Origin of the sequence: Bacteroides sp. AF25-5LB (genome assembly GCF_003602965.1) — a bacterium.
Lineage (GTDB): Bacteria > Bacteroidota > Bacteroidia > Bacteroidales > Bacteroidaceae > Bacteroides > Bacteroides uniformis.
In genome coordinates, this window is record NZ_QTMC01000004.1 from 1 (window position 1) to 230,686 (window position 230,686).

202 protein-coding genes, 2 tRNA genes, 4 pseudogenes and 1 riboswitch (1 of these 209 cut by a window edge) are annotated in these 230,686 nt (G+C 48.1%); of the genes and pseudogenes, 112 read left to right on the forward strand and 96 right to left on the reverse strand.

Annotated features, from left to right (window positions below):
• From DWY57_RS05620 to DWY57_RS21250, 24 genes are all read left to right on the forward strand, one after another.
• Nucleotides 1-234: DUF4434 domain-containing protein (locus tag DWY57_RS05620; RefSeq protein ID WP_119961457.1), on the forward strand; the 234-nt coding region annotated here is incomplete at its 5' end.
• Between the two features lie 11 nt (nucleotides 235-245).
• The gene (locus DWY57_RS05625) at nucleotides 246-1,670 is read left to right on the forward strand and encodes a calcineurin-like phosphoesterase C-terminal domain-containing protein (protein ID WP_178610878.1); all 1,425 of its coding nucleotides are present in this window, start codon (nucleotides 246-248) and stop codon (nucleotides 1,668-1,670) included.
• A 28-nt stretch (nucleotides 1,671-1,698) separates the two neighbouring features.
• Nucleotides 1,699-3,105 carry a sugar porter family MFS transporter gene (locus DWY57_RS05630; RefSeq protein WP_035447316.1) on the forward strand — a complete coding sequence of 469 codons (1,407 nt, stop codon included), beginning with the start codon at nucleotides 1,699-1,701 and terminating at the stop codon, nucleotides 3,103-3,105.
• Nucleotides 3,106-3,122: 17 nt separating this feature from the next.
• On the forward strand, nucleotides 3,123-4,643 hold the full coding sequence (locus tag DWY57_RS05635) for an ADP-ribosylglycohydrolase family protein (RefSeq protein WP_035447801.1): 1,521 nt from the start codon (nucleotides 3,123-3,125) through the stop codon (nucleotides 4,641-4,643).
• A gap of 77 nt (nucleotides 4,644-4,720) precedes the next feature.
• Entirely contained in the window at nucleotides 4,721-5,902 is a 1,182-nt protein-coding gene (locus DWY57_RS05640; RefSeq protein WP_035447799.1) for an AGE family epimerase/isomerase, read from the forward strand.
• Between the two features lie 38 nt (nucleotides 5,903-5,940).
• Nucleotides 5,941-9,057, forward strand: coding sequence for a TonB-dependent receptor (locus tag DWY57_RS05645; RefSeq protein WP_035447314.1), 3,117 nt, complete (start codon nucleotides 5,941-5,943; stop codon nucleotides 9,055-9,057).
• Between the two features lie 12 nt (nucleotides 9,058-9,069).
• Nucleotides 9,070-10,659, forward strand: coding sequence for a RagB/SusD family nutrient uptake outer membrane protein (locus DWY57_RS05650; RefSeq protein ID WP_035447312.1), 1,590 nt, complete (start codon nucleotides 9,070-9,072; stop codon nucleotides 10,657-10,659).
• A gap of 49 nt (nucleotides 10,660-10,708) precedes the next feature.
• A complete protein-coding gene (locus tag DWY57_RS05655; protein WP_119961458.1) occupies nucleotides 10,709-12,124 on the forward strand; it encodes a DUF5018 domain-containing protein in 1,416 nt (471 codons plus the stop codon).
• A gap of 139 nt (nucleotides 12,125-12,263) precedes the next feature.
• Entirely contained in the window at nucleotides 12,264-13,226 is a 963-nt protein-coding gene (locus DWY57_RS05660; protein ID WP_035447308.1) for a metallophosphoesterase family protein, read from the forward strand.
• Between the two features lie 290 nt (nucleotides 13,227-13,516).
• Nucleotides 13,517-14,638: a DUF4434 domain-containing protein gene (locus DWY57_RS05665; RefSeq protein ID WP_310591120.1), complete on the forward strand. Its 1,122-nt coding sequence runs from the start codon at nucleotides 13,517-13,519 to the stop codon at nucleotides 14,636-14,638.
• Nucleotides 14,639-14,648: 10 nt separating this feature from the next.
• Entirely contained in the window at nucleotides 14,649-15,752 is a 1,104-nt protein-coding gene (locus DWY57_RS05670; RefSeq protein WP_035447306.1) for an SGNH/GDSL hydrolase family protein, read from the forward strand.
• Nucleotides 15,753-15,773: 21 nt separating this feature from the next.
• Complete coding sequence (locus DWY57_RS05675) at nucleotides 15,774-16,841, forward strand: DUF4434 domain-containing protein (RefSeq protein ID WP_035447304.1); 1,068 nt, start codon at nucleotides 15,774-15,776, stop codon at nucleotides 16,839-16,841.
• Nucleotides 16,838-18,349: an ADP-ribosylglycohydrolase family protein gene (locus tag DWY57_RS05680; RefSeq protein WP_057281453.1), complete on the forward strand. Its 1,512-nt coding sequence runs from the start codon at nucleotides 16,838-16,840 to the stop codon at nucleotides 18,347-18,349. The genes DWY57_RS05675 and DWY57_RS05680 overlap by 4 nt, the downstream gene beginning before the upstream one ends.
• A 5-nt stretch (nucleotides 18,350-18,354) precedes the next feature.
• Complete coding sequence (locus DWY57_RS05685; RefSeq protein WP_117601565.1) at nucleotides 18,355-19,965, forward strand: DUF4434 domain-containing protein; 1,611 nt, start codon at nucleotides 18,355-18,357, stop codon at nucleotides 19,963-19,965.
• A 74-nt stretch (nucleotides 19,966-20,039) separates the two neighbouring features.
• Entirely contained in the window at nucleotides 20,040-21,101 is a 1,062-nt protein-coding gene (locus DWY57_RS05690) for an SIS domain-containing protein (RefSeq protein ID WP_035447300.1), read from the forward strand.
• Nucleotides 21,101-21,988, forward strand: a complete 888-nt coding sequence (locus DWY57_RS05695) for an ROK family protein (protein WP_227186983.1) — start codon at nucleotides 21,101-21,103, stop codon at nucleotides 21,986-21,988. The genes DWY57_RS05690 and DWY57_RS05695 overlap by 1 nt, the downstream gene beginning before the upstream one ends.
• Before the next feature lie 9 nt (nucleotides 21,989-21,997).
• The gene (locus DWY57_RS05700; protein ID WP_035447296.1) at nucleotides 21,998-24,775 is read left to right on the forward strand and encodes a glycoside hydrolase family 2; all 2,778 of its coding nucleotides are present in this window, start codon (nucleotides 21,998-22,000) and stop codon (nucleotides 24,773-24,775) included.
• A gap of 33 nt (nucleotides 24,776-24,808) precedes the next feature.
• On the forward strand, nucleotides 24,809-25,705 hold the full coding sequence (gene rbsK, locus DWY57_RS05705; protein ID WP_117601550.1) for a ribokinase: 897 nt from the start codon (nucleotides 24,809-24,811) through the stop codon (nucleotides 25,703-25,705).
• Between the two features lie 30 nt (nucleotides 25,706-25,735).
• On the forward strand, nucleotides 25,736-26,743 hold the full coding sequence (locus tag DWY57_RS05710; RefSeq protein ID WP_057281451.1) for a GRP family sugar transporter: 1,008 nt from the start codon (nucleotides 25,736-25,738) through the stop codon (nucleotides 26,741-26,743).
• Between the two features lie 30 nt (nucleotides 26,744-26,773).
• Nucleotides 26,774-28,333 carry a DUF4434 domain-containing protein gene (locus DWY57_RS05715; RefSeq protein ID WP_098032008.1) on the forward strand — a complete coding sequence of 520 codons (1,560 nt, stop codon included), beginning with the start codon at nucleotides 26,774-26,776 and terminating at the stop codon, nucleotides 28,331-28,333.
• Nucleotides 28,334-28,438: 105 nt separating this feature from the next.
• A complete protein-coding gene (locus tag DWY57_RS21240) occupies nucleotides 28,439-28,645 on the forward strand; it encodes a hypothetical protein (protein ID WP_035447288.1) in 207 nt (68 codons plus the stop codon).
• Between the two features lie 23 nt (nucleotides 28,646-28,668).
• Nucleotides 28,669-30,768: a family 20 glycosylhydrolase gene (locus DWY57_RS05725; protein WP_227186982.1), complete on the forward strand. Its 2,100-nt coding sequence runs from the start codon at nucleotides 28,669-28,671 to the stop codon at nucleotides 30,766-30,768.
• 315 nt (nucleotides 30,769-31,083) lie between these two features.
• Nucleotides 31,084-31,737 (forward strand): hypothetical protein, encoded by a 654-nt coding sequence (locus DWY57_RS21245; RefSeq protein WP_227186981.1) that lies wholly within the window; start codon nucleotides 31,084-31,086, stop codon nucleotides 31,735-31,737.
• Nucleotides 31,738-31,746: 9 nt separating this feature from the next.
• Nucleotides 31,747-32,196 (forward strand): hypothetical protein, encoded by a 450-nt coding sequence (locus DWY57_RS21250; protein WP_227186979.1) that lies wholly within the window; start codon nucleotides 31,747-31,749, stop codon nucleotides 32,194-32,196.
• 206 nt (nucleotides 32,197-32,402) lie between these two features.
• On the opposite strand, the gene DWY57_RS05740 is transcribed toward DWY57_RS21250, so the two are convergent.
• Nucleotides 32,403-33,671 carry a phage integrase SAM-like domain-containing protein gene (locus DWY57_RS05740; RefSeq protein WP_119961459.1) on the reverse strand — a complete coding sequence of 423 codons (1,269 nt, stop codon included), beginning with the start codon at nucleotides 33,669-33,671 and terminating at the stop codon, nucleotides 32,403-32,405.
• A 356-nt stretch (nucleotides 33,672-34,027) separates the two neighbouring features.
• On the opposite strand from DWY57_RS05740, the gene DWY57_RS05745 reads away from it, so the two are divergent.
• The 12 genes from DWY57_RS05745 to DWY57_RS05800 all read left to right on the forward strand — a co-directional run bounded on the left by DWY57_RS05745 (nucleotide 34,028) and on the right by DWY57_RS05800 (nucleotide 45,130).
• Nucleotides 34,028-35,527, forward strand: coding sequence for a site-specific integrase (locus DWY57_RS05745; protein ID WP_117747213.1), 1,500 nt, complete (start codon nucleotides 34,028-34,030; stop codon nucleotides 35,525-35,527).
• Between the two features lie 176 nt (nucleotides 35,528-35,703).
• Nucleotides 35,704-36,996 (forward strand): DUF4143 domain-containing protein, encoded by a 1,293-nt coding sequence (locus DWY57_RS05750; RefSeq protein ID WP_119961460.1) that lies wholly within the window; start codon nucleotides 35,704-35,706, stop codon nucleotides 36,994-36,996.
• 23 nt (nucleotides 36,997-37,019) lie between these two features.
• Complete coding sequence (locus DWY57_RS05755; protein ID WP_119961461.1) at nucleotides 37,020-38,384, forward strand: DUF6043 family protein; 1,365 nt, start codon at nucleotides 37,020-37,022, stop codon at nucleotides 38,382-38,384.
• A gap of 141 nt (nucleotides 38,385-38,525) precedes the next feature.
• Entirely contained in the window at nucleotides 38,526-38,831 is a 306-nt protein-coding gene (locus DWY57_RS05760; RefSeq protein WP_119961462.1) for a helix-turn-helix domain-containing protein, read from the forward strand.
• A gap of 13 nt (nucleotides 38,832-38,844) precedes the next feature.
• Nucleotides 38,845-40,041: a primase-helicase family protein gene (locus DWY57_RS05765; RefSeq protein WP_119961494.1), complete on the forward strand. Its 1,197-nt coding sequence runs from the start codon at nucleotides 38,845-38,847 to the stop codon at nucleotides 40,039-40,041.
• A 173-nt stretch (nucleotides 40,042-40,214) separates the two neighbouring features.
• Nucleotides 40,215-41,078 carry a toprim domain-containing protein gene (locus DWY57_RS05770; protein ID WP_119961495.1) on the forward strand — a complete coding sequence of 288 codons (864 nt, stop codon included), beginning with the start codon at nucleotides 40,215-40,217 and terminating at the stop codon, nucleotides 41,076-41,078.
• Between the two features lie 249 nt (nucleotides 41,079-41,327).
• Nucleotides 41,328-41,660, forward strand: coding sequence for a helix-turn-helix domain-containing protein (locus DWY57_RS05775; RefSeq protein ID WP_117747178.1), 333 nt, complete (start codon nucleotides 41,328-41,330; stop codon nucleotides 41,658-41,660).
• Between the two features lie 4 nt (nucleotides 41,661-41,664).
• Entirely contained in the window at nucleotides 41,665-42,012 is a 348-nt protein-coding gene (locus DWY57_RS05780; protein WP_117797111.1) for a hypothetical protein, read from the forward strand.
• Nucleotides 42,013-42,084: 72 nt separating this feature from the next.
• Entirely contained in the window at nucleotides 42,085-42,735 is a 651-nt protein-coding gene (locus tag DWY57_RS05785) for a hypothetical protein (protein WP_117747176.1), read from the forward strand.
• A 201-nt stretch (nucleotides 42,736-42,936) separates the two neighbouring features.
• Complete coding sequence (locus tag DWY57_RS05790; RefSeq protein ID WP_039848667.1) at nucleotides 42,937-43,308, forward strand: antitoxin ParD; 372 nt, start codon at nucleotides 42,937-42,939, stop codon at nucleotides 43,306-43,308.
• A 14-nt stretch (nucleotides 43,309-43,322) separates the two neighbouring features.
• Nucleotides 43,323-44,546: a relaxase/mobilization nuclease domain-containing protein gene (locus DWY57_RS05795; RefSeq protein WP_117747175.1), complete on the forward strand. Its 1,224-nt coding sequence runs from the start codon at nucleotides 43,323-43,325 to the stop codon at nucleotides 44,544-44,546.
• A 59-nt stretch (nucleotides 44,547-44,605) separates the two neighbouring features.
• Complete coding sequence (locus DWY57_RS05800; RefSeq protein ID WP_117747174.1) at nucleotides 44,606-45,130, forward strand: hypothetical protein; 525 nt, start codon at nucleotides 44,606-44,608, stop codon at nucleotides 45,128-45,130.
• A gap of 68 nt (nucleotides 45,131-45,198) precedes the next feature.
• On the opposite strand, the pseudogene DWY57_RS05805 reads toward DWY57_RS05800, so the two are convergent.
• Together DWY57_RS05805 and DWY57_RS05810 are read right to left on the reverse strand one after the other, a co-directional pair.
• Nucleotides 45,199-45,436, reverse strand: a pseudogene (locus DWY57_RS05805) (tyrosine-type recombinase/integrase); the annotation flags it as partial.
• Nucleotides 45,437-45,604: 168 nt separating this feature from the next.
• Nucleotides 45,605-46,441, reverse strand: coding sequence for a helix-turn-helix transcriptional regulator (locus DWY57_RS05810; RefSeq protein WP_117689109.1), 837 nt, complete (start codon nucleotides 46,439-46,441; stop codon nucleotides 45,605-45,607).
• A 161-nt stretch (nucleotides 46,442-46,602) separates the two neighbouring features.
• Between DWY57_RS05810 and DWY57_RS05815 the strand changes: the two genes are divergently transcribed.
• Entirely contained in the window at nucleotides 46,603-46,938 is a 336-nt protein-coding gene (locus DWY57_RS05815) for a multidrug efflux SMR transporter (RefSeq protein ID WP_205123876.1), read from the forward strand.
• 426 nt (nucleotides 46,939-47,364) lie between these two features.
• Here DWY57_RS05815 and DWY57_RS05820 read toward each other — a convergent pair whose 3' ends face one another.
• Both DWY57_RS05820 and DWY57_RS05825 read right to left on the reverse strand, forming a co-directional pair.
• Nucleotides 47,365-48,240 carry a radical SAM mobile pair protein B gene (locus DWY57_RS05820; protein ID WP_117689143.1) on the reverse strand — a complete coding sequence of 292 codons (876 nt, stop codon included), beginning with the start codon at nucleotides 48,238-48,240 and terminating at the stop codon, nucleotides 47,365-47,367.
• A gap of 232 nt (nucleotides 48,241-48,472) precedes the next feature.
• A complete protein-coding gene (locus DWY57_RS05825; RefSeq protein WP_117689142.1) occupies nucleotides 48,473-49,249 on the reverse strand; it encodes an MBL fold metallo-hydrolase in 777 nt (258 codons plus the stop codon).
• A gap of 130 nt (nucleotides 49,250-49,379) precedes the next feature.
• Here DWY57_RS05825 and DWY57_RS05830 point away from each other — a divergent pair, with 130 nt between their 5' ends.
• Entirely contained in the window at nucleotides 49,380-50,279 is a 900-nt protein-coding gene (locus tag DWY57_RS05830; protein ID WP_117689108.1) for an AraC family transcriptional regulator, read from the forward strand.
• Between the two features lie 284 nt (nucleotides 50,280-50,563).
• Here DWY57_RS05830 and DWY57_RS05835 read toward each other — a convergent pair.
• The 5 genes from DWY57_RS05835 to DWY57_RS05855 form a co-directional block, all read right to left on the reverse strand.
• A tRNA-Ile gene (locus tag DWY57_RS05835) sits at nucleotides 50,564-50,637 on the reverse strand.
• 92 nt (nucleotides 50,638-50,729) lie between these two features.
• A complete protein-coding gene (locus DWY57_RS05840) occupies nucleotides 50,730-51,041 on the reverse strand; it encodes a DUF4491 family protein (RefSeq protein ID WP_005834338.1) in 312 nt (103 codons plus the stop codon).
• Between the two features lie 9 nt (nucleotides 51,042-51,050).
• Nucleotides 51,051-51,515, reverse strand: coding sequence for an Lrp/AsnC ligand binding domain-containing protein (locus DWY57_RS05845; protein ID WP_005830846.1), 465 nt, complete (start codon nucleotides 51,513-51,515; stop codon nucleotides 51,051-51,053).
• A 230-nt stretch (nucleotides 51,516-51,745) separates the two neighbouring features.
• Complete coding sequence (locus tag DWY57_RS05850) at nucleotides 51,746-52,612, reverse strand: FKBP-type peptidyl-prolyl cis-trans isomerase (RefSeq protein ID WP_119961463.1); 867 nt, start codon at nucleotides 52,610-52,612, stop codon at nucleotides 51,746-51,748.
• A gap of 18 nt (nucleotides 52,613-52,630) precedes the next feature.
• Nucleotides 52,631-53,224: an FKBP-type peptidyl-prolyl cis-trans isomerase gene (locus tag DWY57_RS05855; protein ID WP_138346247.1), complete on the reverse strand. Its 594-nt coding sequence runs from the start codon at nucleotides 53,222-53,224 to the stop codon at nucleotides 52,631-52,633.
• A 182-nt stretch (nucleotides 53,225-53,406) separates the two neighbouring features.
• Between DWY57_RS05855 and DWY57_RS05860 the strand changes: the two genes are divergently transcribed.
• On the forward strand, nucleotides 53,407-54,123 hold the full coding sequence (locus DWY57_RS05860) for an NAD-dependent deacylase (protein ID WP_117601410.1): 717 nt from the start codon (nucleotides 53,407-53,409) through the stop codon (nucleotides 54,121-54,123).
• A 266-nt stretch (nucleotides 54,124-54,389) separates the two neighbouring features.
• Here the strand turns inward: DWY57_RS05860 and DWY57_RS05865 are convergent, their stop codons facing one another.
• The 7 genes from DWY57_RS05865 to metG all read right to left on the reverse strand — a co-directional run bounded on the left by DWY57_RS05865 (nucleotide 54,390) and on the right by metG (nucleotide 62,889).
• Nucleotides 54,390-55,136: a glycosyltransferase family 2 protein gene (locus DWY57_RS05865; RefSeq protein WP_117964630.1), complete on the reverse strand. Its 747-nt coding sequence runs from the start codon at nucleotides 55,134-55,136 to the stop codon at nucleotides 54,390-54,392.
• Complete coding sequence (locus DWY57_RS05870) at nucleotides 55,129-56,394, reverse strand: glycosyltransferase family 4 protein (protein ID WP_008662500.1); 1,266 nt, start codon at nucleotides 56,392-56,394, stop codon at nucleotides 55,129-55,131. Before DWY57_RS05870 ends, DWY57_RS05865 begins: the two co-directional genes overlap by 8 nt.
• Before the next feature lie 40 nt (nucleotides 56,395-56,434).
• A complete protein-coding gene (locus tag DWY57_RS05875) occupies nucleotides 56,435-57,451 on the reverse strand; it encodes a hypothetical protein (protein ID WP_016272354.1) in 1,017 nt (338 codons plus the stop codon).
• A 15-nt stretch (nucleotides 57,452-57,466) separates the two neighbouring features.
• The gene (locus tag DWY57_RS05880) at nucleotides 57,467-58,336 is read right to left on the reverse strand and encodes a LicD family protein (protein WP_005834345.1); all 870 of its coding nucleotides are present in this window, start codon (nucleotides 58,334-58,336) and stop codon (nucleotides 57,467-57,469) included.
• A 64-nt stretch (nucleotides 58,337-58,400) separates the two neighbouring features.
• A complete protein-coding gene (locus DWY57_RS05885) occupies nucleotides 58,401-59,312 on the reverse strand; it encodes a beta-1,6-N-acetylglucosaminyltransferase (RefSeq protein WP_087333210.1) in 912 nt (303 codons plus the stop codon).
• Nucleotides 59,309-60,754 carry a lipopolysaccharide biosynthesis protein gene (locus DWY57_RS05890; RefSeq protein ID WP_119961464.1) on the reverse strand — a complete coding sequence of 482 codons (1,446 nt, stop codon included), beginning with the start codon at nucleotides 60,752-60,754 and terminating at the stop codon, nucleotides 59,309-59,311. Before DWY57_RS05890 ends, DWY57_RS05885 begins: the two co-directional genes overlap by 4 nt.
• 92 nt (nucleotides 60,755-60,846) lie before the next feature.
• Nucleotides 60,847-62,889 (reverse strand): methionine--tRNA ligase, encoded by a 2,043-nt coding sequence (gene metG / locus DWY57_RS05895; RefSeq protein ID WP_009037611.1) that lies wholly within the window; start codon nucleotides 62,887-62,889, stop codon nucleotides 60,847-60,849.
• 165 nt (nucleotides 62,890-63,054) lie between these two features.
• Between metG and DWY57_RS05900 the strand changes: the two genes are divergently transcribed.
• A complete protein-coding gene (locus DWY57_RS05900) occupies nucleotides 63,055-63,906 on the forward strand; it encodes a PepSY-like domain-containing protein (protein WP_165491368.1) in 852 nt (283 codons plus the stop codon).
• A gap of 179 nt (nucleotides 63,907-64,085) precedes the next feature.
• Nucleotides 64,086-64,514 (forward strand): hypothetical protein, encoded by a 429-nt coding sequence (locus DWY57_RS05905; RefSeq protein ID WP_117713745.1) that lies wholly within the window; start codon nucleotides 64,086-64,088, stop codon nucleotides 64,512-64,514.
• A gap of 235 nt (nucleotides 64,515-64,749) precedes the next feature.
• Here DWY57_RS05905 and DWY57_RS05910 read toward each other — a convergent pair whose 3' ends face one another.
• Nucleotides 64,750-65,682, reverse strand: a complete 933-nt coding sequence (locus tag DWY57_RS05910) for an acyltransferase (RefSeq protein WP_117601403.1) — start codon at nucleotides 65,680-65,682, stop codon at nucleotides 64,750-64,752.
• Between the two features lie 168 nt (nucleotides 65,683-65,850).
• Here DWY57_RS05910 and DWY57_RS05915 point away from each other — a divergent pair, with 168 nt between their 5' ends.
• Nucleotides 65,851-67,911 (forward strand): acetate--CoA ligase, encoded by a 2,061-nt coding sequence (locus tag DWY57_RS05915; protein ID WP_117601402.1) that lies wholly within the window; start codon nucleotides 65,851-65,853, stop codon nucleotides 67,909-67,911.
• Between the two features lie 73 nt (nucleotides 67,912-67,984).
• Here the strand turns inward: DWY57_RS05915 and DWY57_RS05920 are convergent, their stop codons facing one another.
• The 4 genes from DWY57_RS05920 to xerD form a co-directional block, all read right to left on the reverse strand.
• On the reverse strand, nucleotides 67,985-69,523 hold the full coding sequence (locus DWY57_RS05920; protein ID WP_117601401.1) for a YifB family Mg chelatase-like AAA ATPase: 1,539 nt from the start codon (nucleotides 69,521-69,523) through the stop codon (nucleotides 67,985-67,987).
• A 37-nt stretch (nucleotides 69,524-69,560) separates the two neighbouring features.
• Nucleotides 69,561-70,634 carry a TlpA disulfide reductase family protein gene (locus DWY57_RS05925; protein WP_117601400.1) on the reverse strand — a complete coding sequence of 358 codons (1,074 nt, stop codon included), beginning with the start codon at nucleotides 70,632-70,634 and terminating at the stop codon, nucleotides 69,561-69,563.
• Between the two features lie 111 nt (nucleotides 70,635-70,745).
• On the reverse strand, nucleotides 70,746-72,440 hold the full coding sequence (locus DWY57_RS05930; RefSeq protein ID WP_117601399.1) for a tetratricopeptide repeat protein: 1,695 nt from the start codon (nucleotides 72,438-72,440) through the stop codon (nucleotides 70,746-70,748).
• Nucleotides 72,441-72,576: 136 nt separating this feature from the next.
• A complete protein-coding gene (gene xerD / locus DWY57_RS05935; RefSeq protein WP_117601398.1) occupies nucleotides 72,577-73,530 on the reverse strand; it encodes a site-specific tyrosine recombinase XerD in 954 nt (317 codons plus the stop codon).
• 118 nt (nucleotides 73,531-73,648) lie between these two features.
• Here xerD and aroQ point away from each other — a divergent pair, with 118 nt between their 5' ends.
• The 3 genes from aroQ (at nucleotide 73,649) to DWY57_RS05950 (ending at nucleotide 76,294) form a co-directional block, all read left to right on the forward strand.
• The gene (aroQ, locus tag DWY57_RS05940) at nucleotides 73,649-74,068 is read left to right on the forward strand and encodes a type II 3-dehydroquinate dehydratase (RefSeq protein WP_005834372.1); all 420 of its coding nucleotides are present in this window, start codon (nucleotides 73,649-73,651) and stop codon (nucleotides 74,066-74,068) included.
• Between the two features lie 20 nt (nucleotides 74,069-74,088).
• Nucleotides 74,089-75,546: a pyruvate kinase gene (gene pyk, locus DWY57_RS05945; protein WP_005834375.1), complete on the forward strand. Its 1,458-nt coding sequence runs from the start codon at nucleotides 74,089-74,091 to the stop codon at nucleotides 75,544-75,546.
• Between the two features lie 118 nt (nucleotides 75,547-75,664).
• The gene (locus DWY57_RS05950; RefSeq protein WP_005830764.1) at nucleotides 75,665-76,294 is read left to right on the forward strand and encodes a class I SAM-dependent methyltransferase; all 630 of its coding nucleotides are present in this window, start codon (nucleotides 75,665-75,667) and stop codon (nucleotides 76,292-76,294) included.
• Between the two features lie 8 nt (nucleotides 76,295-76,302).
• On the opposite strand, the gene DWY57_RS05955 is transcribed toward DWY57_RS05950, so the two are convergent.
• The 3 genes from DWY57_RS05955 to DWY57_RS05965 all read right to left on the reverse strand — a co-directional run bounded on the left by DWY57_RS05955 (nucleotide 76,303) and on the right by DWY57_RS05965 (nucleotide 81,052).
• Nucleotides 76,303-77,538, reverse strand: a complete 1,236-nt coding sequence (locus tag DWY57_RS05955) for an FtsX-like permease family protein (RefSeq protein ID WP_117601397.1) — start codon at nucleotides 77,536-77,538, stop codon at nucleotides 76,303-76,305.
• Nucleotides 77,538-77,870, reverse strand: coding sequence for a 30S ribosome-binding factor RbfA (gene rbfA, locus DWY57_RS05960; RefSeq protein ID WP_005834378.1), 333 nt, complete (start codon nucleotides 77,868-77,870; stop codon nucleotides 77,538-77,540). The genes DWY57_RS05955 and rbfA overlap by 1 nt, the downstream gene beginning before the upstream one ends.
• A 671-nt stretch (nucleotides 77,871-78,541) precedes the next feature.
• On the reverse strand, nucleotides 78,542-81,052 hold the full coding sequence (locus tag DWY57_RS05965) for a YfhO family protein (RefSeq protein ID WP_119961465.1): 2,511 nt from the start codon (nucleotides 81,050-81,052) through the stop codon (nucleotides 78,542-78,544).
• 244 nt (nucleotides 81,053-81,296) lie between these two features.
• Between DWY57_RS05965 and DWY57_RS05970 the strand changes: the two genes are divergently transcribed.
• Both DWY57_RS05970 and DWY57_RS05975 read left to right on the forward strand, forming a co-directional pair.
• Complete coding sequence (locus DWY57_RS05970; RefSeq protein WP_119961466.1) at nucleotides 81,297-82,001, forward strand: 5'-methylthioadenosine/adenosylhomocysteine nucleosidase; 705 nt, start codon at nucleotides 81,297-81,299, stop codon at nucleotides 81,999-82,001.
• 24 nt (nucleotides 82,002-82,025) lie between these two features.
• Nucleotides 82,026-82,517: an S-ribosylhomocysteine lyase gene (locus DWY57_RS05975; protein WP_008662549.1), complete on the forward strand. Its 492-nt coding sequence runs from the start codon at nucleotides 82,026-82,028 to the stop codon at nucleotides 82,515-82,517.
• Nucleotides 82,518-82,622: 105 nt separating this feature from the next.
• On the opposite strand, the gene DWY57_RS05980 is transcribed toward DWY57_RS05975, so the two are convergent.
• From DWY57_RS05980 to rpsO, 6 genes are all read right to left on the reverse strand, one after another.
• Nucleotides 82,623-84,269 carry an AMP-binding protein gene (locus DWY57_RS05980; protein ID WP_008662551.1) on the reverse strand — a complete coding sequence of 549 codons (1,647 nt, stop codon included), beginning with the start codon at nucleotides 84,267-84,269 and terminating at the stop codon, nucleotides 82,623-82,625.
• 73 nt (nucleotides 84,270-84,342) lie between these two features.
• Nucleotides 84,343-84,918 carry an XRE family transcriptional regulator gene (locus DWY57_RS05985; RefSeq protein WP_005830747.1) on the reverse strand — a complete coding sequence of 192 codons (576 nt, stop codon included), beginning with the start codon at nucleotides 84,916-84,918 and terminating at the stop codon, nucleotides 84,343-84,345.
• Between the two features lie 177 nt (nucleotides 84,919-85,095).
• Nucleotides 85,096-87,420, reverse strand: a complete 2,325-nt coding sequence (locus DWY57_RS05990) for an outer membrane beta-barrel family protein (RefSeq protein WP_119961496.1) — start codon at nucleotides 87,418-87,420, stop codon at nucleotides 85,096-85,098.
• A 143-nt stretch (nucleotides 87,421-87,563) separates the two neighbouring features.
• Nucleotides 87,564-88,052 carry a DUF4251 domain-containing protein gene (locus DWY57_RS05995; protein WP_005830743.1) on the reverse strand — a complete coding sequence of 163 codons (489 nt, stop codon included), beginning with the start codon at nucleotides 88,050-88,052 and terminating at the stop codon, nucleotides 87,564-87,566.
• Nucleotides 88,053-88,065: 13 nt separating this feature from the next.
• A complete protein-coding gene (locus DWY57_RS06000) occupies nucleotides 88,066-88,953 on the reverse strand; it encodes a helix-turn-helix domain-containing protein (RefSeq protein ID WP_119961467.1) in 888 nt (295 codons plus the stop codon).
• Between the two features lie 92 nt (nucleotides 88,954-89,045).
• Nucleotides 89,046-89,315: a 30S ribosomal protein S15 gene (rpsO, locus tag DWY57_RS06005; protein WP_005830737.1), complete on the reverse strand. Its 270-nt coding sequence runs from the start codon at nucleotides 89,313-89,315 to the stop codon at nucleotides 89,046-89,048.
• 158 nt (nucleotides 89,316-89,473) lie between these two features.
• Between rpsO and typA the strand changes: the two genes are divergently transcribed.
• Complete coding sequence (typA, locus tag DWY57_RS06010; RefSeq protein WP_005830735.1) at nucleotides 89,474-91,273, forward strand: translational GTPase TypA; 1,800 nt, start codon at nucleotides 89,474-89,476, stop codon at nucleotides 91,271-91,273.
• A 90-nt stretch (nucleotides 91,274-91,363) separates the two neighbouring features.
• Here typA and DWY57_RS06015 read toward each other — a convergent pair whose 3' ends face one another.
• Both DWY57_RS06015 and pckA read right to left on the reverse strand, forming a co-directional pair.
• Complete coding sequence (locus DWY57_RS06015; protein WP_119961468.1) at nucleotides 91,364-92,011, reverse strand: nitroreductase; 648 nt, start codon at nucleotides 92,009-92,011, stop codon at nucleotides 91,364-91,366.
• 138 nt (nucleotides 92,012-92,149) lie between these two features.
• A complete protein-coding gene (gene pckA, locus DWY57_RS06020) occupies nucleotides 92,150-93,757 on the reverse strand; it encodes a phosphoenolpyruvate carboxykinase (ATP) (RefSeq protein WP_008662559.1) in 1,608 nt (535 codons plus the stop codon).
• Nucleotides 93,758-94,133: 376 nt separating this feature from the next.
• On the opposite strand from pckA, the gene upp reads away from it, so the two are divergent.
• The gene (gene upp, locus DWY57_RS06025; protein WP_005830723.1) at nucleotides 94,134-94,793 is read left to right on the forward strand and encodes a uracil phosphoribosyltransferase; all 660 of its coding nucleotides are present in this window, start codon (nucleotides 94,134-94,136) and stop codon (nucleotides 94,791-94,793) included.
• Here upp and DWY57_RS06030 read toward each other — a convergent pair.
• The 8 genes from DWY57_RS06030 to DWY57_RS06070 all read right to left on the reverse strand — a co-directional run bounded on the left by DWY57_RS06030 (nucleotide 94,736) and on the right by DWY57_RS06070 (nucleotide 107,985).
• A complete protein-coding gene (locus tag DWY57_RS06030) occupies nucleotides 94,736-95,824 on the reverse strand; it encodes a hypothetical protein (RefSeq protein WP_005830721.1) in 1,089 nt (362 codons plus the stop codon). The genes upp and DWY57_RS06030 overlap by 58 nt on opposite strands.
• A 12-nt stretch (nucleotides 95,825-95,836) precedes the next feature.
• The gene (locus tag DWY57_RS06035; protein WP_119961469.1) at nucleotides 95,837-97,225 is read right to left on the reverse strand and encodes an MBOAT family O-acyltransferase; all 1,389 of its coding nucleotides are present in this window, start codon (nucleotides 97,223-97,225) and stop codon (nucleotides 95,837-95,839) included.
• A 3-nt stretch (nucleotides 97,226-97,228) separates the two neighbouring features.
• Nucleotides 97,229-97,471, reverse strand: coding sequence for an acyl carrier protein (locus DWY57_RS06040; RefSeq protein ID WP_117600085.1), 243 nt, complete (start codon nucleotides 97,469-97,471; stop codon nucleotides 97,229-97,231).
• A gap of 8 nt (nucleotides 97,472-97,479) precedes the next feature.
• Nucleotides 97,480-98,988 (reverse strand): amino acid adenylation domain-containing protein, encoded by a 1,509-nt coding sequence (locus tag DWY57_RS06045; RefSeq protein ID WP_119961470.1) that lies wholly within the window; start codon nucleotides 98,986-98,988, stop codon nucleotides 97,480-97,482.
• A gap of 296 nt (nucleotides 98,989-99,284) precedes the next feature.
• Nucleotides 99,285-100,967 (reverse strand): SusD/RagB family nutrient-binding outer membrane lipoprotein, encoded by a 1,683-nt coding sequence (locus DWY57_RS06050; protein ID WP_119961471.1) that lies wholly within the window; start codon nucleotides 100,965-100,967, stop codon nucleotides 99,285-99,287.
• A gap of 31 nt (nucleotides 100,968-100,998) precedes the next feature.
• Nucleotides 100,999-104,367, reverse strand: coding sequence for a SusC/RagA family TonB-linked outer membrane protein (locus tag DWY57_RS06055; RefSeq protein WP_117600088.1), 3,369 nt, complete (start codon nucleotides 104,365-104,367; stop codon nucleotides 100,999-101,001).
• Between the two features lie 666 nt (nucleotides 104,368-105,033).
• A complete protein-coding gene (locus tag DWY57_RS06065; RefSeq protein WP_119961472.1) occupies nucleotides 105,034-106,038 on the reverse strand; it encodes a 2-oxoacid:ferredoxin oxidoreductase subunit beta in 1,005 nt (334 codons plus the stop codon).
• A 99-nt stretch (nucleotides 106,039-106,137) separates the two neighbouring features.
• Entirely contained in the window at nucleotides 106,138-107,985 is a 1,848-nt protein-coding gene (locus DWY57_RS06070) for a 2-oxoacid:acceptor oxidoreductase subunit alpha (protein ID WP_119961473.1), read from the reverse strand.
• Nucleotides 107,986-108,150: 165 nt separating this feature from the next.
• On the opposite strand from DWY57_RS06070, the gene DWY57_RS06080 reads away from it, so the two are divergent.
• Nucleotides 108,151-108,222, forward strand: a tRNA-Arg gene (locus DWY57_RS06080).
• 65 nt (nucleotides 108,223-108,287) lie between these two features.
• Here DWY57_RS06080 and secDF read toward each other — a convergent pair.
• Both secDF and DWY57_RS06090 read right to left on the reverse strand, forming a co-directional pair.
• On the reverse strand, nucleotides 108,288-111,287 hold the full coding sequence (gene secDF / locus DWY57_RS06085) for a protein translocase subunit SecDF (RefSeq protein ID WP_119961474.1): 3,000 nt from the start codon (nucleotides 111,285-111,287) through the stop codon (nucleotides 108,288-108,290).
• 83 nt (nucleotides 111,288-111,370) lie between these two features.
• Nucleotides 111,371-112,819 (reverse strand): annotated as a pseudogene (locus tag DWY57_RS06090) (M3 family metallopeptidase); the annotation flags it as partial.
• 216 nt (nucleotides 112,820-113,035) lie between these two features.
• Between DWY57_RS06090 and DWY57_RS06095 the strand changes: the two are divergent.
• The 3 genes from DWY57_RS06095 to DWY57_RS06110 all read left to right on the forward strand — a co-directional run bounded on the left by DWY57_RS06095 (nucleotide 113,036) and on the right by DWY57_RS06110 (nucleotide 115,201).
• Nucleotides 113,036-114,313: a phage integrase SAM-like domain-containing protein gene (locus tag DWY57_RS06095; RefSeq protein ID WP_004293508.1), complete on the forward strand. Its 1,278-nt coding sequence runs from the start codon at nucleotides 113,036-113,038 to the stop codon at nucleotides 114,311-114,313.
• Nucleotides 114,314-114,491: 178 nt separating this feature from the next.
• The gene (locus DWY57_RS06100; protein ID WP_004293509.1) at nucleotides 114,492-114,668 is read left to right on the forward strand and encodes a histone H1; all 177 of its coding nucleotides are present in this window, start codon (nucleotides 114,492-114,494) and stop codon (nucleotides 114,666-114,668) included.
• Between the two features lie 296 nt (nucleotides 114,669-114,964).
• A complete protein-coding gene (locus DWY57_RS06110) occupies nucleotides 114,965-115,201 on the forward strand; it encodes a hypothetical protein (protein ID WP_008860755.1) in 237 nt (78 codons plus the stop codon).
• A gap of 23 nt (nucleotides 115,202-115,224) precedes the next feature.
• Here DWY57_RS06110 and DWY57_RS06115 read toward each other — a convergent pair whose 3' ends face one another.
• On the reverse strand, nucleotides 115,225-115,506 hold the full coding sequence (locus DWY57_RS06115; RefSeq protein WP_004293511.1) for an HU family DNA-binding protein: 282 nt from the start codon (nucleotides 115,504-115,506) through the stop codon (nucleotides 115,225-115,227).
• Between the two features lie 136 nt (nucleotides 115,507-115,642).
• Here DWY57_RS06115 and DWY57_RS06120 point away from each other — a divergent pair, with 136 nt between their 5' ends.
• The 37 genes and pseudogenes from DWY57_RS06120 (at nucleotide 115,643) to DWY57_RS06310 (ending at nucleotide 154,441) form a co-directional block, all read left to right on the forward strand.
• Complete coding sequence (locus DWY57_RS06120) at nucleotides 115,643-116,077, forward strand: DUF5675 family protein (RefSeq protein WP_004293512.1); 435 nt, start codon at nucleotides 115,643-115,645, stop codon at nucleotides 116,075-116,077.
• A gap of 5 nt (nucleotides 116,078-116,082) precedes the next feature.
• A complete protein-coding gene (locus tag DWY57_RS06125; protein ID WP_004303996.1) occupies nucleotides 116,083-117,672 on the forward strand; it encodes a phage terminase large subunit in 1,590 nt (529 codons plus the stop codon).
• 15 nt (nucleotides 117,673-117,687) lie between these two features.
• A complete protein-coding gene (locus DWY57_RS06130) occupies nucleotides 117,688-118,707 on the forward strand; it encodes a hypothetical protein (protein WP_004328553.1) in 1,020 nt (339 codons plus the stop codon).
• Between the two features lie 1,032 nt (nucleotides 118,708-119,739).
• Nucleotides 119,740-120,189: a hypothetical protein gene (locus DWY57_RS06140; RefSeq protein ID WP_040293443.1), complete on the forward strand. Its 450-nt coding sequence runs from the start codon at nucleotides 119,740-119,742 to the stop codon at nucleotides 120,187-120,189.
• Entirely contained in the window at nucleotides 120,186-121,745 is a 1,560-nt protein-coding gene (locus tag DWY57_RS06145) for an ankyrin repeat domain-containing protein (protein ID WP_119961475.1), read from the forward strand. Before DWY57_RS06140 ends, DWY57_RS06145 begins: the two co-directional genes overlap by 4 nt.
• 10 nt (nucleotides 121,746-121,755) lie before the next feature.
• Nucleotides 121,756-122,727 carry an ankyrin repeat domain-containing protein gene (locus tag DWY57_RS06150; protein ID WP_004328549.1) on the forward strand — a complete coding sequence of 324 codons (972 nt, stop codon included), beginning with the start codon at nucleotides 121,756-121,758 and terminating at the stop codon, nucleotides 122,725-122,727.
• A 41-nt stretch (nucleotides 122,728-122,768) separates the two neighbouring features.
• Complete coding sequence (locus tag DWY57_RS06155) at nucleotides 122,769-123,797, forward strand: DUF1266 domain-containing protein (protein ID WP_004328548.1); 1,029 nt, start codon at nucleotides 122,769-122,771, stop codon at nucleotides 123,795-123,797.
• Between the two features lie 46 nt (nucleotides 123,798-123,843).
• On the forward strand, nucleotides 123,844-124,551 hold the full coding sequence (locus DWY57_RS06160; RefSeq protein WP_004328547.1) for a hypothetical protein: 708 nt from the start codon (nucleotides 123,844-123,846) through the stop codon (nucleotides 124,549-124,551).
• Between the two features lie 14 nt (nucleotides 124,552-124,565).
• On the forward strand, nucleotides 124,566-125,126 hold the full coding sequence (locus DWY57_RS06165) for a LemA family protein (RefSeq protein ID WP_004328546.1): 561 nt from the start codon (nucleotides 124,566-124,568) through the stop codon (nucleotides 125,124-125,126).
• Nucleotides 125,127-125,129: 3 nt separating this feature from the next.
• Nucleotides 125,130-126,158 carry a DUF3137 domain-containing protein gene (locus tag DWY57_RS06170; protein ID WP_004328545.1) on the forward strand — a complete coding sequence of 343 codons (1,029 nt, stop codon included), beginning with the start codon at nucleotides 125,130-125,132 and terminating at the stop codon, nucleotides 126,156-126,158.
• A gap of 37 nt (nucleotides 126,159-126,195) precedes the next feature.
• Entirely contained in the window at nucleotides 126,196-126,849 is a 654-nt protein-coding gene (locus DWY57_RS06175) for a hypothetical protein (RefSeq protein ID WP_004328544.1), read from the forward strand.
• A gap of 35 nt (nucleotides 126,850-126,884) precedes the next feature.
• A complete protein-coding gene (locus tag DWY57_RS06180; protein WP_004328543.1) occupies nucleotides 126,885-127,343 on the forward strand; it encodes a hypothetical protein in 459 nt (152 codons plus the stop codon).
• Between the two features lie 11 nt (nucleotides 127,344-127,354).
• Nucleotides 127,355-127,621, forward strand: a complete 267-nt coding sequence (locus tag DWY57_RS06185; RefSeq protein ID WP_004328542.1) for an immunity 17 family protein — start codon at nucleotides 127,355-127,357, stop codon at nucleotides 127,619-127,621.
• 50 nt (nucleotides 127,622-127,671) lie between these two features.
• Entirely contained in the window at nucleotides 127,672-128,592 is a 921-nt protein-coding gene (locus DWY57_RS06190) for a hypothetical protein (protein WP_004328541.1), read from the forward strand.
• Between the two features lie 145 nt (nucleotides 128,593-128,737).
• Entirely contained in the window at nucleotides 128,738-129,493 is a 756-nt protein-coding gene (locus tag DWY57_RS06195; RefSeq protein WP_009316592.1) for a DUF4261 domain-containing protein, read from the forward strand.
• Entirely contained in the window at nucleotides 129,490-130,314 is an 825-nt protein-coding gene (locus DWY57_RS06200) for a hypothetical protein (protein ID WP_119193658.1), read from the forward strand. The genes DWY57_RS06195 and DWY57_RS06200 overlap by 4 nt, the downstream gene beginning before the upstream one ends.
• Before the next feature lie 12 nt (nucleotides 130,315-130,326).
• Complete coding sequence (locus DWY57_RS06205) at nucleotides 130,327-131,445, forward strand: site-specific integrase (RefSeq protein ID WP_009316590.1); 1,119 nt, start codon at nucleotides 130,327-130,329, stop codon at nucleotides 131,443-131,445.
• A gap of 71 nt (nucleotides 131,446-131,516) precedes the next feature.
• Nucleotides 131,517-132,008 (forward strand): Imm9 family immunity protein, encoded by a 492-nt coding sequence (gene imm9, locus DWY57_RS06210; protein WP_008620116.1) that lies wholly within the window; start codon nucleotides 131,517-131,519, stop codon nucleotides 132,006-132,008.
• 45 nt (nucleotides 132,009-132,053) lie between these two features.
• On the forward strand, nucleotides 132,054-132,422 hold the full coding sequence (locus DWY57_RS06215) for an Imm44 family immunity protein (RefSeq protein WP_004295261.1): 369 nt from the start codon (nucleotides 132,054-132,056) through the stop codon (nucleotides 132,420-132,422).
• 68 nt (nucleotides 132,423-132,490) lie between these two features.
• Nucleotides 132,491-133,501, forward strand: coding sequence for a hypothetical protein (locus DWY57_RS06220; protein ID WP_009316587.1), 1,011 nt, complete (start codon nucleotides 132,491-132,493; stop codon nucleotides 133,499-133,501).
• 144 nt (nucleotides 133,502-133,645) lie between these two features.
• Nucleotides 133,646-134,194: a hypothetical protein gene (locus DWY57_RS06225; RefSeq protein WP_009316586.1), complete on the forward strand. Its 549-nt coding sequence runs from the start codon at nucleotides 133,646-133,648 to the stop codon at nucleotides 134,192-134,194.
• A 70-nt stretch (nucleotides 134,195-134,264) separates the two neighbouring features.
• The gene (locus DWY57_RS06230; protein WP_009316585.1) at nucleotides 134,265-134,855 is read left to right on the forward strand and encodes a DUF4948 family protein; all 591 of its coding nucleotides are present in this window, start codon (nucleotides 134,265-134,267) and stop codon (nucleotides 134,853-134,855) included.
• 23 nt (nucleotides 134,856-134,878) lie between these two features.
• Nucleotides 134,879-135,190, forward strand: coding sequence for a hypothetical protein (locus DWY57_RS06235; RefSeq protein ID WP_081032677.1), 312 nt, complete (start codon nucleotides 134,879-134,881; stop codon nucleotides 135,188-135,190).
• Nucleotides 135,191-135,429: 239 nt separating this feature from the next.
• On the forward strand, nucleotides 135,430-135,873 hold the full coding sequence (locus DWY57_RS06245; protein ID WP_018665640.1) for a hypothetical protein: 444 nt from the start codon (nucleotides 135,430-135,432) through the stop codon (nucleotides 135,871-135,873).
• Entirely contained in the window at nucleotides 135,870-136,697 is an 828-nt protein-coding gene (locus DWY57_RS06250; protein ID WP_009316582.1) for a hypothetical protein, read from the forward strand. Before DWY57_RS06245 ends, DWY57_RS06250 begins: the two co-directional genes overlap by 4 nt.
• Before the next feature lie 135 nt (nucleotides 136,698-136,832).
• A complete protein-coding gene (locus DWY57_RS06255) occupies nucleotides 136,833-137,426 on the forward strand; it encodes a DUF2625 family protein (RefSeq protein ID WP_009316581.1) in 594 nt (197 codons plus the stop codon).
• A 270-nt stretch (nucleotides 137,427-137,696) separates the two neighbouring features.
• Nucleotides 137,697-143,312 (forward strand): DUF4253 domain-containing protein, encoded by a 5,616-nt coding sequence (locus DWY57_RS06260; protein ID WP_117515205.1) that lies wholly within the window; start codon nucleotides 137,697-137,699, stop codon nucleotides 143,310-143,312.
• Between the two features lie 31 nt (nucleotides 143,313-143,343).
• Nucleotides 143,344-144,219 carry a DUF4261 domain-containing protein gene (locus DWY57_RS06265; protein WP_009316579.1) on the forward strand — a complete coding sequence of 292 codons (876 nt, stop codon included), beginning with the start codon at nucleotides 143,344-143,346 and terminating at the stop codon, nucleotides 144,217-144,219.
• A 29-nt stretch (nucleotides 144,220-144,248) separates the two neighbouring features.
• Nucleotides 144,249-145,580: an SWIM zinc finger family protein gene (locus tag DWY57_RS06270; RefSeq protein ID WP_004328519.1), complete on the forward strand. Its 1,332-nt coding sequence runs from the start codon at nucleotides 144,249-144,251 to the stop codon at nucleotides 145,578-145,580.
• Complete coding sequence (locus DWY57_RS06275; protein WP_004328518.1) at nucleotides 145,567-147,042, forward strand: DUF5691 domain-containing protein; 1,476 nt, start codon at nucleotides 145,567-145,569, stop codon at nucleotides 147,040-147,042. Before DWY57_RS06270 ends, DWY57_RS06275 begins: the two co-directional genes overlap by 14 nt.
• A 14-nt stretch (nucleotides 147,043-147,056) precedes the next feature.
• A pseudogene (locus DWY57_RS06280) lies at nucleotides 147,057-148,136 on the forward strand (AAA family ATPase).
• A gap of 28 nt (nucleotides 148,137-148,164) precedes the next feature.
• Nucleotides 148,165-150,387 carry a DUF5682 family protein gene (locus tag DWY57_RS06285; RefSeq protein ID WP_119961476.1) on the forward strand — a complete coding sequence of 741 codons (2,223 nt, stop codon included), beginning with the start codon at nucleotides 148,165-148,167 and terminating at the stop codon, nucleotides 150,385-150,387.
• Nucleotides 150,388-150,401: 14 nt separating this feature from the next.
• Nucleotides 150,402-151,532, forward strand: a complete 1,131-nt coding sequence (locus tag DWY57_RS06290) for a VWA domain-containing protein (protein WP_004328515.1) — start codon at nucleotides 150,402-150,404, stop codon at nucleotides 151,530-151,532.
• A gap of 6 nt (nucleotides 151,533-151,538) precedes the next feature.
• A complete protein-coding gene (locus DWY57_RS06295; protein ID WP_004328514.1) occupies nucleotides 151,539-151,964 on the forward strand; it encodes a tetratricopeptide repeat protein in 426 nt (141 codons plus the stop codon).
• A 21-nt stretch (nucleotides 151,965-151,985) separates the two neighbouring features.
• Nucleotides 151,986-152,609, forward strand: a complete 624-nt coding sequence (locus DWY57_RS06300; RefSeq protein ID WP_004328513.1) for a hypothetical protein — start codon at nucleotides 151,986-151,988, stop codon at nucleotides 152,607-152,609.
• 152 nt (nucleotides 152,610-152,761) lie between these two features.
• Nucleotides 152,762-153,502 (forward strand): hypothetical protein, encoded by a 741-nt coding sequence (locus DWY57_RS06305; protein ID WP_004328512.1) that lies wholly within the window; start codon nucleotides 152,762-152,764, stop codon nucleotides 153,500-153,502.
• Between the two features lie 6 nt (nucleotides 153,503-153,508).
• The gene (locus DWY57_RS06310) at nucleotides 153,509-154,441 is read left to right on the forward strand and encodes a hypothetical protein (RefSeq protein ID WP_118147086.1); all 933 of its coding nucleotides are present in this window, start codon (nucleotides 153,509-153,511) and stop codon (nucleotides 154,439-154,441) included.
• Nucleotides 154,442-154,948: 507 nt separating this feature from the next.
• Here DWY57_RS06310 and DWY57_RS06315 read toward each other — a convergent pair.
• Nucleotides 154,949-156,007, reverse strand: a complete 1,059-nt coding sequence (locus DWY57_RS06315; protein ID WP_119961477.1) for a LuxR C-terminal-related transcriptional regulator — start codon at nucleotides 156,005-156,007, stop codon at nucleotides 154,949-154,951.
• A gap of 294 nt (nucleotides 156,008-156,301) precedes the next feature.
• Between DWY57_RS06315 and DWY57_RS06320 the strand changes: the two genes are divergently transcribed.
• The 3 genes from DWY57_RS06320 to DWY57_RS06330 are packed head-to-tail and all read left to right on the forward strand — an operon-like array spanning nucleotide 156,302 to nucleotide 159,615.
• Entirely contained in the window at nucleotides 156,302-157,531 is a 1,230-nt protein-coding gene (locus tag DWY57_RS06320) for a DUF3575 domain-containing protein (protein WP_119961478.1), read from the forward strand.
• Nucleotides 157,528-158,448, forward strand: a complete 921-nt coding sequence (locus DWY57_RS06325) for a DUF5119 domain-containing protein (protein WP_004328506.1) — start codon at nucleotides 157,528-157,530, stop codon at nucleotides 158,446-158,448. Before DWY57_RS06320 ends, DWY57_RS06325 begins: the two co-directional genes overlap by 4 nt.
• Nucleotides 158,449-158,493: 45 nt before the next feature.
• Nucleotides 158,494-159,615: a fimbrillin family protein gene (locus DWY57_RS06330; protein WP_087381362.1), complete on the forward strand. Its 1,122-nt coding sequence runs from the start codon at nucleotides 158,494-158,496 to the stop codon at nucleotides 159,613-159,615.
• A 188-nt stretch (nucleotides 159,616-159,803) separates the two neighbouring features.
• On the opposite strand, the gene DWY57_RS06335 is transcribed toward DWY57_RS06330, so the two are convergent.
• Nucleotides 159,804-160,061, reverse strand: a complete 258-nt coding sequence (locus tag DWY57_RS06335) for a hypothetical protein (protein ID WP_004328504.1) — start codon at nucleotides 160,059-160,061, stop codon at nucleotides 159,804-159,806.
• 4 nt (nucleotides 160,062-160,065) lie between these two features.
• Nucleotides 160,066-160,825 (reverse strand): annotated as a pseudogene (locus tag DWY57_RS06340) (ParA family protein).
• A 274-nt stretch (nucleotides 160,826-161,099) separates the two neighbouring features.
• Between DWY57_RS06340 and DWY57_RS06345 the strand changes: the two are divergent.
• Together DWY57_RS06345 and DWY57_RS06350 are read left to right on the forward strand one after the other, a co-directional pair.
• On the forward strand, nucleotides 161,100-161,930 hold the full coding sequence (locus tag DWY57_RS06345) for a hypothetical protein (RefSeq protein WP_009316574.1): 831 nt from the start codon (nucleotides 161,100-161,102) through the stop codon (nucleotides 161,928-161,930).
• Nucleotides 161,931-161,991: 61 nt separating this feature from the next.
• Nucleotides 161,992-162,360, forward strand: coding sequence for a hypothetical protein (locus DWY57_RS06350; RefSeq protein ID WP_018665651.1), 369 nt, complete (start codon nucleotides 161,992-161,994; stop codon nucleotides 162,358-162,360).
• Here DWY57_RS06350 and DWY57_RS06355 read toward each other — a convergent pair.
• Genes DWY57_RS06355 through DWY57_RS06365 form a run of 3 tightly spaced genes read right to left on the reverse strand, consistent with a single transcriptional unit; the run spans nucleotide 162,344 to nucleotide 163,644 of the window.
• Nucleotides 162,344-162,739: a hypothetical protein gene (locus tag DWY57_RS06355; RefSeq protein ID WP_018665652.1), complete on the reverse strand. Its 396-nt coding sequence runs from the start codon at nucleotides 162,737-162,739 to the stop codon at nucleotides 162,344-162,346. The genes DWY57_RS06350 and DWY57_RS06355 overlap by 17 nt on opposite strands.
• Nucleotides 162,740-162,743: 4 nt before the next feature.
• On the reverse strand, nucleotides 162,744-163,025 hold the full coding sequence (locus DWY57_RS06360) for an Imm17 family immunity protein (RefSeq protein ID WP_009316572.1): 282 nt from the start codon (nucleotides 163,023-163,025) through the stop codon (nucleotides 162,744-162,746).
• Nucleotides 163,026-163,035: 10 nt separating this feature from the next.
• Nucleotides 163,036-163,644, reverse strand: a complete 609-nt coding sequence (locus DWY57_RS06365) for a DUF4948 family protein (RefSeq protein WP_009316571.1) — start codon at nucleotides 163,642-163,644, stop codon at nucleotides 163,036-163,038.
• Between the two features lie 135 nt (nucleotides 163,645-163,779).
• Here DWY57_RS06365 and DWY57_RS06370 point away from each other — a divergent pair, with 135 nt between their 5' ends.
• Both DWY57_RS06370 and DWY57_RS06375 read left to right on the forward strand, forming a co-directional pair.
• Nucleotides 163,780-164,175 (forward strand): hypothetical protein, encoded by a 396-nt coding sequence (locus tag DWY57_RS06370; RefSeq protein WP_009316570.1) that lies wholly within the window; start codon nucleotides 163,780-163,782, stop codon nucleotides 164,173-164,175.
• Between the two features lie 50 nt (nucleotides 164,176-164,225).
• Nucleotides 164,226-164,576 carry a WG repeat-containing protein gene (locus tag DWY57_RS06375; RefSeq protein WP_009316569.1) on the forward strand — a complete coding sequence of 117 codons (351 nt, stop codon included), beginning with the start codon at nucleotides 164,226-164,228 and terminating at the stop codon, nucleotides 164,574-164,576.
• A 553-nt stretch (nucleotides 164,577-165,129) separates the two neighbouring features.
• On the opposite strand, the gene DWY57_RS06385 is transcribed toward DWY57_RS06375, so the two are convergent.
• From DWY57_RS06385 to DWY57_RS06475, 19 genes are all read right to left on the reverse strand, one after another.
• Nucleotides 165,130-165,723: a DUF6549 family protein gene (locus tag DWY57_RS06385; RefSeq protein ID WP_008860767.1), complete on the reverse strand. Its 594-nt coding sequence runs from the start codon at nucleotides 165,721-165,723 to the stop codon at nucleotides 165,130-165,132.
• Entirely contained in the window at nucleotides 165,716-165,937 is a 222-nt protein-coding gene (locus DWY57_RS06390; protein WP_009316567.1) for a hypothetical protein, read from the reverse strand. Before DWY57_RS06390 ends, DWY57_RS06385 begins: the two co-directional genes overlap by 8 nt.
• A gap of 7 nt (nucleotides 165,938-165,944) precedes the next feature.
• Entirely contained in the window at nucleotides 165,945-166,244 is a 300-nt protein-coding gene (locus DWY57_RS06395; RefSeq protein WP_004322861.1) for a hypothetical protein, read from the reverse strand.
• 3 nt (nucleotides 166,245-166,247) lie between these two features.
• Nucleotides 166,248-166,406, reverse strand: a complete 159-nt coding sequence (locus DWY57_RS20855) for a hypothetical protein (protein ID WP_008860769.1) — start codon at nucleotides 166,404-166,406, stop codon at nucleotides 166,248-166,250.
• The gene (locus DWY57_RS06400; protein ID WP_009316566.1) at nucleotides 166,387-166,908 is read right to left on the reverse strand and encodes a hypothetical protein; all 522 of its coding nucleotides are present in this window, start codon (nucleotides 166,906-166,908) and stop codon (nucleotides 166,387-166,389) included. The genes DWY57_RS20855 and DWY57_RS06400 overlap by 20 nt, the downstream gene beginning before the upstream one ends.
• Nucleotides 166,877-167,236 (reverse strand): hypothetical protein, encoded by a 360-nt coding sequence (locus tag DWY57_RS06405; RefSeq protein ID WP_009316565.1) that lies wholly within the window; start codon nucleotides 167,234-167,236, stop codon nucleotides 166,877-166,879. The genes DWY57_RS06400 and DWY57_RS06405 overlap by 32 nt, the downstream gene beginning before the upstream one ends.
• Entirely contained in the window at nucleotides 167,233-168,000 is a 768-nt protein-coding gene (locus DWY57_RS06410; RefSeq protein ID WP_008860772.1) for a 3'-5' exonuclease, read from the reverse strand. Before DWY57_RS06410 ends, DWY57_RS06405 begins: the two co-directional genes overlap by 4 nt.
• 6 nt (nucleotides 168,001-168,006) lie before the next feature.
• Entirely contained in the window at nucleotides 168,007-170,184 is a 2,178-nt protein-coding gene (locus tag DWY57_RS06415; RefSeq protein ID WP_009316564.1) for a DNA polymerase III subunit alpha, read from the reverse strand.
• On the reverse strand, nucleotides 170,181-170,723 hold the full coding sequence (locus DWY57_RS06420) for an HNH endonuclease (RefSeq protein WP_004322855.1): 543 nt from the start codon (nucleotides 170,721-170,723) through the stop codon (nucleotides 170,181-170,183). Before DWY57_RS06420 ends, DWY57_RS06415 begins: the two co-directional genes overlap by 4 nt.
• Nucleotides 170,716-171,483 (reverse strand): site-specific DNA-methyltransferase, encoded by a 768-nt coding sequence (locus DWY57_RS06425; protein WP_119961479.1) that lies wholly within the window; start codon nucleotides 171,481-171,483, stop codon nucleotides 170,716-170,718. Before DWY57_RS06425 ends, DWY57_RS06420 begins: the two co-directional genes overlap by 8 nt.
• A complete protein-coding gene (locus DWY57_RS06430) occupies nucleotides 171,449-173,206 on the reverse strand; it encodes a PHP domain-containing protein (protein WP_004293558.1) in 1,758 nt (585 codons plus the stop codon). Before DWY57_RS06430 ends, DWY57_RS06425 begins: the two co-directional genes overlap by 35 nt.
• Nucleotides 173,203-174,243 (reverse strand): toprim domain-containing protein, encoded by a 1,041-nt coding sequence (locus DWY57_RS06435; protein ID WP_004293559.1) that lies wholly within the window; start codon nucleotides 174,241-174,243, stop codon nucleotides 173,203-173,205. The genes DWY57_RS06430 and DWY57_RS06435 overlap by 4 nt, the downstream gene beginning before the upstream one ends.
• Before the next feature lie 634 nt (nucleotides 174,244-174,877).
• A complete protein-coding gene (locus DWY57_RS06445) occupies nucleotides 174,878-176,233 on the reverse strand; it encodes a DnaB-like helicase C-terminal domain-containing protein (RefSeq protein WP_004293560.1) in 1,356 nt (451 codons plus the stop codon).
• The gene (locus DWY57_RS06450) at nucleotides 176,230-176,847 is read right to left on the reverse strand and encodes a hypothetical protein (RefSeq protein WP_008672745.1); all 618 of its coding nucleotides are present in this window, start codon (nucleotides 176,845-176,847) and stop codon (nucleotides 176,230-176,232) included. Before DWY57_RS06450 ends, DWY57_RS06445 begins: the two co-directional genes overlap by 4 nt.
• Nucleotides 176,825-177,442: an RNA polymerase sigma factor gene (locus tag DWY57_RS06455; protein WP_008672743.1), complete on the reverse strand. Its 618-nt coding sequence runs from the start codon at nucleotides 177,440-177,442 to the stop codon at nucleotides 176,825-176,827. Before DWY57_RS06455 ends, DWY57_RS06450 begins: the two co-directional genes overlap by 23 nt.
• A 129-nt stretch (nucleotides 177,443-177,571) precedes the next feature.
• Entirely contained in the window at nucleotides 177,572-178,057 is a 486-nt protein-coding gene (locus DWY57_RS06460) for a hypothetical protein (protein ID WP_004293563.1), read from the reverse strand.
• Nucleotides 178,032-180,356: a hypothetical protein gene (locus tag DWY57_RS06465; protein ID WP_004293564.1), complete on the reverse strand. Its 2,325-nt coding sequence runs from the start codon at nucleotides 180,354-180,356 to the stop codon at nucleotides 178,032-178,034. The genes DWY57_RS06460 and DWY57_RS06465 overlap by 26 nt, the downstream gene beginning before the upstream one ends.
• Complete coding sequence (locus DWY57_RS06470) at nucleotides 180,344-181,411, reverse strand: phosphoesterase (RefSeq protein WP_004293565.1); 1,068 nt, start codon at nucleotides 181,409-181,411, stop codon at nucleotides 180,344-180,346. The genes DWY57_RS06465 and DWY57_RS06470 overlap by 13 nt, the downstream gene beginning before the upstream one ends.
• A 74-nt stretch (nucleotides 181,412-181,485) precedes the next feature.
• Nucleotides 181,486-182,745 (reverse strand): hypothetical protein, encoded by a 1,260-nt coding sequence (locus DWY57_RS06475; RefSeq protein WP_119961480.1) that lies wholly within the window; start codon nucleotides 182,743-182,745, stop codon nucleotides 181,486-181,488.
• 14 nt (nucleotides 182,746-182,759) lie between these two features.
• Between DWY57_RS06475 and DWY57_RS20860 the strand changes: the two genes are divergently transcribed.
• Nucleotides 182,760-182,918, forward strand: coding sequence for a hypothetical protein (locus tag DWY57_RS20860; RefSeq protein ID WP_008672739.1), 159 nt, complete (start codon nucleotides 182,760-182,762; stop codon nucleotides 182,916-182,918).
• Nucleotides 182,919-183,026: 108 nt separating this feature from the next.
• Here the strand turns inward: DWY57_RS20860 and DWY57_RS06480 are convergent, their stop codons facing one another.
• Nucleotides 183,027-183,521: a hypothetical protein gene (locus tag DWY57_RS06480; RefSeq protein ID WP_017140885.1), complete on the reverse strand. Its 495-nt coding sequence runs from the start codon at nucleotides 183,519-183,521 to the stop codon at nucleotides 183,027-183,029.
• A gap of 114 nt (nucleotides 183,522-183,635) precedes the next feature.
• On the reverse strand, nucleotides 183,636-185,669 hold the full coding sequence (locus tag DWY57_RS06485) for a hypothetical protein (RefSeq protein ID WP_240058568.1): 2,034 nt from the start codon (nucleotides 185,667-185,669) through the stop codon (nucleotides 183,636-183,638).
• Between DWY57_RS06485 and DWY57_RS21255 the strand changes: the two genes are divergently transcribed.
• Entirely contained in the window at nucleotides 185,637-186,272 is a 636-nt protein-coding gene (locus DWY57_RS21255) for a hypothetical protein (RefSeq protein ID WP_240058567.1), read from the forward strand. The two genes, DWY57_RS06485 and DWY57_RS21255, sit on opposite strands and share 33 nt — an antisense overlap.
• Here the strand turns inward: DWY57_RS21255 and DWY57_RS06490 are convergent.
• From DWY57_RS06490 to DWY57_RS06520, 7 genes are all read right to left on the reverse strand, one after another.
• The gene (locus DWY57_RS06490; protein ID WP_004293571.1) at nucleotides 186,215-186,781 is read right to left on the reverse strand and encodes a hypothetical protein; all 567 of its coding nucleotides are present in this window, start codon (nucleotides 186,779-186,781) and stop codon (nucleotides 186,215-186,217) included. The two genes, DWY57_RS21255 and DWY57_RS06490, sit on opposite strands and share 58 nt — an antisense overlap.
• Nucleotides 186,771-187,664 carry a hypothetical protein gene (locus tag DWY57_RS06495; RefSeq protein WP_004293574.1) on the reverse strand — a complete coding sequence of 298 codons (894 nt, stop codon included), beginning with the start codon at nucleotides 187,662-187,664 and terminating at the stop codon, nucleotides 186,771-186,773. The genes DWY57_RS06490 and DWY57_RS06495 overlap by 11 nt, the downstream gene beginning before the upstream one ends.
• Nucleotides 187,661-188,593, reverse strand: a complete 933-nt coding sequence (locus DWY57_RS06500) for a hypothetical protein (RefSeq protein WP_004293575.1) — start codon at nucleotides 188,591-188,593, stop codon at nucleotides 187,661-187,663. Before DWY57_RS06500 ends, DWY57_RS06495 begins: the two co-directional genes overlap by 4 nt.
• Nucleotides 188,586-189,263, reverse strand: coding sequence for a hypothetical protein (locus DWY57_RS06505; protein WP_004293576.1), 678 nt, complete (start codon nucleotides 189,261-189,263; stop codon nucleotides 188,586-188,588). Before DWY57_RS06505 ends, DWY57_RS06500 begins: the two co-directional genes overlap by 8 nt.
• Nucleotides 189,264-189,373: 110 nt before the next feature.
• Nucleotides 189,374-189,697 carry a hypothetical protein gene (locus DWY57_RS06510; RefSeq protein WP_004293577.1) on the reverse strand — a complete coding sequence of 108 codons (324 nt, stop codon included), beginning with the start codon at nucleotides 189,695-189,697 and terminating at the stop codon, nucleotides 189,374-189,376.
• 5 nt (nucleotides 189,698-189,702) lie between these two features.
• Nucleotides 189,703-189,990: a hypothetical protein gene (locus DWY57_RS06515; protein ID WP_004293578.1), complete on the reverse strand. Its 288-nt coding sequence runs from the start codon at nucleotides 189,988-189,990 to the stop codon at nucleotides 189,703-189,705.
• A gap of 51 nt (nucleotides 189,991-190,041) precedes the next feature.
• Nucleotides 190,042-194,811 (reverse strand): hypothetical protein, encoded by a 4,770-nt coding sequence (locus DWY57_RS06520; protein WP_004293579.1) that lies wholly within the window; start codon nucleotides 194,809-194,811, stop codon nucleotides 190,042-190,044.
• A 91-nt stretch (nucleotides 194,812-194,902) separates the two neighbouring features.
• A riboswitch (cobalamin riboswitch) is annotated at nucleotides 194,903-195,091 on the forward strand.
• Between the two features lie 156 nt (nucleotides 195,092-195,247).
• Between DWY57_RS06520 and DWY57_RS06525 the strand changes: the two genes are divergently transcribed.
• The 9 genes from DWY57_RS06525 to DWY57_RS06565 all read left to right on the forward strand — a co-directional run bounded on the left by DWY57_RS06525 (nucleotide 195,248) and on the right by DWY57_RS06565 (nucleotide 206,796).
• On the forward strand, nucleotides 195,248-196,207 hold the full coding sequence (locus DWY57_RS06525) for a DUF4465 domain-containing protein (protein WP_004293580.1): 960 nt from the start codon (nucleotides 195,248-195,250) through the stop codon (nucleotides 196,205-196,207).
• A gap of 53 nt (nucleotides 196,208-196,260) precedes the next feature.
• Nucleotides 196,261-198,069 (forward strand): PKD-like domain-containing protein, encoded by a 1,809-nt coding sequence (locus tag DWY57_RS06530; RefSeq protein WP_004293581.1) that lies wholly within the window; start codon nucleotides 196,261-196,263, stop codon nucleotides 198,067-198,069.
• A 1-nt stretch (nucleotide 198,070) separates the two neighbouring features.
• The gene (locus DWY57_RS06535; RefSeq protein ID WP_004303979.1) at nucleotides 198,071-200,197 is read left to right on the forward strand and encodes a hypothetical protein; all 2,127 of its coding nucleotides are present in this window, start codon (nucleotides 198,071-198,073) and stop codon (nucleotides 200,195-200,197) included.
• A 71-nt stretch (nucleotides 200,198-200,268) separates the two neighbouring features.
• Complete coding sequence (locus DWY57_RS06540) at nucleotides 200,269-201,339, forward strand: glutaminyl-peptide cyclotransferase (RefSeq protein ID WP_004293583.1); 1,071 nt, start codon at nucleotides 200,269-200,271, stop codon at nucleotides 201,337-201,339.
• The gene (locus tag DWY57_RS06545) at nucleotides 201,339-201,836 is read left to right on the forward strand and encodes a transposase (RefSeq protein ID WP_004303978.1); all 498 of its coding nucleotides are present in this window, start codon (nucleotides 201,339-201,341) and stop codon (nucleotides 201,834-201,836) included. The genes DWY57_RS06540 and DWY57_RS06545 overlap by 1 nt, the downstream gene beginning before the upstream one ends.
• The gene (locus DWY57_RS06550; protein ID WP_004293585.1) at nucleotides 201,833-203,890 is read left to right on the forward strand and encodes a TonB-dependent receptor; all 2,058 of its coding nucleotides are present in this window, start codon (nucleotides 201,833-201,835) and stop codon (nucleotides 203,888-203,890) included. The genes DWY57_RS06545 and DWY57_RS06550 overlap by 4 nt, the downstream gene beginning before the upstream one ends.
• A gap of 24 nt (nucleotides 203,891-203,914) precedes the next feature.
• Nucleotides 203,915-205,054, forward strand: a complete 1,140-nt coding sequence (locus tag DWY57_RS06555; RefSeq protein WP_004293586.1) for an ABC transporter substrate-binding protein — start codon at nucleotides 203,915-203,917, stop codon at nucleotides 205,052-205,054.
• Nucleotides 205,055-206,035: an iron ABC transporter permease gene (locus tag DWY57_RS06560; RefSeq protein ID WP_004293587.1), complete on the forward strand. Its 981-nt coding sequence runs from the start codon at nucleotides 205,055-205,057 to the stop codon at nucleotides 206,033-206,035.
• Nucleotides 206,032-206,796 carry an ABC transporter ATP-binding protein gene (locus DWY57_RS06565; RefSeq protein WP_004293588.1) on the forward strand — a complete coding sequence of 255 codons (765 nt, stop codon included), beginning with the start codon at nucleotides 206,032-206,034 and terminating at the stop codon, nucleotides 206,794-206,796. The genes DWY57_RS06560 and DWY57_RS06565 overlap by 4 nt, the downstream gene beginning before the upstream one ends.
• Before the next feature lie 85 nt (nucleotides 206,797-206,881).
• Here the strand turns inward: DWY57_RS06565 and DWY57_RS06570 are convergent, their stop codons facing one another.
• From DWY57_RS06570 to DWY57_RS06585, 4 genes are read right to left on the reverse strand one after another with little or no spacing between them, the layout of a single operon-like run.
• A complete protein-coding gene (locus DWY57_RS06570; protein ID WP_004293589.1) occupies nucleotides 206,882-208,192 on the reverse strand; it encodes a hypothetical protein in 1,311 nt (436 codons plus the stop codon).
• Between the two features lie 6 nt (nucleotides 208,193-208,198).
• Entirely contained in the window at nucleotides 208,199-210,466 is a 2,268-nt protein-coding gene (locus DWY57_RS06575) for a hypothetical protein (protein ID WP_004293590.1), read from the reverse strand.
• 3 nt (nucleotides 210,467-210,469) lie between these two features.
• Nucleotides 210,470-212,158 carry a hypothetical protein gene (locus DWY57_RS06580; protein ID WP_004293591.1) on the reverse strand — a complete coding sequence of 563 codons (1,689 nt, stop codon included), beginning with the start codon at nucleotides 212,156-212,158 and terminating at the stop codon, nucleotides 210,470-210,472.
• Nucleotides 212,155-213,045 carry a hypothetical protein gene (locus tag DWY57_RS06585; RefSeq protein ID WP_004293592.1) on the reverse strand — a complete coding sequence of 297 codons (891 nt, stop codon included), beginning with the start codon at nucleotides 213,043-213,045 and terminating at the stop codon, nucleotides 212,155-212,157. The genes DWY57_RS06580 and DWY57_RS06585 overlap by 4 nt, the downstream gene beginning before the upstream one ends.
• 228 nt (nucleotides 213,046-213,273) lie before the next feature.
• Here DWY57_RS06585 and DWY57_RS06590 point away from each other — a divergent pair, with 228 nt between their 5' ends.
• Nucleotides 213,274-214,317 (forward strand): toll/interleukin-1 receptor domain-containing protein, encoded by a 1,044-nt coding sequence (locus tag DWY57_RS06590; protein ID WP_243634651.1) that lies wholly within the window; start codon nucleotides 213,274-213,276, stop codon nucleotides 214,315-214,317.
• Between the two features lie 9 nt (nucleotides 214,318-214,326).
• Here the strand turns inward: DWY57_RS06590 and DWY57_RS06595 are convergent, their stop codons facing one another.
• The 5 genes from DWY57_RS06595 to DWY57_RS06615 form a co-directional block, all read right to left on the reverse strand.
• On the reverse strand, nucleotides 214,327-215,652 hold the full coding sequence (locus DWY57_RS06595; RefSeq protein ID WP_004293594.1) for a hypothetical protein: 1,326 nt from the start codon (nucleotides 215,650-215,652) through the stop codon (nucleotides 214,327-214,329).
• Complete coding sequence (locus tag DWY57_RS06600) at nucleotides 215,643-216,620, reverse strand: DUF6046 domain-containing protein (RefSeq protein ID WP_004293595.1); 978 nt, start codon at nucleotides 216,618-216,620, stop codon at nucleotides 215,643-215,645. Before DWY57_RS06600 ends, DWY57_RS06595 begins: the two co-directional genes overlap by 10 nt.
• Before the next feature lie 12 nt (nucleotides 216,621-216,632).
• Entirely contained in the window at nucleotides 216,633-220,475 is a 3,843-nt protein-coding gene (locus tag DWY57_RS06605) for a phage tail tape measure protein (RefSeq protein WP_009316561.1), read from the reverse strand.
• 93 nt (nucleotides 220,476-220,568) lie between these two features.
• Nucleotides 220,569-220,754 (reverse strand): hypothetical protein, encoded by a 186-nt coding sequence (locus DWY57_RS06610; protein WP_004293597.1) that lies wholly within the window; start codon nucleotides 220,752-220,754, stop codon nucleotides 220,569-220,571.
• 11 nt (nucleotides 220,755-220,765) lie between these two features.
• Nucleotides 220,766-221,122, reverse strand: a complete 357-nt coding sequence (locus DWY57_RS06615) for a hypothetical protein (RefSeq protein WP_008860783.1) — start codon at nucleotides 221,120-221,122, stop codon at nucleotides 220,766-220,768.
• Nucleotides 221,123-221,346: 224 nt separating this feature from the next.
• Here DWY57_RS06615 and DWY57_RS06620 point away from each other — a divergent pair, with 224 nt between their 5' ends.
• From DWY57_RS06620 to DWY57_RS06630, 3 genes are read left to right on the forward strand one after another with little or no spacing between them, the layout of a single operon-like run.
• The gene (locus tag DWY57_RS06620) at nucleotides 221,347-222,324 is read left to right on the forward strand and encodes a hypothetical protein (protein ID WP_004303975.1); all 978 of its coding nucleotides are present in this window, start codon (nucleotides 221,347-221,349) and stop codon (nucleotides 222,322-222,324) included.
• Complete coding sequence (locus DWY57_RS06625) at nucleotides 222,318-223,100, forward strand: hypothetical protein (RefSeq protein WP_008142932.1); 783 nt, start codon at nucleotides 222,318-222,320, stop codon at nucleotides 223,098-223,100. The genes DWY57_RS06620 and DWY57_RS06625 overlap by 7 nt, the downstream gene beginning before the upstream one ends.
• Complete coding sequence (locus DWY57_RS06630) at nucleotides 223,097-223,861, forward strand: metallophosphoesterase (protein ID WP_004293601.1); 765 nt, start codon at nucleotides 223,097-223,099, stop codon at nucleotides 223,859-223,861. Before DWY57_RS06625 ends, DWY57_RS06630 begins: the two co-directional genes overlap by 4 nt.
• An 84-nt stretch (nucleotides 223,862-223,945) precedes the next feature.
• On the opposite strand, the gene DWY57_RS06635 is transcribed toward DWY57_RS06630, so the two are convergent.
• The 9 genes from DWY57_RS06635 to DWY57_RS06675 all read right to left on the reverse strand — a co-directional run.
• Nucleotides 223,946-224,437 (reverse strand): DNA N-6-adenine-methyltransferase, encoded by a 492-nt coding sequence (locus DWY57_RS06635; RefSeq protein WP_004293602.1) that lies wholly within the window; start codon nucleotides 224,435-224,437, stop codon nucleotides 223,946-223,948.
• Nucleotides 224,438-224,443: 6 nt separating this feature from the next.
• Nucleotides 224,444-224,899 carry a hypothetical protein gene (locus DWY57_RS06640; RefSeq protein ID WP_004293603.1) on the reverse strand — a complete coding sequence of 152 codons (456 nt, stop codon included), beginning with the start codon at nucleotides 224,897-224,899 and terminating at the stop codon, nucleotides 224,444-224,446.
• 3 nt (nucleotides 224,900-224,902) lie between these two features.
• Complete coding sequence (locus tag DWY57_RS06645; protein ID WP_004303973.1) at nucleotides 224,903-226,255, reverse strand: DUF2586 family protein; 1,353 nt, start codon at nucleotides 226,253-226,255, stop codon at nucleotides 224,903-224,905.
• Complete coding sequence (locus DWY57_RS06650; RefSeq protein WP_004293605.1) at nucleotides 226,255-226,602, reverse strand: hypothetical protein; 348 nt, start codon at nucleotides 226,600-226,602, stop codon at nucleotides 226,255-226,257. The genes DWY57_RS06645 and DWY57_RS06650 overlap by 1 nt, the downstream gene beginning before the upstream one ends.
• Before the next feature lie 75 nt (nucleotides 226,603-226,677).
• The gene (locus DWY57_RS06655; protein ID WP_004293606.1) at nucleotides 226,678-227,727 is read right to left on the reverse strand and encodes a hypothetical protein; all 1,050 of its coding nucleotides are present in this window, start codon (nucleotides 227,725-227,727) and stop codon (nucleotides 226,678-226,680) included.
• A gap of 126 nt (nucleotides 227,728-227,853) precedes the next feature.
• Complete coding sequence (locus DWY57_RS06660; protein WP_004293607.1) at nucleotides 227,854-229,092, reverse strand: Clp protease ClpP; 1,239 nt, start codon at nucleotides 229,090-229,092, stop codon at nucleotides 227,854-227,856.
• A 283-nt stretch (nucleotides 229,093-229,375) separates the two neighbouring features.
• Nucleotides 229,376-230,080: a hypothetical protein gene (locus DWY57_RS06665; protein WP_004293608.1), complete on the reverse strand. Its 705-nt coding sequence runs from the start codon at nucleotides 230,078-230,080 to the stop codon at nucleotides 229,376-229,378.
• Nucleotides 230,077-230,655 (reverse strand): hypothetical protein, encoded by a 579-nt coding sequence (locus tag DWY57_RS06670; RefSeq protein ID WP_008860784.1) that lies wholly within the window; start codon nucleotides 230,653-230,655, stop codon nucleotides 230,077-230,079. The genes DWY57_RS06665 and DWY57_RS06670 overlap by 4 nt, the downstream gene beginning before the upstream one ends.
• Nucleotides 230,636-230,686, reverse strand: the 3' portion of a protein-coding gene (locus tag DWY57_RS06675) for a phage minor head protein (RefSeq protein ID WP_008142943.1). It continues 585 nt past the right edge of the window; the window shows 51 of its 636 coding nt (coding positions 586-636); its start codon lies beyond the right edge, outside the window; the stop codon is at nucleotides 230,636-230,638. Before DWY57_RS06675 ends, DWY57_RS06670 begins: the two co-directional genes overlap by 20 nt.

The following is a 230,686-nucleotide window of genomic DNA, read 5'->3' on the forward strand; positions in this document are numbered from 1 at the left end:
GATAAGTATGGCATGAAATGTTGGACAAACGCTGAAACCTTTGATCGTGACATGCCCATCGACTTTTTGCCTATTAAGTTTGACAAGTTACGGATGAAGCTGGAGGCTGCCAAGCGAGCCGGTTATGACAAGGCCATCACTTTTGAGTTTTCTCATTTTATGAGTCCCCAATCAGCATATTTGCAGGCAGGACACTTGTATAATAGGTATAAGGAATATTTCAATATTAAGTGATTATGAATTTTATGCTCAGATTGTTTTGCAGTTGTTGTCTGTTCTTGGTTGTCTCAATCATGCAGGCTGCAATTTATCCAGATCCCGTTGAAGGCGTGGTGACCTGTAAAGGCAAAGGGCTTGCTGGTGTTGTGGTGACAGATGGTTTTGACGTGGTGCTGACTGATGCTCAGGGCCGTTATGAGTTGCCGCGCAACCGGGATGCTCGGTTTGTATATCTTTCCACGCCTGCAGGTTATCTGCCGCAAGAGGGTGGTGGGCATATCGCTTTCTTTTTCCCGCTTAAGAAAGGCCGTTTAAAGTATGATTTTGAATTGAAGAGGAATCTGAAAGATGATATGAAGCATGTGTTTATGGTACAGACTGATGTGCAAGTCAGCTGTCAGGAGCATTTAGACAGTTATCGTTCTTATGTAGGTAAGGCACGAGCCTTTATGGAAAAGTATGCCAAGGAGCGTGATGCCTTCGTGTTGGATTGTGGTGACATTGTGGGTAATACTCCTGGTTTATACCCAGATTACATTCAAGTGTCTGGCGGTCTGGGATTGCCTGTTTACCGTATCATAGGAAATCATGATATGGAAATGGGTGTACGTTCTTTTGAACATTCATACAAGACCTATGAGGACTATTTTGGTCCCATTTATTATTCTTTCAATCGTGGAAAGGCACATTATATTATACTAGACAATTGTTTTTATATCAATAGGGATTATCGTTATATAGGTTACATTGATGAACGTACACTGCAATGGATAGAGAAAGATTTGGCTTTGGTGCCGAAAGATCATCTGGTATTTGTAATGATGCATATTCCTTCCAGCACTACCAAGGACATCAAGTTCAATGCCTTGCTACCCGACGAGACAAGCAATGCCAATAGTCTGTATGATTTGCTGAAAGACCATGAGGCACACCTCATTACCGGACATACCCATGTGAACGGTAACGTGGTGTTCAACGACCGGTTAATGGAACACAATACAGCTGCTGTATGTGCAGGTTTTTGGAAATCCATGCTTTGTTCTGACGGTACCCCCCAAGGCTTTGGACTTTATGAGGTAGATGGTAATCAGGTGAAGTGGCACTACAAAGCGGTAGATTATCCGCTGGAATACCAGTTTCAGGCTTATGCTCCGGGTAGTTCGAAAGAGTTTCCCGAAGAAGTGCTGGCCAATGTCTGGAATTGGGATGAGCAGTGGAAGGTAGAGTGGTTCGAGAATGGTACTTGTATGGGTGAGATGACCCGTTGTGAAGGTTTGGATCCAGCTGCTGTAGAAGCTTTTTCCGATCGTGAAAAGATGGGTGCACTCTGGGTGAATGCTTTTCCTACCAATCATTTGTTTAAGGCTGTTCCTAAAGATAAAAAGGCTCGCATAGAAGTACTAGTGACCGATCGCTTCGGTACTGTTTATAAGCAACTTGTAAAAGAATAATTTGAATTTAATCGATAAATTTTATACTATGAAATCTTCGGTCAATATTGGTTATGTAGTTTTCTTGTCTGTTGTGGCTGCTTTGGGAGGATTTCTTTTCGGATATGATACAGCAGTCATTTCCGGTACCATTGCCAAGGTAACCGCTCAGTTTAATTTAGATACCATGTCGCAAGGGTGGTATGTGGGCTGTGCGTTGATAGGTTCTATTGTAGGAGTGCTCTTTGCTGGTATTTTAAGTGACAAGCTTGGTCGTAAACGTACCATGATTCTGTCGGCCATACTCTTTTCCATGTCTGCTATCGGTTGTGCGGTATGTGCAGATTTCAATCAGTTGGTGGTTTACCGTATTGTCGGAGGTGTAGGTATCGGTGTGGTTTCCATTGTATCCCCTCTTTATATATCCGAGGTGTCGGTAGCTCAGTATCGTGGACGCTTGGTATCACTTTATCAATTAGCGGTTACCATTGGCTTTTTAGGAGCTTATCTAATGAATTATCAGTTGCTTATGTATGCTGAGACCCATGCAGGAGCTGCCGATAGCTGGTTTAACTGGATTTTTGTGAATGAAGTATGGAGAGGAATGTTGGGAATGGAGACTTTGCCTGCTTTGCTGTTCTTTGCCATTGTCTTCTTTATTCCGGAAAGTCCGCGTTGGCTGATTGTCCGCAATCGTGAAGAGCGTGCGGTCAATATTTTGGAGCACATTTACAGCTCTTCCAAAGAAGCGTTGGTGCAATTGAACGAAACGAAGTCTGTTCTTACTTCCGAAACCAAATCAGAGTGGTCCTTGCTTTTGTCGCCGGGTATTATGAAAGCCGTTATTATCGGTGTATGTATAGCCATCCTCGGACAGTTTATGGGAGTGAATGCAGTCTTGTATTATGGTCCTTCCATCTTTGAAGGGGCCGGCCTTTCCGGTGGCGATTCCTTGTTCTATCAGGTGTTGGTGGGGCTAGTCAATACCCTGACTACTGTACTGGCTCTTGCCATTATTGATAAAGTGGGTCGTAAGAAATTGGTGTATTACGGTGTTTCAGGCATGATTCTTTCATTGGTATTGATAGGCTTTTATTTTATTGCCGGAGAATCATGGGGCATTTCAAGCCTATTCCTGCTAGTTTTCTTTTTGTTCTATGTGTTTTGCTGTGCGGTTTCCATTTGCGCAGTCGTGTTTGTATTGCTTTCCGAAATGTATCCAATCCGGGTGCGTGGGCTGGCCATGTCCATTGCCGGTTTTGCATTGTGGATAGGTACATACCTGATTGGGCAGCTTACCCCCTGGATGCTCCAAAATCTTACCCCCGCCGGAACATTCTTCCTGTTTGCTGCCATGTGTATTCCCTACATGCTGATAGTTTGGAAACTGGTGCCGGAGACCACCGGAAAATCATTGGAAGAGATTGAACGTTATTGGATGAAAATAAAAAATTGACCTTAATAATAGATATGATGAAAGTTAGAAAAATTTTATTGAGTGGTTGTTTGGTGGCAACTTTATGCTCATGTGGTGGTTCTCAAAACGAGAATTTGAATCTTACTCTATCAAAAGATGCTCTGTTTGATAAAGTAAAAGGTGCTTGGGCCGGTCAGGTTATCGGCTGTACGTATGGAGGTCCTACAGAGTTCCGCTATCTGTCTACTATGATTCCGGATTCGATAGTGATGCCTTGGGGACCGGGTGAAATTAAAAAATGGTACGATGGTGGTGGCGGTCTTTATGACGATGTATATGTCGACCTGACTTTTGTGGAGACTTTTGAAAGATACGGTTTGGATGCTCCGGCCGATTCTTTTGCCACAGCCTTTTTGGCTAAAGAATACCCTTTGTGTCATGCCAATCAGATGGCCCGTTACAATCTTCTTCATGGCTTGACTCCTCCCGCCAGCGGGCATTGGAAAAATAATCCCCATGCCAATTGTCTGGATTTTCAGATTGAAGCGGATTTTGCAGGTATCATGGCTCCAGGTATGGTAAATAGTGCTACTGAAATTTGCGATCGTGTAGGACACATCATGGCGTATGGCGATGGCTGGTATGGTGGTGTATATGTAGCAGCCATGTACTCTTTGGCTTATGTGAGCGATGATGTTGAGTATGTTGTGACGGAGGCGTTGAGGTCTATTCCTCGGGAAAGTCGTTTTCATGCATGCATGGCTGATGTTATAAATTGGCATAAACAGTATCCAGAGGATTGGAAAAAATGTTGGGAAGAAATAGAGAAAAAATGGGGATCCAATGATATTGCTTGTCCAGATGGGGTTGAGATGCCTTTCAATATTGAGACTTATGTGAACGGTGCATATATCATTTTAGGGCTTCTCTACGGGCAGGGTGACTTTGAGAAGACGATTGATATTTCTACACGTGCCGGTCAGGATTCAGATTGTAATCCGGCTTCTTCTGGGGGAATTTTGGGAACAATGATTGGGTATAATCGCATTCCCGAGAAATTCAGAAAAGAGCTGACTGTAGTCGAAGATATTCCTTTCAATAATACAGTGAGCTTTAATAAAGGATGTGAATTGAGTTTTGGGCACGCTTTACAAATGATAGAAAAAAACGGTGGAAAAGTTGGAAGCGATGAGGTGACTATCTGTTTTCAAGAACTGGAACCTGCACAATTGGAGATTAGCTTCGAAGGCTTGAAAGTTGATAAAAAAGTGGTAGTGGAGAATTGGATTGCTAATTTCCCGACCTTCGAATTTGAAGGTGTGGGGGCTGTCATTAAAGGTGAATTGAAAGGTGAGAATGTGCCCGAAGATTACGTTGCTGAACTGGAAGTGTATTTCAATGATAGATTGATTGAGGTATGCAAGCTTCCGCTGAAGTATAATCACCGTAAGCATGAGTTGTTCTTTAATTATGTACAGTCTTATGGCAAATATACCGTGACTTGTAAATGGGTAAACCCCGTTGAAGGAGCAGATATTTGGGTAAGAGATGTAATTTCTTATACAACAGATAAATAATGTGAATGTAAAGGGCTGGTTTAGATGCATGTCGGATAAAAAACGTTCCCAGCCCTATTTAAAAAAGAATGAAGATGATGGATTTTAAGAAATTGGCGAATCAGTATAAGGACGAACTTATGAATAATGTTCTTCCTTTTTGGTTGAATCATTCCCAAGACACCGAATACGGTGGCTATTTTACTTGTCTGGATCGGGAGGGGAATGTTTTCGACACGGATAAATTTATCTGGCTGCAAGGCCGGGAAGTATGGATGTTCTCCATGCTTTACAATAGGGTGGAGAAGCGTCAGGAGTGGCTTGATTGTGCCATTCAGGGTGGTGAGTTCTTGAAGAAATACGGGCACGATGGGAATTACAACTGGTATTTTTCATTGGACCGTGCAGGACATCCGTTGGTAGAGCCTTATAATATCTTTTCATACACTTTTGCAACGATGGCATTCGGGCAACTGAGTTTGGCCACCGGAAATCAAGAGTATGCAGATATAGCTAAAAAGACTTTTGACATTGTTTTGTCGAAAGTTGATAATCCGAAAGGAAAATGGAATAAGCTTCATCCGGGAACAAGAGATCTTAAAGGCTTTGCTTTGCCTATGATTCTATGTAACTTGGCATTAGAAATTGAGCATTTGCTTGACGAGGATTTTTTGGTAGAAACAATGGATACGTGCATTCACGAGGTGATGGAGGTGTTCTTGCGTCCGGAACTTGGAGGAATTATTGTTGAGAGCCTGAATGGCGACAATAGTTTGGTAGACTGTTTTGAAGGACGTCAGGTTACTCCGGGGCATGCCATTGAAGCCATGTGGTTTATCATGGATTTGGGTAAGCGGTTGAAACGCCCGGAATTGATAATGAAGGCTAAGAACACGGCTTTGAAGATGTTGGAATATGGTTGGGATAATGAATTTGGCGGTATCTATTATTTTATGGATCGCAAGGGATTCCCTCCCCAGCAATTGGAGTGGGATCAGAAACTCTGGTGGGTGCATATAGAGACGCTGATTTCATTGCTTAAAGGCTATCGGTTGACCGGAGACGAAAAATGTTTGGAGTGGTTTGAAAAAGTACATGGTTATGTATGGACGCATTTCAAGGATCAAGAATATCCGGAATGGTTTGGCTATTTGAATCGTAGAGGTGAAGTTCTGTTGCCTTTGAAGGGTGGCAAGTGGAAAGGTTGTTTCCATGTTCCCAGAGGGCTCTATCAATGCTGGAAGACCTTGGAAGAGATTGTTCTGGATAAACAATATTAAAAACTAATTCAATTGTTCGATTTTAAATTCTAGTTAAAATGAAAAACAAGTATTTTTGTTGGCTGTTCTTGTTGTTCACTTTGGTAAGTTTAGGTGCAAGTGCCCAAGTGAAGGTAGAGGGTAGTGTGTTCGACGAGATGGATAATCCGTTGATAGGTGTATCTGTTTTTACAGAGAATCGCAAGACTGGTGCAGTGACAGATGTGGATGGTCATTTTACGATTACTGTGCCCAATACTAAAGTGTCATTAACCTTTTCTTATGTAGGATATACTACTCAAAAGATTGCTCTGAAAGATAGAAAGCTTTTGAAAGTGGTTTTGAAAGAGGATTCCGAATTGTTGGATGAAGTGGTGGTAGTAGGCTATGGCACACAGAAAAAAATCAGTGTAACAGGTTCTATTGCTCAAGTGGGTAACAAAGAGTTGAAGAAGGCTCCAAGCGGGACACTTTCTAATATGTTAGCTGGACGTATTCCGGGGTTGATTGCTAAACAAAGCAGTGGACAGCCTGGGCAGGATGGTTCAAATCTTTATATTCGTGGTACAGGTGCTGGTGACGGTAACGCTTTGGTAGTAGTGGATGGTGTGATACAAGATTATTTTCCCTCTTTTTCTCCAGATGAAGTAGAATCAGTTACTATTTTGAAGGATGCCACAGCTGCTGCCGTGTATGGCGTACGTGCTGCTGCCGGTGTAATTTTGGTAACGACAAAACGTGGTACTGTACAAAAACCGACTGTAACGTTGAATTCTTCCGTTACGTTGAGCCAGAATACTAATTTTCCGAAATTTTTGAATGGTCCGGATTATGCCTATTGGTATAATAAAGCTCAGTTGATGGATGGTGTAGCTGAGGAGAATTTACGTTTTTCTCCCGAAGATATTGAACGTATAAATAATCCTGGAGAGAATGAAGAGATCTATGGTAATACAGACTGGTTTGATTTGCTTTTTAAAAATGTAGCTCCTACATATACGAATACGGTTTCTGTTTCTGGTGGTAATGAGCGTATCAAGTTCTTTGCTTCTTTGGGAGCTTATAATCAGGAAGGTATTGTCGAAAACACATCTTATGATAAGTATAATTTCCGTTCAAACTTGGATGCTAAGGTAACTAATAATATTGATTTTTCTTTGAATTTATCTGGGTTTGTAGATGACCAGCGTTCACCGGGTGCTTCTGTTGGTCCGAATGCTTATGCGGGAGTATTCCAACAAGCGATGTTGTCTTATCCTTATTTGAGGCCTTATACCAAAGACGGTATGCCTATAGCAAGTCAAAATACAGCAGGTAATGGTAATAATAACCCTTTAGGTGCCAGAGACTTGTCTGGATATCAATCAAGTAAGACTACTAAGTTTCAAGGTGATATTTCTTTATGTTATAAGTTGCCTATCAAGGGGCTTTCAGCAAAATTGGATGCTGCTTTTTTGAAGAGTCATTCAATGAGGAAAGCTGCAATGACACCGTATAATGTTTATTCTTGGAATCAAACGACACATCAGGGTAATGTTGAAAAAGGGCGTATCTGTTCAATGGCATCTGTCTCACACTGGTACGGTTCCCAGCAGCGTTATACGATAAGACCTACCATTGAATATGCTAATAAATTTGGTAAGCACGATGTCTCAGGTTTGTTCTTGTATGAATATGCCAGAGAAGATTATGAAGGAATATCTGCTGGACGGGAGGATTTTCCGATTACAGATATAATGGATATGAGTTACGGTTTGAAAGTCAGCGAAAATTTAGTCAAGGGCAGTCATAGTAATGACAAACGTGCAGGCTATGTTATGCGTTTTAATTATGCTTATGATGAAAAGTATCTGCTTGAGTTTACAGGACGTGTGGATGCTTCTACTGCACTTCCGGCTCATAACCGTTGGGGCTTTTTCCCTGCCGTTTCTGTCGGTTGGCGAATTTCTCAAGAAGATTTCTTTAAAGAAGCCGTTCCTTTTATGGATAATTTAAAGATTCGTGCTTCTATAGGACGTTTAGGTAGTGATCGTGCTATTGAGAGCACTATGACTTATTTTTCTACAGCAACCTTATCTGCTGACCCCGTAGTCGTATTTGGTACTAATGCTTTGAAAGATATAGGTATGAGTGGGCCTATTTGTCCGGATTTGAAATGGCAATTGACTGATACCTATAATATTGGTGTTGAGTCTAATATGTGGAATGGCCTATTGGGGCTTGAATTGGATGTATTCTACATGAAGACCACTCGTTCTCTGGAAGGTCAGTCTGGGAAATTTCCACCTTCTTTAGGCAGTTACTTCCCGGGATATATTAACTATGGTTCACATGACAATCGTGGTTTTGAATTGGTATTGACGCACCATAATAAAATTCGAGATTTTAATTATCATGTACGAGGCAACTTGTCATGGGCTCGTAACAAAATCTTGAAAGTTACAGAAGATGCTAATGTGCCGATTTATAAACGTGCTACAGGGCAAAGTATGGGACGCTATTTGGGATTCGTTGCAGAAGGATTATTTCAATCGGAAGAAGAAATAGCTCACAGCGCTTTGTTTGAAGGGTCTACAAATACAAAACCAGGTGATATTAAATTGAAAGACATTAACGGTGATGGAAAGATTACTTGGGATCAAGATATGGTACCCATTGGTCGTAGTAGTATTCCGGAAATGGTATTTGGATTAAATTTAGGAGCTGAATGGAAGGGATTTGATTTCAGTATGTTCTGGCAGGGAGCTGCTATGTTCGATGTGAATTTATGCGGTATTTATGATAGTGGAATTCGTGACGATACGTTCTATACCCGTCCGTTTTATGCTGATGGAAATACCCCTTATTATTTGGTGGAAGGCTCTTGGCGTCCTGATAATCCCAATGCAAAATTTCCTCGTTTAGGGATTGAGGCTCGCGATAATGGTGGAAAATTCTCTTCTTGGTGGGTAAAAGATGGTACATATTTACGTTTGAAATCAGTTCAGTTAGGTTATACACTTCCTAAGAAATTGACGGAAAAGGCTGGATTTAGAACTATTCGTGCTTATGTGAGTGGTGGTAATTTGCTGACTATTTGTGGACTGGATTATATGGATCCGGAAATGCCTGGAGTAAATCAAGGATATTATCCTCAGCAGCGTACTTATGAATTTGGTTTAAACATTACTTTCTAAAAATTTAATCAGATGAAATCTATAAAGAAAATATTAACGGTATTCACTTCTACTTGTTTCATATTGGGTAGTTGTGATATTGATCCAACATTAACATCTTCATATCCTTCTGATATTATTTGGTCGAATGAATCTAACTTGATTACTTATATCAATGGTTATTATTCATTGGTGGGTGGTTATTATGGACTTGGAGGTGAAGCTTGTACTGATATGTTGAAGCAGAATAATCCTGTATCTGATTATAATCAATTCGTTTTTGGTTCGATGCCTATAACAACTACTAGTAATATGTTTGATACTTGGGGGGGGAGCCACTCCTCACAATTGTCTTTGACTCGTTTTTTGGAAAATCTAGAAAAGAATCGAACTAATTTTTCAGACTCGATTGCTACACTTGCTGAAGCACAAGTCCGCTTTTTCCGTGGTGTAACTTGTTTTAATTTAGCTAAATGCTATGGTGGGCAATATATAATCTATAGACAACTTCCTGTGTTAGGTGAGAAAAATCATCCGCTTTGTTCTTCTCAAGAAGGTTGGGATTTTATTTATGAGGATTTGAGGTTTGCCGCCGAACATTTGCCTACAAAAGATAAAGTGGAATTGGGATGCTTGAGCAGTGGTGCTGCTTATGGTATGTTGGCTCGTGCTATGTTATATGCTGAACGTTGGAAAGAAGCTTCTGATGCAGCAGCTCAGGTAATGAACCAAGATTATGAGCTATATGAAGATTACGGTAAACTGTTTACCAATTCGCGTTTGGTGCCGGTTGAAAATAAAGAAAGTGTCATAGAATTCGGATATCTGAAGGATAAGTTCACTTATTCTTTTGATTATTTCTATTGTCCGCCAAGTGATGGTGGTTATGCTGAGATTTCTCCTACAGAAGATTTGGTTTCTTCTTATCAAATGGCTGATGGTAGTGAATTTGATTGGGATAATCCTGAGATGGCTGCTAATCCTTATGAAGGGCGTGAGCCGCGTTTTTATGCAACAATCTTGTATAACGGTTGTCAATGGAAAGGGGAAACTTTATATACTTATGAGGGTAGTAAGGATGGTTTTGGCTTGGGAGGAGGTACTACCAGTACAGGCTACTACATGCGTAAGTTGATGAAAGAAGCCATTCAACCCAAAGGCACGAGTTTTACTGGTCAGGGAGATTTGACTTATTATTATATGCGTTATGCTGAAGTGCTGTTAATTTATGCAGAGGCCATGGCGATGCAGGATAAGTTGCCGGAGGCTTTAGATGCTTTAAATCAGGTCAGGAGAAGAGCTGGTTTTACTAAGGATTTAACGGCTGCTACCCAAACAGAATTCATGAAATTACTTCGCCATGAGAGAAAGATTGAACTGGCTTTTGAAGGCCATCGTTTTTGGGATCTTCGCCGTTGGGGGTTGGCATCTACTGTACTGAACGGTACAAGTATGCATGGAGTGAAGCCGATTAAGGTCGGTGATAATGAATTTACATACGAAGTTGTAGATATTGATGGCGGCAAGACCCGTGTTTGGGAAGAACGTTATGCCAGATTCCCTATACCCCTTGGTGAAATAGAACAGAATGAAGCAGTTCAACAGTTTGATGAATGGAAGTAAAAAATCAATTTATTTGCTGAATGTATTAACTTGAAAATAAAAATTAACCATGAAAATATTAAGTAAATTATCAGTAATCGCTTGTTTGTGTTGGGCTACATTGGCATCGTGTGAGTCTCCTGATTATGAAACAGGCCGTACTGCTCAAGTGAACGGACTGATGAGTGTTACCATACAGATTCCGGGAAATCCATCGAAATTTGCAGCCACCAAGACTGGACCTTATGAAGAAAATGAAGAGATTATTGTTAAGGTACCTACGACAGATGAAACCCCGTTAGATCTAACACGTCTTATCTGCATGGTGAATGTAGAACACAATTGTTATGTTACTCCTGCGGTTGGTGGTGAGATGGATTTTACAAATCCTTATCCTATAACGGTAGTGGATGCATTGGGAAATAAGCATCATAACACGATTCGTGTAGTGCCTACTCCTCCGAAGACTAAATATGCTAAATTATGGGAGAAAAATGCCGCTTTACTGAATATGTCATCTAATACTACCGGTTTGGCTTTCTATCAGAACTACTTGGCTATTCAAGAGTACGATGCTCCTATTAAATTGTATGATAGAAATAGCGGTGAGTTTGTGAAGGAAATCCCTGCAGCAAGTACCTTTATGATGAGAGCTCGTACAGATGATGCCGGTCATTTGATTACAAACCGTGAAAATGTTTATGGTGCAGGATTTATGGTCTATTACTATTCAGAGGAGACTCAAGAACATATTAATCTATTGAATTGGACAGCTGATGCAGGATGTCCCGATGATTTGGGTTATAACATGAGTGTGAAGGGGGATGTAACTAAAGGAGTAGCTTATATTTATGGTATGTGTCCTCATAATATGGAAATTTATTATTGGAAATTGGAGGATGGTCAATTGGTAACTCCTGATGCAAAACCGAATGTACTTCGTTATGGCCCTGCTGGTGGCGATTGGACCAGCGCTCCAATGATACAACGTGCAACTCTTGAAGATGATTCTAAGCATTATATTGCTTATAATCGCTATTCTGGCGCTACCGGCGATGACGCTGCTTATAAAGCTAAATTTAGTATGTTTACTCCGGCTTATGAAATTACGTCTTTGAATCAAGACAATCACGAGTATCGCATCTTAGGATTTAATGTGTTCAATATTGAAAACGAGACTTATTTAGCGTTGAACGACCAGCAAGCGGACACTTGGTCTGGTGGCGTTTCTACATTGAGTGTTTATGATATTACCGACCCGTCTAAGATGGAATTGGGACCTGATGATGCAGGTTATGATAAGTTCTGTTTATTTAGGGGTGAATGGTCTCCTTATGCTACAAGTTATAACTCTTGGGGTGATTTGACTACTGCCATTGTGCCTACAGATACTGGATATGATATTTATATTGCAACTTGTGTGATTGGTGGTGATACATCCCAAACAACAATACGCATGTATAAGATGACTTGGTATCGCCAATAAGAAGTAACATGTAGCTGGTGATTGATAGGCGGGAATTCGTCTTAAGAGTGATAATCCCGCCTATTTTTGTTTTTTGGGTTTTTATTAATTAGTTTATCGGACTTAGATTATGACATGTAAGAAAGTACTTTTTTCCCTTATGGCTTTATTGAATATTTTTACAGTATGGGGACAAAAAGAGACATTGAAATTCAATCAGAATAGAACATTTAAAATAGTACAGTTTACGGATGTCCATTATAAATATGATGATCAGGTCAATTCTCAGGTAGCACTGGATCGTATGAATGAGGTCTTGGATATAGAGAAGCCCGAATTTGTAATATTCACGGGAGATGTTGTGGTTTCTAACGAATCTTTTAAAGGGTTGGATATAGTGTTGGACGTTTGTATCAAACGTAATATTCCTTTTGCTGTCGTATTTGGTAATCATGACGACGAATACGATCATACCCGTCCGGAACTCTATGACTATATTGCGAAGAAGAAAGGCAGTCTAATGCCTACCCGTATAAGTGAGGTGGTTCCGGATTATGTGCTGACTGTGAAATCTTCAAAAGATAAGAATAAAGATGCGGCATTACTGTATTGCATTGATTCTCATTCTTATACTCAAATTAAGTCAGTTCCGGGTTATGATTGGATTAAATTTAATCAGATAGCTTGGTATCGTGAGCACAGTAAGAAGTTTGCAGAAAACAACGGAGGTATACCTCTGCCTGCATTGGCTTTTTTCCATATTGCTCTCCCAGAATATAAAGATGCATTACTGGAAGATAAAAACCGTTTGTTTGGTTGTAAGGGAGAAATGGTATGTTGTCCAACTACCAATTCTGGCTTTTTCACTTCAGTTAAGGAGTGTGGTGATGTGATGGGTATCTTCGTTGGACATGATCATGATAATGATTATGCAGTAGCATATAAAGAAGTGTTGTTGGCTTATGGTCGTTATACAGGTGGAAAAACTGTTTATAATGATTTGTCTTCTAATGGAGCTCGTGTCATTGTTTTGCATGAAGGTGAACGTAGGTTTGATACTTATATTCGCGTAGCTAATAATGAGATGGAATCTTTTGTCACTTTTCCCAACAGCTTCTATTAATAGAAATTATACTTTCAAAAAAGGTTATTATGAAATATTTATTATTGTTTCTTTTTTCTCTGTTTTGTACTGTGAATATGTACTCTAATGAGAAAGTGGGTTTAACATTGATACCTCCCGGCAAAATTTCAAATAAGATAAATTTGGATATACGTGGAGGAATTGTGAATAGGGGTAATTCTCTGCAAACTTATCAAGTTTCCCTTTTTTGGGATAAAGAGAAAAAATCTGCTTTATTGTGTGATACAACTTTGAAAATATCATCAAGTAAATCGGATGTTGTGAAGATTATGATTCCCATGAAAGATAAAGTGGGCAAGCATAAGGTGATTTTGAAGGTGTCTGATGGCAAAAGAGTATATCGTAAGACAAAAGAAATAGAAGTAATTCAATCGGACATTCGTTCCATTCAGCAGATTTCAGGTGCTTGGACCGGAATCTATCATTGGAGTGAAGAGGAAGGTAAGCACTGGAATCAAGATATCAAAAAGATGACCGATAACCATTGGAGAGAGATGATTCGTTCCATGCACAAGATTGAGATGGATATGGTGGTAATTCAGGAAGTATTTCGCCATCAAGCTTATATCGGAAGTTCTACTACCGTTGAGGATTATCCGGGGAAGGCTTTCTATCCTTCTAAATTATATCCCGGCCGTATGGACATTGCAGCTGAAGATCCTATCGAAGCCATTCTCTCGGAAGCGGATAAGCAAGGAATGCAAGTATTGATGGGGGTTGGTATGTTCGCTTGGTTCGACTTTACCCCCGAGTCCTTGGAATGGCACAAACGGGTTGCCAAAGAACTGTGGGATATGTATGGGCATCATGAGTCTTTTTATGCTTTCTATGTATCCGAAGAAAGTGGTGGGGGCCTAAATAACTGGGAACCAGATCCACAACGCAGTAAGGAAAGAAAAGTTGAAATAGTACATTTCTTCAAGGAATTTAAGGAGTTTTGTAGTGCTTTAGCTCCTGAGAAACCCATAATGCTTGCCACTAATAGTTTTGATGTCCCTGTTGGGATGGATACTTATCCGGAATTATTGAAATATCTGGATATTCTTTGTCCATTCGGCTTTGCACGTATGCCGGCAACCGATATAAGCGGCAAAGAGGCTGCCGATTTGTTGCAGAAGGTTTGCGATGAGGCGAATGCGCACTTGTGGTTCGATCTTGAGGCTTTTCTATTCAATCCGGACAATTCTTTGTATCCCCGTCCTATAGAGCAGATTATTCATGATTTGAATCTGTTTGACAATTTCGAGAAGATCCTTTGCTATCAGTTCCCCGGTGTTTTCAACGATCCGGAGATGTCTATCCGTGTGGGCGAAGCGCGTACAATCAACTTGTTCAATGGGTATATGAGATATTTGAAAGAACTGAAATATAGGAATAAAACACGTAAATAAAAAGAAAGTGATGAAGCGCTGTTATCTATACCTGTTTATCCTAATAGAGATGTGTTGCCTGTCGGAGCTTGCTGCTAAGAGTTGTGGCAAGGTTTTCAAAGGGAATGATCCGGCCGTGAGATATGTTGGCAGAACGCTGGTTTCCTCGGACGGGTCGGTATCTTTCGATTGGGTGGGCACCTATTGGGAGACTCGTTTTACGGGCGGAAGACTCTCTTTGATAGTCTCTGAAACCGGAACAAGCTACTACAATGTGTTTGTGGATGATGAACTGCACCGGGTTGTAAAGGTGTGCGGGACAGATACTCTAATTAATGTGGTGTCGGGGATAGATAAGCGTCTTCATAGCTTGAGGATGCAAAAACGTTCTGAGGGAGAGTTTGGAAAGACAACCATCCACCGATTTGTGCTCTCTGCTTCGGGACAGTTGCAGGCAAGTCCTACTGTGCGTACCCGTCATATTGAGTTTATCGGCAACTCGCTTACTTGTGGGTATGGGGTGGATGGTAGGCACCGTGATGAGCCTTTTGGGGTGGAAACGGAAAACTGTAATCATGCCTTTGCAGCCATGGTAGCCCGCTATTATGATGCCGATTATACGTTGGTTGCCCATTCGGGCAGAGGAGTAGCCCGTAACTACGGTGATTCGGTGAGGGTGTCGAAAGTAACGATGAAAGACCGAATGCTAAATACTCTTGATGAAGACCTTACTGTTAAATGGAATTTCACGGGCTATCGACCGGATTTGGTGGTTATAAATTTAGGCTCGAACGATTTTTCTACAGAACCGCATCCTTACAAGAGAGAGTTTGTAAAAGCTTATATGCAGATAATAGCACAGTTGCGCGAGCATTATGGGAATATTCCTATTCTCTGCCTTTATCCGGTTGCTATGCAGGCTCCGGTGTTCAGTTATTATGAAACAATAGTGTCTGAATTGAATGATCCGAAACTCTTTCTGCTGAGGCTGGATGAAGGACTTTATAACAGGACAACAGATTTGGGTGCAGCCTGGCATCCCGGATACAGTGGACATAGGAAAATGGCTATGTGGATAATTCCTTATATCTCGACCCTCATGGGGTGGGAATTGGCTGATAAAATTATTGAGTAAAACAGAAAAAAAGAACAAGAGATGAGAAGACGTGATTTTATAAGATATTTAGGCTTGGGAAGTGTGGCTGTGACCATACCCGAAGCTATGCATGCAGTTCCTGCTGCCGCCACCACATTGTGTTCGGACAAGAAGACCAAGCCTATTTCGGGCTCTTGGTTTGAATTTCAACATTCGGCAGCCGAAGGCGGGTATTGGAATGAAGCATTGGCCCATTTTACTGCCGACCAATGGCGCAGGAAGGTGTTTGAAATCCGTGAGGTCGGTATGGAGTATTTGGTTTTGATGGGAGTGGCTCGTGCCGGCAAACCCTTCTATCCTTCTAAAATTGCTCCTCGGATTCCAATGGGGTGTGATGACCCGCTGGAAGCTGTCCTTTCTGCGGCAGATGAATGTGGTATCAAATTTTTTGTCAGCAATGATTTTTGGGGCGATTTAGATGCTTACAACATGATGTTGGACAAGGGAGTACAGACAGTTCGTTTCCAGGCGATGGAAGAGATAGCTGAGAGGTACAGTCATCATGCGTGTTTTTATGGGTGGTATTTTCCGAATGAAGCCATGCTGCAACCTTATTTTGTGGATGCTTGTGTGAACTATGTCAATGAGACTGCGGCATTTGCCCAACGCCTGACGCCCAATTGTGTGAACCTGATAGCCCCTTATTTTATCAAGGAAGCCCGTTTTGATGATCATTTTGTTCGTCAGTTGGAGAAGATGAATATTGATATCATAGCCTATCAGGACGGGGTGGGAGTGAACCATACTTCATTGGAAGACTCGGCCAAGTTCTATGAAATATTGTATAAGGCGCATGAAAAAGCTTGCAGGGCTCGTTTGTGGGCAGATGTCGAATTGTTTTATTTTGAGGATGGAACCGGTGGTAATTTGCTTCCTGCTGATTTTGGCAAACGCATTATCAGGCAGCTGGAAGCTGTGTCCCCTTATGTGGATAAGGTGCTCTGCTATCAATATTTGGGCATTATGAACAAACCTGATACAGATATTGTGGCAGGGCATCCGGATTCTATAAAATTATATGAGCAATATACAGAATGGTATAATCATTATCAAAAGAAGTGTGAATGAAAAAAGTGTTTCTCTTGACTTTATTGGTTCTGTTTGGTACCTTTGAAGTAAAAGCTGCTTTTAAAAAGAACGAAAAGAGAATTTTGTCAGAGCAAGTGCTGAAGGATAAGGTGAAAGGTGCTTGGGCCGGGCAAACGTTAGGGTGCAGTTATGGTGGTCCCACCGAATTCAAATTCCTGGGAACTATTATTCAGGATTATATTCCCATTCCTTGGAATGAACACATGGTGAAAAAATGGTACGATAGCTTTCCGGGACTTTATGATGATGTCTATGTAGATTTGACATTTGTCGAAGTCTTTGAAAGATGCGGTTTGGATGCTCCGGTGGATTCGTTTGCCGTTGCCTTTAAGCGAACGGAATATCCCTTGTGGCATGCCAATCAGGTAGCGCGCTATAACCTGCTGCAAGGAATGAAAGCTCCTCAGAGCGGGCATTGGAAGAACAACCCTCATGCCCATTGTATCGATTTCCAGATTGAGGCTGATTTTGCCGGAATTATGTCGCCTGGGATGCCCAATCAAGCGGCTGAAATTTGCGATAAGGTAGGTCACATCATGTCTTATGGCGAAGGTTGGTACGGGGGGGTGTATGTTGCAGCCATGTATTCTTTGGCCTATGTCAGTGATGATATGGAGTATATTGTGGAAGAAGCCCTTAAAATCATACCGGAGGAAAGCGATTTTCACAAGTGCATGTCCGATGTCATTCGTTGGCACAAGAAATATCCCAATGACTGGAAGCGTACTTGGTTTGAACTGCAGAACAAGTGGAGCGAAGAAATCAGTTGTCCCGAAGGCATCCACAATTCTTTTAATATCGGTACGAAAATCAACGGGGCCTACATCCTTTTAGGATTGCTCTATGGAGAGGGTGATTTTACAAAAACCATTGATATCTCTACCCGTGCTGGGCAGGATTCTGACTGCAACCCGGCATCGGCAGCAGGTATATTGGGAACCATGATAGGTTACAGCAACATTCCCGAATACTGGAAAGGGACTTTGTATGAGGTGGAAGACCGGCCTTTTTCTCATACAGACATAAGTCTGAACAAGGCTTACGAAATGACTTATAAACATGCTTGTGATATGCTCCGGAAGCATGGAAATGCGAAAATAGGGAATGCTTTTGAAATCAAGCGGGAGGATATTCGTCCTGTTGCGTTGGAAGTGGCCTTTGAGGACCTGAAAGTTAGTGGCAAACTTACTGTTGAAAAATCGATAGATGAGGTGAATCCATTCACTTTCGTAGGCACAGGTCTGGTGGTGAAGGGGTACGTCGCAGGTGCTCTTCCGACAGACTATACGGCCGAAATGGAGGTGTATATAGATGGGAAATTGCATGAGACCACTGCTTTGCCTCAGGAACTCAATCACCGGAAGTGCGAGTTGTTCTTCTGCTACGACTGTCCGGTGGGTAAGCACGCAGTGACTTTTAAATGGAAAAATCCCGTGTCCGGCGGAAAGATATGGATTACCGAAATTATAACCTATACAACGAAATGACAGCCATGAAAAAAAGAATGATTCTGGCAACCTTGTCTTCTTTGTTGCTATGTATGGCAGCTTGCAGCAATAAGCAGCTCCCCACAAGCGAGGATATCTTGACAGAAGCTCGTGCTGTGAAGACATTGAACGCTTATGATGAGATGAATTGTGTGGTGTATGATATGAAGGTAACTCCTGCCTCGCCTAAAAGTTCGATAGACCGTTTTGTCAGTGATGACTGTGTAGAAGGTGCAGGAAGTTTTGAAATCAGATACTCTTTTTCCGGCAATTCTTCCGAAGCGGAATCGGTGTATATCCAGCAAAGTGGTGGAGACTACCGCAGTGATTTATCTTTTCATCCTCTGGGACTTTCCATTTGGGTGAAGGGTAATAAGAACAACAAGGGTACATTCCGTTTTATGATAATTCAAGATGCAGGCATGTTCACCCAGGGGACACTGCACGACAAAGGGCGCTGGCAATTCTTTGAATATGTGGACAAAGAGGTGTTGACTCAAGAAGAGTGGACTCGGGTGGTGATGCCATACGAAGCCTTTACTTTTGTCAAGGGACATGATATGGGGGATAATAAACTGATGCTGAACCGCTTTGAGGGGTATCGGATAGAAGTGACCAATGATGAGGGTGTAATGTGTACCGGTTCGTTCTGCATTGACAATCTGGAGCAGTTGACTTCTTATGCTCCCGAGTTCAAAGGGACTCCAAAGTTTTCCAGTGTGTTTATTCAATTGAACGGGGTATATGAAAACACCGATTGGGATAAGGAGTTTAAAGCAAGCCAAGAGGTGGGCATTGATACCTGGATTATACAGTATGCCGAGGGGTTCAATGACCGTGCAGAAGAAAAAACTTCTTTTTATGTTCCAACAAAACTTCCTTGGGTCACGAAACAATATGATATCATGAACCGGATGTTCGAGGCTGCCAAGCAGAATGGAATGAAGCTTATCGTAGGGCTTTATCCCGGTGATTATAGCAAAAAAGACACTGCAAGCCCCGAGCAATACGACTTCCTCGTAGAGCGGAACAAGCAGGTCTTTGATGAACTGTTTGCCCTTTGGGGAAATCATCCCTGCCTGGATGGTTGGTATATAACGGAAGAGTTTCACGATGGCTCCTATCCCGTGGGGTGGCAGCAAGAACCTTCACTCTCCATGCTGGCCAACTATTTGCAGACGGTGGCGGCTTATATAAAGTCGAAATCTCCCAAGGAAGTCTGCATCGCTCCTGCCTTGTGGCGTGGCATGCCGGCCGATCTTTGTGGGGAGTGGTTCGGTAAGATATTTGCCCAAACACCCGATATTGATGTTCTTTATCTTCAGGACATAGGCGGACGTTGTCTGGTGGACTTTGATGTGGATCTGCCCAATTGGTTTGCCGAAATAAAGAAAGCTTGCGATGCCAACGGAGTGATTTTCGGGGTAGACATCGAGTCGTTTAAGGAATGCTGGTGTCCGAAGATTACAATGCGTACCAAGCCTTGGTCAGAGTTGGAAGAACAATTAAGGGTTGCCGGAATGTTTACCGATCATATTACGAATTTCAGTTGGGCTACCTTTAAGCCGGGAACGGACACTTATGAAGGTTATAAGAGGTATATTGAAGGAAAATGACCTATTGCTGATGCAATAAAATAGCTCATTAGCGGAATTGGTAGTGTTTAATCAATAAAAAACAAATATTTTTTATGAATCAGTTCATCAAAGAAATACAAGAACAACCGGAAATGTTGGAACGTACTCTTGGCTATTATCATTCAAGAGAAGGAAAGGAGCGTTTGGATGCTGTCTGTACTCTGTGGACAACCGGTGACTATGACAAAATAGTACTTACCGGTATGGGAAGTTCTTATTTTGTATCGCAAGCTGCCGCGACCATGATGACCGCTTATAATATACCCGCTTTTGCTATCAATGCCGGGGAGCTATTGCATTTTCAGTCTTCAGTTCTGACAGAGCGCACTTTATTGGTTGCCATCTCACAGTCAGGCGAGAGCTATGAGGTGATTGAACTGCTTAAACAACTTGGTGAACGGCATCATTCACGGTTGACAGTGGTTGGGGTCACAAATGAGTCTGGAAGTTCTTTAGCGGCGATGGCTACTCTCAGTCTGCTATGTAAGGCTGGGAGGGAGGAAATGACATCTACGAAGACATTTATCACCACCTATCTGGTAGTGTATCTGCTTGCAGGAGCATTGGATGGTCGCAGGGTGGATAATGCTCTTTTAGATAGTGTCGTTCGGGAAGTCGGTCTTCAGCTTGAGAAAGGGGGGATTTATTTATCCCGTTCGGTCGCTTTTTTAAGTGGGCATCCGTTTGTTCAAGTGATAGGCAGGGGTACGGTTTTTGCAAGCGCTGCCCAAACCGCCCTGATGTTTATGGAGGCTACCAAGACTCCGGCTTCAGCTTTGTTGGGCGGTGAGTTTCGCCACGGCCCACTAGAGATGGTAGGCCCTGGCTTTATCTGTATCATTTATGCGCATTCACGGTCCGGTGTTTATCGGCAGAGCATCAGGCTTATGGCTGATGTTCTGTCTTTTAATGGTAAAGTGATCCTGGTGTCGGATATCTCCTCCGGCATTGAAAGTGTGAATTTGCTGGAAATCAATGTTCATTGCGGAGACCCTGATTTGTTTGCAATTCCGTCCATTGTTCCTGTTCAGCTGATAGTGAATGCTTGGGCGGAAGAAATGGAACTAGTGCCCGGCAGTTTTACACATGGTGCTAAAGTGACTTCAATAGAATAATGATGGGACGAAGAAAGGTAGCCATAGGAGTCGATATCGGAGGCACAAAGATCAGTGCGGGTATTGTTGGCGGAGAGGGATTGGTTTATGCTTCTCCCCGTACTATTGCAACTAATCCGAAAGAACCCGGCGAAGTAATTATTGCCAATTTGTTTTCTCTGTTGAAAAATATTCTGGCTGATGCTGCGGATTACGATATTCAGGGCATTGGTATCGGGTGTACCGGACCTCTCGATATAGGTAAAGGTATACTGCTGGATGTTGAGAATCTTCCCACTTTGAACTATTTTCCGTTGAAAGACACCGTTGAACAAGCATTTCCGTTGCGGGTGATCCTTGATAATGATGCCAATGCGCTGATTTATGCAGAGGCATTATGGGGAGCGGGTCGGAATGCCGGTTCAGTCCTGGGTTTCACTTTAGGAACGGGGATAGGATGTGCTTGGATTAATGGAGGAAAAGTATGGCGTGGGCATTCCGGTTGTGCTGGAGAAGTATGGACTTCACCTTATAAAGAAGGGATATTGGAAGATTATGTATCCGGCAATGCCGTCACCCGTCTTTATAAAGAATATACAAAGGAGGAGTTGCCGGCTTATCGTATAGCCGAACTGGCACGGTCCGGTGATAAAATGGCTTTGCAGGTATGGGATGCTTTTGCCCAGGCATTAGCTCATGCTTTGTCATGGACAGTGAATATTACCGATCCCGAAATTGTCATCATAGGCGGATCTGTTCTGAAATCTTCCGATTTATACTGGGACAAGGCAGAGTGGCTATTTCGTAAATTCATTTGTCGTTCAGCAGCCCGGCATACTACTTTGCTGCCTGCAGCCTTGGGAGACAATGCCGGATTTATTGGTGCGGCTGCATTAATATTAAAATAACAAGAAACTATGAGAAAACTCTTTTTTATACTGTTGATATGTAACATGTTGTTTGTCAATGCCCAATCTCTTGAACTGGAGAACTGGAAGATTATCAATTCTTCCGAGCTAAACGCCGGAGCTGCTGAGGTTTCGCAATTGTCTTATCCCACTGCCGGATGGTATCAGGCCACTGTGCCCACTACCGTGTTGAACGCTTTGGTGAAGGAAAACGTATATCCTGATCCGAGAATCGGCCTGAATAATTACCTGATTCCGGATGTGTCGGATGAATTTAATGCCCGGATGGATCTATCTAAATACAACTACCTGAAAAGTGGCCGTAATCCTTGGCAAGATCCATACTGGTATCGTACGGAAGTCGTTCTTCCCAAATCATATAAAGGCAAGAAGGTATGGCTGACCTTGAACGGCATCAACTACCGGGCAGATGTCTGGGTAAATGGTCGTCAGGTTGCTGATAAAAAAGATATTGTGGGTATGTTTCGTCGCTTTAAACTTGATATAACCGGATATGCCCGTGCCGGAGCCAACAATTGCATTGCGATAAAAATTTATCAGGTGGATCATCCGGGCGTCCCGACTCCCGGCACCCAGTTGAAAGTATTCGGTCCTGTACGCGGACATTCCTACGATATCTTTAAGGATGAGACATTGAAGATATCCGGTGGCTGGGATTGTGCTCCCGTGGTTCGCGACCGGAATATGGGTATCTACCAGAAAGTGATAGTGGAAGCCACGGACGAGGTGTTGATTGAAAATCCTTTTGTTATCACTACTTTACCAAAGTCCACTACCATGCCTATGAAGGTTGACACTGGGCTTGCAAAGGTCAATATTAAACTTGAAGTGAGGAATACTTCTGCAAAGCTTGTCGAGGGAAAGGTGAATGCTTGGATTACATTACTCAACGAAGTCAAATTTCCCACTTATACCAAGCATATGGAGGGATACCTCAAGCCAATCAAGCTGACGAAGAAAGTAGCCCTGCGTGCCGGTGAGAGAAAAGTAGTGGAACTGACCCCTGAGGACTTTCCTTCCTTGCTGATAGAAAACCCGTATTTGTGGTATCCGAATGGGTATGGCGAGCAATACTTGCATCACATGAAACTGTCTTTTAGCATCGGTGGAAAAGTGTCCGATACCAAAGAGTTTGATTTCGGAATCCGTGAGGTGGCAAGTGGACTGAACCGGGTGGGAGATGAATGTGGTCGTGTATATTATGTGAATGGCAAGCGGATATTCTGTAAGGGCGGTTGGATACAGCCGGACATCTTGTTGGAGGAATCTGAAAAACGTATCTATGATGAAGCCCGCTTGATGGCAGAGGCGAACATCAACCTGATTGGCAGTGAAGATATGCCGTCTCCTTCTGAAACCTGGTTTGAAAGTTTTGACAAATATGGCCTGATGTGGTGGCATGTTTTCTATCAATGTTTCCGTATGACTCCCGGAACTGAAACTGCTGACAATCCTCTGGATCATGGTCTGGCGGTGGCAGGAGTGGAAGATATGATGCTCCGCTATCGCAATCACCCTTCTATTATTTCATGGATAGGAGCCAATGAGGTCTTGATGAATGAAAGCTTGTACAAGCTGACCAAGGAGAAAGTGAGGAGTATCGATACTACGCGTGTTTATCTTCCGACTACCAGTTTTCATTGGGATGTAGACGCCTTGACTCCTTATCTGAAAGAAGATCTGCCAACAGGTACGACGGATGACGGTGCGCCCGACTATAATTGGGCGCCTTCTTCCTACTTCTTTGATAAAGTGCGTGAGGTCCATTTGCAGATGTTCCGCAATGAACTGGGGATGCCTTCCATGCCGACGTACAACAGCCTCCGGAAATTTATTCCTACCGCGGAGAGTACGGCTAATGTAAACAGCCCTATTTTCCCATTGGATAGCATTTGGGCTGAACATGGTGCTTGGGATGTAAGTAATTATTGCTATCGCTCTTATGACAATGCCATTCGCACAATGTTCGGTGATCCGAAGACGGCAAAAGAATATGCCGACAATGCCCAGTTTCTGAGTGCCGATGGTTATCGCGCTATGTTTGAAGCGGCTAATCACCGGATGTGGGATATTACTTCCGGTGTGATGATTTGGAAGATTAATTCTTGCTGGCCCGATGTGTGCTGGCAGATATACGACTGGTATCTGGCTCCCAATGCTTCTTATTATTTTGCAAAAAAAGCTATGGAACCGGTGCACGTACAGTTGAATGCGAATGATTTCAGGGTTTCTGTGATTAATGCCTCCCATCAGACACTGCAAGACGTGAAAGTGACGGCTAAAGTTATCAACAATGACATGGAAGTGGCTTGGGAGGACTCCCAGCGGATAACTGTTTCTCCCGATTGCTATCAGGAGATTGTTACGGTGCCCCGGTGTGGAAAATACTCTTATAATTACTTTGTGAAGCTGGAGCTGCATGATAAATACGGTAAACTTCTGTCCGAGAACCTATATTGGTTCTATTCCCAGCATATGGATTTCTTTTGGTTCACTTCTATGGAGAAACCGGAATTGAAGGAGGAGGTTGAAGTTACCAAAGAGGAAGGGGAATATGTCTTTTCTATTTGTTTGAAGAACGAATCGGATCGTTTGTCCCATTTCAATCATCTGACTTTGCTGGACGTCCGGGGTAAGGAGATTAATCCGGTATTCTGGAGTGACAATTTTATTACGCTCTTTCCGGGAGATGAAAAGGTAATAACGGCTCGTGTGGCAGTATCCGATGCCGGAGATACACCTCCTGTGTTCTTCCGGGCACGATGATGAATAGATTGAATTTATTTATAATATAGTGTTATGAAAAAAATTATAGTGATTGGCAGCTCCAATGTGGACATGGTGGTGAGAACTTCTCATCTGCCTGCTCCCGGTGAGACGATTCTGGGAGGGGAATTCTTTATGAACCAGGGTGGAAAAGGAGCAAATCAGGCTGTTGCAATAAAGAGATTGGGCGGCAATCTGATATTTATGGCAAAATTGGGGAATGATGTATTAGGTCGGCAATCTGTCGGTTATTTTAAAAAGGAAGGAATTGATACAAGATATATTGCTCTCGATGAAGATTCTGCTTCCGGAGTAGCTCTGATCAGCGTGGACGATCATGCGGAGAATAGTATTGTAGTGGCATCCGGTGCCAACATGTTGTTGAACGAACAAGATGTGGATAAAATGTTGGAGGAAATGTGTGAGGGAGATATCCTCTTGATGCAATTGGAAATTCCGCTTCAAACAGTGGAGTATGCTGCCAGAAAGGCTTTCGGGAAAGGAGTGAAGGTGGTGCTGAATCCGGCTCCTGCCCGCAGTCTTCCCAAAGAATTGTTCCGGCATCTGTACATGGTCACTCCGAACCGCATCGAGGCGGAGATGCTTACGGGCATAAAGATTGCCAATGATGCCGATGTTGAGAAAGTGGCGGAAGAGATTTGCGCGATGGGGGTAAAGAATGTAATTATCACTTTGGGTTCGAAAGGATGTCTTATAAGGGAAGAGGGCGTTTCTTATCGTATAGATGCTTTCAAAGTGGAGCCTATTGACACTACAGCTGCCGGAGATACGTTTAATGGGGCTTTGTGCGTAGGATTGTCAGAGGGCATGGACTTGAAACAAGCTGCTGTGATGGCTTCAAAAGCTTCATCCATAGCTGTAACCAGAATGGGAGCCCAGTCTTCTATTCCTTACCGTGAAGAGTTGTAATCATTAAAAACAATATTAAATATCACGATTATGTTTATAGTTGAAAGTTACGGATTGGCGGTAGCGTTGTGCTGGGTCACGATGTTATGCTGGGGATCATGGGGAAATACTCAAAAATTGTCAGCCCAAACATGGCGCTATGAATTGTTCTATTGGGATTATGTGATTGGTATACTTCTTTTTTCTTTGGTTTGGGGCTTGACACTGGGCAGCATTGGAGAAGGGGGACGCGGATTTATGCAGGACTTGCAGCAAGTTGGTATGGAGAATTTTTGGAGCGCTTTTCTGGGTGGCGTCATATTCAATGCCTCGAATATATTGTTGTCGGCTTCCATGTCGTTGGCTGGTATGTCGGTTGCTTTCCCGATAGGGGTGGGGTTGGCGTTGGTATTAGGCGTATTTGTCAATTACTTTAGTGTACCGAAGGGGGATCCTGTCACTCTTTTTGGGGGTGTCTTCTTGATTGTGTTGGCCATTGTTTTTAATGGGATTGCTTCCAGTAAAGTTTCTGAAGTATCAGGTCAGACTGTCCGAAAAAGAGGAGTTCTGATCGCTGTCTGCGCTGGTATTCTGATGGCGTTTTTCTATCGTTTTGTCGCCGCTGCTATGGATTTGGAAAATCTGGAATCGCCTGCTGTTGGTATGATGACTCCGTATTCTGCCTTGTTTGTGTTTGCAATAGGTATCTTTATCAGTAACTTTCTATTCAACTCTTTGTTAATGAGGAAACCTTTTACGGGGGTGCCTGTGGCTTACAGTCAATACTTCAAAGGAAATATGAATACTCATTTGGTTGGTATTTTGGGGGGTGCCATCTGGGCGTTGGGAACAGCGTGCAGTTATATTGCTGCCGGAACAGCCGGTGCTGCCATTTCCTATGGGTTGGGACAAGGGGCTACGATGGTTGCCGCATTATGGGGGGTGTTTATTTGGAAGGAATTCAAAGGGGCTTCTAAATCTACTAATCTATTGATTGCCTTGATGTTTATTCTCTTTATTTTAGGTTTGGCGTTAATTATTACGTCCGGTGGCAATTGATCTTTTATTAATTAAAAAAATGTGTATATTATGAAGAGGATTTTTCTGCCAATCCTATTGGGGGTACTGATGATATCAGCCGTACTGCCGTCGGCAGTAGTTTTTGCTGGCAATGATGTTCCTGGCCGACAGAGAAAACAGAAGGTGAAGGAATCTGTTTTGAGGGTGAAGCCCATTACTGGTACTTGGATAAATCTGGCATATAAGGATGTACGTAATAGATATACCAATCCGCAGAGTTTTGATAATACGGATCCGGAATTATGGAAAGCTAAAGTGCGGGAACTGTCAGCTATGGGCATTGAATATCTGGTATTCATGGAAGTTGCCAATGAGGGTAAGGCTTATTATCCCTCTCAATTAATGCCCTGGTGGTATGATAAAGATAAACAGAGTCCTGTGGAAGCCATTCTTGATGAGGCTGCCCGATATGACATGAAGGTTTTTATGAGTACTGGATGGGCAAAAGACCAGGATGATAATTTGCAGGATCCTGCTATCAAACAACGCCAATTGCAAATTATGGAGGAACTGGCCGTCTTTTATAAAAATCATAAAGCCTTTTATGGCTGGTATTTGCCGGTAGAGGATTGTCTTTGCCCCATTTTTGCAGAACATGCTGTACAATCGGTTAATGCATTGACCAAAAAGGCAAGAGCATTGACTCCGGATAAGAAGACACTGATTTCTCCTTATGGTATCGGACTGTCTGATTTTGATAATCCGGAGTATGAGAAACAATTGGCAAAGCTGAAAGTCGACATCATAGCCTATCAGGACGAAGTGGGCTGTGTACGCGATAAATTCATGTTGCCTCGCTTAAAGAAGACTTGGAAACGGTTGAGAGACATCCACAACCGTCTGAATATTGAGATGTGGGCCAATTGTGAGACTTTCACTTGGGAACAGGGAACCAACGACCGTTCTTCGGCCTTGATTCCTGCCGCTTATCCGCGTCTTTTATCTCAACAAGTGGCTGCTTCTGTGGCAGGGGTTGACAGGATTATCTCATTTATGGTTTGTGGAATCATAGAAAGCCCCACGTCAACTTATCAGTTGGGGCAACCGGTGTGGTCACATAAAGTATACAATGACTATATGGCCTGGAAAAGGCGGATTGGCTGCTGGCAATTGGCCGAAGCTGCCTTTATGGAGAGATTGGCTAACGGGGCTACCATTGACATGGTGTTGGGAAAAGCGGATTTGAAGGCATTGCTTGATGGCAGGGTTGCCGAGGAAGACAGTAAAGATGCCCGTTGGGTGAAATTCGAGAAAGGTTATCATGAGCTTGTGGTAGATTTGCAGAAAAAGACCAGACTACGGAAAGTCATGCTTCGTATGCTGGACTATAATTTAGATGGAATAGGTATGCCGCTGAAAGTTTATCTGTTCACTTCGTTGGATGGAAAAGAATATAGATTAGCTTCTATCAAGGATACTCCCCATTTCCCGAACAATCGGCATGATGCATGGATTGAAAACTTGTTATTTGATCAATTGGATGAAAGCATCCGTTATATGAAGGTGGCTTTCGAAGCTTCGCAACAAGTGTATATGGATGAGTTGTTTGTTAATCCGGTGATAAAATAAAGACCAGTTGAGATGAGAGTGAGTTTGTGTTTATTAACGGTGTGGCTGTTTCTTGCTTGTGTAGGCCGCGGGGAAATTGTACCAATTCCTTCTTGGTCAAAATCGATGGCAAAGGAGAAATATATCCTAACCCCCAAAGCACCTGAGGTTCCACAGATTAATAGTCTATGGTGCAGCCTTGGAAATACAGAAAAAGTCTCTGTTCGTGATTTGTGGCATCAAAAGGATTTAGGGGAGTATAAAGGGGGATTTTGGACACAAGTCCCTTATCATGGAGTTACTTTTGTAAAAAAAATCACTCTTGTAGAGTGAACTGAAACTTTAAAATAAATAGTATGGAATTTGCTTTGGATAGATGGATTACCAAGCATAATGCTTGGATTGATGTTTTTGGACCAAACTACATGAGGTGGATATTTCGTGATGTGAAAATGACTATTTTGTTTTTGGGGCAGTTTCTCTTTGGTAAAGTGTTGCAGGTGTTTAAGGCAGGTGTGTTATTGGGAGCAGTGTCTTGCATACTATTTGTGCCAGGGCTAAAGGCAGAAAATTCTAGGCCATTTGTGATACCGGCATTACAGGAGTGGAAAGGCGGGGATGGCTATTGGCGCTCATCGTGTCGGTTGGTGTTGGACCCCCGCTATGCAGCAGAACTCAATCCGGTGGCAAACACATTTGCCGAAGATTTAGCAGTGATGTTTGGCAGGAAATATAAGGTGGCGGAAGGCGTTTCTGCCTGCTCGGGAGATATTTTTTTGACTTTGGCTGGAAAAGAAACAGAAGAGAATCGGGAGAAGTATTATTTGGATGTGTCTGATCGGATGGTGTTGACGGGTGCAACGACGCAGGCAGTGTTTTGGGGAACTCGGACCATTCTTCAAATGATGGAACAGTATGATGGGGCGGTGCCGCAGGGAGTGGCTGTAGATTGGCCCAATTATCCTAAGCGTGGATTTATGTTGGATGTAGGACGTAAATTTGTCCCCATTGGCTTTTTGAGGGATTATGTGAAGATAATGTCCTATTATAAAATGAATTGTTTCCAGATTCATTTGAATGACAACGGCTTTAAAAAGTTCTATGGCAATGACTGGTCGCAAACACCCGCAGCTTTCCGATTAGAAAGTACCGTGTTTCCGGGATTGGCCACGGAGGGGGCTCATTATTCAAAAAAAGAATTTGTTGAACTTCAGATGTTAGCCGAGCAGTATGGAGTGACTGTCTTGCCGGAAATAGATGTGCCTGCGCATTCATTGGCCTTTACGCGCTATAAGCCGGAAATTGCTAGTAAGGAGTACGGAGAGGATCACCTGGATTTGTTTAATCCGGAGACTTATTTGTTCTTGGACAGCTTGTTTGCAGAGTATTTAGGTGGAGAAAATCCGGTGTTTAGGGGTAAAGAAGTGCATATTGGTACAGATGAATACGATAATTCGGATCCTAATGTTGTTGAAAAGTTTCGCTTTTTTACTGATTATTACATTAAATATGTGGAGGGTTTTGGGAAGAAAGCGGTGGCATGGGGTGCATTGACGCATGCCAGAGGAGATCTTCCTGTGAAGTCTGACGAGGTACTATTGGACATTTGGTACAATGGTTATGCCGATCCCTTTGAAATGGCCGAATTGGGATTTGGATTGGTGAATGTGGCATGTAGCCAATTGTACATAATACCATTGACGGCACTCTATTACCACGATTACCTGAATATAGAGTGGATTTTTAATAACTGGGAACCCTATATGTTTGATGATAGAATATTTAGTCGGAATGATAGGCGTGTGAAAGGGGGAATGTTTGCCGTATGGAATGATTACATTGGAAATGGGATTACTTTCAAGGACATTCATCATCGTGCGTATCCTGCTATGCAGACATTAAGCTTGAAAATGTGGACCGGTGCTGTGGATGATTTGTCTTTCGCACGGTTTGATTCTTGCCGTCGTGCTTTGTCGGAAGCTCCGGGAGTGAATATTGGAGCAAAGGTAAAAACGATGGATGGGAAAGTGCTTCAAGTCTCGAAGTTGAAAAGGAATCAAAAGCTTTTGATAGAAGAAGTAGGGTATGATTATGAAGTGGCTTTTGATTTCACTGCAAAATCCGCAGATAAGGGCAGTGTGCTTTTTAAATCTTCCAATGCCATTTTGTATCAGAGTAGCCCAAAGTCTGGAAAATTGGCATTCTGGTCAGATGGTTATTTAAATGAGTTTGATTATATGTTTCCTATCGGTCAACGGGTACAAATTGTGATTAAAGGTGACCATACCTCTACAAGTTTATACATTGATGGAAAACTACATCAGACTTTGGATAAAAAGATACTTTATAAAATTGGCGAGGAGGTGGTGTACTACCAGTCCACTCTTGTTTTTCCATTAGCTTTTACTGGAAATTTTAGTGGGCAATTGTTAAATTTGAAAGTACTGCAAAAGTAATTCGAGTTCATGTTACAAGGATCCATTTTAGGTTATTCTTTGCCTTTAATTTGTTGTAAGAATTCATTGGTGGACACTAATGCTTTTTCATCTTTGAAGCATGTGGAAGTTGAAAAAGGATAGTGATAATTCCCTGATTTATATTCAATGGTTGTAATATATCCTGACGGAGATTATGGTGAAAATATTTTGCTGGGTCATACCAAAAGGCCTGGTTGGATATAATGATTAGTGCTAAAGTGCAATTATTAAGCCTGCTTTAAATTTCACTTTTAGCCATTAGCTTGTTACAACAGATATGTAATAAGATGTAAAGTGAAACTTAAAGTAGGGCTCATTGATTATTCTACATGTTGCTTTGAAGTACTTATGCAGAAAACAACTTCTATTATATTCATTCTTCTATGCTTCTTGTCAAGTTGTAGCTTCGAATCTAAAACAGAATTTCCAGCCTTTGATAAGGAGATTAGAGTAGATGGTGAGCAATCTGATACAGAATTGCTGATTAATATGGGATGGATTGACTGTGTTGATACATTCTTGGTAATGACGCATGTCGCCCAAAATGATTTTTGCCATGTATATTCCATTCCTTCGGGTATGAAAAAAATCCATACTTGGGGTTCATTGGGAAATGGTCCTGGCGAGTTCCTACAGCCAATAATTACATACGCTCACGAAAACACCTTCGGTTTGAATGATGTCAATATACAAATGTTGGCAGTGATGTCTCTAAAAGGCAACGGAAATGCTATTGAAATTGAAGAGCTGTCCAGAAAAAAAACTCCTTATAAGCGTGTGCAAGGTGAGCTCAATCCTGCAGATTATAATTTCGTACGACTGGATGAACAGCATTTTGTCTCCCTATTGTGCGGAAAGGACGGTAGTTTCTTTTCCTTACTGGATGCCAATCTGCAGCCTTTACAGAGGTTCGGCGAATCTCCGGTGGGGAACAAAATTTCTGTCTAGTCTTCACGGATGAATTTGAAAGGTTATCTGTCGGCGCATGACGGGCATATGGTGTTTGCGCCTAGCAAACTGCCGTATCTTGCTAAATACCACCTGGAAAATGGAACCATGGTAAAAGACTGGAACTTTTATTTTGATCGGTCTTTTTATGAATGTAAAGACTATAACCTCTTGTTTAGTAAGGCAAGAAGCTTTGGGCAGGTGTTGGATTTGGCAATGGATGACCAATATATCTATATTTTGTACTTAGATCAACTTTTAAGCGAGTATGACTATAATGACCCGCAAAAATCCATGGCGAACAAGGTGCTGGTTTTCAATTACTCGGGAGTACCCATAGCCAAGTTGATATTGGATAAACGAATCTATCAGATGGCTTTGTGTACAAAATTGCATAAGATTATCGGGCTGGGGAATCTGCCAGAACCTGCATTTGTTTCGTTTGATGTCGTTTTTTAGATATATAGTCTAGTATTTCCCTTATACACTAGAAATAGGATAGCGTATAATTATATGTTTTAATTTGTATATAACTGATATCCATTAAATTACTGAAGTGTTGATTTGATATCCTTTTTAGGCATTCTACCTTTGAAGCATGTGGAAGCCGAAAAAGGATAGCGACTAATTATAGCTCAGTAGATTTTTAGTGGGGAATTATTAGCTTACTTGCCAAACACGTACTTCGCAACCTTAGTATTAGCCTTGTTCTCATTTACGAAATCACGTTCAATATAGATGTCCGTTACTTTCATTGCATCGTCAATATGGTTAAGTGCTGCATGGACTATATATTTATCAATGCCAGCTTTATTAAGTGCAATGGTAGCCCAACTATGCCTTGCTGCGTAGTATTCCAAATCGTCAATTTCTAATATTGTACAAATTTCTTTTAAGCCGTAGTTGATAGCCTTATTGAAATCCTTCTCGTCAGCATAGTATTGATAGAAATTGAAGAGACGTTTACCAGTCTTATCCTTGTACTTCTCAACAAGAGGCAGGATTAATCTGGGTATGTCAACCTTCATTTGAGCCTTATCCAATCTACGGTCTTTCGTCTTGGTACGATTATAGACGATTGTATAACCTTCCATTTCAGTGGCATTGTAAAGGTCTGCTGAATTGATTCCCATAAGACAGAATGATAGAATGAAACAATTCTTTGCCAAATTATAATGGCAGGTAGATTTGTAGCCTTTCTTCATATCTTTATAGGGTAGCTTCCATAGCTTCTTTATAATATCTGCGGATATGGCTCTCTTTCTTGTTGCTTCCTGCTTGGGTATTTCAAGTTCCATGAAGGGTGAGTTGGGGATTAGGATTAAATTCTTCTCCTTCTTATTGTATTTCTTCTTGGCTTCATTGAATAACTTCTTAATGCTTATCAAATATAGAGAGAGTGAACGATTGGAAGGTACCCGTTTACCCTGCTGCATTAATCTTTTAGTCCGTATCTCACGTTCTTTATTCAAGAATGCTTTAAAGCTTTCTAAGAAGTCAAGGGTAATCAAATTAATATCCAATTCCTCTTTACCTATGAAACGGACTAAGGCATTAATGGCAGTGGTGTAGTTAGGTGCACCTTTGATAGTGGTTGAGGCTATCCACTCACGACTGAACTTTATAAAGTCAATGGTTTGTTGCTTCTCTTGTTCTCCGTTTAAGAACTCAATTATCTCATCTAACGAATAATGATTGTGGTCTAATTGCAGTTTGAAACACTGTTCTCTGTAATAAAGTACCAGTCTATCTATCGCTCTCTTAATGGAAGTGTCCTCTTTAAATTTGAGGGATTTAGTTAGGTCTTTTGAAGTTATAAATAGATTAGTTGATAGTCTTTTAACCTTACGGTCTAAAGTAAATCTAATCTTAACATTGTACGTTCCGTCAACTTTTAGTTCACTCTTCTTGATTTCAGCTTTGATAGTCAGCATGTTAGTAATGTTTAAATCAGTCAACAATTAGTCAACAAATACCTAATACAATACTAAATATAACCAAGCAACAGACCCTTAATCGGAGGTCTCCATGAACTAAAAAAGGCTCTATCTCGTTAGAGATGAGCCTTTTAGTTTGTGGACCAGCCTGGGCTTGAACCAGGGACCTCCAGATTATGAGTCTTTTTGTGGGGTATTTCATGTAATTACATGAGGTACTATTGCGCTGATAATCAGTGACTAATGAATTTTGCAGTTTGCAGGAAAATCACTATATTTGCACCAGTTTTCATGCGAAAAGGTCACCTGAAGGTCACCAAATGAACACGATTTCACTTGTAAATGAAGGTATTATGGAGAATGGAAAGATGAATAAGGTTACTAAAACTACAAAAGAGGATGCAAAAACCACATCAAGAGGAGAAAAATGCCTTGCGAAATTCACGGCTGCGAATGGCAATGTATATGGTTCGCTGACTCTTGACATACGAAAAGCGGGCGACTATTCGCAACCGCTTCCAGTAGCTGTGCGTGTGTGTCATGGCGGACAAAAGATTTTCCTGCGTTTAGGAAAATCATACACTATGGAAGAATGGTTGGTTCTTTGCGATTATGAGAAAAGCGGTCGGCGCATCCAATTAGCGGAGCGTAACGACATGAAGAATCTGATGGACAGAGTGGAACTGATGGTTAACCAACTTATCTCGGAAAACAATTTCTCTCTTCGCAAGTTGCAAGACAGGTTCCAAGGCAAGAAAGACGATGACAGCACCATCATCACAGTTTGGGATTCGTACATTCAATCTAAGACCAATGAAGGCAAGGCTGGTTCCGCTCGTTGTAGTAAGGATGTACGCAATCGCTTTGTGAAAGATTTGGGAACGGATGTATCGTTTGCAGATATTAACCGTGACTTTATCTTGAAATGGGTAAAAATCATGAAGAAGAATGAATTGAGCACCACCACTATTGCTATCGCACTTCGCAGTCTAAGGACTATAATCAATATGTGCATAGCTAACGGACTGATGAAAGGTGATACCAAAGAAATGTTTAAGGATACGGGCTACAACAAAGCGCAGAGCCGTAAGCATGAGTTTCTTGACGTGGCTACCATGCGGAAGCTCTATGACTTTTGGAAAGCTGACGAGGCAAAAGACAAAGATGGAAACGAACTGTTCCTCGGCAGAGAGAAGTATGCCATATTTCGCGACCTTGGACTATTCCTTTTTATGTATCTGGGCGATGGGCAGAATCTTGCTGATACACTCCGACTGACTTATGATGAACTATACTATGCCACTCATGGCAAGCAGCTTCGTTTCCTTCGCCACAAAACTCGTGAGCGGAACGAGAGTGCCAGCGAAGTGATATTTCCTGTCACTTCCGAGATTCAAGAGATACTCAACCGGTATGGCAATGTTCCAAAACTTGGGCGGAGGGTGTTCCCCATCATGAGTGAGCTAATCACACCAGAACAAGAGATATGGGTTATCCAACGCTACAACAGATATATACGTGAGCACATGGCAAAAGTTGCCAAACTATTGGATATGGAACAGGTGCCATCACCCACTTGGGCAAGGCACAGCTTCGCTACCAACCTCAATAACTCTGGTGTCGTACCTTATAAATATATAAGCGACAGCATGGGGCATAGTGGCGGCGGTGACATTACTTCCAATTATATCGGTGCCTATCCGCTTGCAAAGATGCTGGAGTATAACCATTATCTACTTAATGAGAAGTCGAAAGAAAGTACTCCTGTGGTAGATAAGAAAGCCCTGCTTGAGATGCTGAAAGGCTTGAGCGAGGAGGAACGGACGGAGTTGATGGCTAACTTATCAGACTAATTATAGTTGCTCACCGCAAGAATGCCAAGTGAAATACCGCAAAAAAGTGGATTAAAATGCCACAAAAATACCGAATAAAATACCGCAAAAAAGTGGATTAAAATGCCACAAAAATGCCGAATCAACCTTGCAATTCGCAGAAAATATGTATCTTTGCAATTGAAAAAGCATATTATATGAGTTACTATAAAAGAACTGCCGATGCCCTGTTGCAAGACTTGCTGGATGCATTTGGGGCTGTATTGATAGAAGGACCAAAATGGTGTGGCAAAACCACAACTGCGTCTCAACTTGCAAACAGCATCTTGAGAATGCAAGATCCTAGTTTGCGTGAGGAGTATTTGGTCACCGCTAAAACTAAGCCGTCCATTCTGTTAAATGGAGCTACGCCTCGCCTTATTGATGAGTGGCAAGATGCTCCAATGTTGTGGGATGCAGTACGAACTGTTGTTGATGATCGTCAAATCCCCGGACAATTTATACTTACAGGTTCCAATGCCGTTGACAAATCCCAAATACACCATTCTGGAGTTGGTCGTATTGCCAGACTGCGTATGCTGCCTATGAGTTTGTGGGAATCACAAGAATCTACAGGTGAAGTTTCGTTGAAAGAACTTTTCAACAATCCAGATTATGATATTGACGGTAAGATGTCTAAGATGACCGTTGAGGAATTAATCTTTGCAGCCTCCCGAGGCGGATGGCCAGCTTCTTTGTTGGCTCGTACCCCAAAGGCTCAACTACTCGTTGCAAAGAACTATGTTCAAACAATTTGCTCCAACGACATTTCTAGCATTGATGGCAAGAAAAGAGATGCCAGACTGACCAGTATGATACTTCGGGCGTATGCCAGAAATGTTTCGACTCTGGTAAAGAAGAAGTCGCTTTTGGATGATGTGACCTCATCTGGCGAAGTAAGTTGCCACGTGGATACATTTGATGACTATGTTGCAGCTTTGGAAAAGCTATTTGTTATCCAGAACATAAGTGCATGGTGTCCTGCAATTAGAAGTAAAACCGCTATCAGGAGTGGCGTGAAACGATGTTTCTGCGACCCTTCCATTCCGATTGCTCTTTTGGGGTTGTCTCCTGAAGCGTTGACCATGCAGCTCAAGACGTTTGGATTTATCTTTGAACAGATGTGTATTCGTGACCTAAAGGCATATACTATAGACTTGAACAGTCACGTATCTTATTATCATGACCGATATGATTTGGAAGCGGATATAGTGCTGCATCTGGAAGATGGACGGTATGCCTTGATAGAGTGCAAACTTGGCAGTCGTGAGATTGACGATGGAGCCAAGCATCTGCTTGAACTCAAAAGGCTTATACAGGAACATAACACAACAGAGAAACAGATGCCCATTCGGGAACCGGATTTGCTGATAGTGATGACTGGTGGAAGCATGGCATACACTCGTCAGGATGGCGTGAAAGTCATTCCGTTGGCTTGTCTTAAAGATTAACCCTATTAGCTAAAATAACACTTATGGGCAATAAGATGAAGGAATGGTTTGAGGCGAACCAAGAAATCTATGCAGAGTTCAAAAGCAAGTTTCATTCCACATTGGACATTCTATCACAAGATGGAACCAATGTGGCAGAATGCGATGAAACTTACTCGCTTCAAAATATGCTTTTAGAGGCAATGGCTGCAAAGAATGTGCCTGTTGAGAACATAATAAACACCTTCTCTAAAGCCGCAGAAGAAGGTGATATGGCTGCTTGTTGTATGCATTGCTATTTGGAATTGGATAATGGGTTTGAGGAAATAGAGAGTGCCATGACTAAATTTGAGCAATCTACGGATGCGCAATATATCAAAGATGGGGTTAAATTCCACTTGCAGGATAAAGAGCAGGAAACTCAAGAGGCATCAGACCGAGAACTTAATCTATTGCGTTTGCGCCGTTGGCATTACGAACACCCGAAAGAATATCAAGAGTTCACAAATCTCTTCACAAAAGCATACGAGGGTGACATGAGCTTCGCCTTCAAAGGTTTTTCCTACTTGATAGAGCTGCTGTCGCTTGATGGTATAAAAGGTATCTCCGAATTATTGTTAAGCCTATGCCCAGGAACTGAGAGCTACAACAAAGCTCAATTTTCTAATGTTAGTCAGCAGGCACACGAAAAACTGACTGAATTGTTTGCCTCTACATTTAACAAAGAGGAAACAAAAGATAAATTGCAGCACAATAATCCTTTCTTGTTCAGTGTGTTCTATTGGATGATATTTGATAATGGTTTCGTGAAGTCCGCTGATTTATTATCCAAAACAATGATGGGAGAGAAGCCTTCTTTTTGGCAGAAAAACTTCGGCGAACAAATTATGCGCTCTTTGATGCTTACCAGTATGGATAAAGCGACTTACACTAAAGGAACATGGAAAGCAACAAACAATCGTGTAGTCAAAGATGTAGCTAATTCTGCATTACAAGAGAGTAAAGGCAGACGTGGACGTAAGCAAGTCTGTGTCCTGCTTGAAGAAATGCTTATACAACCTCATGCAGAACTTCTTACCAACGAGATAGAAAAAATACTCACCGAATGGATGGAAACGAATGATACGGATTCTATTCTTGCTTATATTTTTGCTGCGCTGACCAATGGAAGCTTGCTTAATGATACCTATAACTATCGTACTTTCCATACAGCCATCTTGGAAAAATTCCCATCCCTTGGATTTAAGTCTGGCTTTGATTGGGGAGAAGCCCTTTATAATGCCATTGTCAGTGAACGTGGCAACGACTATAATTTGAGTTTATCAGAAAAGACTGTTCAAACAGGAAAAGAACAGGCAAAGTTGATAAGCATAAGACTGCGCACCTTACTTTCCCCTGATGTATATTGATTGCATCGTGAAGGCTTGATTTGTTAAAAAGGAACGCTGTTCCGTTAAAAGCGCCTCGGCAGAAATCGACATGATTTTTACCGAGGTGCTTTCATTTTATTCCATCGTAATTTCGCAGCATAAACTTCAAAACAACATGTTATGCAAGGAAATTTTATAATGTTACAGAAGGACGACCTGAAGCAGGTTGTCGCTGAAATGGTGGAAGAGTTGGTCGATAAGAAATCGCAAACCAATCTGACCGCAGAAGAGAGTGACGAGTATTATACTCGCGACCAAGTATGTGAACGACTCCACATAACTTATACCACGCTGTGGCGTATGCAGAAGGAGGGAACGATTATCGTTCACAAACTGGGCGGACGTAATCTTTACTCGAAGAAGGAAATCACCTCTCTCTTGAAAGCTAAAGTACAAACTGCTAATAGCGCTAATCCAAATGTTTAATCTAAAAGCAAGCATTATGGAAGAACAATACATTCGAGTAGGCACTACTATATATAAGGTAGTGCAGCAGCCTTTGGCAGATGGAACGATGACTACCCGCAGATTGCAATGGAGCTTTGGCACTATCCGACAAGATTATGGTAAGCACAATATCCCTACTATTGATAAATATAATGGTTTTTGCACAGTGCCAAGTCACACAGACTATAAAAAGGATGTTGCAGGTTTCTATAATCTGTATGAACCAATTGACCATGTTCCGGCAGAAGGGAATTTCTCAGATATTGAAAAACTGCTACACCACATCTTTGAGGAGCAATACGAACTGGGGTTGGACTATATGCAGTTGCTTTATATGCAGCCGACTCAGAAACTCCCCATCCTGTTATTGGTGTCAGAGGAACGAAACACAGGAAAGACCACTTTCCTGAACTTTCTGAAAAGTATCTTTCAGGACAATGCCACCTTTAATACAAACGAGGATTTCAGGAGCCAGTTCAATGCAGACTGGGCTGGCAAGCTACTCATCGTTGTGGACGAGGTGCTGTTGAGTCGTAGAGAAGATTCAGAGCGATTGAAGAACCTAAGCACAGCCCAAACCTACAAGGTAGAGGCCAAGGGTAAAGACAGACAGGAGGTAAACTTCTTTGCCAAGTTCGTACTATGTTCCAATAACGAACTTTACCCTGTTATCATTGACCCGGGAGAAAACCGCTATTGGGTGCGTAAAATCCGCCCACTTGAAAGCGATGATACCAATTTCCTGCAAAAGCTAAAGGAACAGATACCTGCATTCCTCTATTATCTCCAGCACCGCACACTCTCCACCAACAAAGAGGGGCGTATGTGGTTTCATCCTACCCTTATCAGGACAGAGGCTCTTGACCGCATTATCCAGTGCAACCGCAACCATACGGAGTTGGATATGGTAGAGCTGATACGTGACATTATGGAAACGCAACACGTTGACAAGCTGTCGTTCATCCCTCAAGACTTAATACCGTTACTGACCATGAACGGTGTAAAGGTGGAGCAATGGCAGATACGAAAGGTCGTGAAAGATGTCTGGCGACTTACCCCTGCTCACAATGCACTGACCTATCTTGCCTATCAATGTGACTACACTAAGCCGGGGCGTGTTTCCTCAATTAGCAGAGTGGGACGTTTCTACACGGTGACCAAGGAATTTATAGACTCTTTAGGTTTATAATCCTTTGTTGAGTTGTTGAATTGTTGAGAACAACAGACTAATCTTTGGTACTCAAACAAATACAATTCAACAAGCACTCAACAAGAGGTGTAACTGGGCAAAAGAGAAAGCTATTTTTCTTTTCACCAGCCCATTCTCTCAACAACTCAACATTTCAACAAATCACTCACATTATGACTATACAAGAAATAAAGGCAATCCAAATATCCAACTTCCTTGCAAGCAAGGGATATGAACCAATAAACAGAAAAGGAAATAAGTGGTGGTACTTATCGCCACTACATACGGAGAAAACCGCATCATTTAAGGTGGATTTAACCAAAAACGTGTGGTATGACTTTGCACTGGGCAAAGGAGGTAACATCATTGATTTGGCGATGCAACTATACCACACGCAAAACATTTCAGAAGTATTGCACATGATGGGGCATTCAATCATTCTACCCACAATACCAATCCATTCTACTTGCTCACAAAAGGACACTTCGTTTGAAGATATTGAGGTAAAAGAACTGGCTCATCCTGCTTTACTACAATACCTCTCGGGAAGGGGGATTGGTTCTATTACAGCCAAAAGGCAGTGCGTGGAAATACACTACAAAAGTGCTGGCAAGCGATATTTTGCTATTGGCTTCAAGAATGATGCTGGTGGCTATGAACTTCGGAATCCATACTTCAAGGGATGTATTGCTCCGAAAGCAATCACTACGATAAGGAACCACGAAACAGCTTGTCACATATTCGAGGGATTCGTGGACTATCTCTCCTATCTCATACTACATGGCGAATGTGATGCGGTGGTACTCAACTCCATTGTAAACATCCCGAGTGCTCTCTCCATGCTCAATAAGTATTCTCAAATATGCTGCCACTTGGATAATGACAAAGCTGGCAGAATGGCCACCTGGCAGATAATGAAAGCATTTGGAAACAAGTGTACTGATGCCTCAAATGAGTATGAAGAATACAAAGATCTCAACGAGTATCTGATGAACAAAAGTATTGCATTCCTACAAAAGGGAAGAAACAAATTCTGACTTGGCGGCTGGACGCAAAGAGGTGTGGCGTGCACGATAGGGCTTGCCCTGATATAGCCCACTATAACTTCTCCACTTTATTCCCGAAGAGTGAGTGTTCGACCAATCTACCACATTGCAGCATGGTAAATAGAGCCAAAGAATTGAAAACCAACACTTTTAATAAGCCATAACGGCTGCTTGAATATCATTGGCAACAATATACTTTGCAGCCGAAATCGATAACGAAATAAACAAAATATCAGATTTATGACAGAAAAGAACGCATTAAAGATGAACCTCGACCATGAACGCAAGATAGTGGAGCTTCAGTCGAGAGTGAACAAGTTGGAGAACCTTTGCTACATGACAAAGGAAGTATTGAACCTTGAAGAGGCTTCCGCCTTTCTCGGCATTGCCAAGAGTACGTTCTACAAGATGACGCATCTTAACCAGTTGCCGTACTTCAAGCCTGCTGGCAAGCTCATCTTCTTTGAGAAGAAAGCCTTGCTTGACTGGGTGCGTGGCGCAAGAGCCATGTCGGAGGAGGAGATAAGACTGGAGGCTGCAAACCGTCTGAATGAAATGAACAATAGACCATAGCATCATGACGAAAGATGAACTTGTAAACAGTCTGCAAAAACGTGACCCTCTGTTGGCTAATGCGGTCAGCAATATGGTAGACTACATTTCCGACCGCTTTCCTGCTGCTTACCCAAGCAAGGAACAGACGGAAGCAGTCTATAACTATCTTCACTCGGTCTATGCTGACGGTGACGGAACCATGTCTGAAAGAAACTGTGAGCATCGAAGAATTGCATCACAGAAAATTACCATCAATGCCATACAAGTGCTTGACAGTCCCCAACTTGACCGACTGCAACGTGTGCTTGACCATATCGCATACGACAAGGAGTATTATATGCCAGAGAGAGGCTTCGGCATGAGGCGATAGTTTCTCTTTTGACGGCAGAGAGTTTTCCGCATAACAGCAAGAAAAGATTTACATAACAATAATAGAACAACGATGAACAGTAATATTTTCAACAGCATTATCCTGAGTAACGAACAAGTGAACTATCTGATGGGTGGCACGGCTGGCATCAATCGCCTTTCATGCCTTTATCAACTCATTCAGATGGTGACACGACAGATAGAAACCTCAAATGAGGTTGGGGAATCTACAACAGAATTGTGGGAAGTGAACATGTCAGAGGTGGCTCTATCCAAACTATGGAAGTGTGACCGAAAGACCGTCTCCAAGATGCTTGACCACATGAACAAATTGGGCATTCTTTCTTCTATACAGACAAGACGGGGAAGTGTTCACACTTTGCTCTGCATTTCAGCTTGGATTGTTGATGGCAAGAAGTTTGTCAATCCGTACTATATCCCCATCAACCAAAGAAGCAACTATGACAAGTCAAGTTCTTCTGCTTCCACAACCGCCTTCCCCAACAAAGAAGATCCTCCCATCAAGAATGGCGGTACTTCTCCTACACAACTTGCCAACAGTTCCTTTTCTTCCCTAACTTCTGGAAATGGCGATAATGGCGAGAAGGAAGATGATCCACAGCCAAGCGTCTCTGACATGGAACTGGAGGCGGAAGCCAGAAGGCAATTCTTCAAGGAACAGATGGAAGCGGAGGATGCCCCACAATTTCTGTTGCTTGGGTAATTTGAAAACCGTTATACAACAAGTCTGTGAACATGTGCAACCGCAGTGCGTAGCGTGCTTGTGCGTAAACTCTGATAGCAGTGCTATGCAAGAAATACCAATGTCATACAAACGCACTTCGTTTGTCCGTATGCCAATGGACTTCTTGAACGCTCGCAAGCTCGCATTGGGTTGCACACTTTTATAGAAGCAATACTTGGTATGAATAAGAAAAATATAGAAAAGGAAGCACCGAAATACACGAGCCGCCTGATAGTAAGGCTTACGCCACAGCTTCATAAGGAGATAGCGGAATATGCAGCCCTTTGCGGACTGACCACAAGCGCATACGCACGCAAGCGGTTGGAGGGCAAATATCCCAAACAACGCTTGACTGACAAAGAAATGGAGGCTTTGAACAGCCTATCGGATGCCAGGGGCGATATACAGAAATTGTTCGGCTTCCTCAAAGGTCGTCCGCTAACGGAACGTGAGAACATTCTACGTAGCGAAATCTTTATGAAACGATGGAGAACAAGCGCAGAGGTGATCTTGAACCGCATGATTGAGATAGAGAAATACTTAACACAATAGAACATACAACATATATGATAGCAAAAGCAAAGGTAATAAGTCATGGCGCAAATGCCATACGTTACTCAGTGGATAAGGACAAGGCGGAGATTGTAAAGACCAATCTCTTGCCCGATGATATTTCCCCAACGGCAATGTGGGCAAGAATGCTTGCCTTGCAGAAGAAGTTTGAGGACAAATTGAACCGTTATCATCCGCTCAAACGTAACATGATACGCATTGAGGTTTCCCCAACCTCGGAGGAAACGCAAGGTTGGACGATGGAGGAATGGCAGAGGTTGGCGGATGACTTTATCCGTGAGTTTGATGCGGTTGACCTTTCAGCCAAGTCGAAGCGCAAGAGTGCAAAGGCAACCAACCTCAAAGACAGCCAATATGTTGTTGCGCTTCATCGTGACAGCAAGAGTGGCATTATGCACCTTCATATTGATGCGAACCGCATAGACATAAGGGGCAACGTGAATGATGCCCATTATATCTACGAGAGAGCGATGGCTGCTGCCGCCAAGGTTGGGCAACAGCGTGGATGGAAAGATGCACAAGAGGTAAGCCGCCAAAATAAGGACGCGATAACCAATGATTGTCTTTCCGTTTTGGCTAAGATGCCGTACTTTGATTGGGGACTATACACAAAATGCCTCACACAAACGGGATATGATGTCAAACTGCAATCCGACAACAAAGGACAAGTGCGTGGCTATGCCATCAAGCGTGGTAACTCCATTTATAAGTCCTCGGAACTTGGCAAAGGTCGTTGTCTGATGCCCTCAAAGATTGAAGGTACTTGGGCAAAACTGCATCATCAAGAATTGGAGAAACCAGTTTCAACTCCAACAAAGAATACCCAACAGCCAAAGATTATGACTGTACCCAAACCCATGCCTACTGCGGACAACTCTCCAAAGATACGTCACTTCGATTTTTCTACGGACGAGTTTCATCATTATCCTGTTGACATTCCACAGAACTGTCTGGAAGTCATCGACAAGAATATTGCTTTGGATGCCGACAATGTGTTTGCCAAGATTGGTGATGTGCAAAAGACCGCCATCCTTCTCTTTGCTGAATACATTGATGCAGCCACAACCATTGCCGCCCAGTCTGGCGGTGGCGGAGGTGGCGCTACCTCAGGTTGGGGACGAGATAAGGACGAGGATGAACTGTCATGGGCGCATCGTTGCGCTATGATGGCTAATCGCATGTGCAGACCTCGCAAGAAGCAAGGATATGGCAGATAACCGAATGTTCAACCAACAACATTGATACTATGCCGATAGGTAAAAGCAAAATCTCGGATATGGATTTCGGATCTTTCGAGAATACGATTGACAAGAATATCGAAACGGACAAGGCTTCGGACAAGTTTGACCAACAGCTTCAAGCCTACAAGGATGCTGGCAATAGCTTGACTTTGGCAAAATCAAGTCTTGAAACGGCAACTGGTTCTTTGCAGGAAGCCAAGGAAAACTTGAATAAAGTCACCGATAAAGCGGACGCTGTTACAAAAGCCATTGATAGCTTTATTGCAAAAGTGAGAGATATAAAATTCAAGGCTAAAGTTGATGATGCCGACATGGAACAGGCAATCAACAACAGGAAGAAACTCATTGAAAACGAGTCCAAACTTCTTGAAGACCACCGAAAGGAGAACAAAGAAATCCTCACTCGACATTTCTATGAGATGTCTAATATGATGTCAAGGAATGAAGGTGTGTGGTTGTCAAATGGTTGGGTAAAGGCTTTGCTTTGGATTTTTTTGCCGTGTTTCCTTTATACAAGCATTTCGATTGTTTATCTTGTCGCATCATACATAGACAAGTAAGCTGAGGATGGGGTGATGTGGAGTCACCTCATCCTTTTGCCTTTTATAGCCTATGCTACTTTTCTTCCCTATTTCCCAAGAGACTTGAACATCCTGGTGATGCACTTTTTCTTCTGCCCCATATTCGGGTGAACATAGAGATTAAGGGTTGTTCTAATGTTGGCATGACCGAGCAATACACTTACTGTCTTGTAGTCACAGTTGCTTTCAATGCAGCGTGTTGCAAAGCTGTGGCGCAGTCCGTGTCAGTCGAGGTATGTCGAGACGCTTCATAAGTCCATGATAATAGTTGCGGTAGGTGCGTGGTCTGTCATAATGCGGAAAGCCAACAGCCTTTTGACGAAACAAAACATCGCCACACACTCAATGAGGTTGGCGATGTCGCGGAAGGTCGGTATGACTGGAAGATTGATAGAGGGCGAGGATTTACTATGTAATAAGGCAATATCAGTAAAAACATTATTATAGGTTATATCATTCCTTGTTATTTTCACGATACTCTAACGGAGGTATTCCCGTCAATCTACGAAAATAACGGCACAAATAGGAAACGTCTTCAAAATGCAATGTAGATGCGATAGACTTTATAGGCATATCCGAGTTTATTAACAGACTCTTGATTTCTGAAATGGCTTGTTTGTCTATTAATTCTTTCGGTGACTGAGACATATATTTCCGAACAATTTTGTAAAGATAGGTAGGCGTTATGGAAAGTTGCTCTGCATAGAATTTCACATCGCGGGTTTCGTGACAATGAATAGAAAGTAGTTTAAAAAAGCGATTTATAAGCATCCTTGAATGGCTACATTTGTTGTGAAACACACTCATGCCGCTTTGGTTTAATGCAGAATCTATTACAATATACAAGTTTCGGACGCTATTCGCTACAAGCTCTTTCTGCATCGGACTTTCATTTGTTATTGTCCATTTCATAAGTTGCCACCAGCCGCTCAATAGATGCTCAAAGTCATGAGATGGATGTAATATTGGTGTAGAATACAGTGCCTCCCAGAATTGTGTGGAAAGGGGTTTATAAATAACTTCCTCTAATAATGGATATGATAATGAGAAATATTGGACTAAAAAAGAAGCGGATATTTTATCTATTGAAAAACTACTGTCGTAAAATAGCAAAATAAAATCTCCCTTGCGAAGGATATTTTTTTTGAAATTGATAGTAGCTATCGCATATCCAGAAATAACCGACAATGCTATACAGCCATTTGTATCTATAAGACTTCCCTTGCTTTCACTAAAATTTGTTTGTCCAATCGCAAATGCCGTATCACCTTTTCGTAATTGATATTTCATTCGAATCTTAAATAATTAATATTTTGCTTGCAAATATACAAAACAAATCTCGCAAAAAGAGTATTTTGTATCGAAAAGTACCATTGTTGGAATGATATTTTCTCGGTGTTGATAAAAATTTAGGCTAATTTTGCACCATGAAATCATAATAGAATCTCGATATGATAAAAAGTTACACATTTCTCATCTGTGCCATCCTCGCCGAAGCACTTGGCACCACTACATTAAAATTATCAGAACAATTCACGAAGCCTGTACCTGCTATTGTAACTGTTTTGGCATATGCAACAGCTTTTTGTTTACTCAGCTTATCTTTGAAGACTATCCCTGTTGGAATAGCTTACGCTATTTGGGCTGCGGTTGGTATTGTTTTAATAGCAATCATAGGAGCGATAGCTTTCAAACAAACACCAGATCTACCCGCCCTAATCGGATTAGTACTAATCATAGCTGGAGTGATAATTATTAACGTGTTTTCTAAGATGAGCGTTCACTAAACACGTCATAATTTCTTTGATATAAAAATAATGCCACTTTCAAATTATGAGTTATTTGAAGGTGGCATTTTTGTTTATATGTATTGGGCAATATACATTTGACATAATATAATTGCCTCTTTTGTACCTCGCTTGTTCCATGAATCGGACATAGCATTGATTTTCAGCAGTGGTAAGCAATTCCTTGACAAGTCTTTTGCAATTTTGACCTCATTCCGAACCGTTATCTCTAAATAATAAAAATACTTATTAACTGTTAAGATTTAGTTAAATCTTTCACCCAAAACACACGCCTTTTCTAATCCTTTTACTCCCTCAAAGCAACTTTTTCACTTCCTCTTTTCCCTTAACGGATAGTTGTACCGTTATTTTCTTATATGGTTGATTTTCAGCGATAAAAGTCATTATCAAATCAATCAAATAATCCTATTTTTTTAGCCTAATTTTTTCATGATAGAAATAGTTTACTATAACAGGTTTCCCTTTTTGAGAACGCCCGTATGGTAAATCGTTTATACGATAAGGATAACCTTCCGCTTGAGCAAACGCAGCTACTTCCTGTTCCAAGACCTGCCAGTAATCTTTTCGTTTTTTGTTGTAGATATCATCATACAAGGCTACAAGCTCCGGATGCTTTTCCCGTATATACCCCATGATGTCTCTCTTAAATTGTCCACGAAGATTCAGATTTTCCAGCCATATCAAATCTGCATAATCTTTTACCCTATTAACGATAGCTTTCACATCTGTAATTCCTGGAAAAATCGGTGAAATAAAACACACGGTGCGTATGCCTGCATTATAAATCTGTTTCATGGCTTTAAGTCTTCGCTCAATGCTTACGGCACGATCCATATCACATCTGAATTGTTCATCGAGTGTGTTAACTGACCAAGATACTGTCACTTTCTGAAAGCCTTTAAGTAAATCAATATCACGCAAAACCAAATCTGACTTAGTACAAATCATGATTTCAGCATTAGTGCCTTTTAACTCTTCCAGCAGTTTACGGGTTCTGCAAAAATCTTCTTCATACGGATGGTATCCGTCTGTTACTGAACCGATAACAATCCGTTGTCCATCATATTTATGCGGATTATCAATAGGTTTCCAGTGCTTTACGTCCAGAAACGTACCCCAAGGCTCTGTATGCCCTGTAAAACGTTTCATGAATGAAGCATAGCAGTACTTACAAGCATGAGGACAACCTACATAAGGATTGACAGAGAAGCCCCCTACTGGTAATGAGGATTTAGTCATGACATTCTGTACATCTATTTCTCTGATTATTTCCTTTTCCATATTCTTTCTATAAATTGTTTTGGTAGTTCTTGAATCATTCGGTATTCTCCCATTATAGGCAAAAGGTTTTCTTTCATAAATACCAAAATGTGATTTCTTTTCGCCTGTTCTACAATATGACGTACTCATTCAGGATTGGCATCTACTTTCCCTTTCCTTTTGCCTGTTTCCGTTCCTATAACAATCCATTCGTAACCCTCTTTTCAGGCTGTTTCCCAATCAGAGAAGTCGCTCATAATATTATTGTTTCTCCATCTTCTGGAATAATCAGGCGACTCATTTCTATTTTGTGATGCATGGCTTCGTTACGCAGAATTGCGCGTGTAGTCTGCCCATGATCGGTAGCTTCCATGTGGACTGCTATTAGTTTGATGTGGGCGGGAAGTTCATCGAGCATTGTCATAACTTCTTGCTCATCTGGAATGATAGAACCTTCTGTTTGAGAAAATTCAGGAAAAATTGCACCTCCACTGTTCACTATGATGTAATCTGGAGAAAATTGTTCAATGGCCTGACGGATACAGTCTTCCCATTTACAGTCACTCATTATATAAATAGTAGGGAAACTGTGTGCAGTAAGTACATAGCCTGATACCGGCCCCATCATTTCTCCAATCTTTCCGAAGCCATGGTGTCCTTGGATGCGATGAATGGTTAAATTTCCAATAGCTTTATCTTTTTCAATGCTTTCTACATTTGTAAAACCATCCTGTGTAATACTCTCTTTATCTTGCGGTTGTGTCAGGAACAGGATGTTCTTCGCTAAATGCTGTTTCACTGTCGGGTCGTAATGGTCAATATGGTTGTGTGTCAACAATACCATATCCAGACCGTCCGCAATTTCATTCATCGGCATCGTGAGGTGTACTCTTGGGGTCTTATACACACCTAGAGCCGACTGTAAAGTGCCTTTTCCGGCAAGCATGGGGTCAACAAGTATCTCTTTTCCAGCATAATGGATTCGCAATGTTGCATTACGGATCAATCGAATTGTTACTTTTTCTTCCATCATAATTTATTGTATTGATTATAGCCGCAAAGTTCGGTAAAAAAAATCGGATGCATTATGCCTTAAAAACAGGAATATATGCCATTTTGATAAATAAAAAATAGTATATTTGCCCCCAAAAACGAAATCTATGGATAAAATCGTCAATCCTGAACGTCTGGTCAGCGTTCCATTTAGCAAGACACGCTGTGGTGTGGACTTTTATATCAACTCAGGCTACAGTAGCGATGTATGTGGTGTCCTGACGGAAAACCCGGTGTTTAAAACAGATTTTTTTAGCTTCTATTTTTTTCGTAAGGCCAATGGGTATCTGCTGCTGAATTTCCGCAAATTTGAATTGCATGCCAATATGGTATTACTCCTCTCGCCGCATCAGCAGCAGGAATGGCACGTGGATGAAGCAGAACTAGATTACTCTTTTCTTATATTCCGCGAGGATTTTATGCGCACATTCTTAGCGGACAAGTTTTTTGTGTATCGCTTGCTGTATTATTATCAGACCGACACGCCTCCCTATCTGTTTACTTCGCCGGAAAGCATGGCGGAGTATATTCGTCTTTTAGGAATCATAAAGCAGGAGCTTCTGCATCCTGTTGCCGATACTTATAATCTCATTGTATCTGTGCTTTACTACTTATTGGTTATTATCAACCGGGCGTATGCCGCCACTTATCATTTACCGATTGATGTACCTAAAAACAATTACGCATTCCAGTTTAAGGACTTGCTGGAAAAGAATATCCGTACGAAACAGCGGGTGCAGGAATATGCGGATATGCTCCGTGTGAGCCGTATTACGTTAAACAGTTCCGTGATGAGTCAATTCGGTGTATCTGCCAATCATCTGCTCAAGCAGCGTCTGTTGGAAGAATTGAAGAATGAGTTACTGTTTGCTAACCGAAACGTGAACCAGCTGGCCGAAGAGTTTCATTTCTCCGACCCGAGTCATCTGATGCGTTTCTTTAAACGTGAAACTGGAAAGACTTTTACGCAATATTTGCGCGACTACCAAAATGGAATATACGAATGAAAACGGACAGACTGGAAAGCTTGCAGATTGGCCATTCCCATACCAAAGATGTTTTCAACGACTTACAAATATGCTTAGTGGGAAATCCTATTTCAGCCTAAAATGTGCATCACATTCCGCAGTGTCAAGTTCACCATAGAATAAAAATCTATAAAAATTCTCTGCAATCCCATGCAATTTCAAAAGGTCACTCTTGCAGAGTTTCGCTTCAAAAAGGTCACCTGAAGGTCACCTGTAAAAGAAAAAGCACCTACAGAAACTCTGTAAGTGCTTGATTATTAAAGTGGACCAGCCTGGGCTTGAACCAGGGACCTCCAGATTATGAGTCTGTTGCTCTAACCAACTGAGCTACAAGTCCGATGCATCCTTGCTTGGATAGCGGGGACAAAAGTAGCATTTTCTATTGAAATATGCAAGACTTTTGGATAAAATTCCTTATAACCTTTGTCCTTAGAACTTATAAATTCGTTTTGGATTCTTGGGAAACCAGCCTTTTTTCACTCGTTCTTCCTGCTCGAATATCTCCTTGATGGTCCAGAACGAGGAAAATGCAAAGACGCCCAAAAGGGAGGCTATCATGATGTTCTCCGTATAAAGGGAGGCAATGATGCCGCCGATGCCGAGTAAAAGGAAAATCCACCAGCACTTGGTGCCCCAATAATATTCGGCTTTCACAACTATGGGGTGAAACAAGCCGATGATGAGGAATGTGCAGATACCTATGACAAGGCCCGACAGATGATATTCGTTCAAGAAATCCATTGTTGTTCGTTATTTCTCGGGGCAAATAGGAATCTCCTTCTTGATGCTCTGTTCCAGGGAAATCAAGGTCTCGGTAGCGGTTACGCCAGGAATCTCCTGCATCTTGTTGTTCAGCAAATCCATCAGATGCTCGTTGTCGCGGGCATATACCTTGGTCAGCATGGTGTACGGACCAGTGGTGAAGTGGCATTCTACGATTTCGGGAATCTTGCCCAGCTCAGCAACTACCGTCTTATACATGGAGCCCTTTTCCAGCTTGATTCCTACGTAAGTGCAGGTTCTGTATCCAAGGGACTTGGGATTTACATGATAGCCTGAGCCAACAATAACGCCAAGGTCAATCAGGCGCTGTACACGTTGATGGATGGCAGCACGTGACACGCCACATTCAGCAGCTACGTCCTTGAAAGGGATACGGGCATTTTGGGAAATGATTTCCAGAATCTGCCGGTCAAGATTGTCTATTTTTTCCATAATAGTAAATAAGTAAAGTTCTTGTTGTTATCAAATAGTAAGCAAATATAGGACTTTATTTTAATTTATCTATAAAAAGGGACGGAAAAATGAATAAAAGTGAGGGGTAACGATAAGGCGCGGATTACGCGGATTTCACGGATTTAGTTTACCAAATCCGCGTTATTCCTCGTAATCCGCGCCTAAAAGAAGTATCAAGAGGGTTTTGCCCCTCCTTTCGGATTGTTACATTACTTCTCGATACCCAGCAGTTCCACTTCGAATATCAAAGTAGAGAACGGCTTGATTTGGCTACCGGTTTCTCTTGAACCGTATGCCAGGTCGTAGGGGATATAGAGTTCCCACTTAGAGCCGACGGGCATCATGGTGAGGGCCTCTGTCCAGCCTTTGATTACCTGGTTGGCACGGAAAGTAGCAGGTTCGTTGCGCTTGTAAGAGCTATCGAATTCTGTTCCGTCAATCAGCGTACCTTTGTAGTTTACTTTCACCTTGCTGCTGTCAGCGGGAACGGCACCGTTACCCTTGGTGATGATTTTGTATTGTAGACCGCTCGGAGTAGTTACTACACCTTCTTTAGTCTTGTTCTCAGCCAGGAACTTTTCACCGGCAGCTTTGTTGTCAGCATACTTCTCTGCAGTCGCTTTTTCTTTGATGGCATCCATCTGAGTGCGCATGTACTCTTGAGCTTTCATCATATCCATGGCACCACCCTTGCCAATGACACCTGCGACGAAACCTGCCAGCATATTTTCGCGGCTGATGCTTTGTGTAGAGTCATTACCGAAGATTTGCTGGTTGAAACCTTCTACCCATTGCTTGCTGACCATCTGGCCTACTTGCAGGCCGGTCATGTAGGCCACGTCTTTCTTATCGATTTTGGCTGCACCCTCGTTGAAACCTTTTAGGAATTCTGACATCTGGGTTGAGTCAATGCCTTGTTGTGCAAGATACTGGTCCAAACCTTCTGTACGTGCCATACCGATGGCGTAAGACAATGAATCGATGTCCGTCTTTAAATCAGCTTTCGGACTTTGAGCAGTACAAGATGCCATGCCGGCAGCTACTGCAAGAGCCATGAGAAATGTTACTTTTTTCATTTTGCTTTTACTTGTTGTTTATTTAGATAAAATTTTCTGTAATTCAACTTCGAATATGAGCGTGCTGTGGGGGGGAATCATCTCGCCGGCACCCTGCGCTCCGTATGCCAGATCACTGGGGATGTAGAGTTTCCACTTGGCACCTTCGGGCATAAGCTGAAGGGCTTCCACCCAACCGGGTATCACTTGGTTTACACCGAACGTGGCAGGCTGGCCGCGCTTGATGGAGCTGTCGAACAGCGTTCCGTCAATCAGTGTGCCTTCGTAGTGGCATTGTACCTGGTCGGTTGCTTTGGCATAGTGACCGACGTTTCCTTCTGTGATAACTTCGTATTGAAGTCCGCTGGGAAGCGTAACAACTCCCTCGCGTTTTTTGTTCTCTTCCAGGAACTTTTTGCCGGCTTCTATGTTTGCTGCGTTCATCTTCTCCTCCAGTTCGGCGAAGTACTTGTTGACGATGTCACGGGCTTCTGTGTGGCTGATTGCCGTCTGGTTGCCCTCCAAAACGTCTTTGATTGCTTGTGCAAAGTCATCTACTGCAATGCCTTTGGCACCCATGCTTAAAAGATTCTGACCTATTCCAAGGCCGATAGCATAACTGAATTTATCCATAAGATTCTTTTGTTGACGACCGGATTGGTTTCTTTTCCAGTCTATTGCAAATTTACGAATGGCAAAAGTACGTCTTTTATTTGAATGATAAGACTTTTAAGTATTTAATTTTTCTTATTTATATCACAACTTGAACATTCTTCTTATATTTGTCTTACTTTAATAAAGGAAAGGAGCAGAAAATGAAGAACTTGGTCATATTGTCGGGTGCCGGTATGAGCGCCGAGAGCGGCATCAGCACATTCCGTGATGCGGGCGGACTGTGGGACAAATATCCGGTGGAGCAGGTGGCGACTCCCGAGGGGTATGCACGTAATCCGGAACTGGTCATTAATTTCTATAACGAACGTCGCAAGCAGTTGCTCGATGTGGTGCCGAATGCCGGGCATCTGGGCGTTGCCGACCTGGAGAGGGATTTCAATGTAACGGTCGTCACCCAGAACGTAGATAATCTGCACGAGCGTGCCGGCAGTACGCACGTGATACACTTGCATGGGGAACTGACGAAGGTTTGTTCCAGCCGCGACCCTTATAATCCGCATTTCGTCAAGGAACTGGCGCCGGAGGAATATGAAGTAAAGTTGGGCGACAAGGCGGGCGACGGTACGCAGCTCCGCCCGTTCATCGTGTGGTTTGGCGAGTCGGTGCCGGAGATTGAAACTGCCATCCGGTATGTGGAGCAGGCGGACATCTTCGTCATCATCGGCACCAGCCTGAACGTTTATCCCGCTGCGGGACTGCTGAACTACGTGCCCCGTGCCGCCGAAGTGTATCTGATAGACCCCAAGCCGGTGGACACGCACGTCATGCGTCCGATACATGTCATTCAAAAGGGAGCTTCGGAAGGGGTAAAAGAGTTGAAGGCGCTGCTTGCAGCTACCCAGCCTCCTTTGCCTTAGGACTTAATCTCCTACGTCTTAGGACTTAACCCCTCACGGTATAGGACTTAATATGCAGAACATCCGGATGTCTTTCTCCAAAACACCCGGATGTTTTACCCAAAAACATGGGGATGTTTTGCCCCATTACATCCGGATGTTTTAGGTGAAAACATGGGGATGTTTTGGGTACTCACTCCTATACTGTAGGGAGCTGGGTATAGGGGGGGATTCCCACAAGGTATAGGTCTTGCGGGAACAAAGTATATTTGCCCTCGAAACTTGTGCTATTTCTTTATCACGGCCCGTAATACGAACCAGGCATGATGGGCTATGGTACTCGCCAGTCCGTAATGCCGCGCCATGATGCGGAAGCGTTCGCGCAGGGATGCTTGCCGGTTCTGGGTGGTCATTCCCTCTTCCAGATAGTCGATGAGGGTGAGATGGGTATTGTGCAAGGTCCGTGCCTTCTTCATCACCTGGATGCACCAGTCGAAGTCGGCGGAGAAGCGGTATTGCAGGTCGTAGGGTTCTACAAGGGAAGCTTTGGCAAAGAAGGCCTGATGGCAGACCAGCATGCCCTGCTTGAAGCTTCGCCAGGTAAGCACTTCCGGGGCGGCGAGGCGGCGCATGCGGATGAAGTGGCCTTCCTTGTCCACCAGCTCCGTTTCGCCGTACAGCACGTCGGGTAGTTCGTTGCCGGAGATGGAACGCACCATCTGCTGCAAGGTGTCGTCCTCGTGGAAGCTGTCGCCGGCATTGAGGAAGCAGAGGTAATCGCCGGTGGCAAGGCGGATGCCTTTGTTCATGGCGTCGTACAGTCCCTTGTCCGGTTCGCTCACGATGCGGGTGATGCGGTCGCGGTAACGGTCGATGATGGAGAGCGTGCCGTCTTTGGACGCACCGTCCACAATGATGTATTCCACGTGGTGGTAGGTTTGCGAGATAACGCTTTGAATCGTGTCCTCCAGTACCGCTTCGGCGTTGTAGGTCACGGTGATGATGCTGAATTTCGGGGTGGGGTGGTTATGCATTTCTTCCGGTCACTTTGTTGTAAAGGTCAATGTATTTCTTGGCGACGACGTTCTCCGAATAGTGGGAGATGGCTTTCCGGCAGGCTTGTTCCGAGAGGCTGGGGTAGTCGGGTTCGGTCAGCGTCCAGTAGATGCCGTTGGCAAAGTCTTCCGAGGATTTGTATTGTGCCACGTAGCCGTTGTGCAGATGGTCTATCATCTCAGGGATGCCGCCCACGTTGAATCCGACGCAGGGAATGCCGCATGCCATGGCTTCCATGATGGTGTTCGGCAGGTTCTCTTCCAGCGAGGGGGTCACGAAGATGTCCACGGCATTGTAGATGTTCACCAGTTGGTGTTCGTTGCTGACGAAGTTCAGCGGGTAGACTTTGAATGGAAGCAGGTTTTCCAGTTGTTGCGATTGGTTGCCGAAGACGACGACACCCAACTGTTCCCGGAGTTCGGGATGCTTGTCAGCCAGCAGTCGGCACGATTCTATCAGGTAGTCGATGCCTTTCCGTTTGTCCGTAATCTTCACCGAGCCGAACAGCATGAGTTTCTTGTCTTGCGGCAGTAGGCAACGGCTGCGGGCTTCCTGCCGGTTTCGGGGCTTGAAGAGATTGGTGTTGATGGGGTTGGGGATGCATGTCACGGCATGCCCGCAGAAGAGGGCGCTTGTCCGGGCACGTTCTTCCAGCCAGCGGCTGCAGGTGACGAAGTTGATGTGACGGTTGCGATACAATGCCTGCTTTTTGTGGAAGATGCGGTAGGAAAGGTCACGTTTGCCTCCACCTCCGTGGATGAAGGGGCAGTTGTGGCATTCCTGCTGGTAGTGGGTGCACTCGCGGGCATGGTGACAGATGCCAGTGCAGGGCCACATGTCGTGCATGGTCCAGACGACGGGCTTGCCCGAGGCGAGAATCTTCTCGATGTTCTTCAGCGAGAGCATCCCTTGGTTTATCCAGTGCAGATGGATGACGTCTGCTTGCTGGAATTCGGGCAGTGAGGTGATGTCTGTCCCCGTGTTGGCAATGTCTACGGCAAAGATGTTCTTCTTGTTGAAGCGGTTGGCGCTCCAGATGACGATGCGCTCCCAGACGAACTTCCACACCATGCGCCAGTTATGGTCCAGTGACACAACGGAGATTTGGTCGGTCTGCTTGTCGCGTACCAGCAGCTTGGCTTTGATGCCGTGGTTCTTGAGTGATTCCATCAGACGGCTGGCGGCGATGGCTGCGCCGCCGATGCGTTCGGATGTATTGATAAGTAGTACTCTCATGACTGTTGTTCGTTTCTTCTTTTTTGAATGTTTTTTCTTGTTACAGATGCCGGTCTTGTTTCATCCATTTCCGGATACGCTTTTGCAGCGTTTGCCATATGATGGTGAAGTTGCCGTACCGTAGGTTCAACGCCAGTTCCTCGAACGACCGTGCAATCTTTATCCAGGGATGCCGCCATGCCATGATGCGGTAAACGCTATCCTTGTAGGCTGTGTTCTCGATGACGTGACGAGGGTGCTTCAGTGGAAACTCCACTTCGTGGCGTTTCATGGTGAAGATGCGGCGGTAACCGCGCGGCATGGTGTGCACGGAGCCGGCAAAGTGGGTGGAGTCGGCAGTGGCTCCCAGATTGTTTATCATGTTGCGGGTGGGCACGATGCTCAGACCCGAATTGAACAACATGGAAGCGTGGAAGATGGTTTCGTAATAGGCTTTCCCGTGTTCGCGGTGGCGTTGGCACATGTAGATGAAGTCTTTGCGGTAGCGCCGTGTGTGGATGAGGTTCTTCAGTTGCCGCATGTTCTCCTTGTCGTCCAGGAAGGTGTAGAATTCATCCCATTGGTCCGTCACCCGCCGCCAGCTCGCCCATCCCCAGATGGAGAAGGTGGTGGCGAAGAAGTAGTCGGAAGTGATGTCGGGTGTAATCTCCTCGTTGTTGAATCCGGCAATCATGCTGATGCGTGTGTCGTGCTCATACTTGTCGAGCAGTTCCTTGCAGAAGCCGAAGAAAGAGACGGCGGGCACGTCGTCATCCTCAAGCACGATACATTTGTCCGACAAGGAGAATGCCCACTTCTGTGCCATGTATTCCGATGGGTCGCAGCCGTAGTTCTTCTCTTGGTAGTTGTGGTGTACTTCGCATTCCCAGTCGATGTCTGCCACTACTTTGCGACAAGCTTCTATGCCCGGCATGTCACGCTCGCCGCGCGGGCCGTCCTGATAGAGAAACAGTCGTGCGGGGCGTGCTTTCTTCACTTGTTCGAATACTTGCGCCAGCAGTTTGGGGCGGTTGAAGAAAAGAATCAGTACAGATACATCTACAAGGGCTGGTTTCATGGCAATTTTGTTGGATTAGGAGGTGGCTATATGGTCATTTGGTATGTTGAAAGAAAGAACTGCCGGATAATGATTGTTTATCTTGTCCTGCTCTTCTTCTGTATACCGGTGTAAAGTGGGATAGTTGTACCGTAGAAAGTTTTCCAATCCATCAGGTGCTTTCAGATAAAGTGGACCGAATTTGATTGGTTGTAAATGGTTGAGACTCGTCTCCAAAACATGGTCGGTAGTGGTAATCACATTGTTGTAATACAAAGTTTTCCATGAGTTGAAACAACTTTGCATTATCACCATCAAACGGTAGATTGTCTTTTTAGAGAGTGTCATATCAACTATCCGGTTCAGAAGGCAGGCAACAGCTCCACGATTGGTAGGGTTGGATATTTGACATTTTCCGAAGTGTTTCCATAGCCATACCTCTTTTCCCATCAGGCAGCATTTCAGAAAGTTGACGGCTTCATATTGTATCTTCCTTAATAGCTTATTGTTTGGAATACGGTCAAAAGGGAATATATCGACAAAGATTCCCTGATGCATAGGTACATCTTTAAACATCTCTTCGACAAACAAGGTGTTGTTTTTCTTGACTTTGGCAAAGTAATAAGGACTATGAGGGTCGGTATGTATCCATGAAAGAAAGTATGGTTCTCTCAGTTCTTGGGAGGCTATCTGGAGAAACTTATTGTAGTCTTCCCGTTTCATACCTATATCTATGTCGTCATCCCAAGGAAGAATCGCTTTGTCATAGAGTGCCCCTATTGCTGTTCCGCCGATTACAAAATAGGGAATATTGTGTTTGTCGCAGATGCGCACAATCTCTTCCAGTATTTCGTATAGCACCTGATGTAGTTGGGTCAGTTCTTCTGGGGTATATTGCTTCACCATGGATACCATTTTTGATTGATGTCTGCAAAAATAATGATAATAGTTGAAAGGAGCACTTTCCATTTCAATCTTCTTTTGCGAAATCGGACTTGAGTTTTTCTATCAGTGTGTCGGACTCCCCGCTTACCACTTTCCGGCAGAACATCTTTCCAGACTGCTGCAATACCGGCAGGTCCTCGAGTGTCATCACGCGGATGGATGCGCCGTAGTCTATGTAGTGCAAGGGGGTGAGACGGGTAAGTCCGGGGTATTCTCCCTCTAAAAGAAGCCCTTTTGAGGCAAAAGGGGAGTTGAATACGATGGTCTGTATGCACAGTTCGCTGGGTACAAAGCTGGTTCTGAAATACTTCACCAGCTTCTCCTCCGTGCACAACTTTTCATATACATATCGTGCGCAGGGCAACGTGATGGCCCAATAGTCGGAACCGAAATAGACATCTGCCTGCTTGCCTTCCAAGGGTGCAAAAGGGGCTTTCCGGATGGGGAGTATCTGTACCAGCTTGCGCGATGCTACGATGAGTTTGTTCTTCCACCATATACTCTTCCAAGGCAGGTCACGGAAAGGGTGGTAATGGGTTATCTTGTGCAACTGCTGTTTCACGGTGCAGTGTGTCAGGTTGAAACCGCCGATGAATTCAGTGTCTTGATGCTCCTCAAAATAGCGGTGGATGGCGTTGTTGCTCCATAATGGGTAGTCCTGCCCGCTCAGGCATACTACGCGGGTATAGGGGATACCGCTGTGCAATACGGCAGCAAGCAATTCTTTCTGGTATTCCACTTGTTCCCATCCTCCCCAGCTTATCCGGTGGCGGGGCACGAAAGTGACCTTGTCTCCCAAGGCTTCTTCAAAAGGGTGTATATCGGCATTGAGGTCGATGTGCACGTAGAAGTCTGCCCGGTCATCCAGTGCGGCAACCAGGCGTGCCAAGTGTGGGGCATCCTTGTAGGCGGATATGATGTAGGCTATGCGGCTCATGCTCTTTTTTTCTTTAAGAGGAATTCAATGCTTTCCCGGAAGATGGTAGATTGTAGTTTCCACAAAACCAGTGCATAAAGCCCAGCTACCATAATGATTTTGGCTGCCATATTTAAGTATAGGTTTTCTATGGGCTGAGTGGCATAGTGAGTTGATACTACGAGTACAATGGATAGGGAGAGATAAGGAGAGATGTCTTTCAGCATATCGCGCAGTCTTAATCCTATCTCCCTCTTGACAAAACGGAACCATACAAATAGCCAGCCGATATTGATAATGACGAAAATACGCAGCATCCACTCCAATCCGTATGGGTATATGGCACATACAGCTACTATTTGCAGCAGGCTCAAGCTGATGGTGCTCCACATATAGATAGAAGAATGCCCCCGGCTGATGAGCAGGTTGGAGAACAGATTGATGACGGGAATAAATGCTCCCCAAATACATAACAGTTGCAAGATATCGGCACTGGGCAGCCACTTCTCCGTGATAGTGATTATAATCAGTTCTTTCGATACCAAGCTCAATCCCAGCATGGCGGGGAAAGAGATAAAGGCGGTGAAGCGCAGCAGCTTTCTGAATACGGCAAGTTGCCGTGCCTTGTCATCGGCAACACGGGTAAAGACGGGTTGTGCAATGCCGTTTATCATGCCCGTAATCGTGGTATGTCCCATGCCGTTCCACTTGTTTGCCTGCGTAAAGTTACCCACTTCCCGTTCCGAGTAGAACTTACCCAACAAGACGGAAAACAAATTGTTATTGATTATGGTGAAGATATTCGTAATGATTATCTTACTGCTGAACCCTATCATCTCCTTAATGGGTGTGAAGTCGAACCGGAAGTGGGGTCTCCAACGCGAGAAGTAGAAGTTAAGAATCGTCATTACGGTGATGAAAGAGATGCTTTGCAATGCAATCCCCCAATAGGCGAATCCGTTGGCAGCCAGTGTGATGCCCACAATGCCGGAGACTATCAGACTCGAAATGGAGATGATGGTAGTGTCCTTGATTCTGAGATTCTTGAACAGATACGCTCTCGGTGCGATGCTCATGCTTGAGATGACGAATCCGAGGAAAGAGAGACGGGACAGCGGTATCAGCTCGGGCGTATCGTAGAAGTCGGCAATCAGCGGTGCGGCAAAGAAGAGTAATATATATATAGTAGTGCTGCACATCAGGCTGAACCAGAACACGGCGTTGTAATCCTTGTGCAAAGTCTCCTTCCGGTTGGTCAGTGCCGAAATGAACCCACCCTCCTGCAAGGCGGCGGCAATGGCGGAGAAAATGGTAAGCATCCCTACCATACCATAATCCGAAGCATCCAGCAGACGGGCAAGGACTATTCCGAATCCCAGATTTAACAACTGCTGTATGCCGTTGCTGAATCCTCCCCAGAAGAGGCCTTTGGCTGTTTTTTCTTTGAGTGATGTATCGGACATAGTTTATTGGTTGATAAGCCAACGAGTTAACAAGGCCACGAGGCTTTTCCTTCCTCCCTGTAGCCTTGTTAACTCGTTACCTTGTTACTGCTTTATTTCACCTCGCTGCCCGGTTTCACCTCTTTCAGCAGTGAAGTCACCGCCAGCGAGCCGTCATAATTCTCGGCAGAGAGAATCATTCCTTCACTTACCAGCCCGTTCTTGAATTGGCGTGGAGCGAGGTTGGCGATGAACAGCACTTGCTTGCCTACCAGTTCTTCCGGTTTGTAGTGCTGGGCAATGCCGCTGACGATGGTGCGGTTTTCCAGCCCGTCGGCAATCTTGAACTTCAGCAGCTTCTTCATCTTGGGCACTGCCTCGCATTCAAGCACTGTACCTACGCGGATATCCAGCTTTTCAAAGTCTTCGAAGGCGATGGTCGGCTTGATGGGGTTTGCCTTGTAGGTGGCGGCTTCGTTTGCCTTCTTGGTGGCAAGCAGCTTGTCCACTTGTGCCTGGATGACGTCGTCCTCTATCTTTTCGAACAGCAGTTCGGGGGTGCCCAGCTGGTGTCCGGCAGGCAACAGGTCGGTGTGTCCCAGCTCTGCCCAGTCAAAGCTGTCCATGTTCAGCATCTTGCGAAGCTTCTCGCTGCTGAAGGGCAGGAACGGTTCGAAAGCAATGGCAAGGTTGGCGACCAACTGCAACGAGATGTGGAGAATGGTGGCTACGCGCTCCATGTCTGTCTTGGCAAGTTTCCACGGTTCGGTGTCGGCAAGGTATTTGTTTCCGATGCGGGCAAGGTTCATCGCTTCCTTTTGTGCGTCGCGGAACTTGAATACGTCCAGTAACTTCTCCACTTCTGCCTTGACGTCGGCAAATTCTTTCAGCGTCTCGCGGTCGTAGTCGTTCAGTTCGCCTGCGGCGGGTACTACGCTGTCGAAGTACTTCTTGGTGAGTTGCAGGGCGCGGTTCACGAAGTTGCCATAAACGGCAACCAGTTCGTTGTTATTGCGTGCCTGAAAGTCCTTCCAGGTGAAGTCGTTGTCTTTTGTCTCCGGTGCGTTGGCTGTCAGCACGTAGCGCAGCACATCCTGCTTACCGGGGAAGTCAACGAGATACTCGTGCAGCCATACTGCCCAGTTGCGTGAAGTGGAAATCTTGTCGCCCTCCAGGTTCAGGAACTCGTTGCTCGGCACGTTGTCCGGCAGGATGTAGCTACCCTCTGCCTTCAGCATGGCGGGGAACACGATGCAGTGGAACACGATATTGTCTTTTCCGATGAAGTGTACCAGACGCGTTTCGGGGTCTTTCCACCATTTCTCCCATGTGTCGGGCAGCAATTCTTTGGTGTTGCTGATGTAGCCGATAGGGGCGTCGAACCATACATAGAGCACTTTGCCCTCGGCACCCTCTACGGGAACGGGAATACCCCAATCCAGGTCGCGGCTCACGGCACGCGGCTGCAAGCCCATGTCGAGCCAGCTCTTGCATTGGCCATAAACATTGGGACGCCACTCCTTATGGTCTTCCAGAATCCATTGGCGAAGCCATTCCTCGTGCTTGTCCAGCGGCAGATACCAGTGCTTTGTCTCGCGCATTACGGGCTGGCTGCCACTGATGGCACTCTTCGGATTAATCAGGTCCGTGGGGCTGAGGCTGGTGCCGCACTTCTCGCATTGGTCACCGTAAGCGCCTTCGGCATGGCAGTGGGGGCACTCGCCGGTGATGTAGCGGTCGGCAAGGAAGGTCTTGGCTTCTTCGTCGTAATACTGCATGCTGGTCTTTTCGATGAATTCTCCCTTATCGTACAGCTTGCGGAAGAAGTCGGAAGCCGTGTCGTGATGCGTCTTTGAAGTAGTACGGCTGTACACGTCGAAGGAGACGCCGAACTCTTCGAAAGACTTCTTTATAAGTGTATGATAGCGGTCCACCACGTCTTGCGGGGTGATGCCTTCCTTCTTGGCGCGGATGGTGATGGGCACTCCGTGTTCGTCGGAGCCGCCGATGAAGATTACATCTTCCTTTTTCAGTCTCAGGTAGCGGACGTAGATGTCGGCAGGAACATAAACGCCTGCCAGGTGTCCGATATGAACCGGGCCGTTGGCATACGGCAATGCCGAGGTCACGGTGGTACGTTTGAATTTCTTTTCCATTGTGTTATTATGTATCTCTTTTGTTATGAACGCTTTTAGTGGCACAAAGATAGCTGTTTTCTGCAAAATATGAGTATTCTTCCAGATTCTTTCCAGATTTAGGCCTCATCTTTGTCCTACGAAACGAACAAATTTGATATTGATAATGTAAAAAATGAAATGACTATGAAACTGGAAAAGTACTTCTTATTATTGGCGTTAGGCGTGTTTGCCTTTGCCTTGCAAAGCTGTGATGATGACGACAACGACGGAATCTCCGTGCCCGCGGAACTGAGTAATGCGTTGGCCAAGGAGCATCCCAATGCTCAGCGTATAGAATGGGAAACAAAAGGTGCATATTATGTGGCCGATTTCCATGAGGACAATTTCGAGAAGGAGGCTTGGTTCACCAAAGACGGTGTATGGCAGATGACCGAAACCGACCTCCGTTATGCGGACCTTCCCGCTCCGGTGAGAAGCTCTTACGAGAGTAGTACCTATTATAATGTATGGAAGGTGGAAGATGTAGACAAGCTGGAACGTAAGGAAATGGCTGTTGTCTACATCATCGAAGTGGAGAAAGGTAATCAGGAAATGGACCTCTATTATTCGGAAGACGGCATTCTGGTGAAAGAAGTGGCCGATGCGCACAACGGCGGTTCTCCCGAAGATTATCTCCCTTCTGATATTTCCACCGCCATCAAGGATTTTATAGCAGAGAAATATCCTAATGCCCGCATTGTGGATATTGAAAAAGAAAAGAGCGGTATGACAGAAGTCGAAATCGTGCATGGAAATATCAGCAAGGATGTGATGTTCACCGCTGAGGGTGCATGGGCCTATACTACCTGGGACATCAGCAAGAGGCATCTGGAGGATGTAGTGAAGAACGCTGTTATGGCTGCCCATCCTGGTTATGTCATTGATGATGCCGACTTTATTGAGACTCCCGATGGCAGTTACTTTTTGGTAGAGATGGAGCAAGGGGAAAGGGAAATCTACGTAAAGGTGACAGCGGAAGGTGAAATACTGCCATAGTCTTATACAGTGTATTTATCGATTGCTTACCTTCTAATGTAAAGCCGTTCACTGTAAGGTGTAACGGCTTTTATTCCATGAACGGTCGTTACCTTATAGTGTAAATGGAGTTACTGTTGGGGTAACTGGAGTTATCATATAAACATATTTTGCATTATGTAAAGTGTGTAACGCAAAACGTGGAATCATTAGGTGTGAAACAAGTCGGCTTAGAACTGAGAAATCCTTTTCTGATTTATGGCTATGCCTCTCTCCGATACTTTTGCGACCAAACGGAGGAAACGGAAAAGATGCTTTCTGCATTGGAGAATGGTAGAAACATTGCCTTGATTACTTTCCAGCGTATTGGAAAAACGGGGTTCATAAAGACGTGTTCTATAATATGCAGCAGCGTCAGGCGAAAGATGATGTTGCTTGTTTTTTATATGGACATATTTGCCACGCGGAATTTGCCTGCTTCTGTTTGCTTGCTGGCAAAAACAGTACTTGGACAGTTGGATACGCTTAGTGAAATGGTGTTGCACAAACTGTTTTTTTCCGTTCTTGCCATCCGATGGTTAGTACTGATGAGCTATACCTACCGTATCTTTGAATTTTGTACTGGATAAGTCCGAGCAGACTTTGAAGGAGAATTTCGATTATATGGCTGTATCGGCGTTTCGAAGGCTATGTCTGGTATATGCAGACATTGCTGAACTGGCTAGCAATATGAAACGGTGATCGAGGTAGGGCAGGCGGAGCGGGTATTGGCTGGGGTGCTGGAAGAGAATGCTCCAGTCTATCTATGGGGATTTGGCTGAAAAGTTTGCCTTGAATTACTGTTTATCATCTGATGATTTCGTCTCAGCACAATATACTCCTTTTCCCGAAGAAGAATTTGGAAACGTGCATCTTGTCCATAGCCCATGCCATACTCATGCAGCCGCTAAGAGTGAAGACGGTAGCAGTGACAAGGAACAGTATCCCCGTAGGGTCGAAGGCAAATACGGGTAGAAACGCTTTGGACAGAATGGTGAAAATGGGCGAGAAAAGGAGTATGACCAACGTATTGCGTCCTATAAAGAAGGAAAGCCGCTTGGCTTGTGCCGGCAGATAATTGTAGACTGCCAACAACAGGCTGATGGAAAGCCAGGTGATGGCGACTCCTGCCAGAGTACCCCTATCCAGATTGGCGGGAAAGCAGCATAGTATTACGAATGGAACAATGGCGAAGGTTGTGGCGCGAAAGACTTGTGTAAAACGAAGCCCGCTTTGGCTCACTGTCATGCCGATAAGGAAATAGAGGGCATTGGAGAAGTTCATCAATCCTCCCCAATGGGAAAGGGCAAACAGGCAGACACCGGCCACAACCAGCCGGGAGACAACCGACAGCCGTACATAGCGGAATGTGATATAATAGATGAGGCTGCACAGAATCAGTGTATGCAGATACCAGTAAGGCCCCATCGGATGGAGGAATATCTTGTCGAGTAATATAGCAGGAGTAATGGCATCTACACTTTCGCGTACGGGCAGGAAATGCGACATCACCGTATAGGCCGCCTCCATGCAGGCATACGGAATGAAAATCCATAGAAACTTGCGGAGAAAGCTTCGGGCATCCTTCCGGTTATTGGCCAGATAGCCCGAAATAATCAGGAAAGCGGACATGTGGAACGTATAGACGATTTGTTTCGCATACGGATACTTGTCACCTATATATACAAGGTGGAAGATAATCATCAGGGTGATGAAGATGCATTTCAGATAATCTATCTCTTTGACACGGCTTTCCATATGGGGTAGTTTTCTGCGTATTGTTATTGATGGCACAAATATATATACTTCCGTAAACTTATTTATATTTTGCAAAGGGATTAAGCTTATTTTCTCTTTTACCGATTGCTTTTATGTATGGAAAATGTATATTTGTGCATGAATCACTAACTTAATGTAAAAACAACTATGATAACAAGCCAATTGCTTCACCCGGCCAGTATTGTGGTAGTGGGAGCATCTAACAATGTACACAAACCCGGAGGAGCTATCCTGAAAAATCTGCTTAGCGGCGGATATACCGGTGAGCTTCGTGCCGTGAATCCGAAAGAGACTGAAGTGCAGGGTGTTGCTGCCTTTGCGGATGTGAAGGACATTCCCGATACGGACCTTGCCATCCTTGCCATACCTGCCGCGCTTTGTCCCGATGCGGTGGAGGTGCTTGCCGCGGAGAAGCAGGTGAAGGCGTTCATTATCCTTTCTGCCGGTTTTGGTGAGGAGACCCATGAGGGTGCTGTGCTGGAAGATCGCATACTGGAAACGGTGAACCGGTATGGAGCCTCTCTGATAGGCCCCAACTGTATCGGTTTTATGAACTCGTGGCATCACAGTGTATTCAGCCAGCCCATCCCGCAACTGCATCCGCAAGGGGTAGACTTGATTTCCAGCTCCGGTGCCACAGCGGTGTTCATATTGGAGAGCGCTGTGACCAAGGGCTTGCAGTTCAACTCTGTATGGTCTGTGGGCAATGCCAAGCAAATCGGTGTGGAGGATGTATTGCAATACATGGACGAACACTTCAATCCGGAAGCGGATTCCAGAATAAAACTTCTTTATATTGAGAGTATCGGTGATCCCGACCGTCTGCTGTTTCATGCATCCTCGCTCATCAAGAAGGGCTGCAAGATTGCGGCCATCAAGGCGGGCAGTAGCGAAAGCGGCAGCCGGGCGGCGAGTTCGCATACGGGGGCCATTGCCAGTAGCGATTCGGCGGTAGAGGCCTTGTTCCGTAAGGCGGGTATTGTGCGTTGCTATTCGCGCGAGGAGCTGACAACCGTAGGTTGTATCTTTACACTGCCGGAACTGAAAGGGAAAAACTTCGCCATCATTACCCATGCCGGCGGTCCGGGAGTGATGTTGACCGATGCGTTGAGTAAGGGCGGACTGAATGTCCCGAAACTGGAAGGACCGGTGGCGGAGGAACTTAAGGGCAAGCTTTTCCCCGGTGCGGCTGTGGGGAATCCCATTGATATTCTGGCTACGGGTACGCCGGAACATCTGCGCCTCTGTCTGGAGTATTGTGAGGAGAAGTTGGACAATATTGATGCTGTAATGGCTATTTTCGGTACTCCGGGACTGGTGACCATGTTTGAAATGTATGACGTGCTGCATGAGAAGATGCAGCATTGCAAGAAGCCGATTTTTCCGATTCTTCCTTCCATCAATACGGCAGGAGCCGAGGTTGCTGCTTTTCTGGCAAAAGGCCATGTGAACTTTGCCGATGAAGTGACTTTGGGCACGGCACTTTCTCGGATAATGAATGCCCCGAGGCCTGCCAATAATGAAATCGAGCTCTTTGGAGTGGATGTTCCCCGTATCCGCCGGATTATAGATTCCATTCCTGCGGACGGTTATATCGCACCGCACTATGTGCAGGCATTGCTCAGCTCTGCAGGTATTCCTATTGTGGAGGAGTTTGTTTCGGACAACAAGGAAGAAGTGCTTGCCTTTGCACGCCGCACGGGATTCCCGGTGGTGGCAAAGGTGGTGGGGCCGGTGCATAAGTCGGATGTAGGCGGTGTTGTGCTCAATATCAAAAGTGAACAGCATTTGGCATTGGAATTCGACCGTATGATGCAGATTCCCGAAGCCAGTGCTATTATGGTGCAGCCGATGCTGAAAGGGACGGAATTGTTTATCGGTGCCAAATATGAAGAGAAGTTCGGACATGTGGTACTCTGCGGCCTGGGCGGTATTTTTGTGGAGGTGCTGAAGGATATATCTTCCGGTCTTGCACCGTTGTCCTATGAGGAGGCTTACTCCATGATTCACTCGTTGCGTGCCTATAAGATTATCAAAGGTACGCGCGGGCAGAAGGGTGTGAATGAAGATAAATTTGCCGAAATTATTGTACGGCTTTCCACCTTGCTGCGCTTTGCAACGGAAATCAAGGAGATGGATATCAATCCATTGTTGGCGACTGAAAAGCAGGTGATAGCGGTGGATGCGCGCATTCGGATAGAGAAATAAGGGTTAGAGATTAGGGATTAGAGATTAAAGGGGCTGACTGTTAATCGCTCACCGCTAATCCCTAATCCCTTTTTCATCCTGCCCAGTCCTCCCTATCCAGATTCCTATATCCGATAGCTTCCGCCAAGTGTGCCGGCTGTATTGATTCGCAGTCTTCCAGGTCGGCGATGGTGCGTGATACTTTCAATATGCGGTCGTAGGCGCGGGCCGAAAGGTTCAGCCGGTTCATGGCAGTTTTGAGCATGGCAAGTCCTTTGTCATCCGGACGGGCGTAGCAGGCAAGCAGTTTACTGTTCATCTGGGCATTGCAATATACACCGGGAATGTCTGCATACCTTGTTTCCTGAATTTGTCGGGCATGTATCACACGCTCTCGTATTGTTGCGCTCGACTCACCCGGGCGAGTGTCTGCCATCTTTTCAAAAGGAAGTGGGGTAACTTCGATTTGCAGGTCTATGCGGTCGAGTAAAGGTCCGGATATGCGATTTAGATACTTCTGTACTTGCCCGGGACTGCAAACGCAGCCTTTGGTCGGGTGGTTGTAGTATCCGCATGGGCATGGGTTCATGGAGGCTACCAGCATAAAACTGGCAGGATATTCCACATTGCATCGAATGCGTGATACAGTAATTTTTCTATCTTCCAGCGGTTGGCGGAGAACCTCCAAAACGCTGCGGTTATACTCAGGCAATTCGTCGAGGTATAGGATTCCATTATGAGCCAGACTGATTTCACCGGGTTGGGGGAAACTGCCTCCACCAGTCATGGCTACTGTGGAAATGGAATTGTGCGGATCACGGAATGGCCGTTTTGAGATAAGTCCGCCACCTTTACCGAGTTTTCCGGCAACAGAATGAATCTTGGTCGTTTCCAGGCTTTCTCCCAATGATAAAGGAGGAAGTATGGAGGGAAGACGTTTTGCCAGCATAGACTTTCCGCTACCCGGGGCCCCAATGAGAAGAATATTGTGGCTGCCTGCGGCGGCTACTTCCAGCGCTCGCTTTACATTTTCCTGCCCTTTCACTTCTGCAAAGTCCAGTTCAAAAGAGCTTTGTTGGGAGTAAAACTCTTCGCGGGTATTGACTTGTGTCGGGGATAATTTTGGTTTTCCGTTGAAGAACTCAATGACATCTTTGATATTCTCCACGCCGTAGACTTTTAGGTTGTTCACTACAGCGGCCTCATGTGCGTTCGAGCAAGGAACTATCATACCCTCAAACCCCAGCTCTCTGGCCTTAATGGCAATGGGGAGTGCTCCTTTGATAGGTTGCAGACTACCATCAAGGCTTAGTTCACCCATCAACAGATAGCGTTCCAGCTTATCGGACTGGATAACTTCGCTGGCGGCAAGTATGCCGATGGCTAAAGGTAAATCGTAAGCTGTACCTTCCTTGCGGATATCTGCCGGTGCCATGTTGATGACGATATTACTGGTAGGCATCCGGTAACCGTTGACTTGCAAAGCAGATATGATACGTTGATGGCTTTCTTTGACCGCAGAGTCCGGTAAACCGACTAAATGGAACATACAGCCTCTGGAACTGTTGACTTCAATGGTGATGAGGGTTGCGTCAATACCTTGAACAGCCGCTCCAAAAACTTTTATGAGCACGTTTTTAGTGATTAGGGGTTAGTGATGGCAGGATAGGCTACCGTCGGTTTTGTTTTTTGAGTTTTTTTTCACTCTCTTTCTTCTCTTTTTCCTTTTGCTCTATCTCCTCCAGTTTCTTCTTGATGTCTTCCTCACTCATATTCTTCCCTTCAATTTTTCCGGAAGGGCTAAGGAACAGGTTGGCAGGCAATGCTTGTATGGCGAGCTGCTTGATGGGCGCTGTGTTCCATCCGGAGAAATCACAACTCTGTTCCCACTTCAGGGTATCTCTTTTGATTGCTTCTTCCCATTCCTTTCTGTCGATGTCCAAGGAAATACCCCAGAGGGCGAATAGTTTGTTCTTTTCTTCTTTCTTGTAAATCCGGCGCAGGGCAGCGTTGGCTTCCATGCTTTGCGGGTCCCAAGATGCCCAGAAATGTATCAACAGATATTTGTCTTTAAAGCTGGTGCGACTGATTTGTGTACCTTTGGCATTGGGCAGGTTGACGTAAGGGATAGTTTTCCCGATGGATATCTTCTCTTCTTCTTGGATCAGATCAAGCAGTTCGTCCACATACGGACGGTCTTTTAAGCCTCCGGTCATGTGTGCTGTCATTTCTTTGATTAAGGCGAAGTCCGGTTGCGGTTTTTGCACGAAATATTTCTCCAGCAGATAGATACTTACCAGTGAAGAAGGATGGTTGTTGATGAAGGCTTCTGCTTTTTCTTCCAATGCTTTCTCCGAGGGAGTACTCAAGCCTTTCAACTCTTTCTGAAAGGCGGTTAGTTCTTCATTGGGGACATTTCCCGTGATTTCCAGTGAAGTAAGCTCGGCGGCAGAACCTTTTATCTTTATGTTGTCTCCTTTGTCCAGGTAAAGCGGATATTCCGTACCGTCGCTGAATTGCAACCATGTAGAGGCAAGTGTGTCGGTGGTGAGGGTTGCAGAGAACTTGTCATCCTTGACAAGCAGTGTGTCCATACGGTTATAGAACTTGTCCGTACCATATATATAAAGGGTATCATTCCCCAGCCCTTTGATTTCACCGCTTAGGTGGACTGAATTCGTGTTTTTGCTGCCGCAGGCAGACAATATAATAAGCAGAAGGTATGCAAGATAGATTTTCTTCATTCCGGTTCTTTTTCTGATACTTCGTCGCGAAAATACTTCTTTTTGGTGTGAATAAAAAGAAATGCCCGACATATTTCTATGCCGGGCACGTTCTTTTCAGTCTAACCTTTATTATTTGATGATATTCATAAAGTCAGTGTTAGTGAAGTATTTGGCGAATTCCAGGTCAGAAGCAGCTTTCTTTGCCAAAGCCGGTTCTTTTGCAATGGCATTTTTCAGACTGCTGGTTACCATAGATGTATTGTTGGTTCTTGCGCCAAGTACAGCCATCAGGTAGTCAGTGTAAGCGTCCGGCTTTTCGATAGCGGCCAATGTGCTCTTTGCTTTGTTGTAGTCCTTAGCCAGGATTTGTGCCAAAGCTGCACTGTTGGTTTTTGTATCGCCGAATGAGTTAACAGCCTTGTCGTACTGACCTTGAGCAACATACAGATTACCCAATGCCTCGTTCAGCTCCTTAGAACCGGAAGCCTTGCTCAGGTAGCCTTCTGCTGCGGTCTTGTCACCCTTGGTCAAAGCAATCAGACCAAGATTCATGTTGACTTCAGGAGCATCCTTGATAGAGAGAGCTTTCTTGAAGTAGCTTTCAGCCTTGTCAAGATCACCAGCCTGATAAGCCAGTTTACCTAAGTTGTTGTAAGCACGGAAATCGTTCGGGTAGATTTGAGTAGCTTTTGTGAAGATGGCTTCTTGTTTGGTAGCATCTTTAGTCAAGGTAGTGGCATACAGCAATTCTTCGATGTTCAACTGCTTGGCATCGCTGTCGGCGAGGCTTGCGATTTCTTCGTCAGACTTACCGATGATTTCGTAGTTCAAAGTCAGGCGTGAACGACGCAATTGCGGCAGGATTTCGTCGGCCAAAGTCTTATAAACAGAAGAGATGTTTTTGATTTCTTGTTCTCTTTGTTCAGGATCCTGATACATGGAAAGAACGCGAAGAATCAATTCTTTGTCTTGGATGTTTGATTTGGATACCAGTTCCTGGAAACCTTCCCAGTCTTGAGCTGTATACTTGGTGTCTACTGCTGCATCGATTTTGGCTTTCTTCAAATCTTTGTTGATGATCTTAGCTGTGTTGTCCTGACGGTTTTCAGCCAATGTAGTATTCAAGTCTACACCACCATCAGGAGAAGCGTATGCGGAGATTTCGATGTTGCTGATCTTCTTGTTGGCAGCTTCGTTTATGTTCTTCACTTCTTTGCCGAATTCTTTGGCAGTCTTTAATTCGCTGGCGCGTACGTTGGCTTGTTGGATCAAGAACATGATGTTGGCGTCATGCTTTTCTTTGATGATACGTTGGAAAGCGTCGTCACCGTTGGCGGGGTTAGCGCTACCCAATGTTTGTTCCAGCATCTCAGAAGTGGAAATTACACCGTCAGCTACTTTTACAGCAGGGATGGTGACAGTCTTTTTACCGATTGTAGCCTTGAATTCCAGATACAGTTCGGATTTTGCCATTTCCGGTACATAGTCGAAAGATGTTTTCATCGTGTAGCTGCCGCCCATCTTGTAAGAGATAGTCTGGTCGTTACCTTCCACTTTTTCGCCTTGGAATACGGCAGATTGACCCTTAGCTTCGCCACCGTTCCATTTCAATACTGGAGTCACTTCTACCACAGCCTTCTTGTTGAAGTACTTTTCGGGGAATTTTCCGTTGATTGTAGCGGGAACTTTACCACCTACAGCCTCCAGAACTTGAGGAGTTACGGTGAAATAATCAGATGACAATTCACCCATTTTTTTGCTGCATGATGTCATTAATGCAACAACCATTGCCATTAAAAACGGCAGATACAATTTCTTAGTCATTTTAGGTATAAATTAATTGTTTGTAATTGAAATTTGTCTATTCCATGTTAGTGTGCTGTTTGGGCATGAACATAACAACGCAAAGATATTAAATCCTATTACAGTTTGTTAACCCTCGCAGTAATTTTATCATAATTTAATGAATTTCCCGTTCTTTGCGATACTTTATATTGCGGGGATGGTGTTCTATGATTTCACTGCGCAATCTGTTCCGGTCGATGTGTGTGTAAATTTCTGTTGTAGCAATGGATTCGTGCCCCAGCATACTTTGTATGGCGCGTAGGTTGGCGCCTCCTTCAAGCAGGTGAGTGGCAAAGGAGTGGCGGAAGGTGTGTGGGCTGATGTTTTTGGTGATGTCGGCCTTCTCTGCCAGTTCTTTGATAAGATGGAATACCATGATGCGCGAGATGTTTTTGCCCCAGCGTGCCAGAAATACATAGTCCTCGAAGTCTTTCTTGATTTTCCAGCCTCCATTACGGTCTACGAACCAGTTCCTTATTTCTTTGATGGCACGGGACGATATAGGTACAAGGCGTTGTTTGCTGCCCTTACCTTCTACCTTGATGAAGCCTTCGTCGAAATACAAGTCGGAGATTTTCAGGTTGCACAGTTCCGATACCCGTAGGCCGCAACTGTATAGAGTCTCGAGGATGGCCCGGTTGCGTTGCCCCTCGTTTGTGCCTAGGTCAATGGCGGAGATGATGCGGTCTATCTCTTCCACCGTCAATACTTCTGGAAGCTTGAATCCGATTTTGGGACCCTCCAACAGTTCGCTGGGGTCTCCTTCCAGGTAGTCGGCTATGACTAGGAAATGGAAAAATGACTTGATGCCCGACAAGATGCGTGCCTGCGAGCGGGGATGGATGCCGATGTCGTGCAGTCCGGAGGCAAAATGCTGCAAGTCATCCAGGGTAGTGTCAAGGATAGCGATACCCTCTCCTTCCAGAAAGTGCAGCAGCTTCTGTAAGTCTGTTTGGTAAGCATCCACTGTATTGGGTGAGAGTGCTTTTTCCAGTTTCAGATACTGGTGGTACTTTCTGATTATCAGCGTTTGTTTCTCCTTATTTGTGGATTTTTCTTCTGATTTCATTTCTTTTTTCTACCTTTGCTTCGCGAAAATAGACTGCATTTCAGCAAATTGCAAATAAATTTGCATCTGCTTTCGGTTTGCACTATCTTTGCACCGCAAAGGTATAAAAAATTGTGTTATGAGGATACAGATTATTAATGGCCCCAATATAAATCTCTTGGGCAAACGTGAACCTTCCATTTACGGTAGCGTTACTTTTGAAGACTACCTTGCCGAACTCCGTAAGAAATATGCGGATGTACAGATTGACTATTTCCAGTCCAACATTGAGGGAGAGCTGATAGACAAGATTCAGCAGGTGGGTTTTGATGTGGACGGCATCATTTTGAATGCGGGTGCTTACACTCACACGTCCATCGCTCTGCAAGATGCTATCCGTTCGGTCACTTCTCCAGTGATTGAGGTGCATATCTCTAATGTACATGCCCGCGAGGCTTTTCGTCATGTGTCCATGATTTCCTGCGCTTGCAAGGGTGTCATTCTCGGTTTCGGGCTGAACTCCTACCGTCTGGCCATGGAGGCATTAAAAGATTATTAAATAAAATAGGTATATAGATTATGTTATTGAAGCAAACGAAGATTGTCGCAACGATTTCTGACCAGCGCTGTGATGTTGATTTTATAAAGCAGTTGTTCGATGCAGGTATGAATGTTGTACGTATGAATACTGCACATCTTGGCCGTGAAGGTGCCGAGAAGTTGATTAATAATGTGCGTTCGGTTTCCAACCGCATCGCTATCCTTATGGATACGAAAGGACCGGAGGTCCGTACGACGGTTCTGGCTGAGCCCATTCCTTTCAAGGCGGGCGACCGCGTGAAGGTGGTAGGCAACCCGGAGCAGGAGACTACCCGTGAATGTATCTCGGTATCCTATCCCCATTTCGTCAAAGACTTGAATGTGGACGGCCATATCCTTATTGATGACGGTGACTTAGAGTTGGTCGTTGTAGAGAAGACCCCCGACTATCTGCTCTGCGAAGTACAGAATGAGGCTACTCTGGGCAGCCGCAAGAGCGTCAACGTTCCCGGCGTCCGCATCAATCTGCCTTCTCTGACGGAGAAGGACCGCACCAATATCCTTTATGCCATTGAGAAGAACATAGACTTTATTGCCCACTCCTTTGTGCGCAATAAGCAGGATATACTCGACATCAAGGCGATTCTTGACGCTCATAACAGCGATATCCGCATTGTGGCAAAGATTGAGAACCAGGAAGGTGTTGATAATATCGATGAAATCCTGGAAGTAGCCGACGGTGTGATGATAGCTCGCGGTGACCTCGGTATTGAAGTTCCGCAGGAACGTATTCCGGGCATCCAGCGTGTGCTCATCCGCAAGTGTATTCTTGCCAAGAAGCCGGTGATTGTTGCCACACAGATGCTTCATACCATGATTTCCAATCCGCGTCCCACCCGTGCGGAGGTAACGGACATTGCTAATGCCATCTATTATCGTACGGATGCCTTGATGTTGAGCGGTGAAACCGCCTATGGAAAGTATCCGGTAGAAGCAGTGAAGACGATGACCAAGATTGCCGCCCAAGCGGAGAAAGACAAGCTGTCTGACAACGATATCCGTATTCCGCTGGACGAGAACAGCAACGACGTGACTGCGTTCCTGGCCAAACAAGCGGTAAAGGCTACCACCAAACTGAAAATCCGTGCAATCATCACCGACAGTTACAGCGGCCGTACTGCCCGTAACCTTGCCGCTTTCCGTGGCAAATATCCGGTGTTGGCCATCTGCTACAAGGAAAAGACCATGCGGCACCTTGCCCTTTCCTACGGTGTGGAAGCTATCTATATGCCCGAACTTGCCAACGGGCAGGAATATTACTTTGCAGCCTTGCGCCGCTTGTTGAAGGAAGGCCGTTTATGTCCTACGGACATGGTGGGCTACCTGAGTAGCGGTAAGGAAGGCACACAGACCTCTTTCCTTGAAATCAATGTCGTAGAAGATGCCTTGAAGCATGCTGAAGATAGTGTGTTGCCCAACAGTAACAGATACTTGTAGGATAAGGGATTAAGGATAAGGGATTAGCGGTTAATGATTAATTAATAATTGTGCGCAGAACTAACCCCTAATCCCTAACCCCTAATCCCTTATCCCTAACCTATAATCCATTAACAAAGTGACGATTGACGAATACATTTTGCAGCACATTGATGATGAGGGCGATTACCTGAAAGCGCTCTATCGCGACACGCATGTCAAGTTGCTATATCCCCGCATGGCTTCCGGACATTTGCAGGGGCGTATGCTCAAGATGTTTGTCCGGATGATTCGTCCCCGGCAGGTGCTGGAGATAGGGACTTATAGTGGATATTCCGCACTTTGCATAGCAGAAGGACTGCCGGAGGGCGGGATGCTGCATACGTTTGAAATCAACGACGAGCAGGAGGACTTCACCCGTCCGTGGCTGGAGAATTCCGATTACGCGGATAAAATCAGGTTCTACATTGGCGATGCCTTGGAGCGGGTACCGCAACTGGACCTCACTTTTGACCTTGCCTTTATTGACGGAGATAAGCGTAAATACATAGAGTATTATGAAATGGTGCTCGCCCGCCTTTCCGGCGGTGGATATATCATTGCCGACAATACCTTGTGGGATGGCCATGTGCTGGAAGAACAACCCCATCGCACAGACCTGCAGACAATCAGTATCAAAGCCTTCAATGATTTGGTGGCGCGGGATGCGCGTGTGGAGAAAGTCATTCTCCCCCTGCGTGACGGATTGACGATTATCCGTAAGAAGTAACTGTTTTTCTATCTTTTTCTCAGCAGCCGCTTGCTGAGGTATCTCACCGGATACCATACGGACAAGAAGCCTACAGTGATGACCGTTACGAATACCAGAATAATATCCGTGGCATGTACACTTACCGGATAAGCGTCTACTACAAAACTTCCGTTTCCTCCCCCCAATGAAATCAACCCGAAACGTTGCTGCAGAAAGCACAGCAACAATCCTAAAACGATGCCGGAGAGGGCGCCGAACACAGAAATCATCCTGCCTTCGAACAAGAAGATGCGCGCTATGAGCCGGTCATCGGCACCCAGGTTGCGCAGTGTCTCCACGTCCTCCCGTTTGTCCAGTATCAGCATGGACAGCGAACCGATGACATTGAAGCATGCGATACCCAGAATGAAGGTGAGGAAGAGATAAGAGATGAGTTTCTCTATTTCCATGATGCGGAAAACATCGGCCTGCTGCTCGTAGCGGTTCTGTACAATGAACCGGTCGCCGAGAATGCCTGCTATTTTCTTTTGTACGGAGCCGATGTTGGAACCGGGTTTCAGTTTCATCTCAATGGCAGAAACTTCCGTGTCATAATTGAACAGACGGCGGGCAAAGTCGAGTGACGTCAGTATGTAGCGTGAATCGTATTTTTGCTGGTTGACGGCAAAGATGGCGCCGGGCGAGAAGAGATACTCCCGGTTGAAAGCCGCAGTGGGGTTGGCTATGTTTACCCGTACGTTCCGTTTGGGGGCATAGACCTGCAACGGGTCCACGAACTGAATGCCGGTGCCCAACTCGGATATAAGTTCCACACCCAGAAAACCATAGTCCACCACCGAGTCGCTCAGTAGGAACTTTCCCGTCCCATAGAGCAAGCTGTCGATGGATGTAAGCTGTTCGAAATTGTCCTCCACTCCCTTGATGACGGCCATTGCCTGGCGGTCCTTGTACTGCACCATGGCATTCTCTTCCAGTGTTTCCGTCCACACGTCAATCTCGGACAGGGCGTGTACTTGCCGGATGCACGCTTCGTGCGGGTCGAAAACCTTACCTTCGCGGACGGTGATTTTCAGTTCCGGGTCGAAGGCTGTGAAAAAGCCTGCCACCATGTCCTGAAAACCGTTGAACACGGACAAGGTGCATACCAACGCCAACGTAGCCAATGCCACCCCACACACCGAAATACCGGAGATGATATTAATGGCATTGTGTTTCTTCTTGGAGAAGAGGTAGCGGCGGGCTATAAAGAAGGGAAGGGACATTATTTCAGCAGTTCATCAATTCGTTCCAGATAGTCCAGTGAGTCGTCTACGAAGAACTTCAGTTCGGGGATAATGCGTAGTTGGTGGCGTACGCGGGTACCCAGTTCAAAGCGTATGGACTTCATGTTTCCGTTGATGTTCTTGACGATTTCTTCGCTTTTCTCCGAGGGGAATATACTGAGATAAGCGCGTGCCACGCTCATGTCGGGGCTGATGCGTACGGCACTGACGGAAATCAGTATGCCGGGCATGGACTTGGTTTGCAACAAGAAGATATCACTCAGTTCCTTCTGCAGGAGACGGGCTATTTTATTTTGTCTGGTAGTTTCCATACTGTTCATTTTTTTATGCTGGGGTGCAGCCTGTTTTCACGTTAGCAAAGTTACTGAAATATATCGTTCTGCCGACTGTTTATAGCTTTTTTTTCATTCTTTTCCCTATTGTAGGGTTCATTCTTTTCCGTTCTGTCGATGAGATATGCCTTTTCGTAGATTCTATTTGTTGTTCTTGTTATGCTTCCCTAACTTTGATGTCAGTTCGGAGAACTGCTGATGATGAGTGAAGAAGGAAGAGAACCATTCCGTTATAGAAGAGACTCTCTCTAAATAGCGTTTTTTCATGTATTATTGACTTGAGCCGTTTTTACCCGGGAGGGTAGAAACGGTTTTTTTGCGCATCTGACCGGGCTTTCTTGTCTCTTGCATAGGCTTCTGTTGTGTTTTGCACGGTGGTTTGTCTTGAGAAGCCTTTGGGTTTATCATGTGCGCACGGCTGTGGTACGCCTTTTCCACAGTCGTGAAGAAGACGTGCCACAGCTGTGAAGAATATGCTTCACAGCCGTGGTTTTTCATCAATATATAGGGGTTGACAGAACAGACATAAGGGAATGACAGAACAAACATGAGGGGATAACGGAACGGACATAAGCACTCGACGCATTCCGCTATTCATACCCTGATACGGAATGCGTCGAGTGCTTATGGGGGAATGATATGATATTTTTTTATGCCTTTACATACTTCCTTTTAGCTGTCAGCACTGCCACGATGATACCTATCACCAGCAGTGCCAGTGCTCCGTAGGCGATGCCTTCCGTCACGTGCAGGCTGGTGGGGTCAAAGCGCATTTCGATGGTGTGCTGTCCGGCAGGAACATACATTGTGCGCAGGATATAGTCGGCGCGTGCCAGTTCGGCAGGCTGTCCGTCGATGGTTACGTGCCAGCCGTCCGGATAATAGATTTCGGAGAATACGGCAATACCGTCTTGGGCATTGTTCGTTTCGTACGTCAGGCGGTTAGGTGCGTAACTTGTCAGGCGGATGCTGGAGAGGCTGTCTTTATAACTTTCCGTGGCACCTTTCAGTACATCCTTGAAGCGGGCATCCACTACAGCTGTCTCCGTAGGTATGATGCTGTCCAGGGCGTCAATCTCTTCGTTGGCGTTGTTCACATACTGCACCTTGTTTACAAACCATGCATTGCCGTAGGCGTGCGGGTTGAGGATGGGAACGGTTTGTCTGTGCTGTCCTGCAGGGAAGATGAAGTATTTGGTGTTCAGCATGTTCAGTACGCGGAACTTATTGGCATCCACGCTGTCCATCTCACCTCCGGCGGTGGCAATGGCCTTGTAGGCCGCCTGCATTTCGGGAGAGATGTGATGCTCTATCATTTCCTGGTAGCGGCGCAGCTTGGCCGGGTGATAACCGCCGACGCTTTTGTGCCAGTAGGAGGTATTGTTGTCATCGAAGGTGCTGGTGGCAAAGTTCAATACACGATAGTCCAAGCTGGTATCTTGCAGTATCAGCTCGTCTGTATTCGTCTTGGTGAAGGTTTCCGTACGGATGGAGTGGGGCACGAACTGGGCATCATTCAGATAGCGCTTGTTGACCCCCCACATATCTGCCAGGCAGAGTATGGTGATACCTGCAATGGTCAGCGAGCTGCGCAGCTTGCCGCTTGCATAGAGCCAGAGCAGGCTGCAGCCGATGCCTATGATGATGAAGCTACGCAGGGCGTCGCTGCTGACGAGTTCGGCACGCATCTCTCCCAAGTTGGCAAGGATGCCGGAGAGCTCGTTGGCGGGTATCATCTGCTGGTTGACGGCATTCTGCAGCATCTGTGCCTCTTGGGCGGGCACGTAGCCGGAGCCGATGCTGCCCGGGGCAACGGCAAGCAGCAGGGCGATGCCTGCAGTGAGCAGCAGGCTGATGCCGAGGGGCTTCTTTTCCTGTTTTAAGATTTCCGGCTCTTCGAGCAGGCGTTTCAGGGCAAAGATAGCCAGCAAAGGTATCGTGAACTCTGCTATGACAAGGATGGAGGACACGGCGCGGAACTTGTTGTACAACGGGACGTAATCGATGAAGAAATCCGTCAGCGGCATGAAGTTCTTGCCCCAGGACAAGACGATGGAGAAGAAGGTGGCTCCTATCAATGCCCACTTCAACGGTCCTTTCACGATGAAGCATCCCAGTACGAACAGAAACAAGACGAATGCTCCGACGTAGACGGGACCCGACGTCATGGGCTGGGTACCGAAATATTGTGTCAGTGAGCCGTACAGACTGCTGTACATCGGGTTTGCCTTGCTCATGGCTGTTTCACTCTGGCTGAGGGCGGCAGATGCTCCGCCTTTGAAGTTGGGCACCAGCAGAGTCAGTGTTTCGTCGATGCCGTAGCTCCACTGGGTGATGTAGTCGCGGTCCAGCCCGCTACTGGTCTGCTTGGCAGCGTCGCCGGTCTGCACCAGTTCGCTCTTGCCGCGCATGGTTTCTTTGCTGTAAGCATAGGTGTGATAGAGGTTGGATACGTTGGCGGCTATGCCGACGAGGGCTGCCACAATCAGTACGGCACTTGCCTTGAAGAACTGGGGCAATGTCTTGGTACGCCATGCTTTCTCGAAGTAGGCTCCCACAAAGAAAAGGATGACGAAGAAGAAGTAATAGGACATCTGCACGTGGTTCGAGGTGATTTGCAGGGCCACGAACAAGGCGGTGAGGATGCCTCCCCACAGCAGTTTCCCACGATAGGCGAGCACAATGCCTGCTATGGTGGGCGGCACGTAGGCAAGGGTGATGAACTTCCAGATGTGTCCGGCGGATATCAGGATGAAGAAATAGGACGAAAATGCCCACATGATACCGCCCAGTCCGGCCAGCCAGACCGGTATGCCGAAGACGCGCAGCAGGATGTAGAAGCCGAGCATCAGCATGAATGTGAGGCACACATAGTCGGGCAGGAAGAGTTGGTAGGCTTTCTGTACCCACTGCAGTGACTTGGTGGAGTCATACGAAGGGGCTATCTGATACATGGGCATACCGCCGAACAGCGAGTTTGTCCAACGGCTGCGTTCGCCCGTCTGTTCGTAATACTCCTTGACTTCTTGTCCTGCCCCTGCTCCTGCAGCCGTGTCGTGCTGAAAGAGAATACGGTTTTCTATATCCGCCGGGAAGAAGTAGGCGAAGGAAAGGAGGACGAATGCCAAGATGGCAATAAGGTCGGGAAGAAGCTTCTTCATGAGTTATAAGTTATGAGTTATCAATTAATCAATTGTGGGGCAAAGATAGTGCAAACCGAATACAGAACTTTCATGCTTGCGTGAAAAAGTTTTGTTGAGGTGCAGCCTATCTTCGCTTTTGTGGCAAAGATACATAAATGCAGATTGTTATTGTCACGTTATCGGCAGAATGTTGTACCTTTGCCTTTCCAAAAAAAGATTAAAGTGCTTTAATGGTAATATGCAAGCTTAAATTATTATAGATATGACAATAGGGATAATCAGTGCAATGGACAGCGAACACCGCCGGTTGGTGGAGCGCTTGCAGGATAAGAATACGTCGGGCGATGGTAGTTTCCGCTATGTGGAAGGTACATTGGGCGGTAACCATGTAATCTTGACGCAATGTGGCATCGGTAAGGTGAGTGCAGCGGTAGGAGCTACGGAACTGATACGGCGCTTTTCTCCGGACTGCATCGTCAGCACCGGTGTGGCGGGCGGCATTGATGCTTGCCTGAAGGTGACGGATGTAGTGGCAAGCCAATGTCTGGTGTATCACGACGTCTGGTGCGGCGACGGTAACGAGTACGGACAAGTGCAAGGTTTTCCCGCCTCTTACGAGGGATGTTCCTCTCTGTTGAAACATGCCTTGTCTCTGAACGAAGCCGGAATGGAAAGCCGCATCCACAGCGGACTTGTCTGTACCGGCGACCAGTTCATCACCAACCGTACGGAGCTGGATACCATCAAGCAACGTTTCCCCGACGGTCTTGCCGTTGATATGGAGTCTGCCGCCATTGCGCAGACTTGCTATCTGTACAATGTTCCTTTTCTCAGCTTCCGCATCATCAGCGACACACCCGGAGTAGAGGACCATGCTTCGCAGTATGCCGATTTCTGGGGAACCATGGCAGAGCGTTCGTTCCTCACGATATGGACCTTCCTCTCCACCCTTCCCAGCAATTTATAACTCATAACTTATAACTCATAACTCATGAAGAAGATTCCCAGTTTTACAATTGACCACATCCGCTTGTTGCGCGGTATTTACGTATCCCGCCAGGATGAAGTGAACGGAGAAACAGTCACTACTTTCGACATCCGTATGAAAGAGCCCAACCGTGAGCCTGCCTTGGGACAAGGTGCTCTGCATACTATCGAACATCTTGCCGCCACCTACCTGCGTAATGACCCGCAGTGGCAGGACAAGATTATCTATTGGGGCCCCATGGGCTGCCTCACCGGTAATTATCTGCTGATGAAAGGTGACTTGAAGCCGCAGGACATACTGGCGCTGATGCAGGACACCTTCCGCTTTGTTGCCGAATATGAAGGTGAAGTCCCCGGTGCCGCTCCGCAAGATTGCGGCAACTACCTGCTCCACGACCTTCCGATGGCTAAATGGGAGTCTGCCAAATACCTGCATGAGGTCTTGGAACAGATGAAAGAGGAGAATATGAAGTATCCGGAAAAAGAAGAAAAATAAGGGGGTTAGCGATTAGGGATTAAGGATGGGTTTATGCCTATATTAAAGTCTATGCGGCCCCAAATAATCCCTAATCGCTAACCCCTTATCTCTTATCCTTTATTATCACACAATCTCAATCCCCTGCTCCTTGCAAAGCTGTAATCCCAGGTCTTTCAGCTTGAATTTCTGTATCTTGCCACTTCCCGTCATGGGGAATTCTTTGATGAAGAAGATATACTTGGGTATCTTGTAGCGGGATATTTTGCCGATGCAGAAGTCTCGTACATCCGATTCGTGCATATCCACTCCTTCGTGCAGGATGATGAAAGCGCCTACGGCTTCACCGTATTTCTTAGAGGGAATACCGGCTACCTGCACGTCTTTTACGCCTTCCAGTTGATAGAGGAACTCTTCTATCTCGCGGGGATAGATATTTTCACCACCGCGGATAATCATGTCCTTGATGCGTCCTGTGATGCGGTAATTGCCGTCCTCGTCCTTTATTCCAAGGTCTCCCGAGTGCAGGAAGCCGTTCTCATCAATGACTTCGGCTGTGGCTTCCGGGTTTTTGTAGTAACCCTTCATGGTGTTGTATCCGCGGTTGCACATTTCACCTTGTACGCCTACGGGACACTCTTCTCCGGTTTCGGGGTCGATAACCTTTACTTCCGTATGTTCAAAGTCGTGTCCTACGGTATTGCAACGTACATCGAACGGGTCGTCTATCCGGGTGGCGGTCATTCCGGGAGCAGCTTCGGTCAGCCCGTAAACGCTGGTTACCTTCATGTACATTTTCTCTTCCACCTGCTTCATCAGCTCTACCGGGCAGAGGGAACCTGCCATGATACCCGTACGGAGGCTGGACATGTCGAACATGTCGAACATCGGATGGTTCAGTTCGGCAATGAACATGGTGGGTACGCCGTAAAGTGCCGTGCAGCGCTCCTTGTGGATAGAGGCGAGCACTACCAACGGGTTGAAGCGTTCCACCATTACTTCCGTACAGCCGTGTGTCAGGCAGTTCATGGTGGCAAGTACCACGCCAAAGCAGTGGAACAATGGTACGCAGACGCAGAGCTTGTCGTCGGCAGTAAACTTCATGTGCTCACCGGTAAGGAAACCGTTGTTGGCAATGTTGTAGTGGGTAAGCATGACGCCTTTCGGGAATCCCGTAGTGCCGGAGGTGTATTGCATGTTCACTACATCGTGGCAAGTGACCTGACTTTTGAGCTCATTCAGGCGGCTGTCTTCTATATTGTTGCCCAAGAGAAGTATTTCGGCCGTGTTGTACATGCCCCGGTGCTTCTCCTGCCCCACGTAGATGACATTTTTCATATAAGGGAAACGTTCGCTTTTCAAGTGTCCGCGTTGGCAGGTCTTCAGTTCCGGAAGCATGGTATAGGTCATCTGCACAAAGTCACTGTCCTTTTCGCCATTGACGATGCAGAGGGTATGCATGTCGGAGTTCTGGCAGAGATATTCCAGCTCGGACTGTTTGTAGTTGGTGTTTACCGTTACGTAGACGGCACCTATCTTGGCGCAAGCGTATAATAGAGTCAGCCAGTCGGGTACGTTAGCTGCCCAGATACCTACGTGTGTTCCTCGTTCCACGCCGATGGCGATAAGCCCTTTGGCCATGTCGTCCACCCGGCGGTTGAACTGGCTCCAGGTGAAACGCAGGTTGCGGTCGGAGTAAACGATATATTCTTTGTCTGGTGTTGTTTCGGCCCAATGTTCCAACCATTGGCCGAGGGTGCGTTCGTATAACATGATGTGGAAGTTGAAAGTGGAAAGGTGAAAATAGAAAGTATTTATCATTTTCCATTTTCACCTTTCCATTAATTTAAATAGGTGTATAAACTACTGCAAGTATCTTGGCTGCCTGCCCTTCATAGGCGTGTACGTGGTGCGGAACGATGGAATCGTAATAGATGCTGTCACCTTCTTCGAGCAGGTAGGTGTTTTTGCCGTAACTGATTTCCATGGTCCCTTCCATCACCATGATGAATTCTTCGCCTTCGTGTGAGGAGAGTACAAAGTCACTGTCGTCCGTAGCGGCCACATCAATGATAAACGGCTCCATGTGGCGGTCGGCTTTGGATTTGGAGAGTGAATGATACTCCATATGCTTGCGGCTGTGGATGGCATTGTTGGAGAAACTGATGCTGTTCTGCGACTCGTCCTTACGGCAGACTACGGGACCGTTCTCATCTTGGTCGTCAAGAAAAGTCCCCAAACGTACACCCAGTACACGCGCTATCTTGATGAGGGGAGCCAGTGACGGGAGGTCAATGTTGTTTTCTATACGTTCAATCTGTTCGATAGCAAGTCCCGAACGCTGTGCCAGTTCTTCCATACTGATGGATTGGCTTTCACGGAGTGATTTTATTTTTTCTCCTACAATTTTGCTGGTATCCATAATGATAGTATTTTGGGGTCGAAAAGTTATAATTTATAGTTCTTAAACCGCAAAAATAAGAGAAACTTTTACTTGATGCAACATTCTGAGGGAAAATATTGCTGAAATATCTCCGGTGGTCGGCTTATTTGTATAATATTCTTCTGTTCTGTTTCTCTTTCTTCCCCAAAGTTCTGTTTATAGCCGCTTCAAGTCTTGTTCCGATACGTGCTTTCCTTTGTACGCTTTGCCTGCTGCATTGAAACGATAGCTTAGGTTCAGGGAGAAGCTGCGCGAGTCCGGGTTTGCCTTTTTCGTATAGGTCAGCCGGGGACCGAACAGCATGAAGGAGCCATACCGGGAATTCCACAGGTCATTGGCTTGCAGTCCGAGCGTCAGCCTTTTGTTGAAGAATGTTTTGCGGATGCCAGCGTCTATGCCCCAATAGGAACGTTGCAGCATGGCGCCGAAGTTGCCTTCGCTCTGGTAGTCGGCATCAAGGGAGAGAATCCACCCGTCCGGAAGCTGGAGACTGTTTTGCAGAAAGAGGTAAATGCTGCCGCGATTCATATTCTTGCTACTGCCTTGATTGGTGACTTTGAAGAACGGTTGGGCGAAGTAGATGCCGAGCTCCGGTTTCCAGATGCCGACGGTGGGTGACAGATGGGCAGAGGCGGTGAGATACTGCATCCGTTTGAAATTTCCGGTAGTGAAGATGACAACATCCGGATTGTCCTCGTATTCTTTGGTCATGAAGGCAATGGCATTGCGGCGGTATTGGTAGTTGAGTCCGAATTGCATCCACTTGTAAAGGACCGTGAACTGCAGGTCGTGGTTGGTTTCGGGGGTAAGCAGCGGGTTTCCGCCTTCGTAGATGAAACGGTTGTTATAACTCAGTGTGCTACGTAGCTGGAAGAAGCTGGGGCGGTTGCTTTTGGCTGTATAGCTGAGATTGGCTTGGGCTTTGCCGAGAGGAAAGTCTACCGATAGGTTGGGGCACCAGTCATTGTAAGTACGACTTTGACCGGACACGTACTTTTCCTGCTCCCAATAGTCGGAGACGGCATGCTCGAAGCGCAGTCCTGCAAGAAGGCTGATTTTTCCTAATGTCAGTGAGTATTCGGCAAAGACGGCAGACTTGCTTTCGTCGATTCGACTGTCTGTATCGGGAAGTATATGCTGCCGGTTCAGGAAATTGTCATTCCGCCGGATGAAGGTGTAATCGGCACCGGTCTTCAGTTCACCTTTCCAAAGGGGATGGGTCAGAATCAACTTGGCGGCATAAAGGCGGTTGTCGGCGTGGTTGAAAGAGCTGATGTCGCGATTGCCTTCGGTCTGGCTTTCTTCTTGAGCCTCCTGGTGATCATAGCTTTTGCCGTACACCAGGTCGGTGGTGAAGTTTATGTGGAGTTGCTTTATGCTGCCCTGATAGTAGGCATTCAGCTGGTGTCGGCTAGTTTGCTGCAGGTTTTGGGAGGAATGTATGGTGTGATCGGCCAGTTCTTCATTTGCCCGGACGGTATATGCCGAATGGTCACTGCTGTGATAATCGGGGGTACGATGAAACTCATAGGAGGCACCGAGGCTGTGTTGGGGGGTGAAGTCGTAACTGGCGCTTGCTTTTCCTCCGGCAAGCAGTCCCTTATTATACAAGTGAACCTGGTTATTTACATCCCATTGTATTTCGGACGGTATCTGGTAGCGAACCTCCTGGTGGCGTTTTCTGTTTTCATAATTGATGTATAGCATGCCCAGTAGGGATAGTCCTTTCTTCTGATAATTCAGATCGACTTGTCCGTAATGGTTGCTGCGTCTCCGTTGGGTGATTCCTGCACGGAAATTACCGCCAAAACAGTCTCTTTTGTTACGTACGGTGCGTATGCGCACAACGGCTTTAACGGTAGCATCGTATTCTGCACCCGGGTTGGTGATGAGCTCCACTTTTTCAATATCGGCGGCAGAGAGGCGTTGCAGTTCGGAGTTGTCTTGCAGAAGGCGGTTATCTATATAGATGACCGGTGTCCCTTTGCCAAAAACGGTATACCCCTCATCAGAGGAGCGCAGTCCGGGGATATGTTTCAATACGTCGTTGGCATCATTCAAGGATGCTAGTAGGGTTTGCCGTACGCTTGTCTCCAACTTTCCGCCCTTTAGTCGGAAAACGGGGCGGGCGGCGGTGATGACGGTTTCCGCAAGTAGCACGGCATCGGTTTGCAATATCCAGTTGTGGGTACTCCCGGTGGGGCAAGGCTGGCAAAGGGCTTTGTAACCGATGGAAGAAACTTGTAGTAGATAGTTTCCGGGAGCGGGAGGGAGAAGTTCAAAACTACCGTCGCTTCGGCTGCACGTTCCTTGTATGAAGGTGGAATCTTCGGAAAGGAGGGCGATGTTGGCAAACTCTATTGGTTGCTTTTCCTCTGTGAGAATTTTACCTCGGATGGAGGGTGTTGCCGGGCTGGTTTGTGCTTTTGTTGTCGTGACGCTCATTAGGAGCAGGGCAAGAATACATATTATCTGTTTCATGTTCCGGTTGTTGTTTGATTTCGGGACACGAAGGTATCCGCTTTCTGCCGGGATGGAAGAAACAAAAAGCGGATAGTTGTCTGACATTTGCCTGACAATAGACTGACAATGCCTTCTTTTGTCCTTTTAAAGGGGGAAGATGATTACTTTTCTGTATCCATCTCTCCGGTGAACGAGATGGACTGTTTGTTCATGGGTTGCACATGGATACTGGTAGAACCATCGGGAAAGATGGTGAGGCGGTACTCATAATTGTCTTCATCACTACGGGTCTTGAAGTCTATTTGGATTTTGCCTTTTTTGAGTGCTCTGGTTGTGTATCCGGTGATGGATGCATTGAAATTCAGGCTCTTGCCTCCTCCATACGGGGCATTGTAGGCCACTCCAAAGTAAGGCAGGTAAGAGAAAACGGAGTCGTTTCTGATTTCCAGTGTGTAGTTGGTGGTCAAGTTACGGCTACCGCCTCTCATCGGTTGCATCCGATCTACGTTGATTTTGTATTGTTTAGCAGCAATAGCTTCTTTTACAGCACGTTCAGTGCGCTCTTTCTTTTCGTTACGGTTTTGGGCGGTTGTCGGCATTGCGACAGTCAGGCAGATTAGCCCTAATAGGATAAGTTTGTTAGTCTTCATGATTCTATAATGTTTAGGTTTTTATTTCCAGTCCGTAGGCGCGGCCACGATCTGTTGTTATTCTGAGGTTGCTGTTGTCCTCGACAATGGGCTTCAGACGCCGTATCAATGTGTAAAGCGTTTCGTCTGCATTGTCTTTTCCCGGCCATAGCGATTGGCAGATGTCGGATTTGAAAAGTAGGTGTGAGGAAGAAAGGTAGAACATCTCCATCAGTGTGTACTGCATGGGGGTGAGTTTTAGCTTTTCCTGCTGTTCGTTATAGAAGCAGGCTTCCTGGAGGGAAAGCGAAAGGTTGCCGAAGGTAATGAAGTTTTCTTGTTGCTGCCCGTTACTGGCATTAGTCTTTGTGTGCCGGTGGAAATAGAAGAAAGTGAATCCTCCCCACAGCAAGGCTGCCAATAGCAATGTTGCCGGAATTGTCTGCTTGGATAAGCTGAACAGCATGGCAGCTGAGCAGCGGGCATATCCCCGGAAAGAAAGTGTCAGCCCAGATGCATCGGCTGTGGTGGAGAGCCATACCAATGTGTCGCTGGCAAGACATCCGGCAGGAATCTCATTGAATACGGTGGCGGGAGCATTCTTTTTCAGTATATGTAGCGAAAGGGTAGAAACATCTTTCAATCCGGTGATGGACAATGCTTCGGTAAAGGCTCTGTGGAAACCGCTTACGGAAACGGGAGTACCCATCACTTCTTGCAACTTGGCATAGGTTTGGATGGTATCTGCATTCAACCATAATCTCTTGTGCTGCAATACCGTGCGTTGCAGTGCCTGGTTCAAGTCAGAGACCACACGTTGTTCTGCCTGTGAATAGCTGCGATAACCGAAGCCGAATGATAGCAGTATCAATAGAAAAGTGATTGCTATCGAAAGATTTGCTGCTGATACTTTTCTTTTCATGGATACAAAATTAGGTATAAATCGGATTATAAACAAAAAAGGAAGTTTCCTTTTGGAAAACTTCCTTTTTTGATGGTTTTGCCGCAAGTAGATTACTTACGCAAGCCGAGTTCTTTGACGATAGCACGATATCTGGTGATGTCGCGGTCCTTCAGATAAGTCAGCAACGCACGGCGTTTACCTACCAACATAGTCAAAGCTCTTTCTGTACTATAATCCTTTCTGTTGAGCTTAAGGTGCTCAGTCAGACGAGCAATACGGTAGGAAAACAAAGCTATCTGAGCCTCAGCTGAGCCAGTATCAGTGTTAGACTTTCCGTATTTGCCGAAGATTTCTTGCTTTTTAGCAGCGTCTAAATACATAATGTTTAATTAAAAGTTATTATAAATATTCCCTTTCGGGGCTGCAAAGATAGGGATAAACTTTTATATCACAATGATATTCAGCAAAAAAATCATATCTATACTGCATATCTAATCCAAAATCACTAACTTTGTCGCCTGAAAATAATAGGTATTATATGCAAAAGATTAGAAACATTGCAATTATTGCCCATGTGGACCATGGGAAAACGACGCTCGTTGACAAGATGCTTTTGGCCGGAAACCTTTTCCGCAGCAACCAGAGCACAGGTGAATTAATGTTGGATAACAATGACCTGGAGCGTGAACGAGGTATAACGATTCTCTCAAAGAACGTTTCTATCAACTACAAAGACACCAAGATTAACATTATTGATACTCCGGGACACAGTGACTTCGGAGGTGAAGTGGAACGTGTATTGAATATGGCGGATGGATGCATTCTGCTTGTGGATGCTTTCGAAGGTCCTATGCCGCAGACACGGTTTGTATTGCAGAAAGCTCTGCAGATTGGTCTGAAACCTATCGTTGTTGTGAATAAGGTGGATAAGCCAAATTGCCGTCCCGAAGAAGTGTACGAGATGGTGTTCGACTTGATGTTCAGCCTGAATGCAACCGAGGACCAGCTGGATTTCCCCGTTATCTACGGTTCTGCCAAGAATAATTGGATGAGTACCGACTGGCAGCAGCCGACTGATAACATTTATCCGCTTCTGGACTGTATCTTGGAGAATATTCCTGCCCCCGAACAGTTGGAAGGTACACCGCAAATGCTGGTTACTTCGCTGGATTATTCTTCGTATACCGGGCGTATTGCTGTGGGCCGCGTACACCGTGGCATATTGAAAGAAGGCATGAATGTGTCTTTGGCAAAGCGTGACGGGAGTATCGTGAAATCAAAAATCAAGGAATTGCATACATTCGAAGGTATGGGCCGTGTAAAGGTGCAGGAAGTGTCTTCCGGTGACATCTGTGCATTGGTAGGTATCGAAGGATTCGAAATCGGAGATACGGTCTGCGATTACGAAAATCCGGAAGCATTGCCGCCTATTGCCATTGATGAACCTACGATGAGTATGCTCTTCACCATTAATGACTCTCCGTTCTTCGGTAAGGAAGGTAAGTTTGTTACTTCCCGCCACATCCACGACCGTTTGATGAAGGAGTTGGATAAGAATCTTGCACTTCGCGTGCGCAAGAGCGAGGAAGACGGCAAGTGGATTGTTTCCGGCCGTGGCGTGCTTCATCTTTCCGTACTGATTGAGACCATGCGTCGTGAAGGGTATGAGTTGCAGGTAGGGCAACCGCAGGTAATCTTCAAGGAGATTGACGGCGTGAAATGCGAACCTATCGAAGAGCTAACCATCAATGTTCCCGAAGAATATGCCAGCAAGATGATTGATATGGTGACCCGTCGTAAAGGTGAAATGGTGAAGATGGAAAGTGCCGGCGAACGTGTAAACCTTGAGTTCGACATGCCGTCACGCGGTATCATCGGTCTGCGTACCAACGTGCTGACCGCTTCTGCCGGCGAGGCTATCATGGCACACCGTTTTAAGGAATACCAGCCGTATAAGGGTGAAATTGAACGGCGTACCAACGGTTCTATGATTGCCATGGAGTCCGGTACGGCTTTTGCCTATGCCATTGACAAGTTGCAGGACCGCGGCAAATTCTTCATTTTCCCGCAGGAAGAGGTTTATGCAGGCCAGGTAGTGGGTGAGCATTCCCATGACAACGACTTGGTGATTAATGTAACGAAGTCCAAGAAGCTTACCAATATGCGTGCCAGTGGTTCGGATGACAAGGCACGTCTGATACCTCCCGTACAGTTCTCTCTTGAGGAGGCGCTGGAATACATCAAGGAGGATGAATACGTGGAAGTTACTCCTAAATCAATGCGTATGCGTAAGGTTATCCTCGATGAGCTTGAGCGTAAACGCGCAAACAAGAACTGATAAACAGAAGAGTTTTAGTTGTTATATATGAAAGGAGTGCCCCGCCGAAAGGTGAGGCACTCCTTTTTATTGTCGTCATTCAAACGAAAGTCAATCGATGAATTTTACCTTTACCGCATTACGGGGTTTGGCAGCGGGCGTTTCGTCCGGATAGCCGAAAGCGATACAGTAAAGTAGCTGATAGCCTTCCGGAATATCCAGTTTCTTCAGGTATTCGGCAGCAGCCGGAGTAGAGGTCATGAAGCGCGTGGGACCACCCAAGCAGCAAGAACCGATTCCCATGGACCAGGCTGATAGAATCATATTCTCACCCAACAGTCCACAGTCAATCTGTGAAAGGTCATAAGACGGGTCATTGGCAATAAATACCACTGTAGAAGCGTTGCGGAACATGTTCTTGAATTTCGGGTCTTCGGTGGCTTTGGGATTTTCCTTCTTGTAGATTTCCGTGATGCCGTTGATGAAATCTGGGTTATCCACTACACGTACTTCCCACGATTGCTTGTTCTGTCCGTTGGGTGCATTGATACCGCAATCCAGGATAATCTGCATGGTGTCGCGATTCACGGCTTGCGGTTTGTACTGGCGGATGCTGCGGCGTGACATGATGGTTTCAATTACCGCATTCTCTTTACTTTCATTTGCATTGGCAGCTTGGGTCTCTTTCTGGACCTGGGCACCGCAACTGCAGAGCAGTAACAAACTTGCGCCTGCCAACATCAATCTGATACTTTTTATATTGCTTTATTTGAATAATGGTTTCTGCAAAACTACTAAAACTTTCGGATTATCAATGAGATAGAGATGTTAAAAAAGGAAAAAGGCATCTCCCGGAGGAGATGCCTTTTTTCATATGTTTCTAACTTTATTGTCAGATTAGAGCTTCGGACCAGCAGCAACCAAAGCCTTACCAGCTTCGTTGCCAGTGAACTTAGCGAAGTTCTTGATGAAGCGGCCAGCCAGGTCTTTTGCTTTTTCTTCCCATTGGCAAGCGCATTCGTAAGTATCGCGAGGATCAAGAATCTTCGGATCTACGTTAGGCAATTCAGTAGGAACCACGAAGTCGAAGAAAGGAATAACCTTCGTCGGAGCCTTGTCGATAGAACCGTCGAGGATAGCGTCGATGATACCACGAGTATCTTTGATGGAGATACGTTTGCCGCTACCGTTCCAACCAGTGTTAACCAAGTATGCCTTAGCACCAACCTTGTTCATCTTCTTAACCAATTCTTCTGCATATTTAGTAGGATGCAAGCTCAAGAAAGCAGCACCGAAGCAAGCAGAGAATGTCGGAGTCGGTTCAGTGATACCACGTTCTGTACCAGCCAACTTAGCAGTAAAGCCAGACAAGAAGTAGTACTGAGCTTGTTCAGGGTTCAGGATAGATACCGGAGGTAATACACCGAATGCGTCGGCAGACAAGAAAATTACCTGGTGAGCGTGAGGACCCTTAGAAACCGGTTTAACAATGTTATTGATGTGGTAGATAGGATAAGAAACACGAGTGTTTTCTGTTACGCTCTTGTCAGCGAAGTCAATCTTGCCGTCAGCAGCAACTGTAACGTTCTCCAACAGAGCGTCACGCTTGATGGCAGCGTAGATATCGGGTTCGCTTTCTTTATCCAGGTTGATAACCTTAGCATAGCAACCACCTTCGTAGTTGAATACACCTTCGTCATCCCATCCGTGTTCATCGTCACCGATCAACAGACGTTTCGGGTCAGTTGACAAGGTAGTCTTACCAGTACCGGACAGACCGAAGAAGATAGCAGAGTCAGTACCTTCCATGTTAGTGTTGGCAGAGCAGTGCATAGAAGCGATACCACGCAACGGGTTCTTGTAGTTCATGATAGAGAACATACCCTTCTTCATTTCACCGCCGTACCAAGTGTTCAAGATAACCTGTTCGTTGGTCTTCAAGTTGAATACAGTAGCTGTTTCAGAGTTCAGACCCAGTTCCTTGTAGTTGTCAACTTTTGCCTTAGAAGCGTTGAATGATACGAAATCGGGTTCTCCGTAGTTAGCCAGTTCTTCAGCAGTCGGGCGGATGAACATGTTAGTTACGAAGTGAGCCTGCCATGCCACTTCCATGATGAAACGTACTTTCATACGAGTAGCGGGGTTGGCACCACAGAAGGTATCAACAACAAACAGACGCTTGCCGCTCAGCTGCTTAACAGCTTTAGCTTTCAAGTCAGCCCAAGCTTCTTCAGAGCAAGGTTTGTTGTCGTTTTTGTATTCTTCAGAAGTCCACCATACAGAATCCTTGCTGGCTTCATTCATTACGAAGAATTTATCTTTAGGAGAACGACCGGTATAGATACCTGTCATTACATTTACAGCACCCAGTTCAGTTACCTGACCTTTTTCAAAACCTTCCAAACCTGGTTTGGTTTCTTCTGCGAACAGTACATCGTAAGACGGGTTGTGGATAATTTCCTTCACGTCTTGGATACCGTACTTGCTTAAATCTAAATTTGCCATTTCTTTTAATGATTTAAAATGTTGGTATTTGGTTTATAATCTCTTTCCTTAATCTCTTTTTACCTTTGATTTACAAGGGAAAACGGGTGTAGAAAAGCTCTTTTTTTCCTGCTTTTCAGCAGGTCCCTTGTTTTTCGCCTACAAAAGTAATACTTTCTTTTTAAAGAAAAGCTCTATTAGAGAAATTTTTCTCTAATAGGAAATCTTTTATAAAACCATAACAATATCTGCTAACTGAATGTTGCAAATTGAGTGAAATTCGTTTACTTTGCAGCAGATTTTAATGTGCTAATGTGCTGATATGCCAATGTGCTAATTGCCATGCGGCATTACGTACACCACATTTGCACATTAGCACATTAGCACATTTATAGTTATGAAGGTTATCAACTTTGCCGAGACAAATTCTGTCTTGAACCAATACGTGGCGGAAATTCGTGATGTAGCAGTCCAGGGCGACCGTATGCGTTTCCGCCGTAATATTGAACGCATTGGAGAGATAATGGCGTATGAAATGAGTAAGGAACTGACGTATTCTGTCAAGCAGGTACAGACTCCCTTGGGGGTGGCGTCGGTCAGCACACCCGATGACGAGGTGGTGATTGCCACTGTTTTCCGTGCCGGATTGCCTTTGCATACTGGATTCTTGAATATGTTCGACCATGCCGGGAACGCTTTTGTTTCCGCTTACCGTTATTATAAGGATAAGGAATGCCGTACGGTGGATGTACACATCGAATACATCGCTACTCCGGATTTGTCCAAGAAGACATTATTGATTGTAGACCCGATGCTTGCCACGGGAGAAAGTATGGAATTGGCCTGGAAGGCCTTCGTCACCAAGGGGATGCCGGCCAAGTTGCAGATAGCTTGTGTCATAGCCAGCCAGCAGGGCGTAGAGCATCTGGAAAAGCTGTTCCCTGGAGATGAAGTGACCTTGTGGTGTGCAGCAATCGACCCGGAGATGAACGAGCATTCCTATATCGTTCCCGGGCTGGGAGATGCCGGAGATTTGGCGTTCGGTGACAAGATATAAGGTTCATATATCTTTTCCATCAGCCTTTTCCCAAGTGCGGGCCTATAATGACCCGGTTCATAATAATTGTGGATGTCTTCCGTGTATTCGTTGATACCGGTGAAATCAAATACATTCCGTTTTCCGAAGAAGCGCTTCAGTGTCTTTACGTCGGCAGGGTTTATGTTGACTTGCAGGTAGTCGGGACTGATAATGATTTTTACATCGGTATCATGTTTCCGGCAAATCCACTTTATTTCCTGCAACAGATTGATTTGCTTTTCCCTGAGCACTTGGGGGGCTTCCCGGTATTTCCCGTCTCTATAATTCTTCATTTTCTCTTTGGTGAATTCTCCTTTCCGGTTTTCCCAGTACTTATCTCCCTCTTCCTTTATCATTTTCTCTCTGGGATTTAACACGTCATTGGTTACCGGGTTTCGGGTGGAGCCATAGGGGTTTATAACCCCTTTCATGTAAGGGCGATAGGTATGGAACAGCTTGTAGTCCAGATAGGGGAAGAGAAAGTTCGGGTAGAAGAAGGCTTGGCAGAATTCCTTCTGAAACTTGAAGCTGCTTATTCCCGATATGGCGGGTGGCAGAATGTTGGAATGTCCGGTCAGGCAACGGTCGTTGTGCAATGATTCCTTGTCGATAATCAGCAGCAGGTTCTTGATTGTTGCACCTGCCTTGTCCAGTGCCTTCAGCTTCAGGCAGACGGCGGCAAGGCTTTCGGCATTTCCGAATAGCCGTACGGCTCTTCCGCCGTGGAGGTATTTCTCCCATTCATGGCATTGATAAGCCATAGTGCAGGAGTTTCCCATGATATAGGAGTCGATGGGGATGGTATCCCGGTTGTTCAGATACATCTGCCACCCCACGTGCCCTTCGTTTAGTACAACCGGGGTTTGGTCGTATCGTTCATAGTTCTTCAGGACCATGAAAGGGTCGTCCAGGAAATAGACTGCCAGTAGGGCTATAAAAGGGATAAAAAGGATAAAGAGCTTTTTCATGAAACGTATGGCTGCGTTCCGTTCGCTGTTTTTCTTCATCATGTGTCTTTATTGTCAAAATTGTAAATATATGAAGCTGTCCGAGTTGAACTGTCCCAGTGTGAAAAGTATTATGGCGAGCAGATAATAGATACTCCATCTTACGGCTGCCGGCTGTCGTCCGAGGGCTTCTAGCAAATCATGCTTGGACATGAAATATTCGTAAACCAATATCAGTACGAGTGCGCTTCCTGCCACAATGCTGTTGTGGTCCGGCATTCCGATGTTCATTTCCTTCCAACTGTAATGTACGCCGAAGGAGAGGTGGCTGATGTAGTGGAACGCTTCGGCCATAGAACTTGCCCGGAAGAATATCAGAGATACGGCAAAAAGTAGGTAGGTCCTTACGACGGATAATGTGGCATATAAGCGGCTTTCCAATTGGGCTTTCAGTCTGCGGTGAAATGCTGTGGTCTTCATCTCGTAGAAGATGATGACACCTTGAATTAGTCCGTAGACAGCGAAGTTCCATCCGGCACCATGCCAGATACCCAGTCCCGTGAAGGTCAGCGCCAGACTTAGAAATACGCCCCATTGTCCCCATCCACGCAGGTTCGAGGACAACGGGAGGTACAGATAGTCGCGTACCCAGAATGAAAGCGACATGTGCCATCGGCGCCAGAAGTCGGCAGTGGTCTGTGCAATGAACGGCCGGTTGAAGTTTGGGCTGAGCTTGAATCCCAGCATGCGCGCTCCTCCCAATGCGATGTCGGTATATCCGGAGAAGTCGGCATACAGCTCTATCGGATATAGGAGGCATGCCATCAGCAATTGCACGCCCGAGGCTGTGTATACCGACCCGAAGACACCGTCTATGTATGGGGCGATGGAGTCGGCCAGTATCAGTTTCTTTATTAGTCCCACGACAATCAGTCTCATTCCGTAGACCATGGATGTATAGTCCGTGGCTTTGCAGGACTTCAGTTGGGGGAGCATGTCACTTGCTCTTTCTATGGGACCGGAAAGGAACTTCATGAAGAAGAGCATGTATATCATGAAGTCGGGCAGGCTCTTTTCCGGTTCTTCTTCTTGCCAGTAGATTTCTGTCAGGTACGAAATGGCCTGGAAAGTATAGAAAGAGATTCCCAGTGGAAAGAGAATGTGGCAGTTTGTAAGCCGGTCAGCATACCGGAATGCCAACCAGCTTACAACCAGAAAACACACACCTGAAAAATAAATTCCCTTCATGCCGCTTTCCCGCTTGGCCTGTCCTATCCATTTGCCAAGGTAGAAGGTGGTAAGCGTGAGGATGAGGGCCGTTATCAGAAAAGCGAGGTGGTAGAAGCCTATGAAGAGGCAGCTGGCTGTCAGTAAGGTCGCTTTTCTGAATCGTGAAGGAAGCGTATGGTATAGAATGAAAGTACACGCAAACAGTACGACGAAGTTCAGGGATATGAATGACATTTCCTAGTTGGTTTTGGTTAAAATGGCATGGCAGATGTCTCCCACGTTTTTGAGTTTTACAATATCTCTGAAGGTGAAGCGTACATTGAATTTCTTCTCTATCTTGTTTATCAGTTGCATGTTGGTCAGTGAATCCCATCCTTCTATATCCTGGGCGGTGGTCTCATTGTCAAGTACGATGTTCTCTCTTTTCAGTACCTCTCGAAAGATGAGGCTCATTTCATTCAAAATAGTCTGTGTATCCATTGTCAAGTTTAAATTAGTTCTTGTATTTTCTTTCTGTCTGTTTTGCTACTGGTGTTCAGCGGAAACTGTTCCAGACAATGCATATGCTTGGGAATCATGTAGTAGGGAAGCCTGCTACACAGATATTCCTCTATCTGCTGTTTGTCGAGCTGTTTCTTCTCTACGACGAGATGCAGTTCGCACTGGTTGTCGTTGTCGTATTTGGGAATGACGACTACACGGCATTCACCGTTGAAAAAGTTTTTTGCCACATGTTCAATCTCGCTCAGCTCAATGCGAAATCCTTGTATCTTTATCTGTGAGTCTTTTCGTCCGCAATAGATGATGTCACCGTCGGCATCCATCCGGCAGAGGTCTCCCGTCTTGTAGTATACTTTTCCATTGGCGGTCTCTACGAGGCATTCCCCGTTTTTTTCGGGAGCATTCCAGTATCCACCCATCACTTGATTGCCGCTAATCCATAGTTCGCCGGTTTCTCCGGTAGGCAGCGGGCGACCGTCGTTATCCATAATTAGGGCATCGATGCCTTCGAAAGGCCTTCCGATAGCGGTCATGCCGTTGTGATGCTTGCAGGAGGTGACGGGTATCCGGTAGGCAGTGCAGTAGATGGTTCCCTCTGTCGGTCCGTATAGGTTTATGAAAGAGGCATTGGGGACACATTTTCTGAAAGCATCCAACAGCTCCGCGTCAGAAGCCTCGGCAGTAACCACTAGATATCTAAGTGCGGGGAGGTGTATCTCCGGAAAATAGGGACGTAGCAGCTGGAGCAGTGAAGGGGCCACGGCAGCGAAGGTCAGGTCGTATTTTTCCAGAGTTTCAATTACGTTGATGTATTTCACGCCTTCCGGAGAAACGGTGTATATGCAAGCACCCAGCGTCAGCGGATATAGAAAGGATACGATGGAAACGTCAAAAGTGAGTTCGAACATCTGCAGCATCCGGTCGTTCTCGTCCAGTTGCCAGCCGAGGCGGTGGTAGGCGGTATAGAAAGCATTCAGGTTACGGCGGGAGATGGGTACTCCTTTGGGTTCGCCCGTGCTTCCGGAGGTAAAGATGATGTAGGCATTTTCCTCTTCTGCCGTATGGAGGATGTCTTCTGCGGCATGGAACGTGGCGGAGTTCTCTGCCTGCTCTATTTCGGAGGTACATATCAGTTCCAGATTCCGGGTGTCGAGGTTCAAGATATGGATATTCTCGGTATGCAGCACGAGGCGAATGCCTGCCGAGTCGGCAATTCTGTCGTTCCTATGTTTGGGGTAGGAAGGATGGAGGATGACGTATGTCTTTCCGCAAATCAGTGCAGATAGTATGGATGCGTATGTTTCCAGTCTGTTTTCTGCGACGATGCCGATAATTTTGTCTTCTCTGTCCTTGAATAGGGAGGATATTTTCTGTACGCAAGTTGCCAGCTCTCCATAAGTGCAGGCCGTGTCTTCGATGACGAATGCCGGTCGGTCGGCATATTTGCCGAAGGCTTTCATGATGTCGCCAATCAAGTCATTTGGATACTTTTTCATTTAGTCCGTTATGTTATAGTTCAGTTTTTGCGGAAGCGATGTTTGTCCGTCGTTCATTAAAGACAGTGGTTTCCCGCAATCTCCCTACCGGGAAATCCTTAAGATTTCTAAAAAAGGAGGGATACTGTTCGGAATAAAAGAAACAGAGGGGGCAAATACATACTCACCACAGGATAGCACGGATTAACACTGCTAAAAGCTCTTTCAGAACTCCTAAGGCAATCTGTGTTAATCCGTGTTATTCTGTGGTGAGTATGATATACTCTTCGGGCAAAATGGGTTTGCGAACAAAGTCCTTATTTTGCCCAGAACAGTTTGTGGTAGTAAGTGTCTTCGGCTGACACCTCTTTATAGTAGGGATTGTAGTTGACTTCCGTATTCGGGTATCTCCAGCGGTTCGGCACATTTGTGATGGTACCGGCCACTTCGGGGAAGGCTAGGCCGGACGGATAGCCGGTACGTCGGATATCACTCCATGCCTCACGACTGGCTAGGAAACCGAAATGCAGCCACTTTTGGGTAATGATGGCATCCAGCTTGTCTGTATATTTCGTGCTGTTCCATTTGGCAGCGGCGAAAGAGGCGGTTTCTTCGGCGGTAGGGGCATCATACCGGCGTGCGTTTTCACCCGTACTTACCGAATCGTAATAGTAGTAAAGCGTGATGGACTGGCTGACAGCCTTTTTGAACTCTTCTTCCGCTTTCGCTTCATTCTTTGCCACTCCATACCCCATTTCATAGGCTTCCGCTTTCAGGAAATGGATTTCGGGTGAGGCCATTATCAGCATGTCGAATTTGTCGTTTTCCCAAAAGAAACCTTTCTGCGTGATTTGTGAGAAACCGGTGTTGCTGGTATTGACTTCGTCTTGTGCCTGCGAGTTGTAATATTCCGTCAGCTCATCCGCCACGGTAAGGTCTGTACCCAGATAACGGTGCTCGTCCAATTGACCGGTGTTTTGGTTGGTAATCTTCACGGGATTGAAGTTGAGCAGGATGCGCGGGTCGTCTTCTCCTTTCACATAAACGCCGCTCAGTGGGTCATTGCTGGTCATATCATAGTTGCCATGGCCCAGCATGCGGTCGATGATGGCGCCCGAAGCAAGTCGGTTGGTTACCCAGTCACCCAGTCCGTGGCCTGCGGTGAAGTTCAGTTGCCCAGACTTCTGGTTGACAATGAGAATGTTGTTTTCTTGTTCCTCTATCAACGGATAGGCTGACGGATTTTCCAGGATTTCCTTGATGGCGGTACGGCCTTCCGCCTGCAAGTCTCCTTGCGCGGCTACGCGCATGGCAAGGCGCAGTCGCAAGGAGTTTGCATAGCGTTCCCATTTGTCCATGTCCCCGTTGTTGATAAAGTCTTGTGTATTGAAGTTCCTCGGTGTGGGGATGGAGCGGAACCGCGGAGCAATTTCTTTGAGCTCGTCAAGAATGGTTTTATATATATTCTCGGCCTTGTCATAGTGAGCATACGATTTACCTACATCGTTGGTAAGCGGCAGTGTGCAAGCTTCCGAAAAAGGCATATCCCCGAAAATGTCCACTGTGGCGGCGAAAAAATCGTACAGCTGTACTTTGGCGGCAAGATAGAATGCCTCATCCTGTGCTTGCTCTGCCGCGCTTTCTTCTTTGTAGAGAGATTCCAGCTTGCGGAACTGGGCCAGTGCCGAATACACATTGTCCCACTGTCCGTCAATGGCGGGTATATAGCCGGGGGTATACATATCTGTAGTGTTGGAGTAGCCGAAGGTTTGTGCATACTTGCCTGTAAACTGTGAATCGAATCCGAAGAACCGGTTGTATTCGTAAACATCATAGTCCTTTACTTTTTGGAAGACTCCTACCATCAGATTACTGATGGTGACTTGGGTTACTTTGGAGGGGTCTTCGTATTTGCTGTCGAAGTCATAATCCGTACAGCCTGATGTTGTCAGGAGGAATGCTCCCAATGAAACAAGAGATAATATCTTTGTCTTTTTCATACTCTTTTTTGTTTTTTGGATGGTTGTTTTGTCAGAAACTTGCACGAAGTGAAACACCGAAACTGCGGGTAGCTGTGGTAGAACTTCCCACGGTAGCCTGGTTGGCCCAGGATGTTCCGACGGACGACTCCGCATCGTAGTTTTTCAGTGCTTTGTAGAAGTAGAAGAGGTTACGTCCGAAGACCGACACACTCAGCCGGCCCAGTCCCAGTTTGGAAATCATCTTTTCGGGAAACTGGTAGCCGATGGTCAATTCACGCAGTTTGACATAAGAATTGTCGAATACCGAATGGCGGTATGTCAGCTGTTCGGCCTCCGTTCCCCAATTATAGGTGGTGTTGTAGTAATAGCCTGCCGGAATGATACGTGTGTTTCTTTCGCCAGTGGAGGCCACTACACCCGGAAGGATGATGCCGTCGTGGTAGATTATCTCTCCGTTGGGGCCGGCACCCGTGGAAGGGTCTACTTGTACCGGAATTCCGCTGGAATTGTTGTCGCCCGGATAGTAATAGGATAGTCCGCCGTGTTCCGTATCACGGTACTTCAGGGATTCGGGTGTCAGACCCACTGCGGTGGCATATTGGTTCATTTCGTTGATGACATCCCCTCCGATGCGGAAGTCGATACTGAAATCGAGGAATACATTCTTGTAGGAGAAAGAGTTGAATAGACCTCCTACGCCTGCCGGATTGATGTTGCCGACTTTCTGCAATTCAGTTTGGTTGAGGTAAAGACCTTTATCGGAAACGAGGTACTCACCGTTTTCGTTCACCTGGGGAACCTGTGCATAGATGTCACCCATTGGCTGGCCTTCCACAGCTTGTATTTTTATTCCGCTGCCTCCGGAGTTGAGTATTTCCAGATAGGGCACTCCATCGGCCAGTTTCACTACTTTGTTCTTATATACACCATAGTTGGCTGTCAGGTCCCAGCGGAAATCTCTGGTTAGTATGGGAGTGGCACTGATTGATATATCCCAGCCGTGGTTGGCTACCTCGCCCACATTCATCAACACATTCTTTACGCCTGATGTGGAAGGTTGCGGCGTGGAGAGTATCTGGTCCTTTACACGGTTGTTGTAGTAGGATATATCTATACCCAACCGGTTGTTTAAGAACTTGCTTTCCAGACCTATCTCGTATTCGTACTTCTTTTCCGGACGGATATCTGCATTCCCCCATGAAGAGGGAATGGTGTTCCAGGTGAATCCGTTGTCTGAACCTTGCTCGTAGACGATATTGGCGGTATAGGTTTCAGGAGCATTTCCTACGATACCGTATGAGAGGCGCAGTTTTCCATAGTTCCACCATGACGGCATGTGGAAGGCTTGGGTGAAGAGGAAACTCAGATTAGCGGAAGGATAGAAAAAGCTCTGGTCTTTTAGGGTAGATGAGCGTTCCTGGCGTCCGGTCAGTTCAAGGAATAGATAGTTGTCCCATCCCAGGCTCAGTGTACCCATATAGCCGGTTTTCAGTAGTTCCATACGTTGCAGGGTACTGCTTGGCGTGTAGCGGCTGGCATTGAGGTCGAACCAGTTTTCCGTGACAAGCCCGCCATTGGTGGAGACCCTCATATTGTTCATATTTTCGTAGCGTCCGGTCCAGCCTACGGTGGCGGCAATGTCGAAGCGGTTGATATTATAGTTGAAGTTCAACATAACATCTCCATAGACAATGTCGTAACGGCGGTTGATGGACTGGAAGCTACCGTTGGGGTCGTATAGGGAATTGGGTTGTTCGCTTTCATATTTCAGTGTTTGCTTCACATCTGTGATATCAGTTGAAACCTGGGCGCGCAGACTCAGCCAGTTGGTTATCTGCCAGGTGGGGCGAATCATACCGATGAGCCGATTCTCTGTCTCGTCGCTATGGTGATGGTACATATTCCACAGCATGTTGTTCACTCCGGTGGCGTAACTGGGGTCGTAGGCCCATGATTCCTCAGGAGTCAGCGTGGCGTTTCCTCCGACAAAGGTATTACGGTATCCCAGACTGGTGACGTAGCTTTGTTTCAGATAGGGAATGTCCAGGAAGGTGGAGAACATGTTGCCGAAACCGCTGTATAGGTTGAGCGAGGTTTGCGGACGGTCTTCTACATTCTGTACGATGTAGTTAAGGGAGTATTCCAGTTTCAGCGGTTTCGCCAGTTGATACGAACCGGTCAGTTTGAAGTTGTGTTTGGTGAAGCTTCCGGTCAAAGCATTGGGAATCTCGTCCATGAATGTGTAGGAGAAGCGGTTGCTGGTGGTTTCCGTCCCTTGTGAGATGGCGAGATTGTAAGTCTGGGTCCAGCCGGTGCGAAACAACTCTTTCCACGGGTTGTCGGTCAGTGCCTGGTAGGGGCGCATCTTCCCGTCCCAGTAAAGTACCTCGCTACCGTCGTATTTCGGGCCGAAGGACAAGGTGGTGGAACGGAGGCTTTTGTAGCTTTGTCCGTTTAGGGTTCTCTGATAGAAGCCTCCCGTCTGTTTCTCATAATCGCTGTATGCGGTGTTGTAGGTTCCCGGCCCGTATACGGTCTGTACTTTCGGCAGATAAGCCGGTAAGTTTGCCATGACTTGGGCATTGAAGTCCACCGTCAGCTTGCCACTTTTGGCGCGTTTGCTGGTGATGACTACCGCACCGTTTGCAGCCTCCGAGCCGTAGAGAGCTGTGGCAGAAGCTCCTTTCAGAATACTGAGGCTCTCGATGTCTTCTGGGTTGATGTCTACCAGACCATTGGAACGGATTTGTCCGTCGTTGCCAAATTCAGCGAAGTCCGTGCTTTTGCCCGTGCCGCCGTTGCGGATGGGTACACCGTCCAGAATGATGAGTGGCTGGTTATTTCCAGTGATAGAGGTCAGTCCGCGTACGTTGATGGAGACAGCTCCGGCAGAACCGCCTTGTGTCTGTGTGATGCGGACTCCCGGTGCTTTACCGTACATGGCAGAGGCAAAGTTGGGTGCTCCTGCCTTTACCAATTCGTCTGCACTGATGGTACTGATGGCATAGCCGACACGTTTCGTGTCTTTTTTGATACCCATTGCCGTTACTACGACTTCTTTCAGTTGCTGGGTATCTTCGCTGAGTGTAATCTTCAGGTCGCCTTGCTTTTTTCGTTTTGCCAGGTTTATCTCCCGGGTAGCATAGCCCATGTAAGCGATAGAGAGTGTTGCATCTGCAGGAACGGTCAGTGTGAAGTTGCCGTCCACATCGGTAATGACGCCGTTGTTGGTGCCTTTCTGTATGACGCTGGCACCGATAAGCGGTTCTCCCGTTACATCTCTCACAATGCCTTTAATGGTTCGGTTTTCTTGTGCGAAGGCTGTTCCGGTGAAAAGAAATGCTAATAACCAACTTGCAATAATCAAACTTTTTTGGAAGTGCGACGCTGAATGTGGAATGTCACACCGTTTTCTCATCCTGATTTTCATACTACTGAAAAATAATTGATTTATCTTATTATAAATGTTACGTCCTTTCGGCGGATATTTTAGCAAGAGGTATGCCAAACGAAAGGCAAGCTATCCTTTTAAGAGTGAATAATGTTGATAATCAATTGTTTATTTTTAATCGGGAAAAAGGAAAGTTCGGGTGTTTGTGGTGTGGAGATGTGGAAAAAATCCACAGTAGGTATTCCACAATTTCCCTCTCTTCCCTTGAAGTCTTGTTGTCGACCCTTATTGGTAGCTTTGTTCGTCGGAGGTATGTTCTATCGCTGTAATAAAATCTGGTGCAGTTGCAGTGGTTGCATTTTCTTTTCAGGGTGGGAGTGTTTTTGACCTTTATCTAGGAAGGATTACTCGAACGAAGGAACTATCAGCCTGCGGTTTGTGAGAGAAAGGATAGGGAGGGAGGTACTCTTACTTTTGGGAAATTAATATCATGTTTGCACCTTATTTGTTTCGTGCAAACATAATATTAATAAGAAATGATACAAGCTATTAATATTGCAACTCAAAAGTGTGGAAGCAAAATGCGCTTCCATACTTTTGAGTTGCTTCCACAGCATCTGAAATGCCGTTGGATAAGAAATTTCGGCAGATGAGTGGAAGTGTGGAAGCAACTTATGCAAAAATCTTAGTGGTTTATTTTACTTCCCACGTATCGTTCGTCATCAATAACTCCTCGAAGTTGTGATACTTTTTCTTGGTAGACACCTCTTCGATTTGTTCATGAACGGCATCGTCGTAAGTAGGAGCTTCCACATCGCGGATAACACCGAGTGCAATCGGGAAGTCGGGACCTTCCATCAGGGCAAGCTTCAGTTGCAGGGTGTTGTCCATGCAGTGGGCATCGTGGATGAGGATATCCTTCTCTGTAATGCCGTTCTCACCGAGTTTCACGACTTTTAGACCAAAGCCTTCCTGCATCAGTCCGTATTCGTTGTTCTCGCCGAAGAGCATCGGTTCGCCGTGTTTCAAGTAGATGGCATTCTTGGCGCGGTCTTCCTTTTTGGCTACGGAGTCATGCGTACCGTTATTGAAGATAACGCAGTTTTGCAGAATCTCGCAAACGGAAGCCCCTTTGTGAGCCATGGCTGCCTTCAATATTTCCACTGTCCCCGGAGCATCGGTAGCTACCGCGCGGGCAAAGAAACGGCCGCGGGCACCGAAGCAAAGCTCTGCCGGGTGGAATGGATCTTCTACCGTACCATAGGGAGACGACTTGCTGACGAAACCACGTGGAGAGGTCGGAGAATATTGACCTTTGGTCAGACCGTAGATGCGGTTGTTCAGCAGAATCATGTTCAGGTCGATGTTACGGCGTACGGCGTGGATGAAGTGATTACCGCCGATGGCCAGACCGTCACCGTCGCCGGAGATTTGCCATACCGTCAGGTTGGGATTGGCAACCTTGGCACCTGTAGAGATGGCAGCAGCACGTCCGTGGATGGTCTGCATCGCATACGTATTCATGTAATAGGGCAGACGGCTGGAGCAGCCGATACCTGAGATGACGGCATTCTCCCAAGGAGCTTTGCCGATTTCTGCCATTGCTTTGTGTAGTGAGGCCAGAAAGAAGTGGTCACCACAACCCGGACACCAACGAGGTTGTCCTTTTTTATAGTCTTTTGCTGTATATTCGCACATAATCTTTTTAAATTGATAGTTGATAATTGATAGTTGATAATTGGTGGCTGGTCATTGATAATCCGCATATTACGCATGGTTATTATCAATAGTCAACAGTCAATTGTCAATTAATTTATTGAACGCTGCCACCAGCTCGGCAACGACGAACGGCTGTCCTTTGACTTCGTTGAACTGGTACGGGGTGAAGTTGTCTATCTTCATACGTAGATAACCGGCAAATTGTCCGAGGTTCTGTTCGGCAACTACCACCTTCTTGTACTTCTTCAGAACAGCTTCTGTGTTCTTGGGGAGTGGGTTTAGATAAGTGAAGTGGGCGAGGGCAACCTTCTTGCCTGCCTTGTTCATCTCTTCCATGGCCGAATACAAGTGGCCGTATGTACCGCCGAAACCGACAATCAGCAAATCGGCATCGTCTGCACAGCCTTGCACTTCTACATCAGGTACGGGGATTTTGGCCACCTTCTCGGCACGTAGGTGGCACATCAAGTTATGGTTTTCGGGATCGGTGGAGATGGCACCGGTATTGCTGTCTTTCTCCAGACCGCCGAGGATGTGCATATAGCCTTCTTGTCCAGGGATGGCCCAGTAGCGGACACCCGTTTCAGGATTGCGTTTGTACGGAGTATAGTTGTCCTTCATTTCGGGAGTCACATAGGGAGGAGTGATGGTGGGATAGTCTGCCAGTTTGGGCAGCTTCCAGGCGCCGGAACCATTGGCAACAAAGCCGTCGGTCAGCAATACGACCGGAGTCATGTGTTCCAATGCAATCTTGCTTGCCATGTAGGCTGCATCGAAACAGTTTGTGGGTGAAGAGGCAGCGATGACTGGCATTGGGCTTTCACCGTTGCGGCCGAACAATGCTTGTAACAAGTCTGTCTGCTCTGACTTGGTGGGCAGACCGGTAGAAGGGCCACCACGTTGCACGTCGAGCACAACCAGCGGAAGTTCTGTAATGACTGCCAAGTTCATGGCTTCCGATTTCAGACAGACACCGGGACCTGAAGTGGAGGTCACAGCCAGCGCGCCTGCAAAAGCGGCGCCGATAGAAGTGGCGCAACCGGAAATTTCGTCTTCACACTGCACGGTAATCACGCCCAGAGACTTGTGCTTAGAGAGTTCGTGCAGTACATCGGTTGCCGGAGTAATGGGATAGGAGCCGAGGAACAGCTTCAGACCAGCCTTTTCAGCTGCGGCGATGAAACCGTAAGCAGTAGCTTTGTTACCCGTGATATCCATGTATCTGCCGGGAACGGTGGTTTTACTTTCAATCTTATATGTGTGGGCTACGGAAGCATGGGTGTTGTGTCCGTAATCATATCCTGCATGTATAACCTTGATGTTTGCCTCGGCAATTTCGGGCTTTTTGGCGAATTTCTCGCGGATGAAATCTTCGGCTATCTTTAGGTCGCGGTTGAACAGCCAGCATACCAGACCTACTGCAAACATGTTGCGGCATTTCAGCATGGATTTGTTGTCCATTCCGGTGTCGGCAAGGCAGTCTTTCACCATTTTCGAGATAGGGGCGGCGATGACATCCTGCTTAATACCCATTTCCTCTATCGGATTATCGGTCTTGAAAGCTGCTTTTTCCAGGTCTGATTTCTGAAAAGCGTCTGTATCGATAATGATACAAGCAGTGGATTTAGCAAACTTATATTGGGTTTTCAGTGCGGCGGCGTTCATCGCTACCAATACGTCGCATTTGTCACCCGGGGTATAGACTTTCTCAGCACCGATATGTACTTGGAAACCGGAAACACCGGTAAGTGAGCCTTGCGGGGCGCGGATATCTGCCGGATAGTCGGGGAATGTACTGATATCATTGCCCACGGTAGCCGAAACTGTTGAAAAGATGTTGCCGGCGAGCTGCATACCATCGCCGGAGTCTCCGGAGAAGCGGACTACCACTTGCTCCAGTTCTTTGACCATCATGTCGTTTGCCATAACTTACGAATTACTATAGATTAATTTTTGGGGGTTACTGTATTCTATCACTGACCGACAAATTTCGTAAAGTTAATCGGATTAACAAAACTTTTTTCGGAAAATCGACAGAATACATTATCTTTGCATTCGCAATCTACTGCAATATGCAGAATCTATGCAAAAGGTCTTGTAGTTCAACGGATAGAATAGAAGTTTCCTAAACTTTAGATCCGGGTTCGATTCCCGGCGAGACTACAAAAAAGGAGGAAATCCATTTCGGATTTCCTCCTTTTTTAGTTTATAGTTTTTTGTCTAAATTCTTATTTGGCTACTTCTACAGCTGCTTCAGTACCTTTCTTGTTTTTCATCAACAGATATGCGATAGGAGATGCAACGAACAGAGAAGACAGTGTACCGAATACAACACCCAGAATCATGGCGAATGCGAAGCTTCGGATGGAATCACCACCGAGGATGAAGATGCACAGCAACACAATCAAGGTGCTCAGTGAAGTATTGATGGTACGTGCCAAAGTTGTATTCAATGAGTCATTGAACAACTGGAACTTGTCACGCTTCGGATAGAGACCGAAGAATTCACGTACACGGTCAAAGATTACCACCTTGTCGTTGATAGAGTAACCGATAGCTGTCAGGATGGCACCGATAAAGGTCTGGTCGATTTCCAGAGAGAACGGCATCCAGCCCCAACAGATGGAGTAGGCACCCAGGATGATGATAGTATCACAAGCCAATGCGGATACTGAACCGATACTGTATGCAATATTGCGGAAACGGATCAGGATATAGATACCGATGGCAATCAATGCAAGTACAACAGACCAGATGGCTGAAACCTTGATGTCGTCTGCGATACTCGGACCTACCTTCTGGGAACTGATAATACTTCCGCCCGTATGGTTTTCGCGGTCGATGAAGGTTTCCAAAGTGATGTTCTGAGTCAGCAACGGTTTCAATGTTTCGTATAAGTATGCTTCGATTTCAGAGTCGATGTTGTTACCTTCTTCTGCGATACGGTAGTTGGTACTGATACGTACTGTCTTGCCGTCCGTGCCGATAGCGATAACGCTGACATTGGCATCGCCGAACTTGCTGGAGATAAGCTCGCGAACTTGTTCCGGCTCTACCTTATTCTCAAACTGTACTTTGAAGTTACGTCCACCAGTGAAGTCGATACTCTGGCTCAATCCGCGGGTAGCGAGGAAAGCGATACATATAACTATGATAACTCCAGTAGTGGTCAGCCACAATTTGTTTCTGCCCATGAAGTCGAAGTGTACATTCGCCATCAAGTTCTTTGAAATCTTGGAAGAGAATGTCAGATTCAGGAGTTTGTCCTTGCTCATGAAATGGTCATAGAACAGACGCGTCATGAATACGGCAGTAAAGAACGAAATCAAAATACCGATAATCAATGTAGTAGCAAAACCACGAATAGGACCTGTACCGAAGTTGAACAAGATAATACCGGTGATGATAGACGTCAAGTTGGAGTCGAAGATTGCAGAGAAGGCGTTGGAGTAACCGTCAGCCAATGCTTTCTTTACACCCTTGCCTGCACGGAGTTCTTCTTTGGTACGTTCGTAAATCAATACGTTAGCATCTACAGCCATACCCAGTGCCAGCACCATACCGGCAATACCGGACATCGTCAATGCTGCTTGGAAAGAAGAAAGGATACCCAATGTGAAGAACAAGTTCAGTACCAGAGCACCGTTGGCAACCATACCCGGAATGAATCCGTACATAGAGCACATGTAAACCATCAGCAGAATCAATGCTACGATGAATGACATGATACCGGCATTGATGGAAGCTTGTCCCAGTGAAGGACCTACGATATCTTCTTGTACGATGTGCGCAGGAGCCGGCATTTTACCTGATCTTAACACGTTTGCCAAGTCTTTTGCTTGTTCCGGAGTAAAGTGACCGGTAATCTGTGAGTTACCGCCCGTGATTTCATTGCTTACGTTCGGTGCTGAGTAAACATAACCGTCCAACACGATAGCGATGCTCTTGCCGATATTCTGCTTGGTGAGCTGAGCCCAACGGCGTGCACCGTCTGTGTTCATAGACATACTTACGGCAGGTTTACCGTAATGGTCGTATTCGTCTTTGGCGTTAACCACTACATCACCTTCCAGAGGCGCCTTGCCGTTACGTTCTGTAGAACGGATGGCATAAAGTTCAAAAGTCTGGGCTTTCGGATCGTATTCATAAGGAGATACGCCCCACTTCAGACGCAAGTCTTTCGGCATTTCGGCTTGAACTTCCGGCATGGAAAGGTATCTGTTGATTTCAGCAGTATCCTTGTAGTTGGCATAAGCAACAACAGGACCTTGCCCACTGGGGTTGACCTGCAGGATAGCGAACAGCGGGTGTTCTTTCTTTATTTGCGCAAGGTCAACAGCTTGTGTTTTGTTTTCGCCCTTTAAAGCAGCGGCAAGACTGTCGGCTGTGCTGGTAGCTTGTGCTACGGCAGGAGTTTCGGTAGCTGCGCTGTCTGCCTCTTCTGTCGGAGTTTCGCTTGCAACGATGGCACGCAACTTGGTGTCGGCAGCTTGGAGATAAGGAGTAACATCTTTTGCTGTGTATGTTTCCCAGAATTCCAGATTGGCGGAACCTTGTAACAATTTTCTTACACGTTCAGGCTCTTTGATACCCGGAAGTTCCACCATGATGCGCCCCATCTTGTCTTCCAGACTTTGGATGTTAGGCTGAACTACACCGAAACGGTCAATACGGGTACGGAGTACATTATAGGAATTCTCAACAGCCGCCTTTACCTCTTCGCGCAATACTTTTTCAACTTCTGCGTCGGTAGATTTCTGAGTTACCTTGTCTTTTAATTGTTGGGTTGCGAACAGCTGTGACAGCGGAGCACCCGGAGCAAGCTTGTGATACTCTCTGACGAACAAGGTGATCACGTCATCCTGGCTTGTGGTAGCTTGTTTGGCGGCAGTGGCCAATGCTTGGTTGAATGCTTCGTCAGTCTTGTTGTCAGCCAATACTTTGATGACATCGGGTACGGATACTTCAAGGATGACGTTCATACCGCCCTTCAAGTCCAAACCTAAACTGATCTCCATCTCACGACATTGTTTCAGCGTCCAATTGCCAAAATACACTTTCTCATTAGCCAGAGAATCGAGGTAGTCCTGCTCTACTTTCACATCGCCTTTTGCAAACTCTTTGGCCTTACTTGTGTAATGGCGAGTTACAAAAGAGAAGGAGAGATAGAACACACACACCAGTGTGAGCAATATCGCAAAAACCCTTACAAATCCTTTGTTTTGCATGTTACTTTTAGTTTATTATGATTACTTTTTAATTAAATTCTGTTGCATACAAGGCTGCAAATATAGCTTTTTTTTCACAAATCTTACTTCATACCGCGATTTTTTAACATCGGGTCTAATTGAGGCTCAGTTCCTCTGAAGTTCTTATAGAGAGTCATCGGGTCTTCGCTGTCTCCTTTTTCCAGAACATTTTGGCGGAAAAGGTCGGCTGTTTGCTTGTCGAAGATACCGTGTTCTTTGAAGGCTTCGAAGGCATCATTGTCTAGAACATTGGCCCAGAGATAGCTGTAGTAGCCTGCCGCATAGCCGCCAATGATGTGGTTAAAGTACGTGGTACGATAACGGGGAGCTATTTCCGGAATCAGCCCCAGTTGGTCCATTGCTTCTTTTTCGTATGCAACGACATCAAGACCTTCGGTGTCAGTCAGGTTATGCAGATTCATGTCGAGGATGGCGGCGGCCAGCAACTCGGTAGTCATGAAACCCTGATTGAACGTTTTTTGGTTCAGTATCTTTTCAATCAGGCTGTCGGGGATGACTTCGCCAGTCTTGTAATGCTTGGCATACATTTTCAGCACTTCGGGTTCGGTGGCCCAGTGCTCGTTGATTTGGGAGGGGAGTTCCACGAAATCGCGTACGACATTGGTGCCTGAAGTACCTTTATACTGGCATTGGGTTAGCAATCCGTGCAGAGCATGGCCAAACTCATGGAACAAAGTTTCTACTTCGTCGATAGTCAGCAGGGAGGGAGTGTCGCCTACCGGCTTGGTGAAGCTGCATACGTTGCATACCAATGGGCGTACGCCGTCTTGTTGCTCACGGTAATTACTCATCCATGCTCCGCCACTCTTGCCGGGGCGGGGGAAGTAGTCTACATAGAAAATGCCCAGTTGTGAGCCATCGGCGGCTTTCACTTCGAACACTTCCACATCGGGATGATAGACGGGGATGCCCTCGAGTTTAGTCAGTGTGATGCCATAGAGCTTGTTGGCAACGGCAAAGGCGCCTTCGCGTACATTTTCCAGCTTGAAGTAGGGCTTGATTTCTTCTTCTTCGAGATTGTATTTTTCTTTGCGCAGTTTCTCGGTGTAGTACCACCAGTCCCATGCTTCCAGTTTCTCTCCTTTGCCTTCCTTGTCCATCAGCTTTTGCAGCTCGGCTGCTTCGGCTTTTGCCTTGGGGAGTGCATAGCTCCATAAATTGTTGAGGAAGTCCATCACGGTAGCGGAATTCTTTGCCATTGTATTGTCCAATACAAAGTTGGAGTAACAATCGAATCCCAGCAATTGCGCCTTTTCAAGTCTCAGGCTTACGATGTCGGCAATGATTTTTTTGTTGTCGTTCTTGTCATTGTTGTTGCCACGGTTGATGTAGGCTTTGTACATCTGCTCGCGCAGCGGGCGGTTGGCTGAATATTGCAGGAAAGGCAGGCGGCTTGCATTGTGCAGGGTGAACAGCCATTTGCCTTCTTGTCCGGTGGCACGGGCTTCGGCCAAGGCGCTTTCGCGGAACCATTGGGGAAGTCCGGCGAGGCACACCCTTTTTTCGGACACAACTTTTGTGATTAGGGAAAATAGTTGATTGATAACGAGTTAGTAAATGACACAAGTACGGATTTATCCGTATAAACATTATTTCGCTAAGGAAACTACTCTTTTCATGTAGGTTTCTATGTAGGTTAATTAATACCAATTGATTCCTACTAATGCGAATTAATAATAAGTCATTAACTAACTCGTTATCAGTCTATGTACACGATTAACATCAGGGGTAAGCAGAACCCGAAAGACACCAAGATGGTCAAGCTGGAGATAATTTTCTTCAAGACCGGTTACGCCCGTGTGCCGAAGGTTATAAACATCACAGGGCTATTAAAAGACTGGGATGTCAAGTCTCAGAGTTTCCGTGTAGGGAGTGCGGAGGCCACTACCAAGAACAAACTGCTTTTCGATTTGCGAACCAAATATCTGCATGTCGCCGATACCTGGGAGATGGAAGGCAGGAACTGGTCGCCCGTCCAGCTATCACATTGCTTCGATGAAATCAAGGCGGCCAAACCCGAGGTCAAAGTAAAGAGTGTCCAGCAGATGATCGATTATCTTGAAGAGACATTCAAAAACAAGAAACGCATCAAGAACGGTCAGATTGTCGACAGCACGACCAATGCTAAACGGTATGTCTATCTCAAGCGTGAACTGCAGGCGTTTACAAAGGAAAAATATGAAAAAGCCTTTTCCTCTTATTTCTTTACGGATATTACAGAAGAGTTTCTTCTTGACTTTGCGTTTTGGCTTAAAGAAAGAGGTATCAGAAATGGCAACAAGGCCGGACTTACACACAAACTAAGGTTGCTCCGTGCCGTATGCAGGCAGGCAGAAAAGAAAGAGATGTACGGGGTGAATATGGATAACTTCCTCTGTCTCGGTGATGATATTAATTGGCCGGAAACCACTTCAAGAGCAGTTCCGGAAACAGTCATAGCTAAAATCGCAAATGTTGACCGTACCTTGTTTACGAAAAAAGAGCAGTTGCATCTTGATTTGTTCCTGTTCAGCTACTATACCGGAGGTATGGCGAATGTCGATGTATGTAACCTGACATGGGATTTGGTCCAGGAAGACCGCATCGTCTATGAACGTATCAAGTTTCCCAAAACAGCCAAACCGGAATTACTCAGTAAAGCAAAAGCCATCATGAATAAATACCGTGGGCAAAGTTATGGAAATTATGTATTTCCTGTTTTTACTCATAAACACACGACCACTTCCAAGAAGACTACACGTGTCAAGCAAATTTCCACACGCCTTTCACAAACCTTGACGAAAGCATGCAAGATGTTGCGCATTAAAGAAAACATCACATGGTATTCCGCCCGTGGCTCTTTCATATCGAAGATGGTAGATGCCGGTAATAATCCGTATGTGGTTGCAGAGATGGCTGGTAACAGCCCATTGACCATCTATAAGCATTACTACAAGAATACAAAGCGGGAAGAAATCAAGCGGCAGATGGAAGAAATGTTCTGACCAGACATATCCATAAAGTTGTAAACACCTTGATAATTTCTCTGATGGATAAATCATACGGTGTAATGACTGTTAAAAGTCATTGATTACCAATGTGATATTTACTATATTTACAGAATCTCTCTTATTTTCGATTATTTTCACTACCTTTGTAGTCAATAACTTAAATAGAATTTATATGAAAGAATTGGTTTCAAAAATACAGGAAGTATATGCTACATTCTCCACGGATGCGGCACTTCAGATTGAAAAAGGCAACAAGGCCGCAGGGACCCGTGCCCGTAAGACTTCGTTGGAACTGGAAAAACTGATGAAAGAGTTTCGTAAGGTTTCCTTGGAAGAGTCTAAGAAATAACCTTTACACGTCCGGTCGTTATCACATAATGGCCGGTTCTTCTGCAGATGCGGCATAAAAACCATATTGGCAGAACGACATAATAAAATACGGAAAGCGTTAGCTTTTGTCATGCACCGAAATCTGGTAAATTTCACTTATCCGCAGGACAAACAGTTTTCGCCTATGCTTTTGCGTGGGCTTAACTTGTTTGCGGATAGGTTTACCAGAACCTCGGTGCTACGGGTTATGTCCCACGCTTTTTGGTCTTGGTACATTGAATGCTTGACGGGACTCAAGCCAAATACGGAGATATTATGAACGACATGAATCTGATGGATGAACTTTTGAAAATTCCTGCTGATGCAACTGCCGCCACCGTACAAGGCATAGAAATGCTTCTTATCGATGAAAACAAGGCGGGGGCTTTATTGGAGTCGGATCCTAATGACAACACCATCCACGAATGCCTTTTAAGCAACGGCCGTTTCCTGTTCCAATCGGACAATGCCAACCTCGTTGCCCTGTATAAAGTAACAGGAGCATCTGAATAACGCTCCTGTTGCATATAATCACCTTATTTGTCTGATTTCATCCTTCCTGCAAAGGCTTTTGACGGCTTGAATGCCGGGATATTGTGGGCAGGCACTATCACCGTGGTATTCCTGCTTATGTTGCGTGCTGTCTTTTCCGCACGGTGCTTGATGATGAAACTGCCGAAGCCGCGAAGATAAACCTCCTCGCCGTTTATCATGGAAGACTTTACGCTATCCATGAATCCTTCGACAACTTGTAACACGACCTGCTTCTCCAGACCGGTCTGCGTTGCTATTTCCCTGACGATATCCGCTTTTGTCATATTAACTCTTGATTAAATACTGTCAATCCGTTCACAAAGATACATCATTTCCTGAAATATCCTCCTTTTACAAACACATATAATAAACATTAGCCGGCGTCCGTCTCTACTCTTTCGATACAAATAGTATCGAAGTATGAAGCTGACACTCAACCGCAAATTCAAAGGTCAGACCTATACCATAGGTGACCTGTCCATCGACGGCAAATTTTTCTGTAATACCATCGAAGATGCCGTGAGGGAACTTCCGGCAACCTGTCCGGATACTCCTCGCGGCCGTTCCTGTACCTGCAAGGAAAAGGTCTATGCCAAGACTGCCATTCCTGCCGGGACTTATAAAGTCACTCTTCAGTACAGTCCCAGGTACAAGAAGAAAATGCCATATCTGCATGATGTGCCGCATTTCCTCGGCATCCTGATCCATTCCGGCAATACCGAAGTCGATTCCGCCGGCTGTATCATCGTGGGAAAGAATACGGTCAAGGGAAAAGTTTTGGAATCCCGTACTACATTCCAAAAACTGTATGCTATACTCGAGTCCGAAAGGGACATAACCATTCAGATTGTATAAATCTAATGGCGGTCAACAGGCTCAAACCACCCAGAAACCTGCGCATCGAGTTCAAACCGTCCCCACGGCAGTATGAACTCTGGAAACTGTTGCAACCGAACTATTGTCCCCATTGTGGCGGGGAGATCGAGCAAATCCTTATCGGCTATGACCAGCAAGGCAACCCTCAGTACAGGCCCCAATGCAGGCATTGCAAGTCGCAGAACCTGCCGCAGCTGATACTGGGAGGCGGAGCGGCCGGCGGCGGAAAATCGTATATCGGCAGCGTTTGGCTGGTGTCTTCATGTATCCGGTTCGAGAATATCCGTGCGGTGGTGGCCCGTAAGACACTCAAGTCGTTGAAGGAATCGACATGGAATACCATCAAGTCGATTCTGAAGGATTGGGGACTGAAAGAGGATACAAACTACAAGATAAACAACCTCGAAGGCACGCTCACATTCTGGAATGACTCGGTCATCATCATGAAGGAGATGGCGGATATCCCCAGCGACCCCAACTTCGAGCGTTTCGGCTCTTCGGAATACACCATCGCCATGGTGGACGAGGTGTCGGAAATCTCGGAACGGGCCGTCGAAGTGCTGTTCTCCCGTCTCCGCTGGAGAACCCATGAGACATTCAAGACTCCGAGAATGCTGCTCACCACCAATCCGACGATTAACTGGGTGCGTTCCCGCTTCGTGCAGGACGAAAACGGAGACAAGGTCATCTGCCGCGAGGGTGAAGCGTATATACCTTTTTCCGTGTTTGACAACCCGAATATCGCTTTCCGTCAGGTGTACGAGGCGGCCCTGAACAAGATCCGGGATCAGGCGACAAAGGAACGCCTGCTCTATGGCAACTGGGATTTCGTGGAAGCCAACGATATGGCGATTTATAACAGTTTCGACGGCTCCCGGCATCTCGTTACCGGACTGAAAGAAAAAGCATACGATCCGACCAAGCCGCTCATCACGGTGTGGGACTTCAATGTTGCCCCCCAAATGTCGGTGCTCTCCGCACAAATAGACTATGAAAACAGGAAGGTCTATATACTGGAAGAGATACTCGGCAAGCCGGAGGAAAAGGAGAACAACACACCTGCGTTGGCACGGAAAGTACGCTTAAAACTTTACCGGGACAAGCATATCGGCGGAGTGGATGTGACCGGTGACCCTTCCGGGTTACAACGCTCCACCACCAACGAGGACGGCATCAACAACTATACCATCATCACGGACACTTTCGGCAGAGGAATCCTGCGACCGAAGGTAAAGCTGTTACGCAAGCAGCCTCCGCAGGCTACACGGTGCGAGTTCGTCAACGAGGTATTCGGGGGCTATGAAGGCTGGGAGATACAAATCGATATCAAATGTCGCAAACTTACCCAGGATCTGATTTACCAGCTTCGTAACGAGGACGGTACCAAGAGCAAACAGAAGACCACCGACCCGAAAACCGGTGTCAAATATGAACGGTACGGGCACTTGTCCGACTGCCTTGACTACCTGCTCTGTTACTACCTGCGCGACAGCTGGTACAAGTTCAAGAGCGGAGGCGACGGGAACGGGTATGTGGTCTCCACATCGGTAATTCAGGAAGGATTTTCATACTAATAACGGAACAAGGATATGTACAGACGGTTTCTCAATAATGACGATTATCTTGGGATAATTACTCCGGAAGCACTAGCACAACTCACGCGGGGCAATGATGCACGATTCATCCAGGCGGAAGAATCGGCGGAGATGAGCATTGTGGAATATTTGTCGGAGAACTACGAGATTGAAAAGGAACTTGCAAAAGGAAAATATATCGCCGAATACGACCGTCGAATTACCTATCCCGTGGGTGTGCATGTCTATTTCGAGGGACAAATCCATGAGGTGACACGCTCCGTCAGCGGCTATCGCAAGCCGGCAACGGCAATCTATTGGGAAGAGTGTTCCGATATCCACGTCGATGCGGGACAAGTTGTAAATTATTCCCAGTTCAACACCTATTATCCGGGTGATAAAGTAAACTACAACGGTGTTGTCTATATTTGCCTTGCCGAAAACGGGTACAAGTTCGATGATATCCGTATCCCGATGGTCGGCGGTTGGATCGAGACGGAAGTCACGTTATGGCAGCCTGTCGAGTATCCTCTGTGGTCAGTCGTTGAATATGAAGGGGCGTTCTATACTTTGATGACGCTTGACTGTTTCGATTGCAATCTTGACCCTATGGTGTCCGACTGTTGGGGAGCCATAGCCGATTACGATTCATCATACAATGCCTACGAATTGTCGGAACACGAATATGTAGTTTATGACGGACGGGTATTTTACCCGGAAACGGATGTGAACGCGGACACGCCGCAAGTCGGTCTAAACCTATCATTACACGATCCACGAAACTACAACCTCAAGAAGCATATGGTTCGATTGGCTATCTACGAGCTCACGAAACTCATTGCCCCGAATAATGTCAGTGTTGTCCGTATGCGCGATTACGAGGATAGCATGAAATGGCTTAATGATGCCGCCAAATTGCGACTTAATCCACAAATCCCTCGTAAAGTCGATGACACGAAAAAGCCGGTTACCGATTGGCAACTGGCTACTTTCCAAACAGATTATGACCCGTATCGAAACCCGTGGCTGACCTAAATAACAGTAAATACCGCTACCGGATTTGTTGTCGTAGTCTTTACCATGAACAAGAAACGAAATTACTGCTTGTTTGTTAGTTCCGTTTCCACAAGAGCCCCCCTGATCGGGTGGCAAGTTCCTTGTAATATGCCGCCAAAAGAAGATATAAATTTGGCCTTTTAGAATAATCCAATCTGCTATATTCCTTACTGCCTTTGCGGTATTTAATGATCTCAAGACATTGAATAATTACTTACTTGTTTTTGTGCCCGTTGGATTTAGGTTTGAATAAGGCATGAAGTCTTATCACGCACACCAACAATGTTTCATAATCAACATGAAAGTAGAGGCGTTCATCTTTCAGACTACATTGAAAGTGAATCCGATAGCGGCATGAAACGGTTCTCCCTACAGGACGGGCAGATGAGCAACTGCATGCTCTCTGCCCGTTTTCTATGGTACAAGGCAATTATAATAAAGCCATTTTTATTTTTCCCTGAAAAAAGTGTCGGTTATTTCATTGCAGAACAAAACATTTTTCTAATTTTGTATTTGAAGAAGTATTCACTCTAATAAACTGATATGTATGACAATGGATACATTGTAAAATGTCGCTCGATTTTAACAAATGATATTTGTTTGAGCGAAGCTTCGCATAAAGCGGACGTTTTTCTTGTGTGCATTAGTTACCTTACATATTCCCTTAAAAAGTGTATTGATAATTTGGCAGTGTGGAAAATTCGTGTAAACACACACACACACACACACACACAATTATCGCGCGTCAATATATAATAAAACATTTAATTTACAATGGATTACCGGAATCAATTATCCGGGGTTATCCTTGTCTTACGACAAAAGTTCCTATAAATACTCATCCTCTGCCATATTGTCTCAAAAAAGGCAGGATATTTTTATGGTCCGACGGTACTGGGGAGCGTTCTCTGCGCCCGAATATCGTCGGTTTTTTGTTTCCACCCATAACAGTCTGAAATCTCTTTTAGTGTTTAAGTATCTATGATTGGAATATATGGAAATAAACAAACCATGCCTGAATCCCAGAAAAAAGAACTTTTCTCCGCAGGTATTACCTATATGGTAAGTGGCGAATATGCCTTTGCCTTCTCCTGTTTCACGCAGGCAGGAAAGTCTGACCTGCCGACACTTTACAACAAGGCGTTATGCTGCTACTACCTTTCTCTGTATAATGACTGCCGTTCCCTGCTGTTGGAAGCGGAGAGGCTGCTGCCACCGTTAACGGAACGTCTGCCGGAAAACCTGCCGGAAGCCGTCCTCCGCTGGGAATACGAAAAAAGCCCTGCCGGTTGTCCCATGCCGGAGGATGCTCCCGATAACCTCGCCGCCGTACAACTGTTGAGGCTGAAAGCGAAAGTGTCGGCCAGACTGCACCTGCACACGGAGGTGCGGACTATCCACGCCCGTTTGGGCAATAAATATCAACACATTGAAGAACTGATAAAAAACATACAACCATGAAATACAGTGACATATACAGACTTTATTCGACAAGTCAGCCGAAGGATGCAATTCATCAGGCGCTCAGAGAAGTGCCCGTCGATGACAGCGACGAACAGTACGAAGACCGTTCTCCGTTGCATCTTGCCTGCCAGTATGGAGACGCGGAGGGGGTCAAGATACTTCTTGAACGTGATGCCGAACCCAACACGAAGGATGCAAACGGTTCCACCCCGATTCATATCCTCGGCAGAACCAGTGCCGGCCGTGCAGATGAAGACAAACTGAAAGAAATAGCTGTCATGCTCATGGAACATGGAGCGAATATACCGCGTTCGGCCAAGAATACGACGGCCCTTATCGAGTGCGTAAGGAACCGTCATTTCAAGATGGCGGAAGCGATCATAAATTCCGGAGCACGCGTCAACTCAACCGACCTTAACGGCGAGAACGTGCTTTTCGGTTTTTGTGCCGCTTCAGGCGACATCAGAAGGGATATCCGGTTCGCGAAAAAGGAACTGGACGAATCCGTACAATACAGTTACCCCGAAAACAAGATAGAGGAAATCAGGAGCAGGATTGCAAGGCTGGAGGATGATGGCGAAGCCGCCTACCGACTTGCCAGAAGGCTTGTTGAAGAAGACAAGGCCGATCCGGAAGACAAGTCAAACAGTGGAAAGACAGCCTGGGATGCCGCCATAGAGAACAAGGCGATGAAGATCGCGGCCTTCCTTTCCGGAAGCGACCCCAATGTTGACGAACTTTCGACCTTGCACGGCAACATGGACATATTCCAGGCTATGTACATGAAGGATATGGAGGCGCTGGATGCCATTCTGCGTTCGGGTGCAGACCTGCAGACGGTGTGCGAGCACAAGGATATGTATGACTTTGAAGGCAAGTCGCCCCTCGCTTGTGCGTTCAGTTGGTTTGACAGCATACAGGATGCTCCGGCCATGATTCTGAACGGCGGAGCGAATCCGAATTACCGTTTCCCGAATGAAGAGACGGCTTTTTCGGTATGGGTGAGTAAGGACTATTTCTGCAAGGATACCGAGGTTTACAAGGGGCTGCTTGACCTGATGAAGGAAAAAGGCTGGAATCCCGAGCTTCCTGTTGATACGGAAGGCAACACGGCACTTGCCCTTTCCTGCCGCCATACCGGCTACAGGTTGGGTAAAACGGCATTCGGTTGGCTGCTCAAGGGAAAGGCCGACCCCAACGCCGCCAATCTTTCCGGCCAAACTCCCATGATGATTCTCTTCGGTGGTCATAAGGCGAACGAAAAATATGTGCCTTACGGCTGGTCAGCCGGTTCTGACGACCCCACGGAAATCCTCGAAAAGCTTCTCGAAGCCGGAGCTGACGTGAACAAGACGGACAACCGGGGAAACACCCTCCTGCATTATGTGGCGGCATGTTGCCGTGACAGCATAGCACAGAAAGCGATTGAACTCCTGCTGGACTTCAAGCTGCCTGACGTAAATGCCGTAAACAATGAAGGCAAAACGGCCATGGACGTGGCGGCAGACTACAACAATGACAATCTCGTAAGACTATTATTGAAATATTCTTAAACAAAGATATATGGACAACAACCAGACATTTCTCAATGCTTGCCGAAACGGGCAGAAAAGCATTGTCCAGATATTCCTGAAAAAGGGAGGAATTGACATCAACAAAAGGGATCAGGAAGGAAACACTGCTCTTTATTATGCCTGTCAGAAAGGCTACAGGGACATAGTGGCTCTGCTTCTTGACAACGATGCCGACGCGTCATGTATCAACAACCGTTCCGAAAGCCCGCTCCACGCGGCGGCACGGAGCGGCAACAAGGAAATCCTCGGGAAGCTGCTCCAGAAGGGGGCCGACATCAACGTGACGGACAATGAAGGACGAACCCCGCTGATATGCCTGCTTGACAACAAGCGTACAGATGCCGCCCTTTTCCTGATGGATCAGGGAGCCGATACGGAGGTCGCCGATGCCTCCGGCCACAAGGCCATCGACTATGCCACAGCCCACGGGCTGCGGGAAGTGGTCGCCCGACTCTCGTGCGGGAATGACCGGGATGCACGTGGCAACACCCCGCTTCATCAGGCCGTGTATAACGGACAGGGTGAAATTGTCCGCACGCTGCTCCTGTCAGACAAGTCCATGCTTGACTCGACGAATGACGGCGGAGAGACTCCGCTGATACTCGCCTGTATGCAGGGGAATCTTGTCATGGTCAACCTTCTTCTCGGGGCCGGAGCCGATCCCGGCAAAGCTATGCTGAGCGGCAATGCCCCGATACATTACGCGGCCATTTCAGGTAACCGCTTTATAGGCGAGGCTCTGCTGAAGGCCAAAGCTGCGGTTGACGCACAGAATGACAACGGGGAAACCCCGCTTATTCTTGCAGCCAAGGAGGGCCACAACGATTTTGTGTCCGTCCTGCTTGAATTTCACGCGAATGTTAGCATCTCAGACAACCTCCAGCACACCGCCCTGTACTATGCAGGAGAGCGCGGCTTCAACGAAATCGTGGAAAAACTTCTTGAAAACGGAGCGGAATAAACAGGTAAGATATTCATTAACAAATTTAATATTAGAAAGATATGGCAGAAGAAACCAAGAAGACACCTCAGACACCCGAGGAAATCGCAAGAGAAGCACAGGCTCAGGCCATGAAAGCAGCACTGGAACAGGCGCAAGCCTTGTATGGCAACGTACCCGGATTTGAAGGCACCGACCTGATGAAGATGCATGAAAAGCTGATGCAGGACTCGGCCGAGATGTTCCCGGGAGTTGCGGAGGCACAGGCATACCAGGCAAAGATGATGGCAGAATCCGCCCAGGATCCCGAGGCGATAATGGAGACCTACAGCAAAAACATCGAGTTCGCAGGGAACATGATGCAGCAGGCAATGAATGCCGGATTCATGCCGGAAGGTTTACCGGATTTCTCGGACGGTTTTGACGTATATGCAGGTTGGGAAATCACCCGCAAGGGCGACAACAGCCTGACACCTGAACAGAACAAACTTCTGGCTTATGGGGCACCTCTGTTCCTATACAACGATGACAACGTGGACTCCCTTGAAAGTACAGCAGGCACGGACACCCTTAAGGAAATGCTTGAGGAATGGTGGGAAGTTACTGACAGGAAGAGTGCCCTGGAGACCATCTCATGGCTGCTGAACGAAGGCCAACATGCCGGTGCGGATCCGGCCTTGGCTGAAATCCGCCAGCGTGGAATCGAGGCCATCACCGAGGAAGAAAAGGCGGACGAGGACAGCAAGATCGGCGATGCGTTCACGATAGCTGAATTTGTAATGGGAGTAAATGAAACGACGGAAGCGGACCTGCCCGAAACCGTGCTGGCATGGGACCTTGTACGTGCCGTGAACATGGCCCGTTGGGCTTTCATCTGCGGCTACATCAATGAAGACGAAATGTGGGAAGCCATCAGAACCACTGCCGGCATAGCCAAGGAATCCTTCAGTTCATGGGAAGAATACGGCAACAGCTTTGCCGTGGGACGCGGAATATGGAGAGGCGAAACAGATGACTACGAGACTGCGGATGAAGTCGTGGGAGCGCTTCTCAATAAAGAAGATTCCCCTTGGAAGGCAATCGAATGGTAGAATCCAAAAAAAATAGAATCAACAATATCTTAAAAGTTTTACGATTATGGCACTTTTCAAAAATGCAGCAACAGAATGGGAGAAAACCATGACAGAGAATGATCTTGACCAAATGGAAGCACAAGGTCTTGACGTAAGTAAATACAGGGAGAAACTGGCCGCACGGCGTGCAAAGGAGGCCGAAGAAGCCAAGCGAGACAGGGAACTGTACAAGAACCCGACACAGCTTGACAAGATGAAACCGTACATGCAGACGCCACGCAGTTCTGAGACCGAGTTCTTCAAGAAACTTGCAGGAAAGGCACCATGGCTGGGCAAAAGCAAGTGGTTGAGAAAATTCACGGAAGGATATATCGTTTACGCGGGGATTGTCAGTGCCCCGGCAGAGGCGTGGAAAGGCGTGAAGCACAAGGACGACTCTTTCCATGGTATTGGCATATACGCACTGGACAAGGGACACATGAACGATATGGAATGGCTGAAGAGAGTGATGGAAAAGCTGCGCAACATGTGTGAAGGCAGGCAGCCGGTAGCTCCCGGATGTGAGGGCGTAGTCAGTCTTGCCAAGGAGGAGGACTGCTGGTCAACCGTGAAACTGAGTGGTGAAATCGTGGAAGGCGCCGATGTGGAAGTAAGGAAACTTGTCCTTTATTACAAGGAACTTCCCCAAGGCTATCTTCCTTCAGACGGCATCGTCCCCCACTTCTACTGGGAAGGGACAATCAGAGTCATACCGGCTGAATTGTATGTCTAAATCCATCTGAAAATATGATTATAGCCGTTATATGTATTATCGTGGTACTGCTCATAATTATTTTATGGGCAGTATTCACTAACAACAGCCTTATTGCAAAGAAGAACCGGGTCAAGCAATGCAGAAGTGGTATCTGCGTGGTCCTCAAACAGAGGAATGACCTGATCCCCAATCTTGTCGCATCCGTAAAGGCATACATGGGGCACGAGAATGAGATTCTCATCCGCATTGCCGATTTGCGGTCAAGGGCTTCGAACGCTACAGAGTCCGAGCAGATAAAAAGCGGTACGGAAATGTCCTCGCTTCTGTCAAGACTGAATGTGGCGGTGGAAGACTACCCGGAGCTGAAGGCGAACCAGCAGTTCCTTCATCTTCAGGTCCAGATCGAGGACATGGAGAATGAGCTGCAGGCAATCCGGCGCACCTACAATGCCGCTGCTACCGATTATAACAATTACATTGAAATGTTTCCGTCGTCGATAATCGCATCCTGGCGCAAGCATGAGCAGCAGGAGTTGATAGAGTTCCCGGAAAGTGAGATCAAGGAAGTGAAAGTGGGAGAATTATTCAAGTAAAGCATGGAAGAAAGTCAGAATATAGATTTCAAGGGCATTTCCCTTCACATGAAGAAAGAGATGTCCCGTATCAGGATGCTCCGGATTGTGTTCCGCATCCTGACCTCCATTGTCTATCTGTGTACCGTCGTGTGGTTCGGTTTCTGTATCTTCGGCGGATTCCTCGTGGACCGTACTGACTATGAGACTTCCGTCACCACGGGAAAATACCTCATGATAGGCTTTGCCGTATTTTTTGTACTTCATTTCGCATTCATGAAATGTTTTGCCGCGCTGAACAAGAGGGAAACCTACACGATGGCCCACATCATCTACCTGCTGTTCCCGGGAGCAAGGTACAATCCTTCCGGTTCCATACAGCCGAAAGTCTTTGCGGACAGCCGCCTGTTCGGAACGGCATTGTCATCGGGCAATTCGGTAAGTTCGACCTGTTACGGCCGTCTTGACATTCCCGTCGGAAATGACATGATGACTGTCGTGGATGCCGGTGTGACTTCAGCCAATTCGAAAGATTTCTCGGCCTTCAACTTCCTTGAAGTGCCGTACCAGTATTTTATCCGTCCGATATTCGGAGTCAGGATAGAGAGCACGATGCACAGTTTCAGGGGCATGTTCGGGTGCTGCAAGCTGAACCGCACCTTCAGGGGCTACGTGATGCTGCTGCCCGACCATCTGGAAAACAAAATCGGCTACCTGGCGCAAACAATCCAGGGAATGAAGGAAAAGTACGGGGCAAAATTCGTACATTTGGAAGACCCGGAGTTCGAGAGGCATTTTGCCGTGTACGCGGATGACGAGGTGGAAGCCCGCATGGTGCTCACCCCGGCGATGATGCGGAAGCTGACCGCCCTGCGGAAATCCTTCAGCCGTGACCTGATGCTCTCCTTCAACGGGAACATGTTCTACTACGCATCCGACACTCCGGACGGTTTCTTACGTCCCGGCAGGAAGTCGCTGGATGACGAACATCTGCTGGAACAACTGTACAGGGAGGTGAACTTCTGTCTCACTGTAGAAAATGGAATCAAATAATCAACAATAATCGAAAACGAATAAAAAGAATTACAACATGAGCGAACTTAAAAATCTGTCAGCCATTCTTGAAGGAGGTGCTGTTCCGGCCGGTTATAACGGGAAAGCAATCGGCAAATTGTCTAAGACATACCTCAAACTGGAAAACCGCAAAGTAGTAAACCTCTATCCCATCAGAACCGTGATGCACGAAGACAGCCGCTATTGCCTGTATGCCTGCCCGTTGAAAGGGACTGAAATTGACGAGGCCACCCTTCAGAGCATCAAGGCTGAAGTGGATACGCTGGAAATCGGTGAAATCCGTTATGATTCCGTACAGTCCTGTGGCTATGACTATTACATAGTAGATCCTGATACAGGCCGTCATATACTGACAGGACAACGGGATATGGATTCGGTAATGGAAATAAGCGATCATTATGACGGCGTCATCCTGTTCAGCAAATCGGTATTCTCGCCAAGAAAGGCCAATCAGCTTGATTGTGCCTATGCCTTGATCGGCATTGAAAAACAGCCCAACGAGTTCAAGATAGAGGCTATTCCTAATAGCGCGATAGGCCAAGCACCTACGATACTGGAATTTGAAGCTCCGCAGGAATCGCCTGCTGTCGAAAAATACAGGTCGGCCATGACGGTCCTGTCCATAATCATCACCGCGGCTCTGCTTATCTGGTACTTTTTCATAAAATAATATCACCGAACGAATAACTTCACTAATATCCGAATATGGCTACATTCAATTATTCTTCCAAATCGTCCATCAAGGACAATCTGACTGAAATCCTTGTCGGTGCCGGACTGATAATAGTACCGGTAGTTTATCCTTTCGGTATAAAAGTCGGTACACTTCGCATCCTCGGACCGTTACCAACAGCCATCATCCTTGCCCTTGTCGGACTGTACATGCTGTTCAGAGCCTGGCGGAAGATACATAAGGCCCGCAAGTTGGCTGCCAAAAGCTGTATCATCACGGTTGACGGCGATAAGGTGACATACCCGGTCATCGTGAAAGGAAATGTTGAGATGTGTTCTTTTACATTGTCGGAAATATCCAGTTCAAACTACAATTACGACAATGGTATTCTGACAATCACCCTCGCCAACGGCTCAACGGCCAAATTTGACGTTGATTTCTTTGACGGACTGCCACAGCTTAAAGAATTTGCGGCGCTCTTGAAAAAATAAACCGGTGAGATATGGAATGGTTGGATAAAATAAAGGATTTTCCGAATCTGATACAGCAGGAACCCCGCTACGGCTATCTGGTCGTGGCGGGCCTGCTTCTGATATGGCTTGTCGGTGTCATCTGTGGCTGGAAGTGGACGTATTCCCGTCCGGGTAGTACAGGAGGTAACTTCTGGATGAATCTGCTCGGTCCGAAAACTTTCCGGTTCTGGCTGGGAGTGATTCTTGCCGTCGGGATAGGACTGTCTCTGTACCTGTTCTCTATTTCCGGCAAATAGCTGAGTGCTCTTTCCCGGATGCCACCTGTAAACTTAAAAAGTGATTGAGTATGAAAACAATTCCAATTATAACCTTCTTCCTGTGCACGGTGATGTATGCCCATGCACAGCTTAACATCGTTCCCAAGAACGATGGACTGAAAGAGTACACGGTGACAAATGCCCACCCCTATGACAGCCTGACGAACGTGGAGAAGCGGAGTTTCACTTCCCTTCCGGGACAGACCCTGTACATGCATGGGGTAAAAAATGACAGGAACGGCTACTGGGATGCTTTCTACACGGTCAATTTCCTTACCGGGGATGACCGAACGGTGTACAAGGCGGTCAACATCAGTACCACCCCTTCTAAAGAGGTGGTGGGGAAATATTACGAGGTAGTGAAGGTCTGGACAAAGACAGACTACCTGTCGGCTGGATGCTGCCTGCTGCTCCGTGAAAAAGAAAGCGGTGATGAGATGTATTACAACCCATTCAGGTATCCGCTGAGCATGACCTGTATAGGGTATTATGAGAAACTGAAACGCTTTGTCGGACAGACATTCCTGTCACTTGCCAAGGCCGTCGAGACCGAGGACGGTCAGGTAATCACCCCGGCTGAAGGTGCGGAGTACCGTTGTGTGGACATCGGCCTGAAGATGAACAGTGACGGGGCGTTTCTGCTGATGGAAGGTGCTGACGGTGTCCGTGTGGAAGCATTTCCTATAGGCGGTGACGAGGTGTACGAGTTTGTAAGCACGGCACGTATCGGCCAGCTGGAAAAACGGTACGGCGAGAAATACGGGAAGCTGATTGCCTTCCGCAAGGTCGATACCGGCATGACGAGGGAAATGGTCATCGCCGCATGGGGCGAACCATACCACAAATCGGAAGTCAAGAAGGAAGGCAGGACTCTGGAGACATTGCGCTTTTCCGACAACCGCTATGTTGAACTGCTTGACGGGGAAGTACAGTATGTGCGCATCTATTGAACGGAGCGCAACCTTTATCTGTAAAGTCACAGGCAGGGCCTGCATTTATCGTATATTAACAGATGAAAGTACCAAGGAATCAGGGTAAAATACCTATCTTGCGCAAGAATCTTCAATAATTGACGACTCAAAAAGAAAGAACTATATGGAAAAGGATAATATCAAAGGATGCTTTGTCTCGTCCGTGTTGCTTTCACAAAATCAATGGGACAAGAAACAGTTCATCCATGACTTCGAGGAAGACTGGGGAATCGTCCTTACCGATGACGACGACAACGGGGACGTACTTGTCGGAATGTTCAGCGGCATGACATTGGCAATAGCCATCATGCCCGGTCCCGTACCCAACGGAGAAGCGGAACACTATGCACAGGGCAACTACCTGTGGAAAGATGCAACAGAAGTGGCACGACAACACGAGGCTCATATCCTCGTATCCGTGACCGGAGACCAATCCAACCTGCTGGAGAGAGCCAAACTGTTCACCAGAGCCACGTCTTCCTGCCTGAAACAGTCCTACGCTACAGCGGTATATACCGACGGTATGGTGTTCCAACCCGAATTTTACAGGGATATGGCCGCACTCCTGCAAGAAGATGAACTGCCCGTCATGGACTGGGTATGGTTCGGCATCTACCGCACACAGAAAGGAATCCCCGGCATCTATACCTACGGACTGAGAAAATTCGGGAAAGAGGAAATCGAAGTGTATGCCCCTGCCGATCTGAGTGACATCCGTGATTTCCTAATGGACATCGTGCATTATATCCTGTCGGATGATGTCACCTTGCAGGACGGGGAAACCATAGGATGCTCCGAAGAACAGAAACTTGCCATCACGCTTAGCGAAGGCATCGCTTTGGACGGCATGACATTGAAACTTGAATATCCGGACGAATGAGAAAGGTAAAGGGAAACATAAGAAAAATGCTTGCGGCCATCGTTCTCACGCTGCTGTGTTGTTCTGCCTTCGCACAGCGGATCGTGGAATCCGGTGACTTGCGAACCACCACGGACGAACAGCATGGAACAGTCGTCCATTATCTGAAGGGCGGAAAACGTCCGCTATCGGGCAAATTCCGTATCTTGCGGGGGCAGGATGAGGAAATAGTGCATTTTTCCAAAGGGGTTATGCAGGGCGAGTACAGGCGTTTCCGCAACGGCAGCCTGCGGGAAAAGGGCAAGTATACCGACGGCAGACGGCATGGTCTGTTCGTTTCCTATCATCAGGACGGAAAGACACCGCAACGGGAAGCACCCATGCAGTACGGGAAGATAGACGGTACGGTAAGGACATGGTTCAGCGACGGGAAGCCGGACATGGTTCAGGAATATAGGCAGAGCAAGCGGAACGGCAAGGAACAACGCTTTGACCCGAAAAGCGGCAAGCAGATCTACGAGGCAAACTATACCGACGACCGGAAAGAGGGAAAACAATGGAAAATCAGCGAGGATACCACCGAGAGATGGGTCAGCAAAACCGTCAGCCACTATAAGAACGGCGAACTGGACGGCCCCTACGAATACACGGCCCACCTACATGGCAAGCTGTACGCCTACAAATCCGGCTCGTACAAGAACGGCTACAAGCACGGTTCGTGGAAAGAAATCGACCGGGACGATATCGCAGTCCAAGGCGAATACACCGAGGGACGCGAGACGGGACACTGGATACGATATGATATCATAAGCGGAGAAATCCTGAACGAGTGGGACCGGTAAAATTTAAAAAACATGGAAATATATACTCCAAAACCCAAAATCAAACTTTCTCCTGTGGTAAGAAACGGGAGAGAATTTGTCGAAGTGACTTTCGGTAATGACAATGACATCCGCTTGTCGCTGTCGAAGGAAGAAAACGTACTGCTTGTCGGTGGCAGAGCTTATCTGCCGGCAGAGAATTTCGTGCTTGCCGAGTTCTTCGACCGCTATGTGAAAATGGCGTTTATAGACTATTCCGCCATCAAGGAAACCGCACCCCGTAAAGAGGAAGACAAACGGCCGCCACTGCCGGAAGGTTATCTGGAAAAACTCCAGCAAGTGCGTTACAGTGACCATACCGTAAGGGTATATACCTCCTATTTCCGCGATTTCCAACAATATTTCGAGGGGCGTAAGATTGAAACGGTTACTCCCGACGAGATAAACGACTACCTGCTGTATCTCATCCATGAGAAAAACATATCCTCCTGCCAGCAAAACCAGCGTATCAACGCCATCAAGTTCTATTACGAGAAAGTTCTCGGTCAGGAACGGCGGTGTTACAAGGTGAACCGTGCCAAACGGGAGAAGACGCTGCCCGACGTGTTGAGCAAGGAGGAAATAAAGAAAATACTCGACGTGACAGTGACAGACCTGCGTTTCTTCTGTATGTTCTCCATACTCTACTCCGCAGGGTTGCGCATCAGCGAACTGCTGGAACTGAAACCCGGCGACATCAACGAACCCCGCTCCCTGATACGGGTGCGTCAGGGAAAGGGCAAGAAGGACCGCTACACCCTGCTGTCAAAACCGTTGATGAAAAAGCTGACGGAATATAACAGACTATACAAACCGAAAGTGTGGCTCTTTGAACACAGACCGGGCGAACCTTTCACCGAGAGTATCGTGTCGAAACGGTTGAAGGCTGCGGCTCGGGAAGCGGGAATCACGAAACGGATTTATCCGCACCTGCTGCGCCATTCGTTCGCCACCCACTTGCTGGAGCAAGGAACCGACATCAAAATTGTGAAAGAGCTTATGGGACATAACAACATCAAGACAACGGAAAGGTATGTCCACATAGCCGACACTTTCAAAAGCAATATCAAAAGCCCGTTGGACGATCTGTTGATGGAGGAAGACGAGGTCTGATACTTAAAGAAAATAACAACCAAATCGGCTGATAGTATAACGTTATAAACTCTGGATATAAGGATGAATGTATGAATAATCAATATGCAGTTTTAATAAGTAGTGAAATCCCTGAACTTGGAGAATTGGACTTACTGCGCTCAATTTACCGAGAGTTGAATGGTTATATGGAAGATTACAATAACCAAATCAACTTAGATGATTTGGGAGATTGGAAACTTCTCATACAGATAAATCTTCGAAATACTAATGGGGGGATTGGGATTTTCAAACGGGCAAAACGTTTCCCATCTAATAAAGAGTTTGAAATATCTATTTCCATACCAGTACCAAATTTGGAGGAAGCACGCTATGGAATATCCGATATGACGGGGATTTATATTCCTTTAAATATTAAAAACTTCTACATTCTTTCTCCATGCTTTAGTAAATATGATAATTTGTATCATTATATTCTTGAGAGTGCAAAACAAACCATAGATGCAGCTTTTACTTATGGCTTTACATGTAACGGCAAAAGAATAAAGAAAAAAGAGTTTATAACAAACAGCACTACCGACTGAATAAGGCGGAACGCTGCAAACCATTACTAACGATAACAAATTTGTATGAAAGTTTTTATTGGAGGTGAATTGGAACATAGTATTTCTGATAAGTTTCGTAAAGCAAGAAACTCTGTAATAGAATATATGGATTGTCTATGTGATATTTCATATATTAATGAACTAAGTTTCTATGTATTCTGCTTAAAAGGATTTACTACAAATCCATTAAGTAGATATTCGAAAAAACGTAATCGGATAGAATTGGAAATTCTACTCCCATTTGATAAATTTGAAACAGCAAATGATTCTCAATGTGTTGAGATATTGAAACAAAGTATTCTTGATGCTATTGAGAACTATAAAAATAAAAACATTCCACAACAATATATTGATGTAATTGTAGAAAAAATGAAAGCATCAATTAATGAATGAATTCGTTAGTAACAAACAGCACTACTGCTTAAAGCGGAACGCTATTGAACATTATCAGTAAAAAGAATATGAAACATTTGAAGAAGAATTGCATCTATTTTATTGTGATTTTTACTATCGCTGTGGCGTGTGGCTTTGCGGGACTTGTAATCAAGGAAGTGAACAAAGGTACATTTTATGATCTGCCTACAGAAGAAGCTCTTAGCTTTTGTGTGCAGCTAGGACTGACAGCATTTACATCTCTGATTCCATACAGTTTGAGCGTTGCAACCTTCCTGGTCTTTTGGGCTATGGATAGAGAAAAGTGGACCGGTTTTTTCCGGACATTGGCAATCGGTCTGATTCTTGTCCTTCCTTTGTCGGCAATGACTTATTATTATGACTGGTTTGTGCGTCCACAGATGATGGTCATATCCGTCGGAAAAATAGTTGATATGAACCACAGCTATCCCCGGTCACTGGCGGACAAGTACGGTATAAGCATAGAACAGATATTGAACAAAAAGCCGATGTCTATGTCTAAAACAAAGCTGATAGCCCAGATTGATTCTCTTGAAACATCTTTTCAGGCTGATATTGACACATGCGGTCTGCTGCTCTCAATACTTCCGGATACCTTAGCATCAAAAGCCTATGACAGCTACCGATTGAGAGAAATCGGAGTTGTGTATCAAGATGCCGTTCATCCTGTTGCCAACGAAGACAGTCTGAGGTTGGTAGCACATACAGAATTGTACCAGCACGCAATCGGTGCATGGGAAACTTCAAACGAACTGCGACGTCATAGACTGGAATATTTTGGCAGGACTCTCAATACCGGGTATATATACATCGCTTATATCTTGTTTGCCTTCTTAGGTTATCTGCTCCGCTTCAAACCGATAAAGAAAATATTGGCTGTCTTTGCAATACTGATTGTAGCCGCCTGGATTTATCATGAAATAAATTCTATTGTTCAGGAATATGCAAAGAAACTAAATACGGAATCCCATCAAATTGTGGACGACACCTATAAAGAGATAGATGCGATAAGGGAAAGCAAACAGAGAGAAATGAAGACAGACACACAATTAGAATAATTGTTTTAACTACAATAAACTAAGAACCATTAGATTAAATAATGAAAAAGATATAATACTGATAACAACGCAGGATAACGGTAAGCCATTCCCTGCTGAACATTCAAAGCTTGAAGGAAAAGATTGAACAAAAAAAATAATGCCATGAAAAAAATCAATATTGGAGATTGGGTTACACAATATAGAACGGGTTATTGGAAAGTGAAAGAGTTGCATCCGAAGTACTCACCATTCGATTGTGACAGGTTGCACAAAGGCGAACCAATTGGTGTTGAAGCTGTGCTACAGAAAGCTTTCAACAATACATTCAAATTTAACATGGAAATGTCCACATGTGATTTGTCGCTGTGCCAACATGTAACCAAAGCTGTTATGAGAAAGATTGAAAAGTATTTCAAGGAACATCCTGATGATGAAATAAAATTTGAGACATCACAACTCCCTGTCCCGCCAAACGTTACTGCCATCCACTTGAATATAGATGATGCCCAACGCGATCACATTTCATCGCTATTAAACATTGAGTTACCTAATCTAACATATCCAAAGGTAAAAGAAATCTTGTCCGATAACGGTTTGACAGAGGTTTTGTGCGGAGCAGAAAACACGTTGCTCTTTCTCTACGGATATTCATGGGAACAGAATGAAAATTTTGACATGATTTATTCCAAATACGATTTTAAGAGAAAGTAAAACTCAATGGCAAAATAGCGAAAGCAATTTCTTAATTTACTTATTAAAGTAGTTATAAGACTGGAAGAACATGAGAATGTATTACGTAATCGGGGTTCTTATTACACTATTTCTTGCAAGCTGCGGAGAACCGCCTATGCCGCCAAGCGATGAGGAAATGATACGCCACTTTGCCACGCACGAGGCGGCGTTCCGTAAGGTGTACGAAATCATGTCAGAGAGTTCAGAAGGTAGTTTTCACTACCCGCCACTTTCTCCTGACGGGATCATTATACTTGATTCAATAGAGCAAAGTGATACATCCTATGAATCAAATGACGAACAAGACATCCCGGTATATGGGCTGTTAAAGCCAGACCGAATCCTACTCGACTCCCTGTTATCAGAGATTGGATGCGGTTTTATCCTTGTTGATCGCAGGGAATGGGAAACGGCAGATTCGGTATATGTGAGCCTTTTTATGCCGTACTACTCCCACAGTATCGTAGATGCAGGAACGTCCAAGAGTTTCGTTTACGATCCCGGATTGAGAAGCCGTCGGAATATCCGTATCACCGAACATGGCGACCTAAACGAGATCTACCGCAGGACGTACAACGACACCACGCTTTACAAGCCCATCAAGGAAGGTTGGTACATCGAGTTAGACCATTTACGATAACCTGAAATGATGAACAAAACAATATGAAATCAAGATTGGTATTAAGGATATTGTGGGGACTATGCTGTCTGCTATTGCTGTGGATGGTTGTCAGTGATTCTATACAATTCTCAAAGCATCCGGAACTTTACCCGATAGGTTGTGAAGGATTAGGTTGGAGCTATGAATCTTCCGAAAACTATATCTTTACAAGCCGGGTGGCGATTGGTTGGAGTGCCATCGGCTTTGTCGCATCTGCCTGCTATCGTTTCAAGTATAGCGGAAAAATACTGTTGGTACATTTTGTACTGACACTACTTCGATGTTGTTGGAATTGTATAGTCATTTATGGATAGGGGTTTGCTTTATTGTCCCTAACTAACGATTAAACGCCGGGAAACTTTCGGGCGAGACAGCTCCACCGACCTTAGGGAGAACGTCCAAACAAGCATCCCCAAAAAATGCTTTTGAGCATACCATAGAAAAAAGGAAGACCGAATGTTCTGAAGTTTCTTCCTTATGATATATATTTGTAATTGAGCGAAATGAAAAGATTGCCATAAACAGCGATTGGCTGCCGAACATTATGTTTAGAATGAAGAAACAGGAATATAAAGAGCAAGAACGACATTATTATTTCTTCGACTATCTGTTTTGGTTGGGAGAAATAACATGGGAGCATTATCACAAGGTCAGTTTCAAACAACCCCGTGGGAGTGATATGCTGTGGGCCTGTATCACGTTTTTTATATTCATGCCGGTTCTGACCATAGGCGGTCATTTTCTGGATGACTTGGCATTCGAGGTGTTTGGAGCCGTTCTTCTAATCGTGTTCTCCGTTTCTGTCTTCATGACAGACCGTCTGTTCGGCAAAATATACCCGCCTTCCCGGCGGAAAGCGGTCATGCAGCATTATGCGGGACGCAAGTTCAGTCCCTTCCGGCGCAACCTGTTCTTTTTCCCTCTCTATTTGCTTCTTATTCCCGCAATGGTTTTATTAGGAACTGCTCTGAAATGGATAACTGAAATACTCAAATGACAAATAGAAGAAACATATTCAGCCGTTTTTTCCGCCTGTTGGTGATGCTGCATAAAATTTCCTACGCGCATTTCACGGAATGGAACAATAAAAGGAAGCGAAAGGCATTTGCTGCCGGAATATACTTCCTGAGCATCCTCCCGGAATTCGTCCTGTTGGCCGGCACATTTCTGGCGGCAAGGGGACAAGACGGGTATGTACATCTGGTAAACGTGCCACAAAAGGTTGTTTTCTACGGTCTGGCGAGTCTGGCGGTGCTGCTGTCAGCCATCCCTCTGGGATTTTTTGACGACAAGAAGATATGCAAGGAAGTCCGGCAGGAACTCCGTGAACGTCCCCGTTACTGGAAACGAGCAATAGCAGTCTATTGGGCAGTTATCGTGGCTATGGTGGTGGCGGCGAATATTGTGTTTCCCACTTTTTCGGACAAGACAATGCCGCCGGAGAATGAGCGGACTGAAGTACCGCAAAGGTGGAGGGATTACCTTTCACTACGTTTTGCCATAGTAGCCCGTCAGGAAACGCCCAATGAAGTCTTGCAGCGTCTGATCGACCAAGACGGGCGCACGACACGCTACGGGAAACCAGTCTATGCCATGCAAGTAAGAAAGGAGGACATGGCTGGAGAGTTCCGTGTAGGGTTGCTGAGCCATGCCACATTCGAGGAAATCAGAGACGGCAGACGAAAATTTGTAGAATGTACATGGGTTAAGGGATATACGCCTGACAGCATTAGGATATTGCTGACCGTTTGGTACGAAATGAAGAAAGTAGAGCTTTGTCCGGTGGACTCTTTGGAATGGACGGAGGATATGGAGTTTTAAGATTTACAGAAACATGAAAAAAGTAATAACGGCCTCCGGCAAATGCTATGGGTATAACGTTCAAGATAAATGTGCAATTTATTTTGAATGAGTATGATGAAAAGTAGAATTTTAAGCAGAAAAAAAATAAAGACTATGAACGATGAAATGTTTCAGAGAATACTTGATGAAATAAAAAGTTCGTCAAAAACGATAAATGTGCTGCCTCTGGATGAAGCAGCAAGGCAGGCAATGAAAGAGAAGTACCGGATCAAGAGCGGTAGCCTGATGGCTGCAATCCTTGAAAACACAGGTGGTATAGTCATTGACAACTGGATAAGGCTGTACGGTTCGGGAGAACTAAACTTTGTCACTAGAAACAGTCTGTTCCCGTTCAACGAGATAGTGATCGGCGAAGACATACTGGGAGGATTGTTCATCTGTCTTGACGACGGCAATATCGGCTATTTTGCCCCCGACTGTCTGGAGATGGAAGATATGGAGATAAAATTTGGACAATTCGTCTATTGGTGTCTGCATGGCGATACGGATAAGTTCTATACCGATTACAGATGGGACGGCTGGCAGAACGATGCTTCGAAACTGAAGAGCAGTGAGGGCGTAGCTTTTTATCCTTTCCTTTGGGCTGAGGCGGAAAGTCTGGAGAGCAGAGTCCGAAAAGTCGTTCCGATGGATGAAATCCTGAGACTTCAGTTTGCCTTTCTGGGCCAGAATGACAAGAATGAGTGAATTCATTGCTATCCTCTGACACAAAGCTGCAAATGCGCTTAAATTCCTCATGATTTTCATGGGAGGGGGATTTTTTGTGTTACGGAAGAACTTGTACCCCAATGTAGTGAACTGACAAAATGTTGCTAAACTATGATTAAAAGCATGGATTTCCATGTGGAAGGCGTATTGTATTACAATAGTGCCAAATTTCTGTTATTATTAACAAATTAAATGTGACCAGTTGGAATAAAATCGGTATCTTGCATTTATAAACAAAATAATGAAATTATGGGACTTGGATTCACCATTCACACTAAAATCAAGGATATTGAAAAGTTTCAACAGACTGTAGAAAGTCAGGCTGTTGAGTCCGGTTATAATGCAGAGCACGATGAATCATCTTCGACGGTAAGTTTTTGCAGGCTGGGCGACTTGTTCCTAAATTATCAACATGAGGGAGAAGGAAATACAGACAACGTCATTTCCGTAAACGGAGACTGCCAGACCAACATGCTTGGTCCCGGCTTCCACAAGGCAGCAATAGAGTTCATCGACAGACTTCAACAGGCGACCCGTACCCGGTTTGAGGTTGAAGACGAGACGGACTATTACACGGAAAGGGACTTTGAGGCCATGAAGAAGAAACATTTTCACAAGTGGCTGGCCAAACTGTTTGAAATCATCCAGGAGCAGAAGGACAAAGGCAGCACGTCTTTGTTATTCTGTTGGGATATCAATAAATATTACCCTCAATCAGACAACGGCATTGTCATTTCACCTTTGGGTTCTTTCTGTCTTTCAGAGGTCGTTAGGCGTATCCGGGAAGAAGGAATCGAATCTTTTGCCGATGATTTCTTCATCTGGAACAATTCGGAACGTGATGCACGTTTTCATAGAGGCATGGCCCTGAATGCCATGTGGGAGGACTGCTATTTCATGCCGTCAGAAAGAAGTGAAGAAGATGCCCGTATCAACGGGTACATCATAAGCGAGCTGGAAACGACAGCATCACTTGACCCGTCTCTTCCTTTCCCCAAAAAGGAATACGAGGAACTTTGCAGACTCCATGGTTGTGTTCCTGTCCCGACTGACGGGATACCGCCCTACGAAACGGAATTTGCCATCGGCTACCGGCGCGGAATTGTCAACCATAAGGTCGGGAAGATCAGGTTCAGCCTACCGGGCAGCTATCTCGAAGATACGGATGAAGGCACCCTCGTCTATTATGATGCGGCTGCAGACAACTGGCACACGGTTAGATGCACCGGATACTCTACCGATGGTGAGCCGGATTTCCTTGATGTGGAAGAGGAAATGATTGAAGAAAGGGAATTTGACGGCGGAAAATACCGCCTCTATGACATGGGTATCGACCAAGATTCAGAGGATGAAGAACCTTATCCCGTTTACAGCTGTCATGCACTGTGTCCCAACCAGTACACCCTCTTCACGTTGTGTGCCTCCCGGTTAGAGGACCTGAAAAAACTTTCAAGTGAATTCCTCCCGACTTTGGTTGCAGACCAGCCTATAGAACCGGAAAAAAAGCAAATCATATATACCGGAGAGAACATGAATGACGAATTGATGGAGCAGATAGACGAATGGCACAAGGCCGAAAAGCATCAGGAAATCATCGATGCACTGGAACAGATTCCGGAAGCCGAACGGGATTTTGAAACGACCGGCTTTCTTGCAAGGGCGTACAACAATATTGAGGAATATGCCAAAGCCGCGGAACTGCTCGAATCCGTCAGGGAGGAAGGCGCTGAAGATGAACGGTGGAATTTCAGAATGGGATATGCCCAGTATTTTCTGAACAATTATCGGGAGGCCCTGGATTATTTCAGCAAGGCAAGGGAACTTAATCCGGAAGATGAATACACCCTGAGTATCATCCGTCAGTGCAATATGCACTTGCCGTTAACCAGACGAGTGAAAGAATTCTGGAACTGGTTTGTAGAAAACGAAGAAAAGCTGTCTGGCATGATGAATCCGAAATCCATGGAGGAAGCTGATGCCTTCATGGAGTTTATCAGTAAAGGAACCAATCTGATATCGGAAGACATGCACTTCAATATCGGAGGTGACCATGAGTTCACGTTCTCGGTCGAAGGATGGCCGGATCTCTTCATCATCTATCCTTACATCATATCCTGTATGCCGGAGTGTCTGAAAGGCAAATGGAAGTTCTTCCCCTTCAACCCGGGCAAGGTCGGGTCTTTCGCATACCGTGTACACGATACCGATGTCGATATGGGCAAGATCATGGTAAAAGCATCCTATGACGAAAAAAGAGAAAACTTCAACATCAGGTATTACGACAAAAATCTTTGTGCCTTACCGGAAGAAAATAGTGACGGAAACTTTCATGTCATTTTGGAACTTGTACTGGGAGAAGGTGTCTCATTCAAATATGTCAATGGTATAGAAAGAGCGTCAGGCATTGAGGAAGGCATGATTGCCTTGTCCGGGTTGAGACAGCACATAGAGGAAACCGTGAAATCCCACGGCCATGAATTCTTCGAGAATCCGAAGGACGTTTATACGGGATATCAACTGACCCCGAAGGAAAGTGATGAACTGCGCTTCGATGTGATAGTAGGATCTACCTGTCTGAGCTCCATCGTAGCTGACTATTATCATGGTTCAACCGAGATATTTGACCATGCCAACGGTTTCGGTGCACAAGCTCTTTACATAGTCTTCCAGAATGGTGCTGGCGAAGATAATATATTGAACTTCCGTCATGATCTTGAAGACAGGATAACAGAAGAGATTCTTGAACCGGGCAATCTCGGTGTGATAACAGGGGGTGCAACCGGAACGGAATACAGCTATATCGACCTGTTTGTCTATAACCAGCAAGTATTTATCTCAACTTTGCTTCCTTTGCTTGATGAGTATCCTGAGTATTCTTTCTACCTTTCCGAATTCTGTAGGCAGGGTCAGTTATGTAGACTTTCAGACAGCGAACCATGGAAAGGAGAAAGTCCTGATGGCATTTCGTACAGTCCGGGAGATGATACATTCTTCAGTCAGATAGAAGAGTGGAATGAGAAGGACGAATACACGAAGTCTATCAGGGCTTTGGAGGCAATACCTGAAGAGCAACAAGACTACAGGATAAAAATGTTGCTTGTAAGTGCATATGAGAATTATGCCATTATCGGTGACAATGATGAAGGAACAGAACGCTGGAAAGGAGACAGAGTTCTACTAAAGGCAATAAGACTTATGGAGACCGTGCGTGACGAAGGTGAGAAAAATGCGAACTGGAACATGCGTATGGCATACGCATACCAATATCTTATGAGACAAGAAGAAAAAGCGATAGAATATGCCAAACGCTGGGCGGAACTTGATCCGGAGGACAGCAGTGCCAAGGAAGTCATCGAAGAGTGTATGGAGGAGATTTCGAAGCGGGAGAACAGTTCAAACGTGAAGGAATCCGATACAGTGGAGCCATGCGCCACAAGCAACACGCATATTGAAACAAGAGAGACTGAAAATATCGAACTAAGGGATAAGAATATGGACAACAGACAGAAAGAAGCAGCTCTGGCTGCAATGATAGCCTGGCTCTCGCACTCGCAGGAGTTGGGACATAAGCCAGCGGAGATCGAGTGTACGGGAACATTCGTACTGCACGATATGACCTACTACATTTTCAAATACAAGGATACCAAGGACAGTGAATGGCTGCTGGGCGTGAATGGTGGATACGAAGGAGACAGCTTGTCAGACTGCGGCCATACCTTCAGTGAGATGGAACCCTATGACGAAAAGACGGCTGTCAAGGATGCTACGGCCCTTGTCGAGATGGTGCGTTCCTACTGGATGGAACAGGCAAAGCAGGCCGAGGAACGTGAGAAAAAGGCCGGCACATTCGTGGGATTCGCCTTGCTCTCCGACAACAGCTGGGACAAGGAAAAATACATCAGAGATCTGAAAGAACAGTGGGACATCACCGCTGAAGAGAAATCTGACGAGGAACGGAACCCCGAGTCACTGGTCTTCGACGTGGGTGACATGATGGCGGCGGTAAGCCTGATGCCTGCCCCCGTACCTAATGGCGAAGCCGAAGAATGCGCGAAGAACAATTACATGTGGTCGGAGGCCGAAAAAACAGCCAAAGAGCATAAGGCTCACATCATGGTTGCCGTTATCGGCAAAGAGGAGTCCCTGATCGAAAGAGGTAAACTGTACGTGAAGCTGTTGTCTGTCTGCTGCCACCAGAAGAATATAACCGGTATCTATACCAGCGGTGTCGTTTTCCAGCCCCGTTTCTATGAAGGCTTTTCCGGAATGATGAAGGAGGATTCGCTGCCTATATACAACTGGATATGGTTCGGGCTTTACCGTACCGAAAAGGGAATCAGCGGCTACACCTATGGAATGGAGTGTTTCGGCAAGGACGAAATGGAGGTCCTTGACGTGGATGCCGACCCGTCAAAGGTGAGAGACTTCCTGGCCAGCATGGCAGGATATGTTCTGGAATACGATGCAGTTCTCAACGACGGAGAAACCATAGGCTTCTCTGCTGTCGATAAACATAGGATAACACGTGGACAGGGTGTTGCCCTTCCGGACAAAGTGACTCTGAAAATCTCATACGGCAGCGAAGACGATGCCGATGGCGGTCCCGATTTCCCGGATGACACGGATGAAGTGATGGACGATGCGGAAGGCCATCTGGAGAAGTTCAAAGAGAAGGATCTGCCGTTAGATACAATTACGGCCTACAATCATCTGGCAATATATCTACGCTGGTGCATGGTAAATGACCTTATGAGGGATGATTTTCTTGAACAGTTCGGAGACCTTGTGTCCCGGATCAAAAGCGGCTCGGCCGATGATGACCTGAGGGTGTTCATAAAGGACAACCTGAACGGGCAGCTTACAAGATTCCTGTTCAATAAACAGGGCCGTGCATTTGCCGACTACTATTATGGCAGTTACTATGGCGCCAACGAAACTCCATTTTATCCCGGAGACATTGACAACCACGCCCTGGATTATTTCGGTCCGGAAAGGTATCATTCCGATGAGTTCAAAGAGGAAGCATACCTGTTTGTCCCGTATGACGAGGATTATTACCAGGCAATGTCACAACGCATAGACAGACGCTTCGCCAACTGGCAGGGGCTGCATATAGACAAAGATACCGTTGAGCCAGACGAACTGGCCCGTGCCTTCATGGATTATCTTGATTGTGAATGCACCTATTTCCCATCCATGAGTGACGATGACCCTATCATGTCAGCCTATACCTATGCCCAACGGCTCGGCGTGCGGGAAGGCTTCATCCCCGTTCTGGTCAATGTCGATGAAGGTTTGTGGGAAAACATAATCGGGAACTCGGATCCTGACAGCGAAAGCTCGGATGATTACACATTCAACCGGGAAAAAGTCAATGAATTCCGCAGAAGGCTGCTTGAGGCTCCTGTCATGGACGGGAAATCCATCCTTGACAAGCTGACCGGGCAGGACAACGATGATATTGATGAAGAGCCTGAAGGCGGATTCGACAACAACCGTTATTCGAGCTACTGGAATACCGATACGAACATGACGCATCCGCTGATCCTTGCCCGTATTCCGGTCACGGAGCCGTGGAAAATATTCGCGTACCTGCCATTCGGCAACTGGAACGACTGTCCTGCAAACCCCGAACTGATGGCCATCTCAAAGTATTGGTACGAGGAATACGGTGCTGTTCCGGGAACCTTTACCAGCGACCAGCTGGAGTATGAACTTCCAGCTCCCGTTCCGGAAGACAGAGCAATGGAAGCCGCAATACAGCAATATGCTTTCTGTCCGGATATGGACCAGAGCTGTGACGGCATAGGCAGTCTTGCCGACACGTTGCGTCAATCCAGAATATGGTATTTCTGGTGGGATTAACCGATTCTTTCACATTCAAAAGCATTTCAATATGAATCAAGTATTTCAACAAGACCTAAATACAAAGGAACTGCAGCCCGGAGGACCTTTACTTATAAACCTTCTGTTCAAGGAACCGGTTGAATTGCCGGATACGCAGAGGGTGGCTGATGTATGCCGGAAGCATTTCGGCAATGTAGAATGCCGCGAAGGTGATGACAAGTCTGTCTTCATCACAGCTTTGGACCACATGGTGGAGTTTGAGGACGGGAAAGCACCCGTGCAGTTCCTGATGACTTCGTGCATGGACTTTGACGGAAAGACCGTGGACGACTTCACCCGGAGCCAGATGTGGGACTGCCAGGAAAGCCGTGACCGTATCCTTGAGGAATGCCGGTACAGTATGCTCGCTACGGACTTCCTTGCCCGCGGCCTGTCTTCTCTGGAACGTGCCAATCTGGAAATGGACTACCTTGAAGCGCTCGCCGAACTGTTCCCGTCCTGCGAAGCGTTCTTCTTCAGCGGCAGCGGGAAACTGTTCGAGGCGGAGGAAATCCGCGGCAATCAGATAGAAGGTCCTGACCGGTTCATCCGCTATGCCGTAAACGTCCGTTTCTTCACGATTCAGGGTTCCGACGACATGCTGGTCGATACACTCGGGATGAACACGCTGTTCCTGCCTGACCTGCAGTACCACTTCCGCGGACTTGATCCGAACTGGATAGTGAACCATGCCTACAACGTGGCTTCCTATCTGCTTACAAGCGGCAACGAAATAGATTCGGGAGAAACCATCGATGGAATCAAAGACGGTGATATGGACCGCAGCATCCAGTGGAAATGCCAATACGAAGACGCGCTGATACAGCCCAAGCGTCCCGTACTTGACATCAACACGGGAGAATATGCAGCCGGGAACAGGGAATGATTTACCAATGACCAATTAACTTGTTGCGTATGCCATTGAACTTGACAGAAGAACAGATATTGCAGCTCGCTCCCGACGACTCATCTGTAAAGGCCGGCAAAGGACTTGCGACCTTGAGCAAATGGGTACTGAAGGAATGCAGCGGACGTGCCGTCTGGGGTCATTGCCAGGGAAGCGGAAAGAATCCCTACCAGACGGTGATAGACTTGAATGACATTGCGTTCAAGTGTTCCTGCCCGAGCCGCAAATTCCCGTGCAAGCATGGGCTTGGCCTGCTGTTGCTGTACGCCCGCCAGCCTGACCAGTTCACGCAGGCGGAAGAGCCGGAATGGGTGACGGCGTGGCTTGCCAAAAGAACGGAGAAGGCCGAAAAGAAGGAGCAGAAAGCCAAAAGCGAAACCCCTGTGGATGAAGCGGCTCAGGCCAAGAGGCAGGAGAAGCGGCACCAGAAGGTACTGGGAGGCATATCCGACCTTGAGGTATGGATGAAGGACCTGGTGCGCAACGGATTCCTGAATGTTCCGGAACGTGCCTATACCCTGTTTGACAACATGGCCCGGAGGATGGTGGATGCCCAGGCACCGGGACTTGCGGGGAGACTGAGAGCCATGGAGGCTATAGACTTCGACTCGGAAAGCTGGAAATCCGACCTGACGGAAAGCATGGGCAGGCTGTACCTGCTCATGCAGAGCTACAGAAACATGGACGGCCTTCCCGAAGAATGGAAGGACGAGATACGCACGCAGATCGGATATCCCCAGTCCAAGGACAACGTCCTTGCCGGAGAGCCGGTGGCGGACAGCTGGCTCGTGCTTCACAAGCAGTCCCGTAAAGTCAACGATATCAATACCGACATCTACTGGTTTTACGGAAAGGAAAGCAGACTTTTCGCCAGATACCTGAGTTTTGCCGTTGCCGGTACCTTTTCCACCGAGAACTGGATTCCGGGCAGTGCCTATAAAGGGGCGCTATGCTTTTACAACGGCACGGGTACATGCCGGCGTGCATTGTTCCGGGAGTCCGTACTCGCGGAAGAAAACTTTGTGCCGGCGTGCAGCCCTAACCTGAAGCAGGCTGCCGCGGTGTACCGCACGGCCATGCTGACGAATCCGTTTTTCGAGGACGTCCCCCTGCTTGTGGATGACGTGAGGGTTGCCCGTAACGGGAAAGACTACACGCTGCTGGACAACGCGGGCAATGCCGTCCGTGTGGCGATGCCCGAGGAAACCTTCATCGACATCCTCGCCATTACCGGCGGCAATCCGTTCGCCTCGCTGGTCATTGTAAACGGGGATATATGGGAACTGAAATCCATTTGGTACAACAAAGAATATCATACTTGGAGAGATGAACGTAACTGAACCTATCATACAGGCTGCACTGCTTGGAACAGCCAACCGTGAATTCGTTCCCGGAGCCTTTCCCGAGTCCCTTCAGACTCTGGTTGACGGGATCCACGGGAAAGCCGAAGACACGGAATCGTTCCTGTACATGACAGCCGCATCCGCCTTCGCCTACAGGCGTGCCGGATGGGAACCGGCCGGAGCGGAAGGCATTGTCCCCGTGAAAACAGCCCCGGAAGAGGAACTGCCGTATTTCGACAAGGACCGGAGTCAACTCTTTTCCAGACTCCACGGTACACGCTATATGCTAGCCTACGCCTACCGTCTGGCGCAGGGGTCGGGAAAAATCATTTCGCCCGAATACCTCCAGCCGCTTATCCGGCGTGCCTATGACCGCAACAATCCGTTGCGGTTTGAAGAACGCAGGCTGCTGAAAAATCTCGTCGGGAACAGAGGCTTATGGCTGATCAGGCAGATGGGCCTTGTCGGAGAGGAATGCGGGATCACCGATTCTTGGGATACGGCCACCCACGGCGAGCGTAAGGAGATGCTTGCCAGATTCAGGCAGCAGGATTCTGCCGCAGCCCTTGAACTGCTGCGGAAAGACTGGAAGAGCGAACCGGCCAACCAGCGCAACGAGCTGCTTGAATGTCTCCGGATAAACATCAGCAAGGCCGACGAGCTCTTCATACAGGAAGTGCTGGAGTCGGACCGCAGCTCCATTGTCAAGGAAACGGCACGGAAACTTCTGTGCATGATTCCCGATTCAGCCATGGTGATGCGCTGCTGCGAACTCCTGCGTGGACATATCAGACACAACATGCTTACCGGATGGTCATACGACGAGATCGGATACACCCCGGAGATGAAGGCCATGGGGCTGTCCGAGGTAAGCTCCAACAAGAAAGAGGGCGATTCCGAATTCATCCTGAGGCAGCTCGCCGAACGGGTGCCTTTGAGTTTCTGGTGCGAGGTATATGGCTGCGGTAAGGAAGAGGCCGCGAGAAAATTCGCCAAGCATCCCCCTTTCAGGAAGTTCCTGGAGCTGGAGGACCCGATACTCAACTTCTCGGACGGGCTGTGGGCTTTCCACACCCTGAAGGAAGACCCTTCCTATCTGCGCAAGCCGGAACTCGTGGCGATGCTCACTCCCTCCCAGCGGGAGGAAATCAGCTGGCCGGAAACGGTCCGGGATTTCGGATTCATACCCGACTCATGGTACGGCAACGACTACGAGGCATGGGGCCCGAAATTCTCTTCCAGCGTCATGTCTTGGATTCTGAAAAAGGATTACCTGTACTATGCCGCAGACATGGCGGAACGGCTTGCCATGCATATCCCGTCACATCTAAGGAACCTGATCAAGGCCAAGGCCGCCTCTTCGGCGGAGGCTTCGCCGTCCATGAACGAGTTCTGCTCGAAGATGCTGGAATTCATGGATCTTAAATCTGAAATAGACACTTTGTTAAATGAAAAATAAATATTGATATTCATATGAGCACTTTACTGAGACAACATGCCGAGCAACAGTTTGCAGAGGAACTTCATGAACTGAAAAAGAACGAGACCAACCCGATTCCCGAAAACTGGGAGATGTCACCCCAATCCGTGGTCACCTACCTCATGGGAGGGATACTGAAGAACGGTTTTGAGGTTTCACCGAAATACATAGGCAACCGCCGCCTGATGGAGATTGCCGTGGCCACCCTTGTCACCGACCGGGCGCTGCTTCTGTACGGTCTTCCCGGTACGGCCAAGAGCTGGGTCAGCGAGCACATGGCGGCAGCCATATCAGGCGATTCGACGCTGATAGTACAGGGTACCGCCGGAACGGGAGAAGAGGCCATCCGCTATGGCTGGAACTATGCCCGTCTTCTCGCCGAGGGGCCGAGTGAGGGTGCCCTGGTATAGACCCCGGTGATGAAGGCGATGCAGGAAGGCAAGATCGGCCGCATTGAGGAGCTTACCCGTATCGGTTCTGACGTGCAGGATACGCTCATCACCATCCTTTCGGAGAAGACCCTGCCCATCCCCGAGCTGAACAAGGAGGTGCAGGCCATCCGCGGATTCAACATCATAGCCACGGCCAACAATAGGGATAAAGGTGTGAATGACCTTTCAAGCGCACTGAAACGCCGTTTCAACACGGTCATCCTCCCGTTGCCCGACACGCTTGAGGAAGAAGTTGACATTGTCCGCCGCCGCGTGGAGAGCTTCGAGAAAGTGATGCAGCTGCCGGCAGAGAAACCTGCCCTTGATGAAATCCGTCGTGTCGTCACCATTTTCCGTGAGCTGCGTCAGGGAGCCACCGGCGACGGCAAGACGAAGCTCAAGAGCCCGAGCGGCACACTGAGTACGGCAGAAGCCATATCCGTGGTGAACAACGGCCTTGCCATGGCCGGCTATTTCGGTGACGGCCAGATCCATGCGGAGGACCTCGTTTCAGGCATCCTCGGTGCCGTGGTGAAAGACCCTGTACAGGACAAAGTGGTATGGCAGGAATACATGGAGACAGTGGTCAAGAACCGTGAGGGCTGGAAAGACATCTACAGGGCTTCAAGAGATATGATTTGATTGACGTATTTTGCATGAGACAAGTAATATGACAGACATTCATCTATTGGGAACACGTCATCACGGGCCGGGCTCCTGCCGGAACATCCTGCAGGAACTTGAGCGTATCCGTCCCGACCTCATACTGCTTGAGGGACCGGCGGAGGCCGAGGCTCTCATGCCGTTCGTCTCCTACGGGCAGATGAAGCCTCCGGTAGCCCTGCTCGGCTATCAACCCGATGTGCCGCAGAATGCCGTATTCTATCCGTTTGCCGACTTCTCGCCGGAATGGCAGGCTTTGCGCTATGCTCTCCGGGAGAATGTCACCTTACGCTTCTTCGATCTCCCGCTTGCCCATTCCCTTGCCTTCGAAGCGGAAAGGAAGGATGGCAACGAGCCTGTAGAAGCGGATGATGAAGCTATTAAACAGCCGGGTGATCCGTTTGACCTGCTGGCAGAAGCTGCCGGCTATACTGACGGTGAATCGTGGTGGAACATGAACATAGAACAGCGCAGAGACGGCAGCGGCATCTTCGAGGCCGTCAAGGAAGCTGTGACCGCGCTCAGGGAAGCCCTCCCGGAACATACCTCCCGCAGGAACCTTGTCCGTGAAGCGTGGATGCGTCGCATGATACGAGCGGCCCAGAAGGAACCTTTCGGGTGCATAGCCGTAATCTGCGGGGCATGGCATGTCCCGGCACTGGAGAATATGCCGAAGGTGAAGGATGACAACGAGCTGCTGAAAGGGCTCCCGAAGGTAAAGGCGGAATGCACGTGGATTCCGTGGACGTATGACAGGCTCACCTTCCGCAGCGGTTACGGGGCCGGCATAGACTCTCCGGGATGGTATCATTACCTGTGGCATCATCCGGAAGATGACGGCACCTGGTGGGTCAGCCGTATAGCGGCCCTTCTGAGGAAGAAGGACATGGACATCTCGGTGGCCCACGTAATCGAGACAGTCCGTCTGGCGCAGACGACAGCTGCGTTGCGTGGATTGCCCGCCCCGACGCTTGAGGAATACAACGAGGCGGTGACCACCGTAATGGGCTTCGGGGACGATATGCTGCTGCAGCTCGTCAGGGAATCGCTCATCGTGGGCAACTGTCTGGGCAAAGTGCCGGAAGCGGTACCCAAAGTCCCTCTCCTGATTGACGTGGAACGGCAGCAGAAACGCTTGCGTGTTCCTTTCACGGCGGAAATAAAGGAGATGACACTTGACCTGCGCAAGGAGACCGACCTGGAACGCAGCCTGTTCTTCCACCGCCTGGCCCTGCTTGACATAGACTGGGCCAAGCCGGAAACCGCAGGCGGCAAGGGTACTTTCAAGGAAAAATGGAGTCTTTACCATAGACCGGAACAGATTGTCTGCATCATAGAACGGGCAGTCTGGGGCAATACCGTGGAGGAAGCCGTGCAGAAGTACGTCTCCGACCGCATGACCGGAATCACCAGAATCCCCGAACTGACGGGACTTCTTGACCGGGTCATTCCGGCCAACCTTCCGGAGCTTGTGGAAGCGATGACCATCCGTCTTGACCGTCTGTCGGCGGCATCCACAGACATTGTGGAGATGATGGAAGCGGTTCCCGACCTGGTGAACATCGTCCGTTACGGCGATGTCCGCAATCTGGATTTCAGCAAGGTGGGCAACATGCTCCGGGCCATGGTGGCACGTATCCTTGCAGGAGGTCTGCTCGTCTGCATCAACATCGACGAGGAGGCAGCCGGAGAACTTCTTGAACACCTGTCGGCTACCAACTATGCCGTATCCACGCTTGATGACGAAGAGCTGAACGGCATGTGGTATGGGTTCGTGCAGCAGATCCGCAATTCATCAGGAGCGCATCCGCTGCTCTCCGGGTACGCGGCACGCATACTCTACGACAAGGGCAGGATATCGCGTGAAGAGATGCGTGACACCTTGAGCTTCTATTCATCGGTGGGCAACGCACCTTCCGACATCGCATACTGGTTTGAGGGATTCCTGCGTGCATCAGGTTCGGTACTGCTGCTGGACGACAACCTGTGGCAGCTCGTGAACGGCTGGCTCTGCGGTTTGAGCGACGCAAATTTCATAGAACTGCTGCCGGTGATCAGACGTACATTCAGCAATTTCACTACAGCCGAGCGCCGCAAACTCGGCGAGAAGGCCAAAGGATTCGAATTGAACGGAACCGATACCGGAATCGCCTCCGGGGAACATTCCTGCAATGACGGGGATGCATCCAAAGTAATACCCCTGCTCGGCAGACTTCTGGGAATCGGATAAAAAAGGAACAGAACATGGAAACAGAATATTTGAAAAGATGGCGTATGGCTCTCGGCGGGAATGCCGCTGACGGGACGGGTGTAACGCTGACGGTGGAAGAACAGCGCCTTGACAGTTCGCTGGAAGCCGTCTATGACAGTGACCGCCGCGGCGGACTCGGGTCGTCGGCCCCAAAGGTAAGCCGCTGGCTTGGCGATATCCGGGAGTTTTTCCCACAGACCGTCGTGCAGGTCATCCAGAGGGATGCCATCAAGCGTCTGCATATCGATTCGCTGCTTACCGAGAAGGAGATGCTGGCAACAGTTGTCCCTGACGTACATCTGGTAGCTACACTGATGTCACTCGGCAGGGCCATTCCCGAAAAGAACAAGGACATGGCCCGTCAGGTTGTACGCAAGGTCGTGGATGACCTGCTGCGGAAGCTCTCTTCCCCGACCCAGCAGGCCGTCACCGGTGCTTTGAACCGTTCGGCGAGAAGGCGCAATCCCCGTTACAACGAGATAGACTGGAAGACGACCATCATAAAGAACCTGAAGAACTACCAGCCCCAGTACAAGACCGTCATTCCGGAAGTCAGGATAGGCTACGGCAGAAAATGCAAGGCTCTGAAGGACATCATTCTCTGTCTCGACCAGAGCGGTTCGATGGGAACCTCTGTCGTATATTCCGGCATCTTCGGTTCGGTACTGGCCTCCCTGCCGTCCGTCAATACGCGTATGGTGGTGTTCGACACTTCGGTCGTTGACCTTACCGATGACCTGCAGGACCCGGTTGACCTGTTGTTCGGTGTCCAGCTCGGCGGAGGAACCGACATAGCCAGGGCCCTGACTTACTGTCAGGGTGTGATCACACGGCCGCAGGACACTGTGCTGGTACTGGTGACCGACCTCTATGAAGGCGGTGACGAGAAGGAGATGCGCAAGCGTTTCGCCTCCATTGTGGCCAGCGGTGTGCAGCTGATTGTGCTTCCGGCCCTGAACGATGACGGGGCGCCCTGCTACGACAAGCGTAATGCCGAGTATCTTGCCGGTCTGGGTGTTCCCACATTTGCCTGTACGCCTGACAAATTCCCCGACCTGATGGCTGCGGCATTGAGCAAGCAGGATATCGGGATGTGGGCATCAAAGAATATCAAAGAAAAATAGAGGAATATGGAACTTTCAGATGAACTGTACGACAGAATCGAAGAACTGTCAGAAACGGGAAATGAGGCGATGGAAAGCGAAGATTACGCGAAAGCCATCTCCTGTTTCCAAGAGGCACTGGACATCCTTCCTGAACCGAAGGAAGACTGGGAAGCATATCTCTGGCTCGTCGGCTCAATCGGTGACGCCCATTTCATGATGGGGAACTACGGCAAGTCGCTGGAGTTTTTCCGCAAATGCTACAATATCGGAGAGACAGACAATCCTTTCATCCTGCTGCGCCTTGGCGAGAACTATCTGGAAATGGAGGATGAAACCAATGCAACTGAATTTCTTCTCCGCGCCTATATGCTCGAAGGGGAAAAGATTTTCAAGGAAGACTGGAAATATTTCCAATGGCTGTCCGGGCATGTGAATCTCAAACAAAAATAATAACAAAATTATACGGCACTCATGAAAAAGGAAATAACAGACAGAATCAGGCTACTGGGCGGCAACGTAGCAAACCTGAAAGGGAATTCACTGAAAGAGGATCTCTGTGCCATTACATTCGATACGGCCTTGTTCCTTAAACCGGTGGACACGCCCTGGCTGGCTGCCGAAGATACAGAGCCGATTGAAGGTTTGGGCGATTGGGTGGATGAGCATATGGAGTTGTTCAATTCTGACAGGGAGGCGTTCTATAAGGAAATGACAGATACGTTCTTTACCTTGGATGAAGAACCTCGCCGCCAACTGTTTTGGGTTGCCAGACCATTTACGCCATTCCAAAAAGGGACACCGGATTTTGAAGAATGGAATGGTTGGTTTACGGATAATGCAGAGCTGGGTGAAATCATCAAGTATTCAAATTGTGCCACTCCGGATTTTGTAGAGCTGCTTTATACGGACGGTTATCCCAATTACTATCTCATCTGCCTGTCAGATAACGACCCTGAGAATCCTGTCGTCTGGAGTACGGATCATGAGGAATTTTTCACGGAAGTAACCAATGAGGGACGACTGAATGATTTTCTCGACAGGTTCATGACTAAGGAGGAATTCCTGAAATTGGTGAAAAGTAAACTTGAAGAGTGAATATAATAGTTGGATTAATGCTTTATTTTATAGCAAAGCTATAAGAATGGAGAAATTTCTTCAAAATAAATATAATAAGCGGTTTGCCCCCCCCCTGAAAATCAGTTTGCCACAGAACATTATCAACCTCGAAAAATAAAAATATACGACATATGAATAGAATGTTGATACTATACATTTTTTTGTTGCTTTGCGGCACGGTTTCCGCACAACAAACAGTAGAATGGAATGATTTGCAGCCCCTGACGGATGATGCACACCGCACAGTATATTATAAAAAAGACAGTAAACGGCCGTTGCAGGGAAAATATCGCATTATACGAGGGCTTGACGAAGAACACGTGAAACTTTCAGACGGCATGATAAACGGTGACTATCATCGCTACCGTGACGGGGTATTGCGTGAGTCGGGCATATATGTCAAGGGCAAGCGTAACGGTACATTCACGGAATACTACCAAGACGGCGTTACTCCCCGAAAGGAAACACCCATACTACAAGGCAAGATAGACGGAACTGTAAAGACCTATTTCCGTAACGGAAAAATAGAGATAGAAAAGGAGTACAAACAGAGTGTGGAGAACGGGCGGGAACGTCGCTTTGCCAACAAGACGGGTAAGCAGATTTTTGAATCTCATTATATCGACGGGAAAAAAGATGGCGAGGAATGGGAAATCTTCGAGGACGGCCGCGCAATACGCAGCAAGACTACATGCCACTACCGTAATGGAAAACTCGACGGTTCGTATCGTGTGGAATCAACATGGGAGGGTAAACCCTATATAACCATTGAGGGACAATACACCGACGGTGAGAAATCAGGGCAATGGATACAGCATAACTATCAAGATAATACCCAAACCTGCACATGGCATGGTGAAGGTGGGGCTTAAACTTAGATGAAAACCGTCATCATAACACTACTTTTGACGGCTGCATCGGTCATGAGTTGCAAGCCGCCTATGCCTCCGACAGACAATGAGTCCGCCTGCACATCTTCATGCAAACAAGACCAACGGACAGCGGATGTTATTGGCGAAGCGGATATAATAACGGGGATTGCTTCCGATGATTTTCCCTCCCTTTTCATACAAGGCAATCATTTCCAGTTCCAACGCAAGAATGGATTATATGCTCCTTTGGGTATTGGGTTCATGGAGGTCATAGCCGAGCAGAACCCCGTCATACCATTATACCGGACAGCAACGTGCAAGGAGCCGGAAGATAGCATTGCACTGCATCAGTATCCGTTTGACAAGGATATTGCCGAGCGGAAAAGGAAGGATGACAATCCGCAGGAATGGCAGGACGGACAGAATAACGCTTCATGCAAAGATGGCAGATATTACTATCGTTACTCTTCGGAATCAGATACGTTAATGCCCTTGGCATGGAGATCCGGAAGCAACATACATGAATACTTAGAAGAGACGGCAAGTCTGATCTACACTTTTCCCATGCTCCGTTTTAGAGTGTTGGGCTTAATGGCGGGAAGGGCTGAAATTGTACTGAACGAGGAAAGCGGAAAAACGGCATGGATCAACTGTTCATCTGGGCAGATTATGATGCATGGAAACAGGATGCAACGCAACCGCAGCCTCATGCGGATAAATGGTATTCCAGCGAAAAGAACGCATGACTTTGACACCTACTATATCTCTTGGGAAGACTATCTTCGCATGGTGACGGTAGTCTGCTTCAAGGACAATACAGAAGTCCGAAAACCGTTTGAGGTACAAGGCGATACAATAAAGAGTGAACAAGGCTGGAAATTATGGAAACAAGGAGAAGGGCTACTGATAAAAGATATTATAGAATACTACCTTGAATAATGTCGGCTGCCGGACAAACGCCGGGGAACTCTTTCGGGCGGGACGGGGCGCGGGAAGTTTCGGCGAACAGCCGAAGCCCCGTGTGTCAAAGTGCAAGCGCAAGATAGTGAAAACCCTTTCACCCACGTTAGGGATTGCAGGGGAAAAGCCACAGCATAGCGAGGACTTGTAGCGGAAAGCCCGACCCGAAGGGGGAACGCCCAAACAACCACCCGAACAAACTGCTTTTTGGCAAGGATTGCATTTATGGAAAAATACGAAGTAGATTATAGTGAGTCATCCTATTTTGTTTTTTAATACAAACAATGCGATTTCGCCCAATAGCAAAGTCAAAAAGCTACCTATCCAAAGATAATAACCTGTTGACAAATGAAAAACTCCAAGAGTGCTTTCAATGCCCCGGATGAATGTTCGGGGGATTTTTTTTCTTTTGGGCGTTCCCGTGGGACGGTCGGGCTTTACGTTTCAAGTCCTCGCCTAAAGGCTGTGGGCTTTACTCTGCAATCCCTAACGCATGGCTGAAAAGTCCTCTTGCCGGTGTTCTTCTTCATACAGCCTCATGCGTTCTTGTAATGCTTCTTTTAAATTGTCGCTTTTTTTCAGTCCGAGTTTGGCACGTATGTTCGCCCGTTGGCTGGTTATGTTTCCGCTACTCCGATGTAATAATTCGCATATTTGGCTGACGGTCTTGTCTTGCAGTATTAAACGGCAGATGTTTAATTCGGACGGGGATAAATAGGGATATATTCTCCTGATCGTATCAAGTTTACTTTTTTCCTTTTTCTGGTGTGCGGCAAGGGCTGTAAAAAGATTTTCTTTGGATTGTTCCCCTATTATGTTTAACAGGGAGCTTGTCTTTTCTTCCGGGTTATTCTCGCTTAACAACTCGGCGAACGCGAATAGTTCTTCCTTTTTCATTTGGAGACGTTTCAAAAGCATTTCCTCTTCCTCTTTTAGCAAGTTGCTACTTTTTAGCAAGCTGCTGATATTACTGTGTAAGGATCTTCCTAATAAGGGGATCATGGTGTATATGATGATGATCAAAGGCAGATAACTGTATAGGAACGGTTCGTCGGTGATAAGTGTGCAGATTGTATAGGAAGCTATGGTAAGGGAGGACAATAGGATGGAGATATTACTCATATAGGCACAGATGGAAAGCATGGTAAATAAGAGAGAGATAGTAATGTTACTCATTATCAATGCTCTTTGATAACTATATTCATATCCGCTACATATTGAGCAATAAATTATTTCGATAAAAATCTCGATATGTATGGCTATCAGTATAATGGAAAAGGTCGTGGTCAGATTTACTCTCTTTTTAAAATAAGCGAGAGTGCACATAATGATAAACAGGAATAATACGCTGTTAATATAATAAAACTGTTCATTGGGAAATGGAACTGAATATATGTATATGGGTGCGCATAAGACCAGCATGAGCAGGGATAGATGAAAGACTCGTTTTTGTTGATACGTTATTATCATTTCTCTTTCTTTTTTGTCGTAAGTTTGAGTTTTTATTGAACTTAGAAAAGAGGCGGCTTTTGTGCTGAATATCATGTATTTTATTGTTTTAAGTGTTATTAAGTATGATGTTTCTTGCAAAGATAACTGTTTTTTTGTATGTTTAAGTACTTTTCTTTATGATGTTAAGTATTTTTAGTTGTTGTGTAAGCATGATTGGCTGCTGTGGTAAGTGTTGTAGTTGTTGTGTGGTCGTCTTTTTAAGTATTTATAAGTTTAAAATATTTGTTTTTTGCTTTGGAAGCTGGTTTATAAGTGTGTATTTTTGCGGTCGAAATTCAAGGGGGTGTAAAAGCCTGGGTTTGGATTGTCATATTAACAAATGATTAAATGACGAAAAGAGGTTTTTATATTAAATGTGTATTGTTCGTGCTCGTGTTGAGTATAAGCGGAGAAATATCCGCTCAGGAGAAGCGTGATTCGGTAAGGATCTATTTTCATCAAGGAAAGGTAAATATAGATACATGTTTACTTGACAATGGGAACGAGATGGAGCGGTTTGCTAAAATCTGTTCCGCATTGAACGACTCCGTCCGTCTTATCAGGAAAATTCAAATAATAGGAGGAGCTTCCCCGGAAGGAGGGGGGCTGTTGAATGGAAGGCTGTCTGAAAAACGAGCAGAGGTTTTGTGGCGGTATATATCACCTTATATAAAGATTCCGGTATTGGAGAAGGATTTTCATTTTTCGGGAAGCGACTGGAACGGACTTATAACGATGGTGAGAGCGGATGTGAATGTTCCGGAGAGGGAGGATGTCCTTCGTTTGTTGGAGAAGATCGTCCGTTTGGAAAACCAGGACAGCCCTTATTTGGGGGGAGAACTGAAAAGACTGAAAGGGGGGAGGCCATACTCATATTTGTATAAATTCCATTTTCCGAAACTTCGTTCGTCGATGGTGAAAATATGCTATGATAGTGATCCGATAAATCCCGTCAGAGATACGGTATATATACATACACGTGATACGTTGTGCATCCGTGATACCGTTACCGTCATAGCTCCGGTAAAGAAACGGCCGTTTTGCATGGCGGTGAAAACAAACTTGCTTTATGACGCTGTTTTGATACCTGACATCGGGGTTGAGTTCTGTTTGGGGAAGAACTGGTCTGTGGCCGGGAATTGGATGTATGCCTGGTGGAAAAGTGATCGGAAGCATAATTATTGGCGTATCTATGGGGGAGATGTGGAGTTGCGCCGCTGGTTCGGTCGGAGAGCGGTGGAAAAACCGTTTTCCGGGCATCATGTCGGATTGTACGGGCAGATCGTCACCTATGATTTCGAATTGGGTGGGAAAGGTTACTTGGGGGATAAATGGAGTTACGGGGGAGGCGTGGCTTACGGCTACTCGTTACCTGTGGGACATCGGTTCAATGTGGATTTCACGTTGGGAATCGGCTACCTTGGAGGATCGTACAAGGAGTACATCCCTTTGGACGGTCACTATGTATGGCAGACCACTAAAAAACGCCGCTGGTTCGGCCCGACCAAGGCGGGTATCTCTTTGGTGTGGTTGATCGGCCGTGGCAACTACAACGAGAAGAAAGGAGGCAGGCAGTGATACGGATACGCTTTTGTCTGGTGTTCATATTTTTATGGATAGGACTGACGGCTTGTGAGCATAAGGATTTATGTTACGATCATCCGCACTTTGCCAAGGTGCGGGTAGTATTCGACTGGACCAAGATTTCCAATCATGACAAGCCTGAAGGCATGAGGGTCGTATTTTATCCGACCGACGATGAAAGCAACACGTGGATATTTGATTTCCCCGGAGGAGAGGATGGGGAAGTGGAGCTCCCCGAGAATGATTACCGGGTAATTTGCTTCAACTACGATACCGACGGGATGGTTTGGAAAGAAAACGGCAGTTACACGCTTTTTACTGCCGATACGCGTGATGTTCAGTCGCCGGATAACCGGACAATGGCTGTCACCCCACCCTGGCTGTGTGGCGACCATATAGACAGAGTTATCCTCAAGGACATTCCGGGAGGAAGCGCGGAGATAGTACGGCTAACTCCCGTAAACATGGTATGTCACTACACGTATGAGGTGAACGGTCTTCGGGGACTGGATAGGGTGGCGGATTTGCGGGCTGCTCTTTCCGGCATGTCCGGCTCGCTTAACATGTCCGGCGACAGTTTGCCCGCCGGTCTTTCGGAGAGCCTGCTCTTTGATGGAATGGTTTCACGGAATCAGATTATAGGCGGATTCTATACGTTTGGACATTCCGCACTTGAAGGAGAGCCCAATGTTTTCCGGCTGTATCTCAAGAACCGTTCCGGCAGCATGTCTGTATTGGAACAGGACGTGAGCGACCAAGTGCATGATGTCCCGGTAGCGGGGCATGTCGGTGATGTGCATCTGGTGTTGAATTTTGATTATGAGGTACCATCCGAGCCGGGAAGTGACGGTGCGGGATTTGATGTGGACGTTGATGATTGGGATGATGTGAATATGGATATAGTGTTGTAATACGAGTTTGTTAATTATATGTATCAATTTAAATTGTTTTTATTTATGAAAAAAAGTACAGTAATGCTTTGGGCAATCTTTGGAGCTCTACTCATGGGTTGCTCAGACGAGGAGATTGCGAATGTGGAAACCTCCTCACGGAATGCGATTGGTTTTAACGTGTTAAGTAATGCGGCGGAAACGAGGGCTATCCCTACTACCCCCGACAACTTGACGAGCACCGATTTCGACGTGTTCGCTTTTACGACGGATGGTACTGCCTTCATGGGAAAGGTAGACACGGATTTTGGACATGACGGAGTGAAGATCGTGTACAAAAATGGTAAGTGGGATTATGACGATGCGAACGACCTTCGTTATTGGCCTACCGAGGCTTTGGACTTTTACGCGTTCAATCCCGGAACGGTTAGTGAAGACATGATAGTGTTTTATAGTTGGGAAGCCACCAAGGATGTCCAAAAGATAAGTTATACCTGCATGGATGAGTATGGAAGCGGTACTACTCATGCAAACTACGACGTGATGTATGCCATGGCCAAAGGCCAGACAAAAGACATGAACAACGGAATAGTGAAATTTAATTTCAAACATATTCTGTCACAGGTCGTATTCAAAGCAAAGACCCAATACGATAACATGCAGGTGGACATCGACGTGATCAAGATTCATAATTTCAAATTTGCCGGCGCCTTCACATTGCCTGCGGCAGCCGATGGAACGGGAAGTTGGAGTTCGTCTGATTTAGCATTTCCACACGCATTTACCGTAGTGAAAAACGCAAACATCACGGTCAATAGCAATACCGAAGCTACCGATATTACCACAAATACTCCTATGCTGAATATACCACAGGAGCTGACTGCTTGGAAAGTTTCCGAAACAGCCACCAAAAGCAAGTTGGAGGCCGATAATGCGAAGCAATGTTATCTGGAGATCGCCTGCAAAATCCGGCAGTCCGGAGCTTATCTGTTGGGTTCAGCAAGCGAATACGAAACAATTTATGTTCCGTTCGGAGATACATGGGAACAGGGCAAGCGTCATATCTACACGTTGATTTTCGGTGGTGGTTATGATGATCAGGGAGAGGCTGTGTTGAATCCGATCCAGTTTGATGCAGAGACAACAGGCTGGGTTGATGCAGATAAAGACGTAAACGTCCAACCTTAATCCAAACGTTTATTAATATCGTACCCGTTGGCAGGTTAAACATACGCAAGATTAACCCTGCCAACGGGTTTTTTATAGGGAATCGCATTTTCAATATACTTTTTGATGTGTAGGGGTGCTTTTTGCGTACCTTTTTCCTGGAGAATTTCTTTTGTGGAGTGTTTGCCCTGTATATTCCCGATACGCTGTTATAGCAGGGAACTGTTTTTATCCAAGTAGTCAGATATAGCCTCTTGCAATACCGATTTTAGCGAATCGCCTTTGCGGATCGCGATCAGCTTTAAGTTCTGGTGATAGGTTTCGTCCATGACAAAATTACAATGCACGGTTTTCGCTTTCTTCGGCTTTTGAGCCTCTTTTTGCCCGGCCGTGGATTGGGTCAGGCTGTCTAATCCCCCGGTCAGCCCGGCCGACATACTGTTTTTTAAATCGTTCTTCTTTGCCATATGGTTACTTTATTTCTGTTAGCAGTTCGTTACATACCTTCTCGTAGTCCTCTGCCCCGGCAGATTTTGGGGCATAGTGAAAAATATCCTGCCCTTGTGTCGGGGCTTCGGCCAGCGTAATGGCGTTGCGTATATGGGTGCTGAACACTTTGCCCTGGAATGTTTCCTGTACCAGTTCCGAAACGCTCTTGTTCAGGTTCTTTCTTCCGTCGTACTGGGTTATCAGGACCCCGGCGATCGAAAGATCCGAGTTCAAACGTTGCTGCACCTTGTGGACGACCTGCATAAGTTTGGCCATTCCACGCATTGCCAGGAATTGAGCCTGAACCGGGATAATCAGCCGATCCGAGGCCGTCAGTGCGTTAAGCGTGAGCAGCGACAGCGAGGGGGGGGCAGTCGATCAGGATATAATCGAATTTTTCCTTTTGGCCCTTGATAAGGTGGGCTAAGATAAGTTCCCGCCCGGCCTCGTTGATTAACTCCGTTTCAACGGCCGAGAGATCCAGGCAGGAGGGAACGACGCTAAGACCGTCCTTATGCTCGTAGATCGGCAGGTCGTATTCGCCTTTCATCGCACCGTAGATCGTTTGGGGAAGCTCCGCGGAGAAGCCCAGCGATTCAGTCAGGTTGGCCTGCCCGTCAAGGTCGATCAAAAGAACCTTGTACCCTTTTTGACGTAACGCGCCGCCCAGGTTGATCGTGGTTGTGGTCTTTCCTACTCCCCCCTTGTGATTCAATACGGAGATTACTTTTGCTTTGCTCATAAATTCAGTTTTTTAAATGGTTGTCATGTCCGCAAATATAGTTAAAATACTAATATACTAAAATACTAAAAGTAGTATTTCTCGTTTTTTGCGTGTTTTTTGTACCGATCGGGGAAGCGTACCGAAATAAATCCTGTTTCCGTCTTTCGGTACGTTTTGTTTCTGTACCGGAATTAATCAAAGACATATTAAACGAAAGAAATCAAACAACGGTAGATAGCAAACGGCGTAACCTCCCCTAAAGGTCGGTTAGCCACCAAATATTATATTTAGAATGAAGAAACGGGACTATAAGGAGCAAGAACGACAACGGCGCTATTATTTCTTCGACTACCTGTTCTGGTTGGGAGAAATGGCACAGAGGCATTACAAGGGCGAGCCAAGACGCCCCGACGGGGAGTCCATGCTGATGCTTTGCATCATGATATTTATCTATGAGCCGATCTTCCTTACAACCGCTCATTTCCTTTTCGACTCCACGGTATTTGAGTGGTTTACAGTCGCCATGATAGCCGGAATCGTCGCAATTCTCCACTATCTATCGAATGGTCGGATATACCCGTTTTCACGAAGGGAAGCGGTCATGCAGCACTATGAGGGACGCAGGTTCAGCCCCTTCAGATGTTACTTCTTCCTGTTCTCCCTCGGCTTTCTGATGATTGCCGAAATGTACCTGTTGCCAAGCACACTGATGCGGATAGACGGGCGCAAGGCGGAGCCGGTGGAGAACACACGGACGGAAGTTCCGCAAAGGTGGAGGGATTACCTTGCGCTGCATATCACGGTAGGAGCCCGTCAGGAAGTACCCAGCGAAGCCTTGCAATATCTGATTAATCAGGACGGTCGCACATCCCGATACGGGCAACCGGTCTATGTCATGCAGGTAAGGGAGGAAGATATGGGAGGAGAGTTCCGTGTAGGGCTATTGAACCATGCCACCTTTGATGAAATCCAAGACGGCAGCCAGAAGTTTGTCGAATGTACATGGGTCAAGGGATATACGCCGGACAGCATAAGGGTACTGCTGACCGGGTGGTACGAGGTGAGAAACACCGGGCTTTGTCCGGTGGACTCTCTGGAATGGACGGAAGATACGGAATTTTAAAACCTACAAAAGTATGAAAAGAGCAGAAACAGGAAGACCTCATTTATTTCGCTTGATTGCGATGATACATAAAACCGCATACATCCTTGCCTACGATATGCTGCGAAGGAAAGGGGGGCATGATTGGGTGGAGCGTCGGGCTGGTGGGATAATTGGACTTCCCTATCTCTCATTAATTTTGGTGGCATTACTTACGCTAAAAGACGACCCGAATAACGGTCAGAAAATAGTTACCGGCATATTGATCGGATGGGCGGTTGTCGCAGCATGGTGCATCTCCGGATTTCAGTTCAAACCTTCTGATTGGAGAATGGAAATCCGAGAAGAACTTGATTTGCGTCCTCTATATTGGAAAAAGGCGATAGAGGTGTACTATGCCGTTGTCATTGCAGTGGCGGTAGTGGCAGGCATTGTCATGCCCAATGTATAAATCCGAAGTGAAACATTAGTGGGAAATTCGCTACGGTCAGGGCGATGACGATAAGGACTATTTTGGCGAGCTTCCTGCCGGAGTGTTTCATCTTTCCGTAATATTTACGGAGCGCTTCACGCCGCCCGGCTGTGTAACGGAGCTGGCAAAATAAGTCGGGAAGAAAGCAAAGAATCATTACTATGGCAAAAGCAATTATCCAACTGAAAAGGCGAAATAGTAGCGGTATTCCAAGCGGTATGGTTATGGCAAACAGCCAGCATAGGAAAAGCAACATTCTCCCATTGAGATTGTTATGCTCTCGCTCGCTCCATTTTTCGGCTACATACCACATATAGTCGATGAAGCAGAACCGGTATTTGCGATTGTCCTTATCCATGCTCTCACCTCCATACAAAGAAATCGACCAATATGAGGATAATCAGAACGCTGACCAGCACTATCTTAATCCGTCGGCGTGTTTCGGGTTTGCAATCATCAAAGAACCATAGCTTTCCATGAAACTGCCACTCACATGCCCATTTCCAACGGAACAGCAACCCTGCAAGCCATAGGGCAAGCAACCCGACACCAAACAGCAACCCGTATTTAGGGTGAGCCTGCAACCACTCGAAAAACGCTTCCGCCTTGCTGTTCATAGCTTCGTATATATCGGTAACTTTCATTGCATAATTATCATTTGTCATACCATAATTCAATATACCAATCGCCCTCAATGTGTCTTGATGCCATACCGCCCGGTGCATCCGGATCATTCCTAACAAGCTCAATCAGGTCGTTCAGTTCCCAATTGACCGCATAGGTTGAGTCCTCCGCGAACCTGTAAGCATACTGCTTGTCCACACTCGGCCCGACAGACCAACCGGCAGAATAGTAAATGATAGAGATGCTTGGAACAATGGTGTCGGGCAGTTCCTCAATGGGAGGAATTGAGCTAAAATCGCCATGTTCAATCTGCCACAAAGTATGCCGGCTTTTGAAATACAATCTCCTACCACCCACCGATGCAAGCAGGGAATCAAGACGCGTGCATTTTTCATTGCCAAGACTTGACAAACACAATGAATCCGTTGCGCTCCCGATTGGATAGAACGGAGGGTAAATGTCGCCATACGGGCAATTCAACAGAATTTCGGTTATTTCATTAAACGCATCTTCATGGGCATAGAAATTATGAATCATATCCTCGTCAGACGGAGGATTGAAACCTCTGTTGCCACACCCTACGGCAATGAAAGCCACTACAGTTGCCGACAATAATACTTGCAGAAATCTACTCGCCATAGCCGATAATCGTGATTCCGAACGCAAAAATAATGTTTTTCGTCCACTCAATCACCACGTTATGCCGAAAAACAATGTGCCGGATGCTCTTTGTCTGCCGTAAAAACAGTATTTTTGTAAAAATGGAAATCAGCTATGGCTTTCAAACGGAAATATAAGTTCAGCATAATAGACCACCTGTATTATGCGGGTCGCATACGACGCATCCACAACAGGTGGTCTATGCCGTTGGATGCTATCTTCTTGTGGGTTTTCGCTGTTGTCCCTTCGCTTCTTATAATAAGATTCCTATACTGGGTAATACCGTTGTGGCTGCCGTCAGCTTTGTCTGTCGGCTTGGTCTGGGCAGCAGTAGAGGTGTATTCAAAGATTGAAAAGAAGTACTTTACCAAAGCGCGGGAGCGTGCCTATTACCGCCTTTATCCTGAAAGAAAGGATAAAAACTATTTCTGGCTTCAGTTACTATTGCCGCTTGGTCTGTTTCTGATTAATTTGGGCATAGCCTATTGGCTTTTCTTTGTGTATCAATGAGCGGGAAGAATGGTAATAGTTTATGGTTCTGATATTTTAAAATTTAGACAATGAGCAAAATTCCAACGATAATTGTGATAATGTTATTATGCGGTTGCAGTTCCATGAAACACTACGGCGTGTTTCAATGTGACAATGGCAACGATTATGTCAGCGAGGGATTGTACCGTATCGTGGACAAGCGAGGGCGTATCGGGTACGCGGACGAAAGCGGCAGGACGGTCATCAAGCCCCGCTTCGCCTTCGGCTTCCCATTCGAGAACGGCAAGGCAAAAGTAACCGACAAGGGAGAAATGAAAGAAGTGCCGGGTTCGGACGGAGAATACCACTATTGGAAAAGCGACGAATGGTATTACATCGACAAGAAAGGGAATAGAAGTGAAGAAAACAGACAACAATAGTCTTACTTGAGAGACTTGAAAATGCCGCAAGGGAAACCGATTTGGGTTTATGGATGAACGAGACAATACATGCGTCAGATACATAGATATTTATCGTTTCGAAACACGGACGGGAGCTTGAAAGGCTTTCTAAAAACATCCCTGCTGTGCGATGATGCTTCTCAAACGGGACAAGTTTTCTGCTAGGGCAGTCTTCACGGAGAGCAGGTAATTCCTGCGCCCCCCCTTCCGTGCCGGAATCCATCACGATCTCGGAAATGCCGGCATCCCATTCCGAGGGAAAAAGCTTGTAGCCGGTATGTACTTGTCTTGCCAGACGGTTGTGAATCACTTGATAGTAGAGCGAGCCTTCCTTCATCTCGACGGAAGAGGCACGGAATTTAACTTTTATTGTTGCCATGAATATATCTGTTATTTAATTTTTCACCTGAAAACTAATCCCGGGGAAACCATTGCATGAATATTCATCTGCCTTTAACACATCTAAAAGCAAAAAGTCCCTTGGCGCACCGGCGTCACAGGAACTTTTCACATATAAAAGACACATGTTCTTTCACTGTATGCGTATATATTCCGAATACCTGATTTCCACATACGGGTTGTCACTGGAAATGGACTGATGGATAGCCTTTACACGCTTCCAGAACCACCATCCCTTGTATTCTACCCAAACCGCCTGATTGAGGGTTACCGGAACTTTGATGTCGCCTTTGAGCCGTTTGTTCTCGATCAACCCGGTAAGTTGGATATACGGTGTAACCATCTCCACCTTCTGCCGCAGCAGTGGAACGGTATCACGGATAATGAGCGTGTCACGGATGGCGGCATCTATCGGGGCTTTCACTTCGACTTCATGCCGTGCAGCCACTTCGAGGTTCCTGATTTTCACGCCTAGCCTTTCGATGGTCTCGGCATCCTTGGCACGGAACTCTTTATACTCATCTATAGTCAGCCGCAATGCCTTGGCATCGAGGACCATCGTCGCTGAATCGATCTGCATCCGCTTCACATCGGAAAGCAGTGCGGTGCTGTTCATGCGGAATCGGTCGCGTTCTTCCGTGAGGCGTATTGTCCGCCGGTGCTGCAGCCAGAGGATGCTACAGAGCAGCAACACCGTTGCCAGAAGTATTCTGTTTAATCTACTCATATGATACTGATTCTTCGGGGATGAACCACAGAAATTCATCCATATAGATTTCTTCCAACAATACAAGGCCGCCCCGGTTCTTTTTTCGGTTCTGCGGGAGGTCTTCAACGACCAGTCCACGGCGACCGACCAGTTCGTCCAACCTCATTTCGGAGAGTTCAGGCGAAGCGATGATGGTAACGTATGCATTCTTTTTCATAACTGGTCTTTCCATGATGTTTTTACTTGTGCGTTCCCTGACATTTGAGAAGTTCACGGATATCGGCACGGATTTCGTGCAGGTCATTCTGTACCGTGTTGAGCTGCATCATGGTTGCCTCGAACACGGACTTGTCCAGCTTCATGGCGTTGATACGGTCATACTGGTTCTTGATTTCCACTTCCAAACCGATACATTTGGTTTCCAGTTCTGCAATTTGGGCGGTGTTGTTGACATGCTGTATGTACAGTGTCAGCGAGAACGAGAGTACCACGACAATGATCTTGAAGTACTTCATTACAAATTCTTTGAGTTGTTCCATATCTTATTCCATTAAAAGTGAGAATGCGTCCCTGATAGCCCTCAGCAGAGTCTCGGCTGCCGCACTATCCCGGAACCCATAGATGACAAGCGCGATCATCATCGCCAGATAGACCCACCAGGCGATTTCTTCCTTAGTGATTTTACGTTTCCGCTTCGCCATCTTTTACAGGATTTTGGGGTACGATTACATTGAAGATAACATTGCCGTCGCTGCCTTCGATACGCAGGCGGTTCTCCTCCTTGTGCCTGATGGGGAAGATATCCATCAGCGCCTTGGCGGCATTGACCGACACGGCCCTGAGCGGTGCCGGAGAGAGCGGCACACCGAAACGGTCTGTATAGTCCGAAGTGGCCGTCTCGTCCATGATTGCCTTGAGAGTCTCGGTCACCTGCAGCTTTACAGCCATCGTCTCCATCTCGAACCGTTCCGAGGAGAGCAATGCCTTGATATGTGCCAGCACATGCGGTTTGTTCATCAGGTAATTGGCCGAAGCATACGGGTTCTTCACCGTATCCTCACCGAATACCTCCACAAAGCATTTTTTCGGCCGTCCGGCATATTCCAGCCCGCCGTTCACATAGAGGTTGCAGAATTGCAGCTCCTGCTCCGTGAGCGGTTTCTCTTCCGGCCTATCCTGCGTGTTCGTTATCTTGTCTGACATCGGTTCTTCCTTCCTTTTCTGAAAGAGTAGCGGGTTTGTATCCCGGAGGTTTTACAAAATCCGCCTTTTCATTGAGCAACTGCTCCATTAATGCGTCATAGAATACCTGGGCCAACGCATCGGCACACGCCTCCGCATCCGCTAGCGAGTTGATGAGCCGCAGGTTGAACTTGATTTCCAGGTCGTAGCCCGATATGAACGCCATCAGTTCGTTCCCGTCATAGCCCAGCGCCCCGTAGGTCATCCGGTCCGCCGTACGGAATGTAATGGTCTCGGGAATCTGTTCCCGGTCAATGCCTTGGGCTTCCTTATTCGTGTCCATACTCATATCTTGAAATATTTACGGGTTTTCTCTTTCTTCTGTGTAGCGATTGCCGCCCCTTCCGTCTGGCGCAGACGGGAGGTATAGACCCCCAGGATGTCAAGCGTGGCCGTCACATCCGCAGCCGCATCGTGGGCATCGTCCAGTTCCACCCCCAATTTTGAGGCTACCAGTTCCAGTTTATACGAAGTAACCTCCGGATCAGCGGCAAAAGCCAACCGTCCCATGACAAGCGTGTCGATGTAGTGCGGCTGGAAGTTGCCGTAATAGTCCTTGGTACCGGAAAAGGTCTTTTCAAACTCGGCGGCCAGTCCGGCATAGTTCATCAGCTGTTGCAGGAATCCGATATCGAAAGCGATGTTCTGTCCGACCAGCACGGGCTTGCACTGATAGCCCTTCGAGAGGGTGCTGCGTTTGGCGAAGGCGATGACTTCTCCGGCGACTTTCTTCATGTCCACACCCTGTGTGCGCAGCATCTCCATGGTAATGGCGGAATAGTCCAATGCCGTCTGTTCGTACTTCATCGGGACATATTCCGGTTCTTTCGCCTGTTCATGGCGGGTACGCAACACCTTGCGTCGGGGAAGCCCCGCGTCCTGTTTCCCGTAGGGGGCGATATACGCCTGATAGCGGTCGAATACCTGCCATGTGTCGAAACGGACGGCTTGCAGGGCGATCTGTGTACAGGCGCATTCACGGCAGTCCAGCCCTCCGGTCTCGAAGTCCAGCCCGATGCCTACATATATCTTCTGTTCTGTCTTGGGTGCCATATCTTTTCAGGATTGAATGAATAACAATGAGTTCCTATAGGTCTGTAATGTATTGCATCCGTTGTAGTCGCTGTAACGGATGACGGCAGTGAGGATGACCACCCGGTCTTTGAGCGACTGGATCACGGTGTGGTGTTCCATGTAATAGTCGTTCCAGCATACACATTCCGCCAGACGGTTGTTCTGGGAGAGTGTCAGCTTGGCGAAACGCTTCCGGCTTCCCGTCTCCCTGTCCTTGTAGGTATGTTCGGTTACATCCACCACCGTGGCGCAGACAGTCGCACGCCTGCCGTCGTTCTCGTCCCGTGCCACCTCGTCCAGGGTCAGGTAAGAGGCTTTTCCCTTGACCTGCCTGCGGGCTTCCGAATTGTTGAAGATGCGGCGATAATCGATGCTGCCTATGCCCGACACGGCAATCTGCTGCTGCGACCAGAAGAAATGCCGCCCGCGCATGTCCTGCGGGAAGTCTTTTTCAGAAAGGGAGAATCCCAGTTCCCGTGCTGCGCGTTCGAGCAGCGCGCAGCGTTCGGTAACCGCCCCGACTTTTTCGATACGGTCGAAGCATCCGGCAAGGATCATGTGCTTGACATGCCGGGCGTTCACGGGGACTTTCACGGCCTCTTCCGCGTTGTCGGGGTCGTCCCAGTAACTGTATTTCTTGAGTTTGTAACGGAATATGCGGTGGATGAAGTTCTCGATACCGGTATATGCCCCGCCCCGGTCGCGTTCCGTGACGATGTATTCCACTGTCTTGACACCGACCTGTTTGATACGGGTAAGCGACCAGAAGATTTCATCGGTGGCATAGTCGGTGAAGAACTCCGTCCCGGAGCGGTTGATGTCCGGCGGCACGATCTTGGCCGACGAGCAGCGTTCCATCTCCGCCATCAACGAAGGAATCTCCTTGTCGTCCGCCCATTGCAATGCCACCGTGTAGAATGCCGAGGGGTAATTGGCCTTGAGCCATGCCCCGCAATAGGCTGTAAGGGCGTATGCCGCGGCATGGGAACGGTTGAACGAATATTTCCCGGCTACCTCTATCTTGTGCCAGATTTCCTCCGCCTCATAGTCCGGGCATCCGTTCCCGACGGCTCCGGCAATGAAATCCGCCTTCAGCGTGGCCATCAGGTCGGCTTTCTTCTTTCCTATGGCCTTGCGCAGATAGTCGGTCTTCCCGAGGTCGAATCCCCCGAGCGTATGAGCAACGGACATGAACTGCTCCTGGTAGACCATGATTCCGAAAGTGTTCTTCGTTGCTTCATAACAGCCGTAGTTATAGACCGGGGCCACTTCGCCACGCCTGAAACGGACATAATCATCGGTGGCACCGATGTCGAGTGTGGCGGGACGGTACAGGGCATTGATGGCGATCAGGTCCTCGATACACTCCGGCTGTACATCCTGGATAAACCGGGTAATGCCCGGCGAAGAGAACTGGAACACATTCTGCGTGTTGCCGTCCGAGAGCAGTCGGTAGGTCTTCCCGTCTTCCAGCATATCCTGCGTAATACGCCCGATAGTAAGTTCCTGCCCGAAATTCCGGTTGACCAACGCGATGACGGCACTCAGTTTGGCAAGTTCCTTTGTCGCCAGCACATCCTCCTTCAACAATCCGATCTCATCGACCGAATAGCCGTCGAACTCCGATACCAGTGCCCCGTCCATCTTACGGACCGGCAGGAAATCGAAGCATTCGGCGGGCCTGCCGTCCCGCGTGTCCGGTGTGACAACGATGGCCGAGGCGTGTATGGAGGCCGCTTTGGGCTGTCCGAGCAATCCTTGCACGTCCTCGATGACCAGCGGATAGGTCTGGATAAAGTCCCGAAGTTTTCTGTTGAAGGCAGCCTGTCTGAACAGTCCTGTCCAGTCCGTGCCGTCATCTATCATGGCGGTAATATAGTTCACGATGGAGTGAGGCACGCGGTGTACGCGTGCCACGTCCTTCAAGGCGGCTTTCAGTTTCATCGTGGTAAAGGTGCCGGCGGAAAAGACACGCTGGCGGCCGTCCGCGTTGTACCGTTCTTCCAGGTAATCCTTGATCTCCTGCCGCCGGTCGGAGGCATAGTCGACATCTATGTCCGGCAGCGAAGCGTGGCCGCCTTCTGTCAGTCCTTTGTCCACAAAGGCATCCATGACCGTCAGCGGTCCGTCTGCTTTCCTGATTCTTATATGTGTTACTTTCATCTGATATATTTCTTGTATCGTATTATCGCGCTTACCGTCTGGCGGCTGACACCGTACTGTTTTGCCAGGCTGTTCTGGGAAGCCTGGCCGGAGGAATACCTCACCCGTATCTCTTCCGCCTGCCCGTTGGTCAGTTTGGCGTTCACGCTTTTCTCGCCGTAATCCCGTTTGAGGCCACCCGCTATGGCATGTTCCATATTCCGCTGGTGCGTACACATTTCCAGGTTATCCGCACGGTTGTTGTCGCGGTTCCCGTCGATATGGTTCACCTCCAGTCCCGGATTCCAGTCGGGCAGGAAGTGCTGTGCCACCAGACGGTGCACGGAGAACTTCTTTCCGACACCGCCCTTGTAGAGTCGGACACAGTCATAGAGCGAAGTCGTCCCACACCAATGACACATGATACGTTCGGGTTGTGTCCAGGTGATACCGTCATGCGAAACTTGCCGTTCCAGACTCTTGACACGCCCGAGGTTGCTGATCTTGTACTTTCCTTCATAGTTCTTGATATCCACCCAGATTTCCCGGGTGTCAGCCATGGGTTATACGGTTTAGTGCTGTCTGAAAAATTCCCAGGTCTATCTCCACGCCGATGAACCGGCGTCCCGTATTCCGGCAGGCCACGGCTGTACTGCCGCTGCCCATCGCAAAGTCGAGGACGATGTCTCCTTCGTCGGTGTAGGTGCGTATCAGGTATTCCAGCAGGGCGACAGGTTTCTGTGTCGCGTGCAGGCAGGAGAGCTGCTTGTCCGTCTTGAATTTCAGCACACTGCGCGGATAGCGTTCCGTGGATATGTAATCCCGGAAATTATCGTGCTTCCGGTATATCTCGCCGGCATCGCATTTCCGCTGATGTTCGGCCATCACGACCTTGCGCTTGTGCCCGTCCGTCTTGATCGGATGATACTTCGGCAACCTGGCGTAAAAGACCAGAATGTCCTCGTGCGCCTTCATCGGCATACGCCTGGCGTTTAGGAAGCCTGTCGCCTGCGTCTTCTCCCATACCCAGGCATACCGCAGCCTGCGGAGATTGGAGCTGCCCAGCAGGCTCGTAAAAGGATGCTGGCAGAACAGCAGTACGGGAGTGTCAGGTCTGGATATGCCCTGTACAGCATTCCACATCCCGGGGATGTCTATCACGGCGTCCCATCGACAATGTGTCGTACCGTATGGAGGGTCTGACAATACCATGTCGGCAGTGATGCCTTCTTCAGCCAGCAGGGGCAGCACATCGAGTGCATCGCCCCGGTAAAGGTCGCAACCGTCATAGGGACGGTGGTGTTCGTAGGTCGGATTCATGGGTTTCGAGTTCCTTTAGGTTCCACAAGCAATCTCGGCGGTCAAAAAGGATTTCGTCGCCACACATCAATTCATCTGCGTATATCGTCCGCTCTTCTCCGTTACGGATTACCCGCATCCGGGCATCCGTGCACAGACGGTAAGTCTTGCCTTCAGATTCCATCTCCACATAGCGTTCGCCCTTGCCGAGTGTGATGTCCGGGGCAAGCACCGTCAGTTCGTCTTTCCAGCTGAGCCCGCAGCGTTCCGGCACGAGGAAGCGCGAGAAGATAAGGTCGTATTTCAGCGGGTCGATGGAGGTTATGCCAAGCAAGTAGGAAACCAGCGAGCCCCCGGCGGAACCGCGACCTATACCAGTTGCGATGCCTCTCCGGTGCGCCTCCCGCACCATATCCCACTGCACCAGGAAATAGTCCACATTGTCGGTCGATTCAATGATATAGACTTCCTCGTCCAGCCGTTCCCGATAGCGTTCCCGCTCCGGTTCCGGCACTTTCCGGTCCAGCCCGTCGTCAAGCAGTCGGAGGAACATCGTACGGCGGTCACCATACCGTTCCCGCTCTTCCGGTCGCATACGGTATTCCGGCATGAACATTCGCCCGGTCTCGAATGAGGCGTCCGCACGTCCGGCAATCTCCACCGTGGGACGGCACATGCGCCTAAACAGGGAATCGAAGTCCCATTGCCCGGAGAACAGAGGACGGAGCGTGTCATACAATTCATCCGCTGTCTTGAAATACTGGTCATCGCTCTGTTCATGGGCGGCTCCCGTGGCAATCTTGTTCACCACGATTCTGTACCCTGCATCGTCCTTGTCCATGTAGTAGCAGTCCGGAATCAGGACTGGTTCTACTGTAAATGAATCCGTGTCGGCATCATAACAGTTGCCGAAATAATATTTCAGGGCTTCTAGTTGCTCCCTGTCGATGCGGTCCGCCTTGTATTCGTTGGCGTCGACCTGGTAATAGACCGCTTCGGCACCTTTCCGGATACGCTTCACCTGTTTGGGGTGTCCGGCCATCCAGTAGACGGAACGGATGGCGAAAACCACCACACAACCTGCGGCATACATCAGCAGCTGTTCATAGCGGAGGGTGTTGTCTTCCGAATCGACCATGACGGCCCGTTGGATGCGCAGCAGATTATGCAGCCCCTCGTTATCCAAGGCATAAATCTTCAGCCCGACACGTTCTTCTTCGTGCATCATTGTCAGCGAGTAGCCGAATATATGTTTCAGCCCGGTATTGGCGCACTCCTTCTGAAGGTTCAGCGTGGCGGCCATTGTATTGCGGTCGCAGATGCCGACAGCCGTATGCCCGAGCCATTTCGCCTTGCGGCACAAATCTTCCGGCGAGCAGCAGGCGTTCAGCAGCTCGTAGGAGGTATGGATGCCGAGGTTCACGAAAGGTACATCATGTACCGGAGGCTTGGGCCGGCCGATATATTTCAGCAGGTTGAAACGGAATTCTTCCCGCAGGTCATAGTAGTACCAGTTCCTGCCGAACGGGAAGGCCACATGGAAGATTCCTTCTTCCATCAGCACATCCGGACTTTCCATCAGGTTGAACACGAGCTTGTCCCCGTCGCCGCGGAAGATGGATTCCACTCCCGACAGGTCGGCCGTGAAAAGCCGCCCGAAGCCGGGAATATCCACCACTTCCGTATCGACCGGGATATAGGTTATCCGTTGTGCATCGAGCCATGAGAAAAGTTCCTGTATCATCTTTCCTGTACTTTTTTGAGTTTGTATTCAAGGACGGACAGCAGGCGGCAGGCGAAAATCCCGTAGATTTCCGCTTCCGTGAGTTCGTCCCAGTCTTTGGCGGCATCAGCAATGTCCGCGATGAAAACCTCGAAATAGGGTTTCAGCCGTTCAGCCGTCCGCTTTACCGACTCGACGGCATCACCATCGTAACCGATGACTACGGTTCTGACGCCTTTCGATTGCAGCTTGTAGATCTGTACATCGGATATTTTCTTTCCGAAAGTGGCCACGGCTGCGACATGGGAATTGTCATAGAGTTCGAGTCTGCGGGTCAGGGCGATGACATCGAAAATACCTTCCGCGAGGATGACCGTATCGGTTTCATCCATACGGACGGCATCGTAGTTATAAAGGAGTCTGGAAAAGTCGTTTTCCGTGGAGTTCCGGTAACGCAGGATCTTGTACCCGCCGCTATGTCTGGTCTTGCGGTTGTGGGCGTCTATATCCTCTTTCGGCCAGGTATGGCGGGAGACATAGCCGACAACCGTACAGTCATCGATGACCGGAAAGACGACATAGTCCGCGTAGCGCGGATTGAGCCTGCCGGTTATCCCGACCGGGAAATACTCGTAATCGTCGAAACAGAAGCCGCGCCGCTGCAAATACGGATGCCGGAAAGTGCGCTTGTAAAAGTCCGGCAATTCGACCGGCACCAGTTCGTCGTCTATTTCTTCCGCCTCGTCCTTCTCCAGCAGGTGCAGGTTCAACGGTGCGGCAATGTCAGCTGTCTGCAAAACCATCAGGTCCATGCGACCGATAGCCGCCAGAAGTTGCTCCAATGTACGGGTGGATGCCCCGCAGGAGAAGCAGTGGGCCATGAAAGGCCGGCGGTGGGCAGTCGCCTTGCCGATGTAGATACCGAACTTACCGCCCGACTTTCCGCAGAACGGGCAGCGCGGAACGATAAGGTTCTTACCGCTCCCGTCCCGTTTGGCACCCGTCTCGCGGGTTATCTCCGAAACCAGATATTGATATTCCTGTACCGACAGTTCCATATTAAGGTATAGTCGTGACCGCTACAGGTTGGTTTGAAATGTTTGGAAAAAGAATCCGGATTAGCCCAATAAAAATAGACCGGCAGAATCATGGAAGGTCTTTCCACCCAAAGGAAAAGAGAAATTGTCTTCCCGGCTGGACAAAAAATGACTGCTTTTGTCTAATCGATAAAACAATATATAAATAAGGAGATTGATAATCAGCATTGGCTGATTATCAGGTGTAGAGATGTACTTTTCTAAAATGATCACTCTCTACATAAAAAAAGCGTATTTTTTGTGCAGTACAATAAACATACTGAATGAAAAGTATCGTTTTCCAATTACTACAAATAACGGATTTGTATTTGCGAGGTCATTCGAACTTTCCTCGAACAAAGGTCGTATGATATCTCGAACGCCAAGACCCGTGAGCGGAAACTGAAAGTCTTGGAGGCGGCAGAGGAATTGAAATGTGAAAACCTGCTGTTGATAACATGGGGAACGGACGATATGGCGGAATACAAAGGGCATACAATAAAAATCGTATCTGTCCGGAATTGGTTTTACGCATGTAAGCTGCCATATATTCTCAACATTCCAGTCGTTACAAGTCAAAAAGCCACCGACACGCCGCATCCGGATCGATGGCTTTTTATTCCCTGTTCAGATTCAGTGTCCTCTGCCCGTCATAGAACACCTCATTGTCGTAGTCGGTGGCAATCCTGATAGTGTCTCCTTTCTTGAAGAACCGGCTTTTGGCCACGTGCAGGCGCATAACGTTCTCCTTTCTTTCAGCCGATGACTGGTTGAGCGAAACAAGGTGCGTGCACGGGCGGGCCAGACCTTTGGCCTCCGAACAGTTGTACTCGGTCAGCACGTTCCGCTCGTCATTCAGCCACTCCCGGTCTTCGATGGTAGACTGGTAAGTCACCACCATCCATACCTTTTCGTCCGCCGCCAGGTCCTTCAGGTCATTAGCCACCGCGATACGCTTCGCCCGTTCATGGTCGGCTCCCCATGAACGGCGGTTGGCATCCGTCAGCAAGTCCATCGAATCCACAATCACGATGTCCGGATTATATCCTTTGAGCTTCCTGTATTCCGAAATGCCGTTCTTGATGTCGAGTGTCGAGACCTGGGCATTGAAACGCGGGTAACTGCGCACCGTGATGCTTCCGGCATACGAGGCGACCAGTTTTTCCAGATGTCTCATCTCCGTATCCGAAATCTTTCCCCGCTCGTAATAGTAGGCGTTCCTGGAAATCAGTCCGCCGGAATAGGCGTTCAACGCCTCTTCTTCCGAACCTTCCAGCTGGAAATGCAGCACATGCAGCCCGTCATCGATGTCCGCCCTGACACCGATCCATTTGGCGATGTGCGACTTTCCCACGCCTGTGCTGGCCAGGAAACAGGTCAGCTGACCTCGCAGGTTACGTCCGGCATTGAGCGCATCCAGATACGGGATGTAGAAGCGGGACACACGAGGGGCGGCCGAGCGTTCCTCTTCCTCCTCGCGCCGGCGGTTCCTCTCGAAACGCTCCTTGAAAGTCGCGGCCACATCGACGAACGAGGAACTCTTCAGCGTGAACCCTGCCAGCCACTCGGCATATTCCCGAAGAGTCTTCTCCGCCTTGTCCTGTTTGTTCTCGTTATACAGTTTCCCGACCTCCGCATAGACCGACTGCAACCGGACCCCCTTGATGTAGGACTCCAGCATGTCGGTCATCACCTCGGCACTCTGTCCCTCGTCATACTCCCGGAAAGTGTCTATCAGCTCGATGGCGTCGTAATCCTCATGGAAGGTCTGTGCCAGCACGGCATACGACGGCGGTGTCTTGTATGTCTTGAAGTGTACGGCTATCGCCTCCTGTACCTGCTGGAACGAACGGTCCGGCAGGTATTCCTTACGCATATGCCGGGCTAGGACAGCACACAACGGTTCCTGTCTGAGCGCCGTGGCATAGAGTTCATACAGGAACTCGGCACTGAGCGGATTGACGGCACTCATGGCTTCGCCTCCTTTTTCCGCCACGCCTCACAGCGGATACGGTACAGTTCCGGATAGCGCGCCTGTGTCCTTCTGCGGCATGGCTCCGCTTTCGCACATTTTGAGCATGACGGGGAGAAAGGCGTCCACATCAGCGTGGAGAGCGCACAGACGAGATATCCCGCTTCGGTGGAGAGCAGTCGCCGCTTGGTCGTCTCCTCGTATTCCGGATAAATAAAACGCCCGAACGGATGGCTGCGGCGGTCTTCCACTGCCCGCGCCAAATCATGCCGTGACAGCCCGAAACTCTTCAGCCACCGGTCCTCCCGGTAGCGGCGTTCCTTTCCCGAGCGGAGATAGCGGCCGATGGCTTTCTTTCCGAATGAATGGGAGACGTTCCATTTCCTGCGATACGCGGTATCATATCCGGAAATGGCATATGTCTGGCAGATACAGAAGTCGGACAGGCGTTCCGCACTGACGGAGACGACCTCCCGGCACAAGCCGTCGAAACACATCCCGAGCTGCCTGTCCGACTTGCCGCCGGTAGGGAACACAAAATCCGCCCACACCGTGGTGCGGACCAGCCGTGTAAAGAGCCTCCGGCATCCGTCAATCCATTCTTTTCTCTCCATCGCGTGTCAATAGTTTGCGCAGCTGCGTCTTGGCTAGGAAGATGCGGCTTTTTACCGTTTCTACGTTCCTGGTCTGCAAAGTACCGTTGTTATAGGTGATTTCCATGATTTCCCCGAGTTTGTAACCAGCCTGCTGCAAGAGCAGGGCTTCCCGGTAAATCGGTTTGAGCCGGTCCAGTGCCCAGAGGATGTCATCGTTATAGAACTCGCGGTAGTTGTCCATCCCCATGCTGTTTCCCGACGGTTCGTCCTCATCCGACAGCGAAGAGGATATTTCCGAAATGTCGATATTGTCGTCCGGGGGCATGCGGTTCCTGTTGCGGTTGTTCAGGTCCGCCACAAGCCGTTTGGTCACGGCATAGATCCAGGTCTTTACCGGACGGGCCGGGTCATAACTGTCCATATACTTGAAGAAGTTGGCCAACGCCTCGAGGTAGTTGTCCTCGATGTCCTCCTGGTTATAGGTATATTTGATACAAATGCTGTATATCAGATTCTTGTGCGGCATCACATATTTTCTGAGAAGTTCCGCCCTCTGTCTCGCGGATTCGTCTTCAGGCTGGAGAACCGCAATAAACACATCTTTCTTTTCCACGTTTCCACTGACTGAAAAGGTTGATAATGAATCTCATGTCCTAATCTGTCAGCTACCGTGAGCGTCAATTGAAAAAACGGGCGGCAGCATTACCGCCGCCCGGAAAAAATCCAAACCGTTGTCGGCTTGTCACAGCCTGTGCCTGCGGATGTAATAGTAGAAGAGGTGGCAGGCATCCGCCGCATTGTCATCCACCGGGACAATACCGTATCTGTCCTTGCAGGCCGCGACCATCTGCGTCTTGGTGGCGTGTCCGTCTCCCGTCGCCCATTTCTTGAGGACAGCCGGGTTGACGAACTCCGGTTCCGGGATATCCAGTTCATCGCACACTTCGAGCAGGATACCCCTGAGTTCCGAGAGCCGCCGCATGTCGTAGAAATGGCGGTTCACGCTCACATCCTCGGCCACGACGCGGCGGATGCCGTAACGACGGAGCAGCGAGAGCAGCGTAGTCCTGAAAGCGCCGTGCATCTTGTTGCCGTTGCGCCGTTTGCTTTCGGTGAAGTTCCATGTCCCGGCCTCATGCAGGGAGAAGTATCCGGTATGCGTGGCGATGTCCAGCGCCAGTACCTGCTCCCGGGTCAGTACGCTATTCTCCGAGTCTCGATTCGCCATTCTCTTTCACGATTACCAGTTTATGCGGATAGCCTTCAGCCACATTCCCGTGCGAGACTACCAGCACGGTACCGCCGAGCGAGTTCAGCGCCTCGAACATGGAGGCCAGCCCCGCTTCATCGACCGCCTCGAGTATCTCGTCCAGCACGAGCAGATCCAGTCCCTTGTCCCCGTCGCAGTTGCTGTTCACGAGTTTCTGCATGGCAAGGATGGTCGCCAAATTCACACGGGCGGCTTCGCCTGCCGAAAACTTGCCGAACGAGCCGCAGTCCATGCCGTCGCGCAGCAGTGAGATGGAGATTTTCTCCCTTACCTTACCACTCTTGAGGACGGTATACCCGTCGAAGCGGATACGGATGTCGCTGCCGATGTCTTGCAGGAACTCGTTGGTGATACGGCTGAGCGCCTCGATTTTCGTGTTGGCCAGATAGGTCTTGAACTGCACGAACCGTTCCCGCTGTATCTCCAGGGCACGGACCCGGGCATCGACGGCCGTCTTGCGCCCTGCCGCCTCGTTGGACTTCCCGCGCGTTTCACGGAGAGTGTCCTTGAGCGATTGTATGAGGTCGGGTGAAGCCGCCTCATCCAGCTCCCGGATCGTGGCCTGCAAAGTGTCGATGGCGCAGGCCGCAGCCTGTATATCTTCCTTGCCTACCCGTATGCCGCGGTTCAGTGCGGCATTGCGCTCGTCTATGAATCCGAACACCTCGTCGAATACCTTGCGGCGGACACCTTCGATTTCACTTTGCAGGGCGGTAATTTCGGAAGCGATGCGTTTATGCCCGCTTTCCACCTCTTCCACGTGGCGGGTGGCATTCCTGATGGCCCGTTCGTGCCCGGCCAGCTGCTCCTCCCATCCGGTGCGTCTGCCTTCCAATATCCGGCGCTCATGGTTCAGCCGGTTCTGCTGCAACTCCACGGCATCCGTCTCCTCCTGCTTCTCATCGATACGGCCGTTGATTTCCGTGAGCTGCCGTTGACGGAGCTTCAGTTCCTTCATGCCGGCCTCGATGTCGAACTGTGGTTCTGCCACCAGAAACTCATGCCCGCAGAAAGGACAGGTGATGGAGCCGGCCAGTTTGTTCGAGAGGCCGTCAATACCGGCAGAAACGATACGCCGTTTATGACGCAGTTCCTCGATGCTGCCGGACAGGTCGCGCAGACGGATGTCGATTTCCCGCAGTCTCTCCGCAGTCGTATCGGACTGATCCCTGTATGCCTCACAGAATGCGGCATACTCCTTCTTGAACTGTTCCCAGCCGTCAGTCCTGTTTTTCAGTTCCTGTTCCGCCTGCTTCAAGACGGCATCGCAATCCTTCAGCCGCTCTGTGGCGGTCTGTAACCGTCCTTTCTTTTCGGCAATGACCTTGTCCCAGTCCGTCTGCCGGGCATCGGGAAAGAGGGACATCATTTCCGCTATCTTTTCCAGACATGCTTCCAATGCGGTATCTCCGGCTTCCAGTTCCTGCAAAGCCTCGTCCGCCCGCTGCACTCCGGCAAGCTGTTCCTCAAGCCTGTCCACGTTCTCGTGCCCGGTACGGATCTGCTCCCTCTTGGCCGCTATGGCCGTTTCCAGTCCCATGATACGTTCCACACGGGTACGCCCCCGCTCGGCTCCGGCTTCCTCCTCCTTGCGTATCTGCTCCTGTAACATCCCGATACGCCCGTCCAACCCGGCCAGTTCCAGTTCCACCTGCCGTTTCTTTTCAGAGAGCGGCACGATGTCTTCCTCCACTTTGGCGATGGCTTCATCCACCAGGATACCGTTGGAAAAGCGGTTGATGACCTCTTTCTTCTCCTTGTCCGATGACGAGAGGAAATCCTCATACCGGTATTTGGAAAGGATGAAATTGTTGAGCAGCTCGTCGCGTGTGATACCCAGTTTGTCAAGAATATACCGGTTATAGGCATCCACCGAAGGCTGTACCGCTTCATCGGTTACCACCTGCTTGCCGCCACGGTAAAGCGTACAGCTGACAGAGGAAGCCCCCTTGCGCGGGATACGGCGGTTGACGAGCAGTTCCTCGGCGGCGGAATCGTTGATGAAACGCAAAGCGATACGGCATTCTTCCGCTGCATCGTTGATAATCTCCTCCGAGCGTATCTTTCTAAGCGGGCTGCCCGTGATACCCACGGCAATGCATTCCAACAGGGCAGACTTGCCGGCCCCGTTCGACTGCTGGGACTCATTGTCCCGGTTATCGCCGAAAATCAATGTCGTCACGCCTTGCCGCAGCATGTAGGACAGCGAACGGAAGGCGCAGAGATTTTCGGCTTCTATCGTCTTTAATTTCCACATGATCTGTTTTCTATTCTAGATAAATACTCCAATCCCATCGACACATCCTCGATCTGTTTCTCCCGGCAGAAGTCCTCGTAGGTTTCCCGGATGCGGCGGCTGTCGAATTTCTCGAAGAGCGAAGAGGATACCGCCTCCGGCAGCTGCTCGTCATCGGCAACCAGTTCTACCTTCGCCGCTCCGGCTTCCAGCAAGGCGGCTTTGTCCACCGATTTCATCGCGGCGGCAGGTGCATGGACACGCACCTTGACCTTGTAGCGACCATCGGCCTCCATTTCACGCAGCTCGTCCATCAGGTGCAACCCGGCACGTTCCGCCGGCATATCCATGACACGGTACCGCATGTTCACGCGGTTCTTGACAAACTCGTACGTGCCGTCCGTATACAGCACCGTGTATCCTTTCTCCTCGTCCTCCCCGAAGTTATGCTGGCGCGAGGAACCGATATATTCGATTCCCGTCCCCGGAATGACGGTACGGTTGTGGTAATGGCCGACAAAGACCTTGTCGAAAGGAGAGAATATCCTGGCAGGCAGTTCCTTTTCCGAAGGCTGTGCCAATGCCCCGTTGATACCCTCATGGATGTAGAGGAAGTGCTCCGGTTCTCCGGAAAGCGCTTCCGCAGCCAATCGTCCGAGCCTTTCGGCAAAAGAGCCGTCTTCCGGAAAATAGCTCATTACATGGAGCGCGAACTTCCATTCCGGGCGGCACAGGGTCAGGTACTCATCCACGACAGTCACATTCGGATGCCGGTCGAAGACATGACAATATCCGCGCAGGGATTCCTGGTTCACCTTGTCGTGGTTCCCTTCCGCCAGCGTGACATGAATGTCATGGTCCGCGGCGGATACAAGCATATCCCTGACGGCCAGCAGGACATCGAGTGTCTGGGCGGCACGGGAAAAGAACAGGTCTCCTCCGACAACCACTTCCCGGATATCCCGTTCCCTGCAAATTCCCATGGCCTCCTGCCAGTTGGCCTGGAATGCAGGGATGTTGTCTTTCGAGATGTGGATGTCATTCAATAACAAAAGGCAGGGTTTGTTCTCTTTCATACTAAGTGATTGTGATTAGGACGGGAGGCCCGGATGCCTCCCGTCGGATTAGAATTCAAGAACTTGTGAAAGGCTTATCTGCGGTGGCGGGGACGCCCGGCACGCTCTTCCGTTTCCTCCGGCTGCTCTTCTTCCTCCCCGGGGACATCCTCCGGTTCGTCACTGGGCTTCGGACCCTCCAACTCGCTTTCGATCAGGTCGAGTAGTTCCCGGTTGCTCGTGGAGCGTGTGACACGCACGGAGAGCCCTTCCTGCTCGATGTAGCCGCGGATCATCGCACGCAGCTCCTGGCCTTCCTCGGTCTTCTCACCGAGTTCCTGCCGCTGAAGCTCGTCATAACGTTCGAAAAGGTCGTCCAGCGAGATGCCTCCGCCTTCACGCCCGTTTTCTCTGTTATCTTTCGTACGGCGGTCGAACGAGAACGCGGATATATCCTCCTTGGGCAGTTCACCGTCCAGCGTGTCGATGACCGTCTTCATTTCATCCGTCTCCATGAGCGACATGCCGTAGATACCGTCGCACTGTTTGAGGAACTCGACGGTGGCTCCCAGATGATAACGGGTGTAGCGGTAGATGATTTCCGGGATACGCGGCGCACCCATCAGGGCGGTCAGCTCCTCCTTGGTCAACGGTACCGGTTCCGATTCGTTGTCAATGGAAATGACATACTCGGTCTTGGCTCCGTTCTTGCGCTTTTCAATCTCCACCGGATAGGCGTCATACACCGAGGAAATCGGGCACGGGTAAGACGGATTCTTGGCCAGTTTCTTGCTCCACAGCTTGAACTTCCTCTCATCCAGATCCTTGAACTGGGCATGGGAAAGGGTCATCATCTGCACGCCTTTGGCTCGTTCACCCAGGTCGAATACATAGAGACAGTGGCCGTAACTGTATTTCAGACCGCCTCCGAACGAGCCCCCGGCAATCTTTTCCGCCAGTTTGTCGTCCCCGTCCTCTTTTGCGGCTTCGACGGCCATGCGGCGGTAAGTCTCGATGGGATCAACGCTATATCCGGCATCGGTAGCGCGGGTGACAGTGACATACATCTTCTGGGGCTTGTTCCCCGTAGCGGGTTTCTCCAGCTCCAGAAGCAGCTGGTGGACGGGATACTCATAGCCCGGACGTGTCGGCGAGCCGTCCGGATTGGGAGCGATGGGCAGGATACGGAGACGGTAAGTCCCGAACTTGTCCATGCGGAAGAACTCCGTACGGGCGAACGCCCTGTTCTCCTCCTGGGCACGCAACTGTGCCTCCTGATAAGATTCCTGAACGCCGAGGAACATTTCCTCGACAGACATGCCTTCCATGCCGTTGTTCTTTTCTTCTTCTTGCATAAACGCTTTGTTTTATGGATTTAAAAATGCCCGAAGAATGCGACACGGTATACCCGCATCGCAAAGAAACTGGTAACAGGACGGACGGGTTCGGTTGCACCGTCCGCGTTCAACTGATAAAATTGGGAGAGGATGTCTCGCTGACCGTATCCCGAAAGAGGATACTCATTTGACAATATGGAAAGGTCTTGCAGCGACCGTGGAATACAAAATTAGGCAAATTACCCGGAACAGCCATACATGTACATGAATGTTTCTCACCGGCATTGTCCTTCAGCGCATTACCGTTTCATTTTAAGAATGCTTTTAATCTCTCCGAGCAGTCTGTCGCCGCCCGGCGCGTTCCGCGCTTCGGCAAGCAGCCTCCTGCGGTTCCGGCGGATATACTCTTCTCTCTTGCGGCGGCATATGCCTTCATAGTAGGCTTTGCGCTCCGGCGTGAGCCGTTTCCCGCGCCGGCAATAGACCCCGTCCCGGCGGTACTCGTCCAGGTAGCGGCGGAACTTCGCCTTGCCGCAGGAAGGGTCTTTCGATGCCTCCGCCACCGACCGTATGACCTGCCAGTCCGGCTCGAAGGGCTGCTGCGTGGCGCATAACCTGCGGAGCAGATGATAGACTACCGGCATCTCATACCGGAGCATGAAGCCTATCCGTGTCTCGTCGAAAGGAAAGCGCTTAAGCGTCCCCTGCGGTCTTCCGTCTTCTCGCTTTCGGGGCTTCTGCTGCCGGGGAGACGGTTTCTTCTGCGGCTGCCGCCTGATTTTCTTCTGTTTCATGATGTTGCGGTTGAATGGTTTGCTGTACGGTTTCACGGACGGGAACGTTCCTGCGCTCCGCAATCCTCCGGCGGCTTTCAATATCGCCGTTTACATTGAGTTTATGTTTCATGACTATACAAAATAGGTGAAGTTGAGTTCTACATTGACATTGTACATACCGCGCTCGTAAAGCTGTATCCTGCGCGAACCGCCGTAGATGGTGAACGAGGAGCCCCGGTTGTACTTGTGGTCATCGTTCCAGTCAGCGGCGCTGCAGCGCACGCTGTATCTCGGGGGCTGTATCTTGTTCGGGATGACGGCAACGATGCCGCCCCAGTTGCTGCCGTCCCTGCGTGCGGTATTGATATACCCCTGTATGGACACGATATTCCCGATCTGGCGGATAAACAGCCCCTGGGTATCTGTTCCCGAGCCGCTGTTCTCCATGTGCATCCATCCCGTATCCGCCAGCAGGGGCTGGTATTCTTCCGCATAGGCGGCTCCGATAGCGCGGCAGGCCTGCCGTTTCGCCTCCGCTGTCGGCAAGGACAGGTCGGAAAGTTTGCCGTCCTTGCGCAGGTAGTCCTTGACGATTTCGTCTTTGGACAGCACGTCCAACTTGTTCCGCAGGAGCTGCCGGGCTTCCATGGGGGATTTTCCTTGCCCGGTCAAAAAGTCGATGTAATCCTGGAACAGGTTTTCAAGCGCGGCGAAGCGGGCGTCCGCCCCGGCCTTGGTATACAGGTTCAGGTTGGTGGCGATGGTATCCTTTTCGGAAGCGTTGTAGCCGCCCATCAGCCGCTCCGCCTTTTTCTTGAGTTCCCTGACAACCTGCGAGGTCATCACGTATCCCTCGACCTGCGCGTGCGAAATGCCGCCTTCATCTATGTAGGCGAACGAACCGGTCTTGATTTCCAGCAGTTTGTCCCTGAGTTCGGGTGTGAAGACAATGCCCTCGTAAGCGGAGTCAGTCCCGAGCTTGCCGTCCATCATCCGGTCTATCTCGGCCGTGGAATAGACTTCGAGGTTCTTGCGTGCCTTGCCCTTGTCCGGAAGGTCGGACAGGTTCGAGGTCTTGGCCAGTTTCAGCTCCCCGGTACCTTTCTTTTCGGCATCGAGGGTATCCCTGACGGCCGCCTGCCGCTTTGCTTTCAGTTCGGCGGCTTCCTCTGCCGTCAGCCCGCTGATCTCGTCCGCCGTCAGGCGCACCAGCTCCTTCAATCCTTCGGAGATTTCCAGAAATACCTCCCCGGCTTCCGCTTTGGAATAGACATCGATATTCTTCCGGGCGGCAGCCTTGTCCATGACATCGGAAAGGTTCCCGTCGGCGGAGAGTTTCATTTTCAAAGCCGCCGCGACGGTTCCCGATGTGACATAACCTTCGCCGCCCTCCGTCAGTTCTCCGGTAGTGATAGCCGCCAGTTTCTTCCTGTATTCGGTCGTGAAGTCTTCGGTAGAGAGCTGTTTGCCTTCTACCACATCCACTTTCTTTCCCATCGCCTCCGTAAAGGCCCTGACGGTCACATAGGTGTCGGACACGGATTTTCCGTTGATTTTAAGCGTACCGAGCACATCCACCGCTCCCAAAGGGGCAAGCACGATGTCGCCCAGAGCGTTCCTCAGCGCAAAACGGAAACTGTCAGCGGTGTCGAAGCCGACGGTGGCGAGCAGCGCGGCGGCACTGTCGCGCCAGGTAATCAGGTTTGTCAGCCTGGCATTGTCTTTCGTATAGGCGGTATTCTGAATATCGATACCCCGTCCGGTGCTTTGCAGGGAGAGCAGTCCGCCGACCTGCAGGGTGGCGGTACGCCCGATGACTTTCAAAACAGGTGTGGTGCAGGCTTTTCCGTCATGCACGGCAAAGTCACGGTATTTTGTTCCGCCGCCCTCCGTGCCGTGGTAATTGATACGGATACAACCCTCATCCGTCACATCCGAGGTGTTATAGATGTCGTATCCCTTGATGCGGACAGCCCCGATCCGGGCGTTTTCATTCAGCGAAGTACCGCAGGATATGCCGTCTTCCGTAACCCTGGCCAGTTCCTTGCCTTGTTTCATGAAACTGAACGTGCCGTCCGTCCGGATGACAATCTCGTTGACAAGCAGACCGTGCAGGTAGGCACCGATGGCGGCATGGCCGTCCGCCTTGACGATGCCTTTGAGCATGTAGCCGTTCCCGCCGCTGACGGAGACGGCGGTCTTGGAGCTGATTTCTTTCTGCCCGGTGAACGTTCCGGCCAGCACCAGATCCTTCTTGACGGTCTGCCGGGCAAAAGGTGTATCGAGCAGGACAGCATAGCGGCCGAAGAACTTGTCGATGAACCGGGGTGCATAGCTCTCCGTCACCTCGATGGCCGCCGGCAGTTTGTCAGTAACCGGATCGACCGTATCCGGGACAGCCTTGGCTCCGGCACAGAGATAACAGGTACGCCCGCGCTTGTTGACCTCATTGGCGTAGACCACCGATTCATGCCGGTTGATTTCGTATATATAATAGGGATAGACAGCATCGGCGCAGCCGTCGAAACGGCGTACCTTTCCGCCGAGCCAGACATAACCCGGGGAGACGCGGGGACCCTCGATCTCGCATCCGGAGATGATGAAGTCCGAGCAGCCGTCAAAAACGGCACTCATGCTGAGAGCCAGTTCCTGCAAGTTCAGGATATCGTCCGAGTAGGTATACCGTCCGCCGGTTTCCGCAATATATTCTTTCATTGTCCTGTATTCTTATTGGGGGTGTATTCGTCTTCGTCGATCTTGATCAGGTAGGTCTTGCCTGCTGTCTTATAGGTGTTCACCACATAGGAAAGCATATAGACCAGTTCCCGCGGAGGTATGGTGACGGGCGGGACGCAGACCATGAAGCTGACCTTGTTGATCAGCTTCTCTTCCGCCAGCAGGTAGAACGGACGGGGGCGTTCCGCCTCATTGTCCGTTGTAACCTGTTCCCCGTTGTACCATACGGTGAAAGGACGCTGGTATTCCGCCCCTTCGTGGTACAGGTCCACACCGACACTCGTGCTGTCCTTGATGAAGATGCGGTCCTTGCCGTCCTTGATGTATTTACCGAACCGGTAGTTCAGGAACCACTCGAAATAGATGACCTGTGAGGTCATGCGCGCCTCGATATGCCGTTCCCGTGCAAACGTACGGAACCGTTCGTTCAGGCTTTGCAAGGGATAGAGGCAGCTCTGCACGAAGAGGATGAACCGCCGTCCCGACAGGTAGTGCGGCACGAGCCGGTTCACCGAACGGTCTATGGGCAGCTTATATCTCATGGTTTTCGACTTTGAGCGTGATGGCTTCCCGGAAGGTCGGCAGTTCCGACTCCTCGTCCTTGCGCGAGGACTCTTTCAGGTAGCCCGAGGCGGTGTATGTCATGCGGCCGACACGTTGCAGGGGCTGGATTTGCCCGTCCGTATCGTGGCAAGCAATAAACACGCCCTGCTCGGGGATTGCCGTCTCGTCGATATAGACGTCTGTAACGTGTTCGGCACGGCGTATGGCATCCGTCAGGCGGGAGACATAGACCGCAGCGTCGAAGTCGATGCCCATAATGTAGTCCCGGATACGGGTCTCGATGCTGTCGTACATCTCCGCCTCGGGAACGGCACCATCGTAGAAGACCGTAAGACGCGGCACCAGCACGTCGCCTTTGGTCGAGATGACCTCGATGCGTGTGCCGGCGAATTTCAGCTTGCCGATATAGGCATTGATGGGCACCAGCTCCTCGGCGGGAATAGCTTCCAGATGTCCTTTCGTGCCGGTAGCGATTTTCAGTACCAGCTTGCTGTCGAGGTTGCTGTCGTCCGTGCTCTCCACATAGGAGACCTGCGTAATGATGCGTTTGGTCTCATCGACCTGGGCATACCCGAAAGCCAGTCCGTCCTCGCGGACGGTCAGCTCGTCGCCCTGCTGGTATTGCAGCAGCGCATTGGCGTAGTAGTCCGGCGTGCCGTTGATCCGGTTGTTGATGGCTTCCGAGATATCCACCGCGAAGACATCAAGCAGCGTCTCGAAACTGTAGATGACAGCGGCTACGGTCCATAGGATACCGTTCATGACAGACAGCTTCGAGTCGCTGGCGAACTCCGTCAGTTCCAGCCGCCGGTTGCGTTCCTGCACGGCTTCATTGTATATCTCCTTAATCGTCCGGCTCATTCCACTGTATAGGTTATATCGTCGATAATGAATTTCCACGCGCCACCCTCATTCCAGGCCTCCTCGTGCAGGATGACCCATACGGCTTCCATGCCCGAGGCGATACGGTAGCGCCCCGTTTCGGTATCCCGGTCCGGCTCCCGATAGGTTCCCGTCGGGGCTGTAGGTAAAATGACCGTGCAATTCCGTCGGTCGCCGTAATGTTCCACAAGGGTTGTCAGGTAATGATCTATGACTGTCGGTTTCAGTCGGGCGGCGGAGAGGTCGAGTGTCATCAGTTCCCGGCATTCGGCAAGCGGTGCAAGATCGGCCAACGCGCAATTCGACAGGTTCAGGCTGTAGGTTCCGGAAAGCAGCCGCAGGCTCTCCAAGGAGAGTGTGGCGTGCGTGAGCGTCAGCTCCTCCACCGGCAGTGTCTGCACCAGTACCAACGACCGCGGTTTGAGCCCGCTCCAGTCGATACTCCGGAAGCAGGCATCGGTAAACCAACGGATACGACGCCTGTCCCTGACTTTGTTGTCGAAGGTATGGGTGAGCAGCTGCGGCGTGTCCGCGAGGAGGACGGTCTCGGTGTCGCTGTTGTCGCCCCAGTCGATTTCCAGCTGTCCCGCACCGGAAACGGCACACTGCACGGTGATGATCCCGGCAGCGAGCGTGAGGACGACAGCAAGCGGCAAGGTGAACGTTTTGGGATAGACATGCCGTTCACCGTTAGCGGGGACGATGCCGTGCAACCCGTTATAGGCGACTACATCGGCGCGGATAACGAAATCGTCCGTGTAGACAAGTTCCCGGCCGGCAGTCAATGTCGTGGCGAAGGAGAGATCGGGGTTGTTGATGAGCAAATCCACGACTCCCTCGATGCTGCCGTACAGGTACAGGGCCACATCGTAGATATTCTGTCCGGCTACGACCCTGTACTTACCCATCGTTCTCCTCCTTTTCCTCGGTTTCTAAAAGCAGCTCTCCCGTGGCAGAATCCATATAGGCATTCTTGATGACGACCTTGTCCGACAGGAATTCCGACTGCAGTTTGGCGGCAAGACCGTTGTTTTCCAGACTCGAATGCAGGTAGTCGACGAGGCCGACACCTGTCGTAGAATGTTGGTAGAGATTTCCGGCTGAAGCTTTCAGCAGAAACGTCTCGTTCTGGGCTTTGGCGGCTCCTATTTCGAAGTCGGTCTCTGAGCCGCTGTACACGGCAAGGTAACCGTCCCGTGACAGCAGGTTGTAGACTCCCTTCTCATTGAGGGAGAAAAATGCGGCCAGGGCGATATCGGCCGTGCCGGCTTCCGTCTCCGCCACGACGGGAAACCAATGTTTGCCCGTCGCAGGATTTCTCAGGTACTCCGTGCCGCCCGAACCGCTTTCCATAACCAGACGGACCGTCAGGCGGCGCATGTCGGGCGTATAGGGAATCCTGACATGGAACCCTTTGCCGTCGTTATACGTGTACACGAAGCCGACGGGGACGGTAATCTCTCCGTAGCGGAAGGTGTCGTTGTCCGCACCCGCGACGGCATCGAGCAGGCGGAAGTCGTAGAAACTCTTGCCGGCGATATTGCCGGAAGTCTCCACCTCACCGTATTCGGCGTCCATTGTTATGTCCTGTCTTGCCATGAACGATACTTCAACAAAAAGCCCGACCATACATCAGAGTACGACCGGGCACTCTTTTCAAAAGAGTAGCGGCAGAAAGAAAGGATGGTTTACTTCTCCTGAATGAAATCGTAGATGCGCGACACGGTAGCCCACATATCGTCCGGAAGCTCCTCGTCCGAGATGCGTTCGCAGGCTTTCCGGAGATACTCCATCTCGTCCCCCGAGAACTCCACGGCAAGCGGTTTCTCCTTCTCCACATCCCATTCGATGCGCTTGTCCTCGGCATTCTCGTGAAGACCGATGGCTTTGCGCTCCTCGTCCGGAATGGCGATCTTGCGCAGAATCTCTTTTTTGAGGTTGAAGTCCTTGAAGTTGCCCCGTGCCGGCAAAAAGGACGGCAGGTAAAGGCGGTCTTTGACTGACAGTTCCATATTATTTATGCATTTTGTACGTTACTCTTTTTTATTTCGTCGATCATGGTATCGAAATCATGAAACAGGGGTGCAAGCGGCTCTCCCATAGGAATGTTGCATGAAATAACGCCTTGTTCCATGTAGATGATACCTATCTGCGGAGCGTTCCCCGAGCCATCCGTATCCTTCTTGCGGATGGAGGCGTGGACGCGGGTCAGCGCGTCATTGACGATGGAATATTCCAACTGGTAGTCGGCATTCTCCGTGCTCTCTTCGGCAACCTTGGTTACCGTTACGTTGGTGATGTTCATAATTCGCTTCTGTTTTTATTAAGTGTAGGGATATTCCCAGCAGAAAAGTTTTTAATAAGAGTGATTTAATATCTGGTAATGGAACGAGGGGTAATTGGCGCACAATACCGTAATGGAGTCTCCCTTGGCTAACGTGTAACTGGCAAGATCCCCGTTGTGGTTACGGATATTGGTGAATACAAGGCTATTCCCCCAGTTGTAGTTGTAAATTAGGGTAAATATGCAGGCGAAGTCCGACGGCAGAGTCGAGTAACCGAACATGGTGGCCACGGACGATGCCGACGGCAGGGTCACGCTGTACTTCTGGTTGGCATAAACGAAAAAGATGTTGAACTGCGAGAAATCGATCGTGTAACCGCTGCCTGTGAAATAGACATTCTTGATCTTGTTGCCGATGCAGGCAGGGGCTATAACAGAGGCATTGGACCATATTCCGTAGTTACGGTTACCGTTTTTGACATCGATATAAAGCCCGTAGTTGTTATTAAAGATGCTGTTCACCTTGTTGTTCACAATACGTCCGGTGGCACATGATCCGCCGGCGGATGCCGGTATGGTGTTGCTGCCGAACAGGACATACGAAATGGTGTCCCCCACGCGGAACAGGTCGTCGTAGATGGCAAGGCCGCCGCCTGAGCCGGTTCCTGTCGCCGTCGAGCCGATGCGCCCCTGACCGATGACGAATCCCCCGATGGTGCCGGCATTGGCGTTGATGGTGCCCGTCATCGTGACATTTCCCGAGGCGTCCCATTTGATATTCTGGTTGGCCAGATAACCCGATCCGTCATTGGCAAAGGAGATTTTCCCGCACCCGAACGTGGCGGAACCGTCCGTGTTCAGCGCCCAATAGTTTACTCCGGTGGAAGGGTTGTCGTGGTAAATATATCCTGAAGCCCCCATAACGATGCGGTGCCCCGAGGCCGGAGCCGAAGCGGTCAGGGCGCTTGTTCCGAGAATCCAGCCGCCGATCTTGCCGCTCACGGCCGTGATACCGTTCCTGTCCAGCGTGACCTTTACGCTATTGTTCGCATCCTTGACGGAGATGCTGCCGTTATAGCTGCTCCCTCCGACAGTCAGGGCGGAATCCACGATAATCTGGTTGGCGCGTACGGTTCCCGTGTAAATGCCGTTGGCATCGATGGTGGTCGTGTATTTCTCCGTGGAGGTAAGGTCGAAGACCGTGGCATAGGCCACATACCAGATGACAGGCGTATCGGAAGTCCCCTGCGTGCCGTCCACGTAGAAGAAATGGGTGCTGGAAAAATCGGCGGTGCCGCACACGACCTTGTAGACGTATTCTTTCCAGTCGCCCGTGCCGGCGTTCGACGTAAGCCACCGGTGCGAACCTCCCGTGCCGACGCTGTTCGTCGCCCAACAGAGATTTCTGCCGGCGGGGATCTTGGCGATAATGCGGGCGACGAGCACCTTGCGGTAACCGCATTTCGCCCCGAAATAGAAGCCTCCGTTGCGAGGGCTGGCACTGCCGCTGGTCTGGATTTTCAGGACATACTTGCTGTCATTGGGTGCCGTGGCATCCTGCTGCCGGGTAACGGTCACCATACCGTTCTGGGAGTTGTTGTAAACCACGACACCGTTGTTTCCGTTCCAGAAAGTCGGGTCGCGGTAGAGCATCTTCCCGAACGCCATGGCCGAAGCGAGTTCCTGCGCCGTCGTGATGCCCGTAGTCCACTGGGCGGATACGGATGCGGCAAAGGTAACCGTGCCGGCGGCATTCCATGAGATATTACCCGAGGCTATGTGCCCAGACCCGTCGTTGTTCAGACTCCATTTCGTGGAGTTGGCGATAGATCCGTCGCTGCCCAGCGAGATGTTGTTTTTCCAGATATGGTTGTGGTCGAAGGCCCACCCCGCGATACGGTTGTATACCTCCTTGCTGCCGCTTTTGGTATAGTTCACCGAGAGGCAGAAGTATTCCAGATTGTCCCATGACATCATCTGAAGACCTATGAATCCGGTCTTGACACTGTTGCCGGATGCCGCCACCTGCCCGAGGACGATATGCCCTGCATTGCTGCTCTGATACCACGTAAGGCATATACCCAGCGGCTTGTAGGCTCCCGTGTACCAGTAACCGCTGCCCGTGGAGGCGGAACGGATTTGCAACGGGATGGCACCCACAGCTCCGACGTTCCCTATGGTCATGTTGTCACTGCCGATGGAGAAACCGCCGATCTTGCCCTTCGTGAACGTGCAGCTGAGACCGTTGATGTAATCGGTATTGATAATGGACGACTTGATACCCACGGCATCGAGTTTCGAGGCGCTGATGCTGCCCGCGGCGATACGGTCTGCCGAAAGTGTTCCCGTCTTGATACTGCCGGCATCGATCGCCACGGCGTTGACCTGCGCCGCGGTAAGGGTGCCCGTGTAAATCCCTGTCGAGCCGATATAGGTCAGCGGGTGCGCCGCAAGCGTGCTGTCCGTGCTTTGCGCCAGAGCAATGAACCGATGGCGGCGGATCTCCTCCTCGACGGCAGCCGTGAGGGTGCGCGGCGCGGGGGCATAGGCTTGTGTGGAACCGCTCTGGAAGATAAGGTCGTTGCCGTAAGCGATTTGCGGAGCTGCCGGAATCGGCGAAGGACTATAACTGCTGCTCTCTATCGGCTGGTCGGAGTAGAGGTGGTACACGGCACCCGTATCGCCGCCGCCACGCAGGAAGACGGCGAACATGCAGTAGTTGCCGCACAGCTGCGCCCCGGCGAACATCCGGCAGTAGGTCTCGGAAAGGTCATAGATATCCCATGAATAGGCAATGCCACCCCAACCGCCGAAGTTGGTTTTGATAAGTACGATCAGACCTCCTTTGTGCGTGGATGTGTTCCACGAGACCGGAGCCTGCTCGGCATATCCCCGACGGACGAGAATGGTACGTTTGATGTTCTGGTCGCCACCTTTGAAAACGACTGGATAATAGGTCGCTTCGTCGCCGTTGATGATGAGTTTCTTGTAATATCGATAGCCGAAGTTCGTAACCTTGGCCGCTTCGATGTCGTTCTTCCATTGCAGCGATACGGAAGCCCCGAACGTAACGTTCCCGGCAGTGTCCCATGCAATGTTGCCCGAGGCGATCTGCCCCGAACCGTCGTTGTTCAGTTTCCATTTCGTGGAGTTGATGATCGAGCCGTCGCTGCCCAGCGACACGTTGCCCTTGCGAATGGAAGTCGTGTCGATCGTCCAGCCGGCTATGCTGTTGCTCGAACCCAGCTGTGCCACGCAGTACCCTGCACTGTCCGTGGTATAGAGCCCGAAGTCCGTGTCGCTGTTGTAGTAGAGCTGCACCCGCTGCCCGCTAGCGACACCCGAATTGGCCCCGTACACCGCGATGCGTCTGTTGCCGCTGTCTATCGAGATATGCGTGGCAGTGAGGGCCGAAGCCCCGATCATCCAGCCGCCGATTTTTCCTTTGGTGAAGGTACAGCTCAGGCCGTTGATATAGTCCGTGTTGATGATGGAGGACCTGATGCTGGCGGCATCGAGCTTCGAGGCCGCTATACTGCCTGCCGCTATGCGGTCGGCGGAGATGGTTCCTGCGGTAATCTGCGAGGCGGTGATACTGCCGGTATAGATTCCGTCGGCCGTGATCTTCGTCAGCTTGGGATAGCCGCTGCCGCCCAAAGCCGTGGTGAGGGAGCCGATAGGTGCCGTCCACAAGGCACTGACCGTCGAGGCGAACGTGACGTTGCCCGAAGCGTCCCACGCGATGTTGCCGCCCGCGACCGCTCCGGCTCCCGAGGCATCCAGCCGCCATTTATAGCCCCGGATACCGTTCGAGCCGAGCGTAATGCTACCTGCGGCAGAGGTGCAGCTCCCCACAGTGTTGTTCTTCGTACCCCGGTAAAGGGAGTCGGCATCCACCGTCCAGCCGCCGATTTTCCCTTTTGTAACGTTCAAGGTCAGAGCTTCGATGTTTCCGGCGGTAATCAAGGAGGCTTTCAACGCCGCCGTGTCGATGCGTGCCGCAGCGATAATCCCCGATGTGATCTGGGAAGCACTGATGGAAATCGTCTTAATCGTATCGGCCGAGAGTGTTCCGGTAAAGACGCCGTCCTTGTCGATGTAGGTCGCACCGACCCAGTTCAGACTCACTCCGCTGCCGAACTCGACCTTGCCTGTCGTGGCGTTATACCTGACATACTGGTCGCCATAACCCAACTGGGCGTTACCGCCGTTATCTACATAGAAGGTTTTGTAGCCATCCCTAAATCCATAGATGCCGTTTACCGCCTCTGCGGCGATCGTTCCCGAGGAGGTCTTCGTATTGAGTGTAAACGAGCCTATGGCTATCCCGGAGACGGTGCCGTCGCTGTTTTTCGTGCCCGCAAAGAGTTTGGGGGTGATGACCGTGTTGCCGTTGATGAGCGTCTTACCCGTATTCCACTCCTTGACCCAGTCGAGCATGTCGGCATCGACCCCGTCCTTGCCCGGGATACCCGCCTTGGCTTTCGACCAGACGAACGACAGATGATAGACAATACCGGAAATTGTCACGGGAATATCTATTGTTCCGTGGTCGGCGAGGGTCGTCGTACCGGCGGTGATAACGTAGGTTAAGGTCTTCGTGCCGTTATTGACGGTAACGGATGAGAATCCCGCCGGCTTACCCACCGCACCGATGGTAAAGGCCGTGAGTTCCTCGTCCCCGCACATCACCCGTACGGTCGAGGTGAGAGTGACGGACGAGAGAATCTTCCCCGTGTCATCCGCGGGGAACACGTATTCACCCAAAGACTGGGTTATGGTATACCCGTCCTTCTGGACATAGATGGTCGCCTGTCCCCGGGCGATGAGAATCTTTGCCATGAAACCTTTTTCTGAAAGTATAGTGCGGAATGATTCCGGCAGGTTGCGGATTTTTTTTCGTGTAAATGATATTATTATAAAAAATATTTGTATTTTTGTAATTGGAAATGGTTCCGGGCGGTTCGCCGCCACGGATGAAAAGGGAATCCGGTGAGAATCCGGGACAGTACCCGTTGCTGTAAGTCCCCTCAAGGTTGCCGCAACCTGCCACTGGTGTAATGCTGGGAAGGCGCGACGACTGGGACGAGTCAGAAGACCTGCCATGACCGGAAAAGGATTTACACCCGCGGGAGAAAATCGGGTTGCGATCAGATACGGAATGCCGTAGGAGTCATTCTCATATTTGAAGACAAACATAATCCCGTTCGTGTAAACCTGCGCGAACGGGATTTTTTGTGTTTGTTAAAAATATGTTTTATTAAAAAACAAGTAAGCTATGAAAAGAAATTTACGCTTTCTGGCGGGAGCTTTCCTGTTGACGGCAACCGCCCTGTTCACCGGCTGTAATTCAGACGATGACTTTTTGATGAATCCTCAAACTGATTCAGTAACTCCCGAAACCCGAGCCAACTTTAATGATGATGGCACTACAACCATTACATTCGATGACTTCGATGAAACATTCATGGCGGTTTCGCCTAAAGCAGAGAACTACTACACGCTTTATGGATATACTGCAGAGAACCAAATCAGGGAAATATACGATCCCGATTTTGTGTTTGTCTCCGACATGAATACTGTAACCAATTCTTATGGAGCGTATACTGAATTTTCCAGTGGTGCCATTGCGTTGTCGAAATACAATTATCGTTCTGATTCTGCTGCCGGCAAGACTTCTGGAACTAATTGGTGGTATACTTGGGAGAATCAATGTAGTGTCTATAATACAGCATCCACAGATGGGGCCAATACAGGGGCAGGTCACAGCGGTTCCAATTTTGCTGTTGTATACGGCTACTCTGATTTCGGAAATACGGAGTGGATGGCCAAACCTGAATTCTATTTTGACTCCCCTCGCAAATTCAAGGGTTTATGGTATTGTAACACAGCATATACCTATGGTGTGATTATAAATGGTAATCAGTTCGGAACATCGGGTGTTGCAACACCGTTGAGTAATCTGAAAGATTCTGACGGCAACAATATAGGATATTTCCAAGTCAACATCGAATGTTATGACGTAGATGGAAATTTGATCACCACTGTATCGAAATTGTTGGCCGACTACCGATATGATAAACCAACAGTGTCCCCCGTAACTACATGGACATATTGGGATATTAATGTAGCGGATGTGCAAAGTGTAAAATTCAATTTTGAAGGATCTGATGTCGATCCTATATATGGACTCAATACTCCGGCGTATCTTTGTATAGACGACGTTACAATAGAATAACAATTTAATATAGTTTGGCATAGAACTGATTTCAGTTCTATGCCTTTTTTATTATGAAGGCTTTCATATTTAGTATTCTTGTACTTTTGTTTTTTATTACAAGCTGTAATAAGAACGATGTAATTACTGAAGAAATAAAACAAGCTCCTATAATTGAACTCGATAGTGAGACTGGCATTTACACTATCAAAGTTGGGCGTGAACTGACAATTGCCCCGACATATAAATATGCGAATAATGCACTTTATGCATGGACAGTAGATGGAAAACTTCTTTCATCTGAATCAATATTGAAGTATACATGGAATCAGGAACAACATCTATATATCAAATTGCGAGTTGATACACCAGAGGGTTATGCGGAAGAAGAGTTAAAAGTAGAAGTATTGGAGTTAACTCCACCTACAATTTCAATCATAATCCCCTCTAAAGGATTAAAAGTGCCTCAAAACACGGATTATATTTTATCTCCAGATATTCAACATGACGATCTTGAAAATTTTAGAATTGAATGGGTACGCGATGGAGAAATCGTCGGAACAGAAAAAGCATATACGTTTCACGAAAAAGAACTCGGTACATATTCGATAACAATCCGGGCATCCAATATAGACGGAGAAACAATCCGTGATTTCGACGTAGAAGTTGTGGAAACAATGCCTTATTCCGTACGGTTTCCGACACCATCCTATACACAAACTTCTACGGATCGTTATACTTTTGCAGGGCGTCCTGTATATTTGCGGCCTTTGCTGGAATATTTCGATTATCCACAGTATCAATGGCAGGTCAATGGAAAAATTATGGAAGCCGCTACCGACAGGGTTTTTAAATTCACGCCGACGACTCCTGGAGAATATTTCGTTGCTGTTACTGTTACAGAAAAAATGCCCAACACACAGCCACTTTCACGTAACATAACACGTAGTAATACTTCAATTACAACGACAGTTAAGGTTATTTGTGAAGAAAAAACGGAACAAGAACGCTATCGGCAAGCGACAGCGACAAGTTCAGGTATTTGGGATAAGGTTTATGAATTCATTCCTGCTCCCGGACAGTTTATTAATGAGTTATCCCAAAATACCGGATTTATAGGAAATGAAACGACGCCCCAACAAGCCATAGAGTATGCAACGAAACGATTGAACAAAAAAGCGCATGTTTCACTGGGATCTTTCGGTGGTTATATCATCATCGGTTTTGACCATAGTATTGCTCCGAGTGGCCGAGAATACGATTTTGCAATACAAGGAAATGCTTTTAACAGTTCGAGCGGTGGCTCAAATGAGCCGGGCATTGTTTGGGTAATGCAAGATATAAATGGCAATGGCCAGCCAGACGATGAATGGTATGAATTAAAAGGATCTGAAACCGGCATCGATGGTACAATACAAGACTACGAAGTAACTTACTATAGACCTGCACCCAGAGCACATACTCCGTGGGTAGATAGTGAAGGTAATTCAGGTTCTGTCGATATGAATGCATACCATGGCCAAGAATATTATTATCCCAATTGGATTAAAGAAGATAGCTATACATTATATGGGACGCGTCTGACTCCTCGCAACAATCAAGATCCCGTTACAGGATATTGGGCGAATAACGCTTATGAGTGGGGGTATGTGGATAATATGGGTTCAGATAATCTGGTAGGAGGAAATGTCATTGATGGTAGCGGTCAGCGCAACGGATTCAAAATAGCCAATGCAATATATCATGACGGGACTCCAGTAAAATTGCAATATATAGACTTTATCAAAGTTCAGTGTGGAGTATTATCGAAAAGTGGTTGGCTTGGAGAGATATCCACAGAAGTATTTTCATTTGAAGACTTATCAATAACTAATAATCAATAATATGAGACAGTTTTGGCTTTTACTATTCATTGCCCCATTTCTTTTTTTATCATGTTCAGAAGATAATCAGACTCCAGAAAGTCCTGCTGATGCCGATGACAATTTTATCACATCAGTCGTGATGACTGTGGCAAGTCAATCCTATACAGCGGAAATAATTGACAATATAATTACCATAACAGTTCCATATACTGTTTCGTTAAATAATGCTCAAGTCGAATTCAAATACACATCCTCGGCAACAATTATTCCCGATCCGGCAAGCATTACTGACTGGGATACGGAACGAACGTTTCGTGTAACCTCTTACAATGGAGAAGCGAATGATTATACATATAAAGTCATTAAAGACGAGATTCGCTATGAAGGGGATGTGGAATTGAAGACAACAGCGGATGTTACGGCTTTCATTGATACGGACGTAACGGTTATCAAAGGTGATTTGATTATCGGGTCGGATGCTGAGGATGCAGAAGAATTGTCGGATATCGCCGCATTAAAAATATTGAAGGAAGTCGAAGGAAACATCATCATTCGGAAAAGTTATGTTGGACAAGATCTTACGGGACTTGATAATATCACTTCAATTGGAGGTTTGCAAATAGGAACTGAAACTGCCTTTGCGACCAACAGTAAATTGCAGATGGTCAGTATGAGATCTTTGCAGCATATTACTGGCGACATCGTTGTCTGCAACAATCAAGTAGCATATGTGCAATTCGACAACCTTGAAACGATTGATGGAAATATAATATTCAGGACTTCATCTCTACAAAGTTTTGAATTCCCTAAATTAACCACTGTCGTAAAGGATTTTGATCTCCAGTGTCTGACAAGTGACGGAGAACCAGGAGGAGAAATCACATCTTTGAGAATTCCTGAATTGACAAAAGTAAACGGTCGCTTAGGGGTTAATAATTTAGGCAAAATGATTTCTTTGGAATTTCCGAAATTACAAGAAGTTGGAAGTGTGGATTTTGCTTCTATACCGATTCCGTTGGAGACCCTTTCATTGCCGGAATTATCGGTAGTAAACGGCGACCTTAATCTCGTTTCCAGTTATATTGCGTCCGATGCTTTTACATCTACGGGAAATAATAAATTACAAGAAATAGATGGACTGTCTAACTTGTCGATTGTTAAAGGCACATTGACAATATCTAAATTCCAAGTCTTGAAAAAATTGCCGGATTGGAGTAAATTAGAACAACTCGGAGGACTGACCTTGCTGCGTTTATTGGAGTGTTCTGATCGAATTTTAGATTTGAGCAAAGTAAATTTTGTACCTTTTGAGGATAACGAACCTTTAATTTCTATTACAGACGGGACTATATTCTCAAAAATTATCACAAAAGAGGATATGTCGCAAGTTAGCATGTTTCTAGCTCCGAGCGGTATTACCGGTTCAAGTGTTGGAATAGATCCAGAATTGAATTTTAAGAGTATTAAGAATTTTAAGTATTCTAGCAATATGACAACAGATCCTGTATTCCAATTTGAACGAGTTTACGGGAATATGGAAATTATAAGAGGTTCAAAAAAAGGCGTTTCAGCCCCTAACTTGGTAAGTGTAGATGGATATTTAAGCATCGAAACTACAATGGCAAACAATATCTCGTTCCCGAAATTGGAAATTGTCGGAGGTCAGTTATGTATTATCGGTAATCTGAACGCTGTTTCTAACTATGATTATGATTTTACGAATTTAAAGTCAGTCGGTTGTTCAAGCAATCCTCAATATATCAAAGAAGGGGTGATTAATAATATTTTATATGGTTCTTTAGATTTTATGGCATCAAATAAAGATTTTACATTTCCGTCATTGGAACATGTCGGGGGTGTTGGTATGACTGTTCGTGCCGTAAAAACTATTTCATGCCCCAAATTGCAGGCCATTGATGGAACACTTTGTGCTGCAAATGCAGCATCGCTTACGACTTTCAATATGCCAACTTTAACAAAACTCTCAGGAGTTCGATTTATCCGGTTGACACGGTTTGTTGATTATACGTTCTTCAAATCTTTTGTAGAAGAAGAGCAAATCAAGAAAGAAGACTGGCTTGTAACCAATTGCGGTTATAACCCCACCTACGAGGATATGCAAGCCGGTCGCTATACCCAGCAGTAACACCCATTATTTTACAAGGGAACAGGGTATTGGCCGAAAGACCGGTACTCTTTCCCGTTTATAACAAGCCAATGAAACATCTGATACGACATATCATTCTTCTATGCGGGTTGCCGCTGTTGCTGGCGGGCTGCATGGAGTGGGACTACGGAGATGCGGTGGAAGATTTCAACGCTACCGGAGCCGGGTTGTTCATCACCAACGAGGGCAACTTCCAGTACGGCAATGCCACGTTGTCGTACTACGACCCCGAAACCCAACAGGTGCAGAATGAAGTGTTCTTCCGTGCCAACGGCATGAAGCTGGGCGACGTGGCGCAATCGATGTGCATCCACGACAATAAGGGCTGGGTCGTGGTGAACAATTCCCACGTGATTTTCGCCATCGACCTCAATACGTTCAAAGAGGTGGGCCGTATCACGAACCTGACTTCGCCGCGCTATATCCATTTCCTCAGCGACGAGAAAGCCTATGTCACCCAATTGTGGGACAACCGCATCTTCATCATCAACCCCAAGAAATATGAAATCACCGGTTACATCCAGGTGCCGGACATGACGATGGAAAGCGGCTCCACGGAGCAGATGGTGCAGTATGGCAAATATGTCTATTGCAACTGCTGGTCGTACCAAAACCGCATCATCAAGATCGATACCGAAACGGATCAGGTGGTAGAAGAACTGAAAGTCGGCATCCAGCCCACCTCGCTGGTAATGGACAAGAACCACAAGATGTGGACGATCACCGACGGTGGGTACGAGGGTTCGCCCTACGGCTACGAAGCCCCGTCTCTCTACCGCATCGATGCCGAGACGTTCACCGTAGAGAAGCAGTTCAAGTTCAAGATGGGCGACTGGCCTTCGGAGGTGCAGCTCAACGGTACGGGCGACAAGCTCTACTGGATCAACAAGGACATATGGTCGATGGACGTGGATGCGGAACGTGTTCCCGTGCGCCCGTTCCTCGAATACAGCGGTACGATTTATTACGGCCTGACCGTCGACCCCGTGCGTGGCGATGTCTACGTGGCCGATGCCATCGACTACCAGCAGCAGGGCATTGTCTACCGCTACTCGTCCGAAGGTGAACTGATCGATGAATTCTATGTCGGGATAATCCCCGGCGCATTTTGTTGGAAGTGATGGGCAGGATACGACACCTATACCATCTCATCTTCGTTACCAAAGGACGCAAGATGACGATTCCGACAACGGGAAAAGGATTGATGCTCGAGCGGATGACACGGATTTTTACAGGGAAAGGTTGCCGCGTACATGCCGCCAATGCCTTTCTCAACCACGTGCATGTACTTGTCGAGATTCCGAATTCCGGGGATTTCAGCAAGATCGTGAACAAGGTGAAAGGCGCCACGGGAACGGTATACCAGAAAACCCCGGAATATGCCGACTTCTCCGGTTGGGCTGCCGGATTCGACTCGTTCAGCGTGTCGTTCAGCGACCTTCACCGGCTCAGACGGCACATCGAGGAGCAGCATACAATCCATCAGGAGATCTCGTTCGAGGAAGAATACGGACAACTGCTTGAAGAGAATGGGTTCGACCCGCATCAAACGTCCGTGCCGGCATCCTCCACGGTACATTTTTCCGCGAATACCCACCCTAAAAACGGAATCAAATGATTTATACGAAATACATACTTTTCTCGCTACTGCTCGTCTGTCCGTCCGTATTGTCCGCGCAGGGAATCACACGACGCATCCACCAGATAGACGAGGTCACGGTGTGGGGCAAACGCCCGATGAAAGAAATCGGCGTGCAGAAGACGAAGTTCGACTCGCTCGCACTGAAAGAGAACATTGCCTTATCGATGGCCGACATTCTGACGTTCAATTCGTCCGTGTTCGTCAAGAGTTACGGACGCGCCACGCTCTCCACCGTTGCTTTCCGCGGCACGTCGCCCAGCCACACGCAGGTGACGTGGAACGGCATGCGCATCAACAATCCCATGCTGGGTATGACCGACTTTTCCACCATACCGTCCTACTTCATAGATCAGGCCTCGCTGCTTCATGGCACGTCGTCGGTGAATGAAACGGGCGGCGGACTCGGCGGACTTGTCAAACTCGGTACTACGCCGCAGGTCGGCGAGGGCTTCCATGCCCAATACGTGCAGGGCATCGGGTCGTTCCGCACGTTCGACGAGTTCGCCCGCTTCACCTACGGCAGCGACCGATGGCAGGTCTCGACCCGCGCGGTCTATTCGTCGTCGCCCAACGATTACAAGTACACCAACCACGACAAGAAGATAAATATCTACGACGAGGAGAAGAACATCATCGGACAGTATCATCCCAAGGAACGCAACCGATCGGGTTCGTTCAAGGACCTGCACCTGTTGCAGGAGGTATATTACAACACCCTGAAAGGCGACCGTTTCGGGTTGAACGCATGGTATATCAACTCCAACCGGGAACTGCCGATGCTCACGACCGATTACGGCGATGAGACCGCCTTCGAGAACCGCCAGCGGGAGCAGACGTTTCGTGGTGTCCTGTCATGGGACCATATCAAAGAGAAATGGAAAGTCGGCGTGAAAGGCGGTTATATCCATACGTGGATGGCCTACGACTACCGTCGTGAGGTGGCGCCGGACAACTGGGCCTCCATGACCCGTTCGCGGAGCAAGATAAACACGTTCTACGGACAGGCGGAAGCGGAATACTCGCCCGGCAGGAAATGGTTCTTCACCTCGAACGTATCCGTGTACCAGCATCTCGTGCGCAGCGAAGACAAGAACATCATCCTTCAGGATGGCAACAAAGCCGTCGTCGGATATGACAAGGGGCGTGTCGAGCTCTCCGGTTCTGTATCGGCCAAATGGCAGCCTGTCGAGCCGTTGGGCTTGTCGCTGGTCTTGCGCGAGGAGATGTCGGGCGACAAATGGGCTCCGCTCATCCCGGCATTCTTCATCGACGGACTGATTTCGCGCAAAGGGAACGTGATGGTGAAAGCCTCCGTATCGCGCAACTATCGTTTTCCGACTTTGAACGACCTCTACTTTCTGCCGGGCGGCAACCCCGACCTTAAAAACGAACACGGCTTCAGCTATGACGCCGGAGTGAGTTTCGATGTCGGCAAAAAGGGGGTATATAAACTGGGCGGCAGCGCAAGCTGGTTCGACTCCTACATCGACGACTGGATCATCTGGCTGCCGACGACCAAGGGGTTCTTCTCGCCGCGCAACGTGAAGAAAGTCCATGCCTACGGTGTCGAAGTGAAGGCCAACCTTGCCGTGCAGCCGGCAAAGGACTGGCTGATAGACCTGAACGGTTCCTATTCGTGGACCCCCTCCATCAACGAGGGCGAAAAGATGTCGCCCGCCGACCAGTCGGTGGGAAAACAACTGCCTTACGTGCCGGAGCACTCCGCCTCGCTGACAGGACGGCTGTCATGGCGGACGTGGGCGTTCCTCTACAAGTGGGCTTACTACTCGGAACGTTTCACCATGTCGAGCAACGATTACACGCTGACAGGCCACCTGCCCCGGTATTTCATGAGCAATATCTCACTGGAGAAAATGCTGTCGTTCAAACCGCTGGATGTACAGTTGAAACTTGCCGTCAATAACCTGTTCAACGAGGACTATCTCTCGGTGCTGTCGCGTCCTATGCCCGGCATCAACTTCGAGTTCTTCATCGGCATCACCCCGAAATTCGGGAAAAGCAGAAAATAATGTAAACGTAAATAAGGTAATGATATGAAAGTATTAAAGAATTTGAGCCTGATGGTGCTGCTTGCGCTGGCATTTGCAGGCTGTCGTGGCAAGAGTTCCCAACTTGCCGATTTCAACAAACAGCTTTACGCTCCCGAATATGCCTCGGGATTCAAGATTGAAAGAGCAGACGGCAGACAGAGCGTGCTGGTTTCCGTCATGAATCCGTGGCAGGGCGCGGATAGCGTCACCACCCGGTTGTTCATCTCCCGTAACGGGGAACCCGTTCCCGAGGGTTTCGACGGGCAGGTCCTCGAAGGGGATGCGCAGCGCATCGTGGCGATGTCCTCGACCCATATCGCCATGCTCGACGCCATCGGCGAGACGGCACGTGTGGTCGGCGTTTCGGGACTCGACTATATCTCCAATCCCGACATTCAGGCACGCCGCGACAGCATCGGCGACGTGGGTTACGAGGGAAATATCAATTATGAACTTCTGTTGTCGCTCGACCCTGACCTTGTGCTGCTTTTCGGCGTGAACGGGGCCAGTGCGATGGAGAGCAAACTCAAGGAGCTCGGCATCCCGTTCATGTATGTCGGCGATTATCTCGAAGAATCTCCGCTGGGCAAAGCCGAATGGCTGGTGGCGCTTTCGGAGGTCGTCGGGAAACGCGCGAAGGGCGAAAAGGTATTCGCGGATATTCCGATCCGATACAATGCGCTGAAACAGAAAGTGTCCGGTGCCGTTCTCGATGCCCCGTCGGTCATGCTCAATACGCCCTACGGCGATTCGTGGTTCATGCCCTCGACGGAAAACTATGCCGTGCGGCTGATTACCGACGCCGGAGGCGACTACATCTACAAGAAGAACACGGGCAACTCTTCGACGCCTATCGACTTGGAGGAGGCATACCTGCTCGCTTCGGAGGCCGATATGTGGCTGAACGTCGGCATGGCGAACACACTCGACGAACTGAAAGCCGCCTGCCCGAAGTTCGCCGATACCCGCTGCGTCCGAAACGGCTATGTCTATAACAACAACGCCCGCACCAATGCCGCCGGAGGCAACGACTACTACGAATCGGCCGTCGTGAATCCCGACCTTCTTCTGCGCGACCTCGTGAAGATATTCCACCCCGAGTTGGTCGAAGAAGATTTCGTATACTACAAACAACTGAAATAGATGCGTTCACGCCCCGTCATCCTGTTCACCGCGTTGTCCGTGCTTACGGTCGGCCTCTTCCTGTTGGATTTGGCTGTGGGCGCGGTTCGCATTCCCGTCGGCGACGTATGGGCGGCCCTGACGGGCGGCGACTGCCCGCGGACTACGGCGAAAATCGTACTGAACATACGGCTGATAAAGGCGGTTGTGGCTCTGCTGGCCGGGGCGGCGCTATCGGTCAGCGGCTTGCAGATGCAGACATTGTTCCGCAATCCGCTGGCCGGCCCCTACGTGCTGGGCATCAGCTCGGGTGCAAGCCTCGGCGTGGCGCTCGTGGTGCTGGCAGGCGTCGGCTCGTCGATAGGCATCGCCGGAGCGGCTTGGCTGGGTGCGGCCGTCGTGCTGCTCGTAATCGCTGCCGTCGGACACCGCATAAAGGACATTATGGTGATATTGATTTTGGGTATGATGTTCTCGTCAGGCGTGAGCGCTGTCGTGCAGATATTGCAATATCTGAGCAAAGAGGAGGCGTTAAAGGCGTTCGTCATCTGGACGATGGGGTCGCTCGGCGACGTGACGGTGCCGCAGCTCGCCATCCTCCTTCCGTCGGTCATCGTCGGGTTGCTGCTGGCCGTATGGACGATCAAACCGCTCAACCTCCTGCTCTTCGGCGAGGAATATGCCGTAACGATGGGACTGAATATCCGCCGTTCGCGCGGTCTGCTGTTTCTCTCGACGACGCTGCTGGCCGGCACGGTAACGGCTTTCTGCGGCCCGATCGGCTTCATCGGTCTTGCCATGCCTCACGTCGCGCGGATGCTCTTCCGCGAGGCCGACCACCGCGTGCTCCTGCCGGGAACCCTTCTCTCGGGGGCGGCGGTATTGCTTCTTTGCGATATCGTTTCCAAAATGTTCACTTTGCCCGTAAATGCCATTACCGCACTGCTGGGAATCCCGATAGTCGTATGGGTGGTTTTACGCAATAAATCGATGACGGTATGATAGAACTGTGCGATTTTTCCATAGGCTACGCAGAGAAGAGGCTTCTCGATAAGGTCGATGCCTCTTTCAAAAGAGGACAGCTGACTGCCCTTATTGGCAGGAACGGCACGGGGAAATCTACACTTCTCCGTGCCATAGCCGGACTGAATCATAATTATTGCGGTAAAATCCTGCTCGACGGACATTGTATCGCAAACATGAGAACTCCGGAGAAGGCAAGGCAACTGGCATTTGTCACGACCGAGCGCACACGCATCGCCAACCTGCGGTGCGAGGATGTCGTGGCTATCGGCCGCGCCCCTTACACCAACTGGATCGGCCGCATGCAGCCTCAAGATAGGGAAATCGTCATGCGGTCGCTCTCTTCGGTCGGAATGGAGGCGTATGCCGGCCGCACGATGGATAAGATGTCGGACGGTGAATGCCAGCGCATTATGATAGCCCGTGCTCTGGCTCAGGAAACGCCCGTCATCCTGTTGGACGAGCCGACCTCGTTTCTTGACATGCCCAACCGTTACGAATTGTGTTCCCTGCTCGCACGGTTAGCGCATGCTGAGGGCAAATGCATTCTGTTCTCCACTCACGAACTGGATATAGCCCTCTCGCTGAGTGACAGAATAGCCCTTATCGATACGCCCGTCCTTCACTGTCTGCCGACCTCCGAAATGATCCGCAGCGGGCATATCGAGCGGCTGTTCAACAATGCCGCCGTACAATTCGACCCCGTGAGCGGGATCGTGAAATCCATGCCAAGAGACTGACTTTCCTGTCGGGAAACACGTCAGACGCAATGAGGGTGTCCCAAAAAGTATTTGGCACCCTCGTATTCGTTGTAAGACATGTCGTTTATTTCGATACCTCGCACATCAGCACGCCTTTCCCCGTCACATCGGCTTTCGAGACCGTGATGGATTTTCCCGTGTAGGTCTTCACGACGGAAGTCCCGGCAGAGTTCCACAGTTTCCATGTATAGGTATAAGCTGTCCCGCCCGTGTCGATTTCCTCACCGCCCCTGTATAACACGGCTTTGGCATCCACGTCATTGCCGTTGTTCTTGATGGTGAACCCCTTCTGGCTGACCAGATCAACCGTGATGGGGTCGGACATATCCGTGAAGGAGATGATGTCGCAGACGACCTTGTTCGCCGAGGCGTTGCCCGCCGAGGTGTCCGTATCCTTGATGGCGCACTTGAAGGTCTCGAAGTTGAGAACGGCATCTGCCGTAATCGTGATTTCGTTTGTCGTCCAGCCTGCCGTCACGCCCCGAGGATTGGTCGAGGTAAGGCATGCCCAGCCGGCACCCAGCATGGAGTTGTAGTAGGGACACGAAACGGCGGCTCCCGATGCGGCTGCGGCACTCAGTGCGGAGGTCAGCGTCACGACCTTCGTGGAGGCGTTGACTGCCGAAATGGTGTACTGTGCCGATCCTATGGTTATCCTGCCTCCCGCCTCCATGTTCATTACCGAAGCGACCGTTATGGTCGTGGCTCCGGCTGCCGCGGCAGCTGTCAGTGTCGTGCCCGCGAATACCGCCGAATCCTTGATGCCCCACGCGTAGGTGACGTTCGTCGTGTCGATAGAGGCTCCGCGCCACAGGTCGCAATGCGCCCTGAGCGTCGCCACCTCGTCGTTCTTGAATACGATGCCGTCGGGTGCATACGCCACGGCGGCGATCATCGCTCCGGCGTTCAGGTGCTGCGTGAACTGAATCTCCGCCCGGAACGGAATCTCCAGCCCGTTGGCGTCGATGTAAACCGCCTCGAAAGTATAACGCACTTGCGGAGCGGAAACGGTCATGTGGTTGGCTTTGACGGTAAGGGCATACTTGGCCGATGCCGCGCCGATGGTGCAGCTGTCCTGTCCGGAGACGATCGCCGTACCGTTCTTGTACCACTTGGCCGAGCCGCTCTTCACGCCTGCCGTAAGCGTCGCGGCATTGCCTACCGAGGTGATCTGGTCGGTCGCCGCCTGACCGCTGACGAAGAGCGAAGGGGTAAGTACCAGATAGGGAGAAGCCGCCCACGAAGGGGCATAGGCATTGTTGTCTCTGTTGTACACCTGTGTCAGGGGCTGCGAGGAGCCGATGAATGCCTGCAACGATACCGCGTCGTTCTGGTCGATGATGGTGACCTGCCCGCGGGCTACTTTTACTGCCATAATAGATTATCGGTTATTTGTTATTTCCACTTCGCAATCGAAAACGGCCTTGCGCCACACGTCCCCGCCGGTTATCTCTATCTCCCTGCCGTAACGCGGTGCGGCGTTCCATATCCTGTCACTCTCCGTATCGCGGCTCGTCCGTATCCAGCGGAAATTGCCGTCGGGAATGAGCGATGTAATCTCTTCACCGCCCCTGTACACCCTGGCACGGAGTACCGTCGAGACGATTCCGTTGCGGAATGTCGTGCCGTTTTCAGACTCCACATAAACAGTATAGGAGGGAGATCCGTCGTAAAGTTTGAAAAAGGTATGGGTCGCACTGATTTTTTCATTACGGTATGTTGCCGTGTAGCGGAGGGTCAGCACGTCGCGCCCTTCCCAGCCATGAAACGGGGGTGTCATTTCAAATACGGCGGCATTGCATCCGGCATCTTTCCATATGCCGTCAACGGCAAGGTATTCCCACTGCCGACTTTCCGGCTCGAAATTGTATTCGGTCGCCACAAGCGGGATATTCTCCGGCTCGCATGCGCCTGAAAGCTCGTCCTTGAAATGGAACGCCGTGCCGCCTGTCAGGGAGACGGAACGGGGCTTGAGCAGTTCCTGCGCCTCCTCATCGAGGTCTTCCCAGCGGATGGTCACATCGCGCAGTTCGATGGTATCCTTGCCCCACTTGAACCGTCCCGAGGCGAAATGGCCCGTCCCGTCCGGATGGATGACGAAAGAACCGTCCCGTGAAACGATCGAGCCGTCTTCGTTCAGCCGCAACAGGGGATTCTGTATGGTACCCCCGATACCTCCCTTATTGAACCAGGCACCGTAATCGTCCGTGTAGGACAAGGCTTCATCGGTCGCCTGATAGGGGGTCACGTTCCTTCCGGCCTCCAATTGAGGGGCGGACAACGACAGGGGGACGGAAGCGGCAATGCCGAGACACATGACGGGGGAATCTGACCCGCGTATGAGGAACGGGACATTATAACGGACCCATCCTTTACCGGCAGCCACCGTCCGATCACCGACAAGATGTTCATCCTGATAGAACCGGATGGCTGCCGTATCTTCCGCTTTTATCCAGACTGAGAAACAATAACAGACTCCTGTATGAGCCTCCCGCCAGGCGGCACTTTGCGCACCAAGAAGACTGTCTCCGGCTATCCGTACACACCGCCCGAGTCCGGCGGGAGATGTTTCATCCAGCTCTTCCGAATGGCTGAACCGGCAGGACAGGCTGTCGGGTATGACATTCTTGTGGATTTTGCCCACATAAAACGTGCTTGAAAAACCGTTCTCGTCTCCCGCGGTAAGCGTGCCGGCTATATTGACATTGCGTGTGGCATAGAGATTCTGGAAATAGGCCCCGTAACCATCCAACATGCCGAAGACCGGATCGATGATGCCGCTGACCTTTCCCACACGGGCCTTGCTCGCCTCGCTGAAAGCGGATACGGAGGCAAGACGAACAATGTTCAGGTCGGCGACCTCGCACCAGTCCCCCTCGGAGGCCAGGCTTGATGTCAGGTCAAGAAACAGGCTCCGGCTGTACTGTGCCGGGTAATCCACGGTGATGACCCATAACTTGTACTTCCATTCCCGGCCGATGGAGATTTCATCTTCCGCATCCGTCTTTTCACGGTTCGTATAGCCGAATCGGATCGGTACGGAACCTGATGTTTTGGAAGACCTGACCTTGAACGATACCAGCAGGCGCTCCGGGTATCCGACCGGTTCTTCCAATGTCAGCATCAGCCCGAAGGAAGCGTTTCCTGCCGGTTCCGCGTTGCGGATAATGCGGACAATGCGTGTCGCTTCCGAATCGGCATCCAGATATTCCGTTTGCAGCATGCTGCCATAAACGGCGTACCTGGACTTGTCCGGCACTCCCGCCATGCCTCCGTCCATGACGGGATAGCACAGGGAGCGTTCGGTCGCCATGCCGTCGATGACATCCATATAGGGTGAATCGCTGTCAGAAGCCGTCAGGTACAAGGCGCCGCTACGTGCCGTATCGAACAGGTTGGTAATCCGCACGAAGTCCAGCAGTTCACCGCCCTGCGGTTCGTCCCCGTCCAGCAATGCCCCGATGAAATAAGGGGCGTCCTTGTCTCCGACAAGCTCCGTTCCGGTTTCTGTCACGCACATCAGCGAATAGACGGTACGCTCCCGTTCGGCATATTGCCTGCGGATGATATCCCCGGCTTGCAGTCCCTGTGTCTTCTGCGAGTCGGGGGCAATACGGATCTTGTATGTCGGATAACGGAATACGGACATGGATTATGACAGTTTTTCCACGGTGTCTCCCGAACAGCTGTCGCTGATCCAGAAGGAACCGTTGGTTACCGAAGTCTTTTCGACCTCGAACTCATAGGCGCGGAACTTACGGCGGGCCACCACCTCGTCGAATGTGGCGGAGACGCCTCCTGTCGTCCGGTTCCGGCGGACAGCCCATCCGCTTCCGGAAAGGCCCGGGGAAAAGAACTCCGAAGAGAGCGACCCGGTAAAGACGCTGTTTCCGTAATGCCGGATACCGTCCTCCACCGCTTGCAGGCGTAACGCCTCTGTCAAGTATAGGATTCTGTCAGTAATCCGGGTGGGCGACGCATGGATTCCGATATGCCCGGCTGCTTCCAACGGAACAGCGACCGTAACGAAATCGGCATCGGTGCGGATATGGAACGATTCGCTGTGACGGTTCTGCGGGGCATAACAGCTCACGGACGGACGGTGTGAAAAATCCGTGCTGTGAGGGATAGCCGTCCTTACGTCCTCTTCCTCGTAGATTACCTCGGAAGAAAGCGATACGCGCTCCCTGTCGCCTGTGAACATAAATCCCTCTGCTGTGCCCATCCGCAAGCGCTTGTGGATAACGATACCTTCATCGGAAGTGTCTACCCGGTATGAGGAGAGCAGGTCGGCGCCGTAGTTGTGGCGGACAGTCAGCGAGCCCGGAAAACAAGCCTTTCCGTAAGGGGAAAGCATCAGACACTCGCCGTCCACGTCCGATATGCCGGAGAACAGGCGTATCTTCGGGGTATGGTCGCCGCCTAAAAGAAGGTCACCGCCGATACTCCCGAACTGTATCTTGTCCTTGTCGGTACAGAGCAGTACGGGAACATCTCCGATCCGGATGCCGAATCCGTCCAGGAACGAGAGGAACCCGCCGAGCGCGACATCCTCTTCCGAAAACGAAAGCAGACATTTCCCTTTGTCGCCCAGTTCCACGCCTTGCAAGGCTTTCAGTCCGCCATCCATGACCGTACTCCCTCGCACCGTCAGATTCCGTCTCACCATGCCGTCCCGCATCGTCCAATCCACCGTGTCCGTATTGGCGTTGCCACGATGATAGACATCCTGCCCGCCCACGGCCAGCCGTGTCGGGGAGATGGATATTCCTGTATCCTCGTCCCCGATAATCCATGCCCCTTTGGAATGTACCGTCGCATCCAGAAAGTCTATATGGGAAGCGTTGATTGTAGCGGTGGCCTTGTCCGCGTCGTAACGGAGCAACTGCCTGCCGCCGATATGCAGGCTGTCGCCCCCGACTTTCAGGTTGCCGGTAATCCTGATACCGTACTCGATGGCAGTTACCACACCTTCCGGATCGGTAATGTCCTGCGAATAGGTTTCCAGGATACGGGTGTTTCCAATGCCGGCTTCGAAACCGTAATTGGCACTGAGCTTGCCGGTCATGTCACCGCCCGATTTCTTCAGGTAATCCAACAGCAAGCCACCGCTTCCGGAACCGCCTTCTCCCGTAACGGCTCCGGCAATGGCGGATGCAAAACCGTAAGCGGTATTCTTCAGTCTCAGGCTGGTCTCGTCGCCTTCCTCGATGCCGTAAGGATGCTCGTCGTCCTTTTTCTGCTGGGCATTGAAAAAGTTATGGTACAGCTGTGCATAGATGGAATAGCACAGGCTCTCCTTGTCGAGGGTTTCTATATCGGGATGCAGTTGTACGCTCATTTGGTATAGCTGGTCTTGGAAAGAAATTTCTGGATACGTGATGTCAGCGAGATGAAGTTCGGCATATTGATCGGCGACATCGTGCCCATCAGTGTGGGAGTCATGATTTTCGAACATTCCGTCAGGAAGTCGAGCATCAGCCGGGCAAGCTCATTACCCAGAACCAGCGGCTCGGTGGCATTCTCGTCACCGAGCGTCACCTTGTTGTCGGCAACGGCAACGGTCGTGGAATTGACCTTTTGTACCACTTTATCTGCTGTCTGTCTGACTTCAGACTTGTCCACCGTATGCGTGATGCTTTCCGCATCGATAACGGTTGTCGCTTCCTTGTCCTTGTCATTCCTAACGGTTGTTGTGACGGCCGTCGGCGTATAGTGGGTGGAGGTCTCGTTACCGGTGGTTTCCAGTTCGTCGTAGTCCGGGGAAGAGTCGTTTTCCGGATCCAGTTCCTCCATTTCGGTCACGCCGATGACGGTTTCCGTGCGGGCATTGAGCCGCAGGATATCCACATGGGAGAAGTTAACCACATAGGCATAACGGGTGGCGGCATCCATGAAGATGGTCACGTCGGAAAAAAGTGCGGGGACGATCAGGAAGCCGCCTTCGCTGTTGGTGGCGGCCGAGAGCAACACGCCTTTATGGATAACAGGTTCGGCGGAGGCCGTCTCGTCCGGGTACTCGCCGACATCAATGGTACCGCCGTAGTCGGAAAACTCCTCGTCCGAGGGGTTGTCGTGTATCTTGGCGACATAGCCGTGTATCATGCGGGCCGTACCGATACCGGACATGCCTCCGGGAGCCAGATTGATACGCTCCATACTCCGTCCCAAGGCTATCTTGCGGATAGCCTCACGGATAAGCAACTGGTTGGATTTGTCTGAAGACATGAGTTTTTTGAAAGAATAGGAGGAGCATAGTTTATTGGTTGCCAATTATTTTGTACTTTTGCAAAGACAATGATATTACTTATGAAACAAGAAATTTTAGAATCCTATATTACATATATATTTGATTTCTTTCAAAAATCAAGATGCTTTAAAGCCGGGCAAGGTAACATGCTCAGAAATTTTAGATTTGCAGCTGAAAAGCAATTTACTCGTAATCAATAGGGTATATTGTATTTCCTGGTAAATACCCTCATTGATAATGGCTATCTCTACTTAAAAGATAGAGATTTTATAGCTCTTACGGAGAATGGTGCCGATGTTATAAATGGGGGAGAGTGTGTTATTCCTAAAATTTCCCTTGAGCGGACAATTTATGAAAAAGAGACCAGTAGATCAGATATATATGAACAGCTTTGGAATATTATCGGATCGAACAAAGAAAATGATTATGCGCCGCTGTATGTAGATGGACCATTGTTTTATAATACAATCAGGCCATATTTAACAACATTGTCGTTACCTCATACATATGGGGAATATATGGCAGAATTGCGGGAAAAGGAAGAATTTACATCAAGAATTAAATGGTATAGGACTTTATTTTTAGCTCTTGATGAGAATGATGTACAAAAATTCCTCAAAGATTTGTCTATCAAAATAAACAGGCTGCTGCTAATGAATACTCCAAAAGATGCGATACAAGAAGCTTTGAATCCTTGGGCAGATGTAGACATTCCTACAATCGATAATACGCCTCTGCCTGAAATTCTCAATAAAGTGGCGGAAGAACCAATTGTGAATAAAAACAAGCCGTTTGTGTTGATTTCGTATGCGTGGGAGGTAGAAGACAATGTCTTTATGAATTGGATTCAAACTTTCGCCAAAGATTTGCGAAGACGAGGGATTGATGCTCAAATAGACCAGTATCAACCTCATGGAACTGACTTGCCTAAATTTATGCTTGAAAGCATCCGTAAGGCAACTAAAGTTCTGTGCATTCTGACTCCAAAGTATAAAGAGAAAGCTGAATCCGGTAAAGGAGGTGCCGCTTATGAAGGGGGTATAATATCACATGAAATATATAACAATCAGGGAACCACTAAATTTATACCGGTTGTACGCAAAGGGTCTTTTGAAACTTCGACACCGGATTTCATTAGTGGAAGAAAAGGTTTTGATTGCTCTACTGACGATAAATACAATAGCGAACTTCCGAATATTATCAAGGTAATAAACGAAGAACCATTGATAGAAATTCCTCCTGTTGAATAACGGTAAATCTTATTTCCTAATTTTATACGGAATACTCAGTTGTTGCCTGTATCCACCCACCCCGAAAGTAGTCGTTACCTCTTCCACGAGGTATACGCCGTTCTTGGAAGGATTACGGTAGTCGATCAGTTCCACCTGTACGGCAGGAGACAGTCCGAAATCCCCGAATACTGTCACATTGCCGGTGATTCCGTTCAGATTGTAATTCCGAAAGTATTCCGTCGTCTCTTCTACAAGCCGGTCGGAATTGATTCCGACATGAGGTGACATATATGGTACGATGGTATATGTGGATAAATCCACCTTGGTCCTGGTCTTCGCTCCTGATGCCGTCGTGTTGCCCGTTACTTTGTGCGTCTTTTTTGAAATCTGCGTGGCATTGACCGTCTGAAACTCCTTGCTGCCCGGCGTCGCCGGGTCGTATTCAGGATTCATGCGTACTGTCACCTCAAAGAATTTTTCATCCGTCCCGAGTGCCTTGCCCGTCACCGCCAAAAACTTCGGATCGGTCTTGACCACTTTCAGGTTGCTCTGCGCCACATGCTCGTTGAAGTATATCCTGTACGGTCCTGTCGATTCATCCTCCGGGAATACCGGCTGAGCCTTGCTGGACGAATAAGGACGCCCGACGGCAATGGACGGTATGGCCCCGTCATCATCGGCATCGTATTTTAAAAAACAGTAGACCTTGTACTTCGACCATTCGGAAAGGATATCCGCTACCGTGAAGTTGTCCGTGACCTTTACCTTGCCGATATGTATCTCAAACCGCTTCGTATCCGAGTGTATCCTGAAGCCGGTATCTTTCAGGATATTATACTTGCCTTCCAGCACCTCGTTCACCGTCGTCCCTTTCGCCGGGGTCTCGAAATGAGGTGCCTGTTTCAGTTTGAGTTTGTAGGCCATATTCTCACACTGGATTTCCAGCGTGCTGTCCGAATTGTATCCGGTAATGTATCCGTCGAACATATTTTTCAGCACGCCGTTGTAGCCCAGCTTGATATTGATGCGCTGTCCGACCTTGAATGTCGTCTCGTCAACCAGACGCTGCGCGCTGCGTTTCTCGATGATGACACCGTCCTGCATCACCTCCGTCGTTATCCTCGACACGTCCTTGCCCTCCAATGTCACGTTCCCGATAATCGTGGAGCGGCATACCGACCCTTTCGGGAATATCACTTTGGCCGTTCCGATCAGCTTCTTGTAACTCTCGTTGATTTCGAGCGACTGGACTTCCGTAATCTCCACGCCGTTCTGTATCCTCATCGGATTGGATGGGTCGGCATCCCCGATGGTGATGCGACAGCAGAGGATATCCATTGCAGCTATACCCATAAACGTGTCAGTTTAAGCAACGAGGCGGGGTCGATGACCTCCGTACCGAATTTAACATACTTGATCCACTTGTTCGTGTGCTTGATGGCCGTGTCCACCTTTTCCTGTTCCGCCAGTTTCAGTTCCACGGCTTCCGATGGCTCCACGGCGACACAGTTCAGCGAATACGGCTGCACGTTCCGGCAATCCGTAGGCTGTAAGGTATAGCCCTGTATAATCAACCGTGAAATGTTGAACTGGCGCAATACCGTGTTGTCGCAATCGATGACACCCTTGTATTGTACCAGCCTGATAAACTTGGACACTTCCGCCTCGGGATACACGTCCGGGTATTTGGAGGTGATCTTGCCGTTGATGGTAATCTCGAGGTCACCCCCGGATATATATTCCTTGCGGGTATAGTCCCGCCCCTGTACCCGGGTCAGCAGGATATTGTTCCGGCTGCTGACCTGTACCTGCGGTCCCAGGTCCACGAATGTCACCAGTCCATACCGGCTGTTCGGCAAAACCTTGCACTCGCTGTTGTCATAATACTTCCCCTCCTCTGATATGGACAGTTCCAGAAAATCCGCCACTGTCCGGCCGACGATGGAATCGATATGGTTTTTCTTCTGCGCCACCGCCTGCTGTTCCCTGATGAGCTGGTAGTACTGTCCGGTCTTGTTCGCAAGGCTGGACTGCGACTGTGTCTGAAGATATTTGTCCCGCACCTGCTGTTCCCAGTATTTGAGGTATCGGGGATAGGAACGTAGCAACCCGTAAGCCGTCTGCGAGGCAACCTGTATGGCTGCCCGTTTGAGCAGGTCATGGTGCCTGGAGAAGTAATGTACCTGCCCGTCCTGCAATTCGGCAAGCCCCATGCCCAACGCCAGACGCGTGGCGTTGCTGATGTATCCGCCAAGCGAACCGTGGTTGAGTATGCCTCCGCTCAACAAAGTCGAGGCCGCGATTTGTATCAGTCTTCCCATAATCCTTTCATTTTATGCGTTCCAGGAGGCATCGAAGTCATGCACGACATCGATGAGCGCCTGTGCCAGTTGTTCTTTCAGGTTCTGTATCTCTTCCGTCTGCCCCTCCTTCGACTTCATCAGGTCGATGGTCCTGACACTGAGCAGGCTCTCTATGTTCACGATGACCTGTTTAGGTGCCGCCGAGGACAACCGCCCCGTGCCGGAATAGTTGCCGCCGGCCCCTCCGTCATCCAGATGCGTGTTGGTAATCGGGTTGGCAGCAAACGGACGTGTATCGTTGGAATCCGGTTCGTTGCCGTACTGGTCGGGAGTGAAGCCCGCCACGCGGAGGATGTTCTCGGCTGCCTCCGCCGAACCTCCGAAAGTCTGCCGGAGCGATGAAAAGAACTTCACGAGTGTCGTATGTGCCAGCTTGCGATGCGCGATGTTGTCTATACGCTGCGCATCGGTGGCGTTCTGCCCCAGTGCCCGCTGTTTCCATAGCCCGTTTTCGTCCTGCTCGAATCCCCAGGCCCTGAACTGGTCAAAGTCGAACCCTCCCTTACGCATCAGCTCATGCGCATTGGCGGCACTCGATATGGCATTCCGATAAGCGGTGGCGGCACGCACAATCTCCGGAACGGTCTGCGTGTTCATGTACCGGGCATAGTCGTATGTGCGGGCGGCAACCGCTTCCGACCTGTCCCCGATATCATTCACATAGACGGCCTTGCCATCCTGCATACGCCACAAAGACTTGTCGAGATCCTTCTCCTGTTGCCCGAAACGCTCCTTTACCGTCTTGAGGAAAGCGTCCACTTCCAATACCGTACCCATCTTCCCGAACTCGGCGTACGCGGCATCGATACGTGTCTGGCTGTCGCGTTTGGCAAGGGTGACAAGCGCATCCCTTATGTCATCCTGACGGGCTTTGTCCATGTTATACACATGGTCTCGCGATACCATCCCCTCAGATGAAGCGATGGCAAATTCCCCCAAGAACCCGGCCCACCAGTTGGATGTGAAGGCTCCGATTTTATGTCCCGAAGCCTCTTCGATACTTTTGCCGGCAACGACCTCGTCCACGGCACGCTTTGTCTTGACAGCCATGTTATAGGTCTCGCTCAGGGAGGAGTAAAGTGCCTCTATGGACGGATAACGGTACTTGCGGTTCGATTCGATCTCTTCCAGTACGGCATCCTTCGCCTCCTTTATCTTCCAGGTCTTGTAAGCCACCCATCCCAAAGTCCCGACCAATGCGGCTATACCTGCCGTGGCGGCAACCGCGCCTGTACTGATGGCACTCAACGAGGCGGCAGCACCGGTCAGTCCGCTGCCGGTAGCCACCTGTGTGGCAAACAGCGACTGCAGGACTCCTTTGGCTCCGATGACACCGCCCCCGGCCATCAAGGCGCGGTTCATCGCTCCCCGTCCCGCCACGCCTGCGGACTGCATGGCCGACACGATGGCCCGCTTCTGGGCAAACGAAACCTTACCGATACCACCCGCCCCCAGCAGCCCCTGCACGACACTGATTGATGTCGTGGCCGCAGACTGTTTGCCGATAAACCCCATGGCGATGCCGATATTCGTCAGGGCTCCCGCCACCTTGAACAGCCGGGTCGCGACAACGCCTGTAAAGACAAGCGGTTCTATCCAATGGAAATTGCGGGTCACCCATGCGCCGATATTGCCGATCACGGTGAAGATGTCCAACAAGGCATTCCCGATGGACACCAGGCCACGGGTAAATTCCGGAGCCTTGAACTTTGCCAGAAAAGTGCGGAGCACAGTGCGGATAGAGGGTTCCAACACCTCGTATGCCTGCATGAACCCTTCGGTCAGCTGGGAGGTCACCTGCGCCCACAATCCCTTGGTCGTATTCTGCTTTACCAATGCCAGTTCTGAGGAAACGCCCTGGGACCCCCGGTTATATGAAGTCAGTTCTCGTAGTTTGTCGTAGTTCTTCAGGAACATCATCGCCGCGTTACCGCCAATTTTCCCGAAGATTGCCTGGACATCCGCCATCGACGCGCCCTTCTTGTTCAATTCCTCGAAAATGTCCGCTATAGGACGGAGTTTCTCGACCTGCACCCCCTCGATGTCGCGCATTTCCGTGAACCGGATGCCCAGGCGGTCCAGAACTTCCTGTGCCTCCTTGGTAGGTTTGGCAAAACGTGTGGAAAGAGCACGCAACGAGGTTCCCGCCAGCGTTCCCTTCAGACCCATATTGCCCAAAAGACCGATGGCGGCACTGCTTTCCGTGAAGTCCACGCCCGCCATACGCAGGTAACCGGCAGCCATCTTGTATGACTCCGCCATCTCCACGATATTCACATTCGAGCGGGAAATGGTGGAGGAGATAATGTCCGCCACGCTGTCCATGCTGTCGTTATGGATATCATAACCGGCCATGATGTTCGTGGCCAGGTCGGCGATATACGACACGTCGTTGTCACCGATAAGTGCCAGGTTCGTGATCGGGCGGATGGACTTGTTGATTGTCTCGATATTCATGCCCGCCATCGACAGGTATTTGACGGCACCGGCAATCTCCACGGCTGTGTATTTCGTGTCGATGCCGATTTTACGGACATGACGGGCCATACTGTCAAAACGGGTCTCGAATGTCTTGAGGTCGCTGTCCGCCACACGGAGGATGGAATGTGCCGATTCCATGATGTTGGAATAGTCGATGGCCTTCGTCAGTTCCGAACGGATCAGGCTGTAACCCATATAGGCATTGAGCATCGAAGCGAACGGGAGGTTCCTGAGTGACGGCGCTTTCGAATACTGGATACGGTTGATGGCGGCACGGCGTTTACTGCGGTAGAGCGTACCGGCTGCAGTATGTTCCCGCTGCATGAGCCTGACGGACTGCATCGCATTGCGCTGTTCCTGCCGTCTTGCAGCCTGCTCGGCCTTTATACGTTCCGTTTCTGCCTTACGGCGTGCCTGTTCTGCCTGCCGGCGTATTTTCTCCGCAGCACGGGCGGCATTCTTGCACTCCCGTTCTTTAGCCCGCGCTTCATCGGCACGCCGCTTTTCCGCCGCGGCGGTTTCTGCCAGAGCCGCCTTACGGCGCTGGTCTGCGGTAAAGAGCTCCTCCGCGTGGACCAGTTTCTGGCGATGCAGCTGCTGTCCTGCATAAAGCCGTTCCATCAGTTTTTGCCGGGCCTTTTCGGGCATTACGAAGGCCTGCGGAGCATATGGCACCGGAACGGAAGGTGTGAGTCCTTCGGATGGTATGCCTCCCTGCATGTTGAAAGAAATGACAGAAGCACTTTTGATACGACCCAATAGGGAAAGTATCTGCTGCAACCTGTTTTCCGCCGTCCCGGTCTTGATTTGCAGTTCCCGGTCACGTTCCATGGAAACCAGGGCGGAGTTGATTTTCCCGATGGCTTTGGTAATGCGTTTCTGCGCGTCTGCCATCGTGCCAACGGACGAGGCGGCATTCTTTTCGATCTCCGCTTTGCGCATCTCGGCAGCCTTTTTCTCGTAAAGGCTTTTGGCGTTGGCCTTGATTTTCTTGCTGTCCAAAGCCTGACCGGCATTGATGGTCAGGCTGATGCCTTTGGAAAGCGTGGAAATATCCGTGAGTAACCCCTTGATACGTTCCAGCTTCTCTTCGCTTTTTTTCGTATCGATGGTCAGGCGGTAATCGAAATTACGTTTCTTGCCGTTCTTGGTGCGGAACACGCGGTCTATCTCGTCCATCATATTCTTGATGTTCGTGACGGCCGGAGTCAGGGACGCTTTCGCCTGTACCAGCTTGCCTACCGCCTCACCGAAGGCGATAACCTGCTTGGTGCCCTGAGAGGCATCCACGTTGATGGAGTAGTTGACCTGATAGTTCTGTTCCTGAGCCATGGTAATGGGTACTGCGTTAAAAGAATAGTCTTTCCGCAAGGGCGGAGATTATGAAACGAAGGCCGCCGCAAACCGGAAGCTTACGGCGGCAGGTCAAGGAGTCCTCTCCGGCAATGACATCGGAACGGGCATACGGCTGATGAGCATCTGCTCGTGCAGCCACAACGCCTCTTCGGAAAGCATCGCGAACTCCTCGTCGGAAATCGTGTCGAGGTTGACGCCGGGAAAGTAGTGGCGGACATAGATCATCCGCTGGCGGATGCGCTGCTCGTCGGTCACTACCCACCGGCTTATAAGTTTACCAGGACACTCTGGCGGGTGGTGATCAGCTCGGAAAGCTGTCCCATCAGACCGAACAGGAAGAGCGACTCGTCGTCCACGAGTTCCTTATCTCCGTCCACGAAGCAGTCGCGGGCCAACGTGCGCATGGCGATTACCTCGTCCTTTTTGGAAGCGGCCATGAATTTGCTGAACTGCGGAAAGCTCGGTTCGGACATGTAGGCCACATAAATCTCTTTCTCGCCGTTTGCGGTGTCTCCGAAAACGACCATCGGACAAATCTTGCGGAGTTTCTTCTCCTCTTTCAGTTTGAGGGCTTTTTCCTTGATCTTGATCTCCTGTTCCAATGAAAGCATTTTTTCGTCCATATCGAATTTGTTTTGATTCACCGAAAGAGTAGGACAAAGAATCGTGGAAAGGTTGAAGACACGGTTCTTATTCACTTGTAATCCATATGTTATACAAAAAACTTCTTTGCTCCTGATATTCCCAGATCAGTCTTTAAAGGAAATTTCGCTGAATATATTTCATATATTTCTTTGATATATAGTATATAATCGTTAATTTTGCATATTCTCAAACATAAATGATTATGTGCAAAATAGATGATTTTATAGATGTGACAAGCCGGTACATCGCTGAATTGCTTGATTTGAGGGCGGACATCAGGCCGGTCGAAAAGGATGTCTTGCATACATTCCCAGCCAATATTACTGCCGGTTATACATTTTGTACGGCTAACTTGTTGGGGCATGACGTAGTTCTTCTGTATAGTGCAGACAGTTCTGCATATACTCCGGGGCAGATGCGGAAACAAAAAGAACTGGTTGAGCGAAAAGCCCAATGCCCGGTAATATTTGTATTGCGTACAGTGGCGGCCTATAATGTACGGCGTCTTGTCAGACATCGTGTAAATTTCATCATACCGCAAAAGCAAATGTTCATACCGGATTTGTTGATAGATTTGAAACCGCATAAAAATAATATCGGGGGAGGTGAAGAAACGCAGATTCCTGCAATTGCCCAATGCATAATCCTTTATCATCTTGAAGTAAAGTCTCTCGAAGGGAAAGGAACTTATGATATTGCAGATCTTTTCAACGTGTCGTATGCCAATGTAAACCGGGCGGTCAGATGGCTGAAAGATAAAGAAGTTATCGCTTTATCCGGCGGCAAGACAAAGAGTATGATATTTCAGTTCAAAAAGCGTGAATTATGGGACAGGATGTTGCCGTTCCTGGCGAACCCCATCGAGCGGATTGTATATACCGATAGTCTGCCTGATGAAGTATTTTGTATTAGTGGAGTAAATGCCTTGTCGGAATATTCAATGCTGAACAAGGAAAAAAATGACACTTATGCCATTGCAAAAGAAGAAGCTCGACGGTTGCAAATCCGGACAGACAAGGAATATGGCGAGACCCGCATAGAGATATGGCGTTACAATCCATGTTTTTTCTCAAAAAACGGCATTGTAGACAAATTGTCTTTATTTCTGGCCATGAAGGATATGGATGATGAACGCATTCAAATAGAATTGGAAACTATGATAAATAATATGATATGGTAAGAGGAATTGATAAATTCAGGGAGTTTTTCACCGGATATGAAGGAAACTATGTCATCATAGGTGGTACTGCCTGTGAAATGCATGAAGAAATATATGCACAAACTCCAAGGGCGACCAAGGACATAGACATTATACTGATTGTGGAGGCGCTGTCTTCGGATTTTGCTGCAAAATTCTGGGAGTTTGTAAAAACCGCAGGGTACAGACAAAGGAATAAGGGAACCGGGAACGGGGAATGCAGGCATGAATATTACAGGTTCAAGGAACCGGGAAATCCGGATTTCCCGTATCAGATAGAACTCTTTTCACGAAATATCGGGGTTGTCAAATTCCCGGACGATGCCCACATTACCCCCATTCCGGTTGATGATGACCTGTCAAGTCTGTCAGCCATTTTGATGGATGATGACTATTATTATTATACCATTGAACACAGCACGTTGGAGGAGGGCGTACATATTGCGAACATTGAAAGTCTTATCTGTCTGAAATGCAGGGCCTATTTAGAAATGACCGAGCGGAAAAGCAATGGAGAACAAGTGGACAGCAAACATATCGTCAAGCACAAGAAAGATGTATTCCGGCTGGTTGCCATGCTTGCTCCTGCCGACACCTACGAAGTTCCTGATTCGCTTAAACAAGATGTTGACAGGTTTTGCCTGGCTGTCAAAGAAGAAGTGCCAAACTCTGATTTTTTCAAATCGGCAGGACTTAAAAGCATTTCCGGAGAACAGTTATTGGAACAACTTGAAGCCAATTTCATAACACAACAATGAGAATCCAATACGCATCCGACCTGCATCTCGAGTTTCGGGAGAACAGCAGTTTTTTGAAGCACAACCCGCTGGCTGTTGCCGGAGAAGTGCTTGTCCTTGCCGGAGATATAGGATATATCGGAGATGAGAACTACTCCAGACATCCGTTCTGGGACTGGGCTTCCGGAAATTACAGCCGGGTCATCGTGGTTCCCGGAAACCACGAGTTTTACAAGATGTTCGACATAGACAAGCTGTATAACGGCTGGTCGCTCAAAATCAGGGAAAACATCACCTGCCACTATAATGCCGTTATCCCATTGGGTAACGATATAGAATTGATCGCTACCACACTGTGGTCACATATCCTGTTGCAGGATGCCTATGAAACTGAGGCAGCCATCACAGATTTCCGCAGGATGCGTTACGGCAGCGAACCGCTGGACTGGACAAGGTTCAATGACGAACATTCGCGCTGTTTCCGTTTTCTGGAACAGAGCGTAAAACAAAGTACTGCCAGACATCTCATTGTCGCCACTCATCATGTACCGTCATTCGAACTGATGGCGCCGGAGTTCAAGGGCAGTCCGCTCAATGGGGCATTTACCGTGGAGCTTGGCGGTTTCATTGCAGACAGCCCGATTGAATACTGGATATATGGCCACTCGCACCGCAATATCAATAAGGTCATCGGAAACACCCGGTGCATATGCAACCAGTTGGGCTATGTGTTCAGTAACGAGCATACGTCATTCGATAAGGAAGCGCATATTTCGATTTAAGTCTGCCATACATAAATCCCGTCTGTCAGCCAAGGTCAATATCCGGCAAACAGACGGGTTATTATGTAACAAATTTATGGTTGACTATTGAAGTCGTGGCTTCACCAACTTCCCGTCGATACCGCATGTTTCCAGAACCGCGGTATTTTCTTTGTTGAAGGCGATCAGGCATGACGGCGCTCCGGCCGTACCACCCTGTTCCCCCGTAACATGGTAAAAACTGAGCCGTCCCTTGATAAAGAGTATTGAATCGGCGTTTGGGAATATCAGTTCGTGGAACAGGCGCGTGTCCGTGCGGGCAAAAGTGAGCGCGACGGCATTCCTGTGTTCGACACACCTGCGGATAAACCGGACAATCAGTGCAGTGTCATAGGGAGGATTGCAGAACACACGTCCGAACCAGGGTTGTTGCAGGCCGTCATCCTCAATGGTATAGTGATGTCGCGCCGTATCCCATGGGCGGTTTACGGGCGAACACGGATCCAAATCGAACGGCCCCAGCCTCCGAAGCAGGCAGGGAGGCGTGAGCCATTCGTTCTTTCCGGTAGAAGATTTCCCCTCGAAAGTTACATCCATGACAGCTTAGATTGTATCACCCGAGCCGATTTGGATATCGAACGGGTTGAGATCGAATTCATGGGTGATATTGGTATCATCCTGCTGTGACTCGAGACAATCCTCCGTGAAGATGCAACCTTTGAGCGTTACGGTCGTCGTTGTCCAGTCCTCGCCGGCCATCGGGTTGGCAAAGCTGATAATCAGGTCGAACTCGCCGATTTCGAGCAGCGAGCCGTACACCGAACGCAACAGCTGTTGCGTGGCATAGTCCATCGTGATGCTCGCCGTATAGGTAATGTTCCCGAACCCCCTCGACACCGGCCGTCCTCCCATGCCGTAGTTACTTTCGACCTTGCGCTTCTTCGACCATTTGATGGCCGACACGCCTTCAAGGGTCGTGGAACCTTCATCGATTCCCAGGGCGGTCGATGACAGGGTTATCATCGACCACGAGTATGCTACATTGTTGATTATTGCCATATGCTATGTCTTATTTGCGGTTAATGACAGTCCTTCCTCTACATAAATCTTCACGGCCACGCCCACCGGGACAAGGACATAGGAGATGCGCAGCGTGTCGTCCACCAACACGTTCTGGTTCGGGTCGATAGTGACGGCGTATCCTGAAATTTCCTGCGCCGCCTGCATCTTGGCCAGTATATCCCCGATGAGTGTCTTGAAAGCTGTAATCTTCGACGGGGCGAGGAACCCGGTTGAAGGATTGACCATCAGCGGTGAGTTCACATACGGCAGCAGGGCTGCACGCACGGCACGGCGGCTCTTGTTGATGGTGCGGTTCCGGGCAATGGTACGGAAATCCCCATGTGAGCATGTCTGGTCTTTCGAGATGTAGATCCCGTTCTCGCGGCCGGCATACTTGATGGGAAAAATATACCCCTTATCGTCGAGTTCGTCCAGCAGTGACGGGGAGAGTGACTCGTACCGGTTCAGGCTGAGGAAGTTCTCCTCTGCCTCGTCGAGGTTGATGTCCCCGAACCCCAACTCTATTTCCTGGAAATCGTCCGCGAAGAGATTGAACTGCTTGACCCATGCGATGGATTCGTGCACGTTGGCCTTTGCTATGGCTCCCATAACCGCTCCCAAAAATCCCACGGGCGTATGGTTCCTGTTGCACATCTGCATCGTGGAGATCTTTTCGTGATGCGCCTGGCCGAATATACAGCTGATACGGCTTGATTCACAGATGCATGAAGGTATTTTATTCAGGTCAATCTGACGCCCCTCAGTCGTATCCGCCCCCGTATTGGAAGGATTGGCGGAAAGGATGAGCGAGAGCGGCTGGTTCTGCTCCGCAAGCCCCACGGCCACGTCGTTGAGCCCCTTTACCAGATTGAGGTTGTATTGTTCCGATGCGCCGTTCGCTTTCCACAGCGGCTGTTCCGTCCATATGCCTATCTGGTTGATCATACCCCCGGCAGCACGCTGCATGATTTCCAGCGCATCCCAGTTCGCCGAACAGTCCGCGAACATCACGTAGAGTTTTCCTGAACCGCCCGGATTGCCGGACATGCGGAAAAATTCACGGATATGGTATGCCGGGATGCCGTGCAGGAAATTGACATTCATCTCCTCCTCGTCGGTTGCCTCCACACGTTCGATGATACCGAAGTCGTTCACGGCGGACTTGAACGAGGTGATGTAGCAGACATCGCCAGGCTTGAGCCTGGTCTCATTGGTTTTACCATACCCCTCCGTGAAAAGCGTCGGCTGGAGGGACACGTCGAACAGCAGTCCCGTCACCTTCTCGCCCGACGAGCCGGTATCGTAAGGAATATTGCCGTCCACATCCTTGATAAATACATTACCGAGTGCCATTATGATTTCTTTTTAAGTTCGTTGTAGAAAGGATTCCTGTAGAGTACGGCCTTGCCCCTGATGGCGGCCGCCGTGTCCGGCGCATAGGTTCCTCCGTGCGTGTCGATGTACAGCGACGGATATGCCGGGAACTTTTTCAACAGGGACAGGATGTGAGGCTCTGTCGTCTCCTCCGACCCTGCATTCCCTTTCCCCGCGGTCTTGGCCGGCAGCCTGTCTTCAGTCTCGCCGCCTGTCCCGAGGTTTTCCGATGCCGTTTCCGGAACGGGCACCGCCTGAGCCTCCGGTGCAGGAATATTATTGTTGTCTGTCTGCGGAGTTTCCTCCGTGTTGATTTTCTTTGCCATAACAGTAGAATGAAAATGGGGAACGGGGCCTTGCCTCCGCTCCCCGGGTGGATATTGAGAATGAAGAAAGGTGTGTTATTCGCTCTTCTTGTAGGCGGTATGGACCACGATCTCCGCCGGGCGGACGATGTTCACGTCCATTTTCATGCGCATCTGGAAAAAGAACAGCTCGGAGTTGGCCTGCAGACGGTCGATTTTCAGGATGTCCGTGTCGTTCGCGTAATCCACCCCCATCCACAGGTTGGAGTCCATGCCGGTGGAGAACTCGCCGAGCACCATCGTGTGTTCGGGGATTCCCACGACCGGGACGATGCGCTTGCCCTTGAAGCGATAGCGGTTGACCTCGGTATTCTCGGAATACTTGACCTGCTTGTCCGAGATATATTGGTCATACGCGTCCCAGGCGTCCCATCCGACCACAAAGGTCAGAGATGTCTTCTTTCGGATCTGCTTCGGACATTTCCTCCACATCGCATAGAGCGCCGCCTCCACCGCGGCCCCGTCCGTCAGCTCGGTCGTTCCCGAAATGATGCACTGCCCTCCGGCAACCACCTCGGCATCGGAGGAGTTCACATTGTCGAGGATCCGTTTGATGACCCCGTCAAAATATTTCTCCTTGTTGGCTCCGATTTTCGTGCAGCCTTCCGGTGCGGTAATCTTGGCCACCGTCTCTCCTCCGCGGGCGGAAGTCCAGATGGCGTTTCCGATATACTCGTTTTTCTTGTCCATAAGGAGACGGAGCATCGTCGCCTGGATTTTCGGGTCGAGCTCGCGGAACACGAGATTGCCTTCCGGCTGCGCGAAACGCCAGTACTTCTCGTAGTCCCTCGGGTTAAACTCGAGATAGACCATAAAATCGGACGGCTCAAGATGGCGTTCGGTGAACTGGTACTCGTTCGTGCCGTCATCGCCCTTGGCTCCGTGGATGGGTTGTGGGGTCGGCACGTTGTCCTGGATAATGTTGCCCAGCTTGATGGCAGGAAGCGTATAGCGGTGCTGGATGCCCGTCTTGATATGAATCAGTCCCTCGCGGACTGTATCATTGCCCTGCACGGTATAGGTCAGCAAGTCCTCAAGTACTTCGCCGCTATACCCGTTTTGAAGAAAGTTTACTGTATCAGCCATTGTCGTTTTAAGTTTTCCGTTGAAGAATGAAACTCGGCCGACTGGCGGATACCTGCTGTTTCCGCGCGAGACACTGCGGTCTCCGGCATGTCAGTTAAAATCGGGCGGACGCCCGCGGATAGTCTGTCAGAGCTTTCGGAACTTGAAATCCGCACCGACCACTTCCGCCACCTTCTCGGCCATCAGCTGTTCGGCGGTCTTTGTCGCTTCCGCCGTGGCCTGGATGTTGGCAGGGTCATCGGCGATTTCCTTCGAGATTTTCTCCCGCGCGGGAATGGAAGCCAGCGTGCTTTCCGCCAACTCGAAGTTGGAACCGGCCATCTCCACCCACTGCGTTTTCGCCTCACGGTCAATCTTGCCTTCTGCAATGGCATTCTCCACCAATGTCTCGATACGGGAAGCCTGCTCGTCCTTCTCTTTCTGCTCGTAGGCGGAAAGGCGTGCCGTCGCTGCGGCCAGGTCTGTCTGCAAGTTCCGGATGGAGGCGTCTTTTCCGGCGATGACGGTCTGCGCGTCGCTCAGTGATTTCTGTATTTCTCTGTATTTGGGTTCCATCGCGGCCAGTTCAGAGATACGTGCCATCACGTCCTTGACCTCACCGTCCTTCATGCCCAGCGAGGCTGCAATCGCCCCGTACTCAAAGCCTTGTGTCTTGTTTTCGTTTGCCATATCGTTTTCCGTTTCTGTAAGAGTAGGTTCAATGCCTTTGAAAGGTTTATTTCCCGCGCTGACACGGCTCATCAGTTCCTGGATGGCGGCCGTATCGGTCAATCCTTCTATCTCGTCATGCACTTTACGGCAAAGCTGCTTCGAGGTATGGATGACATGCTCCGCAGGTATGATGCCGGCCTTGACGGCAGCCTGTGCGTCGAAATAGGTCCCGTCCTTTCCTGCCTGTCCGTCCATGATGGCCCGCACATGCTCCGCTTTCAGGCCGAACCGTTTCCGGTAAATCGTCTCGATCTGTTTGGTAAAAGCCGTTACCATGTCCGACGGTTCCCCTCCGTCATCGTCCGGCAACATCGGGTTATGAATCATCAGTATGGCATAATCACGCATGAGAGAACGCTTGCCCGCCGCCCAGATGATGGAGGCCATCGATGCCGCGACCCCTTCGATGATACATTCCGTATCCACCGTGGCATTGGCGATGGTGGAATAGGTGGACATGCCGTAAAGGACACTGCCGCCCTCCGAGTTGATCAACACGCGGATACAGGAGGGACGGATGATATTTTCCAAAAAGTCGAACTCGTCATTGAAACGTGAGGTCGTCTCTTCCGTCACGCGACCGAAGAAACGGATAACAGCCGGCTGGCCTGCCTTCGCCTCTCCGACGACATATTGAAGTGTGTTCATATCCATATGCAAGGGTTATTTGAACAAGAGTAGGCGGTGGAAAAAGAAAAGGTTTTGCACTGCTATTTATGGAAGTGGAAATATGAGAATCCATCCATTTATGGAAATGCGATTATCTTTACAGTATAATAGATTGTTCAAATTACAGACCGGTTGCAACTATTTGTATCAAGACCGGCATGCTGAACATTCTAAATTCAGCAAGTACAGAAAATGTATCATGAGTCTTGTATTATCTGCTGATTCATGTCTGTTTATACGCAGTGCGGATAAATCTCCTGCATGGATTTCAATTTTCCGATCCAGTATCCGAAAAACCAGATACTTCGTCATGTTCCGGACGCGGATGGAAGCCGTGTCCGCCGCTGTCATGTTGCGGCGCATCGCTGTGTTGGGTGAACGGGGGCATGACCACATACCTTTTTACCCAGTCCCTGTATTTCCACGCGGAAGATTCCCTGAACCATACCTCGTAGTCTATCCAGTACGCCTGCAACATATTGGTTGAAAGCGGCATGTCGAAATAGGTCAGGTTGCACCGCTCGCTCAGCGCCGGCTCATGGTTCTTGGCATCCTGTATGGCTACATTGAGCCGCTGGAAGACCAGAAACGCCTCGCATTCCTTGTCTTCGTCCGCATTGTTGAGCGTATTCAGGATAAACCGCACGCGCATGGTGGCGCGTCCCTCACCGATACGCTGTTGCTGTACCAGGTACCTCACGTTGATAAAGTGGATGAACACGGCAGGGAACACAGTCTCATACTCCGTGTTATCGTCACGGACAATGCGGGCGAACTGGCCGTTGTCGATAGCGACGGTTTTGAACAGGGGCGGCGACAACGGGTCGTCCGGATTCTCCCGCAGGGTCAGGACAGCCCGCTTAACGGCCCGGTATATCTCCACGAAAGGGTTCGCGGAAACTTCTTCAGGCAGGCTCTCCGCCGGTGCCGACGGTTGTGCGGGCTGTGGTGCTGGGTGTTTGTCTTTTATCATAACGGCTGGTGTGGAAATCCTTTAAAAATCATATCTATGAAATGGGCGGCGATATAGTCGTCCGTCTTCGGTGAGAATCCGATGAACTGCCGGTGTACGGGACGGCGCGTGGAATACTGGTTTACCGTGTACAGCCCGAACTTCGGATCGGTATTGTGTATGGCGGCATAATGCCCGTAACGCTCCTTGCTGCGTCCCCGCTTGCCCTTGACTGGAAAGCTCTTTTCCGTAGTCCACATGCAATACCTGGCGCCTTTCCGGAAGATGCGCGTACGGTCCGAACGCCGTCCCACTATGTCTGTCCGGCCGGCTTCCGACTGTATGCTCCGGGCCAGAGTCCCCGTATCGTTCATGAGAGGATGGGTGAACCTCTTTCCCCATTTGGAGGTACGAGGCGCCCATTTGCTACCGTTGAATCCCCCCGAAGCGAATGAGGACACGAACTGCTGCCTGGTATAGTCACCGGCAGCAGTTGCGAAGTCGAATACGTTGAACTCCAGCCGGCTGGCCATGACGCGCGTACTGGTCCTGCTTACCCAGTGGCTGCAAAACTCATCAAGCGTTATCTTGGGCATAGGCGAACTTTCCTTTAATGCGTTTCACAAT

What these genes read in the sequence shown, in the direction of transcription:
- DWY57_RS05625 (WP_178610878.1), top strand. Translation starts at nt 246, where the DNA reads ATGCTCAGATTGTTTTGCAGTTGTTGTCTGTTCTTGGTTGTCTCAATC.
- DWY57_RS05630 (WP_035447316.1), top strand. Translation starts at nt 1,699, where the DNA reads ATGAAATCTTCGGTCAATATTGGTTATGTAGTTTTCTTGTCTGTTGTG.
- DWY57_RS05635 (WP_035447801.1), top strand. Translation starts at nt 3,123, where the DNA reads ATGAAAGTTAGAAAAATTTTATTGAGTGGTTGTTTGGTGGCAACTTTA.
- DWY57_RS05640 (WP_035447799.1), top strand. Translation starts at nt 4,721, where the DNA reads ATGGATTTTAAGAAATTGGCGAATCAGTATAAGGACGAACTTATGAAT.
- DWY57_RS05645 (WP_035447314.1), top strand. Translation starts at nt 5,941, where the DNA reads ATGAAAAACAAGTATTTTTGTTGGCTGTTCTTGTTGTTCACTTTGGTA.
- DWY57_RS05650 (WP_035447312.1), top strand. Translation starts at nt 9,070, where the DNA reads ATGAAATCTATAAAGAAAATATTAACGGTATTCACTTCTACTTGTTTC.
- DWY57_RS05655 (WP_119961458.1), top strand. Translation starts at nt 10,709, where the DNA reads ATGAAAATATTAAGTAAATTATCAGTAATCGCTTGTTTGTGTTGGGCT.
- DWY57_RS05660 (WP_035447308.1), top strand. Translation starts at nt 12,264, where the DNA reads ATGGCTTTATTGAATATTTTTACAGTATGGGGACAAAAAGAGACATTG.
- DWY57_RS05665 (WP_310591120.1), top strand. Translation starts at nt 13,517, where the DNA reads ATGATTCCCATGAAAGATAAAGTGGGCAAGCATAAGGTGATTTTGAAG.
- DWY57_RS05670 (WP_035447306.1), top strand. Translation starts at nt 14,649, where the DNA reads ATGAAGCGCTGTTATCTATACCTGTTTATCCTAATAGAGATGTGTTGC.
- DWY57_RS05675 (WP_035447304.1), top strand. Translation starts at nt 15,774, where the DNA reads ATGAGAAGACGTGATTTTATAAGATATTTAGGCTTGGGAAGTGTGGCT.
- DWY57_RS05680 (WP_057281453.1), top strand. Translation starts at nt 16,838, where the DNA reads ATGAAAAAAGTGTTTCTCTTGACTTTATTGGTTCTGTTTGGTACCTTT.
- DWY57_RS05685 (WP_117601565.1), top strand. Translation starts at nt 18,355, where the DNA reads ATGAAAAAAAGAATGATTCTGGCAACCTTGTCTTCTTTGTTGCTATGT.
- DWY57_RS05690 (WP_035447300.1), top strand. Translation starts at nt 20,040, where the DNA reads ATGAATCAGTTCATCAAAGAAATACAAGAACAACCGGAAATGTTGGAA.
- DWY57_RS05695 (WP_227186983.1), top strand. Translation starts at nt 21,101, where the DNA reads ATGATGGGACGAAGAAAGGTAGCCATAGGAGTCGATATCGGAGGCACA.
- DWY57_RS05700 (WP_035447296.1), top strand. Translation starts at nt 21,998, where the DNA reads ATGAGAAAACTCTTTTTTATACTGTTGATATGTAACATGTTGTTTGTC.
- rbsK (WP_117601550.1), top strand. Translation starts at nt 24,809, where the DNA reads ATGAAAAAAATTATAGTGATTGGCAGCTCCAATGTGGACATGGTGGTG.
- DWY57_RS05710 (WP_057281451.1), top strand. Translation starts at nt 25,736, where the DNA reads ATGTTTATAGTTGAAAGTTACGGATTGGCGGTAGCGTTGTGCTGGGTC.
- DWY57_RS05715 (WP_098032008.1), top strand. Translation starts at nt 26,774, where the DNA reads ATGAAGAGGATTTTTCTGCCAATCCTATTGGGGGTACTGATGATATCA.
- DWY57_RS21240 (WP_035447288.1), top strand. Translation starts at nt 28,439, where the DNA reads ATGGCAAAGGAGAAATATATCCTAACCCCCAAAGCACCTGAGGTTCCA.
- DWY57_RS05725 (WP_227186982.1), top strand. Translation starts at nt 28,669, where the DNA reads ATGGAATTTGCTTTGGATAGATGGATTACCAAGCATAATGCTTGGATT.
- DWY57_RS21250 (WP_227186979.1), top strand. Translation starts at nt 31,747, where the DNA reads ATGAATTTGAAAGGTTATCTGTCGGCGCATGACGGGCATATGGTGTTT.
- DWY57_RS05740 (WP_119961459.1), bottom strand. Translation starts at nt 33,671, where the DNA reads ATGCTGACTATCAAAGCTGAAATCAAGAAGAGTGAACTAAAAGTTGAC.
- DWY57_RS05745 (WP_117747213.1), top strand. Translation starts at nt 34,028, where the DNA reads ATGGAGAATGGAAAGATGAATAAGGTTACTAAAACTACAAAAGAGGAT.
- DWY57_RS05750 (WP_119961460.1), top strand. Translation starts at nt 35,704, where the DNA reads ATGAGTTACTATAAAAGAACTGCCGATGCCCTGTTGCAAGACTTGCTG.
- DWY57_RS05755 (WP_119961461.1), top strand. Translation starts at nt 37,020, where the DNA reads ATGGGCAATAAGATGAAGGAATGGTTTGAGGCGAACCAAGAAATCTAT.
- DWY57_RS05760 (WP_119961462.1), top strand. Translation starts at nt 38,526, where the DNA reads ATGCAAGGAAATTTTATAATGTTACAGAAGGACGACCTGAAGCAGGTT.
- DWY57_RS05770 (WP_119961495.1), top strand. Translation starts at nt 40,215, where the DNA reads ATGACTATACAAGAAATAAAGGCAATCCAAATATCCAACTTCCTTGCA.
- DWY57_RS05775 (WP_117747178.1), top strand. Translation starts at nt 41,328, where the DNA reads ATGACAGAAAAGAACGCATTAAAGATGAACCTCGACCATGAACGCAAG.
- DWY57_RS05780 (WP_117797111.1), top strand. Translation starts at nt 41,665, where the DNA reads ATGACGAAAGATGAACTTGTAAACAGTCTGCAAAAACGTGACCCTCTG.
- DWY57_RS05785 (WP_117747176.1), top strand. Translation starts at nt 42,085, where the DNA reads ATGAACAGTAATATTTTCAACAGCATTATCCTGAGTAACGAACAAGTG.
- DWY57_RS05790 (WP_039848667.1), top strand. Translation starts at nt 42,937, where the DNA reads ATGAATAAGAAAAATATAGAAAAGGAAGCACCGAAATACACGAGCCGC.
- DWY57_RS05795 (WP_117747175.1), top strand. Translation starts at nt 43,323, where the DNA reads ATGATAGCAAAAGCAAAGGTAATAAGTCATGGCGCAAATGCCATACGT.
- DWY57_RS05800 (WP_117747174.1), top strand. Translation starts at nt 44,606, where the DNA reads ATGGATTTCGGATCTTTCGAGAATACGATTGACAAGAATATCGAAACG.
- DWY57_RS05810 (WP_117689109.1), bottom strand. Translation starts at nt 46,441, where the DNA reads ATGAAATATCAATTACGAAAAGGTGATACGGCATTTGCGATTGGACAA.
- DWY57_RS05815 (WP_205123876.1), top strand. Translation starts at nt 46,603, where the DNA reads ATGATAAAAAGTTACACATTTCTCATCTGTGCCATCCTCGCCGAAGCA.
- DWY57_RS05820 (WP_117689143.1), bottom strand. Translation starts at nt 48,240, where the DNA reads ATGGAAAAGGAAATAATCAGAGAAATAGATGTACAGAATGTCATGACT.
- DWY57_RS05825 (WP_117689142.1), bottom strand. Translation starts at nt 49,249, where the DNA reads ATGGAAGAAAAAGTAACAATTCGATTGATCCGTAATGCAACATTGCGA.
- DWY57_RS05830 (WP_117689108.1), top strand. Translation starts at nt 49,380, where the DNA reads ATGGATAAAATCGTCAATCCTGAACGTCTGGTCAGCGTTCCATTTAGC.
- DWY57_RS05840 (WP_005834338.1), bottom strand. Translation starts at nt 51,041, where the DNA reads ATGGATTTCTTGAACGAATATCATCTGTCGGGCCTTGTCATAGGTATC.
- DWY57_RS05845 (WP_005830846.1), bottom strand. Translation starts at nt 51,515, where the DNA reads ATGGAAAAAATAGACAATCTTGACCGGCAGATTCTGGAAATCATTTCC.
- DWY57_RS05850 (WP_119961463.1), bottom strand. Translation starts at nt 52,612, where the DNA reads ATGAAAAAAGTAACATTTCTCATGGCTCTTGCAGTAGCTGCCGGCATG.
- DWY57_RS05855 (WP_138346247.1), bottom strand. Translation starts at nt 53,224, where the DNA reads ATGGATAAATTCAGTTATGCTATCGGCCTTGGAATAGGTCAGAATCTT.
- DWY57_RS05860 (WP_117601410.1), top strand. Translation starts at nt 53,407, where the DNA reads ATGAAGAACTTGGTCATATTGTCGGGTGCCGGTATGAGCGCCGAGAGC.
- DWY57_RS05865 (WP_117964630.1), bottom strand. Translation starts at nt 55,136, where the DNA reads ATGCATAACCACCCCACCCCGAAATTCAGCATCATCACCGTGACCTAC.
- DWY57_RS05870 (WP_008662500.1), bottom strand. Translation starts at nt 56,394, where the DNA reads ATGAGAGTACTACTTATCAATACATCCGAACGCATCGGCGGCGCAGCC.
- DWY57_RS05875 (WP_016272354.1), bottom strand. Translation starts at nt 57,451, where the DNA reads ATGAAACCAGCCCTTGTAGATGTATCTGTACTGATTCTTTTCTTCAAC.
- DWY57_RS05880 (WP_005834345.1), bottom strand. Translation starts at nt 58,336, where the DNA reads ATGGTGAAGCAATATACCCCAGAAGAACTGACCCAACTACATCAGGTG.
- DWY57_RS05885 (WP_087333210.1), bottom strand. Translation starts at nt 59,312, where the DNA reads ATGAGCCGCATAGCCTACATCATATCCGCCTACAAGGATGCCCCACAC.
- DWY57_RS05890 (WP_119961464.1), bottom strand. Translation starts at nt 60,754, where the DNA reads ATGTCCGATACATCACTCAAAGAAAAAACAGCCAAAGGCCTCTTCTGG.
- metG (WP_009037611.1), bottom strand. Translation starts at nt 62,889, where the DNA reads ATGGAAAAGAAATTCAAACGTACCACCGTGACCTCGGCATTGCCGTAT.
- DWY57_RS05900 (WP_165491368.1), top strand. Translation starts at nt 63,055, where the DNA reads ATGAAACTGGAAAAGTACTTCTTATTATTGGCGTTAGGCGTGTTTGCC.
- DWY57_RS05910 (WP_117601403.1), bottom strand. Translation starts at nt 65,682, where the DNA reads ATGGAAAGCCGTGTCAAAGAGATAGATTATCTGAAATGCATCTTCATC.
- DWY57_RS05915 (WP_117601402.1), top strand. Translation starts at nt 65,851, where the DNA reads ATGATAACAAGCCAATTGCTTCACCCGGCCAGTATTGTGGTAGTGGGA.
- DWY57_RS05925 (WP_117601400.1), bottom strand. Translation starts at nt 70,634, where the DNA reads ATGAAGAAAATCTATCTTGCATACCTTCTGCTTATTATATTGTCTGCC.
- DWY57_RS05930 (WP_117601399.1), bottom strand. Translation starts at nt 72,440, where the DNA reads ATGACTAAGAAATTGTATCTGCCGTTTTTAATGGCAATGGTTGTTGCA.
- xerD (WP_117601398.1), bottom strand. Translation starts at nt 73,530, where the DNA reads ATGAAATCAGAAGAAAAATCCACAAATAAGGAGAAACAAACGCTGATA.
- aroQ (WP_005834372.1), top strand. Translation starts at nt 73,649, where the DNA reads ATGAGGATACAGATTATTAATGGCCCCAATATAAATCTCTTGGGCAAA.
- pyk (WP_005834375.1), top strand. Translation starts at nt 74,089, where the DNA reads ATGTTATTGAAGCAAACGAAGATTGTCGCAACGATTTCTGACCAGCGC.
- DWY57_RS05955 (WP_117601397.1), bottom strand. Translation starts at nt 77,538, where the DNA reads ATGTCCCTTCCCTTCTTTATAGCCCGCCGCTACCTCTTCTCCAAGAAG.
- rbfA (WP_005834378.1), bottom strand. Translation starts at nt 77,870, where the DNA reads ATGGAAACTACCAGACAAAATAAAATAGCCCGTCTCCTGCAGAAGGAA.
- DWY57_RS05965 (WP_119961465.1), bottom strand. Translation starts at nt 81,052, where the DNA reads ATGAAGAAGCTTCTTCCCGACCTTATTGCCATCTTGGCATTCGTCCTC.
- DWY57_RS05970 (WP_119961466.1), top strand. Translation starts at nt 81,297, where the DNA reads ATGACAATAGGGATAATCAGTGCAATGGACAGCGAACACCGCCGGTTG.
- DWY57_RS05975 (WP_008662549.1), top strand. Translation starts at nt 82,026, where the DNA reads ATGAAGAAGATTCCCAGTTTTACAATTGACCACATCCGCTTGTTGCGC.
- DWY57_RS05980 (WP_008662551.1), bottom strand. Translation starts at nt 84,269, where the DNA reads ATGTTATACGAACGCACCCTCGGCCAATGGTTGGAACATTGGGCCGAA.
- DWY57_RS05985 (WP_005830747.1), bottom strand. Translation starts at nt 84,918, where the DNA reads ATGGATACCAGCAAAATTGTAGGAGAAAAAATAAAATCACTCCGTGAA.
- DWY57_RS05990 (WP_119961496.1), bottom strand. Translation starts at nt 87,420, where the DNA reads ATGAAACAGATAATATGTATTCTTGCCCTGCTCCTAATGAGCGTCACG.
- DWY57_RS05995 (WP_005830743.1), bottom strand. Translation starts at nt 88,052, where the DNA reads ATGAAGACTAACAAACTTATCCTATTAGGGCTAATCTGCCTGACTGTC.
- DWY57_RS06000 (WP_119961467.1), bottom strand. Translation starts at nt 88,953, where the DNA reads ATGAAAAGAAAAGTATCAGCAGCAAATCTTTCGATAGCAATCACTTTT.
- rpsO (WP_005830737.1), bottom strand. Translation starts at nt 89,315, where the DNA reads ATGTATTTAGACGCTGCTAAAAAGCAAGAAATCTTCGGCAAATACGGA.
- typA (WP_005830735.1), top strand. Translation starts at nt 89,474, where the DNA reads ATGCAAAAGATTAGAAACATTGCAATTATTGCCCATGTGGACCATGGG.
- pckA (WP_008662559.1), bottom strand. Translation starts at nt 93,757, where the DNA reads ATGGCAAATTTAGATTTAAGCAAGTACGGTATCCAAGACGTGAAGGAA.
- upp (WP_005830723.1), top strand. Translation starts at nt 94,134, where the DNA reads ATGAAGGTTATCAACTTTGCCGAGACAAATTCTGTCTTGAACCAATAC.
- DWY57_RS06030 (WP_005830721.1), bottom strand. Translation starts at nt 95,824, where the DNA reads ATGATGAAGAAAAACAGCGAACGGAACGCAGCCATACGTTTCATGAAA.
- DWY57_RS06035 (WP_119961469.1), bottom strand. Translation starts at nt 97,225, where the DNA reads ATGTCATTCATATCCCTGAACTTCGTCGTACTGTTTGCGTGTACTTTC.
- DWY57_RS06040 (WP_117600085.1), bottom strand. Translation starts at nt 97,471, where the DNA reads ATGGATACACAGACTATTTTGAATGAAATGAGCCTCATCTTTCGAGAG.
- DWY57_RS06045 (WP_119961470.1), bottom strand. Translation starts at nt 98,988, where the DNA reads ATGAAAAAGTATCCAAATGACTTGATTGGCGACATCATGAAAGCCTTC.
- DWY57_RS06050 (WP_119961471.1), bottom strand. Translation starts at nt 100,967, where the DNA reads ATGAAAAAGACAAAGATATTATCTCTTGTTTCATTGGGAGCATTCCTC.
- DWY57_RS06055 (WP_117600088.1), bottom strand. Translation starts at nt 104,367, where the DNA reads ATGAGAAAACGGTGTGACATTCCACATTCAGCGTCGCACTTCCAAAAA.
- DWY57_RS06065 (WP_119961472.1), bottom strand. Translation starts at nt 106,038, where the DNA reads ATGTGCGAATATACAGCAAAAGACTATAAAAAAGGACAACCTCGTTGG.
- DWY57_RS06070 (WP_119961473.1), bottom strand. Translation starts at nt 107,985, where the DNA reads ATGGCAAACGACATGATGGTCAAAGAACTGGAGCAAGTGGTAGTCCGC.
- secDF (WP_119961474.1), bottom strand. Translation starts at nt 111,287, where the DNA reads ATGCAAAACAAAGGATTTGTAAGGGTTTTTGCGATATTGCTCACACTG.
- DWY57_RS06095 (WP_004293508.1), top strand. Translation starts at nt 113,036, where the DNA reads ATGTACACGATTAACATCAGGGGTAAGCAGAACCCGAAAGACACCAAG.
- DWY57_RS06100 (WP_004293509.1), top strand. Translation starts at nt 114,492, where the DNA reads ATGAAAGAATTGGTTTCAAAAATACAGGAAGTATATGCTACATTCTCC.
- DWY57_RS06110 (WP_008860755.1), top strand. Translation starts at nt 114,965, where the DNA reads ATGAACGACATGAATCTGATGGATGAACTTTTGAAAATTCCTGCTGAT.
- DWY57_RS06115 (WP_004293511.1), bottom strand. Translation starts at nt 115,506, where the DNA reads ATGACAAAAGCGGATATCGTCAGGGAAATAGCAACGCAGACCGGTCTG.
- DWY57_RS06120 (WP_004293512.1), top strand. Translation starts at nt 115,643, where the DNA reads ATGAAGCTGACACTCAACCGCAAATTCAAAGGTCAGACCTATACCATA.
- DWY57_RS06125 (WP_004303996.1), top strand. Translation starts at nt 116,083, where the DNA reads ATGGCGGTCAACAGGCTCAAACCACCCAGAAACCTGCGCATCGAGTTC.
- DWY57_RS06130 (WP_004328553.1), top strand. Translation starts at nt 117,688, where the DNA reads ATGTACAGACGGTTTCTCAATAATGACGATTATCTTGGGATAATTACT.
- DWY57_RS06140 (WP_040293443.1), top strand. Translation starts at nt 119,740, where the DNA reads ATGCCTGAATCCCAGAAAAAAGAACTTTTCTCCGCAGGTATTACCTAT.
- DWY57_RS06145 (WP_119961475.1), top strand. Translation starts at nt 120,186, where the DNA reads ATGAAATACAGTGACATATACAGACTTTATTCGACAAGTCAGCCGAAG.
- DWY57_RS06150 (WP_004328549.1), top strand. Translation starts at nt 121,756, where the DNA reads ATGGACAACAACCAGACATTTCTCAATGCTTGCCGAAACGGGCAGAAA.
- DWY57_RS06155 (WP_004328548.1), top strand. Translation starts at nt 122,769, where the DNA reads ATGGCAGAAGAAACCAAGAAGACACCTCAGACACCCGAGGAAATCGCA.
- DWY57_RS06160 (WP_004328547.1), top strand. Translation starts at nt 123,844, where the DNA reads ATGGCACTTTTCAAAAATGCAGCAACAGAATGGGAGAAAACCATGACA.
- DWY57_RS06165 (WP_004328546.1), top strand. Translation starts at nt 124,566, where the DNA reads ATGATTATAGCCGTTATATGTATTATCGTGGTACTGCTCATAATTATT.
- DWY57_RS06170 (WP_004328545.1), top strand. Translation starts at nt 125,130, where the DNA reads ATGGAAGAAAGTCAGAATATAGATTTCAAGGGCATTTCCCTTCACATG.
- DWY57_RS06175 (WP_004328544.1), top strand. Translation starts at nt 126,196, where the DNA reads ATGAGCGAACTTAAAAATCTGTCAGCCATTCTTGAAGGAGGTGCTGTT.
- DWY57_RS06180 (WP_004328543.1), top strand. Translation starts at nt 126,885, where the DNA reads ATGGCTACATTCAATTATTCTTCCAAATCGTCCATCAAGGACAATCTG.
- DWY57_RS06185 (WP_004328542.1), top strand. Translation starts at nt 127,355, where the DNA reads ATGGAATGGTTGGATAAAATAAAGGATTTTCCGAATCTGATACAGCAG.
- DWY57_RS06190 (WP_004328541.1), top strand. Translation starts at nt 127,672, where the DNA reads ATGAAAACAATTCCAATTATAACCTTCTTCCTGTGCACGGTGATGTAT.
- DWY57_RS06195 (WP_009316592.1), top strand. Translation starts at nt 128,738, where the DNA reads ATGGAAAAGGATAATATCAAAGGATGCTTTGTCTCGTCCGTGTTGCTT.
- DWY57_RS06200 (WP_119193658.1), top strand. Translation starts at nt 129,490, where the DNA reads ATGAGAAAGGTAAAGGGAAACATAAGAAAAATGCTTGCGGCCATCGTT.
- DWY57_RS06205 (WP_009316590.1), top strand. Translation starts at nt 130,327, where the DNA reads ATGGAAATATATACTCCAAAACCCAAAATCAAACTTTCTCCTGTGGTA.
- imm9 (WP_008620116.1), top strand. Translation starts at nt 131,517, where the DNA reads ATGAATAATCAATATGCAGTTTTAATAAGTAGTGAAATCCCTGAACTT.
- DWY57_RS06215 (WP_004295261.1), top strand. Translation starts at nt 132,054, where the DNA reads ATGAAAGTTTTTATTGGAGGTGAATTGGAACATAGTATTTCTGATAAG.
- DWY57_RS06220 (WP_009316587.1), top strand. Translation starts at nt 132,491, where the DNA reads ATGAAACATTTGAAGAAGAATTGCATCTATTTTATTGTGATTTTTACT.
- DWY57_RS06225 (WP_009316586.1), top strand. Translation starts at nt 133,646, where the DNA reads ATGAAAAAAATCAATATTGGAGATTGGGTTACACAATATAGAACGGGT.
- DWY57_RS06230 (WP_009316585.1), top strand. Translation starts at nt 134,265, where the DNA reads ATGAGAATGTATTACGTAATCGGGGTTCTTATTACACTATTTCTTGCA.
- DWY57_RS06235 (WP_081032677.1), top strand. Translation starts at nt 134,879, where the DNA reads ATGAAATCAAGATTGGTATTAAGGATATTGTGGGGACTATGCTGTCTG.
- DWY57_RS06245 (WP_018665640.1), top strand. Translation starts at nt 135,430, where the DNA reads ATGAAGAAACAGGAATATAAAGAGCAAGAACGACATTATTATTTCTTC.
- DWY57_RS06250 (WP_009316582.1), top strand. Translation starts at nt 135,870, where the DNA reads ATGACAAATAGAAGAAACATATTCAGCCGTTTTTTCCGCCTGTTGGTG.
- DWY57_RS06255 (WP_009316581.1), top strand. Translation starts at nt 136,833, where the DNA reads ATGAACGATGAAATGTTTCAGAGAATACTTGATGAAATAAAAAGTTCG.
- DWY57_RS06260 (WP_117515205.1), top strand. Translation starts at nt 137,697, where the DNA reads ATGGGACTTGGATTCACCATTCACACTAAAATCAAGGATATTGAAAAG.
- DWY57_RS06265 (WP_009316579.1), top strand. Translation starts at nt 143,344, where the DNA reads ATGAATCAAGTATTTCAACAAGACCTAAATACAAAGGAACTGCAGCCC.
- DWY57_RS06270 (WP_004328519.1), top strand. Translation starts at nt 144,249, where the DNA reads ATGCCATTGAACTTGACAGAAGAACAGATATTGCAGCTCGCTCCCGAC.
- DWY57_RS06275 (WP_004328518.1), top strand. Translation starts at nt 145,567, where the DNA reads ATGAACGTAACTGAACCTATCATACAGGCTGCACTGCTTGGAACAGCC.
- DWY57_RS06285 (WP_119961476.1), top strand. Translation starts at nt 148,165, where the DNA reads ATGACAGACATTCATCTATTGGGAACACGTCATCACGGGCCGGGCTCC.
- DWY57_RS06290 (WP_004328515.1), top strand. Translation starts at nt 150,402, where the DNA reads ATGGAAACAGAATATTTGAAAAGATGGCGTATGGCTCTCGGCGGGAAT.
- DWY57_RS06295 (WP_004328514.1), top strand. Translation starts at nt 151,539, where the DNA reads ATGGAACTTTCAGATGAACTGTACGACAGAATCGAAGAACTGTCAGAA.
- DWY57_RS06300 (WP_004328513.1), top strand. Translation starts at nt 151,986, where the DNA reads ATGAAAAAGGAAATAACAGACAGAATCAGGCTACTGGGCGGCAACGTA.
- DWY57_RS06305 (WP_004328512.1), top strand. Translation starts at nt 152,762, where the DNA reads ATGAATAGAATGTTGATACTATACATTTTTTTGTTGCTTTGCGGCACG.
- DWY57_RS06310 (WP_118147086.1), top strand. Translation starts at nt 153,509, where the DNA reads ATGAAAACCGTCATCATAACACTACTTTTGACGGCTGCATCGGTCATG.
- DWY57_RS06315 (WP_119961477.1), bottom strand. Translation starts at nt 156,007, where the DNA reads ATGATATTCAGCACAAAAGCCGCCTCTTTTCTAAGTTCAATAAAAACT.
- DWY57_RS06320 (WP_119961478.1), top strand. Translation starts at nt 156,302, where the DNA reads ATGACGAAAAGAGGTTTTTATATTAAATGTGTATTGTTCGTGCTCGTG.
- DWY57_RS06330 (WP_087381362.1), top strand. Translation starts at nt 158,494, where the DNA reads ATGAAAAAAAGTACAGTAATGCTTTGGGCAATCTTTGGAGCTCTACTC.
- DWY57_RS06335 (WP_004328504.1), bottom strand. Translation starts at nt 160,061, where the DNA reads ATGGCAAAGAAGAACGATTTAAAAAACAGTATGTCGGCCGGGCTGACC.
- DWY57_RS06345 (WP_009316574.1), top strand. Translation starts at nt 161,100, where the DNA reads ATGAAGAAACGGGACTATAAGGAGCAAGAACGACAACGGCGCTATTAT.
- DWY57_RS06350 (WP_018665651.1), top strand. Translation starts at nt 161,992, where the DNA reads ATGATACATAAAACCGCATACATCCTTGCCTACGATATGCTGCGAAGG.
- DWY57_RS06355 (WP_018665652.1), bottom strand. Translation starts at nt 162,739, where the DNA reads ATGGATAAGGACAATCGCAAATACCGGTTCTGCTTCATCGACTATATG.
- DWY57_RS06360 (WP_009316572.1), bottom strand. Translation starts at nt 163,025, where the DNA reads ATGAAAGTTACCGATATATACGAAGCTATGAACAGCAAGGCGGAAGCG.
- DWY57_RS06365 (WP_009316571.1), bottom strand. Translation starts at nt 163,644, where the DNA reads ATGGCGAGTAGATTTCTGCAAGTATTATTGTCGGCAACTGTAGTGGCT.
- DWY57_RS06370 (WP_009316570.1), top strand. Translation starts at nt 163,780, where the DNA reads ATGGCTTTCAAACGGAAATATAAGTTCAGCATAATAGACCACCTGTAT.
- DWY57_RS06375 (WP_009316569.1), top strand. Translation starts at nt 164,226, where the DNA reads ATGAGCAAAATTCCAACGATAATTGTGATAATGTTATTATGCGGTTGC.
- DWY57_RS06385 (WP_008860767.1), bottom strand. Translation starts at nt 165,723, where the DNA reads ATGAGTAGATTAAACAGAATACTTCTGGCAACGGTGTTGCTGCTCTGT.
- DWY57_RS06390 (WP_009316567.1), bottom strand. Translation starts at nt 165,937, where the DNA reads ATGGAAAGACCAGTTATGAAAAAGAATGCATACGTTACCATCATCGCT.
- DWY57_RS06395 (WP_004322861.1), bottom strand. Translation starts at nt 166,244, where the DNA reads ATGGAACAACTCAAAGAATTTGTAATGAAGTACTTCAAGATCATTGTC.
- DWY57_RS20855 (WP_008860769.1), bottom strand. Translation starts at nt 166,406, where the DNA reads ATGGCGAAGCGGAAACGTAAAATCACTAAGGAAGAAATCGCCTGGTGG.
- DWY57_RS06400 (WP_009316566.1), bottom strand. Translation starts at nt 166,908, where the DNA reads ATGTCAGACAAGATAACGAACACGCAGGATAGGCCGGAAGAGAAACCG.
- DWY57_RS06405 (WP_009316565.1), bottom strand. Translation starts at nt 167,236, where the DNA reads ATGAGTATGGACACGAATAAGGAAGCCCAAGGCATTGACCGGGAACAG.
- DWY57_RS06410 (WP_008860772.1), bottom strand. Translation starts at nt 168,000, where the DNA reads ATGGCACCCAAGACAGAACAGAAGATATATGTAGGCATCGGGCTGGAC.
- DWY57_RS06415 (WP_009316564.1), bottom strand. Translation starts at nt 170,184, where the DNA reads ATGAAAGTAACACATATAAGAATCAGGAAAGCAGACGGACCGCTGACG.
- DWY57_RS06420 (WP_004322855.1), bottom strand. Translation starts at nt 170,723, where the DNA reads ATGGCTGACACCCGGGAAATCTGGGTGGATATCAAGAACTATGAAGGA.
- DWY57_RS06425 (WP_119961479.1), bottom strand. Translation starts at nt 171,483, where the DNA reads ATGAATCCGACCTACGAACACCACCGTCCCTATGACGGTTGCGACCTT.
- DWY57_RS06430 (WP_004293558.1), bottom strand. Translation starts at nt 173,206, where the DNA reads ATGATACAGGAACTTTTCTCATGGCTCGATGCACAACGGATAACCTAT.
- DWY57_RS06435 (WP_004293559.1), bottom strand. Translation starts at nt 174,243, where the DNA reads ATGGAACTGTCGGTACAGGAATATCAATATCTGGTTTCGGAGATAACC.
- DWY57_RS06445 (WP_004293560.1), bottom strand. Translation starts at nt 176,233, where the DNA reads ATGAGTGCCGTCAATCCGCTCAGTGCCGAGTTCCTGTATGAACTCTAT.
- DWY57_RS06450 (WP_008672745.1), bottom strand. Translation starts at nt 176,847, where the DNA reads ATGGAGAGAAAAGAATGGATTGACGGATGCCGGAGGCTCTTTACACGG.
- DWY57_RS06460 (WP_004293563.1), bottom strand. Translation starts at nt 178,057, where the DNA reads ATGGCGAATCGAGACTCGGAGAATAGCGTACTGACCCGGGAGCAGGTA.
- DWY57_RS06465 (WP_004293564.1), bottom strand. Translation starts at nt 180,356, where the DNA reads ATGTGGAAATTAAAGACGATAGAAGCCGAAAATCTCTGCGCCTTCCGT.
- DWY57_RS06470 (WP_004293565.1), bottom strand. Translation starts at nt 181,411, where the DNA reads ATGAAAGAGAACAAACCCTGCCTTTTGTTATTGAATGACATCCACATC.
- DWY57_RS06475 (WP_119961480.1), bottom strand. Translation starts at nt 182,745, where the DNA reads ATGCAAGAAGAAGAAAAGAACAACGGCATGGAAGGCATGTCTGTCGAG.
- DWY57_RS20860 (WP_008672739.1), top strand. Translation starts at nt 182,760, where the DNA reads ATGGATTTAAAAATGCCCGAAGAATGCGACACGGTATACCCGCATCGC.
- DWY57_RS06480 (WP_017140885.1), bottom strand. Translation starts at nt 183,521, where the DNA reads ATGAAACAGAAGAAAATCAGGCGGCAGCCGCAGAAGAAACCGTCTCCC.
- DWY57_RS21255 (WP_240058567.1), top strand. Translation starts at nt 185,637, where the DNA reads ATGGCCGTCCGCCTTGACGATGCCTTTGAGCATGTAGCCGTTCCCGCC.
- DWY57_RS06485 (WP_240058568.1), bottom strand. Translation starts at nt 185,669, where the DNA reads ATGCTCAAAGGCATCGTCAAGGCGGACGGCCATGCCGCCATCGGTGCC.
- DWY57_RS06490 (WP_004293571.1), bottom strand. Translation starts at nt 186,781, where the DNA reads ATGAGATATAAGCTGCCCATAGACCGTTCGGTGAACCGGCTCGTGCCG.
- DWY57_RS06495 (WP_004293574.1), bottom strand. Translation starts at nt 187,664, where the DNA reads ATGAGCCGGACGATTAAGGAGATATACAATGAAGCCGTGCAGGAACGC.
- DWY57_RS06500 (WP_004293575.1), bottom strand. Translation starts at nt 188,593, where the DNA reads ATGGGTAAGTACAGGGTCGTAGCCGGACAGAATATCTACGATGTGGCC.
- DWY57_RS06505 (WP_004293576.1), bottom strand. Translation starts at nt 189,263, where the DNA reads ATGGACGCCGAATACGGTGAGGTGGAGACTTCCGGCAATATCGCCGGC.
- DWY57_RS06510 (WP_004293577.1), bottom strand. Translation starts at nt 189,697, where the DNA reads ATGGAACTGTCAGTCAAAGACCGCCTTTACCTGCCGTCCTTTTTGCCG.
- DWY57_RS06515 (WP_004293578.1), bottom strand. Translation starts at nt 189,990, where the DNA reads ATGAACATCACCAACGTAACGGTAACCAAGGTTGCCGAAGAGAGCACG.
- DWY57_RS06520 (WP_004293579.1), bottom strand. Translation starts at nt 194,811, where the DNA reads ATGGCAAAGATTCTCATCGCCCGGGGACAGGCGACCATCTATGTCCAG.
- DWY57_RS06525 (WP_004293580.1), top strand. Translation starts at nt 195,248, where the DNA reads ATGAAAAGAAATTTACGCTTTCTGGCGGGAGCTTTCCTGTTGACGGCA.
- DWY57_RS06530 (WP_004293581.1), top strand. Translation starts at nt 196,261, where the DNA reads ATGAAGGCTTTCATATTTAGTATTCTTGTACTTTTGTTTTTTATTACA.
- DWY57_RS06535 (WP_004303979.1), top strand. Translation starts at nt 198,071, where the DNA reads ATGAGACAGTTTTGGCTTTTACTATTCATTGCCCCATTTCTTTTTTTA.
- DWY57_RS06540 (WP_004293583.1), top strand. Translation starts at nt 200,269, where the DNA reads ATGAAACATCTGATACGACATATCATTCTTCTATGCGGGTTGCCGCTG.
- DWY57_RS06545 (WP_004303978.1), top strand. Translation starts at nt 201,339, where the DNA reads ATGGGCAGGATACGACACCTATACCATCTCATCTTCGTTACCAAAGGA.
- DWY57_RS06550 (WP_004293585.1), top strand. Translation starts at nt 201,833, where the DNA reads ATGATTTATACGAAATACATACTTTTCTCGCTACTGCTCGTCTGTCCG.
- DWY57_RS06555 (WP_004293586.1), top strand. Translation starts at nt 203,915, where the DNA reads ATGAAAGTATTAAAGAATTTGAGCCTGATGGTGCTGCTTGCGCTGGCA.
- DWY57_RS06560 (WP_004293587.1), top strand. Translation starts at nt 205,055, where the DNA reads ATGCGTTCACGCCCCGTCATCCTGTTCACCGCGTTGTCCGTGCTTACG.
- DWY57_RS06565 (WP_004293588.1), top strand. Translation starts at nt 206,032, where the DNA reads ATGATAGAACTGTGCGATTTTTCCATAGGCTACGCAGAGAAGAGGCTT.
- DWY57_RS06570 (WP_004293589.1), bottom strand. Translation starts at nt 208,192, where the DNA reads ATGGCAGTAAAAGTAGCCCGCGGGCAGGTCACCATCATCGACCAGAAC.
- DWY57_RS06575 (WP_004293590.1), bottom strand. Translation starts at nt 210,466, where the DNA reads ATGTCCGTATTCCGTTATCCGACATACAAGATCCGTATTGCCCCCGAC.
- DWY57_RS06580 (WP_004293591.1), bottom strand. Translation starts at nt 212,158, where the DNA reads ATGAGCGTACAACTGCATCCCGATATAGAAACCCTCGACAAGGAGAGC.
- DWY57_RS06585 (WP_004293592.1), bottom strand. Translation starts at nt 213,045, where the DNA reads ATGTCTTCAGACAAATCCAACCAGTTGCTTATCCGTGAGGCTATCCGC.
- DWY57_RS06595 (WP_004293594.1), bottom strand. Translation starts at nt 215,652, where the DNA reads ATGGGTATAGCTGCAATGGATATCCTCTGCTGTCGCATCACCATCGGG.
- DWY57_RS06600 (WP_004293595.1), bottom strand. Translation starts at nt 216,620, where the DNA reads ATGGGAAGACTGATACAAATCGCGGCCTCGACTTTGTTGAGCGGAGGC.
- DWY57_RS06605 (WP_009316561.1), bottom strand. Translation starts at nt 220,475, where the DNA reads ATGGCTCAGGAACAGAACTATCAGGTCAACTACTCCATCAACGTGGAT.
- DWY57_RS06615 (WP_008860783.1), bottom strand. Translation starts at nt 221,122, where the DNA reads ATGGACGAAAAAATGCTTTCATTGGAACAGGAGATCAAGATCAAGGAA.
- DWY57_RS06620 (WP_004303975.1), top strand. Translation starts at nt 221,347, where the DNA reads ATGTGCAAAATAGATGATTTTATAGATGTGACAAGCCGGTACATCGCT.
- DWY57_RS06625 (WP_008142932.1), top strand. Translation starts at nt 222,318, where the DNA reads ATGGTAAGAGGAATTGATAAATTCAGGGAGTTTTTCACCGGATATGAA.
- DWY57_RS06630 (WP_004293601.1), top strand. Translation starts at nt 223,097, where the DNA reads ATGAGAATCCAATACGCATCCGACCTGCATCTCGAGTTTCGGGAGAAC.
- DWY57_RS06635 (WP_004293602.1), bottom strand. Translation starts at nt 224,437, where the DNA reads ATGGATGTAACTTTCGAGGGGAAATCTTCTACCGGAAAGAACGAATGG.
- DWY57_RS06640 (WP_004293603.1), bottom strand. Translation starts at nt 224,899, where the DNA reads ATGGCAATAATCAACAATGTAGCATACTCGTGGTCGATGATAACCCTG.
- DWY57_RS06645 (WP_004303973.1), bottom strand. Translation starts at nt 226,255, where the DNA reads ATGGCACTCGGTAATGTATTTATCAAGGATGTGGACGGCAATATTCCT.
- DWY57_RS06650 (WP_004293605.1), bottom strand. Translation starts at nt 226,602, where the DNA reads ATGGCAAAGAAAATCAACACGGAGGAAACTCCGCAGACAGACAACAAT.
- DWY57_RS06655 (WP_004293606.1), bottom strand. Translation starts at nt 227,727, where the DNA reads ATGGCTGATACAGTAAACTTTCTTCAAAACGGGTATAGCGGCGAAGTA.
- DWY57_RS06660 (WP_004293607.1), bottom strand. Translation starts at nt 229,092, where the DNA reads ATGGATATGAACACACTTCAATATGTCGTCGGAGAGGCGAAGGCAGGC.
- DWY57_RS06665 (WP_004293608.1), bottom strand. Translation starts at nt 230,080, where the DNA reads ATGATAAAAGACAAACACCCAGCACCACAGCCCGCACAACCGTCGGCA.
- DWY57_RS06670 (WP_008860784.1), bottom strand. Translation starts at nt 230,655, where the DNA reads ATGCCCAAGATAACGCTTGATGAGTTTTGCAGCCACTGGGTAAGCAGG.